Below are 175,985 nucleotides of genomic sequence, written 5' to 3' on the forward strand. Positions count from 1 at the left end.
TGGTAAAGGGTTCATTTGCATGCATTCGACAGTGAAAAATGACACCATTTCGCGCATTAAGCTACAATTGACCCCAGGTTCTGTCGTAACAACGTCGAAAAATGACGTTGACAACATCGTCACTGAATATGGAATTGCCAGTCTGCACGGAAAGTCATTATCTGCACGTGCAAAAGCACTCATCGACATAGCCCATCCGGCATTCCGGGAAGAGTTATTGTTTGATGCCAAAAAAACTGGCATATTATATTAATATCGAAACAGCGTTTTTTACGAAGAGCGCTGTTTTTTTGATGCTTAAAGCAAATCCATTGTCATGATATACCCCGCATGGTATATTTTCAATTAAGATTAAATGAAGATTAGGGGGGATTGTATGAAATGGATTTTTATTTTATTAATCGTCGGATTTTTCAGCTGGCGAATGTTTCCTGCAAAGGGGTTACGTTCCATTTCTACGGAAGAGTTGTTTGGAATGTTGGAAAATAAATCGATACAATTCATCGACGTTCGGACACCCGGTGAATATAAAGGGCGCCATATCAAGGAATTTAAGAACATCCCATTGAACACATTAAAATCACGGATGATAAGTTTGGATAAATCGAAAGAGACCGTGGTTATTTGTCAAAGCGGCATGCGCAGTTCGCAAGCAGCTAGGATATTAAAAAAGGCCAGCTTCACGGACGTATCGAATGTAACGGGTGGTATGGGGATGTGGCGCGGGTAATTAAATTCGGACATCATCCATGGAGCATTTTAGCTCTGTGGATTTTTTTGTTGTAAAACAGTGGAAGTAGCCCGTTTTTTTTCGCGTGCGCCCAACACACTTTTTTAGGCTGATACATACTATTTAAATGAAGAGGTGGTGGACGTTGAAAAGTGATGATAAGGCTGTACGATACGATCCATTTGAAATCGAACAGCGTGAGTGGAAACAAAGACAAACGAAAGAACGGCTAAAACAGATGTTAACGATTGCTTCGCCTATTTTCCTACTTCTGTTGTGGGAATTCTTGTCGAGGACTGGAATGATCGATATTCGCTTCTTTCCGCCTCCCTCTGCGATTGTGAGCACATTTTTCGGGATGATTTCAAGTGGTGAAATGGCAGGTCATATCGGTGTTTCATTGTACAGGATTTTCGCCGGATTTTTATTAGGCGTCATACCGGGCATCGTCATCGGTCTGTTGATGGGGCTATATTCGCCAATTCGCCATTTCGTATCGCCGATAGTGATGGCTCTTATGCCGATTCCTACACTTGCCTTGCTTCCAATCATTATTATTCTTTTTGGAATTGGAGATTTATCAAAAGTCATTACGATTGCAGGGAGTGTCTTTTTTCCTGTAGTTATCAATACGGCTGCCGGGGTCATTAATATCGACTCTATCTACTTAGATGTAGCAAAAAATTATGGTGCCGGAAAAATGGACTTCTTCATGAAAATCGCTTTGCCGGGCGCGATGCCGGTTATGTTGGAAGGGATTCAGATGGGGCAGGCGATTGCACTTCTGACGATTGTGGCAGCGGAAATGATGGGGGCTACGTCAGGAATCGGCTATCTGATTTGGGTTTCGTACAAAGCGTTCTTACTTCAAGAAATGTATGTCGGGCTCATCCTCATTTCATTTTTCGGTTATCTGTTCTCGCTGTTGCTCCGAGGAATCCAGAAAAAGATGTTACCGTGGAGGTGAGCAGATGGGCAGGAAAGCTAAAATTATCATTCGTAATTTGACGAAAGCATTTTATAAAAAACAAGGCAGCGTCACGGCACTGGACGACATTAATCTTACAATCGACGATGGAGAATTTGTCTGCATCGTTGGACCAAGCGGATGCGGAAAGTCGACGTTGCTGCGTATATTGGCGGGGCTCGAGAACCCAAGTATCGGAGAATTTACGATTGCGACCGATGGGGAGGATCGGCCGCTGCAGTCGATGGTGTTCCAGGAAAGGGGCGTCATTCCTTGGCTCACTGTCGAAAAGAATGTGGAGTTTGGTCTCAAAATGCGTCATTTGCCGAAAGAGCTCATAAAAGAGCGTACAGCGTATTATTTAAAAAAGACCGGTCTGGAAAAGTTTTCATCCCTTTATCCGAAAGAACTTTCGGGGGGGATGAAACAACGGGTGAGTATAGCACGGGCATTTGCTAATGATCCTGAAATATTATTGATGGATGAACCGTTTGCGGCTCTCGATGAACAAAACAAATTCATCTTGCAAGAAGAGCTGTTATCGATCTGGTCGGAAACAGGGAAGACGATTCTATTCATCACCCATAGTATCGATGAAGCGTTATTGCTGAGTGATCGTATTCTCCTTATGAGTTCGCAGCCTGGTAGGATCATTCGGGAAATCATTGTTGATATGCCGCGCCCTCGAAAAATCGAAGACATTCGTGAAAATCCGGTCATGGCCGGACAGTTTGTAGAAATATGGAAACACTTGCAGGAAGAAGTACAGCAGTCAAGACGAGAAGATGGATGAAAGGGAGAGGTTCGATGGCAAAGTGGATGAAGAGTGGATGGTTGCTATCGTTAGTTGCGTTAGCCCTCCTGATTGGTGCTTGTTCACCGAAAGAGACGGCAGGACCGATAACAGATGATAAAACGCCTGAAAAAGTTTCCGTAGATAATCCTTCCGGTGATCTGGCGCCGCTCGAAAAAAGAGCAAAAGTTGTCATTGCGGAGGACGGTGCAGCTTCTGGTGCAGGTTTTTACATTGCAAAAGAGCGAGGGTATTTTGAAGACTATAACATTGAGGTGGAGTTTGCCCAGTTCGCAAACAGCGATGATATGCTGCCGGCATTAGCGGCCGGGGAAGTGGATATTGCTGGAGGTGTTTCGACTGCATCGTTCTTTAACGCGATATCTCAGGGAATTGACGTAAAGATTATTGCAGATAAAGGACATAACGTGCCGGGGAAATCATATTTTACCCTTGTCATCGGTAACCATATGGTCGACGTAATTAAAGAGTATAAAGACCTTAAAGGGAAGAGAATTGGTGTATCTTCACACAACTCGATTGATGAATATATTTACGATGAACTGATCAAACATGCCGGTTTGACAAAGGACGACGTGGAGTTTGTCCTAATGAGCGACTTTGGAAGTATGCTCGGTGCAATCAGCAATGGAACAATCGATGCGGCGGTTAATATTGAACCGCTTATTGCACAGGGAATTGATAAAGGGTTCCACGTCCGATTTGGCGATGCGACCGATTATGCACCAGAATCCCAAATTGCCTTGGTTCTTGGATCACCGAATTTCATGGGGGAAGAAAAAGATATTTCGCTGCGATTCATGTCGGCTTATTTGAAAGGTGTACGCGATTACAACGATGCATTTATTAAAGGCGAAGGAAAAGATAAAATTATTGACATTATGACGAAGCATACAGCGTTGAAAGATCCGGCCCTATGGGAAAAAGTAAATGTCACCGGCCTAGATCCCGATGGAAAGATGTTCATCGACGATATTAAAAAGCAATACGATGCCTATAAAGCAAATGGTGCTATCCGCGGTGAAATCGATTTTGATAAAGCGATAGATACGTCGATAACGGAAAAAGCTGTTGAGACAATAGGGGAATACGATCGTTAATAGCACTGGCAACCCGTAAAAAATTGCCCACTCCTTAATCGGTAGTGGGCAATTTTCTCTTGGCGTATGCTGTTTGAAAACTATGTAACGCCATACCAGCAATAATAACCGCAATCCCGACGAGAGAAAGGGCGCCTGGAAGTGCAATGCCAAGAATCATCATTTCACCCAGCATAACAAAAATTAGTTGTGTGGATTGTGTCGCTTCCACAGCGGCGAGTTTTCCTTGGTCTCCCCGCACGCGGTCGGTTGCCATGAAAAATAATGTTGTTGCAATAACGCCGGAACTGACACCGACGATGAATGACTGACCAAGCTGGCTCATGGAAGGGGGACCAACTGTCAATAACGCATAGATGACAAAACCGATCCAAACAGGAATCGTCATGAGCGTCATACCAAGTACACGTTGAAACGTATCGAGCCTACCGCCAAGAAGCTCCATCATTTTCCGGTTGCCGAGCGGGTAGGCGAATGCCGCAAATCCGACGGGAATGATGCCAAGCATCAGCGTCCTCACTTCAACGCTTTGCGCATGCGGAATTTGGATAAGTACGACACCGGCAAAAATGATAAGTGTAATACCGAGAGATACAAGTGGAATCTTTTGTCGGATTTTCTGTTCACCATCATTCGTTTTTACAATAAGGGTGAAAAACGGGGCGAGCAGGACACCTGCTACAATCGTCAATTGCCAAGTACCGGCGAGAAGCCAACCCGGACTATAAGCGGCTGCATATGTAAGTGGTGCGTAGAACAAAACAAAGGCGGTAACGCTCCAAATGAAAAACAGGGCAGGTTTCGCAATTACTTCCTTCTTCACCTCGCCGAGCCCTTTACGATATGCGACGATGGCGATCAAAAACGGTAACATGAACAAATAGCGCAGGGAAGCGCTCCACAGCCAGCTTCCGCCAGATAGTTCCATCGATCTGTTCAAAATGAATGTTACCGCGAAGAAAACGGAGGAGAGTACTCCTATCCCAATTTCCTTCACAAGCTACCCCCCTCGTATAAATTCCAAGAAGTATGGATTATTTGTACCCGTTTAGTATGCGCGCTCTTCAAACAGTTTGACTGCCTCGATGATGACATTTGTCGCTTTTTCCATATTGTCGACAGAGATGTATTCGTATTTACCGTGGTAGTTTTCTCCGCCCGTGAAAATGTTGGGTGTCGGCATTCCCTTGTACGACAATTGGGACCCGTCCGTGCCGCCGCGTACGGGTACGATATTCGGCTCGATGTTGAGACTCTTAAATGCGTCAGAAATGATATCGACAATTTCCATCACCGGTTCAATCTTTTCACCCATATTGAAGTATTGATCTTCAATCTCGAGAGTAACTGCGTTTTCACCATACTCTTTCTTCAGCTTACCGGCAGTTTCAATCATCAGTTGTTTTCTCGCTTCGAATGTTTCGCGGTCGAAATAACGGATGATGTAGCCGAGCGTTGACTCTTCGGTGGATCCGTTGAACTGCATGAGATGGACAAAACCTTCATAGCCATCTGTTTTCTCTGGAATTTCATCCGCTGGCATTGCAGATTGGAATTGATTGGCTAGGAGAACTGAATTGACCATTTTATTTTTAGCAGAACCAGGATGAACGCTTACGCCACAGAAGGTAACTTTAGCACTCGCTGCGTTGAAGCTTTCGTATTGCAGCTCCCCAAGTGGACCACCATCCATCGTATAGGCGTATTTAGCACCAAACTTTTCAACATCGAATTTATGCGGTCCACGACCGATTTCTTCATCTGGTGTGAAAGCGATTCGTAGTTTTCCATGTTTCAGGTCAGGGTTTGCAATCAAAAATTCCATCGCCGTGACGATTTCAGCAATCCCTGCTTTATCGTCAGCGCCGAGAAGTGTTGTACCGTCTGTTGTAATAAGGGTATGGCCAATATAATTTTTTAGCTCTGGAAAAGCGTTAACAGTCATTACGGTGCTGTCGTTCAGTTGAACATCTTTGCCGTCGTAGTTATCGATGCGCTGTGGGTTGACGTTTTTCCCGGTGTAATCGGTCGCCGTATCAACGTGTGCAAGAAACCCGATGACAGGTACGTCACGGTCCGTATTGGCAGGAAGTGTAGCAAACAAATATCCGTTTTCATCGAGAGTGATTTCTTCCATCCCGATATCCGCAAGTTCTTTTTGTAATTCATGCAGAAGGTCCCATTGGCCCGGTGTTGAAGGTGTTAACGAACTCCCGGCATCCGATTGTGTATCAATTTTTGCATAGCGTACAAGGCGCTCAATTAGTTTCTCTTTCATTTCAATGTATTCCTCCCATAAATGAAGTACTGATTCATCTATCTTATCAGACTGTTCCGTTTTACGGAATAATTTACCGTGTCTGTACGGGAAAAGATAGGACGCGTCAATAGCGCAAGGAAGAAAAATCCTTCCGATTGTGTAAATTCACGCTTTTTCTTCCGGAATGAGATTGCGCATGTTGTTGCTGCGGGAGATGTCGGCGGGCCGGAAGCTCTTGATTTTGCACTTGTCGTGAAATTGACCCGTGTCATATTACTTGTAGTTGTCGCCGGAGCGATCGGAATATGGAAGACGCGGAAGGATAACCGGTCAGGAGAAAGGTTCAACATAAAGACACTTCCGATTCCGTGGTTCATCTTCGGGTTCCTCGCGGTGAGTGCACTTTATTCCATCGGGGTTGTACCGGCAGCGGTCGCGTCACTTTCCGTCACGCTAGCTTATCTGTTGATAGCGATGGCAATGGCGGGCATGGGTTTGAATGTGAAGTTCGAGGCATTCCGCAATGCAGGCGTGAGGCCGTTCATTGCAGGACTTGCAGGGACGGTTGTTCTCATAGTAGCAGATTACACGTTTGTACGTTTCATATTCTAACAGGGATGAGCATAGAAAAAAGGCATCGCTTCAGCAGCGGATGCCTTTTTCGTCTATTTTTTAAATGATTGAGTAATTCTTATGTGAAACAACAGTAAGATTTGAAGCGGCACCAATAAGTTCGGCGTCCTTCGATGTAATTTCAACGATGACGGAGTTCTCAAGTATTTTAAAGATAGTGCCATTGACTTCGTGATCATTGCGGACAAACGAAATCTGTTCGTCGATTCTGCGCGCTGCGACAAAATCCGATACTTCTTTTTCCCTGCGTGGAAAAGCCATTCGAATTCCCCCTATTGTCCATTCTCATCTTATCATCTAATTAAAAAGTGCTTTTGGGAAACCCGGAGCAACGAGTAGATGAAGATGGAAAACAACTAACCATAAACGATTAAACACATGTTGTCTAGTATTAGTATACCATAATATCACGAAATTTGCAGGAAAGTAGATTTTATTGGCGGTATTAATAGCTTTTCCTGTGTTATAAAAAATTTTTTCTGTAATAAAAACGAAGGGGTTGATATTATACCTGAGGGGGTATAATATACAGCTATAGCATAAATCAAAGGAAGTGCGAACATGGAATACGATGACAAAATGAAAAACAGGTTGAAACGGATTGAGGGTCAAATTAAAGGCATTTTAAAAATGATGGATGACAATAAGGATTGTAAAGAGGTAATTACACAATTGTCGGCCTCCCGTTCAGCAATAGATAGGACGATTGGTGTTATCGTCAGCTCCAATCTGATTGAATGTATTCAACAATTGGATGAAAGTAACTCAAGAACACAAGAGGATATCGTAAAAGAAGCAGTAGACCTACTCGTAAAGAGTCGCTGAAACAGTGGACTCTTTTCTTTTTACTATATATTATACCCCCCAGGGTAAAAGAGAGGAAGATTTGAATGTCTGAAACGAAGAGAACTACCATTGTATTATTCAGTGGAGATTACGATAAAGCAATGGCTGCATACATCATTGCAAATGGTGCTGCTGCTTATGATCACCAAGTAACGATTTTTCATACATTTTGGGGATTGAATGCACTTCGAAAAGATGAACTGGTCTCAGTAAAGAAAGGTTTGCTGGAGAAAGTATTTGGAAAAATGATGCCGCGCGGTGCGAATAAGATGGGTATTTCTAAAATGAACTATGCTGGAATGGGTCCTAAAATGATTAAGCATGTCATGAAAAAGCATAATGCGATGACGCTACCGCAATTGATCGAACTGGCGGAAGAACAGGATATTAAACTTGTCGCTTGCACAATGACGATGGATCTTCTAGGACTTCAGCAGGATGAACTGCTGGATGGTATCGAGTATGCCGGAGTTGCTGCTTATCTCGGGGATGCTCAGGATGGCAACGTAAACTTATTTATTTAATTAAATTCGAATGAAATCGGAGGGACTTAGATGATAGAAATAACACCAATAGAAGTTCAAGAAAGGTTGAATACGAATAAAACGATTCACCTGATTGACGTGCGTGAAGTGGATGAAGTGAAAGAGGGGAAAATCCCTGGAGCCATCCATATTCCGCTCGGATTACTGGAGTTCCGTATGCATGAGCTAGATAAAAGTATTGAGTATACAATGGTTTGCCGCTCCGGGGGACGTAGCGGAAGAGCTGTACAGTTGCTTGAGGGACACGGCTTCAAAGTAGTGAACATGATTGGCGGTATGAATGACTGGGAAGGTCCGCTAGAATAATATTATTTTTTTATCTCGTAATATACCCATACGAGTATATGTAGGAGGAGAAGATAACATGATAAAAACTGATTTCATCCTTGATGCAAAAGGAATGGCATGTCCAATGCCAATCGTCAAAACGAGAAAAATCATGAAAGGATTGGAACCGGGAAATGTATTGGAAGTACAGGCAACAGATAGAGGGTCCACGGCTGATATAAAAGCATGGGCCGAGAGTTCCGGCCATTACTACTTGGGCACGACTGAAGATGCGGAAGTTCTTACGCATTATTTACGAAAATCAAGCGAAGAAGAAAGAGTTGAAAAGAAACATCCGCATGTTGTATCTAATGAACAATTGCAAGCATTTTTAGACGGTACGCCTGATGCGCTCGTACTGGATGTCCGTGAATTTGCGGAATATGCATTCGGTCACATTCCAGGAGCTAAGTCAATGCCACTCGGTGAACTTGAAGAGGCGTTCGGGGATCTTGATAAAGAAACGGAAATGTACATCATATGCCGTACAGGGAACCGCAGTGATACGGCTTCCCGTAAACTTACTGAAGCCGGCTTTTCAAAAGTGAAGAATGTTGTGCCTGGTATGAGCGAATGGAACGGACCTATGGAAAAGGTCGTGCAATAAATGACTGAAATTACTAGAGGGGGTATACAAATGATAGTTCAACCTATGACAGTTAGTACGATAACAAAAAAAGTAGTGAATAAAGAACCGTTTTTTATATTGGACGTTCGCAATGAAGATGCCTTTGCAGATTGGAAAATTGAAGGAGAAAACATTCAGTATCTTAATATCCCCTATTTCGATTTACTCGATGGGGTTGAGGAAATCCTGGGTCGGCTTCCTGTGGATCAGGATATTGTCGTTGTTTGCGCGAAAGAGGGATCCTCTATTATGGTTGCAGAAATGATTGCGGAAGAGGGTCGCGCGGTTCATTATTTACAGGGCGGTATGAAAGCGTGGAGTGAACATTTGGAGCCGGTTAAAATCGGTGACTTGAGGAACGGCGGAGAGCTGTATCAGTTCGTACGGATCGGTAAAGGTTGTTTGTCGTACATGATTATTTCGGATGGGGAAGCGGTAATTCTCGACGCGACACGAATGACAGACGTATTCCTCGATTTTGCAGATAAATTAAATGTCAAAATAACACATAGTATTGATACGCATCTTCATGCAGATCATATTTCCGGAGGTCGTAAAATTGCAGAGGCTACGGGTGGAACGTACTGGTTGCCGCCGAAAGACGCCGGTGAAGTGACGTTTGCCTATGAAGCATTGGAAGAAGGGCGCGACATTCGGGTCGGTAATACCAAGATTGAAATCCAACCTTTGTATTCACCTGGACATACGATCGGTTCTACGTCATTCATAGTGGATGATACGTATTTACTTTCTGGTGACATCTTGTTTATCGAGTCAATCGGACGCCCCGATCTTGCCGGCTTAGCTGAGGATTGGGTTGGAGATTTGCGGGAGTCATTGTACAAACGCTATAAAGAATTGTCGGAAGAACTGATTGTTCTGCCCGCGCACTTCATGATTGTTGACGAATTGAATGTGGATGGTAGTGTATCTGAAAAATTGGGTACATTATTCGCTGAAAACCGCGGTTTGAACATCGAAGACGAAACGGAATTCAGGGAAATGGTGACTGGGAATTTACCACCACAACCGAATGCTTACCAACAAATCCGTGAAACAAATATGGGGAAAGTAACGCCTGATGAAGAATCCCAACGTGAAATGGAAATCGGACCAAATCGTTGTGCGGTCAGATAACTATATAAATTGAGCGTATGCGCCTCACAAGGGGATTTGAAGAAATTATTGCTTCAGTATATAAAATTAGAGAAAGAGGAGAGATTTTTTATGAACGCAAACAAAGTATTAGACGCAAAAGGATTGGCTTGTCCAATGCCGGTCGTACGTGCAAGAAAAGTGATGAAGGAAATGGAAACAGGAGAAGTATTGGAAATCCTCGCGACCGATAAAGGTTCCGTCGCGGATTTAGCCGCATGGTCGAAGTCCGGCGGGCATGACCTGCTTGAACAAAAAGAAGAAGGCGGCATCTTTACGTTTAGGATTCAAAAAGGCTAATGCGAAATGGAAGGGTGTCTGTTTACTAGATACCTCTTCTCCTTTTGGAAGGAGGGAAAAATAGTGGATTTCGCGTTTATTGCCACCATATTTTTAATTGGATTTGTCGGCTCGTTTGTTTCTGGAATGGTCGGCATCGGCGGAGCAATCATTAATTATCCGATATTGTTATATATACCGCCCCTTATTGGAGTGGCCGCTTTTTCAGCCCATGAAGTATCGGGAATTAGCGTTATTCAAGTGCTATTCGCAACGATTTCGGGAGTATGGGCTTATCGTAAGAGTGGTTTCATTAATAAAACCCTAGTTCTATACATGGGTACGAGTATAATCCTTGGGAGCTTTATTGGTGGCTTGGGGTCAAAGGGGATGTCCGAGGAATCGGTGAACATTGTCTATGCGGTATTAGCAACGCTTGCAGCGATCGTGATGTTCGTCCCTAAAAAGAAAGTGGATGACGTTCCTGCTGACCAATTGGTATTCAATAAATGGATGGCGGCAGTACTTTCATTCATTGTTGGAATCGGGGCAGGGATTGTAGGAGCGGGAGGCGCATTTATTCTCGTACCCATTATGTTAGTTATCCTGAAGATTCCAACGCGGATAACGATTGCGACATCACTCGCGATTACGTTAATATCTTCAATCGGTTCAGCCATCGGAAAAATTGCGACCGATCAAGTGCTGTATGGACCTGCTGCTATCATGATTGTTGCAAGTGTTTTAGCAGCCCCTCTTGGAGCGAAAATCGGTCAGAAGATGAATACGAAAGTATTGCAATGGCTATTAGCGTTTCTTATTTTTGGGACTGCTATTAAAATATGGATGGATTTTTAGAAAGCAATAAAGTTGGGAAATCGGGTATCGCTCATTCCATGGCGATACCCGATTTTTTTTACGACTATATATATACAAGGTGTCACTGTTGATTGGAGAGGAAAGCGTGCGCCTGGAGCGGAAATCAACATGATCTAGCTTTCATCATGAAACAAACAATTATATTTACAAGGGAAAACCTTAACTATATAAGAAAGGTAACCTCTGACCTTAAATAGTACCGACAAAAACTTGAATCAATCGATATGTACGAATTGTTTAATGGGTATTGAAAAATGAAGTATAGTGATTACGAAGATGATAGTTGAAAGCAAGAACAGAAATCGGGGAAATAATAGGTATTGGAAAGGATGATTCAGATGCGGGCACGCGATATAGGGTTGGAATTTGAAGGAGAAACGGGATTCTTTAATGCAATCACTGACGTTCCGGGAGTTGCCGTTGGGTATTCAACAATTGTTGAAGGGGAAGGTCCATTGGTAGTAGGGGAAGGCCCAATCCGCACTGGAGTAACTGCCATTTTGCCGCGCGGTAAACAAAATGAAATGAAACCGATCTGGGCTGGAACATTTTCTTTCAATGGCAATGGTGAAATGACAGGAACCCATTGGATAAACGACGGCGGGTATTTTTTAAGCCCAATATGCATTACAAATACTCATTCGGTCGGCACGGTCCACCAGACGGTCGTGAAGTGGATGATAGATAATTATAAGGATCAATTCTTAACTGAACATTTATGGGCGATGCCTGTCGTTGCTGAAACTTATGACGGTGTTTTAAATGATATTAACGGCATGCATGTTAAGGAAGAGCATGTTTTGGCTGCACTGCAATCTGCTCAATCGGGTGAGTTGAAGGAGGGGAATGTTGGCGGCGGAACGGGTATGATTTGTTACGGATTTAAAGGGGGTACCGGAACTTCTTCACGTAAACTCCATATCGACGGGGAAGAATATCACATCGGCGTGCTCGTGCAAGCAAACTACGGAAAAAGGGATTGGTTAAAAATATCAGGCGTCCCAGTTGGAAAATACTTGACTGAGAATACATTGCTCACAAAGGAGATGGGTTCAATCATTGTAATCATCGGGACTGATATCCCGATGTTGCCTCATCAACTGAAACGCCTTGCCAAACGCGCTTCCATTGGAATTGGAAGAAGTGGTAGTCCCGGGGGGAACGATTCTGGCGATATATTCCTCGCATTTTCAACCGCAAATGAAATGTCTATTCAACAAAAGGAAGTACCGATTTTAAATATGAAATCTACTAACGATCAACAATTCGACCCGATTTATGAACAGACTTGTCATGCGATTGATGAAGCGATTATTAACTCTATGATTGCGGCAGAAAGTATGACGGCACTTAAACCAAGCGGGAAAATTGTCGAGGCTATTAACCATGAAAAACTTATGGAAGTGATGAAGAGGTATAACCGTTAATGAGTAATCTGCGAAGAGGAATACGAAGGTGTTGAACTCGATATATCGAACAAATGAATATTAATATTAACTAAGCGAAGGCGCCTTTTAAGGGGTAGCCGAAGCCCTAAGACTAGTCGCGCAGCAGCGAATTCAATGGTATTTTTTATTTCAACCTAATTCATGTTTTTTATATCTGGTACGACCTTTATGGCTGAAAACTGTAATGAAAAGAACATCCGGAATCGCTCAAATGAGAGACTCCGGATGTTCTTTTTTTAGCGAAGCGTCCTGGAAGATGCTTGAATAATACCCTTCTTCAATTCACCGACAACGTCTTTCTTTCGAGCAAAGATGAAATAAGAAGCGACGGTCACCCCTGCAATCAGCAATGTAAGCACTGCCTGTACACGTAATGATTCAATGATAAGCATGGCAACATAGATTCCCGCGATGACGAAAATGGTCGCATACGTCAAGTAAGGGAATAGCCACATTCTAATTTGAAGTGCCTCAGGGTTTTCCCGTTCAAGTCTTCTTCGCATTTGCAGATGCGAAAACGCGATGACAAGGTACACCAAAAGGGCAACTGCTCCTGAAGAATTAATTAGAAACAAAAATATCTTGTCTGGAGAAGTATAACTAAAAATGACCGCGATATAGGAAAAGAGCGTGCTGAATAAAATCGCACGTATAGGAACGCCTTTCTTGCTTAATTTCAAAAATGCTTTCGGCGCATCGCCTTTTTGCGCCATTCCAAACAACATGCGCGAGTTTGCATATAATGCTGAATTCAAGCAAGAGAGAACCGCGGTTAAGACAACAAAGTTCATAATCTGGGCTGCGGCAGGTATTCCAACATAATCAAGAACCGCAACGAACGGACTGACAAGCAGGCTAGTGGAATTCCAAGGCAACAAAGTGACCACAAGCGCGATAGAACCGATATAGAAGATTAGAATCCTCCAGATGACACTGTTTGTCGCAATCCGGACCGCTTTTGCCGGATGATCTGATTCGCCGGCAGCAATCGTGACAATTTCAGTACCCATGAAGGAAAAGATGACTACGGTAATTCCCAATAAGACCGAACCAAACCCAGTCGGCATGAATCCGCCTGCCCCTAATAGATTCACCGTTCCGGGAGCATCTACGCCTGGATACCATCCGAAAAGCACACAAAGCCCAAGAACGAGGAACAAACCGATACTAACGACTTTAATGAGGGAAAACCAATACTCGAATTCCCCGAATGACTTCACCGAAAAAAGATTCGTAAGTGTTAACAAAACGGTTAGGATCAATGCCATTAACCAAAGCGGGAATTCCGGAATCCAGTATTGCATAATTGCTGCACCGGCAATTGCTTCTATCGCAATAACGACAACCCAGAAAAACCAATACAACCATCCAATTGTGAAGCCTGCCCACGGTCCGATCGATTCGGTAGCATAGGTGGAAAAAGAGCCACTTGTTGGATGGGCAGCTGCCATCTCGCCAAGCATCCGCATAACCAAGACGACAATTGTACCTGCAAATGCGTAAGATAGAATCGCGCCAGGTCCCGAGGCGTTGATAACTGCGCCACTTCCGATAAACAGACCGGCTCCAATAACACCCGCAATTGAAATCATGCTGATGTGCCGGATTTTCAAATCTGGATTTAACTGTCCTTGCTGATTAGACATCTACATTCCTCCTCTGTGAAAATAGTAAGCCCCCACGAAGTGTAAGCGTTTTCAAATATAGGTGACTGAATATTCAACCCGATAGATATATCAATCATACAATAATTTAGCTGAATTATAGTAGACAGGTTGTAAAAAAATATGAAGAATACTTATACAATTCGTTAAATATATCGATGTTTTTTACTAGTTAGGCAATATGTCTAAACTTTAACATGAAGTGCTCACACTTTGTCTAGTTCAATGAAAACGGTTACTTACTAGAATTAGTATAGAATATTTAAAAGAGTTAATTTAATTGTAAGCCATTATTGTTATTGTTTTCATCAATGGCTAACGGGGAGGAACATTATATGAAAGTAAAGGTTGAAAACAAGACTTATATTCGTGATCGAGAGGCCGTAATTAACTTAACCTCGGAACTTGTACGCATACCCAGTGTTTATAGGGAAAATACCCTGGATGGAAATGAAACAAAAGTGGCGATGCATGTTGCCGCTTATTTAAGAAAAATTGGGATTGAAACACATATGGAAGAGGTTGTTCCAGGTAGACCGAACGTCATCGGCATTGTCGACTCCGGAAAACCTGGTAAAACACTTCTATTCGAAGGTCACACCGATGTGGTGACTGAAGGGGATAGGGATGCATGGGTTTACGACCCTTTTAGTGCGCATATTGAGAACGGACGGATGTACGGTCGAGGGACGAATGATACAAAGGGGAATTTGGCGTGCATGATTACAGCTGTTCATTCACTTCTTCAGGATAAAGAAGAGTTCTCCGGGAAAATCATCTTATGCATACCTGTTGATGAGGAAGGTATGATGAGCGGCATTAAGCACTTCATTCAACAAGGGTGGGCAGATGGGGTAGATGGTGCAATCATTTGCGAACCTGAAGAGAATAATGTCTGTATTGCGCAACGAGGGGCTATGCGAATAAGAGTGGACGTGTATGGGAAGATGGCGCACGGAGCAATATCTTGGAGCGGCATAAACCCGAATTGGCGCATGGCGAGGCTCATAGTGGAACTGGAAAAGTTGGAGAAAGAAGAGCAAAAAAGATTGGGCGAAGATCCCTATTTGAAATGGCCTTCGATTACGCCGACAATTTTACAAGCCCCGGTAAAAGGTGATGCACAAATTAACGTTATACCGGATCACTGCATGATGACGCTTGATATTCGAACGGTTCCCAGTCAAAATCATGATGAATTATTGGAGAAAATAAATTCCATTATTCAGAAGCTTAAAGAAGATGACCAGGATTTTAAAGTGGAACTGACGATTTTGGATAACCGTCCTTCTACAATTACAGCAACTGATGATCCTGTCGTACAAGCAATTTATGGCGCAGTGGAATCAGTCACAGGTGATACGCCCATTTATAATGGAGTTCCTGGGGCGACAGATGGAACGTTTCTTCATATGCATGGTATCCCGATTGTGACAATTGGTGCCGGAGACAGAGATATCCCACACCAAATCAATGAATATGTAGATATTGAAGAACTGGCAGTTACTACGGCTATTTACAGGGATGCAGCTTTACGCTTTCTGAATGGCAAGGAGTGATAAAATATGACAGAATTTACTATTGCAATTATTCCAGGGGATGGAATCGGTATTGAAGTTATGGAAGAAGCCTTAAAAGTGTTGAAGGTACTAGAAGAGCACGAACAAGATTTCGTTCTAACTATGGAGGAATTTCCATGGAACTCGGACTACTATGTTGCTAACGGAAGGATGATGCCTGAAAACGGACTGGAAACGTTACAGGCTTTTGATGCGATATTATTCGGAGCCATCGGGGATGCGCGTGTTCCGGATGACGTCACAGTGTGGGAATTAATCATGCCAATCCGAAAGCGATTTCAACAATATGTAAACTTCAGACCGGTTAAATCGTTACCAGGAATTAAATCACCGCTTGCCTCTGGAGATGACATCGACTTTGTCATATTCCGTGAAAATGCGGAAGGGGAGTATTCTGATAGCGGTGGGCGCATGTTTGATTCGCAAGCATCCGAGCTCGCCATTCAAAATACGGTTATGACACGTGGAGGAATTGAGAGAATAGCAATCGCTGCATGTGACTATGCGGTAAAAAACGGCAAGAAAAAGTTGACGAGTGCGACAAAGTCAAACGCTGTCATCCATGCGATGAAACTATGGGACGAGCATGTAAAGCGGGTTGTTGCTGAAGGTTACCCTGGGTTGGAACTTGAATCAGCCTACATCGATGCACTTGTGGCGTACTTCGTCCAACGACCGCAAACATTTGAGGTTGTCGTCGCATCCAACCTTTTTGGAGACATTCTGTCGGATCTTGGTTCCGGAATCGTAGGCGGGCTGGGTCTTTCTCCTTCGGCCAATATTAATCCGGAAAAAAAGTACCCCTCGATGTTTGAACCAGTTCATGGGTCTGCACCGGATATCGCTGGAAAAGGGATAGCGAATCCGATAGCTCAAATATGGTCAGCTGCTTTGCTGTTAGAGCATTTAGGAAGAGAAGATCTTTCAATTATCATCATCAAGGCGATTGAAAAAGTACTTATTGAAGGGGAAGTAAAGACGGCTGATATCGGCGGGAGTGCAACAACAAAACAAATGGGTTCAGCAATTGCAGAGAAAATAAAAGAACAGTATGTTACTGGGGAAATGGGGAGTTTAATGCATGAAACTAACTAACAAAGTAATCATAGTGACAGGTGCTGGCGGTGGGATGGGCAAAGCTATTGCCTTGCAGCTAGTAGAACGGGGTGCATTTGTCGTTGGAATTGATATATCAGTGGAGTCGCTGTCAGATATTCAGCAAGATAATTTTGAAGCCAAGGTGGCCGACGTATTAGATGAACAAAAAATTTCGGAACTATTTTCGGAAATTAGTAATACGCACGGAAAAATCGACGGGTTAGTCAATGCGTTGGGTATTGCGCAATCTCAAACTCCAATCGAGGAGGTTTCTTTAGAGCAATGGCACCGCCTTCTGAATGTGAATGCAACAAGTTTATTCATTACATGCAAAGAGGCAGTTAAATATATGAAACCGAAACGTCAAGGCTCAATTATTACAATTGCTTCTATTTCAGCAGTAAGGCCGCGACCGGGTCTACAATCATATATCGCGTCAAAAGGAGCAGCGGAAAGTTTTTCAAGGGCTATGGCCATCGAATTAGCGCCGTATTCAATACGGGTCAACACAATCCATCCCGGTCCCGCGGATACAAATATGCTGGGACAATTCGCCGAGGAAAACGCGGACGTCACTGCAATGAAAGATGCAGTGTTCAAGCAAAGTGTTCCGTTAGGCGAGCTGATTCAACCGGATGATATAGCGGGAGCTGTCGTCTATTTATTATCAGACGGTGCGAAAATGGTGACTGGCGCGACATTGAACGTCGATGGTGGAAGAGGACTGTAATAAATAGGAGGCAGTGAGTAATATGAAACGGATTCCAATGCTTATTGATGGAGAGTGGATTGGTGACGATAGCCATGAGTGGATGCCGATTTTTAATCCATCAAATGGAACGCAAATTGCTGAAATCGTTAAAGGAAATCAAAGCCATGTAGATGCAGCGGTTGCTGCCGCACAAATAGCGTTCGAAAGTGATGAGTGGAAAAAAGTGAAGACTTTCGAACGTGGGCAATTACTTGTGAGTTTTGCGAGTTATATTAGGGAAAACGCAGAACAATGGAGTGAGTGGGAGTGTGAAGATGTCGGAAAGCCGATGTCTCAAGCACGTTCGGATGTTGAAGCTGCCGCCAGGTATTTCGAGTTCTATGGTGGTGCGGCAGATAAAGTGATGGGGGAGACGATTCCGATTGAGGAAGGGATTTTAAACGCAACTGTTCTTGAGCCTCTTGGCGTAACAGCTCATATCATTCCATGGAATTACCCGCTTCAAATCATTTCCAGAAGTGTAGCTGCTGCAATTGCGACAGGAAATGCAGTCATCGTCAAATCTGCGGAAGATACACCATTGACTGCTCATGCGATTGCAGAGTGGTTTGCTGCAAGTGATTTACCTAAAGGGATCTTCCAACATATAACGGGGTTAGGTGTGGATGTCGGAGGTCCTTTATCGGCACATCCCGACATCGATCATGTAACATTCACTGGGTCTGTGAATACAGGAATTGCGGTAATGAAAGCGGCCGCGAATAATGTGGTATCCGTTACCCTCGAACTTGGTGGTAAGTCCCCAAATATTGTATTTGCTGATGCATCTGAAGAGAAAGCGTTGGAAGGGGTCGTTAAAGCGATAATTCAAAATGCTGGTCAAACATGTTCCGCGGGTTCGAGGCTATTAATAGAAGAGTCATACAAGGAACATTTTTTATGTAGGTTAGTAGAAAAATTCAGTGAGTTGACAATCGGCCCTGGAAATGAAGATAAGGATATCGGACCGATTTTGAATAAAAGACAATATGACCAAATTATGAACCGGATTGAAGAAGCTAAAAAATCAGGCGAAATTGTGGTTGGTGGAAAAGCAGTATCCATTGCAGGAGCTGAAGATGGCCTTTACATTGAACCTACAATAATAGATGGATTATCCCCCTCTTGCCCGGTAGCCCAAGAAGAGATATTTGGACCGGTATTAAGCGTGTTTACTTTCAAAGATACGGAAGAAGCTATTCAATTGGCCAATGGAACTGACTATGGTCTAGTTACGGGAATTTGGACACAAAATATTGACGTTGCGCATTATGTGGCCTCAAAAGTGAAATCGGGTCAAGTTTTTATTAACAATTACGGAGCAGCGGGTGGAATCCAAATGCCGTTCGGTGGTTATAAAAAGAGCGGAATTGGAAGGGAAAAAGGATTCGTAGCATTAAGAAACTATACACAGATAAAGAATATAGCAGTAAAATTTGGTGTTTGATGGAGAATATTCAGGGGAGCTACAATTAGTGATTTTTCGTAAATTGATTTAGCTTTTTGAAAAAAGTGAGGGGGAGCGATATGAAGTATATTAAATTATTAATCGCAGTACCATTTATCGGCTTTTTGGGGTTGCTGCCATGGGCGAATCGAATCGAGCCATACATCCTTGGAATGCCATTTTTGTTGTTTTGGCTAGTTTTGTGGATGGTGATTTCGCCTTTACTCTTAACCATTGTTTATAAGTTTGATCCAGATAATAAGGAAGGTGAGACAGAGTGAATATATCATTAATCATTATTAGTCTATTTCTTCTTTTAGCTCTTTCTATCGGGATATTATCAACAAGAGGAAAAAAGATGAGCATGGAAGAATGGACAGTTGGAGGACGAGGGTTCGGAACGCTGTTCATTTTCTTTCTAATTGCGGGAGAAGTATATACGACCTTTACTTTTCTCGGTGGTAGCGGATGGACATTTACTAGAGGGGCTGCCGTTTATTATGTACCCGCTTACATCTTCCTTGCTTATGTATTATCGTATTGGTTCGTTCCGAAAATTTGGAAGTATTGTAAGGATAACAATCTCATATCACAACCGGACTTCTTTGCTTCTAAATACAAGAGCACCGCTTTAGGAATCTTAGTTGCGATTGTGGGTTGTGTAGCCCTAATTCCATACATCGTTATTCAATTTAAAGGGCTCGGCATCATTGTCTCACAAGCATCATACGGTACAATAACTCCCGTTATGGCAAGTTGTATCGGAGCGGCCGTTGTTGCAACATATGTGATGGTTTCTGGTATCCATGGTTCAGCATGGACAGCGATTATAAAAGATTTCATGATATTAATCGTCGTTATTTTTCTTGGTTTGTACATCCCTTTTCATTACTTTGGGGGAATCAAGCCCATGTTCGAGGCAGTTGAATTGGTAAAACCTGAGCTTCTGACGTTGCCGGATGCCGGGTTCAGTAATTCGTGGTTTACTTCAACTGTTATTTTCAACGCTATCGGATTTTATATTCTTCCGACCTCTTTTATGGTGATATTATCAGCGAAAAGTGCAAAAGGTTTGCGGAAAAATGCAATCACATTGCCTTTGTATACGATTCTACTACTATTCATTTTCTTTGTCGGATTCGCTGCTATTACTGTAATTCCGGAACTTGAAGCGGCGCAGGGGGATCTTGCCCTTCTTATGCTGGCGATCAAGACGTTTGACCCTTGGATTGTCGGGATTATTGGAGCAGCTGGTCTATTAACTGCTTTAGTTCCATGTTCCGTCATGCTCATGTCGAGTGCTGCAGGTCTAACGCAAAATATGTATAAAGTCATCGTTCCGACAGCTTCAGATAAACATCTGTTGACTGTTTCTAAACTGTTTATTGTACTGATTTCCCTGATCGCTTTATATTTCACAATAACAGGTGGCGAAGCGATGGCCATTTTGAATATTATGTCCTACAGCCTTATTGTTCAATTGGCTCCGGCCCTTTTCCTAAGTCTTCAAAAGAACAACATGATTACAAAACAAGGGGCATTCACAGGAATTGTTACGGGAGTAGTCGTTGTTTTGATTATGACATTGAAAGGCCTTGGAATTGGAGATTTATTACCGCATGTTCCCCAATGGGTACAAGATATAAATGGATCATTTGTAGCTTTGATCATGAATATTCTGGTGATGTTTTTCGTTAGTTTAGCTTCAAAAGTATTCGTATCGGTAAAACAGCCGGAATATGAAGATGTGAGATGAAAATCCGATACTATTATTTGAAAAACGAAAGGAGAAAATGTGTAGATGCTTACGATAAACGCTGAAAGACTAAATGGGAGAATTAAAGAACTTGCTGAAATTGGGAAAATTGGGGATACAGGTGTTTGCAGGCTTGCCCATTCATCCGAAGATAAAGAAGCCGTGTTAAAGGTTAAGAAGTGGATGGAGGAAGTCGGTCTCGCGGCAAGGATTGATAACTTTGGAAACCTGATTGGTAGATTGGAAGGGAAGGAACCTGGTGCGCCAGCGCTCATGATAGGCTCGCATATTGATTCACAACCGTATGGAGGTAGGTTTGACGGCGCTATCGGCGTCCTTGGCGCACTTGAAGTAATACAGACACTGCAAGAGCAAAAAATAACGCCTTTACTACCGATTGAATTGGCTGCATTTTCCGATGAAGAGGGAAGCCGATTTAACAAAGGATTATTCGGAGTAAGAGGCATTTTGGGTAGATTGGAAGAGGGAGAAGTAGACAGGAAAGACAAAAATGGTATCACCAGAAGAGATGCGTTAATCGAATTCGGTTGTGATCCGGATAAATTCAAGGAGTCTGAATACGATCCTTCCCAAATAGCTGCGTTTTTAGAACTTCATATTGAACAAGGGCCGGTCCTGGAGGCGAAAGGTGAGGCTATCGGTATCGTTACGGGAATTTCAGGTCCATTATGGCTTACGGTGGAGTTGACAGGTCTTGCAGGACATGCCGGTTCGGTTCCAATGCCGATGCGGCAAGATGCACTTGTCGGCGCAGCGAAAGTGATCGTCAAGCTTAATGATCTTGCAAAAGAAATTCCGGGGGCGCCTACGGTTAGTACGGTCGGCAGTTTGCAGGTTTTCCCGGATTCCAGAAATATCATTCCGGAAAAAGTAACCTTTACAGTGGATCTGCGGGACATAGATGAACAGCGTAGGGATGAAATTGAAAAAGATTTCCGACAAGAAATTGATAAAATTGCGACAGAAAACGGGCTGACTTGCACCATTTCAGAAGATACAAGAAATGAACCGCGTTTTTGCAGCGATAAGATCATGAGCGTTTTGAGAACAGAGAGTAAGGAAATGGGGATGAATCCTCCTGAGCTAATGAGCGGACCATTCCACGATTCACTTGCAATGTCCTATGTGTGCGATTATGGAATGATTTTCGTCCGGTCAAAAGAGGGCATCAGTCATAATCCGAAAGAATATTCAGCACCGGAAGATATCGCACTTGGTACCGAACTGCTATATAAGGCGGTCGCCAAAATCAGTTCTAATCCGACTGTTTTAACGGAGGAAGTGAAGGTTTCCGTAGAAGGGTAATAGTTTACTGGGTTGGTTAATCAAACAAAATGAGAAATAACAGTTAGGATGATGATTTTATGGATAAGAGATACTTATTTGTAGACGGTGAAGTGATAACGGTAAACAACGAAAATCAAGTGGTCGAAGCGGTAGCAGTACAGGGAAGCCGTATAATTGCGGTTGGGAGTACAGAAGATATTTTGCAACTGCAAGATGATCATAGCGAAGTAATCGATTTAAACGGTCGTACTCTAATGCCAGGAATTATTGATTCTCATCTTCATATTACGATGTACGGAACGAATGAGCTTTCCGTCTCCTGTAAAAATGACTCCATAACCTCAATACAAGATTTACTACAGCTATTGAAAGAACAAGCAGCGATGACACCAAGTGGGGAATGGATTAGAGCCTGGGGGTATCATGATCAAAAAATAGCAGACAAGCGCTTCCCGACAAAAGAAGAGCTCGATTCCGTTTCCACAGATCATCCAATAATTGTAATCCGTGCATGCAGTCATATATCTGCTGTTAACAGTTATGCACTCCGCTGCGCATCAATCGATAAAAACACACCTAATCCGGAAGGTGGAATTATTGAACGAGATGGAGATGGTGAAGCGACGGGGCTCCTTCTGGAAAACGCCCATATGCAAATGTTTCAAGTAGCGGCATTCTCCAAAGATGAAATCGGTGAGGCTCATGCTGTTGCGTCAGAGCATTTTTCAAAAGCCGGAATCACCTCTATCCATGACGCCTCGGGATATGGAACTTCCAATTTGCGAGCTCTTCAGCAAGACTCTGCAAAAGGAATTATTAAGCAAAGAGTATATGCAATGGGGGGCGCGCTAAGTAAATCGGAGAATGTTGTAAAGGCGCTTCTTAACTCTGGAATAGTGACAGGCCTTGGGAATGATCGGTTTAAAATCGGTCCTGTGAAAGTTTTTCTGGACGGCAGCAGTAGCGGTCCGACAATCTGGACAAGAGAGCCATATACTAGTGATTCCTCAGACTTCGGGGTCCATTACTTCGAACAGGAACAGTTAGAGGAATTGTTTATCCCGGCACATGAGCAAGGGTGGCAAATTACGGCCCATGCACAAGGCGATGCGGCTATTAATATGTTGTTAACTTGTATTGAAAAAGCGAACAAATTGTATCCCCGAAAAGACGCACGACACCGTATTGAACATGCAGGGATCGCCGCTCCAGACCTAATTGAAAGGATGAAAATACAAGGGGTCATACCGACTCCGAATCCCGCATTTTTACATGAATACGGAGATGGCTATTGTGTGAGCTATGGAAAGAGAGCCGAGCAAATGTATCCGCTGGCAAGTTACTTGGAGGCAGGGGTTCCTGCAGCTATAGCTTCCGATTGCCCAGTCACGGATTTTTCACCAATGCGTGGAATCCATAGCGCACTCACAAGACTATCACAGAACGGAAAAGTGATTGGGGAAAAAGAAACGATTTCATTACTGGATGCAATTCGCATGTATACCATTAATGGGGCATATGCTTCGTTCAGTGAAAATGAGACAGGGTCAATCGAACCGGGGAAACTAGCGGATTTAATCATTTTAGATCAATCGATAATACAGTCAAAAGTCGAGGGAATTCCATTTGTGCAAGTGGAGTTTACGATGATTGATGGTGAAGTTGTTTATGAGAGACTGCCGGAAAAAGCAAACTCTTGATAGGGATGTGAAGCCTTGAAAACGATTGAACTACACGGAACATCTTTTAGTATTGGATTGAAACACGGTGTGCAAGGAAAGAAAGAAGTTCATCGCAGTTTGGAAACGTATGAGCAACTATTTAAGGGGTATGCCTCATTGTCATGGAAAAAAGCAAAGGAAAAAGCACTTTTGCACTTCAATGCAATTGAAGCCTATCGTCCAGAATACCTTGATGAAATGGAAGGTATTGCACGGGGAGCGGGTGTGGAATTTGAGGATATACTTACATTGAATGCTAGAAGTGAAATTGCACTGACAAATTCCCCGGATGGCTGTACCTCATTGGCCATAACCGAGCCGAGAAGTTCAAAAACATGGTTAGCACAAAATTGGGATTGGAAAGGGGAGCAAACCGATTCCCTTTTATTTTTAAAAATCGAGCAGCCAAATAAACCTAACATTGAAATGGTTACAGAAGGCGGCATTATCGGGAAAATTGGTTGTAATGATTCAGGGATTGGGGTTTGCTTGAATGCACTGTTGACCCGCACTTGCGAGGCGAAAGTCCCGATCCATCTTGGATTACGGGCGGTGTTAGATTCGTATACTTTTGAAGAGGCATTATCGTCAGTCGATCATAACCAAATGGCGTCCCCTGCTCACTTTTTAATCGCTTCAAAAGAGAAGAAGATGATGAGTGTTGAGGTATCTCCAATCTATACCGCAAAAATCGGCCCGAAAGATGGAGTACTCCTACACACGAATCATATTTGTGAACTTGCAATGCGAAATGAAGTTTTTGATAGCCCTCATGATGATTCATATCAACGCCTAAAAGTAATCGATAAGCTTGTAAATTCCCTAGACTGCGATCCAGACGCCGATGACATCTTTTCTTTATTAGCCGATCATGACAATTACCCTGACTCCATATGTCGCCATGGAAATCCAAGTAAATTAACGCATGAAAATATGGAAACCGTTTTTAGTATTGTTATGGATTTAACGAGTAATAAGGTTGCACTGATTTTGGGGAATCCTTGTTTGAGTAAAAAGGCGGGCACTACAATATACTGATGAATTTATATTCAAGAGAAGAAAAGCCACTTTGCTTCAGGGAGCAAATGAGGCTTTCTTTTCTTCTACTGTATTGTTTCCCAAAAGATCATGCGCTTTAATGGCGATTTCTAAGGCAAGGCGATTCGCAGGTTCCATGAAATCATCGCCAAGAAGTTGTTGAAGTTTTTCTATACGATGATATAGAGTCTGCCGGACGACGAAAAGACGTTCCGCCGCTTCTTTCTTGGACCCCATATGCTCTAAATAAATAGAAAGCGTTTCTAAAAGGTCGCTTTCTGTTTTTTCGTCGTAGTCGATTAGCGGCCCCAAGTGATCATGAATATAAGTTTCAAGATATCCGTTCTTTTTTAAAGGGAGGAGAATTCGATAGACCCCCAAATCTTCATAAAAATACGATTTCAAGGAGGTCGCCTCAAGCAGTTTCAGGACCTCGCCAGCTTCTTGATAGCCCCTTGTAACATCTGAAATATCCTTATAGACTGTACTGATGCCAAACGTGCATTTTGTACCGTCAATAAATTCATTTTCATTCGTTTCCATAATACTTTCAATAATTTGATGGAATCGTCCCGTTTCCACTTTTAAATGGTCTGCAGCTATAAAAGATGCGATAATCGCTATTTCGCTTCTTTTCGAAGATACAGCTGGAAAGAAACCGTGGTGTTTAAAAAGGGAACGGATGATCATCGACCTTTGCAGTTTGATTTCATCCCAGTCGTTTTCACTCCAATTCATTTCAGAGTTATTCATCTGTATTCGAAAAACCCTGTAATGGAGATTTCTACTGGCGGATGGTAAAAAGGTTTGTAAATCGTCAATTTCATAATGTTGTCCATTCAATAGATTTCGAACAAATTCGTCTTCCAAGTTCTGTTTTCGTTCTTCAATAGTTCGATTTCTTAACAAAATTTGTGCAATCGCTAACGCTGCACGATCTAATACAAGGAAGAAAAATTCATCGGGAAGGGATTCCTTCACTTGTAGACACAGATTTCCCCATACTTGACCAAGCCCTCTGACAGGCATGAGTGCAAAAGTTTTATTGTCGATAGTAAAAAGCCTTTTTTCTGGATTATTCGATTTAGAGGAATCTAAATAGTTCCGAATAGATCCTTCCAATTCTTTCGTTTCTGCAGGGTAATAATAAGGTTTTACACTATCGGTGATAAATAAAACACTCTGTTGGAAGTAGTGATACAGTTCTTTTAGGATTTTTAATATACCGTTTGAGGAAAGGGAAAGCTCTATGAATTCCCGTGATAACTTATCCAATTGAGAAAGCATTTTGTGATGTTGATTGACGATTAGTGTATGGAGATCCTGGGTAATGTCCACGAACTTAACGACTTTCTCAAAAACGATGATTGGAAAGTCATGTTCATCTGCCAATTTGATAAGTTCAATTGGAACTTTCATAAAATAGGAACCCATTTCAATACAGATGCAAGCCGCGCCTTTTTCGATTAACTTTTTGACATACATAAGCTGGGTAGGTAAGTCCAATTGTAAGCCGACACCTGTCGTAAGAATCAGCTCTCCCCCGTTAATCAGTGATTCAAACTCTTTTACTTCTAATATGTGTGACCATCTAACTTTCCGGTCCAGCCCTTCTTTTCCGGCAATAACTTTCGCGTATTTAAACAAATCCCTTTCCAGAATATCTTTAACCGTCAATTTTAATTCATTCAACTTCAAAGCACCTCCACAACGTTAAACTAATTGTCCAATGATTAGACAAAGTGTAAATTGAAACTAGTCTAAATTATTTGTAAAGTATATTATGAAGTCTAACGAAAATAGCATCAACTAGCAAGGGAAATAGAATAGGAGGAATACAAATGACAGTCACAGAAGTGAAAAAGAAAACGCTTTCAAATTTCATCAATGGACAATGGGTAAAATCAACGACAGATAAATATGAAGAGGTACCGAATCCTGCGACGGGAGAAATCCTAGCGGAAGTTCCCATTTCTACGCTTGAAGATTTGGATATAGCGGTAGAGGCAGCAAAAACGGCATTTGCAAAATGGAAGAAGGTTGCTGTGCCACAACGTTCAAGAATCCTATTTAAATATCAGCAATTGTTAATAGAGAACTGGGAAGCACTCGCAAGGATCATAACGATTGAAAACGGCAAAAATTATGCTGAAGCTTATGGTGAAGTGCAGCGCGGCATTGAGTGTGTCGAGTTTGCCGCAGGTGCGCCTACATTAATGATGGGTCATCAGCTTCCTGATATCGCGACGAATATTGAATCGGGCATGTACCGCTATCCGATTGGGGTCATTGGTGGAATTACACCATTCAACTTCCCGATGATGGTGCCCTGCTGGATGTTCCCTCTAGCCATTGCGAGTGGAAATACGTTCATTCTAAAACCGTCAGAGCGGACCCCTCTTCTGGCAAACCGTCTTGCAGAATTGCTGCATGAAGCAGGGTTGCCTGATGGTGTATTCAATGTGGTACACGGCGCCCATGATGTCGTGAACGGTATTCTTAATCATCCAGATATTCCGGCGGTATCGTTTGTAGGTTCCCAGCCAGTCGCTGAGTACGTCTACAAAACGGGAACTTCGAATGGCAAGCGTGTTCAAGCATTAGCAGGCGCTAAAAACCATACAATTGTCATGCCGGATGCGGATATGGATTTGACTGTCACGAATATTATTAATGCGGCTTTTGGATCTGCAGGGGAGAGATGTATGGCTTGTGCGGTCGTCGTTGCAGTCGGCGATGTTGCGGATGAATTAGTCGAAAGATTAGTAGATGAGTCCAATAAAATGACAATTGGTAATGGGTTGGAAGAAGGTATATTCCTTGGGCCTGTCATTCGGGATTCGCATAAAGACAAAACACTTGGTTACATCGAATCGGGCATTGAAGAAGGCGCTAAACTGTTACGTGATGGTCGCGATGATAAGTCCACTTCTGAAGGCGGTTATTTTGTCGGGCCGACGATTTTCGATAATGTTACTCAAGAAATGAAGATTTGGAAGGAAGAAATTTTTGCTCCTGTATTGTCTATTGTTCGAGTGGCTACATTAGAGGAAGCGATTGAGCTTGCGAACAAATCGGAGTTTGCAAACGGTGCTTGTTTGTTCACTGACAGCGCGAAGGCGATTCGCCAGTTTAGAGAAGAAATCGATGCAGGAATGCTTGGCGTTAATCTTGGTGTTCCAGCTCCAATGGCATTCTTCCCGTTCTCCGGCTACAAAAAGTCGTTTTACGGCGATCTTCACGCGAATGGCCGCGATGGAATTGAATTTTACACAAGGAAGAAAATGTTGACGGCACGTCACTAATGTAAGAATTTGATTGTGAAAATAGAAGGGAGTAGAGGAAATGACTATAGCAAAAGAAACTACAAAGTCATTAGTTGAAAAGGACCGGGAAAACGTTTGGCACCATATTTCTGCCTATAATGAAAAAAGCCCCCCAATGGTAGTAGAGAGTGGGGAAGGTGCTTGGATTACAGACCATAATGGAAACCGTTACCTTGATGCAATGTCCGGACTTTGGTGTGTGAACGTCGGGTACGGTCGTGAGGAATTGGCGAAAGCCGCATATGAACAGATGAAAAAGTTGGCCTATGTGCCGATGACACAAAGCCATGAACCGGCAATTGAATTGGCTGAGAAGTTGAATGAAATGCTCGGCAATGATTACAAAATCTTTTATTCCAACAGTGGATCCGATGCTAATGAAGTAGCGTTTAAACTTGCGCGTCAATACCACCAACAGAACGGGGAACCATCCCGATTCAAATTCATTTCCCGCTACCGGGCCTACCATGGTAGTTCAATGGGGGCAATGGCAGCGACAGGACAGGCACTGCGGAAATACAAGTATGAACCGCTTGCGCCGGGATTCTTGCACATTGCACCACCGGATAATTATCGCAGACCTGCGGGGCAGTCCGTTGAAGAATACAACATACAGCGCGCCCAAGAGTTTGAAGAGAAAATCATTTGGGAACAGAAGGAAACAATTGCCGGGATTATTATGGAACCGCTCATTACAGGAGGGGGTATCCTGATTCCGCATCCGGTCTATTTGGAAAAGGTTCAGGAAATCTGTAATCGCCATGGGGTCCTTCTGATTATTGATGAAGTTATTTGCGGATTCGGACGTACCGGAAAAACATTTGGGCATCAGCACTTTAATTTGAAGCCGGATATTATTACGATGGCGAAGGGGCTGACGAGTGCTTACTTGCCACTATCAGTAACAGCCATTCGAAAAGATATTTATGAAAAGTTTGATACAGGTGAAGATAACAGCCACTTCCGTCACGTCAATACTTTCGGCGGGAATCCAGCGGCATGCGCAGTCGCGTTGAAGAATCTTGAAATCATTGAGAGAGAAAATCTTGTCGAACGGTCGGCTGAGCTTGGCGAGCGTCTTCTGAAAGAGTTGGCAAGCTTGAAGAATCATCCGTTTGTTGGCGATATCCGCGGGCTCGGATTCCTATTGGGTATCGAGCTTGTTGAGAATAAGGAAACGAAAGAGCCCGCTACCAACGCCCGCGTCGCAAAGATTATCGGGGAATGCAAAGCGAATGGACTTATCATCGGAAGGAACGGCGATACAGTTGCTGGCTTTAATAATATCCTGGCGCTGAGCCCGCCGCTGTCTTGTACCGATGAAGACCTTGATTTCATTATTGCGGTCATGAAGAAAGTGTTTAAGGAAAACGAAGCTTGATATATATGTTGAACAAATGTATACCTATGTAAACTAAGCGAAGGCGCTTTACTGGGGTAGCCGAAGCCGTAAGCAGCGGTCAGGCTTATGACGAGAGGCATCCTCAAAGCGCTGAAGCGCATTTGAAGAGATTTTATATTTAAATATTTTTTAGAGTAAAACAGGCAAATGCCCCTAGTACCATACTAGGGGCATTTGCCTGTTTTATAGGAAATGAAATTCACTTCAATTAGAATCGGTGTTCTAAGGAAACTATATTTCGTTTTGGACAAAGTGTAAAGTCAAAGTGTTTTAATTTATACAAAACGTCAAGCAGAAGTCAAAATTTCTATTAATATAATGATAAGGCAAAGCAGAATTTAGTTTGACTATTTTCAAATGATTGAAAGGGAAAGTGTCAACAACTTACAAAAACTAAAACAGGGGGTTAACTAAATATGAACAAGCTAGATCATATTGTAGGTGAAAATAAATCGGTGGAGAAGCTACATCATTTTATAGGCGGAGCGAAATCAGAAGGGAAAACTGAACGTTTTGGACCTGTTTATAATCCATCCACTGGAGAAGAAATTGCAGTCTGTCCTTATGCAACAGCCGCAGACGTGAACGAGGCGGTAGAAGTTGCAGATAAAGCTTTTCATGCGTGGAGGAAAACGCCTGTCGCCAAAAGGGTGGAAGTGCTATTCAAATTCCGAACGTTACTTATTGATGCAACTGAAGAACTTGCTATAACGATTGGACGGGAAAACGGAAAAACAATTTCGGATGCAAAAGGAGAAATTAGCCGTGCAATCGAAGCGGTTGATTTTGCGATAAATGCACCTCACCTCTTAAAAGGAGAGCATTCATCTGACGTAGGCGGAAACATAAACTCTTTCTCTATTAAACAGCCGCTTGGCGTCGTTACATGTATTTCGCCGTTCAATTTCCCTGTAATGGTACCGGTTGCGATGACAACAATGGCGCTCGTATGCGGTAATTCGGTTGTATTAAAACCTTCTGAACGCGTACCGAATTCTGCACTGTTCATATCAGAGCTGTGGGAAAAAGCTGGGCTTCCTGCCGGGGTATGGAGTGTAGTGAACGGCGACAAGGAAGCAGTTGATGCATTAATCACACATCCAAAAGTGATGGCTGTCAGTTTTGTCGGATCTACAAAAGTGGCGGAATATATTTATGAAGAAGCCAGCCGACATCATAAGCGGGTAGCCGCATTCGGTGGCGGGAAAAACCATATGATCATCATGCCGGATGCTGATATTGATTTTGCAGTAAATTCTTTTCTAGGGGCTGCATATGGAGCGGCATCCCAGCGTTGTATGGCCCTTTCCGTCGCGATGCCAGTGGGTGAGAATACAGCCGAAGTATTTGTTGAGAAACTGAGAAAAAGGGTCGAAGAGCTGAAAGTGGGCTCCTATGACAATGAGGAAGCAGACTTTGGACCGGTTATTACGCAGCAATCCAAAGACAATGTCCTCAAATCAATCGAAGACAGTTTGCGGGAAGGCGCAAAACTCTGTGTAGATGGGCGTGATCCCGACGCAGGGAAAAATAATAATGGGTACTATTTAGGGGCGACTTTACTGGACAACGTCACACCGGAAATGGAGATTTATCGGGAGGAAGTGTTCGGACCGGCAAGGATTGTAGTTCGCGTAAACAACTTGAGCGAAGCGATTGATTTGGTAAATGACCACGAATTCGGGAATGGGGTCACGATCTTTACGCAAAGTGGTCCTGCAGCCCGCGAATTCACGGAGAAAGTTGAAGTCGGCATGGTAGGCGTCAATGTGCCTATCCCGATTCCGGTAGGCTACCACAACTTTGGTGGATGGAAGCGTTCGAAATTTGGTGAAAGTCATATGTTCGGACCGGATACTGTTCGATTCTTCACGAAAATTAAAACGATATCTGAAAGATGGCCGGAAAATACAGACAATAAAAAAGGTGCTGCATTCGACTTTCCGAGTAATCGGAATTGATGTTGGAAATTGAAAGTTTGCGATTAGAATTCGTTACTACTATTGATAGGGAAAGAGGGTAAAGAGGATGGCAAAAGTGGAACAGGACACGTCAACATTGGTTGAAAAGGATCGTCAAAATATATGGCATCACATTTCCGCCTATAATGAAAAGAATCCGCCGATGATCGTCGAAAGTGGGGAAGGGGCTTGGATCACCGATCATAACGGCAATCGTTACTTGGATGGAATGTCCGGACTGTGGTGTGTGAACGTCGGATACGGGCGGGAGGAGCTTGCAAAAGCTGCGTATGAACAGATGAAAAAACTGGCATATGCACCGTTGACACAAAGTCACGAACCAGCCATTGAGCTTGCTGAAAAGTTGAATGAAATGCTTGGCGACGATTATGTGTTTTTTTATTCGAATAGCGGATCCGATGCAAACGAAGTGGCATTTAAGCTTGCGCGCCAATACCATCAGCAAAACGGGGAACCGTCACGCTACAAGTTCATCTCCCGATACCGGGCTTACCACGGAAGTTCGATGGGCGCGCTCTCGGCCACAGGTCAAGCTTTACGAAAATATAAATATGAACCGCTTGTTCCAGGTTTTCTGCACATTGCACCACCGGATAATTACCGAAGACCGGCAAATCAATCGGTTGAAGAATACAACATACAACGTGCTCAAGAGTTCGAAGAAAAAATTATTTGGGAGCAGAAAGAGACAATTGCAGGGATTATCATGGAACCTCTCATTACTGGCGGCGGGGTTTTGATTCCACATCCGATTTATTTGGAAAAAGTCCAGGAAATCTGTAATCGGCACGGAGTCCTTCTAATCATTGATGAAGTTATTTGCGGATTCGGGAGAACAGGGAAAGCATTTGGCCATCAGCACTATAAAGTAAAGCCGGATATCATTACGATGGCGAAAGGGCTGACAAGCGCCTACTTACCGTTATCAGTCACGGCTGTGCGAAAAGATATTTATGAAAAATTTGACACGGATGAAGAAAATAGCCATCTCCGTCATATCAATACTTTCGGCGGAAATCCCGCGGCTTGCGCTGTTGCATTGAAGAACCTCGAAATCATCGAAAAGGAAAGCCTTGTTGAACGGTCGGCCGAGCTTGGCGAGCGTCTCCAAAAAGAGTTGGCAAGCTTGAAGGACCACCCATTTGTTGGTGATATCCGCGGCCTCGGTTTCCTCTTAGGCATCGAACTTGTTGAAGATAAGCAAACGAAAGAACCTGCTTCGAATGCGCGTGTCGCAAAGATTATTGGGGAATGCAAGGCGAATGGACTAATAATCGGCAGGAACGGCGATACGGTAGCCGGCTATAACAATATTTTAGCGCTCAGCCCACCATTGTCCTGCACTGACGAAGATGTAGATTTTATTATCGCGGTTATTAAGAGAGTGTTTAAAGAAAACGAATGATGAAGCCAATTAGAGGTGTGTATACACCTCTACTTCGTATACCGATGTAAAAATATTTTTGAAATCAGGAGGTGAAGATATGTTCAATTTACCGGCGGAAACATTTTGGTGGATCATTCCGTGGCCATTCATATGGGTTGGGTTGGCGGCAGTTATGTATTTTAAGATGAAAAAAGAAGATGACGAGGAAGAAAATAAAAGTTAAAAGGGGGGTGACGCAGTGAGTGTGGATGGGATTATTTTTGTAATCTATTTAGCGGTTCTCTTAGGAATCGGTCTTTGGTTTTCCCGTAAATCAGCAGAGTCAACAGAACAATATTTACTCGGAGGCAGATCCCTTGGCCCAGCGGTAACCGCGATGACAATGCAAACTACGGCAATGAGCGGATTTATGTTTATGGGAGCACCTGCAATGGCTTTCCAATATGGATGGTACGCCGTTTGGTATGCCATTGGTGATGCGGGCGGCTCGATTATTAACCTATCCGTTTTGGGAAAACGAATGAGACGAATGTCGGAAAAATTGGGTGCGCTTTCACCAATTGAATACTTGGAAAAAAGATTTGAAAGTGCAAGTGTACGCGTCGTAGGTTCTATTATCTCCATAGTCTTTCTTTTTGGATATGTTTGTGCTCAATTTATAGCCGCGGGAAAAGCAATGTCAACCCTTACTGGCTTTTCATATGAATGGTCATTGGTTATAGGTATTAGTGTCATTATTATATATACAGTGGCAGGCGGTTATTTGGCTGTTGCGTATACTTCTTTTATTCAAGGAATGATTATGGTGCTTGGCGTGGTCGGTATAGGGTGGTTGGCTTATTTCCATGTAGGCGGCTTATCCGGACTAAACGCCTCTTTGGCCCAGATTGATCCGACTTATTTAAGTATTTGGGGGAAAGGCTTAGCCTTTTATGGTCAATGGGGAGTAGTGTTGGGAGCCATTCTAATATACTCGATAGGTTATATGGGGCTCCCGCATGTCGTAGTTAGACATATGTCAATGAAAAGTACTAAGACGGTTAAAGGGGCGGTTTTGATAAGCGCTATATGGAACCAGTTCTTTATTTTTGTTCCATATATCTTAGGACTTATCGGAATTATTCTGTTACCTAATATCGCCGATCCGGAAATGATTATAACCGAGCTAGCCTATACGCTTTTCCCTGGTATTTTTGCTGCACTTCTCTTGTCGGCGATAATGTCAGCCGTCATGTCAACTGCAGATTCTATACTGATGCAGGCGGGCTCTATTCTCTCCCGCGATGTTTACCAGCGGTTCATTAATAAGAATGCAAGCCAGAAAACAATGGTACTTGTCTCTAGGCTTTGTATACTAGCCGGTGGTATTGTTGGAGTTGTTGTTGCCATCTATGAACCACCGTCCATTTTTGCTTTAGTTGTTTTTGCTTTTGGTACACTTGCAAATAGTTTCCTTGTGCCTTACGTTGCTTCTGTTTATTCGAAAAAGGCAAATTATATCGGTTGTTTATGTGCCATGATTGGCGGTGCGTCAACTAATATTCTTTGGACATCGATGAATTTAGAAGGTCCAACAGGGCTCCATCCATTTTTAGCTGGCTTATTAGTGTCTATTATCGGGATGATTATTGGTAGTCAATTCGGCAGCAAACCATCCCCAGAAATACAAGAAATATTTGAGGAGTCGAAAAGAAAGCGCACCTTTACAAAAGAGTTTGATCGAAATATCTCTCGAAATTTAGCCCCTGAAGCTAAAAATATATCTAAATTTTTAGCGAAAGAAGCAGGAAGTTGCGAGCGGGGTTACTTATGAATGCAATACTAACCCAAGAAATTACGTTTGCGAAACAGGATATTCTTCGTGGATTTCGAAAGATCGATAAGAAGGCGGAAATTCATATTAGTCAATTGATCTATTATCCTTACTATTTTTTTGAATTCGAAGTAAACGCCAAAAGTTTACTTAAGTTTAGGGGGAAGGTAGGCTGTACGATTGATGCCCTTAGCGGTAAGGGGGCAATTGTAGATGTCCAGCCTGAATTTTCAAATCACCAGATTGAAGTGGAACCAATACCGCCTGTTGTGTTTAGCGAAGATGATGCAAAAAAGATTGCAGAGAAGTTTGTATTTGACCATGCATCTTCGAAAGCTAAATTTGTCACGATTCCTAAAATCCGACTGTTGAGCAGTGCTCTCTTTCACCGTCCTTTTTGGTTAGCGGAGTATAGTCAAGGGGGATATGATCAACGTCAAATGATTTTTGACGCGATTAGCGGCAGTTACCATCCTTTATAAATTCATGTTTCCCTTTATATAAAACTGAGAACCTCCAAATAGGAGCTTCTCAGTTTTTTGTTTCTTATTTTTTAAATACTGCAGAGACTTGTTTCTCACTACGATCTTTCATTCGACGGAAATTCTCGATATGCTTCCAAATTGCGATGCCGAATAATAATACTGCCACTACAATGGGCCAGTATCCATCTGCCAATACTGCCATCGCGATGAGCGTCACGTAAAGCATCAGTACACCGAACACGAGAAAGTCTGTTACAAGCGCCACGATAACAAACAATGCAAAACCAATGAGTCCAATCTGCCAGTCAATAGCGATCAGCACGCCAATAACCGTGGCAGTACCTTTTCCGCCGTTGAATTTCATATAAAACGGGAAGTTGTGTCCGATCACGGTTGCCGCACCTGCCAAGAATAAAAGTAGCGCCACGATGTCTGCGGGCAATCCCGCATTTTCTGCAAATAATCGTACGATCAGTACTGCTATAGCACCTTTTCCGATATCGATTGCGGCAACGAGTACGCCGAATTTTTTTCCGAGAACGATTGTGGCATTCGAAGCACCGGCATTTTTCACCCCGGTTTCTTTCAAATTAACGCCCGAAATTTTCTGTGCGACAACCGATCCATGCAAGCATCCGATTGCGTATCCCAAAACTAGCACACTTGTAATCCATAACCACATATCCATTCCTCCAAAATATCGGTAAATTCATTGTAACATTAGAGATAAACACAAGGTTCAGAAAAATTATTCAATAAACTCTTGACTTTATCTTTCGATATCTACTATACTATGTCACAAGATGGAAAACTGAATGATACAAACTCTTATCTAGAGCGGCGGAGGGACTAGGCCCTGCGATGCCCGGCAACCGGCAAGCGACCAGCTTGAAAAGGTGCTACTTCCTACAGATCCGTGCGAACGGTCTGAAAGATAAGGGGAGGAATAAGCGAAAGCGTAACCCTCTTCTTAAGCGAAGGGGGTTATTTTTTATTCCCAAAACCCCCAACGCCTCCGCGCATCATTTCCATCTAAAAAAACTTTGGAGGTAATGACAATGACGAAACATCAACCCGAAACACTTCTACTACATGGCGGCCAACAGCCGGACCCGGTGACGGGATCGCGCGCGTTGCCGATACACAGAACTACATCTTTCGTTTTCCGTGATACAGAGCATGCACAAAATTTGTTTGCTCTTCAGGAAGCTGGAAATATTTATACACGTATTACAAATCCGACAGTCGGTGTTTTCGAAGAGCGTATTGCACTTCTTGAAGGCGGTACGGCAGCAGTTGGGCTATCTTCAGGGATGGCAGCAATTGCGTTTTCCATTTTAAATATTGCAGGCGCCGGCGATGAAATTGTAGCGGCAAGCAACTTGTATGGTGGTACTTATAATTTATTCGCCGTCACACTGCCGCGCTATGGCATTACTGTTAAATTCGTGGATGCGACGGACCCGGAAAACTTCCGTGCAGCAATTACAGATAAAACGAAGGCGCTATTTGCTGAAACAATCGGCAATCCAAGCCTGCATGTACTTGATATCGAAGCGGTCGCAAATGTGGCGCATGAAAATGATATTCCACTTCTCGTCGACAGCACGTTCTCGACGCCATATGGTACTAACCCAATCGAGTTTGGCGCGGATGTCGTCATTCATTCCGCAACGAAATGGATTGGAGGCCACGGTACTTCAATTGGCGGTGTAGTTGTTGATGCCGGAAAATTCGACTGGACGAAAGGGAAATTCCCTGACTTCACGGAGCCTGACACAACATACCATGGTCTTCGTTACGGCATCGATGCGGCAGGCGCTGCGTTCGCTACGAAACTGCGCGTTCAGTTATTGCGTGATTTTGGTCCGTGCTTGAGCCCGGATAATGCATTTAATTTTCTACAAGGACTGGAAACACTTCACTTGCGTGTACCAAAACATAACGAGAATGCACTTAAAGTCGCGAACTTCCTGAAAGACCATCCATCAGTCGAATGGGTGAATTATATTGGGCTTGAAGATCATCCTTCCCACGAAGATGGAAAGAAATATTTAAGAAGCGGTTTCGGTTCAATTGTAAACTTCGGCATTAAAGGCGGACGTGATGCAGGTCGTAAAGTGATTGATAACGTTGAAATCTGGTCACATGTTGCAAATGTCGGAGATGCAAAATCACTGATCATCCATCCGGCTTCGACAACACATCAGCAGCTTGGAGCTGAGGACCTGGAGAAATCCGGAGTGACGGAAGAGTTGATCAGACTATCTGTTGGTCTTGAATCGTCTGAAGATATCATTGCAGACCTTGCACAAGCGATTGAAAAGGCGGTTCCAGTAACAGTTTGACTTTTCGGTGACAAGAGAGGAGGGGGATGACGATGGTGGAGACGGGAATTGTGGAAATCGGTGATTTGGCATTGGAATCAGGCCTTGTCTTAGAAAATGTACAGCTTGCCTATGAACGAACCGGCAGACCGGGAGCACCCCTCGTACTTGTCTGTCATGCATTGACAGAAAATCATGTTGCAGTCGGAACAGATGAGCGACAGGGTTGGTGGAGCGGTCTTGTCGGTGTAGGAAAAAGTATCGATACGAACGAGGTATCCGTCATTTCTTTTAATGCTCTAGGCGGAAATGATGGGTCAACGGGACCGTTAGCTATCAATCCAGCCACTGGCGGACCGTATCGAAATTCATTTCCGGAAGTGACAATCCGTGATATGGTGCATGCCGAACGGAAAGCACTGACAGTACTGGGCGTCAACCGGGTCTGCGCAATCATCGGCGGTTCGCTCGGTGGCATGCGGGTGCTTGAATGGGGCATCATGTATCCTGAGGATATGGATATTTTATTCCCGATGGCGGTAACACCTCATTCAAACAAAATTGGGGGTGTATTCCGCCAAACCGAAAATATTCCGAATGACATGGGGGGCTTCTACCCCTTATTGCGTGCCATGAAAACACATGATATCGGCCGTGGGCGAGGAGGCGTAGAAATCGCTTCCCGTCGTATATCGGCAAAAGTGGTGGCGTTTGCATTTACACATGATCCACTGTATTCATCGGAAGACATTCGTGCGTTTGTGCATTTAATTCCACATTCAACGTATTGTTTGGTCAATACAAAAAATGGCCATAATCGTTTTTTATCAGATTTCGAAAAATGGGGATTTGTCATAAAGCAGTCCATGGAGGTGGCCAAATGCCGTCAATCAAAGTTGCCCTACTCGGCTTCGGCACTGTAGGTGAAGGAATTTACAGGATTTTGAATGAAAGAAAAGAGGAGATTAGGCAGGAAACTGGCTATGCAATCGATATCGTTTCCATCCTCGTCCGGGATACGGCAAAAGAACGTCTGGCGACACCCGGTATAAAAATTACGGATGACATTCAAGAAATCCTGTCAAATTCGGACATCGACTTCATCTTTGAGGCGATTGTTGGAGAAGAACCCGCTTATTCGTATCTAACAGAAGCGATTGAAAAAGGTTTTCATATCATTACGGCTAATAAGACGATGTTTGCGAAGCATGGTTCGGCGTTACTAAAACATGCAAAGGTGAGAGATGTTCATCTCGGTTATGAAGCGACGACGGCTGGCGGGGTACCTATTATCCGTACGGTGACAAGTTTATTGCCGGCAGATCGTGTACGGCGAGTTCGAGGAATTTTGAATGGTACCTCTAACTTCATCTTGACGAAGATGCGGGAAGCAGGAATTCCATTTAATGCTGCCCTTCACGAAGCACAGGTGCTCGGCTATGCGGAAGCAGATCCAACGGACGATATAAGCGGTAAGGATGCATTCCGGAAACTGATGATTTTAAGCGCCCTTGCATTCGGCAGTCAGCCGAATTGGCGAGACGTTCCAGTCGTTGGGATCGACGCGGTTACGATTGAAGATGTAGCGGATGCTTTTAAGAATCAACTTCGTTATCGGCATGTCGCTGATATTTCAATTGATGAAAAAGGTGCATTGCACGGAAGTGTCGGTCCGGTACTGATCGGTACTGATCATCCGTTATACGGTGTGGATGGCGTGGATAACGCAATCATCGTTGAAACCGACCATCTCGGTGCTCTTACACTTGTCGGTCCGGGCGCAGGTATGTACCCGACAGCAAGTGCAATGGTCGGAGATTTCCTTCAGATGATCGGGAAGCGTGAAAGGGTCCTTGTTAATAACTAAGAAAAGCGATTCCATAATTGGAATCGCTTTTTAGTGTCATTATTTCTTTTTGATTAGCTTCATTTCAGCTTTCAATGCCTTAAGCAACGCGACAACCATGAGCAACATTACGAAAGAGAACGGCAATGCCGCGATGATAATTGTGTTTTGCAAGGCGGTGAGACCGTTGACGGACAGTAGAATCAAAGCAATTGTCGACTGGATTACACCCCAAATGAGTTTTACATTATTCGGAGGCGTCAACGAGCCGTTCGTTGACTGCATGCCAAGAACAAAAGTCGCTGAATCCGCTGAGGTAACGAAGAATGATACAATCAACAAAATTGCAAAGACAGATATTACGAACGACATTGGCATCACATTGAACATTTCAAATACAGTCAGTTCAGTACTGGTTTGAGTCAAGTCGACGAGCCCTTTTTTCTGGATATCAATCGCTGTTGTACCGAACGCGGAGAACCAGAAAGTGACTAGAAGAGTGGGAGCAGCAAGCACTCCAATCATGAACTCCCTAATCGTGCGACCTTTTGAAACACGGGCAATGAACATACTGACAAACGGTGCCCATGAAATCCACCATGCCCAGTAAAAAATCGTCCAATTATCAAGCCATTTCCGGTCAGTAGAGTCCAAAGGCGCCGTACCGAAACTCATTTGGACGAGATGTGAAAAGTAACCGCCAAACGAATCGGTAAACATATTGAAAATCAGCAACGTTGGACCGAGAATGACAATAAATCCAAGAAGTGCGAACGCTAGAATCAAGTTTGTGTTCGACAAATATTTGATGCCTTTACTTAATCCTGACCACGCGGATGCAACGAATAGGACCGTGACGACCGCGATGATGACAAACTGCGATGTGATATTGATTTCAACGCCGAATAAGTAGTTTAGGCCTGCATTAATTTGAACAGCACCGAAGCCGAGCGATGTAGCAACGCCGAATGCAGTCGCAAAAACAGCGAGTACATCAACGAGAATGCCCCACGGACCTTCCATTTTTTTGCCGAAGATCGGCTTCAATGTTGCTGAAATTAATCCCGGTTCCCCTTTACGGAACTGGAAAAAGGCGAGAGATAATGCAATGACTCCGTACATAGCCCATATGTGAATTCCCCAGTGGAAGAACGACTGGCGTAAGGACTCTTTGAAAGCTTCATCCGTATTAGGCTCTTCCGAAGCAGGGCTGATTGCAAAGTGTGATAACGGTTCGGCGGCGCCGTAAAAGACGAGACCGATACCCATCCCGGCAGAAAACAGCATGGCAATCCATGTAACTGTTGAAAACTGTGGACGGTCCGTATCCTTTCCAAGACGGATTTTTCCGAATGGACTTACGATGAAAAAGAAACTGAGCGCTAACATGAACGACATGAGCAGCATATAGTACCAACCGAAAGACGACGCAACAAAGTTTCTGGCGTTCGTAGTGACGGCTTCAAAACTTGTGGGTGCGAACGCGCCGTACCCGACGGTCAAAATAATCAGACCGATAGTGATATAAAAGACATTTGAAATTTTCTTCATAATTCCCCCTCGTGGAGCTGGTTGTTTAGAAACAGCTTTTAACTATACTAGTAAATCATTTTTATAGCAACCGATCGTTGAATAAAGTATTTCCTCTGTTTACTATTCATTCATGCAACCTAATTGGACAGAGTAATAACTTATTTAATAAAAAAACAGCTGAAGAGTTGTATCCCTTCAGCTGAATTTCAATCTTCATCTTTAATGTCACGGTCAGGCGGAATCGGTTCGTTACGCCATTCCTCCATTTGGTGTTTTAACATTTCGAGCTGTTCCAAATAAAGGCCGAACTGGTCTTTATTAATAAGGAATTGTTCGCCGTCATGGACGGAACGGATACGACCTTCCCGAACGTACTTCCGGACTTGTTCGATGGGCATACCGAGGTGTTCGGCGGTTTCTTGGATTGTAAGATACATATTGACATCTCCTTGAAAAAAGCCCTCCATTTCAATCGTGATCAGTGAAATGGAGGGAATGGGGTATGTTAAATAAGTTTTTCGAAGTTCAAACGTTTATTCAAAGCAATCATTATCGGAATCCCGATGGTCATGACGACGAATTCACCTATCGCAACTGTTAACCATGTAAGCAGGAAGGGAAGCTCCAGCGCAAGGTTCAACTCAAAAGCGATGATGAACATTGTGAAGGTGAAGACAAGCGTGTTGAAAACCATTCGCTTAAAAATACCCGCTATGAATTTGGCGGAAAAAATCGTGATTGAAAGGGCTAAGATTGATTGGCTTACCCCAAAAAATAAATCATACATGCCAAGTGGGGAGAACAAGTTGGTCACAAATACTCCGAGCACAATACCGAATATGAACTTCTTATTGAAGACGACGAGGTGGTTGAACACTTCGGGAATCCGAAATTGGATGGCTGCATATGCTAATGGTGCTATTAATAGCGATACAGCTACATATAAAGCGGCAATAATTCCGCTTATTGCCATTGTTTTTATTTTCATTATTCATTTCCCCCTAGTTTTTTTACGTGGGATGGTTACGAACCACGTGGTGCTATGCACAAGTAGATAGTCTAGTGCATTAGTGCCATTTGTGTCAAGGGGAATTCAGGTATTGGAAAAATTAGTTTGTATGGTATCGTCATAGTAGAAGAGATAGGAGGGGGAAATTTGTCACAACGTATTTCATATTTAGTCGTGCTGTTGGGTGCGATACTTTGGGGGACGACCGGTACCGCGCAGACCTTCATGCCGCAAACGATTCATCCGTTGGCAGTCGGGGCATCAAGGCTTGCTGTGGGTGGTTTTTCATTACTTCTAATTTTGTTCATCATGCGTAAAATCGATTTTCGGAATTGGCCATGGAAATCGACTCTGTACGCAGCTGTTTCAATGGCCATTTTCCAATATCTATTTTTTTCTTCTGTCAGATTAACGGGCGTTGCAATCGGTACGGTCGTTACAATTGGCAGCGCGCCTGTTTTTTCCGGAATTATTGAATGGTTATTATTGAAGCGCCGTCCGACCCGTATTTGGCTTACGGCAACAGTGCTTGCGATTGTAGGATGTGGACTGCTCTTTTTGAATAAAGATGGCATCGTTGTCAATCCCGTCGGTATAGCGATGTCACTTGGGGCAGGATTATTGTTTGCTTTTTATACTCTCGTCAATAAAGATGTTCTCAAGAAAGCAGACTCTGTTCCCGCCGTTGCCGTCATCTTCTCAATGAGTGCCCTGATGCTAATGCCGTTCCTGTTTTTATTCGAAACGGAAGGTTTGGTGACTGTTCGTGGAATTTCCGTTGTGTTGTATCTAGGGATTATCACAACAAGTGTGGCATACATCTTATTCTCAGCCGGTCTAAAGCGGATTCCATCGTCATCTGCGGTCACATTGTCACTTGCGGAACCGCTTACTGCCGCTGTTTTGAGTGTAATCGTGGTCGGCGAACGTCTAGACGGAACTTCTTGGACTGGGATTGTCATGCTTCTTGGAGGAATACTCGTATTGACTTTGGGCGGTAGGAAAGTGAAATAGTACATTGTAAAGGTGACAGGTACTCAAACAAACGTGTTTGTTTATACAATGTGGAAAATTGCGATACAGGGGGCTTTTAGGGCTTTCTGTATTTTTTCTATTTCCTCGGGGGCAGAATTGACTGGGTGACAGTCACCCAGTCAATTCTAAAACAAACGTGAAAGTCTGGATAAATGTGTTTGTTTGTACTTTCAATGCAATTTATCTTAAGACTTTCTTCATAATTACAGTTGGTGAATGTTAAGATTTGGCGGTTACAATTGGTATCATAGAGTAAAGCGAGGTGCGGAAGATGGCGAAATTCACAGTGCTTGTAGCGGATGACGATCAGGATATCCGTGACGGGATTGAAATTTATTTGAAAAATGAAGGATATGTGGTATTGAAAGCGGCGGACGGTAAAGAAGCGCTTGAGCTGTTGGAGTCGAACGACGTCCATCTCCTCATTCTCGATATTATGATGCCGAACATGGATGGTATTACAGCGACGTTTAAAATTAGGGAAGTGCGTAATATCCCGATTATCATGCTGAGTGCGAAGGCGGAAGACTCCGATAAAATTCATGGCTTGTCCGTTGGCGCGGATGATTATGTGACGAAACCCTTCCATCCGATGGAGTTGATGGCACGCGTAAAGTCGCAATTACGCCGCTATATCCAATTCGGGACGTACGACGGTCAGAAAAAAGTAGAAATCGATGGGTTAGTTCTGGATGAAGAAGCAAAGGAAATCACTATTGACGGTGATGTGGTAAAACTGACACCGATTGAATACAAAATCACGGAGTTGCTGATGAAAAATGCAGGGCGTGTATTTTCCATCAATGAAATTTACGAACGTGTCTGGAATGAAGCTGCGTACAATGCTGAAAATATCGTCGCAGTTCATATTCGTAAAATACGTGAGAAAATCGAAGCAGATCCGAAAAATCCGAGGTATGTAAAGGTGGTGTGGGGAATTGGTTACAAAATTGAAAAGTAATTGGGCGGTTGTTTGGTCAATCATTGCGATTGTCATTGCCGCTTTAAGTATCGGTTACTGCTTCTCCCACATCATTGACCTGGTCGGCAATGGAATGGAACGTTCCAGTAGAGCGATTGCTTATCTCGCGCGTATAGTGAAAGGGAGTGTATGAATATGAAAAATAGTAAACGAATGCCTCTAATTATCTGGTCGATTCTTGTCGCCTTGTTTTTAACGGCGCTTGTATCTATTATAAACTCCGGTCCGAGATTTATCGGGAAAAGCTATGTCGATACAGATGATTTCAAATCAGAACTGGAATATTTTTATGATAAAATTGGTGCAACCGTTTTGAATCCGATTAATGTGGAAAAGGAGAAAAAGCACATCAAAGTATCGATGGAGGAAATCGAAGAGCATCGTGAGCGTTACGGCACATTGGCTGAACAAATTGCCAATATTGCAGCCCAATATCAAGATCGAATTGAAGAAGCGAAAGCGGCTGGCAATGAAGTGTTGAAAACAGAACTAATCAAAGAACAAGAAGTGAAAATAGAAGATATCCGAAAAAATTTTCAAGATGATAAACATGTAGAGGAAAAAGTTCGTGCTGAAAAAGGAGAGGCGCTTGAACAATATGTAAGTGAAAGATTCAATGATGTGGATGATTATAACTTCCGGTGGGTTTCCTATGAGTTGAAAGATGTGGAAACGGGTGAAACGTTTGCGTCCGGTGATGTCAAAGCGCCCGCCGCCTACAAGAAATTGTTCAATTCCAAGGAAGGGTACTTCAAGGCGAAGTCACTTCGAATAAAAAGTACTGATTTATACGAGTACACAAGAAACCATACCGGGCACTACATCGACAGTAACCAATCAATAATCGGAAACCCAGATCGGACTTTCGAGGGGGTTTTCGTCATTTCAAAGGCAATATCAAAGGAAGGGTCTCACGGCCAACATGCAGCCTGGTTTAACAAATCAAAATATATTGCCTATGGAACTTGGATTGCTGGGGTAATTGCGTTAATCCTACTATTGACAAAGTTTCGTTTCAATAAGAACTGGGTGAAGGATAGAAGAGGGGCAGACTGGTATAATCGTTTAAAAATCGATGTAAAAGGATCACTGTTAGTAACAACATTGCTGATGCTCTATATTAATTTATTGTTTGTTGCAGACTATGTTTATTTTTATAGCATCGAAAATTTGGTCATATATGCAATTTCTTATGTTTTCCTTGCATTCCTCATATTGCTGACAGTGTTTCAGCTGGTTAATTTCATGGAACGACTAAAAGATGAAGTGGCGTTGAAACTAGAAATTAAGGATAGTTATAGTATGAGATTTATACTTGCATGGCAAGGGATGTTTTTGAACCGTTCAATTGGTGTACAAATGTTCCTTCTGTTAATTGGCTTTTTCCTAGCGGGCTTCGGGTTGTTCGTTGTTTTAATGCAACCTATATTAATTGTGATTTACATTCCACTTGTATTGTTTGCTGGATTACCACTCCTCTATATCTTCGTGAGAAGAACGGCTTATTTAAACCGTATTATTGTCGCTACGGAAGCGATGGCGGCAGGACGTCTTCATGAGGAAATTAAGGTCGAAGGGAAATCACCACTTGCCGACCATGCGCGGAATCTCAATAACTTGCGTGAAGGAGTCCGCGTTTCAATGACTGAACAGGCTAAAAGCGAACGCCTGAAAACAGAACTTATTACGAATGTCAGTCATGATCTTAGGACGCCACTAACTTCGATTATTACGTATACGGATCTGTTGAAAAAGGAAGATATCACTGCTGAAGAACGTACAAAATATGTAGATATATTAGATAAGAAATCACAGCGTTTGAAGACCTTGATAGAGGACTTATTCGAAGTGTCAAAAATGGCGAGCGGTAACTTGGAGCTTCACAAACAACGTGTTGATTTGACACAATTGCTTCAGCAAGCACTTGCTGAACACGAAGAAGAAATTTCAAAATCGGGACTCGATTTCAGAGTTAACTTACCAGAGTCTACGCTTGTTGCCTATGTGGACGGGAAAAGATGGTGGCGTGTACTGGATAACTTGATTGTAAATGCTGTTAAGTACACATTGCCGGGTACCCGCGTCTATATTACACTCCGAAAAGTGGGAGATAACGCCGAATTCATCGTTAAAAATGTGACGAAGTACGAGCTTGGTGAAAACACCGACGAATTGTTTGAACGATTCAAAAGGGCGGATGCATCACGCCATACGGACGGATCTGGACTTGGACTTGCGATTGCACAATCCATCGTTGATTTGCATAATGGGAATATGAAAATCGAAGTAGATGGGGATTTATTCAAAGTGACGGTCGTCGTGGCGGCGATTTGATAGATGGATGATTAAGTGAGCTGTATGCAGTGCCTTTCACAAAGGGGCAATGCGTACAGCTTTATTCTGTTTACAGAATCATTATTTCTAAAAAGGGTTTACAATTCTGCTATTGCAGGAATGATTAACTAAAACAGAACTGCAATTTAGGGGATGACCGGTTTGTTTAAAAAGCGATGGCTTGATATTGGAGTGGGGTACCGGCGTCTTATATTTTTGTTGGCCGCAACAGCTTTTCTGGTAGTTGTCGCGACTGTAGGATTCATGTATTTTGAAGACCTATCATTATTTGATGCATTGTGGATGACGGTTATTTCGGTCATGACGGTCGGATATGGGGATATTTATCCGGTGACGCAGGCGGGAAAAAGTTTTGCACTATTCCTCGTGCCTGCAGGGGCGGCGATTGTGACATACGGGTTAGGGACTGCGGCTACTTTTATCATTGAGAAACAATTAGCCGAGAAAGTGTGGGAAAAACAGATGAATCGTGAAATTATGGAATTGGAAAATCATATTATCGTGTGTGGATTTGGCCGCATTGCCCAGCAGGTGTACAAGCAATTGTTAGAGGAAGAGGGGGATAAAAAAATCCTTTACATTCACGACAACGAAGAGGAATTGCTTGCTGTCGTCGATCGCGGGACACTTCGACTAATAGGTGATCCAATGGACAAGGACATTTTACTGAACGCACGCGTCGACAACGCGCACGGGCTAATTGCTGCTCTGGAAAGTGATGCGGATAATGTATTTATAACGTTGACGGCAAAAAGTTTGAATGAAGACATTGAAATCGCCGCACGTGCGGAAAAAGAGGGATCCGAAGATGTACTGAAAAGAGCTGGTGCTTCCCGGGTCATCAATCCTTCGGTTATCGGGGGCCGTGAACTCGCCATGTCTGTCATGAAACCGACTGGTATCGATTACATAAACGACCTTATCCGCTCAGGAAATAAGGACTTTATGGTCGAAGAAATCGAGCTAGCAGTGGATTCGACACATCTTGGACAGTCAATTGAAGAAGCGGACGTCCGGAAAAATTATGGCGTCACGATTGTCGCCATTATGCGAGATAAGGAGCTAATCAGCAATCCGAACCCGACAGAGCTATTCAAGAAGGGCGATACTTTAATAGTGATTGGAGCCCAAGATGCTATTCAAAAACTATACACTGCCATGAATAAGAAGTGACGAATTTATATAAATACACAATGCCTTTATACAAGTAGGCAAGGCGTGCAGATTATTCATTTTGACCATGAATGCCAAGGTGATTATTCCGTGAAACGATATCGACTTTCTGTCCTTCTTTTTCATAAGTTGTCATTCCGTCCACTTGATTGACTTTTTTCCATCCGCTCAGCCGGATAATTAACTGATAGCGAATTGGCAGGCCATTTTCCTCGGAAGCGGGTTTCCAAGAATAGCTCTCAAAGCTTTTCACGCTTGAAACTTTAACGATTCTCGCTTTACCGGGAACAGGAAAACCTTCCGAATAAATTGCTTCTTCGAAAGTTTGTCCATAGTAAAAAGTGAGCGCAATAATGAACGCTATGAAGGTGACAAAGAGATAGCGTAGTTTGAATGGTTGTTTTTCTTCCAATCCGTTCACCCTTTCAATAGAAGTAAATGATATAAATGCCGATAATCAGTACACCAATATCAGCGAACATATGAATTATCCAAGAGGGCAAAATTGTTCCGCTTTTTTCATTGGCAAACTGAAAGATAACCCCGCCAATCCAAAGTCCTGAAACGGCCAGTGCAAGGAGTGCATGGCTGAACCACGGTAGAAAAATGGAAATGTGATAGATGGCGAAAAGGAAAGATGGTAAAACAACTCGAAACGGCGATTTCCCAATAAGATTCGGCAACAGACCGCGGAAGAAAAATTCCTCCAATATCGAATTACCGAACAAGATGTATAAAGCAATGAACGGGAAAGTTATAGTCGTTACTCCCGCTGCGGAGAGGTCCATGATCAGTGCATCAATATCTATGAACGGCTGTAAGACAACAAACACCGCGACGATAATTCCCATGATTGCAATTCCGGAACTGGTGGCGATCTTTATGCTTTTTTGATCGGTGTTACGAAAACGTAAGAATGGAAATCCTGACTTCCAGAATAAAATGACCGGGACAATCAGGAAGAAAATTGCTTTAGCGACTGTTTTCCATATGTATGCAACCTCTAGAGACTGTTCAATCCACAGTAGGAAAACGATACTGATTATTGATAAAATGAGTCCTCTCTTCACAGCATGAACCCCCGATCATCGATTCACTATTGGACGACCGCACTATGTATTAGGTTTCATCCAAGAAAACAAAAGAAAGAGAGCGCTTTTTAAGCCGCTCTCTTAGACCAGACATGATTTCATACTAGTGATTGCTTATTGCTGCATGAAAGAGCTTCTAGTAAACGAAGCTAGCACCAATAATAATTAACAGGATGAAAAGCACAACTATCAATGCGAATGAGTTCCCTCCGTATCCGCCTTCGTATCCACCGTATTGACCCATTTTTAACACTCCTTTCGTCAAAGGTCTAATCTAGTTTATGCAGGCAATTACTGGGCTATAGGGGTAAACGCCCCTTAATCCAACGAGGTGATGTTTAGTAGTGTTCATTTTTAGGAATAGGTAAGTAAAACGATTAAGGAAAGAATAAACAGAGTTGCCATCCTGCATCGGATGACAACGTTCTGCTTGCAGATTTGATTAAAGATGTTGTATCATTAAATTGAAGTATTAGAATCGATTAATTATTCGGGAAAACGGTGGTGTCCATCAGGCATTAAGTGCACCGATACCGAAGTGGAATCGCCGTTCTCCGAATCGCAATTCGAAGAAGGAGGTTTTATGAGGATGACAAAATCAGATGGTAAGTATCCAAACAAGGAAGATCTTGAACCTAATGTAAAAGGGATGGGCAATTACGATGAACTGCCGCTCGCAGATCCATCCGATTCAAATGTATCTGCTATCTTTAGAGAAAATGAAATGGAAAAGACGGGCGAGAACAAACCGTCTGCTTTTGCGACAAATAAAGTGGATAACCTAGGCACTGGATATAATAAACCGAAATCCGACGAGCGTATTCTTGTCAGTGAAAGTAACAAAGAAAATAGTAATTTCAATCAACAAACACACGACGAGTGGAATAAGGAGAAACCGAATGAAAGACCATTTAGACCATAAATGAGCGGCGGTCGTCCCCCTAGGGAACGGCCGCTTTGACGTAAAGGTAGATAGAAGTGAAGGAAGGTATGATAACTATCGAAACATTGAATCAGTTGAAATTCACACGTATTTATACGCTTGGCCGCCTTGTAAAGACAAGGGCCGAAGCCTGGGACGCGCAACCAAAGGGCTTCAATAACACTGTTCGTTGGAATGTGGGCCATATTTTTGTAACGATGGAAACACTCATTCAAAAAGCGGTGGGGGACTATGAGCCCGTCCATCCTGAATGGATACCTTTTTTTGTATCGGGGTCAAGCCCCGATGACTGGGAAGGAAATGTCCCGTCAACAGACGAGCTCCTTGTGGCTTTAGAAGAACAACCGGAGCGCATCATTAAGGCAATTGAAGGTAAACCAAGCGATGCATTACAGGAACCGATGTCTATCGGTCCTCTCCATACGATGGTGACAATTGACGCAGTTGTGCAATTTGCAATTTGGCATGAAGGCGTCCATGCGGGTATGATCAATGCATTGAACCACTTGACGGGAGATTAATTCTAGAACAAAAGCGCAAGTGCCTGTGAACAGGCGCTTGCGCTTTTGTTTATTTCAATCGACTAACTCATGCTTAAACGCGTAAATGACTGCCTGCGTGCGGTCTTGCACTTCCAGTTTAGATAACAAATTGCTGACATGTGTCTTCACGGTTTTCAATGCGATAAACAAATCATCTGCGATTTCTTGATTCGTTTTACCTTTCGCAAGCTGCAGTAAGATTTCAAGTTCACGTTCCGTCAAATCATTATGCAAATGCCGTTCATTGCCTGCCCGCATTTTCTGCATCATTTTCGTCGTTACTTCCGGTTCCAACACTGTCTGTCCTTTCAACGTTTCCCGGATAGCTTCCGCAATTCGTTTCGCATTCGACGTTTTCAATATGTAACTGATTGCTCCTGCCTCAAGAGCCGGATATAACTTATCGTCATCCAAAAAACTTGTCACGATGACAATTTTCGCTTCCGGCCACTCCTTTATAATAGCGGCAGTGGCTTCGGCACCATTCATTTCCGGCATAACCATATCCATCAAAATGATGTCCGGGCGCAACTCGAGTGCCTTAGTTACGGCTTCGCGTCCATTTACCGCTTCTCCGATGACCTCCATATCCGGCTGAATCTGCAAGTATGCTGATACGCCTATCCTTACCATTTCGTGGTCATCCACTAACAGAATCTTGATCATTCGGTTCATCTCCTTTACGGGCGGGCAACTTCACTTCCACGATTGTCCCTTGAGAGGGGACGGAAACGATTTTGCAGGTACCGCCGATTTCAATTGCACGTTCTTTTACGTTCTGTAATCCGTACGATCCGCCTTTTCCATCACTATCCTTGAATCCGACGCCATTATCCTGCACCCGGAAAATGGCAAGGCCATCACGCTCAACGAATAATACGTCGACCACCGTTGCTTGTGCATGGCGGAGTGTATTGGATAACGTCTCCTGCGCAATGCGGAATAAATGATCCTCCGCCCCTTTTGAAAGCGTTACTTCTTCCAAGCGGAACCGGATATCGAACAGGACTTTCTCCCTTAATTCGACTAACAATTCTTCAAGTCCTTCGGAGAGCGATTTGTTGTTCAAGGCTGCCGGTCGTAAATGAAGGAGCAATGCGCGCATTTCAAGTTGTGCTTGTTGGACGATTCGCTCGACTTGAAGCAGCGGTTTTTGCTCAACCGCGTCTTCGTTGCTTTCGGTAATGGCGGACAATAGCATCGATGCGGCGAACAATTGCTGGGAAACGGAATCATGCAATTCTCGTGCAAGCCGCTGCCGTTCTTGCACAATACGTTCTTGAATCAGCTTGTCTTGCTCTTCCGCGCGCTCATCGATAATCCGCTGCAAACTTTTTCGCTGTGTATGGATGACCGTCGACAGCGAGCCAATTGCACGGTTCATACGTGGGGAGAATTTCATATTCATATCTGCATCTTTTTCCGAGTCAATCAAATCGGTTAACTTTTGCTCGATTGCTTTCTCCTTCGTACTACCTAAAAAACGTGTCCAAGAGGCAATTCCCCACGCAAGTAAAAGAATAGTGTTCAAAATCCACCAGCCAAGCGGAACGTCAGCAAATTGCAGTTCGTAAAAAGCAAACCAGCTTTCTTCCAACGGCAAACCGAGAAGAAAGTAAATATACACCGCCGCAATGGCGATAAATAAAAACGTTAAAACAATACCACGTCCGATAACTGCCTTCATTTTCTCGTCACCTCAACATCCCCGCCCCAAGTGGAAAGTGTAATGATCAGTTCAGGAGAATCAGGAGATTTACCTTCGTAACTGTCTTTCATATGAAGGGATTCATTGATAAGCCGTTTCCGGTGGATACCGAAAAGCTTTGCATCGCCAAGCAGTGTCGTGTAATGGATGCGAACCGGGATTTCGTAGGGCAAGTCGATTTTGATCTTACCAATACCTTGCCTGACGGAAATTAAGGAAGTCCCTTTCGGTAAAACCGTATCCGTTACATCGATGTGAATATCACCGAACAGGCCTTGGATATGGATGTCCTCCCATTCATACGATGAAAAAGGGGATGATTGAACGGAAAATAGTTTGTTTTTCCATATTCCATTTGGCGTTTCCCGCTGGAATTCCTTGAGAGGACGCATAATTTCCTCGGATGGCACGCCTTTCCATAGCTTAACGAGAATGTAGACAATAGTAGTGAAAATTAGCAAACGTAAACTCCACAATGTGAAAAGCGCCATTGCGATGAAAAATAGACCAGGTATAACTAGCAGTTTCGATCGTTTCCGTAACCCGTAATAAGTAAGTCCGGCACCAAGAAGGACGAACACAATATTGCCATTATGAAAAAAAGTCGCTTCGACAAAAATGAGCAGTAAAAAAATGAATGCCCAAAATGTGATTTTGCTCGTATCGATTTGTTTCATTTTTTATTCTCCCTTCCTGATGTCCGACTTTGAAAAAAGGAAAGGAAGGCAGGAACCTTCCTCCTACAATATAGTTTACACAACTTCAGTTTTTTTTGCGGGATTAATTTCGATGTCCAAGCTTTGGGTGCCACATACTCGGGTCATAAGGCGACTCGGCTATGTGGCAAGTTTCGCCACATGACCATGTTGTCTTATGCCTGTCGTACCTGTTCGGCACCCTCCACTTTTTCGAGTGATTCTAAACGACGTTCCATTGAAGATGTTTCATACTCACGTTCAATCTTCCCGCCGAGGTTTTCGATATACTTCTTCATCTCGCCGACTGTACCCATCTTGCTGTCTGCGTTTTCGGGTGAAATGACTTGATCCATACGGTGATGGGCACGTGTCACATTTTCTTTTCCCATTAATTGAAGCTGACGCACTTTCATATCTTTCACTTTATGTTTCATTTCCTCGAATTTACGCTCTAGGGAAATCAACTCGTAAGCTGTTTCCATGACGCTTTCTGAAAGCTCTGCGGCACGCGTATCATACGCAGCGATTTCCTCTTCAGCAAATGCGATGAGGTCTTCCTCGCCTGCAGTTTGTGCTAGTTCAAGTTGGTTCCGGCGTTTGTCCGCCATTTTTTCTGCTTCCGACAATTCCTTTTGCAATTCTTTTTTCAATGAACTTTGACGTTCAAGCAAATTCCCGATTGAGTCCGTCTGTTTTTCTGCTTCACGGATGTATTGATTCAACATTGCAATTGGGTTCTTATTTTCCTTTTTGTCGAATAGAGTGTGAAGATCTGCTTGTACCGAGTATTTAAATCTGTTCCAAAGTGAATTCATAAGTAGTTCCTCCTCTTATTTTGTAATTTCGTTCCACTGACGTTCGAAGTTTACGAATGGATCGTCTGATGCGCTCGTGATGATATTGCTGTTTTCTGAGCCATTCCATTTACGCCATGCGTACAGAACACCGAGCATTGCAAGAACACCGATGAATGCCGGGACATTCGCAACCGCTGTCAACAAGCCGATGACAAGTACGCCCCCCCAGAACAATTTCGAGATTTTTGAAGTGCTCTTTCTGAAATAATGGAACCCCGCGTATGCAATCAATGCAGAAAAGGCAAGTGCAAGAAGTGATCCGAGATTTGCAAGGACAACGATCGCTGCTGTTATACCGAGTGCTGCAAGACCAAGTTTTTTCATTTGTAGTTCCTCCTTTCGTTTGTAGCTTAATCTTATAACGATTTCCCACTTGTCCAAACGGGCGCTGTACGGATTTCCAACTACGACTTAAGGCTGAATCATTCTAGGACATACTAGATTTTGTCAGCTTTTTACGATACTCTATTATTATAAGAAGAATCTATTAATTCGGATAATGGGGTGTGGGAATGAAAGAAGTTGTAATTGTTGAAGGGGTACGGACTGCTATTGGTAGAAGAAAAGGAAGTTTTGCAAATTACAGACCGGATGAGCTTGCGGCGGTTGTACTTGAAGAGCTTATCCAACGGGCGGGAATTTCAAAAGGCGATGTTGAGGACGTCATTTTAGGCTGTGTGACACAAGCGGGTGAACAGGGGGGAAACATCGCCCGGACGGCTGCGCTAATCGCTGGCTTTCCTATCCATGTACCCGGAGTGACAATTGACCGGCAATGCGGATCAAGCCAGCAAGCTGTTCATTTTGCATCACAGGCAATACTTTCAGGGGATATGGATATCGTCATTGCAGGCGGCGTTGAAAGTATGACGCGAGCACCAATGATGTCCAATATGGGGGATGCGAAACCAAGTCCAAAGCTTACGGAAAAACATGAAATCATTAATCAGGGACTTTCAGCGGAACGGATTGCGAACAATTGGGAACTGTCACGGGAAGAGCTTGACCGTTTTTCATACGATAGCCATCAAAGGGCGATACGTGCGATTAATGAAGGGAAATTTGAAGAAGAAATTGTTTCTGTCGATGTCATGATGGAAGACGGCACTACAGAGAAATTTACGATAGATGAAGGTCCTCGTCCGGAATCTACAACAGAAGTGTTGGCTGGATTACGGACGGTCTTTGACGAAAAGGGTGTAATTACAGCGGGTAACGCAAGTCAAATGAGTGACGGCGCATCTGCGGTCCTCCTTATGTCACGCGAAAAAGCGGAAGAGCTTGGCATAAAACCGATTGCGCGCATTGTTGCGCGAGCAGTTGTCGGTTCCGATCCGACATTAATGCTGACTGGTCCAATTGAAGCAACACGTAAAGTACTCGAGAAAGCGAATCTTTCAATAGAAGATATGGATACGTATGAAGTGAACGAAGCGTTTGCACCCGTTCCACTTGCTTGGCTGAAAGATATTGGCGGAGATCGGGAAAAACTCAATCCGAACGGCGGGGCGATTGCACTCGGTCATCCACTTGGCGCAACGGGAACAAAATTGCTGGTATCTATGATCCACGAATTAAAACGGACGAACGGACAATACGGACTACTCGCGATATGCGAAGGAATGGGAATGGCGAACGCGACAATTATCGAACGACTTTAATTTTATTCAGCAAATCCTTTTGTACTGAAAGCGAAGCGGCAGTCGTGAATACACCGAGGCGTATTAGATAAGGAGGTTTTTGAATGGAACTAAAAAAAGTAACTGCAGTCGTAACGGGCGGAGCGTCGGGTCTTGGGGAGGCCACTGTAAGAAGGATAATCGGAGCTGGAGGGAAAGCAGCTATTTTCGATAGGAATGAAGAGCGTGGACGTGCCCTTGTGAATGAACTTGGGGAAGAAAGTGTTCTATTTCTGAAAACGGATGTTGCGAGTGCTGAAGAAGTGGAAGTAAATGTAGCTTCCGCCTTAGAGAAGTTCGGAGAAATAACTGCCGTTGTCAATTGCGCGGGCATTGCGACGCCGGGGAAAGTGTTGTCGCGAAGCGGTCCGATGGCGCTAGACCAGTTTGAACAAGTCATCCAAGTAAACTTGATAGGCACGTTTAATGTAATTCGCATGGCAGCGGCGGCTATGCAAAGGAATGAACCAAACGAAGAAGGTGAACGCGGGGTCATTATAAATACTGCATCCGTTGCTGCTTTTGAAGGACAAATTGGACAGGCGGCTTATAGTGCCTCAAAGGGTGGTGTTGTCGGGCTGACGTTACCGATTGCGCGTGAACTTGCGTCTTTCGGAATTCGTGTGATGACAATTGCACCCGGCCTTGTAGAAACACCGTTATTCGATGGTCTGCCGGAAGCTGCGCGTAATTCACTTGCATCAATGGTTCCATTCCCGAAACGGCTTGGTCGACCCAACGAATATGCCATGCTGGTAGAAAGTATCTTTACGAACACAATGCTTAATGGCGAAGTGATTCGTTTGGACGGCGCAATCCGGATGCAACCTAAGTGAAGAAAATAGCATTTTTAACGAGTTAGACATAAACAAGTACTAGCTATTAAAGGGGGCACTGCCGGTGGCAAAATACAGATTCGAAACTGATGAACACGTCATGTTCCGGGATTCGCTGCGAAAATTTCTTCAAAAAGAAGCGGTCCCGAATTACGATAAATGGGAAAAGGAGCGGCGCGTTCCGGTAGCTTTTTGGAAGAAGCTTGGCGAGATGGGTTTTCTCTGTCCGCAAGTGGAAGATAAATACGGCGGGCTCGGTCTAGACTTCAGCTTTGGAGTCATTATCGGGGAGGAACTGGAACGAGTGGGATCGGGACTTACAGGTGTAGGTTTGCACAATGACATCGTTGTTCCTTACATTGAATCGTATGGCACGATTGAACAGAAAGAGCGTTGGTTGCCCGGTTGTGTAAGCGCCGATATCATAACAGCCATTGCAATGACGGAGCCGGGAACAGGATCGGATCTCGCCAATATCCAGACAACGGCGATCAAAGACGGTGATCACTATATCGTCAACGGACAAAAAACGTTTATCACAAACGGCATTAATGGAAATCTTGTGCTCCTCGCCGTAAAGACTGATCCACATGCTTCGCCAAAACACCGGGGCGTTAGTCTACTAGTCGTAGAAGAAGGGACTACCGGCTTTACGAAAGGTCGCAAGCTCGATAAAGTCGGTCTGCATTCGCAAGACACCGCTGAGCTTTTCTTTGAAGATTGTCGCGTACCTGTCGCGAATTTGATCGGTGAAGAGGGTAAAGGTTTCAGCTATTTGATGGAAAAACTTCAACAGGAAAGACTTGTCGTTGCAATTGCTGCGCAAACAGCATCCGAAGATATGCTGGAAATGACGCTTGAATATGTGAAATCACGGAAAGCATTCGGTAAGCCGATTGGTTCATTTCAAAATACGCAGTTTAAACTTGCTGAAATCGCAACAAAAGTGGAAATTGGCAAAGCGTTTATCGAATCGCTTATCGAAGACCATATAGCGGGCAAGGACGTCGTCACGAAAGTATCCATGGCCAAATATTGGCTGACTGATACGGCGCGGGAAATATCGGCGGAGTGTATGCAGCTTCACGGCGGTTACGGTTATATGGAAGAATATAAAATCGCGAGGCGTTACCGGGACATCCCTGTAGCATCGATTTATGCGGGAACGAATGAAATTATGAAAGTTATTATTGCCAAGAATATGGGGCTTAACTAGATGAAGATGCTTGAAGGAATATACGTGCTCGACGTCACATATTATCTTCCAGGACCATATGCTGCCATGCGCCTTGCAGAAATGGGGGCCCATGTCATTAAAGTTGAACCGCCAGGCGGTGATCCAGCAAAAACAATGAGCGGTGGCATCGTTCATCAGGCGAATAATAAAGGAAAAGAATTCGTCACAGTTGATTTGAAAACTGAAGAAGGAAAAGCATCGATGATTGAACTTATCAAAAAGTCGGATGTGTTGCTGGAATCGTTCAGACCGGGTGCAATGAAACGGCTCGGATTCGATTATGACACTGTCAAAGCATTGAAACCGGATATTGTTTACTGTTCGATGACAGGGTATGGACAAGATGGTCCGCTTTCAGTAGTAGGAAGTCACGATATAAATTATATGGCGTTATCCGGTGTACTTTCCCAATTCACTGATTTTGAAGGGAAACCGATTCATCCCGAAAATACAATTGCGGATTATGTGGGTGCGGTTGCAGTATCCGAAGGGATTCTCGGGGCACTTGTGCAGAAGTTCCGTACAGGACAAGGTTCATTCGTCGACATCGCAATTGCCGATGCATTGCTTGATTTTCAAGGGACTCATCTTGCATACAATGAAAAAGGCATTTCGGCTAGTGGTATTCCGGAAATCGATGGTACCTACATTTGTTACGGATTATATCCGACCAAAGATGGCAGGCACGTTGCACTTGGAGCCCTTGAACCAAAGTTTTGGAACAACTTCTGCGAATTTGCGAAACGACCGGAATGGAAACAGTGTGGTTACTATGCAACAGGTACTCCCGAACACTCGGAAGTTAGTGACTTTATCGCATCGTTATCTTGGAACGAATGGCTCGATATTTCATGCCGAACCGATTTTTGTATGACACCTGTCATGCGGATCACCGATTTATCAGAACATCCTTATTGGCAGTCGCGGGGAATAAACAATGAAAAAGTGAAAGTCATTCATTCCAACTAAAAGGAGCTGGATTTTTATGATGCAAACGCCACTTTTATTGACGTCATTTGTTAAACGGGCGGAGCAGTTCTTTCCGGATAAATTAATCATTTCACGCACGGCAGAGAATACGATTCACCGGATTCCATACAGGGATTTTGCAAAACGGTCGCGAAAACTTGCCGACGCGCTTACGAAACTTGGGATGAAACATGGAACAAAAGTAGGGTCGTTTGGCTGGAATCATCACCGTCACCTAGAGGCGTACTTTGGTGTGCCATGTACAGGCGCTGTTCTTCATATGATCAATATCCGTCTGTCACCGGAACATATTGCTTACGTGATTAACCATGCCGAAGATGAAATTCTGCTTGTCGATGATAACTTATTTCCGCACTTGTCCCAACTTGCACCCATGCTAAAGACCGTGAAACATTACGTCATCATGGGTGATAGTACAGAGATTCCGGAGACGAAGCTTGAAAATGTCCATTCATATGAAGCGCTAATTGAGGCTGCTTCCGATGACTTTGAATTCCCGGAGGATCTGGATGAAAACACACCGGCAGGGATGTGTTACACATCTGCTACAACCGGAAATCCAAAAGGGGTCGTCTATACACATCGTGGACTTGTACTACACAGTTACGCGCTAGGACTGGCTGATGCGATGGGTATGAGAGAGCGGGACGTGATAATGCCGATTGTTCCGATGTTCCACGCGAATGCATGGGGAATGCCTTTCGCGGCTGTCTTCTTTGGCACAACGCAAGTTTTACCCGGTCCGGGTTTCAATCCGGCTCTAATCCTGGATTTAATTGAACAGGAAAAAGTTACGCTTACAGCTGGAGTGCCAACAATTTGGTTAGCTGTATTGAAAGAGCTAGAGAAAAATCCACGGGATATTGCGTCTTTACGTGCGGTTGTAAGCGGGGGCTCTGCCTCACCTAAAGGTTTAATCCGTACGTTCGAAGAGAAATATAGAATCCCGTTCATCGTCGGTTACGGATTAACTGAAACGACACCCCTTGTTAGCTTGTCCGTTTTTACATCGAAAATGGATAATTTAACAATGGACGAGCGGGTTGATATCCGTTCACTCCAAGGGCTGACAATGCCGGGGCTTGAGGTTCAGATTATCAATGAAAAAGGCGAAGTGCCTTGGGACGGCAAAACAATGGGGGAGTTAATAGTCAGGGGCCCGTGGATTGCAAGTGAATATTACAAAGATGAACGTACTGTGAATGCATTCAAAGATGGATGGTTCTATACTGGAGATATTGCAGTTATGACAGGAGATGGCTATCTCAAATTGACGGATAGAACAGCAGATTTGATAAAAAGCGGTGGCGAATGGATTTCGTCCGTTGATCTTGAAAATGCGCTGATGACTCATGAAGCTGTATTTGAGGCGGCAGTGGTAGCGGTTCCACACGAAAAGTGGCTGGAGCGCCCGCTTGCTTGTGTAGTATTACATGAAGGGCAGACAGCCGATGATGAGATGAAAAAACAATTGTTGACCTATCTTGAAAATCAGTTTGCAAAATGGTGGGTTCCGGACGATGTTGTATTCTTGGATGAAATTCCAAAAACGTCTGTAGGTAAATTCCTGAAAAGGGCGTTGCGGGACCAATTGACTGAACGTTTGGAAGAAGTGTGAATGTAAGCCATCCGATGAATAGCGGATGGCTTTATTTCCGTTGATGCAGTTGATTGTACACAATTAAATTGTATATATGTCTTTGTGGATAACTATTTTCCGGAACTTATAGCTGTTGATAACTACCGATTATATATTTAATCATGAAGTTCTGTGGATAAATGTGCAATCTTCTGAAATTATCAACAATTTTATTAAGTTATCCACCCAAGATGAGGATAACTTAATAAAAATCAAAGATATCCACAATATAAAAATGTCCTGTTTTGATCAAGTCATGAAATTAATTGAAGTAAGAACTCTGAATAAAGTATTCGTAAACGACAAAAAGCCTGAATCGCATTTTTTGTAATCAATATAGCGGATAATAATGAAATGAACTCATATTCGCATTTCATCCTGCGTAAAATACAATATAACAAACGGAACCTCTTGCCGCGTTGGAGCGTCCTTTCTGCTATCGGACTCTATTTGCATAGGGGGGCCGAATTTAGTAAAGTAAAAGATAGCGGAGGCGTAACTTGGAAAATTGGATTACTGAATTTATGGGCGAGTTTGGTTATTTTGGTGTGTTTTTATTAATCATGATTGAAAATATTTTTCCGCCTATCCCATCCGAAGTCATTTTGACATTCGGTGGATTTATGACGACGTATTCGGATATGACGCGAACAGGTGTCATCATTGCGGCAACAGCCGGTTCGGTAATCGGGGCGATGATTTTGTATAGTATCGGGTTACTTCTCGATGTTGCACGCCTTGAGAAAATTGTCGATCGCTGGGGCCCTCTTTTGCGGCTTAAACGGAAAGACATTCACCGGGCTGATGCATGGTTCGACAAATATGGGCCGTGGACAGTGTTGCTCTGTCGTCTTGTTCCTTTGATTCGAAGTCTAATCTCGATTCCGGCAGGTATGTCGGGTATGAACTTCCCGCTTTTCATTCTGCTTACAACAATCGGCAGTTTGATCTGGAATACAACACTTGTTTCCCTCGGCGCAGCAGTCGGTGACAATTGGGAGTCAATTGTCCGCTACATGGACATCTATTCAACTATTGCGTATGTACTAATAGGAATTGGCGGTATAGCGGTTTGTTTCTTGTACATCCGCTTCCGTAGAAAGAGAGTGTAACTAACTTATGGAACTATTTGATTTGATTAAAGCATTGATACTCGGATTTGTTGAAGGAATGACGGAGTTTGCACCTGTATCTTCGACGGGCCACTTGATTATCGTTGATGACATGTGGCTGAAGACGGAAGAGTTTTTAGGTAAATATCCCGCAATCACATTCAAGATTGTGATTCAGTTAGGTTCGATATTAGCTGTCATCGTCGTTTTTTGGAAGCGTCTGTTCAGCCTAGTTGGTTTGTATAAAATTGATGGCAAGAAAATGAATTCCCGTTTCAATTTAGGGCATGTCATTATTGGTATGCTTCCGGCGGTCGTTCTTGGATTTGCTTTCAAAGATCTGATTGATGATTATTTGTTCGGAGTGGAAACAGTTATCTTTGCCCTTGTCGCAGGGGCGATACTTATGATCGTAGCCGATAAGTTCGGACCGAAAAAACCGAAAGTGCAAACGCTGGATCAGATCACCTACAAGCAGGCGTTCTCAGTCGGTCTTGTCCAATGTCTGTCACTATGGCCAGGGTTTTCACGTTCAGGAGCAACGATTTCGGGCGGTGTATTATTTGGCATGAATCACCGGACAGCAGCGGATTTCACGTTCATTATGGCTGTTCCAATCATGATGGGGGCAAGTCTTGTATCGATTTTAAAAAACTGGGAATACCTGTCGATGGACGATTTGTCGTTTTATATCGTCGGATTCATCAGTGCCTTCGTTTTTGCACTAATTTCAATCCGCTTCTTCTTGAAGCTCATCTCGCGCGTTAAGCTTGTACCATTTGCAATCTATCGACTGATATTGGCTGCTGTATTAGCGGTTATTGTATTTTTATAAGAAATTAAAACGACTCCTGTACATTGGTGTACAGGAGTCGTTTTTTGTTTTTACAATATAGTCATTGACTGAAGCTATCGGGGTTAGGGAAAAGTATACTACGAGGGATTGTCCAGCCTACACGCTTCGGCGCTCTGGGGATGCCTCTCGCCCTAAGCCTGGATTAGCGCTTCGCATCCAGTCTTAGGACTTCGGCTACCCCTTTGCCGCGCCTGCGCTGAGTTGTTCATTATCAAGAGGATTTTGATTTTGGCTGATAAGATAAAGTGATTAAAATTCGATACTACTTTCTTACGCAGAAGACGCATTACAGGTCGCGGGAGGCATCCCCTAGCGCCGAAGCGTGTATCATGGAGAATTCCTTATCCAGTCTATGTTGGCAGGCTTTTTACTGTCTTTATTTATAGCAGAATGCATCCCCATAGCGCAATTGAAGGAAATCTTTACCCCAACTCAATTACTGTTAGAACCCAACTTATCAGAAACCCTTTTACCTGTCTCAATCGCTTTTTCAATAAGGAAATCCAACCGGTTATCAGTCAGGCTGAAGCTGACGACACCTATACTGATTGCCCCTACAACTTCTCCAATACCATCCACGACTGCCACAGCGACAGAAGAAGTTCCTTCCGTTCTCTCACCATGACTCGTTGCGTAGCCTTGTTTTTTAATCTGTTTTAGAGTTATTTTAATCGGCTCCAATTGTTCCACCGGCAAAAGTTTCTGCAAAATAGCATCCGATTTGGAAGAAGACATGTTGGCAAGCATCGCTTTATTCGCCGCCCCGATATGCATCGGAATGCGCAAACCCAGTTGGTCGTATATTCGGATTGTATTGTTTTCGCTGTCAATTCTCTCCATTATTATGGCTTCCGATCCTGCTGGTCGGCTGAGATAGACACTTTCGTCCACTTCACGGCTTAAACGCTCCAACTCTGGTCTTATTTTATTGACATAATCCATAGAATCATACACTTGTAAACCGTATTCCAACCAAATCGTGCCAAGGCGATAGCATTTTGTGCGTTCATCCTGCTCCACCATGCCTTGCTTAATCATCGACTTCAATAATCTGTGCATCGTGCTGAGCGGTAGTTCGCATTTCTTGGATAAGTCGGAAATGGAGATGCCGTTTCCGGTCGTATGTGTTGCAAGTGCATTCGCCACGGTCATGGCACGGTCAATTGATTGCATAGAAAACACCGCCTGTCATTCAAATAACTACATAATACCTATTATTCAGAAAAAGATGATTACTATTATTCAAAATACATTGACATTATATCATGTAGAGAATATATTTTATATATAAACTTTCCATTCCACGGAAACGTTTTCCATTAGACGGAAAAGGGTGAGACGAAATGACTTATTGTTCCTCCATGTACAGACCATTAGAACGGGTGATTATTAAGCATCCAAATGAAGCTTTCTTAAATCAAGCCCATCTAGAGAAGGAATGGAAAAGGTTCAATTATCATGAAGAACCGAATTTTGAAGAGGCGGTTCGTGAATTTTCAGATTTCATTGCCATTCTAGAAAAACATGTTTCGCAGATTGATTATTTACCGGTGTCGTCCGAAGTAGGAATGGATTCGTTATATGCACATGACCCGGTGAAATTTACGCCTGCAGGTGCAATCATATTGAAATCCGGTAAAGAGCTAAGACAGCCTGAAGCCGCTGTGTATAAAAAATTCCTTACGGAAAAAGACATACCGATTGTCGGTGAATTAACAGGGGACGCAGTTTCAGATGGCGGCGACATCGTTTGGTTGGACGACAAGACGCTTGTTGTAGGCCGTGGATACCGGACGAATGACGAGGCTATCCGACAATTAAAAGAAATAACAGCACCTTTCGTCAATGATTTCATAGTTGTCCAACTACCGCATGATCAAGGCGAGGCGGAATGTCTCCACTTAATGTCATTCATCAGCATGGTCGATCGTGATTTAGCTGTCGTGCATTCACGCCTTATGCCGGTATTTTTCCGTCAGTTGCTAATTGAAAAGGGAATACAGCTTATTGAAGTGCCGGAGGACGAATATCACAATCTGGGGTGTAATGTATTGGCACTTGCACCGCGTGTTTGTGTACTAGTGAATGGAAACGTTTCCACGAAACAGCAGCTTCTTGACGCTGGGGCCACAGTCTATGAATACAAAGGCGAAGAAATAAGTGTAAAAGGGACGGGCGGGCCTACATGCCTGACAAGTCCTGTTATAAGAAACTAAATTATAGGGAGTGTACAGAAATGTTTAAAAATGTAATCGCGAAAACGCCAGGTAAAAGCTATTTGAATGGATTGACAACGTCAGATCTTGGGAAACCGGTATTTGAAAAGTTGTTGGAGCAACATGATCACTATATTAAAGCTTTGGAACAATGCGGTGTTGCTGTTACACATCTTCCTGCGAGTGAGGAATTCCCTGACTCGACATTTGTGGAAGATGCCGCCGTGTTGACACCGGATTTCGCGGTCATTACAAACCCGGGGGCAGACTCACGTAATGGGGAAATCATAGAAATCGAAGCTACCCTAAAAGAATTTTATAAGAAAATCCATTATATAAAATCGCCGGGAACGCTTGACGGCGGCGATATTCTCCAAGCGGAAGACCACTTCTATATCGGGATTTCCGAACGGACAAATGAAGAAGGGGCACTTCAATTAAAAGAGATTTTGGAAACAGAAGGTTTTAAAGCGACGATTATCCCATTGAAGCAGTTTTTCCATCTTAAAACCGGAATTGCTTATTTGGGAGATAACAGGATGGTCGTTGCAGGGGAGTTTGTGGATCATCCCGCATTCGATTCATATGACAAAATTGTTATTGGCAAAGAAGACGAATACTCCGCAAACTGCATTCGCGTCAATGATTATGTCATTATCCCAAAAGGATACGAGGAAACAAAGCGGAAATTGAACGAAGCAGGCTATGAAACAATTGAACTCGACATGTCCGAAGTCCAAAAGCATGACGGGGGATTGAGCTGTCTATCATTACGATTCTGATTGTTGTTAAATATAGTATTTAATATGGCGTTTATCTAAGCGGAAGGCATCCCGAAAGCGCAGAAGCGTAATTGAAGGAAAACTTATATAGAAAAATTAATAGGGGAAACAGGGAGGAAATCACATGCCGAACAATGGGGAACAACCGCAAGACAATCTGTTGAAACGTTCCATGAAAAGTCGCCATTTGTTTATGCTATCTCTCGGAGGCGTAATTGGAACCGGTCTGTTTTTAAATGCCGGTTACACAATCAATCAGTCAGGGGCAGGCGGGGCCCTGCTCGGTTACTTATTCGGCGGTCTGATTTTGTATATGGTCATGGTTTGTCTTGGGGAACTGGCTGTTCATATGCCGGTGACGGGCTCCTTCCAGACCTATGCAACACGATACATCAGTCCTTCGGCAGGATTTTCACTTGGATGGATGTATTTTGTAGGTTCTGCCGCTACTGCAGGAGTGGAATTTACTGCAGCTGGAATCCTGATGCAACATTGGTTCCCGAACACGCCGATTTGGATTTGGTGTTTGGTATTTATGGTTCTTCTATTCTCGTTGAATGCATTGTCTACGAGGGGGTTTGCGGAAGCTGAATTCTGGTTCGCTGGCATTAAAGTTGTCGCGGTGATTTTTTTCATCATCATCGGATTTGCAGCGATTTTCGGTTTTATCCCAATGGAAGGGCGTGCAACTCCGTTTTTGGGAAATCTGGCTCCTACGGGATTGTTCCCCGCAGGGATTGCAATTGTATTCGTAACAATGATGAATGTCATTTTCTCCTATCAAGGTTCGGAATTGGTTGGAATTGCAGCGGGAGAAACGGAAAACCCTGAAAAGAATATTCCAAAAGCAATTCGTACGATACTTGTCAGGATTGTTGTCTTCTATATCGCTTCAATTATTGTATTATCGGCCATTTTTCCAGCATCGGAACTTGGATTACTCGCAAGCCCATTTGTCACGCTAATGGAGATTTCGGGTGTGCCGTATGCTGCTGGCATCATGAACTTTGTCATTTTAACAGCGATTTTGTCAGTGGGAAATTCGTGTCTATATGCTTCGACTCGTCTGCTTTGGGCAATGGCGAATGAAGGGATGGCCCCTAAAGTGTTCGGACGCCTTTCGAAACGGAAAGTTCCACTTATGGCTTTGCTCTTTACAATGTCATTCTCTCTTTTGTCTTTATTGACAAGCGTGATGGAGGCGGATGCGGTATTCATTTTGTTGATGTCGATCGCAGGTATTTCTGTCACGATATCATGGATGGGGATTGCCTTATCACAGCTCATGTTCCGTCGTAGGTATTTAACGGCGGGAGGGAGATTGGAGGACCTGAAATACAAAGTTCCTTTCTATCCCTTTGTTCCATTGTTCTGTATTGCATTTTGTCTATTGATTCTTGTCTTTTTGGCGTTCGATCCAACGCAGCGCATCGGTCTGTACTACGGTGTAGGTTTCTTCGTCTCATGCATGCTGTTTTACAAGATAAGGTTGGAAAAGACAAATAAAGTTGTTCTGGGCGTTGACGTGAAACCAGTTGAGTAAAGGAGAATTAATATGAATGAACTATTATGGGGAACACCCTCTACACTTCGTGAACTGTTATGCGAGCTTGTAAGCTGGGATAGCCGCACATTAACAAAGGGAGAGCGTACATTTGCACCGAAAGTAGCCGAGAAGTTGAAAGAGCTGGACTATTTTCGTGATCAGCCGGGCCACTTGGAACTGCATGATGCGGGTTTAGGACGGCAACTCGTCACAGCTCTTTATAAACACCCGGAAGCAACAGAAACAATAGTGCTTATCAGTCACTTCGATACAGTCTGGACAGAAGAATATGGTGTGTTGGAACCGCTTGCTTTTCATCCAGAAGAGCTCACAAAAAAATTGATGGAGCCTGCGCATAATGCCGATCTTCCGGAAGCTGTCCGCATCGATTTGGAAACGGGGAAATACCTGTTTGGCCGCGGTACGATGGATATGAAGATGGGGCTTGCGCTTCATATGCAACTCATCGAAAAAGCGAGTGTCGAAAAATGGCCGATCAATTTGTTACTAACAACTGTTCCGGATGAAGAAGTGAACTCAGCGGGTATGCGTGCTGCGGTGACTGAACTCGTCCGTATACGTGAAGAACAAGGTTTGACTTATAAACTGTTCTTAAATGGGGAGCCGTCATTTTCGCAAAATCCGACAGATATCGAAGAGTACATTTACTCGGGTACCATCGGAAAAATTATGCCTGCCGCGTTGTTTTACGGAAAAGAAACACATGTGGGTGAACCGTTGAAAGGCATGACAGCGAATTTTATCTCCTCATTCCTGACGCAGCGTATGGAGTGGAACGAGTTGTTCCGTGAAACAGATCTCGGCGAAACAACGCCGTTGCCGGTTTCACTACAACAAAAAGATTTGAAGTTACAATATTCTACACAAACACCTTACCGTGCAGTTGCACTTTACAACGTTTTTCTATTTAAGCGTACTGCGACCGAAGTGATGGATCTATTCGAGCGAGTGGCAAATGAAGCGATGGACGCTTGCAATGACAGATACAAAATCATTTGTGATCGGGAACAAGTGACGGGTGTCGGGGAAGTGAAAGTGTTGCGCTACGAGCAGTTGCTTGAACATGCCGTGCGAAAGTTGGGGCTGGAGGAAGTCAAACGCCTAAAACAAGAAACGCTCACTAACGATGAGTGGGACGATCGTGAAAAGTCGCTTCGCATCGTTGACACGCTTATGATTCAATGCCAGGAACTTGCGCCGGCGACAGTACTTCTGTACGCACCGCCGTACTATCCTGCAGTCAATACATCGAATGATCCGCTCGTCAAACAGTCCATTGAATTAATGAAGAAAACAGCGAAGACATTCGGCAATGAAGTCGAGCAAATCCATTATTTCAACGGTATCTGCGACCTGAGCTACGTCAACTATGAAGATGACGCAAACGGCTGGGCTGCGTTCGAAAGCAATACACCGGTATGGGGCGATACGTACAGCGTACCATTCACTGAGATGGCACAGTTGAAAGCGCCGGTACTCAACGTAGGACCATTCGGGAAAGATGCACATCAACGGACGGAACGATTACACGTTGACAGCGCTTTTGTTGAAATGCCGGTCATGCTAGAGACGCTTGTGAAGAGTATGTATGTCGTGAATGAAAGCCTGGAAACGTGTGTAGGCTAAAATAATTGAAAAGTGGAGACCTTCGTAATGGCGAGGGTCTCCTTTTTTTGCATTAACCCATCTATGTACGGTCTGCACTTACTATGATAAGTCAAGATCTCCCTGCCATGTATAGAAAAGTCTTACTAGGATTACTTTTTGTATCTAACATTTTTTTGTTATATGGGGTTCCTATCCATAGCTGGATTGTTGAAACTTGCATTTACTAATCACGACGCCATTTTCACCCGTACAACTACCTCCGATCTCAATTGCACGCACTGGTTCAAATGGTGGGTGGGAAGACTCATCTTTATTATGCCGATATAATTCAGTCTCACTTTGACATACTTTATCGTCCCCAAGCTGTTTTTTAATTCATTAATAAACAACTATTTCATCTCCTTGATAAATTATTTAGAAAATTCCTATTTACAAGTATCTTAACTTGTTATATTGTTGCTGTATACAGTATACATTCGATTGACAGGAGGATTGAAGTAGGGGAGAAAGTGGGAGGTTTATTGAATGGAGAAAGTTGTTAATAGAGCGTCATTAGCAGAACAGGCATATTCATTATTAAAAACTGCGATTATTTCGGGCAAGCTTGCACCGGAAACAGAACTGACGGAAGAAAAGTTAGCTAGTGATTTAGGAGTTAGCCGTACTCCATTACGAGAGGCAATACGAAAACTTGCAGCGGAAGGGCTTATCAATTTAAACAAAGGTAAACCAGCAACTGTTGCGACTTTTACAAAAGAAGATTCGCTGGAATTTATGGAGTTGCGGCGGTTGTTGGAAGTTTACAATATTGAAAAAATTATTTCTAAAAACGACGTTTATTTTATAAGTGAATTAGAGGACAACTTGCAAGAACAAATGAAAGCGATTTCAAATGATGATTTTCAGGAGTTCATTGATTACGATCGGAAGTTTCATCTCATTTTAGCTTCACAAAATGAAAACGAGAAAATCAAACAATTGATTCATCAAATGAACACCGGTGTAAATCGAGCATTCCTTGTTCTATCAAATACTGTACACATGAGTGCCATAGAGGCATACGACGAACATAAACGAATTATTGAAGCGATTAAAAATCAAGATTTGGAACTTGCGACGAGAGAAATGTTGGAACATTTAAATAAGGTGGAAGAAAGATTTCTAGTTTACTTTAAAGAGGAGGACGAAAAATGAAGAAGTTATTCGTATTATTATCAATTATGGTTTTAGTGTTAGCAGCATGTGGAAGACCGGCTACAAGTGTGAGTAAAGGGGACAATGGTAAAGATGATCAGGAAGTGTATACAATCCGTATTGCTCACCTAGTTCCTGAAGAACAATCTTCACACGTTGCAGCAGTAACATTTAAGGAAAAACTTGAGAAAGAATCAAACGGGCGTCTTAAAGTGGAGATTTATCCAAACGGTTCACTTTTCGGATCTGATAGAGAAGCGATTGAAGCTGTACAGTTAGGAAATGTTGAAATGACAATTCCGGCAGTAGCACCACTCGCCTCATTCAATAAAAAGTTTATGGTTTTTGACCTACCTTTCATTTTTGATGATAATGAAGCAGCATATAAGGCACTTGACGGAGAACTTGGACAAGGACTATTAAAGGACCTTGAAAAAAATGATTTAAAAGGTCTCGTATTTGCTGAAAATGGTTTTCGCCACATGTCAAATAACAATGGACCCATTACTTCACCCAATGATTTAAAAGGCTTGAAGTATAGAACATTAGAAAACCCTCTCCATACGGATACATTTAAAGCATTCGGTGCAAACGCATCTCCGTTTTCATTCGGTGAACTTTACACGGCACTGCAACAAGGATCTTATGATGCTATGGAAGCCCCAATCTCACTTTATTACACAAATAAATTCTATGAAGTGCAAAATTACTTAACATTAAGTGGACACGTGTACGCTGCAACTATTTTACTTATGAATAATGATTTCTATACTAAATTACCGGAAGATTTGCAAGAACTTGTTGTGGAAAAATCGGAAGAGTATCGTACAGAACAACGTAAAATTGCACAGCAACAAGACGTTGAGTTCCTAGAGAACTTAAAAGAAAAAGGCATGAAAGTAAATGAAATTACGCCTGAACAAAAAGATGTATTCCGTGAAGCAACAAAAGTTGTTTATGATAAATTCACTTCGGAAATCGGTGAAGAGCTTGTAGAACAAGCAAAAGCTGCGAACAATTAAACGAGAAAAGATTCAAGGGAATTCCTTGATTCTTCCTTTTTGAAAAGGGGTGTATTGAATGAAACAGAGATTCAGTAGAATTAATAGATTTGAGGAAAGCGTTCTTGTCTTAACGCTAGTCATTATGGTTCTTTTAATTTTTGGACAAGTAATAGGTCGCTATATTTTAGGGTCAACGCCGAGCTGGACAGAAGAACTGGCCCGTTACATACATATTTTCCAAGTGTGGATTGGGGCAAGTTATGCAGTGAAATTTCGCCAGCATATCCGTATAGGGGTATTTATAGAAATATTTAAAGGACTACCTAGAAAGATATTAGAAACTGTAAGTATTATCATCTGGTTTGCTATCGCAATGTTTTTGGCAATATACGGTACGCAGCTAGTCCTGACAAGTCTAGGTAATGGGCAAGTTTCACCTGCTCTCCAAATTCCGATGTGGATTCCGTTCATAGCCATTCCATTGGGTGGTGGAGGCATGGCCTTTAGACTTATCTCACAAATCATTGAAGTTTGGAGAGGTAATTACGACAAGGACGAGAGTGAGGAGATTATAGCATGACAATCGGGTTGCTATTTATCACATTATTCGTTTGTTTACTAATTGGAGTTCCAATCGCTATATCCTTAGGTGTTTCGTCGTTAGTAGCAATTTACTTCGGTTCCACACTCCCACTTTCCATTATTACTCAAAAAGCATTTACGTCTCTTGACTCATTTCCGCTGTTAGCAATTCCGTTTTTTATGCTTGCTGGAATCTTGATGGGGAAAGGCGGAGTTTCAAAACGTTTGCTAGCCCTAGCAACAACGATGGTTGGATGGATGACGGGCGGATTATCAATGGTGACAATCGTTGCCTGTATGTTCTTCGCTGCTATTTCGGGATCCGGGCCAGCGACAGTAGCTGCCATAGGTGGTTTTATGATACCGGCTATGGTTGCTCGTAAATATGATGGGGGCTTTGCTGCGGCAATCGCGGCATCAGCTGGATCCATCGGGGTTATCATTCCACCAAGTATTCCATTCGTTTTATATGGTGTAATAGGCGGTGTATCAGTCGGTAACATGTTCCTTGCCGGTATTATTCCTGGCATTCTAATTGGAGTCGGATTAATGATTACAGCTTATATCATCTCTAACAAACGGGGTTATAAGCCTGCTGCAAATGAAGTATTTAAATTCAGCGATGTATTGAAAGCTGCCTATGAAGCTAAATGGGCTTTACTTATACCGGTTATTATTTTAGGCGGGATATATGGCGGTATTTTTTCACCGACAGAAGCAGCCGTCGTTGCCGTTGTGTATGCATTTATTGTTGGGAAATTTGTGTATAAAGAACTTTCATGGGAGGAGTCTTTTCAATCTTTCCGAGAAGCAGTTGTTATTAATGCCACAACAATGATTATTATTGGTCTATCTGTTTCATTTGCGTATTTTATGACACTTGAACAGATTCCTAATGATATCGCAGCATTCTTAACAGATTTCTCTAGCAGTCCTTTCGTCATCCTACTTGCTATAAACTTGTTGCTGTTAGTCGTAGGTATGTTTATAGATACGATATCAGCACTTGTTATCTTAACGCCTATCCTTTTGCCAATTGTTATAGCGGTCGGAGTAGATCCAGTCCACTTCGGTGTTATATTGGTTGCCAACTTAGCTATCGGCTTCATTACACCGCCGTTAGGAGTCAATTTATTTGTTGCCTCAAGTGTTGGAAATGTAAAGTTTGAAAAAATCGTTGTTTCTGTACTACCGTTCCTTTTATCAATGATTATTTGTTTACTCGTCATCACTTATATACCTGCTCTTTCCTTATGGTTACCGAATCTACTTGGAAATTAACAACAATGATTGTTGAAAGGTGAATAAAATGAAGCTTACAATTAATAAAAGAGCAGAGATGCTGCAAGTCCCTGGTATTCGTCAATTCTCAAACCAGCTTATCCATTATCCTGAGGCCATCAATCTGACAATTGGCCAGCCAGATTTTCCAACGCCTGAAGCGGTAAAAAAGGCGGGAATAAAGGCCATTGAAAATAATCAAACTGGGTATTCTCATAACGCGGGTTTACTTGAGTTTAGACAAGCAGTGTCCTCTTTTTTTGAGGATAAATACGGATTGCTCTATAATCCTGAAAATGAAATCGTTATTACAAACGGTGCAAGTGAAGCAATCGACTCTACCTTCCGTACTCTATTATCGCCGGGTGATGAAGTTATCTTACCAACACCGCTCTATCTCGGTTATGAACCGATTATCGAATTATGCGGAGCTAAAGTTGTATATCTGGATACAACGGATACGGAATTTCGTCCTTCACCGGAGCGGTTAGAATCACTTATAACATCAAAGACGAAAGCAATCCTTTTTAACTTCCCGTCCAATCCGACCGGTGTGACACTTGAAAAAGAACAGATGGACGACCTTGTAGCGGTCCTTGAAAAGTACAATGTGTTCATAATATCCGATGAAATTTATAGTGAAAACACGTTTTTCGGAGAACATGTTTCTTTTGCACAGTATGAAACTTTACGAAATCGCCTTTTCCTCATTCACGGTCTGTCTAAGTCACATTCAATGACTGGCTGGCGAATTGGCTACGTGCTAGGTCCCGAGCGTTTAATGGAGCACGTTTTGAAAGTCCATTTATATAATTCGGTCTGTGCATCTGTTCCAAGTCAGCACGCGGGGATTGAAGCGTTGAACGAATGTCGACATATCCCTGCCGAAATGAACGTGGAATACGTGAAGAGGCGTGACTTCGTTTACAAAAGGTTAACGGAGATGGGACTTGACGTTGTTAAGCCGAATGGAGCATTTTATATCTTCCCTTCTATTAAAAAATACGGCATAGACTCCTATAGCTTTGCGACGAGGTTGTTAAAGGAAGGTGGAGTTGCTGCCGTTCCTGGAAGTGCTTTTACTGAATATGGAGAAGGATATCTTCGTTTTTCCTATGCCTATGCTATGCCTGTCCTTGAAAAAGGAATGAATCGTTTAGAGAAGTTTTTACAAGAGCTATCGGTTCTTTAATTACAAAGGAGGGATATTTAATGGAACACTATTTATGGGGTACACCTGCTACACTTCGTGAATTGTTATGTGAACTTGTCAGCTGGGATAGTCGCACGTTAACAGAAGGGGAGAATACATTCGCTCCGAAGTTAGAGTCGAAATTAAATGAACTTGAGTACTTTCAATATAATCCGGACAAGATAGCCCTTCACGATGCGGGCCTTGGTCGTCAAGCTGTCACTGCTTTGTACAAGCATCCAGAAGCAACTGAAACGATTGTCCTTTTAAGCCACTTCGATACAGTATGGACGGAAGAGTACGGTGTGTTAGAACCATTTGCGATTTATCCGGAGATGCTGACAAAAATGTTGTCAGAGCCTAAGCATAATGCTGATCTTCCGGAAGCGGCCCGTATCGACCTGGAGACGGGGAATTACTTATTCGGCCGCGGTACAATGGATATGAAAATGGGACTTGCTCTTCATATGCAGCTTATCGAAAAAGCAAGTGTCGAAAAATGGCCAATCAATTTGTTATTAACAACTGTTCCTGATGAAGAAGTGAACTCGGCCGGCATGCGTGCCGCCGTCATAGAACTTGTCCGTATTCGTGAGGAACAAGGCTTAACCTATAAACTGTTTTTAAACAGCGAACCGTCATTTTCACAAAGTCCGACAGATATCGAAGAGTATATTTACTCAGGTACTATTGGGAAAATTATGCCGGCCGCCTTATTTTACGGAAAAGAAACACATGTCGGCGAGCCGCTGAAAGGGATGACTGCAAACTATATTGCTTCATTCCTTACACAGCGCATGGAATGGAACGAATTGTTCCGGGAAACAGATCTCGGAGAAACGACGCCGCTGCCGGTTTCATTGCAACAAAAAGATTTGAAATTGCAATATTCAACGCAAACGCCTTATCGTGCAGTCGCTCTTTACAATGTCTTTTTGTTTAAGCGTACTGCCGCCGAAGTGATGGATTTGTTTGAGAGAGTGGCATCTGAAGCGATGGATGCTTGCAATGACCGATATAAACTCATTTGTAATCGTGAGCAAGTGACGGGTGTCGGGGAAGTGAAAGTGTTGCGCTACGAGCAGCTGCTGGAATATGCGGTTCAAAAATTAGGGTTTGAAGAAATTGAACGCCTGAAGCAAGAGACGCTCGATAACGCTGATTGGGATGACCGTGAAAAGTCACTGCGCATCGTCGATAATCTTATGATCCAATGTCAGGAACTTGCACCCGCCACTGTGCTTCTTTACGCACCGCCTTATTATCCGGCTGTAAACTCGTCGAATGATCCGATTGTAAAACAGTCGATTGAATTGATGAAAGAAACTGCTGGGAAATTAGGTAATAAAATTGGTCAAATGCATTACTTCAATGGCATCTGTGACCTAAGCTATTTCAACTATGATGACGATGCAAATGGGTGGACTGCATTCGAAAGCAATACGCCAGTATGGGGCGATACGTATAGTATTCCCTTCACTGAGATGTCCCAACTGAGAGCACCCGTGCTCAATGTAGGACCATTCGGGAAAGACGCCCATCAACGGACAGAGCGGTTACATGTCGACAGTGCTTTTGTAGAAATGCCCGTTATGTTAGAAACCCTTGTGAAAAGTATGTATATTGTCAACGGCAAATTGGAAACAGTCTAATGAATATGAAAAGCGGAGACACTCGGAATTAGCGAGAGTCTCCGTTTTTACGTGAATCTGTTAAAATGAAAGAAAAAGCGGCGGGTGAATCGAATGAAAGAGCAAATCCTAATTATCGAAGACGAAGAAAATATCGCACGTGTCCTTCAGCTTGAACTGGAGTTCGAAGGGTACGGAACTGGCATCGCGCATACAGGGCCGGACGGACTAATTAAATACCGTGAACAACAGTGGGATCTTATTTTGCTGGATCTCATGTTACCTGGATTGAATGGACTCGACGTGTTACGACGGATTCGAGCAACAGAAGCGGAAACGCCTGTCATTTTGTTGACGGCGAAAAATGATGTGGAGGATAAGGTGGCGGGGCTAGATCTTGGAGCGAATGATTATGTGACGAAACCTTTTGAAATCGACGAACTGCTCGCAAGGATTCGATCGGCGCTCAGATTCTCGAAACTTGCAGTGCCTGCACAGACTAAGGATGAACATCTCCTTGAGTACGCCGGCTTATCACTGCACGAGCAGACACGTGAAGTGGAACGAAATGGTCGTTCCATCGAATTAACACCAAGGGAATACGATCTTCTACTTCATCTGCTAAAACATCCGAATCAAGTGCTGTCACGCGAACAGTTACTGGACGCCGTTTGGGGATTCGATTATTACGGCGATACAAACGTCGTCGATGTGTATATCAGATATGTCCGAAAGAAAATTGAACAAGGGGAAAAGAGCACGCTTATCCAGACAGTGCGGGGCGTTGGTTATGTACTTAAGGAACAAGCTAATGAAGCTTAAAACTAAAATCCATCTTTTTTCCACGCTGCTGATGCTCGTCATCTTAACATTGACAAATACGGGTATTTATTTCGTTTATCAAAAAATGGCGTATGACACGGAATATCAGCAGCTGAAGACGCAATCGAACGAGCTTATTGCTACCCTCAGCAAGATAACCGGACAAAATGATCCAGCGACAGTGCTCCGCGCCTACCTTCCGCCGAATGGAGCAGTTCGCATTCTAAATTCGACCGGCAAGGTAAAAGTTGAGTCCGAATCAGTGGAGGGAATGAAGCACTACATTCCTAGAATGGCCACGGGAGAACGCTATTCAATTGGCAAATTCGACAACACTCCTGTACTTACCATGCGCGAGCCTGTCATTTGGACAGACGGTAAAGTGGTTGAACTGCAAATGATTCAACTTCTGAGCGAAGCTAAACATAATTTAAATCTGCTCAAGTTGATTCTCGTCGGGGTCACCCTTATCGCAATGATTCCAATTATGATTTCAAGCGCCGCACTTGGTCGTATCGTAATCCATCCAATTGATAATCTTATTAAAACAATGTCACAAAGCCGGCAAACCGGAAAACATGAAAAAATTGATGTATCGTCCGAAGGGAAGGACGAAATGACACAGATGGGCCATGAGTTCAATGATATGATGGGGCAGCTTGAGAGAAACTTTAAAAAGCAAGAACAGTTCGTTTCCAACGCTTCGCACGAATTAAAAACACCGCTCACCGTCATTGAAAGCTACGCGCGGCTACTAACACGCCGCGGATTTGATGATCGTCCGGTAGCGGAAGAGGCAATCGGGGCAATTCTAAACGAATCCATTCGGATGAAAAATATGATTGAGCAAATGCTTCATCTTGCAAGGAATCAGGAACAAACTGCACCTAATTTTGCGGAAACCGATATCAATGCATTAGTTGAAAAGACTTTGCAACCGATGCGCCAAGCATATACAAGAGATTTCAATTATGAAGGGAACGGTCCCGTAATCGCTGTAACGGATTCGGATAAGCTCAGACAGCTTTTATTTATTCTCCTCGACAATGCACGGAAATACAGTGAACGGGAGATTAAAACAACAATCTCTGAAACAGAAAACGCGATTTCCATCGCCGTCACCGACTACGGTAATGGCATCCCTGAAGAAGCCCTCCCACACCTTTTCGATCGTTTCTATCGGGTTCATGAAGACCGAAACCGAAAAACTGGTGGAACTGGACTCGGACTGGCAATTGCAAAGGAACTTGCAGACGGTCTTGGTGCGGAACTGAAAATCGAGAGTATCGTGGATATGGGGACGACCTTCCGAATCATCATTCCCCAAAAACGGATTCTCACCGATTTTTAATGTTCCCATCGTATGATGAACGAGAGGAGGCAATTAGTATGCAATTTTTTAAAAAGTCTTGGTTCATTCCCACCCTGTTAACGATAGTTATTTTAATGGCGGGCGGATTATATATAGGTAGTTTAATTAACAAGAAGGCGCCAATAGCGGCTGATGATATCCGGAGCCAGCTTGAGAGCATGTATGGCGGAACTGTTGACCAGATTGTCATAGAGGACGATGTATATAAAGTGGAAATGAACCGAAGTGGAGCGTCTTATTCGGCTGAAATCGACGCAGCGACGGGGAGCGTACTATCACTAGTGCAGACCGGTGAAATTAAGGAAGAGATTCCGCAAGTACTTTCCGAGACCAAGTTGAAAGAAATCATTGCGAGGAAATATAGCGGTGAAGCTGAACGGATTTCATTGAACACGAGCGGAAAAGCTCCGGTTTACGAGGTGAAGCTGTCGAAGGACCCGAAGTTTACGAAAGTGACGGTCGACGCTATCACTGGAAAAACAATCTCCGAAAAAGTAAAGGAAACGACAGGAGAAAATGCGCTCATAACGAAGGAAAATGCGATTGCAATTGCGCAAGGCCAACTTAAAGGTGAGATAGATGATGTATCTTATGAAAAAACGAACGACGGAGGATACTATCTAATTGAAATCGAAGCAGCTGACGGTCGGGAAGGCACTTTCCAAATTCATGCCATTTCCGGAAAGATAATATCTGTCACATGGGATGATTGACTCTCATCGAATTCTAATAATCCTCACAATGTCTTCTCATGTTCGCCGGGTAATATAAAGATAACAACAAAAGGAGGAGATACAAGATGAAGAAATGGATGACTATCCCGGCTTTGGCTGGTGTACTTGTAATAGGCGGGGTTGCAATGGCTGGGAACACGGGGCACGGTTTAGCGGCGACTCCGAAAGGTTTATTGACGATTGAGGAAGCTGAAGCGATTGCTGTAAAATCGGTCGATGGAAAAGTGACGCAGATTGAATTGGATCGTGAAAAATCTGGAGACATTTATGAAGTAGAGGTTAAATCAGACGGTGTTGAATATGATCTTGATATCGATGCGAAAACAGGAAATGTATTGCGCACAGACAGTGATGACGAGTTTGATGACGATGATTCAGACGATAAAGTCATCGTTTCCGATGGTAAATTCATAACAAAAGAAGCTGCTGTCAAAATTGCAATGAAACAAGCAAAAGGAACAGCGACAGAAGTTGAATTGGACGAAGATGATGGTCGGGTAGTGTATGAAATTGAAATTAAAGATGGCAAATATGAATACGATTTCGACATCGACGCAATTTCAGGTGAAGTGCTGAAGTTTGAAAAAGACCGCGATGACGAGTGAAGTGAAAAGGGCTGTTCCTGAACAGCCCTTTTACTATTAGGAAAAACGTTTTGTAATGAAGTATTGAATAAAGTGTATAAACTTAGCGCAAGTGCGTTAGCGGGGGTGCCCGAACCATAAAACTGATAGCAAAGTATTTAGGCTTATGGCGGGAGGCATCCCCAAAGCGCAGAAGCGTATTTGAAGGAAGTCACTATTTCACATTATATAGTATTCATATCCAACCCTAGCAAGTTCAGTAGGTCCATCATATACAGCACCTGCCGCCTCAAGAATCTCATTGATATCCCCGTGCAATGGCAAGTGGGTCAACACGAGCTGTTTTGCTCCTGCTAGTTTCGCCAACCTTCCTGCCTCACTGCCTGCCATATGTCCCGGTGCTTTTCCGAGATGTTTTTCATACAAATTCGCTTCGCTGATCAAGAGATTCGTTCCGTATGCAAAATCAACAAGTTCATCCCGCCATTCCGTATCGGCGGTGAGTACGATGGAATTATCGCCCACGCTGAATTTCATCGCCAGGCAATAGACGGGATGAATGGTACGACAAAAAGATACCTCAAACGGACCGATTTGAACAACATTGCCGTCCGAAATACCAACGCCCACTGTCTGATCTTTGTATGAAAGTTTCTCGAAATTTTCTTGATCCTCCATATGTCCGTAAATCGGTAATGGAGGAGCTTGATGGCCTAAATAGAAATTAATGATTCTGCTGAATTGCAGGCTTCCGATATCGGCAATATGGTCTGCATGATAATGGCTGACGACAACAGCGTCCAGTTTTTCCAGCGGTACATAATTTTGCAATGAGGAAAGTACACCACTGCCGCAATCAATGAGGCAATGAAAACCATCGTGTTCGATTAAAAAGGACGATGTCGCACTATTTGCTTTCGGGTAGCCGCCCCATATGCCGATTGGTGTTATTTTCATAGGATCATTCCTTCCGTTTGTTGATGTTAGTGTACCCTGGGAAAGTTGAGTTGAAAAGTCTTGAGGATGAAAGTTGGTTAGACGATGGTAACTTGCCTCGTACCGGTGATAACTCTCTTTAAATCGTAGTTATTCGATAAACCTCAAATTAAAAAATGAAAAACGCACCTGATTTCAGGTGCGTTTTTCATTTTAAGCAATTTTGCTCATGGCGGTGATAAGATTGTTTGAGTCGGTGATAACTCTCGGTTTCACATTTAGTTCTTCTCAATTAACCCCGATTCGATGAGGAATTCTTCCGCTACTTTCTCGACCATCATGCCTTCATTGTCGACTTTCGCATTCATCTTCTGCATCGTTTCTTCGTCAATCTTGCCTTCAAGCATAATAAGTAATTCTTCAATTTCAGGATACTCTTTGAGTGCTTCTTTTCTTACGAGTGGGAGCGCATGGTACGGTGGGAAGAAAGACTTGTCATCTTCCAGTACGCGCAGGTCGTACATTTGTAACTGTCCGTCGGTCGTATACGAGTTAATAACATCTACTTCGCCCGCGTTAATGGAACGGTACATAATACCGTGATCCATCCCTTTAACTTCTTTAAACTTAAGATCATATTCTTTTTGGAATCCAGGCAATCCATCCGGTCGGTCAATGAATTCGAACACGGCACCTAATCTGAAGTCCTTCGAAACTTTAGCGAAGTCACTGAATGTTACAATGCCGAGTTCTTCAGCTTTTGATTCGTCAAGTGCGAGTGTATACGTATTGTTGAAGCCGAACGTATTGAAAGCGATCATGCCATCTTTATCGACGAGCCGTTTCGTCGTGGCTAACGTTTCTTCTGCCGTCCCGGGTTCTTCGTGATAATAAGTAAGAACGATTGTCCCTGTATAATCGGGTATAACGTCGATAAGACCGTTCAACATTGCGTTCCAGACGACGGTGGAGCCGCCCAAGTTTTCTTTGTAAATGACATCAATATCTGTCTTGTTCTCAATCAATTGCCCCATGACGTGTGACAAAATGATACTTTCCGTGTTATTCCGTGAGCCGAGTGTCAGTGAATCTTTTTCGATGAAGATACATCCTGAGAGCATACTCACGACTAGTATTGTCGTGAAAAGAACTAGTAATTTCTTTTTCATCCTTATTTCAATCCTTTCGGCGTTGTCCAGCGTTCAATCCCACTGAAGAGCGTTTCCAGGATGATCGCAAGGATTGCAGCCGGGATTGCCCCTAGCAAAATCAAACCGTCAATTCCACGTGTAATACCGAGGAAGATGAAATCACCGAGTCCGCCTGCTCCGATAAAGGCTGCAAGCGTTGCTGTACCGACGTTGATGACTGCTGCTGTACGGATACCCGCCATAATGACAGGGATCGCAAGTGGCAGTTCCACTTTTAACAGGACTTGCATGCTTGTCATACCCATCCCTTTTGCCGCCATGGTAGTCGCTTTGTCCACATCTTTAATGCCTGTGTACGTGTTTCGGATAATCGGTAACAATGAATAGAGGAATAATGCAGCAATTGCTGTTTTTACACCGATTCCGAAAATCGGGATCATGAAACCGAGTAATGCAAGACTTGGGATTGTCTGCATGACACCCGCGCCACCCAATACGATTGTTGTAAGTTTTGGAACACGCGTAATGATAATACCAAGCGTAATACCAAGGACAATGGCGATAAGCATGGAGAAGAAGACAAGTTGAATATGGACTGATGTCGCTTCAAGCACTTCTCTCCATCGCATTTGAGATTGTTCAACGAGTTGTTGCCAAATATTTAAGTTATTCATTGGTTATCCTCCGTTTCCGTCCACTGGCTGGACATGGCGGACAACAGCGAGCCACGAGTGACGACGCCTACTAACTGTTGTGTTTTATCGACAATCGGGATTATGCCGTAAGGTGCTTCATCCATCAAGACAATGGCATCTTTAGCTGTCGCAGTATCATAAAGAAATGGTTCCCGGGTCTCCATGATTTCTTCAATTGTTTTAATGTCATCCAATTTTCTTATAACGTCATATGCGGACACGATTCCAATTAATTTCTTGTCATCATCGACCACAATAAGGTTCGTAATTTTACGCTTGCGGATAAACGAAAGCGCTTTCTCTGGCGACCATTGAGGAATGGCAGTAAAAACCGATTCTGACATGATGTCGATAACCGGCATGAGTTCAGGATTTTGGATAATCCGATGTTTTCCTATGAACTCTTCTACAAAGCCGTGGGCTGGTTCGTGAAGTAATTTCTCTGGAGTGTCCAACTGTAGAAGTTTACCGTCTTTCATGATGGCGATGCGGTCGCCCATTTTTAAAGCTTCGTCCATGTCATGTGTTACGAAAACAATCGTCTTTTTCAACTTTTTGTGCAAGGAGAGAAATTCATTTTGGAGTTGTTCTCGCGTAAGTGGATCGAGTGCACTGAATGGTTCATCCATCAAAATAACATCTGGATCTGCAGCTAGTGCTCTTGCGATGCCGATACGCTGCTGCTGGCCGCCTGAAAGTTCCTTTGGATACCGGCTTGCATAAATTTCTGGATCAAGACCGACCAATTCAAGAAGTTCGTTGACTCGCGCCTTAATTTCTTTGTCATTCCAACCTTTGAGCTGGGGAACAATTGCGATGTTTTTTTCGATTGTATAATGGGGGAAAAGTCCGATTTGCTGAATGACATACCCGATATCCCGGCGTAATTCAGAGGCATTGTAGGAGTTGGTATCCTTGCCGTTAATAGTGATTTTGCCGCTTGTGTGGGGCTCCATCCGGTTAATCATTTTCATTGTTGTCGATTTTCCTGAACCACTCGGTCCGATGAGGACGAGAAATTCTCCTGCTGGAATATCGAAACTGACAGATTTTACTGCTTGAAATCCGCCATCATACACTTTGCTTACATTTTCAAATTTGAGCATGTTTACCTCCTGTAGTTTTTCACAACGAATTTATTTCCGAATTGTGGATGAAAAAATCATTCGGAGTTAAAAAAAAGCAGACATTTTGTACTCCTGATAACGCTCGGAGCAATGTCTCACTCAATTAGTATAGCATATTCTGGTCACTTTTTCAGGACTTTTTTATATACTGCTCTAGAAGTGTCTAAATTGCCTGTCTGTTGAGGACGATTTAGCAATCTTTAATTCATTGATTGAACGGCTAGGTCAATGGTCTTTCATTGTAAACAGTTCGGATGATAACGTTCAAAAACCAATCGATTTAGATGGTCTGCTGGCAAAAATTCAGTCACTCCTCAGACGGACAAATGCGTACGGGGAAGAAGCGCCTGATGTGCTATACCTTAGCTTATTCACGACTGCTTGTTCGCTTTTGTCTCACCATCTATAAGGACGGAAGATTTCTGCTGATTATAATTATATAAAGCTTCCATCTCGAATTAACGAGACGAAAGCTATACCACCGCAGTATCACTCAAATTGCCCAAAATAGGAGCCATTTCCTCGAAACAGCGAGACACCGTTTTTTCCTAGAGTCCCTGGAAAAGCTATTAGAAGTGCAGTTCATGAGATATCACGAAATGCAAAACAAACACGTTAATTGGAACTTTCATCTTTGTTTCGATGACTGTCACCTCAAAAAGACTCGGGGATTGGCAAGTACATGGTCGCGATTGCGGTTGTTGCTTCTGCGGACGCGGGCATTAATGGATAGTATCCATTTTTCACCATGTATTGCCAAATATCATAAGCGTGACGATTACTATTCATGAAAGCATTCTCTAAAAAATGTCGTAAATCAGGATTCGCACACTCGACAGCTGCAGCCCCATAATTTTTGGCTGAGCTTTTTTGGTTGAGTAAATAGGCTGTGGCGATTTCCCGGTCGTTGTGGGTTTGGACGGATGTCCTAGGTTGTTCCGGTTGAAGCGGGACAGGCGCTTTTGTGAAATCCTGGAGCACCGGCTTTAAATCATCAGGTCTGAATTTGCTGATATCCGGCGTTGTCTCGCTTTGCACAAACTCGACCTTCAAATTATAGTCCTTAACATGCTGCGGAAAATGACGGGTCAATAGTTCTTTTAATTCCGGATCCTGTGCCTGGTTAATAAATCCACTCATACAAGTGACGGTGTTGAAGCACCCTGCAATTAATTCGCTTAACTCGAATAACTCATGTGATGCCAATTTCATTCTTTTTCCTCCTCGAAATTCATTCTTTCCATACGACATTATCCTTCGCGATAAAGGCAATAATATACCGACTTCATTAATTGGGTATGACCGGAAAATGCTTTTATAATGTATTCCATTCACGATTTCTGCAGAGTTGTTCAATTTTATCCATTTTACTTTTACTGGTATAAAAAGTGCGTATAGTATCACAATAATGGCGATTCAGAACAACGAGGAGGCGGAGTTGTGAACAATGATCTATCTTACGGGGACGACTACAAATACATCCCTGCAACGTCGATAGAAAGTGGAACTGGAAAAGAGATCCTGCCGGATTTATACAGTCATACTGTTCAAATCGTAAATATTAGTTTGGTTGGACATCCGAACACGAATGAATTCGTATTAGTTGATGCAGGCATGCCCCACTCTGCGAATGAAATCATCTCCGTTATCGAAGAACGTTTTGGGGCAGGTAGTCAGCCAAAGGCGATTATTTTAACACATGGCCATTTTGATCATGTCGGTGCGATCATCGAGTTAGTGCAGCGATGGAGTGTGCCCGTATATGCTCATGAATTGGAAATGCCTTTCCTAACGGGTAAAACGAGTTATCCTGAACCGGATCCAACCGTAGAGGGAGGTATGATTTCTAAAATGTCGCCCATGTTTCCAATCAATCCAATTAACTTAGGTGATCATGTAAAGCCATTACCCGAAGACGGTAGCGTTCCTCACTTGCCTGGCTTCCGCTGGATTCATACACCAGGACACTCCCCCGGACATGTATCGCTATTCAGAGAAGAGGATAAGGCTTTAATTGCAGGCGATGCCTTTGTCACGGTGAAGCAGGAATATCTTTATAAGGTGTTAACGCAAGAACAGGAAATCAGCGGCCCTCCCAGATATCTGACGACGGATTGGCCAGCTGCCAGGGAATCAGTGAAAAAGTTGGAAGCCTTAAAACCTTCTGTTGCAATAACAGGACATGGGCTACCTATGACCGGCGGCTTGTTAACAGATAGTTTACGGAAGCTGGTAGAAGAGTTTGATCGTATTGCCATACCGGCCCATGGGAAATATGTTGATAAAAGCTCCAAATGATGAAACAAACGGACCCCATTTGTGGAATAAGATGTTAAGTAAACTAGAGGTTATAGGTGGACATTCGGGCTACCATATGGCTTGTAGAAGTATTTAACCTAGTGTTTAGGCGTGAAGAAAACCAAAAGAATGGATTGACTAGATCGAGTTCAAAATCAACTAGGTACAATACGGGTTCTGTTTTAAAAAGGGGACAGACAATAATTCAATTCAGAATGGAGGATAGTATCTGATGAAAACGATAACAGCACTAATAATTAAATTTATAATGATAACAGCCGTGTTATGGATTGTTTTAGGGCTTTACGGAGTTTCATTTGCAGATATTCTGCTCACAAGTGTTTTATTGACGGGCGTTTCATTTGTCGGCGACATGTATTTAGTGCCCCGGGTTAAAAATATAGCCGCAACAATAGCAGATTTTGGTTTAGCATTTGTTATGATCTGGTTAGTGGGTACTTATTTTTACGAACGGCCCATTCAATTAGGCATGGCTACTTTTCTATCCGCAATTATTATAGCGGCGGGGGAATTTGTATTTCATAAGTATTTACAAAAACAGATTTTCGCTGATGAAAAAGTGATTCCTGAAAAAAATAGTAGTTCATACCAAAAAGATAATTTGCAGACTGAATTTGGATCGGAATTCGATATCAAGAAGCCGGATGAGGATAAACCGAAAGATAAGACTAAGGCCTATAAACACAGACCTAAAAAACGAAAAAAGAAAAATCCATATTAAATTAGCACTTAATGATGAAAACACCAGAATCCTAAGATCTGGTGTTTTCTCATTGACTAGAAGGAGAGGCGGACTCATCAACGGGATACATGAAGGGTTTGACCCATCAATCCATCGAATTGCCCTTCATGTTTATTCGCTTTATTTCGTAAGTGGCACCTTATAAACCCATACCCGTCCACTTCCAAAAAGTAAAGTAGAATACGACTATCGTCACTATATATAGGGGCATAAGGACGGCACTGATTTTTAACAAATGTTTGGCATCAAAGGAGACTTCACCTTCCTCAAAGAATAGAAGGAGGGCCTTTGAACTGACAGGAAATGTGACACAATAATTCATGCCAATCAAACTTAGGAAAACAACAGTAGCCGGATTGACTCCGATTGTTTCACTGAATAGTAACAAACCCGGGATGAATACGACTGCTCGTGTCGTGTGAGAAGTGATGTATAAATGGCTTGTAGTCGTTACAATGGCGATAATCAAGACAATCATCCATTCGTTCGCGTTTCCAACAAGCCCAAGGACACTAAGCAATTCCTTTTCAATCCAGCCGACAGCACCTGTATCGACAAGCACTTTTCCGAGCGCAGTCGCTGCAGCAACGAATATAACCAAATTCCAGGACACGGATTTCATCCCATTCTTCCAGCTGATGACACCAAATGTCGGAAGCATGACTAAAACAGCACCAATCATCGTGACAAACGCTATATCATACCCGTGAATGCTTTCTGTCATCCACCCAATAATGAGAAGGGTAATAAGAATGACTGTCTTTTTCTCCTTTGCATTCATCGCTTTTTTGGCAACCACCGCTTCTTCTGGTAGTGCGTTTTCCATATGTTTTGGAACATTTTTCGGCCACATCAACCATTTAATAATGACTGCCGTGAAAATAGTGGCCACGACAGCAAACGGCACTCCCCATATGAACCATTGAATATAGGAAATGGTTTGGCCGGACGTACTTTCGAGCAAGCCGATTCCAATCAGGTGAGATCCCGCCCCGATTAAAGTGGCGGATGTGCTCATCAATATAACAATGGGCGCAAGCACCGCCAGCATACTCTGTTCCTCGCTGGAGAACTTTCGACCGAGTTGTTTTATGATTGGCATGGATAAGGCTGCCCGGCCGGATGTCGACGGTATGAAAAAGGCGGATGCAAATAAAACAGAAGTCACTCCGAAAAGAACAGAATTTTTATTGGTCGATTTCCGTAAGATGGATTGGGTTAATCTGTCCGCCAATCCTGATTGTTTAACCGCTTCTCCAATTATGAACGAACCAACCATCAGCCATACAACTTCCTCGGCGAGTGAATGATATAGCAATTCCTGGCTTCCCGCCTTCATCAACACAATGAAAACAAGCAGGGAGATGGCAATAAAACCAGCGGGAATTTTAGTGAAAATCCATAATGTCATCGCTGATAAGAAGGCGAATAAGGAAATTTTCGCATCATAATTCAGATTTTTAATTAAGACGATTGTCATTAAGAAGAGGACGTGGATACCAACGATTGCCCATGTTTTCTTTGGGAACCGGTTGATTAGCCGAGCGACCTGATGATGTTTATGTTTTTCCGCTCTTGTGATCATCTATGTAAAACTCCTTTTAGGGAACTCTTTCTTTTGGCGATTGCAAGACCGATGGCAACTTGCCTCAACGCAGCCTCCGTACTGTATTCAATCCATTTTGGAGCATTAATAATGGCATTTTCCAACGAGGTCGGCTTTGGGATTATGCTGAAATACGCATCGATGCCTGCACCGTAATTCAGTTCGGCCCCTTTACCAATTGTACCGGTGATTGCAATGACTGGGATATTATGCTTTTTCGCAATCCGTGCAACTTCGGACGGGATTTTTCCGTTTGGTGTCTGAAAATCCAGGCTACCTTCAGCCGTGAAGACAATATCTGCGAGTGCAATTTTTTCTTCAATGTTAATATAATCCTTGATGATGTCAAACCTCGGATGTAGGGTGGCACCAACAAAAGTGATAAGACCTGCCCCTAACCCGCCTGATGCGCCGCTTCCGGGTAATGACCTGACATCAAATGCCATTGTTTTTTGAATCAAAGAAGCATAATGCTCCAGCGCGGCAGATAATTGTTCTACATGTTCTGGAGATGCCCCTTTTTGGGGGCCGAAGACTCGGGCTACCCCTTGATCTCCACATAATATATTTTCCCAGTTACATGCCACATCAATGGTAACAGCAGACAGTCGTTTATCCAGGCGAGTCGTATCGATATACTTAGCTTGTAATAAATCAACTCCGCCGCAAATTTCCACCGGTTTTTGGTTTTTATCTAAAAATTGCACGCCAAGAGCTTGAGCCAATCCGGCCCCGCCATCGGAAGTACCTGAATCACCGCATCCAATCAGAATTTGGTCAATCCCCAAATCCAGCGCGGATAGAATCAGCTCCCCGACACCATACGTAGTCGTTTTTAACGGATCTCTTCGATCGCGGGGGACTAACTTCAATCCGGCAACCGCTGCCATTTCGATAACAGCTGTCTTCTTGCCATTTTCAACAAAAACACCAAAATGGCTTGAGATCTTCTCTCCGATTGGACCTGTCACTTCACGATAAATGGTTTTTCCCGCTTTCAAGCGGACAATTGTTTTTGCAAAACCCTCACCGCCATCAATCATCGGCACAACCTCCACATCAACGTCCCGGTTGAAACGTCTTGCACCCCGCTCCATCGCTGAAGCTACTTCCTCTGCGTCCAAACATTCCTTAAAACCCGAAGGCACCATTACAATTTTCATTTCATATTCCTCCTTGAAAGTCTTTGTCAACTATCAATCTATCAGTATGGAACTAGAATTCTCTGAGAGGAAGGTTAGAATATGATGAGAGAACCTAAGACTCATTGGCCAACTAATATAAAAGGTCCTGATAAGTGCCGTTTTTCGGAAAGTTGCTACATATAATAAAAACTAGTAAAACGAAGTATTGAACGGGAAATCATCAAACTGCTTTTTACCTATTGAAGTTTAAAACACAACATGTTAGGGTATATGGAGTGAACAAGACACTACATATAGTATTGAACGATGGAATGGTACCGTTATCGGTTTAAAAGGGAATCCGGAAAATACGGAGCTGTCCCCGCAACTGTAAGCGCTGACGACCGCTGAAAAAGCCACTGTGGAGTATTTCATGGGAAGGCAAGGCTGGGAGGGTGAAGCGCGAGCCAGTAGACCTGCCGTCCATCGTCAAGCGACACTTTCTTCGGGGGTTGAGAGGTGGAAGCGAACGGGATACCGTCCGTCTACCTTCTATTAGAAGATTAGCCGCGGCGAAAAGCCCATTCTGTTTCCTATAAAAACCCATGAGCGATGACTCTACCGAATAGAAAAGGTAGAGTCATCGCCTTTTTATTATTGAAAAGCAGAGAGACTGAAGAGCGTTCACTGATCATGAGAGGAGATAATTATTATGACAATTAAAATGACGAGGACCGAAATTGATCGGTTATTAGATGAATTGCAGAGTGAATTTGGGGGTGAGGAAATAGGGCCTCTACTTATCGCAAGTGAGCGATGGCACCTGAAATACCCGGAGGGATCCGTATCGGATTGGACCAAAGCGATGACATTGGAAGCCCTCAGCAATTTGGACGAGGCGTCTACGTATTGGACCTTTGTTGCTGCACGTATCCACCTTCGTGACGTTTACAATCAACAAGAACAGCAGCGTGGTGTAAAAGTCTATACTGATTTTGCTGATAACGTCTCACGTCTTGTCGAGCATGGATTATACACGCCCGTCTTGACGGAAAAGTATTCTCGCGAAGACCTTGTCATTCTCGGCAATCTAATCGAACCGGAACGGGACAAGCTATTTACATATATCGGATTGAAAACACTAATGGACCGGTATGCAGCGGTTGATTTCAGTAAACGGACAGTCGAGCTTCCTCAGGAGCGCTGGCTGATCATCGCAATGACACTGATGCAGGACGAGACAACTAACCGACTTGAAAAAGTGGCGGAGTCGTATTGGGCGATGAGCAGCTTGTACATGACGGTTGCAACGCCGACATTGTCGAATGCCGGAAAACCGCATGGCCAGCTGTCGAGCTGCTTTATCGATACGGTCGACGATTCTTTGCAGGGCATCTATGATAGCAATACGGACATCGCTAATTTGTCGAAATACGGCGGAGGCATCGGTGTTTACATGGGGAAAGTACGGAGCCGCGGCTCATCCATCCGTGGATTTAAAGGGGCATCAAGCGGCGTCCTTCCGTGGATCAAGCAGTTGAACAACACAGCGGTAAGTGTGGATCAGCTTGGTCAGCGGCAAGGCGCAATCGCAGTCTATCTCGACGTTTGGCACAAAGACATCTTCACATTCCTTGACCTCAAATTGAACAATGGAGACAACCGATTGCGTGCGCACGATATTTTTACGGGCGTCTGCCTGCCAGATATCTATATGGAACAAGTTGAAGCACGCGGGGACTGGCATCTGTTTGATCCGCACGAAGTACGTACGGTTATGGGGTATTCACTAGAGGACTTTTACGATGAAACAAAAGGTGAAGGTTCGTTCCGTGAGAAATACGAAGAGTGTGTCAGTCATACGGGCCTCAGCCGGGAAACCGTTCCTGCCATCGATCTTATGAAGCGGATTATGCGAAGTCAATTGGAAACAGGGACGCCATACATGTTTTACCGTGATGAAGTGAACCGTGCGAATGCGAACAAACACGAAGGAATGATATATTCGTCGAATCTCTGTACAGAAATCACTCAGAATATGAGCCCGACTCAATTCGAGTCTGTCACGCTCGAAAACGATATCGTTGTCACGCGTTCAAAACCAGGTGATTTCGTCGTTTGTAATTTGTCATCCATCAACCTTGGACGTGCAGTTACGGCAAGTGTTTTGGAAAGACTCATTAAGATTCAAGTTCGCATGCTTGATAACGTCATCGATCTCAATGAAATTCCGGTCGTCCAGGCACAGCGGACCAACGCCCGTTACCGTGGAATCGGTCTAGGGACATTTGGCTGGCATCATTTGCTTGCGCTGCAAAACATTCAATGGGAATCCGACGATGCAGTGGATTATGCTGATAAACTATACGAAAAGATTGCCTATTTGACGATTAAAGCCTCAATGGAATTGGCTGCGGAAAAAGGAGCTTATCCGCTATTCGAAGGGTCCGATTGGCAGTCCGGGGCATATTTCGACAACAAGAACTACCATTCGGATGAATGGCGTGAACTCCGTATCGATGTCGCAACAAACGGTATGCGAAATGGTTATTTGATGGCAATTGCACCGAATAGCTCGACGTCCATCATCGCGGGTTCAACCGCTTCCATCGATCCGGTTTTCAAACCGTTTTATCATGAAGAAAAGAAAGATTACAAGCTTCCGGTTGTTGCACCTGATCTTAATCACAATACGTACGACGTTTACCGTCGCTCCGCGTATATCGTTGATCAGCGCTGGTCGATCAAACAAAACGCTGCAAGGCAACAACATATCGACCAGGCGATTTCTTTCAATATCTATGTACCGAATACAATTCGTGCGTCCGTACTACTTGAACTCCATTTGCAAGCGTGGAAGTCCGGCATGAAAACAACGTATTACACACGGTCGACTGCGACGGATATTGAAGAGTGTGAATGGTGCCATTCTTAATCGTCTACGCATCGTGGAGTGGAAATACGCAGGAAGTTGCTGAAATGATCCAAGAAACGCTGATTGCTGAAAATATCGAAGTGACAATGTATCGAATCGGTGGGGGAGTCATTCCGAATCCTCGCCATTTCGATGCGGTGCTCTTCGGTTCCTTCACATGGGAGAATGGTGCAACACCCGATGAAGTGAAAGACTTTGTAGCGGATGTGGGCTATAAACCTGATAATGTATACGTCTTCGGAACGGGCGATACCCAATTTGGTGGCGATGCATTATTTTGCCATGCAGCAGTGAAGTTGGCGCGGTTTTACGCATCTCCATATGAGCCGCTTAAAATTGAACAAAGCCCGCGCGGCGTACAGGAAGAGAAAGTAATTGAATGGTCGAAGGGAGTTATTAGACATTGGAAAGACTTACAAGAGTAAAGGTGCTGGAACCTGCATATCCAAATAAATCAACGGCTATTTTCGGTGGGAAAGCAAGCGGTATCCTTAACTGGAACGACCTTGCACATCCCCATTTCTATACATTAAGGCAACAAATCCGTTCACTTTTCTGGACGGCGAATGAAGTCGATATGACGCAGGACGTCAAGCAGTTTCCGACACTGACAAAGCCAGAACAAGATGCATTTCTTAAAATCATCGGTTTACTTGCGACACTCGACGGACCGCAGACGACAATTGCTTTGAAAATGGCGGATTACACGACCGATCCTTCCGTCAAGTCAATCATGGCGACAATCGCTGATCAGGAAAGCGAACACAATCATTCGTATGCTTACGTCTTGTCCTCAGTGACTACTTTAAATAAGCAGGTGGCTTCGTTTGAAATGGGTCGCTCGGATGAAGTGCTGTTGACGCGAAATGAGCGCATTGTCGAAGTATACAACGATTTCGCAGAGCGTCCATCAATCGAAACAGCATTGAAAGCGATGGTCTACACGACGTTGCTTGAAGGGTTATTTTTCTACAGCGGATTCGCTTTCTTCTACAATTTGGCGCGCAATCAGAAAATGGTCGGCACATCGACAATGATTTCATACATCAACCGTGATGAACTGCAGCACGGTAAAGCAATCAGCGATATATTCCGTGCAGCCCTCGCGGAGAATCCGGAACAGAATACAGATGAATTCACGGCATGGATTTACGATCAGTTCAAACATTCCGTCGAACAGGAAATTATCTGGAGCCGTTACGTTTTGGCGGATATTGAAGGCATCGATCTTGCCGAAATGGAAGGGTACGTAAAATACCGTGCGAACAAAATGCTACGCATGCTTGGCCTAAGTGAAATCTATCCTGAATTCACCGATAATCCAATGAAGTGGATTCGTGCATATGTCGACAGCTTCGACGATACAAAAACCGACTTCTTCGAACAAACTTCACGACAATACGTCAAAACAAGCGATTTGAATGGCTTTGATGATTTGTAAGCATGTTATAGTCGACAGATTCCGGAACTTTCATATCGATTCCGCAAGTGCATTTTGCCAGCAGATTGGTCTATAGAAATAGGGTAACCCCTAATACCGGTATGAATTTCCGTCCTGTACACTATGAATGAGGACTATTCTCATTTCAGTGAAGGAGGAAACGGTAATGAGTCAACTGACACTTGATACACATGTTTGCGATATCGTTACAGCGCTCCCACAAAGTGCGGATCTATTTAGAAGTTTGCGCATCGATTTTTGCTGCGGCGGGAAAATATCTCTAAAGGATGCTGCGAAGGAACGAGAGCTTAAACCAGAAGAAGTTTTAAATAGTATTAACGAAATTGAAGACAAACGGAAAAAGCAGGGTGGAATAGACCCGACAACATTCGGGTCAAAAACACTCGTCACCTACATTCAAGAAAAGTATCATGAAGGGTTACGGGAGGAGTTTGCCGTTACTTGCGCCCTACATTACGAAAGTTGCCCGTGTTCATGGAGAAAAGCATCCGCATCTTCTGCGTGTCCAAGAAATCTTCGATGAATTGCGTAGGGAACTCCTTGACCATACGGAAGATGAAGATGCAAATGTCTTTCCATTCATTCTGAAGTTTTTAGAAAATCCAACGCCTGAACTGAAAGAGAAAATTGAGCCGCACGTAATAGAACTTGAGCAAGAACATGAAAATGCCGGCAAATTATTGTTTGAAATACGCAATCTCACAAATGAATTCACGCTTCCAGCTGATGCTTGCGGAACATACAAACTCGTATACGCCCGCCTTGAACAACTTGAAAAAGATACATTTGAACATGTATATCTTGAAAATCACAACTTATTCGATCGTGTGCGGGCTGCACTTTGATTTAATAGAGAATATGCTAAAACCACCTTATGGGGTGGTTTTTTAGCGTGGAACAACTTTACAATATTCGCTATGATAGAAGAAATAGAGTTGAAGAGGTGATGGTAGACGATGAAACGTCTTGTATTAATTTTCACCATTGTTTCCACGCTAATCCTTGCTTCATGCACCAACACAGACGCGGGTAATAAAACCGAAATCCTCGTCGCCGCCGCCTCAAGTATGACACCAGCACTAACTGAAATTGCTGCTGAATTTGAAAAGATTAACAAAGATATCCGGGTTTCATTCAGTTTCGGATCTTCCGGTAAGCTTGCACAACAAATCAAAGGCGGTGCTCCGGTCGATGTTTTCATTTCCGCAAGTAGCACTGATATGGACACACTTGCAGAAGATAACAAAGTTAGGTTGGACACTCGTACAGACATCGCAAAGAATACGCTGGTTGTCATACGCCAAAAAAATGATGACAATTCACGGCTGAGTGAAGAGAATCCGTTTACATCTAAAATCAATCATTTTGCCATTGGTAACCCGGAAACTGTACCTGCAGGCGTTTACGCAAGAGAAGCTCTCATAAAACTCAGGGAATGGGAGACACTCAAAACGAAATTCGTCTTCGGCAAGGACGTCCGTCAAGTAGTAACGTTTGTGGAAACAGGTAACGCCGAAAGGGGCATCGTCTTCGCAAGTGATGCCCATTCATCAGACAAAGTCGAAGTCATCTATGAAATTGATCCGGCAATGCATTCGTCAGTTGTCTATCCCGGTGCAATAATCACTGCTACAAAGCAGCCGAAAGAAGCTAGGGCTTTTCTTGAATATATGAAAACGTCGCACGTGCAAGAAATACTCTTAAACCACGGATTTACATACTAAAAGGAGGAACATTGCCAATGGGAGACATCAGTTACGGGCCGCTTATACTATCCATCAAAGTCGCGGCCATCGCGACAATCATCGTCTTTTTCACGGGTACGTTCCTCGCACGCGCATTCGCCCGCAAGCAGTTTCCAGGCAAGACGATTATTGAAGCGTTCTTCCTGCTACCACTTGTATTGCCACCGACGGTCGTTGGATTCGGGCTGCTTATCCTATTTGGAAAAGATCAGTTTCTTGGAAAATGGCTTTATGACTATGCGCATCTTCAAATCGTCTTTTCTTGGCTCGGAGCCGTCATAGCATCGACCGTTGTCGCCTTTCCACTCATGTATCAAAGTGCATCGGCTGCGTTCAAACAGGTCGACGGAAAATTGGAAGCTGCCGCCCATACGCTGGGTGCTTCAAAATGGCGCGTATTCCGAACAATCGCATTGCCGCTAGCCTGGCCGGGGCTGCTCGCAGGTTTAGTCCTCACATTCGCCCGTGCACTCGGCGAGTTCGGGGCGACCTTGATGATTGCGGGATATATTCCCGGTCGGACGGACACCATTCCGATGGCGATTTATTTTGCTGTTGAAGTCGGCGACATGAATACGGCGACATTTTGGGTGATTATTATCGTGGCACTCGGATTCTCCACGATTCTCTGGCTCAGCTGGTGGTCGAACCGGAACTTACGCCGTTTCACTGTAAAAAGGAAAGGGGGGACCAACCGCGATGCTTGACGCACACCTAGTCAAAAATCTGCCCGATTTTAAAATCGATGTGAACATTAAATCGGCTAAAGGAGAAGTGATTGTCTTATTCGGATCCTCGGGTTCAGGAAAGACGACATGTCTTGACATGATCGCCGGACTTGTCCATCCCGATTCAGGCCATATCCGTATGGGGGAAAACACTTATTTTTCATCCAATCAAAAACCATTTCCTGCAGAAAAACGAAATGTCGGATATGTCATGCAGGATTATGCGCTATTCCCGCATATGACGGCAGACAGAAATGTACAGTACGGCATGAAGTCTGTGGGGAAATCTGAAAAGTCACTTGCACTTCTCGACCAATTCGGCATTCGTCATCTGCGGAATGCCTATCCCCATGAAATGTCCGGCGGTGAAAAACAGCGGACCGCAATAGCACGTGCGTTGGCGGCTGAACCAAATTTACTTCTTCTTGATGAACCGCTTTCTGCACTGGACGATAAAGCACGGCATGACGCACTCACAGTGATCACGGATATTCAGCGTGATTTGGATATCCCGATTATCATGGTAACGCACAATTGGACAGAAGCGGAAAAAGTTGCAACGTCTATATACAAAATTGAAAAAGGTCGCTTAATCTAGTCTATTTTGGATAGATTGGGCGGCTATTATATTTTTAATAAAGTTAGTTCCCTATAAAAATGGAACATCTCTATCAGGAAATATTTAAGTCTGTTCTTACAAGTAGTAGTGTGCGGATAAAACATCCTTTAATTTTCGTCTTGGATTGTTCTTCATACTAAAAAGGGAGGGTCTGTGCCATTGAATTATGTCGTAGGAAGCTATATTCTTTAAATAGAGAACAATTCGAATTAAATGTTGTAAAAGGGGTAAGCGCCTATTCTTCTATATAAGGAGTATTACTGATGAGTGGACAGAATGTCTTTGATTACCAACAGGAAATTGTACGTCTTCGAGAGCTTTTCAGCTTCGATTTTGTCGGGGTGGCACTTGTTCAGTCGGTAGAGCTCCGTTCCGTGATGAAATGGGTATTTGCTACGGGAAACCGAAGCAACCGTTTTCGAAGAATCGTTTTACAAACCGGTAAAGGTGTTGCGGGGCAAGTATTCAAGACGGGTAAACCGTTTCTAGTAGAAGATGCAGAAAAGATGCTTGGCAGAAAAGATCTTTACAACTACCCGATTGTCGTTGCGGAAGGGTTGAAAAGTTTCGGTGCGATACCCCTATATAAATATAATTGTGTAAAAGGTGTGCTACTTGTCGGTTACCGCACTGAAAAGAAATTGACGCCTAACGATTTTGCAGAGTTTCAACAACTGATTGGCCCGGGATTCGGTCCATTTTACAGCAAGGAGATGATTGGGCAATGAAGCATATGGATGAATTTCGATTGACGGATCTGTTGATGAAAATGTACGACAATTCTGCAGAAGCCATCTTCTTTTTTGACCGTCATGGAAAAGTCCTTACAATGAATAGCGCTGCCGAACTCATTTTGGATGCAGAAGTTCTCGATCAGATGGCAGCAGGTGACGCAGAAGCAATATGCATGTCCTGTAAAGGGTATACAAACGAACAGGAACTCCAAACATGCATGTCGTGTTATCTGAAGAGTCCGGAAGAGGATTTCAGCTCGTTCCAAGTGTACTTGGACACCAGGGGCAAAGGGATCGTTGCTTACACGGCCAGTTATCAGACGATTGATGTGGAAAACGGAATCCGTGTCTTCATGCTCCGTGATTTAACGAAACAATACAAAACACAGGAAATGCTTAATCAGAAAATGATAACGAAAAATATTATCAAAGCCCAGGAAGATGAACGAAAACGGATTTCAAGGGAGTTGCATGACGGGGTTGCCCAGGAAATGCTCAGTTCACTGGTTGAACTCCGGGTATTGAAGTATATGAATATCGATGCGGAAGTGTTGAAAAAGGTGTTGCAGACGGAAGGTTCACTCATGCGGTTATTGGACGATATCCGTCATCTGTCCGTCGAACTCAGGCCGGCCACACTTGATGATTTAGGGTTGGAAGCTGCATTCAGAACGCATTTCAAATGGATTGAAAAGAATTATGGGCTTGTCGTCCATTTCAGGGCTGAGTTGAATTCAAAAAGGTACGAAGGTGAAATTGAAACGGTCGTTTACCGGATTTGTCAGGAAGCTGTGTTTAATGCACTCAAATACGCAGGGACCGACGATCTTGCTGTCAGGCTGTTTGAAGAGGATGGATATTTGAAATTAGAAGTCATCGACGATGGGATAGGATTTGATTTGAACGCGGTCCATCCAAAAGGTACGGGTCTTGGATTGTATGGGATGAGGGAGCGTGCGGAGCTGGTCGAAGGACGGACAACAATCCTTTCTGAACCTGGAAAAGGGACAGTTGTACGGCTGGAAATCGTAGTATAGAAAGGGGGAAATATGGTTGAAAATTATCATTGCGGATGATCACGCAGTCGTTCGCAGCGGATTCATGCATATTCTGAACTTCCAACACGATATGGAGGTTATCGGGACCGCTGCTGATGGTCTTGAGGCGTATGATCTGGTTGCGAAACTCCGTCCGGATCTTTTGCTTCTGGATTTGAGTATGCCTCCAGGGGAAAGCGGCCTAATTGCAACAGGAAAAATAGCAGAAGACTTTCCGGAAACGAAAATCCTGATTTTGACGATGCATGATGATGAGGAGTATTTATTCCATGTATTGAAGAATGGGGCATCGGGCTATGTGCTGAAAAATTCACCGGACGAGGAATTGCTCGCCGCGATTCGCATCGTTTACGAAGGGGGGACCTATGTTCATCCATCAATGGCGTCTTCACTCATTCAGGGATTCGTTAAAGAAGATTTGGTAGGCATAGAAACGGACCCATTCAAAATCTTATCGAAACGCGAAATCGAAGTCCTTCCACTTGTCGCAAAGGGGTACGGCAATATAGAGATTGCGGAGAAACTATATATATCCGTCAAAACGGTGGAGGCCCATAAATCTAAAATCATGGAAAAGCTTCAATTGAAAGGCAGACCCGAACTCGTTGAATATGCTTTGAGGAAAAAGTTTTTGAATTTTTAAATATATATGTTCGAATAAAGAAATCCTTTGAATCGCTGCGGCGCTAGGGGATGCCTCCCGCGATAAACCAAGCCACTGAAAAATTTCTTTTTTATAGTAAGAACTAGTTGATTGTAGTGGAAAGCGTCCGCTCGGAACGGAAATCAACGGGATTGAAGGAAATTGGATTTTTTCAGTGCCCTCCCATAAGCCAGGCAGCTTCGCCGCCAGTCTTACGGCTTCGGCTACCCAGTGTCCAGTTACTGACACAATTCATGTCCTCCGAATGGTGACAGCAACTGGCACCGAATAGCGCCTTCGCTCAGTATATAGTTATTCACAAGTTCAACATATATAGGAGTGCAATTGATAAAAAGGGGCGAAAATGTGGAAAAGCGGTTTTCAAGACAAATGTTGTTTAAACAAATAGGGCAAGTAGGACAGGAAAAGTTAGGGACTGCACATGTTGTGATCATCGGTTGTGGTGCACTCGGGTCAGCCGTTTCAGAGACGCTTGTTCGTGCGGGCGTGGGAAAACTAACGATTGCGGATCGGGACTACGTTGAACCGTCAAATTTACAAAGACAACAACTGTTCACTGAACAAGACGCGCGGGATGGTATACCCAAAGTGATTGCCGCAGAAAAACGCTTGAAAATGATTCGGGAAGAGGTAGATATTGTAACTGTGCTTGATCATGTAGACGGTCCGGTTATGGAACAGATTGCTGAAGAAGCTGATTTGATAATGGATGCGACGGATAATTTTGAAACACGTCTTCTGATAAATGACATGGCATGGAAGAGAGGCATTCCGTGGGTGTACGGTGCATGTGTAGGTAGTTCTGGTACAGTTTTTCCATTTGTCCCAGGTCAGTCAGCGTGTTTTCGTTGCTTGCTTCCGGTATTGCCATCCGTCAATGAAACATGTGATACATCGGGAATCATCGCGCCTGCGGTTCAAATTACGGCTGCACACCAAAGTGCTGAAGCGCTGAAATGGTTAACTAGGAATGAAAATGCGATGCGTAGGAAGGTGTTCCATTTCGATGTTTGGAACAATACGCATGTAGAGGCAGGGATTTCTCGGATGCGTAACGAAGTATGCGAGACATGCGGGGAGACACCGACATATCCTGCGCTACACAGGTCGGAAGGAACTGGATATGCGGTGTTGTGCGGTCGGGATACAGTGCAGATTATCCCATCTGCAAGTCGTTCATTGACGATTGCGGAAGGGGAAAAGGTCGCCGAACGTCTGGGTGCCCCGTATAAGATGACACCATTTTTTGTAGAGTTCAATGCGGAGGGATATCGCTGTGTTTTATTCGGAAATGGCCGACTATTGATTCACGGATTGAAGGATATGAAGGAAGGACGCAAATTGTACCATCAATTATTCGGATGAAGTGGGGGTGTCGTTTTGTCTCATTTAACTGATTCGGAGAAAACAAAAAAACTTATATGTTGTGTGTTGACGGTAAGTGACACGCGTACTATGGAAAATGATAAAAGCGGCAAGGCAATTCGTTCAAAACTTGAAGCAGCGGGTCACCATGTCTTCGAATCGTTGCTCTGCAAAGATGACGGGATGGCAATCGAATCGATAATTGCGGAATGGCTGATGAATCAGAATGTTGATGCCATCATTTTGACAGGCGGGACGGGTATCGGATTCCGCGATGTCACAATTGAAACCGTGACACCTTACTTTACGAAAACGCTTGATGGCTTCGGCGAATTGTTCCGATACCTTAGCTACACAGAAGATGTCGGATCGAAGGCGCTATTAAGCAGGGCGGTTGCTGGCATTGTAGATGACAAAGCATTGTTTGCACTCCCTGGATCTGTGAAGGCGGTTGAACTTGCGATGGACAAGCTGATTATTCCTGAGATTCATCACATCGTTCACGAATTAACGAAGCATTTAGAGGAATAACCCTCGTGTAAGCCTTTTATGCATTTCGATGATAGTCGCCATTTTTTCCACCAGTTTTATGAAGTAGCATTGTTGGACCGATGATCATCTCTTTGCCCGCTGCCTTGCACATATCGTAAATCGTGAGTGCGGCAGCGGAGGCTGCAGTAAGTGCTTCCATTTCAACGCCTGTCACGCCTTTTGTCTTTACTTCGGCTTCAATTAACACTTCGTAATGGGGGACCGTTTCATCGATGTTCCACTTGAAGTTGATATCGACACCTGTCAGTGGAATTGGATGGCACATGGGAATGATGGAAGACGTACTTTTTGCGGCCAGGATAGCAGCGACTTGGGCAACCGCAAATACATCACCTTTTTTGTTTGTTCCTTCTGTAATTTGTGAATGAATTGTTTCGTTGACAATTACAGAAGAGGCTGCGATGGCAATTCTGATTGTTTCGGTTTTTTCGGAGACGTCGACCATCATTGCGCGTCCTTGTTCGTTGAAATGTGTAAGCTTGGACAACTAAATCATTCCTTTCATACCGTACATAATAAATTCAGTATAGCAGAAGGGGAGGGATCCGCATGGTAGAAATGAGAAAACCTATTCAGGTGAGGGAAGCCGTTCGTCTTGTTATGGAGAATGTTCATGTAAACAGGACGGAAACAATTCCGCTTGAACGTACGTATGGCAGAATTCTTGCCGAACCGATTGTCGCAAAACACGATGTACCGTCTTTTGACAGGTCACCCTACGATGGATTCGCGGTCCGGGCGGAGGATACAGCGGCAGCATCGGGAGATAACCGAATTCTGTTCACCGTGATTGGTGAAATAGGGGCGGGGCATGTAGCGGACCGAGGAATCGGTCATCGAGAAGCCTATCGGATCATGACAGGCGCCCCGATTCCGGATAACGCCGACGCGGTCGTTATGTTGGAACAGACAGCAGAAGCGGAAAATAGTTTTACAGTACGAAAGCGATTCTTTCAAGGGGAGAATATTTCCTTTAAAGGCGAAGATGCCAAGCAAGGCGAACTTCTTATTGAAAGCGGGGCGTTCATCCATCCAGGCACAATCGCGCTTCTTGCGACATTCGGTTATGCGAAAGTCAAAGTTGCCAAGCGCCCTGTTGCGGGTATTCTTTCGACAGGTACGGAACTGCTGGAGGTGTCCGATGAACTTGCCCCCGGAAAAATTCGCAACTCGAACGGTCCTATGATAGCAGCACAACTTACTCGGATGGGAATAGGCTACACGTCATACGGCATGCAGGAAGACAATCTCGATGCGTGCACGGAAATAGTTAAAAAAGCGCTTGCTGAAACTGATTTGCTCATTACGACAGGCGGCGTTTCAGTCGGTGATTACGATTATTTACCTGCTATCTACGAGCGACTTGGTGCCAAGGTTCTATTCAACAAAGTTGCAATGCGTCCGGGCAGCGTGACGACAGTTGCTGTGCTTGGCGATAAGTTGTTGTTCGGTCTGTCAGGTAATCCGTCGGCCTGCTTCACCGGTTTCGAATTGTTCACAAGACCTGCAATTCTTGCCATGCAGGGTGCGATTTCACCGTATATGCCGCGTATGCAAGGAAAGTTAGGGGAAGATTTCACAAAGCCGAACCCTTTTACCCGCTTCATTCGCGCATTCTGGGAAATGACACCAGAAGGAATTATTGCGGTTCCAGCGGGTTTTAATAAATCAAATGCGGTTTCTTCGATTGCACGTGGGAATTGCCTAATTGTCTTACCAAGCGGGACGCGCGGTTACACAGCTGGAACGGATGTCGATATTCTGCTGCTTGGAGCTGAACAAGGCGTCGGTAAATGGGTATTATGAGGACGCTTCATGTCGTCGGGTTTAAAGATAGCGGCAAGACGACACTCATTGCGAGATGGGTCTGTTTATTGAAAAGTAAAGGCTTTTCAGTCGCTGTATTGAAGCATCACGGCCACGGAGGATTGCCTGCCATGCCGGATTCTTCAACGGATTCGATGCGGTTTTTCGAAAGTGGTGCAGACGTTTCGGTTGTTGCAGGAGGCGGCGCGGTTCAATTGCTGTTGAATGAAGAGCCACAATTCGCAGCGTTGAAGGAGCTGACAGCAATCGGTAAACCGGATATTTTACTCATTGAAGGCTATAAGGAAGAACTAGGGGAGAAAGTTGTCCTGCTAAAGGAAGCGGATGATTGGCTCGCATTATGCGAATTGGATGGCATTCAACTTGTCATCGGATTTCCGGAAATAGCAACTGATATTTCGCATATTAAATCCAGGCTGGATATGGAAGAGCTGGATTCGTGGTTGCTTGAATGGATGGAAAAGGAGGATGGCAATGAAACCGTTTGAAATTGTTGAAACGCCGATTGAACCGCAAAAATACTCCGATTACGTTCTGCATGCCGGTGCTGGTGCCGTCACTGTTTTCACAGGGCATGTGCGGGAATGGACGCACGGGATTCGTACATTATATTTGTCATATGAGGCGTACATTCCGATGGCGGAAAAGAAACTGGCGCAAATCGGTGCGGAAATGGAAGCGAAATGGCCCGGCGTGAAAGCGGCAATCGCTCATCGAATCGGGGAGATGCATATTTCAGATATCGCCGTCGTCATTGCGGTTTCATCACCGCACCGCAAAGCGGCCTATGAAGCGAATGAATATGCTATTGAGCGCATCAAGGAAGTCGTACCCATCTGGAAAAAGGAGATTTGGGAAGACGGCGAAGAATGGATTGGCGGTCAAAAAAAGTATCCGGAAAAGGGGATTGAGTAGAATTGATCAAAGTGAGCTATTTTGCAAGGCTGCGTGAACTGACTGGCAAGCCGGGAGAAACGATCGACCGGGAATCGATGACTGTCCGCGAATTGCTGGACTGGGCGGAAACGGCGTATCCGGGTTTTGGGAAGGATACCGTGCATGTTGCAGTGAATGAAGAGTATGCCTTAAAGGAAGATATCATCCAGTCGGGTGATATATGTGCATTCATTCCACCTGTGAGTGGAGGATGACGAGGACGGTCGGCATCGTTCTTGCCGGTGGACAATCACGGCGGTTCGGTTCCCCGAAAGCGTTCGCTAAACTGGGAGAGCAGTATTTTTATGATAGAGCGAAGGATGCTTTGGAGGCAAGCTGTGATGAGGTCATTGTCGTGACGCGACAAGATCTATTTGAACGTTTCCGAGTTGGCGAGGAAGTTATTTTTGATAAACCGGAGTATGCAGGACTCGGTCCGCTTGCAGGGATCCTGTCCGTGATGGAATCCGTGGAAGCGGACCGCTATGCGGTGTTGCCGTGTGACATGCCGTATGTAGATAGCCGGGCCATGTCAAAGTTGGTGGAGCACCACGAAAAAGGTGTCACTGCGGTTGTTTCGGATGGACGGTATCATCCGCTCGTATCCATTTGGGATCAGCAATTAAAAAGGGCACTGAAAAAATCATTGGAAAGCGGCCAGCTAAGTGTTATGGGGTTACTTACTCAGAGTGATGTAGTGTGGATAAATGGAAATGCCTTGACCGACGATGAAAAGCGGATGTTCACAAACGTGAATACACCGGAAACCCTGGAAAGGGGATGTAGCTTTGGAAGCAATTATAGATAGGCTCGGTCGACCGATACGGGACCTTCGGATTTCCGTCACGGATCGATGTAATTTCAGATGTGCCTACTGCATGCCGAAAGAAGTTTTTGGTGATGATTATGTGTTTCTGCCAAAAAACGAACTTCTTTCCTTTGAAGAAATCGAGCGGTTCGCCAAATTGTTTGCCTTACTCGGCGTGAAGAAGCTCCGTTTGACGGGTGGCGAGCCGCTCATGCGGCGTGATCTGCCGAAATTGATTGAAAAGCTGATGAAGATTGAAGGAATTGAAGATATCGGTTTGACGACGAATGGTGTGTTGCTTAAACAATACGCCCAGTCCCTTTATGACGCTGGTCTTCGAAGGTTGAACATGAGCCTCGATGCACTTGACCCGGATATTTTCGGGAAATTGAATGGGCGGGGGATTAAACCGGACCTGATTCTTTCGAATATTGATTATGCGCAGAAAGTCGGTTTTGAAATCAAAGTGAATATGGTTGTTCAAAAAGGCATCAATGAGGGAGAAATCATTCCTATGGCCGCTTATTTCAAAGAGCGGGATATCACGCTGCGGTTCATCGAATTCATGGACGTCGGCAATGATAATGGATGGAGCTTTGAAAAGGTTGTGACGAAAAAAGAGATTTACGACATGATTTCCGCTGTTCACGATATTGAACCGGCAGATGAGGATTATTATGGTGAAGTTGCGAAAAGGTATAGATATTTGGATAATAAGGCACAAGTCGGTTTCATCACATCCGTTTCGGAGTCGTTTTGTTCGACGTGCACAAGGTCTAGGCTGTCATCGGACGGCAAACTGTATACGTGTCTGTTTGCATCGGAAGGGTTCGATTTAAGGGAATTGATTCGCAGTGGAATGACGGATGCAGAACTGCTGGACGTTATTACAGGCATATGGGAACGCCGCGGCGACCGTTATTCGGATGAGCGCACCGAACAAACAGCACAATACCGGAAGAAGATAGGTATGAGTTATATAGGTGGATGAAGGAAGCGATGTTTAGTTTATCGGAAAAAGTTGCTTACTCCTTTCTAATATCAAAAGCGGATTGCCCCTAATCTGGGCAATCCGCTTTCGTAATGTACGTTCTTTATTAACCTTCATCTTCCACAATTACCGAGCGTCCTTTCAGTTTCAACAACATTGGAACGAGAAGCCATAACGCAGCTACAATAAGGAAAGCAAGTGATAGCGGCTTTGTGAAGAAGATGCTGAATTCACCGTTTGAAATGGTGAGTGCCCGTCGCATATTATTTTCAATCATCGGTCCCAGTACAAGTGCCAAAACTAGTGGAGCTACTGGATAATCATTTTTTGATAATAAATAACCGGCCACGCCACATCCAAGTAACAAATACAAATCGAAAGTCGTGTACTGAACCGCGTATACGCCGAAAAATGAAATGGCAATAATGATTGGCAATAAATATTTCTTAGGCGTTTGAATGACTTTCGCAAACACACGAACGAGTGGCATATTCAGTACTAACAGCATCAAGTTACCGATAAACATACTAGCGATGAGTCCCCATGCGATATCGGGATGCTCGTCAAAAAGGAGTGGGCCTGGTTGAACGTTATACATGATCAAAGCGCCCATCAAGATGGCGGTTGTACCAGAACCGGGAATTCCCAATGTAAGTAAAGGGATCATTGCACCGCCGGAAGCTGCATTATTCGCTGATTCTGGACCCGCTACTCCGGCAATGTTTCCTTTCCCGAAACTTTCGGGGTTTTTACTGAACTTTTTCTCCGTTATATAGGAGAAGAAAGATGCGAGTGTTGCCCCTGCACCTGGAAGCACCCCGATGAAAAATCCAAGCAAGGAACCGCGAACAATAGGTACAGCGCTGTCTTTCATATCTTGTTTAGTAGGAAGGATCCGATTGATTTTTGCAATCGCCCCATCTTCTTTGTCACGTTCTAATATCGTATTGAAAACTTCACCGAGTGCAAATAACCCAACAGCAATTGTTAAAAACTCTAGCCCGGAAAAAAGAATCGGTTGATTGTATGTAAAACGGGCGATTCCTGAAACGGCGTCAATGCCGATTGTGCCAAGCATAAGACCGAAAACGGTCATCATTAGCGCCTTCGTCATCGATTTTCCTGCGAGCCCGCTTACCGCGGCTAACCCTAATAGCATTAAAGAGAAATATTCTGCTGGACCGAACTTGATTGCCACATTGGAAAGCGGTTGTGCTAGTAGCACAAGGCCAATCAGGGAAATGACTCCGGCGCAAAATGAACCGATTGCGGAGATAGCGAGAGCTGCACCGGCACGTCCTTGTCGTGCCATCTGGTATCCGTCTAGTGTCGTGACGACCGATGAAGATTCACCGGGGGTGTTCAATAAAATCGATGTCGTGGAACCCCCATACATTGCCCCATAATAGACGCCGGCGAGTAAAATGATTGAACTGGCAGCGGCTGCACTTGTCGGCATTCCTGAAGTGATGGTTGCAGTAACAGGGATAAGGAGGGCGACTCCGCTCATCGGACCGATGCCGGGTAATACGCCGACAGCCGTCCCAATTATGACACCGACGAATGCAAATAATAGATTATGCCATTGGAATGCGATGCCGAATCCATCGGCTAAAAATTGTAAAGTGCTCATAACTTGACTCCTTTCACACTAAAATACGGGGAATCCTGGCAATGACCCGCCAAGAAGTTTCGAGAACAAATAATAAATTCCGAATGAAAATGCCGCTGCAATGACGAAGGAAGGCAGTAGTCGCCCACGTTCCATCGTTTGGAAAGAAATAAGTAAAAATAAGAACGTTGAGATGACGTATCCGACCTTTTCCAATAGAAATGCATACAAAACCGCGCTGATAATGATAATAAAGAATTTCTTATATTGAAGCTTCATTCCAGATGGTGTTTCAGTTTTGTACGTAAATGTCTCGTAAAGCAGTCGCAAACTCAATAGAATAAGAATAGCGCCAAGCCACATTGGAAAGATTTTCGGTCCAACCGATGAACCATACGCACTGTCCGAAATTTTTTGGCTTTCAATTACAAATAAAAGACCAATCAGTAAAAAGGCGACGCTGCTGTATCGATCGAACGTTTTACTCATAGTCTTTGACACCTCCCCAAATAGAAAAGGCGACCGCTGAAGCCGCCTGAATAATGTTATTTTTGCATTCCGAGTGCTGTTAATAATTCCACGATCACTTTGTCTTGTTCTTCCAAATAGGTCGTGAAGTCATCAGCATTACGGTATTCGCTTTCCCAACCATTCTTCTCTAATTCTGCTTTCCACTCATCAGTTTCCACCATTTCGGCTAGCTTCTCAGACCAATAGTCAGAAGCTGTTTCAGACATTTCTTTCGGACCGAAAATACCGCGCCAAATTGTGAATTCAGCGTCAATCCCTTCTTCTTTAAAAGTCGGGACTTCAGTTAATTCACCTCCTAGACGTTCTGAAGCACTGACAGCGAGAACACGGACGTCGCCGGATTTCATATACGCTCCAATAGTGGATGCATCTGTAGCGATAACATCTGCATTTCCTCCAAGCAACGCAGCGACAGCTTCTCCGCCGCCATCGTATGATACATATTTAACCGTTTTTGGATCAAGTCCATATTCAAATGCGGGCAAAACACCAACGAGATGGTCCATCGATCCAGGAGCGGATCCGCCGGCAAGTGTAACCGATTTAGCATCTTTCTTAATAGCTTCCAACACATCTTTCAATGTCTTGAACTCCGAGTCCGCCTTGACGACGATTGCCCCGTAGTCACGTGTCAGTTGTGCCAAAGGCGTTGTATCTTTATAGCCATAGGGACTGTTTCCCTCCGCTTTGTTGTTGTTAATTAAAATCGGTGGAGATTTAACAAGAAGAACGTAATCATTTTTGATTTCTTTTGTTGCAAATTCCGCCATGTAAACGGCACCGCCGCCGCCCGGTTTGTTTTCGACTACGACTGACTTATCGATTAACTTCGTTTCGCTCATCGATTTTGCAATTGCTCGGGCAGTCAAGTCCCATCCGCCGCCTGCGCCGGATGGAGCAACAATTGTTATATTACTTTCCGGATATTTCGATGTAGTGCTTTCTGCTTTACCTTCAGATTCGTCTGCCGAACATGCTGCAAGACTGAGTGCCAACATACTAGCCAACGCAACCGTCGTAAGTTTTTTCCACATCTTCTTATAATCCCCCTTATAATTAAAAATGATGACAGCGTTTTCATTCGCTGTCATCAATCTATCAGAATATTTATTAAATTAAAAGTTAACGTATATAAGTTTGATAATGGAGGTAAACGTCATTTTGTTCATACTGTTCACCGTTTTTTGATAAAATATCTTCTTTCTGGGCGTCCCACCGAACCGTATAGAAGTTCCGTAAATGCCCGTTTTTCCGTGACGAGGTATTCCAAATAACGTCTCGCGGTCGAACGGCTCACACCGATTTCCAATCCGAGTGTTTCTGCAGTAATTCCGCCTTCTATATTTTTAATATGGCTCACTACTTTTTCTTTTGTTATCGGGTCGATTCCTTTTGGTGGGATGATATCCGGATTTGATGAGGCGGATGGTGCTTTATTCCAAAGGGATTTGATGGTGTCCTCCTGCATGAGCCCTTCACCTGCAAGTGTTTCCCTTTTTTCCTTGTAAGAGAGAAGGCTCTCTCTAAACCGATCGAATGTGAGCGGTTTTAAAATATAGTCGATAACCCCATGGCGGAATGCCTTTTTTACGATTTCGATTTCTGCCGCTGCGGTTATAAAAATAATATCTGTTTCCGGGCTGTTTTCGTGGATGAACCCCATCAGCTCCGTGCCGAGCACATCGGGCAAATAGACATCCAACAACACAAGGTCCGGTAATAATGATGCAATCCAGTCTTTCGCTTCGTCGCCGGTATGTGCGGAACCTACGACAGTGAAGCCATCTATTTTTTCGATGAACCGTTTATGGATGTCGGCAATTCTTCTATCATCTTCAATGATTAAGATTTCAATTGGATTCGTCATATGAAAATCCTCCTTTCGGTATGGAAATGATGAACAGTGCACCGCCCAAATCCCCTTTTTCAAGCGTAACGGAACCACCGAGATCCTTCACATTTTCTGCTACTTTCACAAGTCCGTATCCGCGGTCTTCCCGGTCCTTTGTCGATACCTTTTCTTGGAATAGTACATCCAGCACTTCATTGGAAATTCCCGACCCTGAATCCTCCACTTCAATTAAGATTTCTTCGCCGTTATCCAATATGAAGATGCGCACCATCCGCTTTTCCTCAGGATAAGAATCGGTTGCTTCAAAAGCATTTGTAACTAAGTTTCCTATGATTGAAACAAAATGATTTTTTTCCAAGTGTTTTGGAAGTTCCTTTAAGAAACTATCCTCATCAAGAAGGAAGCGCACTTTTAATTCTTTTGCCCGATTGAAGAAACCGATGACGATCCCACCGAGAAACGGATCTTGCAACCGCTTTGTTACAAACTGGATGAGGGATTGATGTTCAGCCGTCTCATCGTGAATCAAGCTCAGCGCCTCGTCGTATGAATTGAGCTGAATAAGTCCTGAAATGGTATATAGGAAATTTGTGTATTCATGGGTTTGTGCCCGAAGCGCTTCCGTATATCGTTTCACTTGCGATAATTCCATTGCAAGCTGGTCAATGTCCGATTGTAAACGGAAAGTTGAAACCGCACCGACAATCTGTTCGCCGACACGAATCGGTATGCGGTTTACTATTACCTTTTTACCATGAATCTCCATCGGTCGATCGAGATGCCTTTCTCCCGTTTCGAGTACTTTCGGAAGGAGGGTGTTAGGAAGCACTTCCTGAATCGTTCGGCCGATTAGTTCAGTCTGATTGGGTAGGGAAAGCGTCTCATAAGCGGCCATATTCACTGTCGTAATGATACCTCGGGCGTCGACCATAATGATTCCTTCCCGTACGGACTCGATTAGCGCATTTCGTTCAGTGAATAAATTCGCTATTTCTGCAGGTTCCAAATTAAAGAGTTCTTTTTTAATATTACGGGCGAGAACGCTTGAACCAATAATACCTAGGATAATTGCGATAAGTACGATGTAGAAAATGTTATCAACGTACTGGAAAAAAATCGAGGAAATATCTTCTTTTAAAAATCCGACGGAGACAACCCCGATAATTTCGCCTTTTTTATTAATTACGGGAGTTTTCCCGCGCAGGGCGGCCCCAAGTGTACCGGTTGCCTCGGAAATATAGGATTCTCCTAGAAGAAGCGCGCGTTCATTATCATCACCGACCATTTTTTGCCCGATTCGTTCAAGAACGGGATGAGCATATCGGATGCCTTCGCTATTTCCGATAACGACATATTCGGCTCCCGTTTTTAAGCGCACCGCTTCGGCAATCGGCTGCAATGCGTCCGTTGGATCAGCTTGTCCAAAGGCCGCGCGGACATCGGGACGGTCCGCGGTCGTCCTCGCTATATCTAACGCCCGTTCTCCAATTTGCTGCTCAATGCCTTGCGACATCGTGAAGTAAAAGGAAACGCCGATAATAATCGACACTACGGAAACAAAGAGGGCGCCATATGAAAATATGCGTGACTGTAAAGAAATCGGTTTCATGGAGGTCATCTCTCAATCTTGAAGTAATTCATTCCTGCGTGCAGCTGGCAATCTGTTTGAAGCTAATTGCTGATCAAATGCCACTCTTTATATGCTACACTATTGTCAATTATGGGAATAGGGGGATTCGGATGAAACCAATAATCTTTATAACAAGAAAGCTGGATAATCGAGTGGTAGCGCCGCTTCAGGAGAAGTTTAACGTGCGCATGTGGGAATCGGAAAGTGAGTCGGTTCCGCGCGCTGTTTTATTGAAAGAAGTGGCTGAGGTAGATGCATTATGGACGGTTGTGTCGGATAGCGTCGATCGGGAGTTGTTAGAAACGGGGAAGAAGCTGAAAATCGTTGCAAATATGGCGGTCGGTTACAACAATGTCGACCTCGACGCGGCGAGGGAACACGGCGTTTTCGTGACGAATACACCGGGCGTGTTGACGGAAACGACGGCGGATCTTGCGTTTGCGCTCCTTCTTGCGACAGCACGTAAACTAATCTTCGCGGAAAGTGAAGTTAGAAAAGGCAATTGGAATTCGTGGTCTCCGATGCAATATACGGGTATGGATGTCAGCGGTGCGACAATCGGCATTATCGGCATGGGGCGGATCGGCGAAGCGGTTGCGCGCCGGGCGAAAGGGTTCGATATGCGTGTCCTTTACAATAACCGCAACCGAAAACGTGAAGCGGAAGCGGAGCACGGTTTTGAATTCATGGAACTGGATAGACTGTTGGCCGAGGCGGACTTTGTTGTCACCCTTGCGCCGCATACGCCGGAAACGGTAGGGCTGATCAGTGCAAGGGAGCTCGGGCTTATGAAAAGCACGGCAGTTCTCATTAATGTCTCACGGGGCGGAATCGTCGACGAGACAGATTTATATGAAGCGCTGAAGGACGGCACAATTTGGGCGGCAGGGCTCGACGTCTTCGAAACAGAACCCGTTCCGCTTGATAACCCGCTTCTCACACTACCGAATGTTACGGTCCTTCCGCACATCGGCAGCGCCAGCATTAAAACACGTCTTGCAATGATGAACTTGAATGCACAAGCAATTACGGCTGTACTTGAGGGGCGCGAACCGGAAAATCGAATCGTCTGATGAAGGATTCGAATGCATGGATGTCGAGTTAATTAAACGTATATTCCAAGTAAAGGAGGAACGAATGATATGAAAGGTGCAGTTATTCCCTATTTAACGTTCTACGGAGAAGGAAAAGAAGCGGCCGAATTCTATACAAAATCATTGGGACTCGAGCAAGTCAGAATACAGAAGTATTCAGATGCTAATTTTCCGTATCCACCAGAAGCAGCGGATTACCTTCTTCATTGCCATTTGAAAAAAGGAGATTTTCAAATCATGCTTGCCGATTCCGCGGACAAGCCGGTTGACAGCGGCAAACATGATATTACCCTCCTTATCGACTGTGAAAGCGAGGAAGAGGCGGATCGTCTCTATAACGTCCTGCGCGAAGAAGGAAAAGTGCTCATGGAACTGCAAGATATGTTCTGGGGCGCGAAGTATGGAAAAGTGAAAGATAAATTTGGTTTTACATGGGATTTGAACTTTGAGAAAGAAAGCTGACTTTTGGGATGGCCAAACGGAAGGCGCCTGAAAACAAGCCCCTTCCGATTTTTTACATTGTCAGAATTGTTCCATATTTGACTTGGTAACTGTCACCCCAAAAAAACGTCAACATGAACTTGACGTGTCGATGGCGCTAGCGGGTGTGAAATCCATTAGTGAATTGGACAGTTCGGGATTTAGTAGAGGATAAAAAGAGAGAAAACGGAAGATCCCTCGGTTGGGGACCTTCCGTTTTCAATTGTCGGCTTCTAGTTTGCCGAATTGCACTTCCAGTTTATCGAATTGTCCTAGCGATCCGGACGTCACCCAACCAATCACCCTTATTGGTGTGCAAACCATTTAAACACGCCTAGCGCATCAAGGAAAACTATAGTGATAGCGACAGGGGTCAAGTATTTCAAAAGGTAGAACCAAATGTTAAAGAAGACCTTTCCGACTGTTGAGCCTTGCTTCATTTCATCGAATAAATCTGTTTTAGATACCTTCAATGGAATGAAGATAGAAATCAGTAATGCGCCAAGGGGCATCAAAACATTGCTTGCTGCAAAATCGACTAAGTCGAATACCGTTTTATCGAAAAACTTTACATCAGCCATTACCCCGTAGGACAAACAAGAGGGGATTCCAACGATGAAAATTGCCATACCGATCAGCCAAGTGAATTTTTTTCGTTTGGAAGGATTATTTTTCGTCATGGTAGCGACAATAATTTCAACCATCGAAAATGCGGAGGTTAAAGCCGCGAATAAAAATAATACCAAAAATGCGATGAAGAAAAAGATGCCAAAGGGCATTTGATTGAAAACGGCTGGTAATACGGAAAAGATCAGAGTAGGGCCAGCATCCGGTTCAAGACCGAAAGAAAAAACGCCAGGGAAAATTGCTAGGCCGGCTAACAGAACGATAACGATATTCATTGAAATAATCGACATCGCAGATTTCGGTAAGTTTTGTGTTTTTGGAAGGTAAGAAGCATATGTGACCATGACTGACACACCTAAAGTGAGCGTAAAGAACGCTTGTCCTAGAGCGAATAAAATCGTTTCAGATGTCAGTTTAGAGAAATCGGGAACAAGAAGAAATTTAACACCTTCCATCGCGCCATCCAGGCTGAGAGAGCGGGCAACGATGATAATAAATAAAATGAGAAGGGCGGGCATCATAATCTTACTTGCTTTTTCGATACCTTTTTGAACACCTTGGGCTACAACAATTATTGTTAGCACCATAAAGATCAGCTGACCAGCTAGCGTAGCGAATGGATTCGAGATAATCTGGCCGAATAACGGTCCGAACTGATTTTGCGAGAGACCGGAAATACCCCCGGTTACTGCTTTGAATAAATAGAGGATAATCCATCCACCAACGACACTATAAAATGACAAGACTAGGAAACTCGTAACAACACCGATAACGCCTGTAATATGCCAACCCGAATGGGGCGCGAATTTTTTGTAGGTTGTTATTGCATCACTTTGGCTTTTTCGGCCGAGGATAAATTCCCCGATTAAAAGAGGAAAACCTAATAATAGGGTGAATAACAAAAAGACTAGCAAAAAAGCCCCACCACCGCCTGTTCCGGCGACATAAGGGAATTTCCAAATAGCCCCTAGACCGATGGCTGAACCAGCAGCTGCTAATACAAACCCAATCTTTGACTTCCAATGTTCTTGCTGAGGCATAAGGTCAATCCTTTCAAATAAGCGAAAATGTACATACTTGTAATTCAGTAGGTTTTTTATAATGGTAGCGTATTTTAGAGCCGCTGTCACTTAAATAACGGATTTCTAGGGGCCAATTTATACGGCTAAATGAACGAAAAGACTCCCTGCAATTAATAAAAATTAAATGCAGGGAGTCTTTTTCCATCAATTAAACAAGTTTATGGTTGTAATGATAATCGGCATCGCAAATACGTCGATGAGGAAAGCTCCGACAATTGGAACGACGAGGTATGCCTTTGTCGAAGGGCCATATCTTTCCGTAACAGCCGCCATATTGGCCATTGCATTAGGAGTAGCTCCAAGGCCATGACCTGTGAAACCGGCTACCATGATAGCTGCGTCGTAGTCTTTGCCTAGTATACGGAACAAGACGAAGATTCCGAAAAGGACGATGAAGACGACTTGGATGAAGACGATTACAAGTAGCGGAAGAGCCAAATCGGCAACTTCCCACAGTTTGATGCTCATTAATGCCATTGACAGGAAGATTCCTAATGTAACGTCGCTGATTAAGCCAATGCTCTTCATGTCGATTGCTTTTGGATTGATTTTGTCAACGATATTCCGAACGAGAACTGCAACGAACATGGCGCCTACGTAACCTGGCAGAACGAATCCTGTTGCGGTTGAAAACAGTTCACCCAAATATGTGCCAAGTGCCATACAAAGTGTGATGAGTAAAATTTGTGCGAAGAACGAATCTGTTTGAATCGGTTTTTCTTTCTCTTCTATAGGGAGCCCGAGATCCTCGTCGGTTTCCGACGGCTTGAGATTATGTTTTGTAATTAGATATTTGACCGTAGGACCGCCTACGAGGCCTCCCGCAACAAGTCCGAATGTAGCTGCCGCGACTCCGATGGAAAGGGCTGAATTGATGCCCATATCTTCAAGGGTCTTACCGAATGCGGTGGCAGCTCCGTGTCCGCCTTCCATTGATACTGCTCCAGCCATCATTCCAATAAGTGGATGCAAGTCGAACAAATAAGCCATGGATACACCGATTGTATTTTGCGCGAGCGCTAAAAATCCACATGCAAGCCAGTAGATGACAAGGAGTTTTCCTCCAAGTTTGATGAGTTTAAAGCTTGCGCCTAACCCAATTGTTGTAAAGAATGTAAGCATGAATAAACTTTGCAGTGATGTATCAAGTGTAATTTCAAGCCAGCCGAGTGACTTGAAGATGGTCGCAAAAACAGCGAATAATAATCCGCCGACAACGGGAGCGGGTATACAGAATTTCCGTAAGAAACCAACCTTTTTAATTAAAACCATCCCTAAAGTCAGTAATGCGATGGAAAGGAATATCGTGGAGACTTGATTAAGAACTAGCGTCATGAATTTCCCCTCCTAAAAAAGTTGTAATTGCTTCATTTGTTAAGTAAGCACCAAGTTTTACTGTACGGTTGTTTTCATCCAAAACCGGATTCACTTCCGAAATATCAAACGACAGTGTTTTTTCATGTGAAGTAACTGTTCGAATGATTGAACGGACAACGGAAGGATCTAATCCGAATGGTGAAGGGGCACTGACACCCGGTGCGAAGGCCGCGTTCAGAACATCCGTGCATAAGGTTAGAAAAATATAATCATGCCGGTCGATGAATTGTTTGAGATCCGATGTTAGTTTGTCCATATTTCCGATATGCATATTCTCTTCATATTCGTATTTGACGCCGAGCCTGTCAGCTGTATCGAACAGTTCCTGCGTATTCCCGTAGCGCTGGATTCCAACGACGAAATAACTGCTCCTGTTGTCATGCTCCAGGATTTGTTTGAACATCGTGCCGGAACTTGGTTGTTCGTTGTATGAGCGTAAGTCGAAATGGGCATCTATGTTAATAATCCCGAGCGATGCATTTTCACCGATTGATTTCCGAACACCGAGATAATGTCCGTAAGCGGTTTCATGACCGCCGCCAAGAATAATCGGTGTCATTTTTTTCTGTAATGCCTTTGCGACTGTGTCGCCCAGCCGTTGTTGAGCTTTTTCCAGATTGGTATCCGTGTATTGAATATTTCCGACATCGACAAGACGTTTAGTAACCGGGAATTTCCAAGGTAGTTTTGCCAATTCACTGCGTAATGCATTTGGCGCTTTAGCCGCACCAAGTTGCCCTTTGTTACGGCGGACGCCTTCTTCACTTTCAAAACCGATGATTGCACACGTATCGGGTAATTGTGGGACGACCTCGATATCTACTGATTCAATGATTTGATGATAACGGAAACTTGTTCTATTTTCAGTATGGTCCGTACGTCCCGACCATACATGTTCATCTACTTTTGTAAGCAATTGCGCCACCCTTTCTGAACCTTCTGATATAACATTGCTTGTTAATTATAAAGTACATGATTTATTAATTCTAATATATAATTACTATATACTTATAGCCCATGACTATAATTGGGGAGAGGTGAAGATAGTATGGATCTAAAGCAGTTAAATTATTTTGTTACAGTCGTGGATTATATGAGTTTTTCCAAAGCGGCAGAGAAGCTGCATATTTCCCAACCATCATTAAGTAACGCCATAAAAAACCTGGAAAGGGACCTGGGGTTTCAAATTATTGAACGCAGCACGAGAAATAGCAGACTGACGGAAGCGGGAGAGGTTTTATATAGCAGGGCGAATCATCTTTTATCAGAAATGGCGATTTTAAAGAAAGAAATGGAAGAAGTGAAGATTGTCGGAAAAGGGGAACTCCAAATCGGCATGATTGAATCAGTGAAGTATTGGATTCCAAAAGTGATTTTTCGATACAATGAGCGTTTTTCCGATATGCATATTCAGTTGACGGAAGTATTGGGTGGTGATGATGTGAGGAATTCGCTGAGAAAATATGAAACGCATGCCATTATCACGAATCAGCAAATCAAAGAAGCGGATATAGAAACGGTCCCGCTGTACAAGGAAAAACTTGTTTTGGTCCTTCATAAAAGCCATTCATTGGCTGGGAGGGAATTGATTACGTTGAGTGAGTTGGAGCATGAGCCGTTCATCATAAGTACCGAGGGATTTCAGACGAGGGAGGATATATTGCGTGCTTTTGAAATGGAAGATATTGTACCCACAGTCAAGTATGAAATTGAGCGTTTCGAAACGGCATTAAGTTTAGTGAGCGAAAACTTGGGCATTGCATTCATTCCTGAAAATTACTTACAAGGACCATATGACCTTTCAATCGTCAGTAAAATTATCGGTTCCCCGGCACTTGAGAGAACTGTGTATTTGACGTACATGAAAAACCGGTATGTATCTCCTTCTATAAAATCATTCATAACAGAAGTGGAGAGTTTTTTTCTTGTACAAGGACACTAACCAATTCAAAAAAGGGTTGTATCATCAGTCGGAAAATGATTGATGATACAACCCTTTTAGCTTGGGGTATTTTGGATATAGTCCATCCTAATGTTTACGTAATAATCATTTCCCGCCGAGCATATTGAACAAGCCGCCCGCAATACTGCCCTCATCGCGAGATCCTCCGCCTGGTGTTTGCGGTGCAGCTGCAAAGACACGGCTTGCAAGTCTTGAGAAGGGAAGCGATTGGACCCAGACTGTTCCGGGACCGCGCAGTGTCGCAAAGAACAGTCCTTCGCCGCCGAACAGTGCCGTTTTCACGCCTTTCACCATTTCGATGTTGTAGTCAACGTCATGCGTCATGGCGACAAGACATCCTGTGTCGACACGTAATACTTCGCCAGGTTGAAGAATTTTCTCGATAATCGTCCCTCCGGCGTGGACGAATGTCATGCCGTCGCCTTCCAGCTTTTGCATGATGAACCCTTCACCGCCGAAAAATCCGGCGCCGAGTTTGCGCTGGAATTCGATGCCGACGGATACGCCCTTGGCGGCAGCAAGAAATGCATCTTTTTGGCAGATGATTTTGCCGTCATGTTCACTTAAATCCATCGGGATAATTTTACCAGGGTAAGGGGAGGCGAAAGAGACGTGCTTCTTTCCCGATCCAGTATTCGTGAATGTTGTCATGAAGAGACTTTCCCCGGTCAACATGCGTTTACCAGCTCCCATCAGTTTTCCCATGATTCCTCCGCCCGAAGTGCCGGACCCGTCACCGAAAATCGTTTCCATATCGATACCGTCTTCCATCATCATTAGAGCGCCTGCTTCTGCCACGACCGTTTCCTGTGGATCAAGCTCCACCTCTACAAATTGCATATCATCGCCATGTATTTTGTAATCGATTTCGTGGTTGTTCATCGCTTCTTGTTCCTCCTCAAGATAAGTTTTCTTCTACCAAATCATACGAAATAAATAGAAAAAAGTTTCAAAAATCAACGAGAAAAAGTCTGATCACCCTTTTGAGTCCACGTAGCTCCAAACTTTATAGGCGAGCTCATGGGCTTCCGGTTCGTGGGATAGCCCGACGAAAGCTTCCCGGAATGAACGGACGACGGATTCAAGTACGAATACTCGCGGACATTCGGTGCGTAGTTCATCCAGCAGGAATTGAACGTATTGTTTGGCAGCGGGCCGAGTTTCTTCCCCGAGTAATTCCAGAAAACCAGTAAGCCGTTCGAGTAATTGTGCCTTTGTTTCCATTTCTTCTCCTTGATCGCTGTTTAACTTGTGAAATACATCTTCGTGTAAAAATATATCATTTGCATCTATCATACCCGAAATGATGGAATCGATTTTCCGCATTACGAAACTCACCAGTTTTGATGTGTCAATTTCCTCTTTCGATACGGCTGACCATACATGTAGCAATTGTTGCATCATTCCGAAGAACATAACCGCGCAATCAGCTGCATGGGGCGCCACTTCTTTGCCGTACACATCCACCAGCCTTTTTGATAACCAAGAAAATTCAGCTAAGAACATGTTTTTGATGAAAGTTTTTAAATCGTCATCACCGGAATGGAAGACCGCCTCATATATTGGCAACAGGTTTTGTTCACGATTCACATGCATGCGGATTGATATCTGTTCAATTAGAATGTTTTTATCCGAAAGGTCCTGTCCGATTAGCAATTCACGTCTTCTCACGGAGGCCTCATTGCGTGCGTGTTCCAGTATCGCTATAAGGCATTCATTCTTGGATGAAAAGTAATTGTAGAAAGTCCCTTTTGAAATGCGGGATTCGTCTAAAATATCTTGAACTGACGTAGTGGAAAATCCTTTATTTATAAAAAGTCGCTGTGCTGTCAACAAAACCTGACGTTTTCGCTCATTCATATAATCACCCTTACTTCGTAGTTGGTTCTTGATTCCGTTCGATCTAGTCCGTGGAGACAAACAGATTCGAGTCTGTACCCTCGTTCATTTCTAAGAAAAGAAGCTTACTTTATACTGTTGGTATATTTTTATATTATCTTTAAAACATTACTGTGGCAATGAAATTAAGTTTTTTTAAATGGAAGCGTTTACGTTGGTTGCATTTTTTGGACTATCGGTATAATATATTCAACATGATGTACTAAGGGTACAAATTCTATACGGGAAGTATTAATAGGGGGAAGGAATATGGAAATTAAAGAAATGCATCAAAAACCGCCTTATGGCATGATAGCGATTTTGTTTATAGGCGCATTCGTTGCCCTATTGAATAATACATTGTTGAACGTTGCGTTGCCGACTATTATGGTTGAATTCGATGTGAAACCGTCCGTTGTTCAATGGCTGACGACCGGGTATATGCTTATCAACGGTATTTTAATACCGGCAAGTGCGTTCTTCATTCAAAAATTCACAAATAGGAAATTATTCTTAACGGCCATGGTGCTGTTCACTCTGGGAACATTATTAGCAATGCTTGCACCATCATTTGGCGTGCTTGTTGCAGCTCGGATGATTCAGGCAGCGGGGTCTGCCATGATGATGCCACTCCTTATGAACGTTATGCTTACGGCATTTCCGATTGAGCGACGGGGAACTGCAATGGGGATTTTCGGGCTTGTAATGATTACCGCACCGGCAATTGGTCCAACTTTGTCAGGTTGGATAATCGAGCATTATACATGGCGTACACTTTTCGGTATCGTTTTACCGTTTTCAATTCTGACACTCATTTATGCGTTCTTTAAATTACGCAACATTACACCGAACCGCGACATGAAATTGGATGTATTTTCACTTATATTGTCGAGTATCGGTTTTGGCGGACTCCTATACGGTTTCAGTTCAGCGGGTGATAAAGGATGGGATTCGCCGCTTGTTTATGGAACTATCATTGTCGGTGCCATCGCCCTCGTAACGTTCATCGTGCGTCAACTGCGTATGGATGATCCGATGCTGGATTTCAAGATCTACATGCATCCGATGTTCGCCTTATCGTCGGCAATCTCGATTGTCCTATCGGTTGCAATGTTCTCCGGTATGATCCTTACGCCGCTATATGTCCAGACAATTCGAGGCATTTCACCGTTCCATTCAGGATTGCTGATGTTGCCGGGTGCGATTGTAATGGGGCTTATGTCGCCAATAACTGGGCGTTTATTCGATAAGTATGGTGCAAGGGTTTTGGCGGTGATCGGTCTTGCCATTACAGTTATATCAACATTCTATTTGAGTAGACTTAGTATGGAGTCTGGTTATTACTACCTTATGACAATTTATACGATCCGCATGTTCGGGATTTCAATGGTCATGATGCCAGTTATGACGAATGGATTGAATCAATTGCCGATGATCTCGAATCCGCACGGAACAGCAATGAATAACACGTTGCAACAGGTATCCGGTGCAATCGGTTCAGCGATTCTGTTAACAATCATGACGAAACGGATGGAATCGACGGGTGCTGAGCTATTTGCGGAAGCCCAAGCAACTGGTAATGCCCCGACAACTGCTGAGGGATTAGCGAAATTAAAAGAGCAACTTGAAGCGCAAGCGATGCTGGACGGCATCAATTTTTCGTTTTTCATATCGACGATCGTCGCAATAGTTGCCTTGGTTTTATCGTTCTTCATGAAACGTGTTATGCAACCAACAAACCAAAAATCATCTACAGAATCCGGGGAAAGCAAACAATAAGCAATTGAAAACTGTCTGCTCCGCATGGGTATATATATCCGTAATGCGGAGTTTTTTTGTTTCTGTTATTATTAAGTATGATGTGAGTATATAGATTGAACATATGAATGCAGCGGAGGCCAGCCGTAGCGCTGAAACGGATGCAAGGTATTCTTAATTCAATTTATATAAAAACGTATAATTGTATTGTAAGGACGTGGGAAAATGATTGGAAGAAATGATCCGTGTCCATGCCGGAGCGGGAAAAAATATAAGAAATGTTGTGCCGGGAAAGATGAGGCGCCTCTCGAGGCACTAATTGACGAGGAACTCGAGCGTATTGTCCTTGGCGCATATGAGCAAACGACGAGCCCGGCAGATATGTCGGAATTTGAAAGCTACAGAAGACACTGGAAAAGTAAACTTGGAAAACTGGTGGGGCCGGACGATATTGAAGAGGCTGTCAGTGAATACTTTCTGTTCATTGCCCGGCAGGACTTGTGGAAGCGTCATCTCCTCAGGACGTTAAATAATCCATTGAGAAGTAAAGTTCGTTCTGTTTTGGAGTTATGGAAAAACCCCATTGTCTTGTTCGGCAAGGTGAAAGAGGAACAGGAAGACTATGTTGTTGTCCAAGAAATTCTTGGCAAAGCTTCATACAAGCTGGAAAAGAAACAGGAGATGCTACTGGAAGAACATGCATTCATATTCGGAGTAGTCCTCCCTGATAATCGAAATCAGGAAAATGACATTTACGTGATTTCGTCACTAATGTTCATTAATGATCGGAATGGTTCATTCGAAAAGCAGATAATTGAACTCGCGGAATCAAGCGGATTCGCTAACAGCCTGGAGTTCTATAAAAAGCATATGGCGGATATATATGAAATTCTGCTTGCGAGGGATTCTCGCACAGTTAATGAACTCATAGAACATGACTTTACACCGGTTCAGCAAGAAGTCATCGAAATTCTCGATAAAATGCTAGAATTAAGAAATACAAGGCAGGAAGCGCGAGAATTACTAAGGAATATTGTAGTGACGTACTTCTTGAGAGAACAGCCCAATTTCCGTAAACCTGGTGTTATTGCCGCGGCAGTGTTTTTCGTTGCGGTCGATTTGGGAATGGTGGAAGATGAAAAAATGCCGAATGTTGAAATCGCTAAGCTGTTCGACGTGTCTACAGGCTCCATGACCAAACACGCAGACAAAATCCGTGAATTCATCATGGAAATATACGAACAGAGCCGAAATAAAACGGTTGAATAATTCTGTACAAAGCATATACAGAGAGTTAGATGAATAGGTTGGAAGTGGATTAACCCCGGACGGGTATGAAATCGTCCGGGGTTTTCATCTTCAGGTGAAATAAAGGGATATGATGGAAAACGTCGAACTGAATAATGGTGTAAGCGTTTTCAAAAAGCGTGGTATGGAAAGGGGAATGTTGCAATGCAACTGAACAATTATATTGGGGGTTCGTGGCAGGAAGCCGGGGGCGCAGATTATACGGCAGTCTTAAATCCGGCAAATGGTACGGAGCTGGCACAAGTTAGATTATCGACAAATAAAGATGTGGGTCTTGCGGTGAAGGTGGCGAAAGAGGCCCAGAAGAAATGGGCACTTGTACCCGCACCGAAGCGCGCAGACTTTTTATATGAAATTGGACGGCTCATGAAAGAAAAGAAAGAGCATCTGTCGCAAGTGTTGACAAAAGAAATGGGAAAAGTGATCGAAGAGGCGCGCGGTGAAGTACAAGAGGGTATCGATATGGCGTTTTACATGGCGGGAGAGGGCCGTCGCATGTTTGGTGAAACAGTGCCATCGGAGCTTCAGGATAAGTTCGCAATGAGTGTCCGGGCACCGATCGGCGTCGTCGGTCTCATCACGCCTTGGAATTTTCCGGTAGCGATTGCTACATGGAAGTCATTCCCGGCAATTGTCGCTGGCAATACATTCATCTGGAAGCCGGCGACAGAAACACCAATGATGGCGTATGAGATGGCGCTAATTTTTGAAGAAGCGGGACTTCCCGCGGGTGTCGCGAATATCGTTTTCGGAACCGGATCGGAAGTTGGAACTGCGATGATTGAACACCGGGATATTCGCGTTATTTCATTCACAGGGTCTACTGAAACGGGTCGCCATGTTGCGGAAACGGGCGGACGTCATTTGAAGAAAGTGTCGCTTGAAATGGGCGGTAAAAATGCGGTCATCGTTATGGATGATGCTGATATAGAACTGGCAGTGGAAGGCATTCTGTGGAGTGCATTCGGTACAGCCGGTCAGCGTTGTACGGCATGTAGCCGTGTCATCGTGCATACAAATGTAAAGAAAGAACTTGAACAAAAACTCGTGGCAGCGATGAAAGACTTGACGATTGGTGATGGATTGGACGAATCGGTTAAAATCGGGCCCGTCATCAATAAAAAAGCGCTTGATAAAATTCATAGTTATGTCGGAATCGGCCAAGATGAAGGTGCAACGCTTCTTGCTGGAGGAAATATATTGACCGACGGAAAACTTGCAGAGGGACATTATTATGAACCGACTTTATTCACAGATGTGAAATGGGACAGCCGCCTTGCGCAAGAAGAAATTTTCGGTCCTGTCGTTTCACTCATTGAAGTATCAAGTCTGGATGAAGCCATTGAAGTGAATAACAGTGTGGAATTCGGACTTTCAAGTTCTATCTTCTCACGTGATGTAAACAACGTTTTCCGTGCACAGCGTGATCTTGATACGGGAATCGTTTACGTGAATGCAGGAACGACGGGTGCTGAAATCCATCTGCCATTCGGCGGAACAAAAGGGACGGGCAATGGGCACCGTGATTCGGGTATTGCGGCGCTGGACATCTTCACAGAATGGAAAAGTATTTATGTGGACTATAGCGGGAAATTGCAAAGGGCGCAGATCGACACGAATTAATACTACTTGTTAGGGGATGGGTGAATGAAAGTAGTTATTCTCGGAGCGGGTTTGATGGGGAAAGAGGCGGCGCGCGACCTTGTGAAAAGTGATGACGTCGAGAAAGTATATTTGGCGGATTTGAATGTCAGGCAGGCTGAAGAATTTGCGGAAAATCTTAAGTCAGACAAACTCGATATCCTGTTGCTGGATGCAAAAAACGATCAACAATTATGTGATGTGATGACACTTGGGGATGTCGTCATCAACGCACTGTTTTATACATTCAATGAAAAAGTCGCCCGGATTGCGGTGGATATCGGTGTCCATTCCATCGATCTCGGAGGACATATAGGCGGCGCTACGGATGCAGTGCTTGGACTTGCTGATCAGGCTGTTGCGAAAGGTGTAACGATTATTCCAGACTTAGGGGTGGCTCCTGGAATGATCAACATTCTTACGGGTTACGGTGCGGGTAAACTTGACGAAGTGAAGACAATCAAATTATATGTCGGAGGGATTCCCGTAAAACCGGAGCCGCCACTAAATTATAATGTTGTCTTTTCATTGGAAGGCGTGTTCGATCATTACACGGATCCTTCCCATGTAATTCGAAATGGCGAACTATTGGAAATCCCTTCATTATCCGAAATTGAAACGATTCATTTTGACAAATTCGGCGAACTCGAAGCGTTCCATACTTCCGGCGGTACGTCGACGTTGGTGAAATCGTTCCCGAACGTAGAAACTCTGGAATACAAGACGATCCGTTATAAAGGGCATGCTGAAAAGTTCCAGCTGCTTGTCGATTTGGGATTACTGACCCGAGACAATGAAGTGACCATAGGCGGCAATAAAGTGAAAGTGCGTGACGTTATGAGAGAACACCTATCACCGCAGCTTCGGCTCGACAAGAAATCGGATGCGGTACTGCTGCGGGTTATCGTCAGCGGTGAAAAAAACAGCATGCCGGTAACGTACGAATATGATCTCATTACGGAAAAAGATACGGCAGTGAATGAGACTGCAATGGCACGTGCCACGGCTAATACGATTTCCATCGTGGCGCAAATGATAGGGAATGGAACAATCACCAAACGCGGGGTCCATCCGCCTGAAAATATCGTTCCTGGCAAGCTATATATTGAAGAGATGAAAAAGCGCGGCGTCGTTATCGAAGAAAGCATCGAATCTAACGAAGCGCACGTCTAATTAGAAAAGCGGAAGGCGCCGCTCAGACGCGACAGGCATAAGACGGACCAACGTCGCGGTGAACTTCCGCATAGTTGGGCTGACTTATGACCCGAGCGGCTGGCGCCTGAAGCTGGACATTGTTCCGTGTAGAAAACTTATAGTTTCTAATCTAAGTAAAGGCTTTGCGTTTTGGAAAGGGGATGGAGAAGTGGACTTCGAATTTACTGATGAGCAGAAAATGCTGCGAAAAACAGCGCGCCAGTTCGTCGACACAGAAATTATGCCGCATATTCAGAAATGGGATGCAGAAGGCAGGTTCGATCCAGCGATTTGGAAGAAGCTTGCGAATCTGGGCTTCATGGGCGTTTGTATACCGGAACAATATGGCGGCAGCGGCATGGACTACAATTCACTTGCGGTTTTGTGTGAAGAATTGGAACGCGGTGATACAACGTTTAGGACCGCGGTTTCGGTCCATATCGGATTGAACTCGATGAGTCTTATGCAATGGGGCAGTGAAGAGCAAAAGTTGAAGTACCTTGTTCCTCAAGCAAAAGGGGAGAAAATCGGTGCATTCGGATTGACAGAGCCGGGCGCAGGTTCTGATGTTGCGGCAATGGTGACAACCGCTGTGCGTGACGGGGACGACTATGTATTGAACGGTCAAAAAACATGGATTTCCCTTTGCGATGTTGCGGATCATTTCCTCGTTTTCGCTTATACGGATAAAAAGATGAAGCATCATGGTATTAGTGCGTTCATCGTCGAACGGACGACACCTGGTTTTTCATCAAAAGCAATCAAAGGGAAATACGGCATCCGTGCAGGCAATACGGGCGAATTGTTTTTCGAAGATATGCGCATTCCGGCTGCGAACTTGTTAGGGGGAGAAGGCGACGGGTTCAAAATTGCCATGGCGTCGCTTGATAACGGCCGCTTCACTGTCGCTGCGGGAGCTGTTGGGTTAATCATGGGCTGTCTCGAGGAAAGTGTGAAGTACTGCCATGCTCGGGAGACGTTTGGCAAGGAAATCGGCAGACACCAGCTCGTTCAACAAATGATCGCGAAGATGGAAGCGGGCTATCAGATGAGCCGCCTTCTGGTTTACCGTGCCGGAGAAATGAAAAACAAAGGCTTACGCAATACACGCGAGACGTCACTTGCGAAATGGCAAGCATGCGATTTTGCCAATAAGGCGGCAGATGACGCAGTTCAAATCCATGGCGCTTACGGCTATTCGGATGAATATCCTGTCGCCAGATTCCTGCGCAACTCGAAAGCACCCGTCATCTATGAAGGGACACGCGAAATTCATACGATTATGCAGGCGGAATATGTCCTTGGGTATAGAGAAGATAAGAAATTGAGCAATGTTTTGCCGGAATGGCCGTTTGACAGAAAAGGGAAACCCTGATGTGCTACTCGCATCAGGGTTTTTTCTTGGGAAGTCGTTAGTCTATAATCATATTTTGGTGATAGGCTAAATGAAAGCGCTGATTCAACAAATTTCAAACGAAAGTAGCGATATTCTGAAACAATCCTTAGTGTGAAACGGTCTAACTCTATTAAAGGGATGGTGGAGGAAATGTTCAAGAAAAGGATACTCTCTATATTGATGATAAGTTTACTAGCATTTGTCACGGGGTGCGGTTCGGGGGCAAATCCGAAAACGATCAACAGCACAACGCCGATTTCGAATGATGTGAAGTTTGGTAAGGATGACTATAAGAAAATTATCACCGCCAATAACGAATTGGGATTCGAGTTATTACATGAAGTTGAAGAAGATGCGAATAACAATATTTTCATTTCACCGGCAAGTTTATTCATGGCTCTATCGATGGTTTATAACGGCGCGGATGGCAAGACGAAAGAGGAAATTGCGAAGACGCTGCATATAGAAGGAATGGAAGCGGACGAGCTGAATCAGGCGAATGCTTCATGGCTGACGAAGCTTATGAAAGAAAATGACGAAATTCAATTGAACATAGCCAATTCAATCTGGTTGAATGAACTATTTCATTTCCAGGACGATTTTGCAAAATACAATAAAGATTACTTCAACGCTGAAATTCAGGAAATCGATATAAATGACAGTGATTCCGTAAAACAGATCAATGATTGGGTGAAAAAGTCGACGAATCAAAAGATAGTTGAGATTGTCCAGGCCCCATTAGACTCTGACTTAGTTACGCTACTCGTCAATGCGATTTACTTTAAAGGCGACTGGTCACATGAGTTCGATAAGGACCTTACAAAAGATCAGACTTTTCATTTACAGGACGGTTCTATTAAAGTTGCTCCGCTCATGTCTTTGAATGAAAGGCTTTCATATTTGGAAAATGAACATTTCCAAGCAGTTCAGCTCCCTTATGGCGACGGGGAAATGAGTATGAAAGTGTTTTTGCCAAAAGAAAACTCTGGTTTAGAGGAATTCAAGAAACTACTTACGAATGAGAACTGGATGACTTGGAATAAGGAATTTAACGCAAGACAAGGTACCGTACTGCTCCCTAAATTTCAATTGGAATACGAAACGCTGTTGAATGATGCATTGATGAAACTTGGTATGGGAAATGCATTTGCGGATACTGCAGACTTTTCGAAAATGATCAAAGAAGGAGATCCGTTGAAAATTAGTAAAGTGAAGCAGAAAACATTCATTGACGTAAATGAAGAAGGTACTGAGGCAGCGGCGGTAACGTCAATAGAAGTGGTTACAGAATCAGCTTCCATCGATGATTCATTCTTTATGGAAGTGAACCGACCTTTCTTCTTTACAATTACTGATGATGAAACGGATACCATTCTTTTTATGGGCAGTATTTCGAACCCATAAAAAGGGAAATCGCCATAAAAAACGGCTAGGGTAGATAAGATGTTTTCATCCATTCTAGCCTTTTTTACAATAGTGCCAAAGTTTGTGATAAACTAACTCTTGAAATAACTAACTCGTGAATAAGGAGAGATATCGTATGAAAGTTGAAACTTCATTTGAAATAGAGCCTGCATTAAAAATGTCTATCTTTTCGCCAGCAATTTTCGGTGATTTAAGAGCAGCTGCCGAGGTGAAAAAGTCCTCCGGCACCGAAATTTTTGACTTGAGTCTGGGCAGTCCTGATCTTCCGCCTGACGAAAAAGTCAGACAATCCTTATCGGAACAAAGTGCATTGGCTAATACATATGGTTATACCCTCGGTGGTACAAAACGTTTTAACGAAGCGGTTGCTAATTATTATCAGCGACGTTCCGGTGTTGCACTCAACCCTGAAACGGAAATCATTCAAACGATGGGCTCCCAAGAAGGACTTGTCCATCTTCCGTTCGCTTTTTGTAATGAAGGAGATTTTGTGCTGACAACGAATCCTGCTTATGTAGCTTATGAGGCGGGCATTAAGCTTGCGGGTGCAATTCCTTATGAGATGCCGTTGTTAGCGGAAAATGGATTTTTACCTGACCTGGAAGCGATTCCCGAAGAAGTTGCGCAAAACGCTAAAATGCTCATTTTGAATTTACCGGGCAATCCCGTTCCAGCGATGCCGAGCCCGGCGTATTTTGAGAAGGTAGTAGCTTTCGCCAAAAACTATAATGTCATTGTGCTTCATGACGCTGCTTATTCCGAATACTATTTCACAGGTGATTCACCGATCAGCTTTCTATCGACACCTGGTGCAATGGAGGTCGGAATGGAGATTAATTCATTATCTAAAAGCTTCAGCCTGGCAGGTGCCCGTATTGCTTACATTGCCGGCAATGCCGAAATGATCCACATTATTAGACAGCTCAAATCGAATTTGGATTATGGAACGTTCGGTCCGATTCAGGATGCTGCTGTCGTAGCGCTTGATAATGCGGAAGAAATTACGGATCGTCTGCGGAAAGAGTTTTCAGCGCGCCATAAGGTATTAATGGAGGGGATGGAGGAGATTGGGTGGTCGGCCACTCCTTCAAGTGGCGGAATGTTTGTCTGGGCAAAGTATCCGTTTGAGATGGACGACAAGGAATTTGTGTTTAAAGTGATCGATCAATGCGGTGTCGTCATGGTTCCTGGCAGCATCTTCGGTTCTGAAGGCGCCGGTTTCGTCAGGTTGGCACTTGTTCAGAAAGTGGATGTACTGCAAAAAGCGATTGATCGATTGCGGAATCTACGTATATAAGTGGAGGAGGATTAGCGAGGGATGGAGATAACCGTCCCTGCTAACCTTTTTATGTGGAATTTATGTAAGATAGAATTAATAGGGATTCTAGCTGACGCCGCTTCGACTACCAATAAGACGCGACTGCGTTGGATTGGCTGTTTATGAAAGTGCATTTCATTATCCAATATTTAATCTACAACCTATAATGCGTCTACTTCGAATTAAGGTAGTATCGAATTTCACTCATTCACAAACCCAATATATACATCCCAAATTCACAACCCTCTTGATAATAAACGCCTCAGCGAAGGCGCGGCAAAGGGGTAGCCGAAGTCCTAAGATTGGATGCGAAGCGCTTATCCAGGCTTAGGGGGAGAGTCCCCAGAGCGCCAAAGCGTATTAGCAGGAATGCTTTATTCCAATCTATCTACTTCACTACAATTTAGGTAGCAACGCCAGCTATTGTACATAAACCGAGCGAATGCGATTAACAGAAGTCACTTCACATGGAATTAATAATGAATCCCGTCGACTACCGCTTCGGCGCTTCGTGGATGCCTCCCGCGATAAGCCGGAAAGAAGATCACTTTCAGTCTTATCGCTCCGGCTACCACTAAGACGCGCCATCGCTGGTTAGTCTGTTTAAGAATGCGCATTTCATTTTCGGGGATCATGCCTGCAACCTGTAGTGCGCCTTATTTGAATTAACTCAATATCGAATTGTATTCATTTCACAATATCAACATATACATCCTGGATTCAGAATTCCCTTGATAATGAACGCCTCAGCGCAGGCGCGGCAAAGGCTTAGGACGAGAGGCATCCCCAAAGAGCCAAGCGATCTACAATCCACACTCCGAACCGCAGCTCTCTCAATAATGAACACCCCAGTGAAAGTGTATTAGGAGAAAATCTTTATTTCAAACTACGAAATAACGTCCTTTTATTCTAGGCTAAACTTTCATTATGTCGTAAAGCACTCACGCTGATAGTTAGTTTTTTTTAGCGACTTCAATCGGTTTCATTTCAAGGAATCCTCCAGTTGGAAAAGCTTTTAGAAAAAGCTTAAACTAATGTGATGGGTTACTCCAATGCTATGCTACAGTTTTAGGTGTAGGATGGCTAAACCTAATTGTTAGCATCAATGTTGTAAAATGTATGTAGTGGTTGGGTTAGGAAAGGACTTTACTATGTTAGTAAAAGAATCAATATCCATAAAAACTAAGTAAAGGAGCCTTAACAGGGGTAGCCTAAATGCCGAAGCGTATTTGTAGGTAATCTTTATTTGCTTATCTAGTTATCCTATTTATTGAAAATAGATTCATCGGAATGGAGTTGAAAACTGTGGAAAAGACAAAAGTCGGCTTGAAGCCGTTTATGTCGCTTATTTTATCGACTAAAATACCGAAACTGGCTCTGATTTTTGGTTTAACGGCAAGTGTTCTTACGACACTTGCTGGTTTGGTTGTGCCATTGCTAACGAAGAATTTAGTGGATGGTTTTTCGGTTGCCTCGTTAAGCGTCCCGCTTATGATCGGTATTGGAGTGGCGTTTATTCTCCAAGCAGTCATAAATGGGGTGTCCATTTATTTGCTAAGTTACGTCGGACAAAAAGTGGTCGCGCGGTTGCGTGATCGTATGTGGAAAAAGCTTATCCGCTTACCTGTCAGCCACTTTGACAAAGAATCCAGTGGTGAAACGGTAAGTCGTGTTGTGAACGATACGGGAATCGTGCGAGAATTGATTTCACAACATTTCCCACAATTCATTACAGGGATCATTTCAATCATTGGTGCTGTTACCATCCTGCTCATTATGGATTGGAAAATGACGCTCATCATGTTAATTTCCGTACCGATAACGGTTGCAATCATGATTCCGCTTGGCACCAAAATGGCGAAGATTTCACGCGGCTTACAAGATGAGACAGCTGTCTTTACAGGCAATATTCAGCAGACGCTGAGCGAAATCCGCTTAATGAAAGCTTCGAATGCGGAAGAGAATGAAGAAGCGAAAGGGTTAGCGGGAATCGGGAATTTACTCGGATTCGGTTTGAAAGAAGCCCGTATCACTGCTTTGATTGCCCCATTCATGTACCTAGTTGTCATGGTTGTCATTGTGATGATTATCGGGTATGGGGGCATGCGTGTTGCGAATGGAACAATGTCGACGGGAGCACTCGTTGCTTTCTTGCTTTATCTGTTCCAAATCATTTTTCCAATCACATCTTTTGCGATGTTTTTCACACAGTTGCAAAAAGCGAAAGGCGCAACAGAGCGTATTATCGATATTTTAGAACTGCCGTTAGAAGAAGGGCAGGATGGATTGGAAATGGATATTGCGAACAAACCGATTCGTGTGGTAGATGTATCTTTTGCTTATCAAGAGGATGAACCGGTGCTTGAAAAAGTGTCCTTCGAAGCACAACCAGGTGAAATGATTGCTTTTGCCGGACCGAGCGGCGGGGGTAAAACAACGATGTTCGGACTGCTGGAACGTTTTTACGAACCAACTGGCGGTGAAGTCCGAATCGGCGATACACCTATAAAAGAGTTGTCGATGGCATCGTGGCGCAGTCAGATTGGCTATGTTTCACAAGAAAGTGCCATGATGGCCGGGACAATTCGCGAAAATTTATGCTACGGGTTGGAAAATGGTGAAAGTATCCCTGATAAAAGACTTTGGGAAGTCACTGAAATGGCATATGCCGACGAATTCATTAAAACATTTTCGAAAGGATTGGACACTGAAGTTGGAGAACGCGGTGTGAAACTTTCGGGAGGCCAAAGACAGCGAATCGCCATCGCACGTGCTTTTCTGCGTGACCCCAAAATATTAATGATGGACGAAGCGACAGCAAGCTTGGATAGCCAATCGGAAGGCGTTGTTCAAGACGCCTTGACGCGATTAATGGAAGGGCGTACGACGTTTGTCATTGCCCACAGGTTATCAACAATTGTCGATGCCGATAAAATCATTTTTATTGAAAATGGGCAAGTGACAGGGAGCGGAACCCATCAGGAACTGACACAATCGCATGCGTTATATCGTGAATTTGCGGAACAGCAATTGGCTTAAATTTTTAATTCATACTAAAGAACCCGCAGTACGGTGTCTTCTCACCATAATTGCGGGTTCTTTTTTATTCTTTAAATCTGTACGCTAAATCAATTTGAAGTTCGGGTGAATTGTGTGGGAATTGTATAGGTGACTGTCACCCAAGTCTGTCCTGGACTTTTTCAATCTAAAAAAAGCTTGCATAAATTCTAGGTCGAGCGTAATATAATGACTATATGACCATATTTGTATTTCAGTCACAAGAGTAACCCATTCAAAGTGAGGTGGAGAAATGGATCGCAGGCAGGAGATTTTGGAAGCGGCGGCGAAATCATTTTCGCTTTTCGGTTATAAAGCAACGACGATGGACCAAGTCGCGAAGATTGCAAATGTCGGCAAAGGAACAATTTATACGTTTTTCTCAAATAAGGAAGAACTGTTCAATGCCATTGTTTTGAAACTGATCAATGAAATGCGGGCGGAAGCGGATGCCGTTGCTATCGAGGGCGCGCCTTTTGAACAAAATGCACATGCACGCCTGATGCGGATGCTTAAATTCCGTGAGACCCATCAATTGTATGCGAAACTGATTGACGAAGAAAAAGAACTTCGGACACCCGCTGTTAGCGAAGTGCTGCAGGCAATTGAAAATGAAATCGTTTCTTATGTGAAAGAGAAGATAGAAAAAGCGATTGCAAAAGGTGAATTGAAGCCATGCGATACAGAGTTAGTAGCGTATTTGTTATTTAAAGCGTATCTTTCACTTGTAGCAGACTGGGGAAAAACCCACGATGTCGAGCTTGCAGAAGAGCGCATCGTTGCGTTACTTAGTGGGACCATTTTTAAAAGTCTCTTGTTATGAGACTCTTTTTTTATTCCGATATGACCGTTTGAGGAAAATGGTCAACCAGTACAGGAGGAAGTCAATTTATGAAAAAATCAATGACATGGGCGGAATGGAAACTGCTCTTACGTTCAAGAAAACTAATCGTCCCACTGATTGCTATTTTGTTTATCCCCGTTCTATATGCAGGGATGTTTTTATGGGCATTTTGGAATCCATATGCCAATATGAATGATTTGCCCGTTGCAATCGTCGACCTTGATAAGGGGGCGGAAATGGATGGCGAACAACTGGCGCTTGGGAAGGAACTGACCGATAAATTAATTGACAGTAAGCAGTTTGATTTTACAAAAGTCTCAAAATCGGATGCGGAAAAAGGGCTCGAAAATGAAGACTATTACGTCGTCATTGAAATACCGGAAAATTTCTCCGAACACGCAACTACACTGTTGGACGCAAATCCGGAAAAACTGACAATTGTCTATAAGCCGAATGAAGGTTTCAACTTCCTTTCCGCTCAAATCGGAGAGACAGCAATGGATCGGATTCGTGCAGAAGTGAACGAACAAGTCGCTTCAACGTACGCAGAAAAACTCTTTGATTCCATTACTGAGATGGGGAATGGGTTCGGTGAAGCGGCGGACGGCGCCGGTGATTTACATGATGGCGCTGCAAAATTATTAACAGGTGCAGATGAATTAAAAGGGTACCTTGAAACATTGGCAAGCAGCACTGTTACACTTGCGGACGGTTCACAGAAACTTGCGCAAGGAGCGAACGATGCGGCGAAAGGGGCCACTGAGTTGAATAAAGGACTGGGCACATTATCGAAAGGGTCAGCAGACCTTCTTGCCGGAGCGCAAAAAGCATCAGCGGGAGCAAATGGGCTGAAAGACGGTATCGCTAAATATACGAATGGAGTCGACCAGCTGACAGCAAGTTACGATCAGATTGCCCAAAAAGAAAAAGAATTTGGCACGGCGGTAGGTACGTTGAATGAAAAATCAGCCGGATTAAATACAGCCGCCAGCCAACTTGTAAAAGGTTCAACCAACTTGGACGCTGGAATTGATCAACTTTCAGCAAGTCTTGCTCCGGTACTTGCATCCCTTCCGGAAGAACAGCAAGCAGCGTTAAACGCGGCATTGAGCCAAGTGAAACAAGGAAGTAACGAACTATCGGGTGGAATGCAGCAACTCGCCGCGGGCACTGGTTCACTGTCGGCAGGTACCGCAGAGTTGAATGGAGTAGCAGGTCAATTGGCTGATGCGTATAACCAGGCATTGGCGGGACTGCAGAAATTGAATGGATCGTCCGCTGAACTTCGTGAAGGATCGACCGCTTTAGCATCAGGGAACAAAGAACTTTCATCCGGAATTGCACAGCTCGCGGAGGGTGTAACAACAGCTCAGAAAGGTTCATCCGATTTAGCGTCGGGTCTTGCTTCTTTAACGGAAGGAACGGGCACGTTGAAAACAGGAACGGATACACTCGCATCCAAATCAAAAGAACTTGCCAAAGGATCCGCGACACTGGCTGACGGCATAGTCGAACTTGATGAAGGAACACTGACATTAAAAGAAAAGCTTGCCGAAGCGAATGAAACTGCAAGTGAAGTGAATCCGACAGACAAAACATATGGCATGGTCGGAGCACCTGTCGATGTCGAGAAGGAAGGCATTAACCATGTACCGAACTATGGCACCGGTTTTGCACCATACTTCTTGTCACTTGGACTATTTGTCGGTGCACTTCTTTTATCCATCGTATTCCCGCTAGTCGAACCGGCCATTAAACCGACAGGGGCATTCGGATGGTTCGCAAGTAAAGTTTCCGTTCTTGCAATCGTTGGTCTGTTGCAAGCGCTTATTGCAGCAGGGGTTGTCAAGTTCGCACTTGGAATGGAAACAGTTAATACACCGATGTTCATTTTGACTGCAATTATCACAAGCTACACATTTATCGCGCTTGTACAGATGTGCGTATCCATTCTGTCTGATGCGGGACGGTTTGTAGCCATTCTTGTCCTTATTTTGCAATTAACAACAAGTGCGGGAACCTTCCCTCTTGAATTAATTCCAGCACCACTTCAAGTTTTCAACACATTATTGCCGATGACGTATTCCGTTCAAGCATTCAAAGCGGCCATTTCCACAGGAAATATGTCGTTCCTGTGGATAAATAACGGTATCCTCATCGGATTCATGGTCGCATTTCTTGCAATTACATTCGGATACTTTGCACTTCTTTACAAAAGAAGATATTCGAAGGAAATAGTGGAAGCATAATGGGAAAAGCCCCTTCACGCGGAAGAAGTTCCGTGTGAAGGGGCCTTTTCGTCATGAACCTACAAAACCGCCGCCATCGACATGGATCGTCTGGCCGGTCATATAACTGGAATCACTGGATGCGAGGAACACATATGCGGGTGCATTTTCAGCAGGTTGCCCACGGCGTTTCACCGGTGTATCTTCTCCGTGCTGTTCCACTTTTTTTGCGTCGAAAGTTGCCGGAATAAGCGGTGTCCAGATTGGACCAGGTGCCACTGCATTAACGCGTATCCCTTTTTCTGCCAAGTTCAGTGCGAGCGAACGGGTGAATGAAGTGATAGCACCTTTTGTAGCGGAATAATCGATCAAACCTGGCGAACCGTTATACGCTGTAACAGACGAAGTATTAATAATGGCATCACCATCCGTCATATGATGTACTGCCGCCTTCGTCAGATAGAACAACCCGAAGAAGTTCGTATCGAATGTCTCGCGGAGTTGATCGGCTGTAATCAAGGAAATATCGTTTTGCGGAAACTGTTTTCCTGCATTGTTGACGAGGATATTCAAACCGCCAAATTTATCAACAACTTCATCGATCAATTGCTCGCAATGTTCTTCCTCACTGATGTCGATTCGGATCTTCAACGCTTTCCCGCCATATTCTTCGATGAGTTTCACCGTTTTATCCGCATCGGTATCCTCTTGTTCGCCCAAGTATGCGATTGCCACATTTGCGCCTTCCTTGGCGTAAGCGACCGCAACTGCACGACCGATACCGCTATCGCCGCCCGTGATCAAAGCGCTTTTTCCTTTCAATTTCCCTGAACCTTTATAATTTTCATCGTCATAAATCGGGGCCGGATTCATTTCCGCCTCTACACCGGGTTGCTGATCCTGTGTCTGCCCTGGAACTTGTTCATCAATTATTTCATACTTATCTTTTGACAAAATAATTCCTCCTATACAACTTGTCCTATTAATAGGTGATTCCCTTTCATCTATTTGGATAAACTACAAACCACCAAGATGATTGGAAACCGATGTGCTCTTGGCGTTTATCTAAATCCTACAAGAGTCCAATCCACTTCCAATACGTAGCACTAAACAGCAGGATAAGTAAATAGCCGACAACCGTAAGCACGATACCAGACTTCAGAAAATCCTTTACCGTGAATGAACCTGTACCATAAGCAAGCATGTTTTGCGGTGCGCTGACGGGAAGAAGGAAACCGAAACTGATAACAAATTGTTGGATCAAAACAAATCCGACACTGTTTGCGTCCAATGAAATCGTCGTTGTAAGCGCGATGAAAATCGGGATAAGTGCCGATGACAAGCTTGTTGCGCTGGCGAATCCCAAATGGATAAGTATGTTAAACAGTGACAGTAAGGCAATCGTCGCAAGTAGCGGCATATTTTCAAGACCCATTGCACCGAATACTCTGTTGGATAGCCATTGTGCGCCTCCTGTATCTAAAAGAACGGTACCAAGTGCAATGCCCACTGCAAAGACGATGATCGTTCCCCATGGGATAAGCTTTTCAACCGTTTTCCAGTCGAAGACGCCAATTTTAGGGGAGAGAAGAATTGCAATCGCCACAAGTGTTACGGTCGTCGTGTCAAAGGGGTGAAGCACTTCTTCAGTTGACCAGAAGAACAGAAGGGCGAGAGCGACGACAATCAACCGTTTCTCTGAAGATTTCATCGGACCAAGTTCTTTCAGCTGACCCTGGATCAATTCCGTTCCGCCTTCGACAACTTGCGTTTCTGGCTTAATCAGTTTAATCATGACGAAATACAGAACGATGGACATGACAATTGACCACGGAGCTGCATACAGGAACCATGCTCCCCAGGAGATGGACACGCCCATTTCTTTTTCGATGAAACCGAGCGCAACCATATTTTGTGCAGCACCTGTCTTGATCCCGATATTCCAGATTGAGACTGATTGTACGGCAGTGATGACAAGAAGTGCACCAAGTCGGCTATTATGCGGCAAACCGAACGCCGCAACCATCCCGAGAAGAATTGGAACAACCGCGCCTGCACGTGCAGTAGCACTTGGCACGAAGAACGCAAGAACAATCGATACGATGATGGCACCAAAAACGATAGCGCCCGTTTTTACGCCTACCTTTGACAGGATATACAGTGCGAGCCGTTTGTGGAGATTTGTCGCCTGCATCGCTGCAGCCAGAAATAGGGCGGCGGCAACAAGCGCAACCGCGGAGTTTGAAAACCCACCGAGCGCCAATTTAAGGGCAGCTTTCGTGCCAAGCATGGCATCGGGATTCGCCATATCGGGTGCAAGACCGAGTGTCACGGCAATTAGGCCGATAATCATTGCCGAACTCACCGGATAGGCTACCGCTTCGGTCATCCAAAGAATGACCGCAAACGCCAAGATAGCGAGTGCACGTTGCCCCATTACAGGCAAGTCACCAGAATTAGGAAGAAGCATGATGATAATCATGACAATAAATGCAAGTGCAATCCAATATGGTTTTAAATTTCGTTTTGGTTTCTTGATTGTTTCAGCGGTTTCCAAAGTGTTCAGTCCTTTCTTATCTAAAAATAACTTCATCTTAGAAGTACCCATTTCATATATGCGGTGAAACGTAAGCTACGTGAATAAGGTGGACCTGGACACGGAAATCATACTGACGGGAATTTAGCGTGTGTTGGTTATGATCGGTTGGCGGTGTTTTATGGTCGGTCTCGCATTGGTTATGATTGGTTGGCGGTGTTTTATGGTCGGTCTCGCACCGAATATGGTCGGTCCACAATGTTATACGGTTGGTCAGACATCGGATATGGTCGGTCCGCAAATTAATAGCTACATCCAAATAAAAATAGGGCCGTTCCATATGTCGATAAAATACCGACGTACGGAACAGCCCTTGTCACTTAATTTAAAAGAAAAATAGCCCGATGCTAATTACGATACCGCTCAGTATCAGAACGAATAAACAATAGCCCATAATATCCTTCGCGCGCAACCCCGCTATTGCGAGTGCGGGTAATGCCCAGAACGGCTGGATCATATTTGTCCATGCGTCGCCCCATGCGATCGCCATAGCTGTTTTCGAATAGCTGACGCCGAGCGATTGTGCTGCGTCCAACATGATAGGAGCTTGCACAGCCCATTGTCCGCCGCCTGATGGCACGAAGAAGTTCACAAGTCCCGCTGCGTAAAACGTGAAGAGCGGGAATGTATGCTCATTCGAAATACTGACGAACCATTCAGACATGACGCCCGCAAGACCGGAAGCGACCATCATTCCCATAATCCCCGCATAGAATGGGAATTGGATAATGATACCACCCGTTGTCTTCACAGCGTTCGCCACGGCAGCGAGGAATCGTTTCGGCGAACCGTGGAAAATGATTCCGAGCGTGAAGAATATTAAGTTGACGATATTCAAATTCAAATCGAAGCCTTTCAAGACAAAATGCTGAATGAGATAGACAAGTCCAAGCGCACCAATCAGCATCGAAAGCGTAATACTGTTTTCAAGCCTGCTTGCTGGTGTACGGTCTGTATCTTCTTCGATTTCAATATGTTCTTCCAATAGCTTCGGATCGACGGTAACCGTATCTTCCGGTTTCGGCATCATGAAGCGGTTTAAAATCGGAACTGAAATGATGAGTGCAACAACAATAATGATATTATAGCTTGAAAAGATTGTTTCAGACGTCGGAACGACACCCATGATGCCTGCAAACGGGTGATCCGCAGTCGCAATCGATAGTGGAATCGATCCGCCCAAACCACCGTGCCAAATGATGAAACCTGAGTAAGCGCTGGCAATTAACAGCCTATAGTCGACCGTTGTCACTTTGCGCGCAATTTCTTTTGCAAAAAGCGCACCGATGACGAGACCGAAGCCCCAGTTAATCCAACAAGCAATCAGCGATACGACCGAAACGAGGAGAATCGCTGAACCCGGTGATTTCGCGAAACCCGCCAATGTACTTAACAATTTCTTGAATACTGGACTGCTAGCTAATACGTGTCCGGCAACAAGAACAATGACCATCTGCATCGTAAATGCGAGGAGCCCCCAGAAACCATCTCCCCAATGCGCTACCATATCGAGCGGCCCGGAATCGGTTAATCCGAGGCCCAGCAAAAACACGACCAACGTCAAAATGGCCACGAAAATATAAGGATCCGGTAAATACCGTTCCATCAGCGTGTTCGACCATCTAGTTAATACTCTCATAGAGATATCCCCCTTTTCTTTAGTCCTTCTTCATCTTATAGTACGCACCTAATTCATTCGATATGTTTTTAGCATAATAATACAAAAAACGACAACTGTAAAAATTTTCAGTTTAGTGAAACGAAATTCCTTTTTCGCAGTCTAATAGTGTACTAACAAAAGGAGAGGGTTGGTCAAATTGAGAAAAAAGGTGATTTGGCTGTTTATTACGGCTTTCATTACCATAGCTACAATTTCCGGTGCATTATGGATGGACAAAGTGACTGTGACGGCATCGGATAATGCACTTTCCGAACAGGGATGGAGCGCAACCTTCTCCACACCTTTGAGGAAAGATGCACTGGATTCGGGTGACCTCTACATTACCAATCATAATGGAAGGCGGGTGACCGCTACTGTCATGCTCGACAATGCAGGTAAGACACTTCAAGTGAAGGGGCTTACTGCGGGTTCCTATGCGTTGCATGTCAATAAAAATGCAGTTGACGGAAAATATCTCACATCACGTCCCGTCGATAAAATCAAGTTCACAGTACATGAAACAATCGAATCCGTCGCAACGGCAAAAGAGTTGAAGATATATTTCGAACGTGCGAAGTCCATGCAGCAGAAAGACATGGTGGTGGAAAAAGAAGAGTCAAAGATGGCCAGTGCCGATTCTGCTAACTCTTCCCAGGGCGGCGGTGGAGGAGATCATTCCACAACGAACAATCAAGTCGAAGGAGTCGATGAAGCCGATACCGTCAAGACGGACGGCAACTATATTTATGCCGTAATGGGCAATAATCAAGTTACGATTACCGATATCCGAAAACCGCAAAAGATCCAGAAAGCCGGGGCGATCAAAATGGAAGATGAATTTTATCCATCCCAGCTATTTCTCCATGAAAACTTGTTGATTGTTTTAGGTGTGAAATATGAACCTCACGGATATGAGGGGAACGAAGCAGCGAAGATCAGCAGGTCAATGAACGGAATGACGACAGTCCGTATGTATGAAATTTCAACCCCGTCAACCCCTAAGCTCATACGGGAAATCGGAGCGGAAGGTTATTTGAATGGTGCACGGAAGACAGGGGATATGATGTACTTCGTAACGAACGTTTGGCCGGATTTATGGGGCATGCCAAGTTTAGACGGGGATGTGCTTCGTCCGCAAGTGTATGATTCCAAGGAAGATAAGGAAACGATGCTTCTCGACTATGCTGATATCGCGATTTTACCGGGGGCGATGGAACCTTCCTACTCTGTCATCACGGCTGTCGATCTGTCATCGCCGGCGGAAAGCAAGGTTGTGACAAAAGGATATCTAGGCGGCAGCGAGCAGCTTTATATGTCTGCGGATCATTTATATCTCACAGCGACAATTTACGAAACGAACGCCGCTACTTCAAATAAAATGATTTGGAATCCCGGTATAGCAAACAGTGAACTATTCAAATTCACATTGAACAAAACGGATGTCACATTCCACAGTTCTGCAAAGCTGAAAGGGCATCTGCTCAACCAGTTTTCAATGGATGAACATAATGGCTATTTCCGCGTCGTTACGACAGAAGGGAATACATGGGATGATAAAAAGTCATCTGAAAATCATCTTTTCATTTTGGATGAAAACCTGAAGGTCACGGGATCGGTTGAAGGTCTTGCGAAGAAGGAGCGCATCTACTCAGCACGTTTTATGGGGGATAAGGCTTATATGGTGACTTTCCGGGAAACGGATCCGTTATTTGTGATTGATGTGGCCGATCCGGCTGCGCCCAAAGTGCTCGGTGAACTGAAGATTCCTGGTTTCAGCAATTATTTACATCCGCTTGATGATAATCATCTGATTGGTTTCGGTTATGAAACGACTGCAGAGAAAAATCCGCAAGGCGGAGAGCCAATCATTTTGACGATGGGGATGAAGGTTTCCTTGTTCGATGTGACTGATTTCAACAAACCGAAAGAGAAGGACACTGAAATCATAGGCGGGCGGGGGACTCATTCACCGATTCAATATGATCATAAAGCTTTGTTCCAGCATAAAGAAAGAAACTTGTACGGTTTTCCGATTGCTATTTACGATGAAACAGGGAAAGAAGATTACATCGGGCTACAAAGTTCGGGCGCTCTTGTCTACGAAATTACGCCGGAACATGGCATCGTCTTACGAGGAGATCTGCTGAAAAAGAACACGCGCGGGGAACAATACGAGGAATGGGAAAAGGAGATTCAGCGCCTGCTTTATAGTAAAGACGTTTTGTACACTATTTCAATGAAGGAAATCAACAATTACTCACTTGATACGTACGCGCCGATTGACGGTGTGCCAATCAAATGAAGGGAATGATGTCCGGTCAAGTGCCGGACCTTTTCCAGTTCGTAAAGAAGTTATGAACATGTGGATAAAGATTTGAATGGAAGTGTCTTGTGGATGAATGAACAATACTTTATATTTATTGACTAGACTAAGCGCTGTCCACAATATTCGCTTCGGCACTGGGGAATACCTGTGCTGGTTCTTCTCAGCGATATTGGAGGAGGTACGGAAAAAGTTCACTATTATAGAGTGTAATAAGGATTGCCCATCATACACGCTTCGGCGCTCGGGGATGCCTCTCGCTATAAGCCAGACAACTTCGTCGTCAGTCTTATGGCTTCGGCTACCCCTGTGAGGCGCCTTCGCTCGGTTCAGCTTTTCAAATGCCAGAGTAGTAAATGCATTTATTAAAAAATCCATACTTTTCAAGAAGGTAAAGATATAAACAAATATCGGTAAATACGCTTTGGCTATCGGTGTCCAGTTACTGACACAATTCACGCCCCTCGAATTGTGACGGCAGCTGGCACCGAATAGCGTCTTCGCTAGTTCCCCCAGGTATATTGATTTGGTTATTTAAATCGTTACCTGAAAAATATTTCAAAAATAGTAGTAGCAATGAAATAAAATGAAAAACCCAATAGAAATACAAAAAACGAATTTCTCTTTTTCAATATTCATCACCCCTGGAAAAAGAATATAAAAATATTCGCCTAGATGTAATGTATAATCACCATGATACACCGTCACCACCACAGCAAGCCGTTACACCCGTATTACGTTCAAAGAAGAAATTAACCTTACCTATAGAGTTGTAGACCATCCTTTTTCCTTGCGCCTTTTTTGTTTAATTATTTATTATAAAAGCAAAGATTAAAATATCGATACCTATGATTATTCGGTTGTCCGTAATTTTAAAACCTCTACTATTGGAATTGCAATAAAATAACCTAATGAATAAAACCGATATATAGTGTTCTTAGTGTCTAAAGAATAAAAGAAATTACCGACCAACAATAGTGGTATTTATGGCGATAATGAAATGTAAGTGTCTATATTCATTTCTTTTTATTTGGATAGCGGAGAAAATCATGGGAAGTGTAAACGGTAAATGTCTAACCAAAACGAAGGGGCTGAAGAAGTCACTGAACGCTTTTATCAATACCTGCAGAAGGGGAAATGAAATGATGGCCAAGAAATCACTGTTAGATTATCAGAGGGAATATGAAAGAATCATCCATGCAGACCAACCGAGAAAAGACATTCTACTGGCCGGTTTAATGACTGAAATGGAGAAACAATTCAAGATTCCTGTGCAAAGAAATATAGAGTGGGAACGAGAAAATATAAAGGTACTAGCGATGTATCGTAAGTTAAGCATTACAAGAACATTGTGAAGGTCGGGGAAACCTGATCTTCTTTTTTTGTGCAGATTAATACGCAGATGATATACTTTCTAAAGTAACGGAATCGCTGCTTTTCTATCCGATAAACATCAGTCATTCTCCATTCGTTTTTATAGCTAAATGATGAAAAAAAGATTCCCTCCTCTTTAAAGTAGAGTGGGGAATCTTTTTTAGATTAATTGTCAGACATAGCTTCAGTTAGCATATCTTCATAGTCCTCATCATCGTAGACAATGTTATAAATTTTCCAAGTTCCGTCTTCTGTTTTCTTTAAATATGCAGTTCCTGACATATCTATTGTCATTTCAAAATACATGTCCATTTCTGGTTCACTCATGGAAACATGAACCTTTAGATTGTCTACTTTAACTTCTGCAAGACGCTTATTTAAAGAAACGATTCTGCTTGAATGCTCACCCACTTGTTTCATCGTAATGGAACCAATTGAATATTCAGGGTCGTCAAGTAGACTCTGGCTATCAAGTGAATAAGCCAAGTAATACCCCATTGTTGTTTCGCGATAAAGAGCTTCCAACGCTTCATGGTTTTGTTGTTCAGAGTATAGTGACAACTCTTCTGTGACGTTACGATTTACAGTTTGAATCACTGAAAGTTCGTCTTCAGCTGTTCCGGATTCTAGATGTAATGCACGGTCAATCATCAATACGGCATGGGAACGTTTAGCGAAATTATTCGGTTTGAATTCGTCACCATAACCATTTACGATTCCGACACCTGCTGTTTTTACAACTGCTTCATAAGCGTAGTTTTTTTGAGTTACATCTTTGAAAGTTTTACCTGTTTTTGAAAAATCCACCGTCTCATTAAATGCGCGATAAATCATAGCAGTCATCTGAGCACGTGTAATCTTATCATTTGGTTTAAAGGTTCCATCTTCTTTTCCAGTAATAATCCCTCTGCTACTAGCAATTTGGACATAGTTATAATACCAAGCTACAGGATTTACATCAGGGAACGTTTTTTTGAGCTCACCACTTGTTAAATTCATAGCATTAACCAAAATTTTTGTAAATTGTGCACGGGTAATATTATTTTCGGGTTTTAAAAGAATGGATGTATATTCATATTCTTCTCCATCTTCTTCATAAACCTCTGTTTGTTCATATCCATCTATGATATCTGCGTACAGGAAGCGTTCTAATTGTTTATATGCTCCATGCCCGTAATCTACATCATCTATGTAATATTGATCGATGGTTTTTTCTGCTGCAAAAGTAGGTGTTATAGAAAAAAGACTAAAAGTAACTAGTAAAACTAATAAAATACGAACTGCCTTCAACGGTTTGACCTCTCTTCTTATGAATATCTAATACATGAATATATTACTCAATGTACACTTAAAAGAATACAGGAATAATATGGAAATGATGTAGACTCGAAATATAAATAAGCGCATCTTTTCGGTACGCATCACTAATAGCTGTCTAGTCCGATCCCTTTTATCGAATAGACGGCTTATTTTATTTTCTATCAAATGTTACTTGGATTGGTCCCTCCCGTGTGCACGGCTGATAACATGCCATCTCCGCCTTTGTCCGTTGTTTTTTGCTCCTTCCTCCGATAAGATGATTGAAAAGGGCTTTCCTGGGAGGTGTATGATGTCAAAAGTAGAAAAAGAGATGGCAATCGATTGTTGTCTGCTGGCGGGGCGCCTCATGATGGAGGCTGGAGCCGAGACGTACCGGGTGGAAGATACGATGGCGCGGATGGCGGAAACCCAGAAGCTGTCAGCCACGCATAGTTTCGTGACTCCGACGGGTATTATTTTTTCGCCCGGAAGCCCTCATCATACGAAGCTGATCCGTATAAAGAACCGGACGACGGATCTTGAAAAAGTGGCGCTCGTCAATGCGGTTTCACGTAAGTTATCTACAAATGAATATACACTTGAGGAAGCGTATGCTGAGCTGCAGGCAATTGAAAAAGCGAATGTCATGTTCCCGCTTTGGTTGCAGATCATTGCGGCGGCTATTGCCAGTGGCAGTTTTCTTATTTTATACAATGGTCTGTGGACGGATGTCCCGGCTGCAATCTTCGCCGGGGGTGTTGGCTTCGTCATCGCGACGACAATGCACGAGCTGACACGGGTGAAGTTTTTTGCGGAATTCATTGCATCGCTGTTCATCGGGCTAATCGGCTATGCCGCAATCCAGACGGGGCTCGGTACTGAGCTCGATAAAATTATTATTGGGTCGGTCATGCCGCTCGTTCCGGGACTTCTCATCACGAATGCCGTCCGTGATTTGATGGCAGGTCATTTCATGTCCGGGTTGTCTAAAGGTGCGGAAGCATTTCTGACCGCTTTTGCAATCGGGGCGGGGGTAGCATTCGTTCTATCTTTTTGAATGGAAAAGGGGTGCAAGTATGACGTGGATTGTCCAGGGGATATTTAGTTTCATTGCTGCGACAGGGTTTGGGATCATTTTTAATGCCCCGCGCAAGATGTTGTTCTATTGCGGTTTCGTAGGAATGACAGGGTGGCTTATTTATAGCGTGTTCAATGAGCTATACGGCGATCCGGTGCAAGCTTCCTTCTTGGGCGCTTTCATGGTTGCCCTCGTCGCCCATCTGTTTGCCAAACGTTTCCGGACGCCGATGATCATTTTCAGTGTTGCTGGAATCATTCCGCTCGTACCTGGGGGAATGGCCTACAATGCGATGCGTCATATCGTTGAAGAAGATTACTTAACGGCAATATCATTTGCATCCGGCGCCTTTATGGTGTCCGGTGCGATTGCAATGGGACTTGTCTTTGCGGAAGTCATCATCCAGCTCATCTTTCGATCCGGAATCGGAAGGAAGCGGGAGAAAACAGTATGAAAAACGGAGTGTTCTCCTGATTAGAGACACTCCGTTTCATTAATCTTCAACCTAATATATGATGTCGTCCGAAGTTACAGGAACGCCGATATAATAGCCTTGGATGGCATTCACGCCCATTGTTTTGAGAAGTTCGAATTGCTCTTTCGTTTCGACGCCCTCTGCAATTACATATAACCCCATCGATTTGCTGAATTGAATCATTCCGTCGACAAGCTTTTGGGTCTTGGGCTGTGTCAATAAAGAGTGGATGAACAGTTTGTCTATTTTCACTTTTGTAATCGGTAAATGCTGCATATACCGGAAGGATGCATAGCCGGTCCCGAAGTCGTCGAGTGCGAATTCGATTCCTTCATCCTGAAGCGCTTTCATCTGAAGGGCGATTGAATTCTCCTCTTCAGCTTGGAATGCGAATTTCTCGGTTATTTCGAGTTGGATACAGTTCGCGGGACAATTTGTCGTTTGAAGGATGTCCATGATCTTCTTTTTCATCTGTGGATTGCTGAACTCACGCACTGAAGTATTTACTGAAATGCCTATGGGATGTCCGTTTTTATGCCAAGTGGCGGCAAGTTTTGCGGCTTCTCCGAGTACGAAAGCGCCGATTTCATGGATGACACCGTTCTCTTCTGCAATTGGAATAAGCTCATCGGGCATGATATAGCCCAGTTCATCATCTTTCCAGCGGACAAGCGCTTCGTAAACCGTAACTTCACCCGACGTGACATCGAATTGCGGTTGGTAGACGACTTGTAAGTTATTAAGGTTCAGTGCAGTGAGCATTTTTTGGTCGATGATCGCCCGCCTATTCAGTACTTTATGGGAAGCGGCTGAAAGTGAAGCGATTTTACCCCCGCCATTATCAACCACGTCTTTTGTAGCGGTCAAAGCCGCTTTCATCAAATGATTGTACGTTTTTTGGTCTTCGGGATAGCGGACGATACCTCCGCTAACAGATAGCGGCAATGCAAAGTTATCGATATAGATCGGATGCTGCTCCAGGAAGAGAAGGAACCCTTGTACATACCAATCCCCGAATGAGGTCAAGACGATAAATTCGTTGACACCGACCCTGGCAATGGGGTCATCCCGGAAAAAACGTTTAAGTCTATTGGAAAATGATTTGATGAGTTCTGTTTTTGATTCGGACGATTGCAGATCCTTCAGCGTATAGTAGTGATTGATAGTTATGTAGACCAAGGAAAAACTTTTTGCTTCCTTAATGAAATCATTAACGGTCGCTTCAAGTTTATACCGGCTCATTAGTCCGGTTTCATAGTCGATGAATGCAATTTGTTGAAGCTGGTCACGCAGTTGTACATCGCTGGTTATATCCAGTTCGAGAAAAGTGACGGACAGTTGTTCTTCGCCTGTCGGCAAGATTGGTATTGCAATCATATTTACAAAATAGGGTTCCCCGGTACGTGTAACTTTTTCGACGGTGCCAAACCAAGTCTTTCCACTCGTTACGCTGTTCCAAATGAGATAAGCTTGACTTTGGCCCTCTTCTGAATCAGGGAACATTTGCCATAGGGGAGTTCCAATTACCCGCTTCGGTGTCCATTTGCTTGTGTTCAAAAAATTCTTGTTCGTATAAGTAATGGAACCTTCGCTATCAGTTCGTGTCACCATATAAAATTGTTCGAGACTTTTCATTATGCCGGGCACTTCCGGCACGAATAGTCCATGATCTGGCTTCAAATAAATGCCTCCTTTCGGATTGGTGTTACTACTATTATAAAGAACTATTGACAGGGGTACATCATAAAAGTGACAAATTACTGTCGATTATCGTGAACTATTGAAAAATAGTCAAATTGAAGGAGGGTGAAAGATGGATAGATTGAAAGGAATCGTCATGATTGTGTCCGGGGCGATGCTTTGGGGTGCTACGGGTCCAATGATGGAATGGATTTTGCTGAATAGTGAGATGTCGGTTTCCTTCATGCTTACGGTTCGCCTTCTATTTGCGGGTGTATTTTTGCTTATTATGCTGAAGTTACAAGGGAAGCGCATCACTCTTCCATGGAGGCAAAAGGTGTGGGCACGCCAACTCCTTCTGTTTGGAGTGTTCGGTATGCTTGGTGTCCAGTTCACGTTTGCCGCATCTATCGATACGAGTAATGCGGTAATTGCGACATTGTTCCAGTTCCTGGCGCCGATATTTATTATCATATTCGTAACGGCCTCGCAAAAGACTTGGCCACCGGTTGTGCAAGTGCTCGGAATGATTGTGACGCTGGCAGGATTACTCCTTCTTTTGACTAACGGATCATTTTCCGGCTTTGCACTGAGCAAGGTTGCGGTATTATGGGGAATCGCGCTCGGTTTTGCATTCTCGTTTTACACGTTATATCCTGTCCGTCTTATGCAAGAATGGGGAGTCCTGCTATCGATTGCCTGGGGTATGATTATCGGGGGAGGAACGCTTTTCGTTGCAAATCCATTGACAGTTGTTACCCACTTGGACTATTTAGCGGATTGGACTGTGACGGGCATGCTTTTCCTCGTCATAATCGTCGGGACCGTTGCATTCATCTTGTTCATGAGCAGTATGAAATATATCTCGCCAGTGGAAACAAGCATATTATCCAGTTTTGAACCGCTGACGGCAATGGTCATTTCTGTCATTTGGTTCGGGCAAGTGCTTGGTATGTGGCAATTTACGGGGGCGATAATCATGCTTATCGGAGTGACTTGGCTATCGGTGGCGGGTAGTAAAGCGAAAGCATAGAAGAGTGGAAGAATCGGTTCCCCTTGTGGGTGCTGGTTCTTTTTTAATCATTTATACTTTCGATCTATCTTAACTTGTTTCAAAATAACCCACAATTCAGTCTCATTGGCTATACACAACCCACTGGCTATGGCATAATAAGCTTTATTAGGAAGTAATTCGGAAGACGAAAGAGTTTCTGGGGGTCAAAAAGATGAAGACAGTTTTTTCTTACGCAAAGCCTTACAAATGGGCAATCGTAATCGCGTTGTTTCTAATGTTGCTTGAATTATCGGTAGAGCTGATTCAGCCGCTTCTCATCGCGAAGATTATCGACGATGGCATTATGGCTGGAAACGAGAACGTTATCTGGACGTGGGGAAGCGTCATGATGGCACTCGCGTTTGTTGCATTCTTTTCCGGAGCCGTCAATTCATTCTTCGCTGCACATGCGGCACAAAGTTTCGGCTTCGATTTACGACAGGCGCTTTTTCGTCAAGTGCAGGCATTTTCCATGGCGACATTCCTCCGTTTCCCGACATCGGGTCTTATCACGCGTTTGACAAGTGATGTCACGATGGTCCAAAACGTCCTGTTCATGGGTCTGCGGATTATGATGCGAGCACCGCTGCTCGTTATCGGAAGTTTGATCATGGCTTTTTTCGTCAATGTGAAGCTGGCATTACTTCTAGTGGCAGGGGCGCCGCTTCTACTGATTTTCCTATATTTCATGGCGAAAAATGGGGTCAGTTATTTTTCACGTGTCCAGCAAAGGCTTGACCGTGTGAACCGTGTCATTCAAGAAAACTTGCAGGCTGTACGACTTATTAAAGCGTTTTTACGCGGTGCCTATGAGGCAAGCCGTTTCTCAAAAGTATCCGATTTATTAAGAAAAGATACTGTCAAAGCGATGCGGATGATGGAACTTATCTTACCGATTCTTCTATTTGTCATGAACGTCAGTCTGATGGCAGTATTGTGGTTCGGTGCGATTGAGGTCCGAGGTGGAGGAGCACAGGTGGGAGAACTGGTTGCAATCGTCAACTATGCGATGCGGATGACAGGAGCATTTTCCATGTTTTCATTTATCATCATCGCATTCTCGCGTGCGAAAGCATCCTCTGAACGGATGGAGGAAGTGCTTCTTGCGAATGAAGACTTGGAAATCCATCGTTCAGAAAGTACCGGTTTGCTGCGCAATGAAGGAGATTTGCGGTTTGAGAATGTGTCGTTCGTATATCCGGGTAAGCTCGAACCGATGTTGGACAACGTTTCATTCCACGTGTCGCCGGGAGAGAAACTCGCCATCATGGGAGCAACCGGATCCGGAAAATCCACTTTGCTAAGTCTTATTCCGCGTATTTTTGAAAAAACGGAAGGGGAAATCTACGTCAGTGGAACAGAAGTGGACGACTGGCCGCTGAAAGATTTGCGGGATACGATTGGATTTGTACCGCAGCAATCGATTTTATTCACAGGATCCATTTTGGAAAACTTAGCGTGGGGTGATACGGAGGCCCATGTCGATGAACTGGAGGAAGCGGCAAAGAAAGCGCAAATCCATGAATCGATTGACTTGTTCCCGCTGAAATACGGCACACGGGTCGGACAGAAAGGCGTCAACTTGTCGGGCGGTCAGAAACAGCGACTGTCCATTGCGCGGGCGCTTGTCAGGAAGCCATCCATTCTGATTCTCGACGATAGCACAAGTGCGCTTGACGTGAAAACGGAAACGGCGTTATGGGATGCGCTCGAAGGGGAAGAGGCAACGATGCTCGTTGTCACACAGAAAATCCGGACCGCACAAGGAGCGGACAAAATCCTTCTTTTAGATGAAGGGAAAGTTGTAGGCTACGGAGCGCACGATGAATTGATGGAGCAATCTGCGCTCTATCGAAAAATTGCGGAATCCCAATCTGATGAGGGGGTGGCGGCCGATGTTGCGCGTAATTCGTAAACCATTCGGCTACGAGTCAATTCTATCCAAGGAAGATATTCAAGGCAAAGGTAAAAAGAAAAAAGAACGGGCGAATAACTGGAAATCGGTTCTCCACCGTATATGGAAACTGGTCGATGAACAGCGGGGTTTGCTCATTGGCGTGCTCGCATTAGTTTTTGTCAGTTCGGCGCTGGCGTTGCTCGGACCGCTGATGATCGGTAAAATTATTGACAATTACATTATTCCGATGAAATTCACAGGTCTAGGCGGTAGTATCGGGCTGCTGATCGCAATTTATAGCGGCTTATCACTCGCGATGTATTTTCAAAATTATTGGATGGTCGGCATTGCGCAACAAACTGTTTTCCGCTTACGGACGAGTCTATTTGCTTATCTTCAAAAGTTGCCCGTTACATTTTTCGATAAAAGGCAGCACGGAGAACTGATGAGCCGGGTGACAAATGATATTGAAAACGTCAGCCAAACGTTGAATTCGTCTTTCATCCAAGTGTTCTCGAGTATTTTGACGCTGACTGGAACGTTTGCGGTCATGCTGTACTTAAGTCCGCTTCTGACATTGTTGACGATGGTCATTGTGCCAGTCATGTTCATAGCGATTCGGTGGATTACGCGCCGTACCGGCTTATTGTTCAAAGAGCAACAGCAGGCAGTTGGTGAGTTGAACGGAATGATTGAAGAGACGATTTCCGGTCAGCGCATCGTTAAAGCTTTCTCACAAGAAGAGCGTGTGATGGAAGAGTTTGCGCAGAAAAGTGACCGCCTTCGCCGTACGGGTTTCTGGGCGTTGACGTATTCCGGTTTCATCCCAAAAGTGATGAATATGTTGAACAATGCCAGTTTCGCGGTCGTTGCAGGCGTTGGCGGATTGCTTGCACTGAGAGGGGACGGGCTTGTAACGGTGGGGACAATCGTCATTTTCTCCGAATTTGCACGTCAGTTCACTCGTCCGCTGAATGATCTTGCCAATCAATTCAACACGGTCCTGTCGGCAATCGCCGGAGCTGAACGGGTCTTCAAAATAATGGATGAGCCGGTTGAAAAGGACGAGGCGACGGAATATGCGGATAGGACTCTTCAAGGGGACGTCGAATTCCGTGACGTATCATTCGGTTATGCGGTCGAAACGGACGGCTATACAATCGACGATGTATCCTTCCATGTAAAGGCGGGTGAAACGGCGGCATTTGTTGGGGCGACCGGTGCAGGGAAGACGACGATCATGCAGCTGCTTGCAAGGTTCTATGAAGCTGATAAAGGGGAAATCCTGATTGATGGAATTCCAATCAGCAAGTTGCCGCTCAGCACGCTTCGCAGCCAAACCGCATTCGTCTTGCAAGATCCATTTCTATTTGAAGCGACGGTACTTGAAAATATCCGTTATGGAAAATTGAACGCTACGGACGAAGAAGTGATTGAAGCAGCTAAACAGGCGAATACGCATAGCTTTATCAGCCGTCTTGAAGATGGCTACAATACAGTGTTAACAGCGGACGGCGGTGAAATTTCACAAGGGCAGAAACAGTTGCTGTCAATAGCTCGGGCACTCGTTGCAGATCCGGTTCTTTTACTTCTGGATGAAGCGACGAGCAGTATCGATACCGTGACAGAGCTGGAAATCCAGGAAGCACTTGACCGCCTCATGACAGGCAGAACAAGTTTTGTCATTGCACATAGACTCAACACGGTCCGGAAAGCGGATACCGTTTATGTCATGCAACACGGAAAACTGATTGAGTCGGGGAACCAAGACGAATTGATCGAGAGGCGGGGCGTATATTACAATATGCTACTCGAATCGAAAGTATAGAAAAGCGTAAGCGGCCTGCCAAGGCGCGACAGGCATAAGACAGTCCGGCAAATTGGCGTTCTTTGCCAAGAAGCCGGGCTGACTTATGACCCGAGCGTCTGGCCGCTGAAGCTAGACATATAGAAAAGCGTAAGCGGCCTGCCGAGAACGCGACAATAAAAAGCTACAAGGATGTTATATCCTTGTAGCTTTACCTATTTCCATTACTTTACTTCTTCTATGTCAAGAAACGTACCATCATCAAATTCGACTTCGAGATCGAATTTTGAGTATGCGTCTAGACCAAACCATTGAAGAATTTTGTCGATCACCTCTTGTTTTGGTGTATCTTTCGTGATACGAATTTCTACAAACATCTTATTGAACTCATCCATCGCCTTATTATCTTTTAACTGGACGTTTTTTAATTTATTTACATACTCCGCATCAGCATTTTTCTTTACATCGTAATCGGCCTCAACCGCATCTTTGCCTTCGACATCAATATCAAGATCGAAAGATGAAAAACCGTAACCATTACCAGTTTCAATGGAGCCGCCAGCCTTTTCATCTTCAAGAATGATATCCGCTTCTTCTCGATTTGGCTTATCGGCATTTTTTCCGAAATTACCGCAGGCGCCTAACATCAATGCACTTGTAAGAAGAATTGCAGCTACCGCACTTAACTTTTTCAACGTATTCACTGCCTTTCATATTTGTAGTCCTACTTATTATTTTGCCTAAAAGCCTGGTTTCTAAACAAAATTCTTTCTTCAAATGAAAAAACCGGCATTTCAGCCGGCGAGTACAATAGTATGTCGGTAATCAGTAGTTCCATTTACCATTTTGCTATGTGTTCTTCGGAAGAACCGAGCATTTTTCTAATTTGTAATATGGATCCATCATGTAATCGCACAGTACCGTCGAAATAACCAATGACTTGGTGGACTTTCGTATAGACCAGCCGGACATTCGTCGTAGAGTTACGTTCGAAAAAAGGTGTAAACGTAATGTTGACGGCATCTGAAAATTTCGTCCGGACTTTCCAGGGCGTCATGAAGTTTTTCTCATTGTATGTAAACAGAACGTCCTCATGGATTTTTGTCATCGAACCGTCCACGAATACCGCATTTTCTGTCATGCCAGTCCCGTCCGTCCATTTGCCGCCGAAATTGAGACCGATACGGCGACCGCCCAAACGCTGTGAAGCCATCGCCCAGTTCCACTCCGATTTACGCGGCCAGATACCTCTGCCAAAATCAAGAACGGCAAAACTATATTCCGGGTTAAAATCATACCGTTTGTCACCGATTTTAACAAACCCGGATGTCGGCAGGGAATGATGCTTGGCCGTAAACTGAAAAATCTCCCTGCTTCTAGGAATTACAACATTCAACGATTCATCGTCAACAGGGTGGGCGATATGGAAATCCGCATGGAGCACTTCATTGTCAAAGTCCTGAATTGTAACAGACAAATGTGTTTCACCTTGGATATGTACGATTTGGACGGTCAGGTTGTCATTGATGAACTTGACGCTATCCAGCACATGTTCAGGCATCTTTACATTGCGTCCAATTGGAATCGTGATGGATTTTTCATAAAAGCGTTGCGTTTCATAATCTAAAATATAGACAAAACAGACAGCAGCATAATCAAGATGGCTTATCGTCGCGGAAAAAAGCAGATCTTCTCCGTACACACACCAATAATTCCATTTCTTCTTGCGCATGAAATGGTTCTTTAAATTGCTCTGGATGAAAGGTTGACGCGCGAAGCCGATTGCTTCCGGATTCAATAACCCTTTACCGTCGCATAACGTAACAGGTCCGGTGATTTCTCTTTCTGCGTGCTGCATGTAAATGTGCCCCCTGCCTATTGTCTTTTTTAACTGTTATTGTTATAATTCTATTATATCAAAGTTACGGGGCATTAGCTCAGCTGGGAGAGTGTCACGCTGGCAGTGTGAAGGTCAGGGGTTCGAGCCCCCTATGCTCCATATAGTACTAAAGTGATTAGAACCCTAGGCGTATGAGGGTTCTTTTTGTTTTCAGGAATCAATAGTTCATGTCACTAAAAGCTGTTAATATAACTATTGATGTAAATCTGATGCAAAAGAAATCAGTTCTACCGATTCGGGTTTTAATCAGGTAGTAGAGACGTGTGCTATTAAAATGAACGACATTGTATCTATCGAATAATTGAATACAATCCAGAAGGGCAGGTTGAACAATGAGTAAACTGAAAGTCGAAACTCACATAGGAAACATGTTCGAATGGGATTTAGTCATATCTCGAATTAATGTGAAAAGCATGAAGTCTTTAACGGTGGCACAGGAGTAATAGGAACGTAATTTTCAGCAGTGACAATGTTTACGCAATATTTACATTTAATTAAAGTCTGCTTAATAAAAGCATGTTAATCTTTAATTGTACCAATACTCTAGAAATAGGATGTGTTGATATGAAAATTAAAGTTACCATTTCTTTTCTTTTGATTATGCTTCATACCTACTTGTCTTAGAGAACTGAGCTATAAATAGTCACATCATAAACGCTTAGGCGTTATTTTTTATATCTAAATTTGTACGCACCTTAATGGGCGTTCTTTTTATTTATCAATGAAATGGAAGTGGGAGAGGGGATGAGTTATGAAAGTTGTTCGAAATCGTTTGAAGGAATTAACTAAGAAAAAGGAAGTTAAACCACACATACAAATGGTATTTTCCGAATTAAAACAGGCACATTTCCAACACTTACGCTTTTGCAGAGGCAGTCGATAAAATTAAAGCTAAGTACGGATGGACGACCTATATCATTGATGAAACTAAATAATTTATAGGTAGCCCTGCTCATTCGAGTAGGCTTTTTTTTATTCGCCTACTCAGAATCATGACTGTTGAATACATTGATTATAGTTGAAAAGAAAAAGGAGAGAATAAATGGACCCGCGTTTAGCAGAACTTCTTCAGAAGACAAGTTTATACGGTACTTTAGCAAAATACTATGAACATATAGATCCAAAATGGCATATGTATTTTTACGAATTGCACTTTAAATATGAAAATCAACTCGTTCAACATTATTGGATGCTCCGTGAACAAAATCCAAATATGGATAACGAATAATCATAGGCAGTTTTAATTTTGGAGAGGGGACTTCGGTTCCTATTTTTATTGTCCGGACTTCCTGTTGTTCCCCTTACAGTTTCCGAACCCGTTTTCGACGCATTCAAGCTGATTCATTCTCATAGGATGGATGTAAGGGGGCGTTTGTCAATGTACAACAGGGAAGCGGCTGTCCGCTATGCGGATACGTGGTGGAATAGTCGTAATCCGGCATTTCCAACGTTCGACGTGGATTGTACGAATTATATTTCACAATGTCTGCTGGCGGGTGGGGCGCCGATGCATGGCTATCCGAACCGCGAAAAGGGGTGGTGGCTTCGCGGAGGAACATGGAGTTTCAGCTGGTCGGTGTCGCATTCACTGCGCTGGTATTTAGCGGGTTCTAAAAAGGGATTGACGGCAACGCAAGTTTCGTCTGCTGAACAGTTAGGGTTGGGGGATGTTATCGTCTATGATTTCCAAGGTGATGGCAGGTTTGATCACTCGACAATTGTCACTGCCAAAGACGGTGCAGTTCCGCTCGTCAATGCACATACGTTCAACGCTCAACATCGGCACTGGGCCTATAAGGATTCGTATATGTTCTCGCCGAATGCAAAGTACGTCTTTTTTAAAATCAATGACCAGTTCTCATGAGAAAAGCAGTCCATCGTCTACTGATGGACTGCTTTTTCAACTTCAGTCAAACCATAAAATGGCAAGTGTTCCCTCTCCCGCATGGACTGCAAGAACAGAACTGATATCTCCAATTTCGACTTCAAGGCCAGGAACTTGTTCAGTAAGGAGGTTTTTCAAGTGTATTGCCTGGTCGAGGACATTACCATGCATCAGGTGAACTTTCCTTCTGCCGGCATGGTGACCGGCGGCTACTTTATCCACCAAGTATTGGAACGCCTTTTTCTCGGACCGCACTTTATCGACTGCTTCCAATTCGCCTTCATTAGTAATGTGGACAATCGGTTTCACCTTCAACAAACTTCCAAGGAAAAATTGCGCACCGCTCATTCTGCCGCCTTTGTATAATTGTTCAAGCTGTCCTATTAAAATGTAGTTATGAACTGTTCCGGCCATTTTTGTAAGCTTAGCATCGATTTCTGGAACAGTTGCACCGCTTTCGTGCATTTCCATGCCTTGTTCAATAAGTCCTGTAATTCCGTAAGAGAGAGAAAGAGAATCGATGAATGTCACGGGGAAATCTGCAATCTCAGCGCCTGCGATAGAGGAAGCAAGCGTCCCGCTTAGTTTGCTTGATACATGAACGGCAATTGCTTGCTCATAGTTTTCTGCAATGACCCGGAATCGTTCGGCGAATTCACCCGCAGAAGGTTGAGATGATTTAGGGAATTCTTCCGCATTTTTTATTTTGCTGTAAAGTTGCTCCGGATTCAGGTCGACACCATCAACAAATTGTTTTTCACCGAAATGTATATTCAAAGGAACCGAAAAGAAGTCAGGGTGTTGACTGAGCTCTTCGGAAATGTAGGCTGTGCTGTCCACAATCCATGCAAGTGGTTTTTTAGTCATGTATAATATCATCCTTTATCATCATAATGTACGCTGTTAATACTATATCATGAAAAGTAATAAGGGAGTAGTCAGAAAAGTGGGAAACACACTACTTCGGATGGTTTCGCTAAAAATGGACAGGTGAGGTATAATGGCATAAGTATGTGTGTAAAGGGGAAATGAGTAATGAATGAGCAAGCTTTATCCGTCAGAGATGCGATTATTTCGCGTCGTTCAATAAAGAACTTTAATGGACAGCCGGTTGATCCGGAAAACATTGCCGAAATGCTTGAAGACGCGGCATGGGCGCCAAATCACGGCAATCGAAATCCGTGGCGCTTTGTTGTAGCTGCTGATAAGGAATATGTGAAGTTCCTCGATATATTGCGTGAATATGGTGTTCCAAAGTGGAAAGAGCTATCGGAAGAGGATCTTGAAAAGCAAATGAAGAAGTTTACAGGACCGGGAGCGGTTGCATTTGTTATAGTTCCTGAAGACGCACGTCAGAAAGAACGTTTAGAAGATTACGCTGCGGCGAGCATGTTCATTCAAAACACTCAGCTTCTCGCGTGGGATAAAGGAATCGGGACATGCTGGAAAACACCAGGCTTCCTCGATAATCCGAAATTCAGGGAAGAACTGGGCGTGAAACAGGGCGAGCGTATAATCAGTATGCTTCAGTTCGGTTATTTTGATGAAATACCAAAGGCCCGTTCACGTAAACCACTTAACGAAATCGTCACGTATTACGGTCGGGACAGCGAAGAAGTATAATAGTGAAACGGTGTACGCCCGGATTGCATTTAATGATGCGAGCCGGGCGTTTTTTTATATTCTATTCGAATTGTTACCGGGGAATCCGGGTGTTGCTAAGTCGTTTTAAATATATGAAAACCGGAATCCCACAAGGAGAATCCGGCGTGTTGATCACTTTTTCAATTGTTCTTTCTCAAAACCGGCGATTTCGTAATAATAATCACCGATGACGCGCATTCCTTGGTCGAAGTTTTCCAGATGGAAGTGTTCGTTCGGTGCGTGGAAGTTTTCCGACGCAAGTCCGAAGCCCATCAAGACGACCGGCAGCTCTAGGATTTCATCGAATGCCGCAACGATTGGAATCGATCCGCCGCCACGTGTATATGCAGTCGGTACGTTGTATACCTTTTCGTAAGAACGTCCTGCCGCTTGGATTGCGGGATGATCGAACGGCGTGATGAATGGTTTTCCTTTGTCAAATTCGGTTACTGTCACGGTTACGCCTGCCGGTTTATGTTTTTCGATATGCGATTTCAGTTTTTCAACGATTTCATCCGGATCTTGATCGGGAACGAGGCGGCAAGTAATTTTTGCGCCTGCTTCCGCCGGCAATACCGTTTTGATGCCTTCGCCTGAAAACCCGCCAAATACACCGTTCACTTCAAGTGTCGGGCGGGTCCATGTCCGCTCCAAATATGTGTAGCCTTTTTCCCCGAACAGTTCCGATACGCCGATGTCTTCTTTCAATTCCTCTTCGTTGAATCCAAGTGCTTGGTAAGCCTCGCGCTCTTCATCTAACAACGGACGGACATTATCGTAAAAACCTTCAATGGCAATCGTACCTTCTTGATCGCGGAACGATGCAAGTACTTCCGCAAGTGAGTGGATCGGATTCTGGACGCCGCCACCGTACAAGCCGGAGTGAAGGTCGCTTGTCGCGCCTTGCACATCGATCTGAACGCCGCATAGACCGCGAAGACCGTAGCAGACTGCCGGTTGTCCCGGTCCTTGCATGCCTGTATCGGAAATGACAATGACATCGGCCGCAAGTTTATCTTTATTCGTCTTGATGTATTTCTCGAGATTCGGACTTCCGATCTCTTCTTCGCCTTCAATCATGAATTTCACATTAACCGGCAAACCGCCCGTTTTCTGCATAAGCGCTTCGACCGCCTTGATATGCATGAACACTTGTCCCTTATCATCACTGGCGCCGCGTGCGTATAATTTATTATCACGGACTTCAGGTTCGAAAGGTCCGCTATTCCATAAATTCAATGGATCGACCGGCTGCACGTCATAATGCCCGTAGACAAGAATCGTCGGTTTTCCTTCTGCATGAAGCCAATCACCGTATACAACCGGATGGCCATCTGTTTCATCGATTGACAGATTTTCAAGTCCTGCCGCTTTGAATGAAGCAAGTAGCCATTCCGCTGCCTTTTGCATATCATTTTTATGTTCCGATAAAGCGCTGATACTTGGTATACGGAGGAAGTCTTTTAATTGCCCAAGATGTTCGTCCCGCTTTACTTTGAAATACCCGTCAAGCGTCTCTAAATGATCCAACACAATCCCTCATTTCAAATAATTTCGTGAATAGAAATAGTACTATTTCCTCGATAACATGCCCATAAACGTTAGTAATCATTTGCAGAGTGTGACTCTTTTGATATCGGTCTCCGAAGCTATAAGATTGAATGCTTACTAAGGCAATCATCTCATATAATAACTTTAATTTCTTACCAATCTGTATGAATATCCATTCAATGAAAAAAGAGTAGAGAAAACGCTTGGTTTTTCTAAACTCTAAATCCTTCCGAACAGGATAGCTTTTTTATGGCTTCTTCAAAAACTACTTTTTAATGCGCCATCATTTCATGAGCAATATCATGTCCATCCATTTCTGATGGGTAGTAAGTAGGCCAGTTTATTACTTCAGCGAATAGCTTTTCACGGTCGTCACCCCAGTACAGGTGGTAATGATCAGCTTCATACGGATAGATACTATGATCACTAAATTGAATATAATGAGGAAGTCCTTCAACTTCTTCTGCTAGTTTAAATGAGTATCGCACTCCTCTATTTCCCGCATCATATGTTAGAATTTCGTAACCATTATCGACATACTCACCAGAATATTCTTCTCCATCCTTGAAGAATGTTACAGTATTCTCATCAATCACGACACGGTCCACATCTGTTCGATATCCTTCACTATAATACTTCTTATATTCTTCAGATGTCATGTCACCTTCATGTTCCGCTTTATAAGAAAATACTTCGTCAAGAGTTCCGTCTTGTAAATATGGATATACAGATTGCCAGTCTCCTTCCCAATCGGAAAGAGAACGACCCTTCACCTCGCTGTCTTCAAAATAACCGGCATAGATTTGTTCTGTCTCTTCATCATGTACATGACTCCCAGTTGTTTGCTCTTGCAATCCAGAAGAGCTTTCAGGCACTGTCGAGGATTCTGTTTCAGCTGTACTACTTACGGATGATTCATTAGCGGGGGACTCTTCTTCGGATGTATTTGAAGTCTGACACCCGACTAGCAGGAAACCGATAGCAAATACGCTAAACCCTTTTGTAAATGAAATCTTGATTTTCAACACTCCTTTTCATAAAACGTAATCATTACGATTTAAATCGTATATTTACTTTGTAGGATTGTCAAGGAGAAATGTGGAAGCTTTGCTAGACTGCTAGAATAGTGTCTTTTTCATTTGGCTATTTTAAAAACGCTTTCCTATCAATGTTTGTATTATCACCAAACGTTATTTAAAGTAAAAGCAGTCCGTCCACAGATTCGATTGTCGGTAGGTTTTATTTATCGATTCAAAGAGGAATTCGAATGAATAAGGACGAAGAAAGAACAAGAAACGTAACAGTAAATTGAAAAACTAAAATTTAAAAAACAGACAGGAGGTAGATACGATGATAAAAGGTTTCGGAGGAATATTTTGGAGAACTAAGAATATTGATGTTGTGAAAAAATGGTACAGTGAAGTGTTGAAGATTGAAATAGATAATTGGAATGGGACCATGATTAAACCCCAATTAGGAAATGAGACTATCTTTTCTTTCTTCACCGAGAATGACAATTATTTTCCAACAGAACAACAAGTGATGTTAAATTTCCAAGTACATGATCTAAACGAGACTATTGAGCATCTTGAACATATTGGTGTACCTCTTGTAAAGAAAAAAGAGATTAGTGAATATGGAAAGTTTATTTGGATTAAAGATCCTGAAGGTCGACTGGTCGAACTATGGGAGAGATAGCGGGTTGTATTCATTTGCTAGTAAGCTAACAAGTGCTTTAGTCGAACAACAGGGGCTTCTTAGGGAGCTCTTTTTTCTTGTAAAACGCACGATGGAGATTAGTTTAACAAGATAACTGGAAATCTTATGGCATAACAAAGATAACAAAGATATAAATGGGGGGATAGTTGTGGGATTTTGGGTTTTCATTATTGTTCTTGTAATTTCGTTCTTATTAGATAAAATATTAAATAAATTACTTGGTATTGAAAAGAGAAAGATTTCCGAAACTTCTGGTAGAAAAATTGACCGATGGGGAAGAGGCATTATTTTAGTTATCTTTTTATGCACTCTTCCGTTCGTTGTTACACAGGACACAAATGTTATGAAGTGGTATTGGATTCTCTACATAATAGTACTATTGGGTTTTCAGTCTATTCTGGAGTGGAAGTATCTGAAGGACTCAAAACAACATGTTACTACACTTATTTATCTACTGTTAAGTGTAATTATTATGTATAATATAGATTGTTTTCTTTGATTATTGGGTTGAGGTAGTTTACTGAACAGATAAGACATTGTAAAGGACTATACTTAAAGTAACGGGTACTTTAGTTCAACAACAGGAGCTTTAGGGTGCTCACTATTCTTATTGAATTAACGGGTGTTTTACTTGAAGATCAAGGTGGATTTTAATGTCTTCATTAGAAATAAGAGTTGTACCAGTTGCTATTCGATCATATGTCTGTTATTCTAAGGAAGAATTATTTTTGTTCTTTTTCAGATTGAGAATAGATTTTGTTTTTCGTCTAAAGTATTTGAGCAAGGGTAGTAATACATTGTGTGGATATCCGCACTAGGAGGCAACAATTATGGAACAAGGTACAGTTAAGTGGTTTAATGCAGAAAAAGGTTTTGGATTTATCGAGCGTGAAGCAGGAGAGGACGTATTCGTACATTTCTCAGCAATCCAAAGCGAAGGTTTCAAATCTTTAGACGAAGGTCAAAGTGTAACTTTTGAAATTGAACAAGGACAACGTGGCCTACAAGCTACAAACGTTCAAAAAGCTTAATAATAGTTGAAAAAAGACCCTACATGTAGGGTCTTTTTTTGTGCTTAAATTAGTTTTTAATATTAGTAATCTATGTCACTTTGAGCGATAATCTGCGCTTATTGTAAGTTGTAAGTGTAAGTTGAAAATTAAGTCATAACGTTTGAAAAAAGATGTACCGTTTTATCCCTCTGAATATGGAATGTCCAAATGATGGGTAACAATAACATATTGATCTTCAACAAACGGGCGTGTTAGTTGAAGATCATCGAGTTTGCTAATGCAGCCCTTTATTTCAAATTGAACTAAAGGGAAGGATAGTTGAAGAATATTCGGGGAAGATACCTATAAAGAAAAGGTAGGTGGGCTTTATTGAAGAAAAAACTCTACGTCCTTTTTTGTATACTAATTCTCGTAACTAATACTGTTGTTTTTGTGAAGCAAGAAGCACCTAAAGCCAGCCAAATAGCTGAAGCAAAGAAGAACACCAATCAACCTTTTTTGGAACAATTGAAGACGCATTCATTAGAGCATAATGATGTTCAAAACATTAAAGTTGAAAATAATTCCGGACTTCAGCGTGTATTCAGTATCAATGATGGTTTTCAAGAACGTGTACTCAGAAAAGTGGTATTCTGGCTTAATAACTCTGGTCGAGTGAATGGAACAATCGAGGTATCTTTAGATAATCCATCCAATAAAATGACGGTAATAATGGCAAATGATGAAGTGATTACTATTGAACCCGCTTATACATGTGTAGTTGACAATAAACGCAAAACCTGCACGGCTAAAGAAGGGGAATTAATCGTTTCGGAAAAAAGACAAAGAGTGCGATTAAAGTCACAATCTCTTTATGATTGGCTCATGGTAGGGTGGAGAAAAGAAGTGGACGGACCTACTAAAGAAGAGTTACTTGAAGAAGCATTGTTTACACGTTACTTATATCATTTGGACCCATCTTATTCGGAATTTTTTATGTGTCCAAAAATCAAAATTGAACCCATTGATGGAGATCCTAGGAGACATCTCATTTTTGGTAGTGCTTTAAACTATTCAGGACACCACGGCGGAGATTATGACAAACTAACTTTTTCTGTTAGTGATTCAAACCTAACAGGATTACAAGTGACAAACGTTAAAATAAAGAAACATATTTCGCAAGAAGAAAGCGGAAAACAATGCCGAACGTTTGATTAAATATAGTTCTTACGAAAGGAGTGTTTCCTTCAGGAAAGGGAACGCTTCTTTTTGTTTGGTCATTTTAAGAATGCTTTCCTATCAACGTTTGTATTATCATCATACGATACTTAAGGCAAAAGCGACCCGTCCACAGATTGCATTGTGGATAGGTCGCTTTTTGAAGCCATTTTGGAAAAACTATTCGCCAAAATTTATGATTTTCGCACCATTTCCAATAGCATATGTGCAAGCTGATGTTGCCCTTCTTTAGATCCGGAATTCCAAAGCTCCATTAACATTTTCTCTTCCCGATTGCGGGGCTCTTCGTGTTTAGCGAGATAATTTGCAACTAACTCTGTAGTTTTAGCAAGTTTTTCTTCACTTAACCCCATGTTTTCACCTAACTCAACTTTCTTTGAAAGATACTGTTTGAACTTGTTGAAATTCTCCAAAATCTCGTCTTTTTTCTCAACATCAATCTGTGATAATTCTTGTTGCACTTTGCCCTTCATATCCACTAAAAAACACTCCTTTTTTGTTTGAACTTATATTGTTCACATATACTCAGCGTTGTAAACACGAAAATAATTGATTCCGTATGATGGTGAAAAATAATTGTTTTGTTTGGTTGTAATACAATCGATCAAAAGCGACCCCTCCACAGTTTGTGGATAGGTCGCTTTTTTGTTCAGTCAAAACACAGTCACCTTTTTGGGTGTATATATATAATTCGCTTAACCATCCCAAAATAAACATGGACATAGAAAAAATATTCTTTACATACAAGGCGACTATTCTATTACGAAGGGGTCGTTTTTTTATCTGACGAATTAAAGAGGTCATCGTTTGAATAAGAACCAATGCAGCCAACATGCAATGTCAATTTGATAATTTTAATGAAGCTGGGAATACTACACCCATAGATAACTTGAGGTGATTATAATTGACCAAAACAACTTTGTTTTTGTTGATTTCATTTTGTGTGCTGTTTTTCTTGACCATATATGCAACTGCAAACGATAAACCCAGTTCTTATGAAGAAATATATCCTGAAATAGGTTACAAAACTGTGGAAGATGCATTGGGCGAATTTGAACAACATTTCAAACAAAAACTTAAGCTTCCGCTTAGAATACCACCAATAAGCTTTTCTCATCATTTTGGTAGGTTTAGTGATTTAGATGACTCATTTGAAGTGAAATTTATTAATGAGAAGTTATCTGAAAATCATTATAAAATTAATGTTCGACCGATAACGAATGAAATTCATAAAAGTGAGAAATACGCGGTAAAAACATTTGAATTAAAGAATGGGATTGTAGCTACTTATATGACAATTTCAGGCTTTAATGTGCTAGTTTTCGAGAGGGATGATTGGCAATATATGCTGAATATTGATAAACGTGTTTCAGACAAAGTTACTCCTGAAACCTTGTTAGACTTAGCCAATTCAATTGATTATTGATCTGAACAGGAAAGTTTTCAATTCAACTTACGGGCAGGTTAATTGAAGAATGGATATTATTATAAGAATTGAATTATACTTTAGAGGATAGATATGGAAAGGGGTAGATTTATAATGGAGAAGGTAACATCATTCTTAATGTTTCAAGATGACAATGCAGAAGAAGCGATGAATTATTACACATCCCTCATTGAGGATTCTCAAATTACAAGCATTGTTCGATACGGACCTGATGAATCTGGGAAAGAAGGAACTGTAATGCAGGCTACTTTTACTTTAAAAGGCCAAGAATTTATGTGTATCGACAGTAATGTGAAGCATCAATTTTCTTTCACTCCTTCATTCTCAATCTTTGTGACTTGTGAGACTGAAGAGGAACTTGACGATCTTTATCATGAACTCATCGAAGGTGGACAAGCACTCATGCCTTTAGGTGATTATGGTTTCAGTGAAAAGTTCGGTTGGCTAAATGACCGCTTCGGAGTTTCGTGGCAACTAAATCTTCCTAAATAATATGAAGAACTTACTATTATCCCACTGACACCAAAGTAAATATAATTTCTTCTACCAACGAGTGATTTAGTTGAAGAATCGGCTGCCTTTCCATGGCAGCCTTTTCGGATTGAGCTAACGTGCGCTTTAATAAAAAACAACATCGTGGGAAGAATAAATAGTAAACACAAATCTGAGGTGAATCTTGATGGTTAAGCAATACATAATTTTATTGGGATTTGTATTTGTATTTACTCTTACACAAGTTGTTAATTCAGAAAACGTTTTAAATATAGATGGAATGTATGTTACAACAGAGGATATTATTTCTGACATTGTATTCCCAACTATTGATAAAAGAGTAATAAATGAGTATTGGCAGGATACTCTTTTTGGTTGGGAATGGAAAAGGATTGTTGATATAACTTACAATGACAATCATTCTTATGATGTTTCTGTCAGAATTGTAATTCCTTCTAAAAATCCTGATGATTATAAAGAAGACCTGGTTAAAGTAAGAATATCCCCATCCTGTGACAGTGATAAGTTTAATAAGTCAAAATGTAATCATGGATTCAAAATTGAAATAGTAGATTATAAACATTTATCACCATGAGAATATTACCTTTTACCCAACTAAAGGGGCATAAGTTGAATAACGAGAGATCGTCTATTGACGGTCTTTTATATTTGGTCAAAATTAACATCTCATTTCCGGTTGCAATAAGAACGCTTATTCGGTACAGTGGATAATGAGGAGGGAACAAGTGTGCGTAATTACTTATTGAGGTCAGTTGAATACAAAGAGTCACTGGATATGATGTACATGGCTGCAGACGGTCAAATCTGCAAACGGAGAGTACAGGTGCTGCAGGTTGGTGAGGTATCATTCCGAGCCTATTGTCATCTACGCGGGTCCAAGCGTACTTTTACAACTGATAACGTATTGGCACTTGTTCCCGTCATACATAAAGAAAGCCTGGTGATCTAATGTCGTTAATTCCATCCGAGGCATTATCTAATTTCGAGAACATGATTTATTTACCGATGATTATACAGATTTTAGAAAGGGACCGGGAAGTTATTGAAACAAGTTCGTTCAAATTAAGAGGGCCTTACATCAATATTGTTGAAAGTGCGTTAAAGATTGTTCGGGACGAATTGAAAGAAACAAATAGTTATGCACGTAATAACAATTTGAAGCTAAATAAGAGGGGGAAAGATGGTAGATTTACGGAGTATGCATTTATCCACGGTGGTTACGAAGACATTCGTCGTTATTTAAACGTCCGGTTGCGAAATCGGACGGAAGAGTTAATCAATGTCTACTTTGCAATGGTAGAAATACCGAAAAACTGAAAGGGTGACGAAAATGACAGCAATCCCAAAACCAAAAGCATCTAGGAGTGGAGGTATCCAAGGCCCAAAACTAACCAAAACTGATTACCTTGAGATTGGTGAAAGAATCGGTGAGTCAATTGAGTTTGGTGTAAAGGTTGAAGTTATGGTATTTGCACATAAGAGGTACGACTCATATACAGGAGTCGTTAAAGGCGTTGAAGATCGGCGGGGCTTGCTATCGTTACAGATGGGGTACGAAAACATAAACATGAATAATATTGTGAGCGTGAAATGAGATGTTAGAAAACAATCGCGATAGAGGTACAAAGAAATGGGCCATGTCGATGATACTGCCGGAACATCTTGTGGAGTTAAGAAATTGGATGGAAAAGGAGCATTACGAGGAGCGGCCGGAACTAAGTGAGTGGGATTTACAAGCTATCCAGGAAGAAATTGAGGTTGCGTATAAGCGTAAATGTCAAACGTTGATAAAAACATGGAAGGATGGCAAGATCATGACGCGCGGTGCTATAATAGAAATAATTGATGTGCATTCCAGATGCGTTGTACTCGATGACCCCTTTGGACTTGAGAGGATTCCGATTTCGGATATAGTCGGCGTGCAATGTATGGAATGAAAAAACGACCCATGCGATAAGGGAGAGGTCGTTATTTTTATTTGATTGAAATTGTTGTTGCCCTCACATCGTATGGAAAATTTGTATTCCTCGGGTTGTCATGATATTGACTCCTATCATCTGATAGTTTTATGGTCCGACATCGTGGTTTGGCTATATTATAGAAGAAACAGCTACAAACTCATTTGAGAAGGCGGCTTCTTATTTGGCATTAGAGTCGTGTGCCTGTCCACATTTTTAAGTTCCCTCAAACATCCCCCAATTACTTCCCCGACCTTAACGATTTTCAACGAGCACTGACGACTTGCAGGAAATAGCTTGTTGTATCCACTTAACTTAACAGATGTTGATGCAATCGTATTTATCAACCTTGAAAACGTATTTACGAAACGCCCGATTAGTAGAATTAGTATAGCGGAAGGTGTGGATTTGAAGGTAGAAAGACAAACGTAAATATGGATTATATGGTATGCTGTTTGAAAGTTAGTAATTGGACGAATATATAAATATGATATCATTTCCAGGAGGAATCGCTTTTGTTCATCGCACTTGGCTTCTTTTTATTCATGTCGTTTTACCTGTCAGGCAGTGAAACGGCGCTTACTGCAGTAAATAGGAGAAAGGTCCAGTTTCGCGCGAATCAAGGGGAGCATCAGGCTATTAAGCTGCAGAAACTGATTTCGAAACCGGACCGTATGATTACAGCAATTCTTATCGGTAATAATATCGCGAATATTATGATGCCGACTTTAGTTACAATGATAGCAATCGATAAAGGTCTGAACGTCGGTATATGGACAGGGGTTCTGACGGTTATTATCATCGTTTTTGGCGAAGTGTTGCCGAAGACGATTGCAGCGACGTTTGCGGAACGGGTTGCCTATATTGTTTCACCTTCGATTACACTACTCGTAAAAATATTGACACCGCTGACTGCATTGCTCGGCATGTTCACAAATGTTTTCATCCGCATCATCTCAAAAGGGGCGGTGACAAATGCCACGCTTACTAAGGACGACCTTCGATCGATGGTGGACATCGCTTCTATAGAAGGAACGTTCGAGAAGGAAGAATCGAATCGTTTGAAGGAAGTACTCGATTTTGCGGAAAAAGACGTGTCTGATGTCCTCGAAACACATAGGATGGACATCGTCGGATTGCCGATTGAAGCGACGTATGAGGAAGTACGGGATACGATATTGGAACATTCCTACACCCGTTATCCCGTCTATGAAGAAAGCATGGATACGATAGTGGGCGTGTTCTATTCGAAAATGTTGATCGGATGGTCGATAGATCCCAAACGGACACTTGGAGAGTTGATTGACCGTAATACGTTTTATGTCGTGCAATCCGCCAGTGTTGAAAAAGTGTTCAAGATGATGCTGGCGAAAAAGAAGCATATGGCAATCGTTCTGGATGAGTATGGGGGGACGCTTGGCATGATAACTCATGAAGATATTATCGAAGAAATGATAGGTCAAGACATCGAGGATGAGACGGATATTGACGAGGAAGTACTTGTTTATGAGAAGACGGCTAACACGTTAATATGTCATGGAAGACTTGAAATAGTTGATGCGATTGAATTGCTCGGTGTTGAATTGCCGATGGATCATGAAACGCTTGGAGGATTTGTCCTGCAGGAGCTCGGTCATGTTCCCGAAGTCGACGAACGGTTTACATACGACCATCTGCTTTTTGAAATCGAGGAAATGGAACGCAATCGGATCACCCGAATGACGATTACAATTCGGGAAGAGTCATACTGATTAAACATGCATGTCCCCGTAACTGGTTATAACAGTTATGGGGACATTTTGTTTGCTGTCTAAGTTTTTGTGCCTTCTGCTATTCATTAGATAGATTGAAATATAGCATTCTTGCTAATACGCTTTGGCGCTCTGGGGATGCCTCTCGTCCTAAGCCTGGATAAGCGCTTCGCAACTAGTCTTAGGGCTTCGGCTACCCCTTTGCCGCGCCTGCGCTAGCGTGTTTGTTATCAATATAATTCTGAATTTGAGATGTATATGTTGAAATTAGGAAATGACTAAAATTAGATATTGAGTTAATTCAAATAAGGCAACTACAGGTCGCAGATATAATCCCCGAAAATGAAATGCGCATTCTTAAACAGACTAACCAGCGAAGGCGCGTCTTAGTGGTAGCCGGAGCGATAAGACTGAAAGTGGTCTTCTTTCCAGCTTATCGCGGGAGGCATCCACAAAGCGCCGAAGCGGTAGTTGACACGATTCCCAATTGATTCCATGTGAGGTGACTTCTGCTAATCGCATTCGCTCGGTTTATGTACACTAGCCGGTGTTTGAACCTAAATTGTAGTGAAGTAGATAGATTGAAATAAAGCACTCCTGCTAATTCGCTTTGGCGCTCTGGGGCTGCCTCTCGTCCTAAGCCTGGTTAAGCGCTTCACAACCAGTCTTAGGACCTCGGCTACCCCTTTGCCGCGCCTGCGCTAAGGTGTTCATTATCAAGAGGGTTGTGAATTTGGGATGTATATATTGGGTTTGTGAATGAGTGAAATTCGATACTACCTTAATTCGAAGTAGACGCATTATAGGTTGTAGATTAAATCTCCGAAAATGAAATACGCATTCTTAAACAGACTAACCAGCGAAGGCATCCCCAAGCGCCGGAGCGTATATATTGGGCAATCCCTTATTTTAATCTCTAGCTTACATCTTTGTAAGTATGCTGAAAGAGAATCCGATGGTTTGAAAGGTGTTTATTGCAGATAATAGGAACAACAGATAGAAGACGGGGGAGTTATCCTATGAACAAAAATCTAAATGGCTTGTACGAAGAATACGGCCGATACATATATCATTTATGTCTTAAATTGACACGAAATAAAGAAGAAGCGGAAGATCTCATGCAAGACGTTTGGGTGAAAGTTGTCCGTTACAGCAACCGAATGGATACCGTGGACCATATGAAAGCGTGGCTCACAACAATTTGTATGAACACGTTCCGCGATCGATACCGGAAAGACGTCAGAAGAAGCAAGCACGTTATGAACCAGCCCGAAACACTCGATGTGCCGATTCTTGATTTGGTTCCAAGTGACAATTTGACACCGGCGGAACTATTGGAGCAAAACGATATCCAATCAATCGTTCAACAAAAAGTTGGTGAACTGGATGTCATTTATAGAAAAACGATTGAGTATTTCTATGTCTATCAATATTCTTTGATTGAAATTGCAGAAGTGATGAAGGTATCGATTGGAACTGTGAAATCCAGATTGTTCCGTGCAAAGAAATACTTGAAAGAATTAATGATTGAAGATAGAACGGTACAGGATTACGTTACCGCTTAAGAGCGCAGCCCTTGAAGGCTGTGCTTTTTGTTTGCCGATAAGTGAAAAAGGGAATCTAGTTATATAAATAGATAAACTTGAAGCGAGGATGGAATCATGAAAAAGAAAGACTGGAAGAAGGGATGGGGCAGAAGGAAGCGGCTCATTGTCGCCGGGCTGTCGCTGTTCGTTCTTTTTTATATAGGTGTGATAGTTTGGAATACATATAAACCGCTTCCCGAAGGTATTCCCTATGAAGGCGATTTGCACTGGACGGACGAAGTTGAAATGTTGACCGATTTGACTTATGCACAAAATAAAGACGGGGATGGGATGGTACATGAACTTGCGATTTTTGATGAAGTGTACGCAATGATTGACCGGGCCGAACAATTTATTGTGCTCGACTATTTCCTGTTTGATGAATACTACGATGAAGACATCGAATTCCCTGAAATCGTTCAGACGATGACAAGGAAACTACTGAAGAAGAAAAAAGAAAATCCAGATATGCCAATCATTTTCATTACGGATCCACTGAATACAGGATACGGATCTTACGAAACGACATGGTTCAAGAAGATGGAAGATGCCGGTATAGAGGTTATCTACACGGATTTGGAACCATTGCGCGACTCAACGCCGATTTATTCGGGACTCTACAGAACACTATTCCAGTGGATGGATTTCGAGAAGACGGGATGGATTGCGAATGTGATGTCGAGTAAAGCGCCGAAGATGACACTTGCCTCTTATATCACCTTGCTGAATGTCAAAGCGAATCATCGCAAGACCGTCGTGACGGATAAAGAAGCGCTGGTATCATCGGGAAATCCGCACAACGCCAGCGGTTTCCACGGTAACGTTGCATTGAAAGTGAAAGGAATGGTACTGAACGACATTTTGGAAGCTGAAGAGGCGGTCGTTAAGTATACAAATGGCGGCTCATTGCCACGTGTTGAAGAACCGGAACAGGATGGCGGGCAATATGCTGTTCAATATTTGACGGAGAAAAAGATTCTTGATGCTCTTCTCGATGATATTGCCAAAGCGCAAAAAGGAGACACCATTCGCCTTGGAATGTTTTATATCGCAAAACGTGATGTTGTGAATGCACTTATCGATGCGGCAAACCGCGGTGTCGATGTGTCGATGATTTTAGATCCGAATGAAAACGCGTTCGGTACTGAAAAGACGGGGCTGCCAAATAGGCCGGTTGTACAGGAAATGCTGGAGGATTCGAATGGGAAAATTGATGTCCGCTGGTACAATACAGTCATTGGACAATATCACACGAAGCTTGTCGTCGTCCAGACGGCCGATGAAACATATATTGCAAACGGCTCTGCCAATTTAACAGAGCGCACGCTGGATGATTATAACTTGGAAGGAAATCTGCGTGTCATAGCGTCAAATGACAGTGAGCTTGCCAATGAGATAGATGCCTACTTTAGTAGGCTTTGGAATAATGAAGATGCATTGTATACGCTAGACGTAGAGGAGTATCAAAATAATTTCACTTTCTTCCAACGCGGTATCTACAGTTTGCAGAAACTGCTTAAATTGACGAGTTATTGAGGCGGAGGAGATTTTTATGGTCGGTTGGAGGGCGGATATGGTCGGTCGTTGAATATATATGATTGGTTATAGAGTATTTATGGTCGGTCACGGGACGAATACGGTCGGTCGACACTCTAATACGGTCGGTTAGCAAATAGTTATGGTCGCATGTGAAATCTTTCAAATGAAAAAGGCTATCCTATGCACTGGATAGCCTTTTTTGTCATTCGAATTCTGCAAGCTGCTGATTCAGTTCGGCTAGATCGTCTTCCAACTTAGCGAGACGAATTTCGGCTTTCTTGACGAAGCTATTGTTGCCGGTCGATTCGAGCTTCTCGATATCGCCTTGCAGATTGATATAATCCATTTTAAGTTCAGCGATTGCTGATTCCACTTGACGTTTATTCATAAGGAAAACACCTCGGCTTTTTCCTCAGTGTAGCATATCGGTTGTTTCTTTTCCTGCTTCGCCGCTAGTATTGCGCTTCGGATACTCCAGATAATAGCGTATCGCTTCGCATACGGCGTCTTTTCCATCGCCGATGCCAAGTGCGGTTTGCCGTGCAATCGCTTTTTTACGGAGCGGCTCGTGCAGAAGTGGTTCCATGATGGCGTTAAGAAGACTGGACTGCTTCACTTTACGACCGAGGCCAAGATGAATGAAGCCGTGCTGTTCTTTCGGAAAGGCGAGTCCCAGTTCAAAGTCGTTTTGCGCAAGGACGACACACGGGATTCCCATCACTGCAACCTCATACGGCATATAGCCCGATGCGCATAAAATGATATCTGCGGATGCATAAACTTCCGCGGTATTGTATGGTTGCTCTACTATGGCGGTGTTACGTCTTCCGAGAGCCATCATTTGAAGGGTACTCGTATCGTGGGAATACCGTTCACCGATGAGGGCGGTCACTTTCAAGGGGATCTGAAGTTGCATGATGTGCCGCAATGCCCGGTACGTCAAGTTTCCCTCATCCTCTTCACCGAATGAAATTACGAGATGGGGGATAGGGCCGATCTGTCCTTTGCGGAGACCGATGTTTTTATAAGCGTCCATCCGTTCATCAGCAATGAAGCTCTCCCGTCCAAGCACGTAATGGTCCGGAACTGTATCATTCGTTTCGGCATACAATGTTTGAAATACAAGGTCGGCGCATTTGCCGCCATCGCCGAAATCATCGAAATGGAGGATGGCCGGAACGAGCTCGGCAATCTTTTCAACTTCTTCAGATATCGTTGAACCGCTGTCGCGTAGAAGAAGATCGGGTTTGATGGTTGCTAGCGCCTGTAGAAACAATGTAGTAGAAGCGGCCGATACCGATTTGAATCCTTTAGGCGCAGGTGGGGAATCTGCCCCGCAAATGAATACGATATTTGTTTCATCCGCCAGGTCATTTGCAATCATCGCCGCTCTGCGTGCGGGGTATGTCCCTTTTCCGTCCGAGCGGGAAATGTGGATAGCGACTGTTTGTTTTCGTTGTCCGTTTATTGGAATCACCCTTTCATGCTCAATTGTCAAATTCATCCCTATCACCTTATGTAAAGAACTATTAAGATATGTCTTTATTTAGTGGATAGAATCCAGGGGTATGGTAAACTAGCATTATTTCAATTTGGAAACGGAGTGATTCCATTGTTCGATTCGCTATTATTCGACCTGATGCTTGTCGTTTTAATTGGGATTTTATCGCAATGGGTGGCCTGGAAATTCCGGATGCCGGCGATTGTCATCATGTCGGTTGCAGGATTGCTTGTCGGTCCCATATTCGGGTTTATCAATCCTGAGGAAACGATGGGCGATCTGTTCGGTCCTATCATTACGTTCGCAGTAGCGATTATTTTGTTTGAAGGCAGTTTGAATCTTGATTTTAAAGAAATAAAAGGCTTTAGTAAGCCGGTAGCCCGGATTGTAACAGTTGGGGCATTCATCGCCTGGATTGCGGGATCGCTTGCAGCACATTATTTAGCGGGGCTTTCTTGGGCGGTTGCCTTCATTATCGGCGGGTTGTTCATCGTCACGGGTCCGACTGTCATCTTGCCACTTTTGAGGCAGTCGAAGCTGAAACCGCGCCCCGCTGCTATTTTGAAGTGGGAGGCAATTGTCGTTGATCCGTTCGGTGCGTTGCTTGCGGTATTCGCCTTTGAGCTCATCAAGTTTTTGAATAGCCAAGTGACGCTGAATGCGTTGCTTCTATTCTTTGCGGCATCTGTCTTTGCGGTTTTGCTAGGATGGGGGGCGGCACGGGTTATCGGAGCAGCATTCGAGCGCGGTGGCATTCCGGAATTTTTAAAAGCGCCTGTGCTGTTTACGGTCGTGCTGTTTACGTTTGTCTTCGCGGATGAAATCATGCACGGAACCGGATTACTTACAGTAACCGCAATGGGGATGACGATGGCGAATATGCGTTTGACGTCGATGCATGATATCCGGCACTTCAAGGAAAATATTTCTGTCCTGCTAATTTCGGGTATTTTTGTCATGTTGACAGCATCGCTTAATCCACGTGTTCTCATTGAAATATTCAACCCGAATATTATCATGTATGTGTTGGCAATGTTGTTTATTGTCAGGCCGATATCGATTTGGCTTTCGACAATCAATACCGAGTTGAACGTCCGTGAGAAGATTCTGATCGGATGGATTGCGCCGCGGGGAATTGTCGCTCTCACTGTATCCGGGTATTTTGCAACGATACTACTGGATAACGGGTATAAGGACGCCGAGTTATTGACCGCGCTGACGTTCGCACTTGTCTTTGCCACAGTCGTTCTGCATGGATTTTCAATTGGCTTCCTGGCGAAAAGATTGAATCTCACGACGACGGACGAATCAGGCGTGCTTATAGTTGGCGGCTCCCGATTTTCGTCGGAGCTTGCTCAATCGGTGAAGGAAACCGGCAATGATGTGCTGCTTATCGATAAATCATGGGCAGGATTGTCGCGTGGCCGAAAGCTTGGGCTTAACAGTTATGTTGGCGATATCCTTTCGGAACAGATTGAATATCATCTTGACTTGACGCCGTACCGGTACATCCTTGCAATGACGAAGACAGATACGTACAATGCACATATTTGTTCAGACTTCGCGCCGGACCTCGGAAGCGATAACTTGTATCAGACGAAATTCCAAGTTGGTAAAGAAGTAGACGGATTCACGATAACTGGTGGACAGTCACTGTTTTCGCCCGCGGTTTCCATCTATGACTTGGAAGAGCGGATGAACGCAGGGCATGGCGTCCGTAAAACATTGATTACAAAACAATATAGCTACACACAATATTTGCGTGAACGGGATGATAAATCAATCCTGCTTTACATCCTACGTGCGGACGGGACGATAGAATTCTTTACACCGGAAAATGAATTGCAGGCATCTGCGGGAGATGCAATTATCGCCCTTGCGTCACCTGTGAAAACAATTGAACGGGTGAAAGAGCGTCTGGACGAAGAGAACGGCGAAGCCGCTATCCCTTATGAAGAAGTGGAAGATCTATTCATGCGAGATGAAAAGACGGAGAAACCGGTTATTCCAGGAGACGCGCCACTTTCTGCGAATTAAACGGAAATGAGTGGAAAGTTCTCGATAAGGAATACTAAACTGTTCAGTGAAATCGCCCCCATACAGAGGAGAATTCTCAGTATGGAGGCGGTTTTATTAGTTTTCTATGGTGTGATTCCGAAGAAGTTCAATGAGTTTCCACATCACTTCCGAATAAAATAACTCCTCATGAACTAGATTCATTTTCAGCTATCCGATAATGACTATAATAATTAAAAGTAAATTCATTATAACTGAACCACTCAAAAGAACTTTCTGCCTCTTACTCAATCCTATCCCCCGCTTTTTTAACCTGTGTAATCCTAGCACAGGCACAAGACATCCCAAGCGCCGAAGCGTATTGAATGGAATTTATATATAACTTAACAATCTTCAAAAGTATGAATTTTATTAATCAGTGTTTATAAGAACTTACTCTATCAGTTGAACAGAAAAACCAGCGCAGGCGCCACACAGGGGTAGCCGAAGCCATAAGACTGACGACGAAGTTATCCGGCTTATGGCGAAAGGCATCCCCGAGCGCCGAAGCGTAGTGAATGGAATTTATATATACCCTAACAATCTTTAAAAGTATGGTTATTATTAATCAGTGTTTATAAGAACTTACTCTATCAGTTGAACAGAAAAACCAGCGCAGGCGCCACACAGGGGTAGCCGAAGCCATAAGACTGACGA

General features: G+C 43.5%; 170 protein-coding genes, 1 tRNA gene and 3 riboswitches (1 of these 174 only partly in view). Of the genes, 122 read left to right on the forward strand and 49 right to left on the reverse strand.

Annotated features, from left to right (window positions below):
* The 5 genes from HDC33_RS00315 to HDC33_RS00335 form a co-directional block, all read left to right on the forward strand.
* Positions 1 to 253, forward strand: partial view of an acetyl-CoA hydrolase/transferase family protein gene (locus tag HDC33_RS00315; RefSeq protein WP_179392557.1) — the 3' end only. The gene continues 1,007 nt to the left of window position 1, outside the view; only the last 253 of its 1,260 coding nucleotides appear in the window; its start codon lies off the left edge, out of view; it ends in the stop codon at positions 251 to 253.
* 123 nt (positions 254 to 376) lie between these two features.
* Positions 377 to 730: a rhodanese-like domain-containing protein gene (locus HDC33_RS00320; protein ID WP_179390554.1), complete on the forward strand. Its 354-nt coding sequence runs from the start codon at positions 377 to 379 to the stop codon at positions 728 to 730.
* A gap of 238 nt (positions 731 to 968) precedes the next feature.
* On the forward strand, positions 969 to 1,697 hold the full coding sequence (locus HDC33_RS00325) for an ABC transporter permease (protein WP_370457444.1): 729 nt from the start codon (positions 969 to 971) through the stop codon (positions 1,695 to 1,697).
* A 4-nt stretch (positions 1,698 to 1,701) separates the two neighbouring features.
* Positions 1,702 to 2,490 (forward strand): ABC transporter ATP-binding protein, encoded by a 789-nt coding sequence (locus HDC33_RS00330; protein WP_179390556.1) that lies wholly within the window; start codon positions 1,702 to 1,704, stop codon positions 2,488 to 2,490.
* 14 nt (positions 2,491 to 2,504) lie between these two features.
* Positions 2,505 to 3,611, forward strand: a complete 1,107-nt coding sequence (locus tag HDC33_RS00335; RefSeq protein ID WP_255457256.1) for an ABC transporter substrate-binding protein — start codon at positions 2,505 to 2,507, stop codon at positions 3,609 to 3,611.
* Positions 3,612 to 3,645: 34 nt separating this feature from the next.
* On the opposite strand, the gene HDC33_RS00340 is transcribed toward HDC33_RS00335, so the two are convergent.
* Positions 3,646 to 4,608 carry a DMT family transporter gene (locus HDC33_RS00340; protein ID WP_179390557.1) on the reverse strand — a complete coding sequence of 321 codons (963 nt, stop codon included), beginning with the start codon at positions 4,606 to 4,608 and terminating at the stop codon, positions 3,646 to 3,648.
* Positions 4,609 to 4,659: 51 nt separating this feature from the next.
* On the reverse strand, positions 4,660 to 5,889 hold the full coding sequence (gene pepT / locus HDC33_RS00345) for a peptidase T (protein WP_179390558.1): 1,230 nt from the start codon (positions 5,887 to 5,889) through the stop codon (positions 4,660 to 4,662).
* A gap of 78 nt (positions 5,890 to 5,967) precedes the next feature.
* On the opposite strand from pepT, the gene HDC33_RS00350 reads away from it, so the two are divergent.
* Positions 5,968 to 6,483: a YeiH family protein gene (locus HDC33_RS00350; RefSeq protein ID WP_179390559.1), complete on the forward strand. Its 516-nt coding sequence runs from the start codon at positions 5,968 to 5,970 to the stop codon at positions 6,481 to 6,483.
* Positions 6,484 to 6,543: 60 nt separating this feature from the next.
* Here the strand turns inward: HDC33_RS00350 and HDC33_RS00355 are convergent, their stop codons facing one another.
* Entirely contained in the window at positions 6,544 to 6,765 is a 222-nt protein-coding gene (locus tag HDC33_RS00355; RefSeq protein WP_179390560.1) for a DUF2187 family protein, read from the reverse strand.
* 300 nt (positions 6,766 to 7,065) lie between these two features.
* Here HDC33_RS00355 and HDC33_RS00360 point away from each other — a divergent pair, with 300 nt between their 5' ends.
* The 8 genes from HDC33_RS00360 to HDC33_RS00395 all read left to right on the forward strand — a co-directional run bounded on the left by HDC33_RS00360 (position 7,066) and on the right by HDC33_RS00395 (position 12,590).
* Positions 7,066 to 7,329 (forward strand): metal-sensitive transcriptional regulator, encoded by a 264-nt coding sequence (locus tag HDC33_RS00360; protein ID WP_179390561.1) that lies wholly within the window; start codon positions 7,066 to 7,068, stop codon positions 7,327 to 7,329.
* Between the two features lie 65 nt (positions 7,330 to 7,394).
* The gene (locus tag HDC33_RS00365; RefSeq protein WP_179390562.1) at positions 7,395 to 7,874 is read left to right on the forward strand and encodes a DsrE/DsrF/DrsH-like family protein; all 480 of its coding nucleotides are present in this window, start codon (positions 7,395 to 7,397) and stop codon (positions 7,872 to 7,874) included.
* 30 nt (positions 7,875 to 7,904) lie between these two features.
* The gene (locus tag HDC33_RS00370) at positions 7,905 to 8,201 is read left to right on the forward strand and encodes a rhodanese-like domain-containing protein (protein ID WP_179390563.1); all 297 of its coding nucleotides are present in this window, start codon (positions 7,905 to 7,907) and stop codon (positions 8,199 to 8,201) included.
* 58 nt (positions 8,202 to 8,259) lie between these two features.
* Positions 8,260 to 8,829 carry a sulfurtransferase TusA family protein gene (locus HDC33_RS00375; RefSeq protein ID WP_179390564.1) on the forward strand — a complete coding sequence of 190 codons (570 nt, stop codon included), beginning with the start codon at positions 8,260 to 8,262 and terminating at the stop codon, positions 8,827 to 8,829.
* Between the two features lie 30 nt (positions 8,830 to 8,859).
* A complete protein-coding gene (locus HDC33_RS00380) occupies positions 8,860 to 9,987 on the forward strand; it encodes an MBL fold metallo-hydrolase (protein ID WP_179390565.1) in 1,128 nt (375 codons plus the stop codon).
* 90 nt (positions 9,988 to 10,077) lie between these two features.
* Positions 10,078 to 10,305 (forward strand): sulfurtransferase TusA family protein, encoded by a 228-nt coding sequence (locus HDC33_RS00385; RefSeq protein WP_179390566.1) that lies wholly within the window; start codon positions 10,078 to 10,080, stop codon positions 10,303 to 10,305.
* Between the two features lie 63 nt (positions 10,306 to 10,368).
* Complete coding sequence (locus HDC33_RS00390) at positions 10,369 to 11,142, forward strand: sulfite exporter TauE/SafE family protein (RefSeq protein WP_179390567.1); 774 nt, start codon at positions 10,369 to 10,371, stop codon at positions 11,140 to 11,142.
* A 350-nt stretch (positions 11,143 to 11,492) separates the two neighbouring features.
* The gene (locus HDC33_RS00395; protein ID WP_179392559.1) at positions 11,493 to 12,590 is read left to right on the forward strand and encodes a DmpA family aminopeptidase; all 1,098 of its coding nucleotides are present in this window, start codon (positions 11,493 to 11,495) and stop codon (positions 12,588 to 12,590) included.
* A 257-nt stretch (positions 12,591 to 12,847) separates the two neighbouring features.
* Here HDC33_RS00395 and HDC33_RS00400 read toward each other — a convergent pair whose 3' ends face one another.
* Positions 12,848 to 14,257 (reverse strand): amino acid permease, encoded by a 1,410-nt coding sequence (locus HDC33_RS00400; RefSeq protein WP_179390568.1) that lies wholly within the window; start codon positions 14,255 to 14,257, stop codon positions 12,848 to 12,850.
* Positions 14,258 to 14,610: 353 nt separating this feature from the next.
* On the opposite strand from HDC33_RS00400, the gene HDC33_RS00405 reads away from it, so the two are divergent.
* The 9 genes from HDC33_RS00405 to HDC33_RS00445 all read left to right on the forward strand — a co-directional run bounded on the left by HDC33_RS00405 (position 14,611) and on the right by HDC33_RS00445 (position 24,974).
* On the forward strand, positions 14,611 to 15,834 hold the full coding sequence (locus HDC33_RS00405; protein ID WP_179390569.1) for a M20 family metallopeptidase: 1,224 nt from the start codon (positions 14,611 to 14,613) through the stop codon (positions 15,832 to 15,834).
* 6 nt (positions 15,835 to 15,840) lie between these two features.
* Entirely contained in the window at positions 15,841 to 16,950 is a 1,110-nt protein-coding gene (locus HDC33_RS00410; RefSeq protein ID WP_179390570.1) for a tartrate dehydrogenase, read from the forward strand.
* Positions 16,937 to 17,683, forward strand: a complete 747-nt coding sequence (locus tag HDC33_RS00415) for an SDR family NAD(P)-dependent oxidoreductase (protein ID WP_179390571.1) — start codon at positions 16,937 to 16,939, stop codon at positions 17,681 to 17,683. Before HDC33_RS00410 ends, HDC33_RS00415 begins: the two co-directional genes overlap by 14 nt.
* 22 nt (positions 17,684 to 17,705) lie before the next feature.
* Positions 17,706 to 19,151: an aldehyde dehydrogenase family protein gene (locus tag HDC33_RS00420; RefSeq protein ID WP_179390572.1), complete on the forward strand. Its 1,446-nt coding sequence runs from the start codon at positions 17,706 to 17,708 to the stop codon at positions 19,149 to 19,151.
* An 80-nt stretch (positions 19,152 to 19,231) separates the two neighbouring features.
* Positions 19,232 to 19,432, forward strand: coding sequence for a DUF3311 domain-containing protein (locus HDC33_RS00425; RefSeq protein ID WP_179390573.1), 201 nt, complete (start codon positions 19,232 to 19,234; stop codon positions 19,430 to 19,432).
* Positions 19,429 to 20,907 carry a sodium:solute symporter family protein gene (locus HDC33_RS00430; RefSeq protein WP_179390574.1) on the forward strand — a complete coding sequence of 493 codons (1,479 nt, stop codon included), beginning with the start codon at positions 19,429 to 19,431 and terminating at the stop codon, positions 20,905 to 20,907. Before HDC33_RS00425 ends, HDC33_RS00430 begins: the two co-directional genes overlap by 4 nt.
* Before the next feature lie 45 nt (positions 20,908 to 20,952).
* On the forward strand, positions 20,953 to 22,233 hold the full coding sequence (locus tag HDC33_RS00435) for a M20 family metallo-hydrolase (RefSeq protein WP_179390575.1): 1,281 nt from the start codon (positions 20,953 to 20,955) through the stop codon (positions 22,231 to 22,233).
* Between the two features lie 59 nt (positions 22,234 to 22,292).
* The gene (locus HDC33_RS00440; RefSeq protein WP_179390576.1) at positions 22,293 to 23,915 is read left to right on the forward strand and encodes an amidohydrolase; all 1,623 of its coding nucleotides are present in this window, start codon (positions 22,293 to 22,295) and stop codon (positions 23,913 to 23,915) included.
* Positions 23,916 to 23,930: 15 nt separating this feature from the next.
* Positions 23,931 to 24,974 (forward strand): C45 family autoproteolytic acyltransferase/hydrolase, encoded by a 1,044-nt coding sequence (locus tag HDC33_RS00445; protein WP_179390577.1) that lies wholly within the window; start codon positions 23,931 to 23,933, stop codon positions 24,972 to 24,974.
* A gap of 36 nt (positions 24,975 to 25,010) precedes the next feature.
* Here HDC33_RS00445 and HDC33_RS00450 read toward each other — a convergent pair whose 3' ends face one another.
* Complete coding sequence (locus HDC33_RS00450) at positions 25,011 to 26,666, reverse strand: PucR family transcriptional regulator (RefSeq protein ID WP_179390578.1); 1,656 nt, start codon at positions 26,664 to 26,666, stop codon at positions 25,011 to 25,013.
* A 149-nt stretch (positions 26,667 to 26,815) separates the two neighbouring features.
* Here HDC33_RS00450 and HDC33_RS00455 point away from each other — a divergent pair, with 149 nt between their 5' ends.
* The 7 genes from HDC33_RS00455 to HDC33_RS00480 all read left to right on the forward strand — a co-directional run bounded on the left by HDC33_RS00455 (position 26,816) and on the right by HDC33_RS00480 (position 35,366).
* On the forward strand, positions 26,816 to 28,279 hold the full coding sequence (locus HDC33_RS00455; RefSeq protein ID WP_179390579.1) for a CoA-acylating methylmalonate-semialdehyde dehydrogenase: 1,464 nt from the start codon (positions 26,816 to 26,818) through the stop codon (positions 28,277 to 28,279).
* A gap of 40 nt (positions 28,280 to 28,319) precedes the next feature.
* Positions 28,320 to 29,681 (forward strand): aspartate aminotransferase family protein, encoded by a 1,362-nt coding sequence (locus tag HDC33_RS00460; protein ID WP_179390580.1) that lies wholly within the window; start codon positions 28,320 to 28,322, stop codon positions 29,679 to 29,681.
* Positions 29,682 to 30,118: 437 nt separating this feature from the next.
* On the forward strand, positions 30,119 to 31,663 hold the full coding sequence (locus tag HDC33_RS00465) for a CoA-acylating methylmalonate-semialdehyde dehydrogenase (RefSeq protein ID WP_179390581.1): 1,545 nt from the start codon (positions 30,119 to 30,121) through the stop codon (positions 31,661 to 31,663).
* Positions 31,664 to 31,730: 67 nt separating this feature from the next.
* Positions 31,731 to 33,089, forward strand: a complete 1,359-nt coding sequence (locus HDC33_RS00470; RefSeq protein ID WP_179390582.1) for an aspartate aminotransferase family protein — start codon at positions 31,731 to 31,733, stop codon at positions 33,087 to 33,089.
* A gap of 79 nt (positions 33,090 to 33,168) precedes the next feature.
* Positions 33,169 to 33,294 carry a hypothetical protein gene (locus HDC33_RS16415; protein WP_255457257.1) on the forward strand — a complete coding sequence of 42 codons (126 nt, stop codon included), beginning with the start codon at positions 33,169 to 33,171 and terminating at the stop codon, positions 33,292 to 33,294.
* Positions 33,295 to 33,309: 15 nt separating this feature from the next.
* Entirely contained in the window at positions 33,310 to 34,884 is a 1,575-nt protein-coding gene (locus HDC33_RS00475; protein ID WP_179390583.1) for a sodium/proline symporter, read from the forward strand.
* A complete protein-coding gene (locus tag HDC33_RS00480; protein ID WP_179390584.1) occupies positions 34,881 to 35,366 on the forward strand; it encodes a hypothetical protein in 486 nt (161 codons plus the stop codon). Before HDC33_RS00475 ends, HDC33_RS00480 begins: the two co-directional genes overlap by 4 nt.
* A 64-nt stretch (positions 35,367 to 35,430) precedes the next feature.
* On the opposite strand, the gene HDC33_RS00485 is transcribed toward HDC33_RS00480, so the two are convergent.
* Positions 35,431 to 36,051: a glycerol-3-phosphate acyltransferase gene (locus HDC33_RS00485; protein WP_179390585.1), complete on the reverse strand. Its 621-nt coding sequence runs from the start codon at positions 36,049 to 36,051 to the stop codon at positions 35,431 to 35,433.
* 143 nt (positions 36,052 to 36,194) lie between these two features.
* Positions 36,195 to 36,310, forward strand: a riboswitch (SAM riboswitch).
* A gap of 117 nt (positions 36,311 to 36,427) precedes the next feature.
* Here HDC33_RS00485 and HDC33_RS00490 point away from each other — a divergent pair.
* The 3 genes from HDC33_RS00490 to HDC33_RS00500 are packed head-to-tail and all read left to right on the forward strand — an operon-like array spanning position 36,428 to position 39,563.
* Positions 36,428 to 37,717, forward strand: coding sequence for an O-acetylhomoserine aminocarboxypropyltransferase/cysteine synthase family protein (locus HDC33_RS00490; protein WP_179390586.1), 1,290 nt, complete (start codon positions 36,428 to 36,430; stop codon positions 37,715 to 37,717).
* Positions 37,718 to 37,749: 32 nt separating this feature from the next.
* A complete protein-coding gene (locus HDC33_RS00495; RefSeq protein WP_218843138.1) occupies positions 37,750 to 38,619 on the forward strand; it encodes a homoserine O-acetyltransferase family protein in 870 nt (289 codons plus the stop codon).
* Positions 38,577 to 39,563 (forward strand): homoserine dehydrogenase, encoded by a 987-nt coding sequence (locus tag HDC33_RS00500; RefSeq protein ID WP_179390587.1) that lies wholly within the window; start codon positions 38,577 to 38,579, stop codon positions 39,561 to 39,563. The genes HDC33_RS00495 and HDC33_RS00500 overlap by 43 nt, the downstream gene beginning before the upstream one ends.
* 39 nt (positions 39,564 to 39,602) lie before the next feature.
* Here HDC33_RS00500 and HDC33_RS00505 read toward each other — a convergent pair whose 3' ends face one another.
* From HDC33_RS00505 to HDC33_RS00515, 3 genes are all read right to left on the reverse strand, one after another.
* Entirely contained in the window at positions 39,603 to 41,093 is a 1,491-nt protein-coding gene (locus HDC33_RS00505; protein WP_179390588.1) for a BCCT family transporter, read from the reverse strand.
* A gap of 188 nt (positions 41,094 to 41,281) precedes the next feature.
* Positions 41,282 to 41,512 (reverse strand): excisionase family DNA-binding protein, encoded by a 231-nt coding sequence (locus HDC33_RS00510; protein WP_179390589.1) that lies wholly within the window; start codon positions 41,510 to 41,512, stop codon positions 41,282 to 41,284.
* Between the two features lie 68 nt (positions 41,513 to 41,580).
* The gene (locus HDC33_RS00515) at positions 41,581 to 42,063 is read right to left on the reverse strand and encodes a QueT transporter family protein (protein WP_179390590.1); all 483 of its coding nucleotides are present in this window, start codon (positions 42,061 to 42,063) and stop codon (positions 41,581 to 41,583) included.
* A gap of 7 nt (positions 42,064 to 42,070) precedes the next feature.
* A riboswitch (PreQ1 riboswitch) is annotated at positions 42,071 to 42,115 on the reverse strand.
* Positions 42,116 to 42,231: 116 nt separating this feature from the next.
* Here HDC33_RS00515 and HDC33_RS00520 point away from each other — a divergent pair.
* From HDC33_RS00520 to HDC33_RS00540, 5 genes are all read left to right on the forward strand, one after another.
* Entirely contained in the window at positions 42,232 to 43,098 is an 867-nt protein-coding gene (locus HDC33_RS00520) for a DMT family transporter (protein ID WP_179390591.1), read from the forward strand.
* 292 nt (positions 43,099 to 43,390) lie between these two features.
* Positions 43,391 to 44,080 (forward strand): response regulator transcription factor, encoded by a 690-nt coding sequence (locus HDC33_RS00525; protein ID WP_179390592.1) that lies wholly within the window; start codon positions 43,391 to 43,393, stop codon positions 44,078 to 44,080.
* On the forward strand, positions 44,058 to 44,234 hold the full coding sequence (locus HDC33_RS00530) for a hypothetical protein (protein ID WP_179390593.1): 177 nt from the start codon (positions 44,058 to 44,060) through the stop codon (positions 44,232 to 44,234). The genes HDC33_RS00525 and HDC33_RS00530 overlap by 23 nt, the downstream gene beginning before the upstream one ends.
* 2 nt (positions 44,235 to 44,236) lie before the next feature.
* Positions 44,237 to 46,435: a sensor histidine kinase gene (locus HDC33_RS00535; RefSeq protein ID WP_179390594.1), complete on the forward strand. Its 2,199-nt coding sequence runs from the start codon at positions 44,237 to 44,239 to the stop codon at positions 46,433 to 46,435.
* Between the two features lie 162 nt (positions 46,436 to 46,597).
* Positions 46,598 to 47,629 (forward strand): potassium channel family protein, encoded by a 1,032-nt coding sequence (locus tag HDC33_RS00540; RefSeq protein WP_179390595.1) that lies wholly within the window; start codon positions 46,598 to 46,600, stop codon positions 47,627 to 47,629.
* 52 nt (positions 47,630 to 47,681) lie between these two features.
* On the opposite strand, the gene HDC33_RS00545 is transcribed toward HDC33_RS00540, so the two are convergent.
* From HDC33_RS00545 to HDC33_RS00555, 3 genes are all read right to left on the reverse strand, one after another.
* Positions 47,682 to 48,041, reverse strand: a complete 360-nt coding sequence (locus tag HDC33_RS00545; protein ID WP_179390596.1) for a hypothetical protein — start codon at positions 48,039 to 48,041, stop codon at positions 47,682 to 47,684.
* Between the two features lie 13 nt (positions 48,042 to 48,054).
* The gene (locus tag HDC33_RS16740; RefSeq protein WP_179390597.1) at positions 48,055 to 48,699 is read right to left on the reverse strand and encodes a CPBP family intramembrane glutamic endopeptidase; all 645 of its coding nucleotides are present in this window, start codon (positions 48,697 to 48,699) and stop codon (positions 48,055 to 48,057) included.
* A gap of 157 nt (positions 48,700 to 48,856) precedes the next feature.
* Complete coding sequence (locus HDC33_RS00555) at positions 48,857 to 48,964, reverse strand: YjcZ family sporulation protein (RefSeq protein WP_179390598.1); 108 nt, start codon at positions 48,962 to 48,964, stop codon at positions 48,857 to 48,859.
* Positions 48,965 to 49,309: 345 nt separating this feature from the next.
* Between HDC33_RS00555 and HDC33_RS00560 the strand changes: the two genes are divergently transcribed.
* Together HDC33_RS00560 and HDC33_RS00565 are read left to right on the forward strand one after the other, a co-directional pair.
* Positions 49,310 to 49,642, forward strand: coding sequence for a hypothetical protein (locus HDC33_RS00560; RefSeq protein WP_179390599.1), 333 nt, complete (start codon positions 49,310 to 49,312; stop codon positions 49,640 to 49,642).
* Positions 49,643 to 49,710: 68 nt separating this feature from the next.
* Positions 49,711 to 50,184, forward strand: a complete 474-nt coding sequence (locus HDC33_RS00565) for a DinB family protein (RefSeq protein WP_218843139.1) — start codon at positions 49,711 to 49,713, stop codon at positions 50,182 to 50,184.
* A 54-nt stretch (positions 50,185 to 50,238) separates the two neighbouring features.
* Here the strand turns inward: HDC33_RS00565 and HDC33_RS00570 are convergent, their stop codons facing one another.
* From HDC33_RS00570 to HDC33_RS00590, 5 genes are all read right to left on the reverse strand, one after another.
* Positions 50,239 to 50,871, reverse strand: a complete 633-nt coding sequence (locus tag HDC33_RS00570) for a response regulator (RefSeq protein ID WP_179390600.1) — start codon at positions 50,869 to 50,871, stop codon at positions 50,239 to 50,241.
* Positions 50,846 to 51,892, reverse strand: coding sequence for a sensor histidine kinase (locus HDC33_RS00575; RefSeq protein WP_179390601.1), 1,047 nt, complete (start codon positions 51,890 to 51,892; stop codon positions 50,846 to 50,848). The genes HDC33_RS00570 and HDC33_RS00575 overlap by 26 nt, the downstream gene beginning before the upstream one ends.
* On the reverse strand, positions 51,889 to 52,590 hold the full coding sequence (gene liaF, locus HDC33_RS00580; RefSeq protein WP_179390602.1) for a cell wall-active antibiotics response protein LiaF: 702 nt from the start codon (positions 52,588 to 52,590) through the stop codon (positions 51,889 to 51,891). Before liaF ends, HDC33_RS00575 begins: the two co-directional genes overlap by 4 nt.
* A gap of 194 nt (positions 52,591 to 52,784) precedes the next feature.
* Positions 52,785 to 53,426 carry a PspA/IM30 family protein gene (locus HDC33_RS00585; protein WP_179390603.1) on the reverse strand — a complete coding sequence of 214 codons (642 nt, stop codon included), beginning with the start codon at positions 53,424 to 53,426 and terminating at the stop codon, positions 52,785 to 52,787.
* A gap of 15 nt (positions 53,427 to 53,441) precedes the next feature.
* Positions 53,442 to 53,792: a lmo0954 family membrane protein gene (locus tag HDC33_RS00590; RefSeq protein ID WP_179390604.1), complete on the reverse strand. Its 351-nt coding sequence runs from the start codon at positions 53,790 to 53,792 to the stop codon at positions 53,442 to 53,444.
* Positions 53,793 to 53,980: 188 nt separating this feature from the next.
* On the opposite strand from HDC33_RS00590, the gene HDC33_RS00595 reads away from it, so the two are divergent.
* From HDC33_RS00595 to HDC33_RS00625, 7 genes are all read left to right on the forward strand, one after another.
* Positions 53,981 to 55,129, forward strand: a complete 1,149-nt coding sequence (locus HDC33_RS00595) for a thiolase family protein (RefSeq protein ID WP_179390605.1) — start codon at positions 53,981 to 53,983, stop codon at positions 55,127 to 55,129.
* 83 nt (positions 55,130 to 55,212) lie between these two features.
* Entirely contained in the window at positions 55,213 to 55,983 is a 771-nt protein-coding gene (locus HDC33_RS00600; protein WP_179390606.1) for a 3-hydroxyacyl-CoA dehydrogenase, read from the forward strand.
* Positions 55,984 to 56,047: 64 nt separating this feature from the next.
* Positions 56,048 to 57,199 (forward strand): acyl-CoA dehydrogenase family protein, encoded by a 1,152-nt coding sequence (locus HDC33_RS00605; RefSeq protein WP_179390607.1) that lies wholly within the window; start codon positions 56,048 to 56,050, stop codon positions 57,197 to 57,199.
* Positions 57,200 to 58,189 (forward strand): CaiB/BaiF CoA transferase family protein, encoded by a 990-nt coding sequence (locus HDC33_RS00610; protein WP_179390608.1) that lies wholly within the window; start codon positions 57,200 to 57,202, stop codon positions 58,187 to 58,189.
* A 16-nt stretch (positions 58,190 to 58,205) separates the two neighbouring features.
* Positions 58,206 to 59,828 carry a long-chain fatty acid--CoA ligase gene (locus HDC33_RS00615; RefSeq protein ID WP_179390609.1) on the forward strand — a complete coding sequence of 541 codons (1,623 nt, stop codon included), beginning with the start codon at positions 58,206 to 58,208 and terminating at the stop codon, positions 59,826 to 59,828.
* Positions 59,829 to 60,349: 521 nt separating this feature from the next.
* Positions 60,350 to 60,961 (forward strand): DedA family protein, encoded by a 612-nt coding sequence (locus HDC33_RS00620; protein WP_179390610.1) that lies wholly within the window; start codon positions 60,350 to 60,352, stop codon positions 60,959 to 60,961.
* 7 nt (positions 60,962 to 60,968) lie between these two features.
* The gene (locus tag HDC33_RS00625; protein ID WP_179390611.1) at positions 60,969 to 61,796 is read left to right on the forward strand and encodes an undecaprenyl-diphosphate phosphatase; all 828 of its coding nucleotides are present in this window, start codon (positions 60,969 to 60,971) and stop codon (positions 61,794 to 61,796) included.
* A 453-nt stretch (positions 61,797 to 62,249) separates the two neighbouring features.
* Here the strand turns inward: HDC33_RS00625 and HDC33_RS00630 are convergent, their stop codons facing one another.
* Positions 62,250 to 62,990, reverse strand: a complete 741-nt coding sequence (locus HDC33_RS00630; RefSeq protein WP_179390612.1) for an IclR family transcriptional regulator — start codon at positions 62,988 to 62,990, stop codon at positions 62,250 to 62,252.
* Between the two features lie 170 nt (positions 62,991 to 63,160).
* On the opposite strand from HDC33_RS00630, the gene HDC33_RS00635 reads away from it, so the two are divergent.
* From HDC33_RS00635 to HDC33_RS00700, 14 genes are all read left to right on the forward strand, one after another.
* On the forward strand, positions 63,161 to 64,033 hold the full coding sequence (locus HDC33_RS00635; RefSeq protein WP_179390613.1) for a dimethylarginine dimethylaminohydrolase family protein: 873 nt from the start codon (positions 63,161 to 63,163) through the stop codon (positions 64,031 to 64,033).
* A gap of 20 nt (positions 64,034 to 64,053) precedes the next feature.
* On the forward strand, positions 64,054 to 64,815 hold the full coding sequence (locus tag HDC33_RS00640) for a dimethylarginine dimethylaminohydrolase family protein (protein ID WP_179390614.1): 762 nt from the start codon (positions 64,054 to 64,056) through the stop codon (positions 64,813 to 64,815).
* Positions 64,816 to 64,939: 124 nt separating this feature from the next.
* Positions 64,940 to 66,358, forward strand: a complete 1,419-nt coding sequence (locus HDC33_RS00645) for an amino acid permease (RefSeq protein ID WP_179390615.1) — start codon at positions 64,940 to 64,942, stop codon at positions 66,356 to 66,358.
* A 12-nt stretch (positions 66,359 to 66,370) separates the two neighbouring features.
* Positions 66,371 to 68,008 (forward strand): M20/M25/M40 family metallo-hydrolase, encoded by a 1,638-nt coding sequence (locus HDC33_RS00650; protein WP_179390616.1) that lies wholly within the window; start codon positions 66,371 to 66,373, stop codon positions 68,006 to 68,008.
* Between the two features lie 507 nt (positions 68,009 to 68,515).
* Positions 68,516 to 69,184 (forward strand): GntR family transcriptional regulator, encoded by a 669-nt coding sequence (locus HDC33_RS00655; protein ID WP_179390617.1) that lies wholly within the window; start codon positions 68,516 to 68,518, stop codon positions 69,182 to 69,184.
* The gene (locus HDC33_RS00660; protein WP_179390618.1) at positions 69,181 to 70,206 is read left to right on the forward strand and encodes a TRAP transporter substrate-binding protein; all 1,026 of its coding nucleotides are present in this window, start codon (positions 69,181 to 69,183) and stop codon (positions 70,204 to 70,206) included. Before HDC33_RS00655 ends, HDC33_RS00660 begins: the two co-directional genes overlap by 4 nt.
* A gap of 58 nt (positions 70,207 to 70,264) precedes the next feature.
* Positions 70,265 to 70,768, forward strand: a complete 504-nt coding sequence (locus HDC33_RS00665) for a TRAP transporter small permease (RefSeq protein ID WP_179390619.1) — start codon at positions 70,265 to 70,267, stop codon at positions 70,766 to 70,768.
* A complete protein-coding gene (locus HDC33_RS00670; protein ID WP_179390620.1) occupies positions 70,765 to 72,051 on the forward strand; it encodes a TRAP transporter large permease in 1,287 nt (428 codons plus the stop codon). Before HDC33_RS00665 ends, HDC33_RS00670 begins: the two co-directional genes overlap by 4 nt.
* A gap of 28 nt (positions 72,052 to 72,079) precedes the next feature.
* Positions 72,080 to 73,243, forward strand: a complete 1,164-nt coding sequence (locus HDC33_RS00675) for an aminotransferase class I/II-fold pyridoxal phosphate-dependent enzyme (protein ID WP_179390621.1) — start codon at positions 72,080 to 72,082, stop codon at positions 73,241 to 73,243.
* Between the two features lie 20 nt (positions 73,244 to 73,263).
* Positions 73,264 to 74,895 (forward strand): M20/M25/M40 family metallo-hydrolase, encoded by a 1,632-nt coding sequence (locus HDC33_RS00680; RefSeq protein WP_179390622.1) that lies wholly within the window; start codon positions 73,264 to 73,266, stop codon positions 74,893 to 74,895.
* Positions 74,896 to 74,988: 93 nt separating this feature from the next.
* Positions 74,989 to 75,696, forward strand: a complete 708-nt coding sequence (locus tag HDC33_RS00685) for a response regulator transcription factor (protein WP_179390623.1) — start codon at positions 74,989 to 74,991, stop codon at positions 75,694 to 75,696.
* Positions 75,686 to 77,047: a sensor histidine kinase gene (locus tag HDC33_RS00690; protein WP_179390624.1), complete on the forward strand. Its 1,362-nt coding sequence runs from the start codon at positions 75,686 to 75,688 to the stop codon at positions 77,045 to 77,047. The genes HDC33_RS00685 and HDC33_RS00690 overlap by 11 nt, the downstream gene beginning before the upstream one ends.
* A 38-nt stretch (positions 77,048 to 77,085) precedes the next feature.
* The gene (locus HDC33_RS00695) at positions 77,086 to 77,781 is read left to right on the forward strand and encodes a PepSY domain-containing protein (RefSeq protein WP_179390625.1); all 696 of its coding nucleotides are present in this window, start codon (positions 77,086 to 77,088) and stop codon (positions 77,779 to 77,781) included.
* Positions 77,782 to 77,867: 86 nt separating this feature from the next.
* Positions 77,868 to 78,407: a PepSY domain-containing protein gene (locus tag HDC33_RS00700; protein ID WP_179390626.1), complete on the forward strand. Its 540-nt coding sequence runs from the start codon at positions 77,868 to 77,870 to the stop codon at positions 78,405 to 78,407.
* A gap of 198 nt (positions 78,408 to 78,605) precedes the next feature.
* Here the strand turns inward: HDC33_RS00700 and HDC33_RS00705 are convergent, their stop codons facing one another.
* From HDC33_RS00705 to HDC33_RS00725, 5 genes are all read right to left on the reverse strand, one after another.
* Positions 78,606 to 79,343 carry an MBL fold metallo-hydrolase gene (locus HDC33_RS00705; protein WP_179390627.1) on the reverse strand — a complete coding sequence of 246 codons (738 nt, stop codon included), beginning with the start codon at positions 79,341 to 79,343 and terminating at the stop codon, positions 78,606 to 78,608.
* Between the two features lie 257 nt (positions 79,344 to 79,600).
* A complete protein-coding gene (locus HDC33_RS00710) occupies positions 79,601 to 80,491 on the reverse strand; it encodes a glycine betaine ABC transporter substrate-binding protein (RefSeq protein ID WP_179390628.1) in 891 nt (296 codons plus the stop codon).
* Between the two features lie 2 nt (positions 80,492 to 80,493).
* Entirely contained in the window at positions 80,494 to 81,147 is a 654-nt protein-coding gene (locus tag HDC33_RS00715; RefSeq protein WP_179390629.1) for an ABC transporter permease, read from the reverse strand.
* Complete coding sequence (locus HDC33_RS00720; protein ID WP_179390630.1) at positions 81,144 to 82,274, reverse strand: betaine/proline/choline family ABC transporter ATP-binding protein; 1,131 nt, start codon at positions 82,272 to 82,274, stop codon at positions 81,144 to 81,146. Before HDC33_RS00720 ends, HDC33_RS00715 begins: the two co-directional genes overlap by 4 nt.
* A gap of 675 nt (positions 82,275 to 82,949) precedes the next feature.
* Positions 82,950 to 83,507, reverse strand: a complete 558-nt coding sequence (locus tag HDC33_RS00725) for a spore coat protein (protein WP_179390631.1) — start codon at positions 83,505 to 83,507, stop codon at positions 82,950 to 82,952.
* Positions 83,508 to 83,735: 228 nt separating this feature from the next.
* Here HDC33_RS00725 and HDC33_RS00730 point away from each other — a divergent pair, with 228 nt between their 5' ends.
* Positions 83,736 to 84,593 carry an MBL fold metallo-hydrolase gene (locus HDC33_RS00730; protein WP_179390632.1) on the forward strand — a complete coding sequence of 286 codons (858 nt, stop codon included), beginning with the start codon at positions 83,736 to 83,738 and terminating at the stop codon, positions 84,591 to 84,593.
* Between the two features lie 232 nt (positions 84,594 to 84,825).
* Positions 84,826 to 85,335 carry a YndM family protein gene (locus HDC33_RS00735; RefSeq protein WP_179390633.1) on the forward strand — a complete coding sequence of 170 codons (510 nt, stop codon included), beginning with the start codon at positions 84,826 to 84,828 and terminating at the stop codon, positions 85,333 to 85,335.
* A gap of 160 nt (positions 85,336 to 85,495) precedes the next feature.
* Here HDC33_RS00735 and HDC33_RS00740 read toward each other — a convergent pair whose 3' ends face one another.
* Both HDC33_RS00740 and HDC33_RS00745 read right to left on the reverse strand, forming a co-directional pair.
* Positions 85,496 to 86,941: an SLC13 family permease gene (locus HDC33_RS00740; RefSeq protein ID WP_179390634.1), complete on the reverse strand. Its 1,446-nt coding sequence runs from the start codon at positions 86,939 to 86,941 to the stop codon at positions 85,496 to 85,498.
* A complete protein-coding gene (locus HDC33_RS00745; protein ID WP_179390635.1) occupies positions 86,938 to 88,125 on the reverse strand; it encodes a glycerate kinase family protein in 1,188 nt (395 codons plus the stop codon). Before HDC33_RS00745 ends, HDC33_RS00740 begins: the two co-directional genes overlap by 4 nt.
* A gap of 276 nt (positions 88,126 to 88,401) precedes the next feature.
* Positions 88,402 to 88,584, forward strand: a riboswitch (cobalamin riboswitch).
* Between the two features lie 214 nt (positions 88,585 to 88,798).
* On the opposite strand from HDC33_RS00745, the gene HDC33_RS00750 reads away from it, so the two are divergent.
* The 13 genes from HDC33_RS00750 to HDC33_RS00805 all read left to right on the forward strand — a co-directional run bounded on the left by HDC33_RS00750 (position 88,799) and on the right by HDC33_RS00805 (position 99,927).
* Positions 88,799 to 91,021: a ribonucleoside-diphosphate reductase subunit alpha gene (locus HDC33_RS00750; RefSeq protein WP_179390636.1), complete on the forward strand. Its 2,223-nt coding sequence runs from the start codon at positions 88,799 to 88,801 to the stop codon at positions 91,019 to 91,021.
* Entirely contained in the window at positions 91,006 to 91,446 is a 441-nt protein-coding gene (locus tag HDC33_RS00755; RefSeq protein WP_179390637.1) for a flavodoxin, read from the forward strand. Before HDC33_RS00750 ends, HDC33_RS00755 begins: the two co-directional genes overlap by 16 nt.
* Complete coding sequence (locus tag HDC33_RS00760; RefSeq protein ID WP_179390638.1) at positions 91,425 to 92,462, forward strand: ribonucleotide-diphosphate reductase subunit beta; 1,038 nt, start codon at positions 91,425 to 91,427, stop codon at positions 92,460 to 92,462. The genes HDC33_RS00755 and HDC33_RS00760 overlap by 22 nt, the downstream gene beginning before the upstream one ends.
* A gap of 166 nt (positions 92,463 to 92,628) precedes the next feature.
* On the forward strand, positions 92,629 to 93,006 hold the full coding sequence (locus tag HDC33_RS16745) for a DUF542 domain-containing protein (RefSeq protein WP_370457387.1): 378 nt from the start codon (positions 92,629 to 92,631) through the stop codon (positions 93,004 to 93,006).
* Positions 92,915 to 93,328, forward strand: coding sequence for a hemerythrin domain-containing protein (locus tag HDC33_RS16750; protein WP_370457388.1), 414 nt, complete (start codon positions 92,915 to 92,917; stop codon positions 93,326 to 93,328). The genes HDC33_RS16745 and HDC33_RS16750 overlap by 92 nt, the downstream gene beginning before the upstream one ends.
* Before the next feature lie 111 nt (positions 93,329 to 93,439).
* Positions 93,440 to 94,207: a molybdate ABC transporter substrate-binding protein gene (gene modA / locus HDC33_RS00770; protein WP_179390639.1), complete on the forward strand. Its 768-nt coding sequence runs from the start codon at positions 93,440 to 93,442 to the stop codon at positions 94,205 to 94,207.
* A 17-nt stretch (positions 94,208 to 94,224) separates the two neighbouring features.
* Positions 94,225 to 94,935 carry a molybdate ABC transporter permease subunit gene (gene modB / locus HDC33_RS00775; RefSeq protein ID WP_179390640.1) on the forward strand — a complete coding sequence of 237 codons (711 nt, stop codon included), beginning with the start codon at positions 94,225 to 94,227 and terminating at the stop codon, positions 94,933 to 94,935.
* On the forward strand, positions 94,928 to 95,554 hold the full coding sequence (locus HDC33_RS00780) for an ATP-binding cassette domain-containing protein (RefSeq protein WP_179390641.1): 627 nt from the start codon (positions 94,928 to 94,930) through the stop codon (positions 95,552 to 95,554). Before modB ends, HDC33_RS00780 begins: the two co-directional genes overlap by 8 nt.
* 284 nt (positions 95,555 to 95,838) lie before the next feature.
* Positions 95,839 to 96,303, forward strand: coding sequence for a GAF domain-containing protein (locus HDC33_RS00785; protein WP_179390642.1), 465 nt, complete (start codon positions 95,839 to 95,841; stop codon positions 96,301 to 96,303).
* Positions 96,300 to 97,346, forward strand: a complete 1,047-nt coding sequence (locus tag HDC33_RS00790; protein WP_179390643.1) for a sensor histidine kinase — start codon at positions 96,300 to 96,302, stop codon at positions 97,344 to 97,346. Before HDC33_RS00785 ends, HDC33_RS00790 begins: the two co-directional genes overlap by 4 nt.
* A 16-nt stretch (positions 97,347 to 97,362) precedes the next feature.
* Complete coding sequence (locus HDC33_RS00795) at positions 97,363 to 98,010, forward strand: response regulator (RefSeq protein ID WP_179390644.1); 648 nt, start codon at positions 97,363 to 97,365, stop codon at positions 98,008 to 98,010.
* Positions 98,011 to 98,376: 366 nt separating this feature from the next.
* Entirely contained in the window at positions 98,377 to 99,396 is a 1,020-nt protein-coding gene (locus HDC33_RS00800) for a ThiF family adenylyltransferase (protein ID WP_179390645.1), read from the forward strand.
* 15 nt (positions 99,397 to 99,411) lie between these two features.
* Positions 99,412 to 99,927 (forward strand): MogA/MoaB family molybdenum cofactor biosynthesis protein, encoded by a 516-nt coding sequence (locus HDC33_RS00805; RefSeq protein ID WP_255457259.1) that lies wholly within the window; start codon positions 99,412 to 99,414, stop codon positions 99,925 to 99,927.
* Positions 99,928 to 99,943: 16 nt separating this feature from the next.
* Here the strand turns inward: HDC33_RS00805 and moaC are convergent, their stop codons facing one another.
* Positions 99,944 to 100,435, reverse strand: coding sequence for a cyclic pyranopterin monophosphate synthase MoaC (gene moaC / locus HDC33_RS00810; protein WP_179390646.1), 492 nt, complete (start codon positions 100,433 to 100,435; stop codon positions 99,944 to 99,946).
* Positions 100,436 to 100,497: 62 nt separating this feature from the next.
* On the opposite strand from moaC, the gene HDC33_RS00815 reads away from it, so the two are divergent.
* From HDC33_RS00815 to moaA, 6 genes are read left to right on the forward strand one after another with little or no spacing between them, the layout of a single operon-like run.
* Positions 100,498 to 101,754, forward strand: a complete 1,257-nt coding sequence (locus HDC33_RS00815; RefSeq protein WP_179390647.1) for a molybdopterin molybdotransferase MoeA — start codon at positions 100,498 to 100,500, stop codon at positions 101,752 to 101,754.
* Positions 101,742 to 102,263, forward strand: coding sequence for a molybdopterin-guanine dinucleotide biosynthesis protein B (mobB, locus tag HDC33_RS00820; protein WP_179390648.1), 522 nt, complete (start codon positions 101,742 to 101,744; stop codon positions 102,261 to 102,263). The genes HDC33_RS00815 and mobB overlap by 13 nt, the downstream gene beginning before the upstream one ends.
* On the forward strand, positions 102,250 to 102,690 hold the full coding sequence (locus HDC33_RS00825; RefSeq protein ID WP_179390649.1) for a molybdenum cofactor biosynthesis protein MoaE: 441 nt from the start codon (positions 102,250 to 102,252) through the stop codon (positions 102,688 to 102,690). Before mobB ends, HDC33_RS00825 begins: the two co-directional genes overlap by 14 nt.
* A gap of 2 nt (positions 102,691 to 102,692) precedes the next feature.
* The gene (moaD, locus tag HDC33_RS00830; protein WP_179390650.1) at positions 102,693 to 102,926 is read left to right on the forward strand and encodes a molybdopterin converting factor subunit 1; all 234 of its coding nucleotides are present in this window, start codon (positions 102,693 to 102,695) and stop codon (positions 102,924 to 102,926) included.
* Positions 102,923 to 103,519: a molybdenum cofactor guanylyltransferase gene (gene mobA / locus HDC33_RS00835; RefSeq protein WP_179390651.1), complete on the forward strand. Its 597-nt coding sequence runs from the start codon at positions 102,923 to 102,925 to the stop codon at positions 103,517 to 103,519. The genes moaD and mobA overlap by 4 nt, the downstream gene beginning before the upstream one ends.
* A complete protein-coding gene (gene moaA / locus HDC33_RS00840) occupies positions 103,500 to 104,510 on the forward strand; it encodes a GTP 3',8-cyclase MoaA (protein ID WP_179390652.1) in 1,011 nt (336 codons plus the stop codon). The genes mobA and moaA overlap by 20 nt, the downstream gene beginning before the upstream one ends.
* Positions 104,511 to 104,616: 106 nt before the next feature.
* Here the strand turns inward: moaA and HDC33_RS00845 are convergent, their stop codons facing one another.
* The 5 genes from HDC33_RS00845 to HDC33_RS00865 all read right to left on the reverse strand — a co-directional run bounded on the left by HDC33_RS00845 (position 104,617) and on the right by HDC33_RS00865 (position 110,114).
* Positions 104,617 to 106,143, reverse strand: coding sequence for a tripartite tricarboxylate transporter permease (locus HDC33_RS00845; RefSeq protein WP_179390653.1), 1,527 nt, complete (start codon positions 106,141 to 106,143; stop codon positions 104,617 to 104,619).
* A gap of 18 nt (positions 106,144 to 106,161) precedes the next feature.
* Positions 106,162 to 106,611, reverse strand: a complete 450-nt coding sequence (locus tag HDC33_RS00850) for a tripartite tricarboxylate transporter TctB family protein (RefSeq protein ID WP_179390654.1) — start codon at positions 106,609 to 106,611, stop codon at positions 106,162 to 106,164.
* A 56-nt stretch (positions 106,612 to 106,667) separates the two neighbouring features.
* Positions 106,668 to 107,687, reverse strand: a complete 1,020-nt coding sequence (locus HDC33_RS00855; protein ID WP_179390655.1) for a Bug family tripartite tricarboxylate transporter substrate binding protein — start codon at positions 107,685 to 107,687, stop codon at positions 106,668 to 106,670.
* A 140-nt stretch (positions 107,688 to 107,827) separates the two neighbouring features.
* Positions 107,828 to 108,520, reverse strand: a complete 693-nt coding sequence (locus tag HDC33_RS00860; protein ID WP_179390656.1) for a response regulator — start codon at positions 108,518 to 108,520, stop codon at positions 107,828 to 107,830.
* Entirely contained in the window at positions 108,504 to 110,114 is a 1,611-nt protein-coding gene (locus HDC33_RS00865) for an ATP-binding protein (RefSeq protein WP_179390657.1), read from the reverse strand. The genes HDC33_RS00860 and HDC33_RS00865 overlap by 17 nt, the downstream gene beginning before the upstream one ends.
* Positions 110,115 to 110,245: 131 nt before the next feature.
* Between HDC33_RS00865 and HDC33_RS00870 the strand changes: the two genes are divergently transcribed.
* The gene (locus HDC33_RS00870) at positions 110,246 to 111,208 is read left to right on the forward strand and encodes a 2-hydroxyacid dehydrogenase (protein WP_179390658.1); all 963 of its coding nucleotides are present in this window, start codon (positions 110,246 to 110,248) and stop codon (positions 111,206 to 111,208) included.
* A 69-nt stretch (positions 111,209 to 111,277) separates the two neighbouring features.
* The gene (locus HDC33_RS00875) at positions 111,278 to 111,691 is read left to right on the forward strand and encodes a VOC family protein (RefSeq protein WP_179390659.1); all 414 of its coding nucleotides are present in this window, start codon (positions 111,278 to 111,280) and stop codon (positions 111,689 to 111,691) included.
* Positions 111,692 to 112,014: 323 nt separating this feature from the next.
* On the opposite strand, the gene HDC33_RS00880 is transcribed toward HDC33_RS00875, so the two are convergent.
* From HDC33_RS00880 to hutG, 3 genes are all read right to left on the reverse strand, one after another.
* A complete protein-coding gene (locus tag HDC33_RS00880) occupies positions 112,015 to 113,376 on the reverse strand; it encodes a sodium-dependent transporter (RefSeq protein WP_179390660.1) in 1,362 nt (453 codons plus the stop codon).
* Between the two features lie 186 nt (positions 113,377 to 113,562).
* Positions 113,563 to 114,753, reverse strand: coding sequence for a sodium/glutamate symporter (gene gltS, locus HDC33_RS00885; protein WP_179390661.1), 1,191 nt, complete (start codon positions 114,751 to 114,753; stop codon positions 113,563 to 113,565).
* Entirely contained in the window at positions 114,737 to 115,711 is a 975-nt protein-coding gene (gene hutG / locus HDC33_RS00890; protein WP_179390662.1) for a formimidoylglutamase, read from the reverse strand. The genes gltS and hutG overlap by 17 nt, the downstream gene beginning before the upstream one ends.
* Positions 115,712 to 115,843: 132 nt before the next feature.
* Here hutG and HDC33_RS00895 point away from each other — a divergent pair, with 132 nt between their 5' ends.
* Positions 115,844 to 116,737: a LysR family transcriptional regulator gene (locus HDC33_RS00895; RefSeq protein WP_179390663.1), complete on the forward strand. Its 894-nt coding sequence runs from the start codon at positions 115,844 to 115,846 to the stop codon at positions 116,735 to 116,737.
* A gap of 105 nt (positions 116,738 to 116,842) precedes the next feature.
* Here HDC33_RS00895 and HDC33_RS00900 read toward each other — a convergent pair whose 3' ends face one another.
* Complete coding sequence (locus HDC33_RS00900; protein ID WP_179390664.1) at positions 116,843 to 117,640, reverse strand: TIGR00266 family protein; 798 nt, start codon at positions 117,638 to 117,640, stop codon at positions 116,843 to 116,845.
* 93 nt (positions 117,641 to 117,733) lie between these two features.
* Positions 117,734 to 118,618 (reverse strand): TetR/AcrR family transcriptional regulator, encoded by an 885-nt coding sequence (locus tag HDC33_RS00905; protein WP_179390665.1) that lies wholly within the window; start codon positions 118,616 to 118,618, stop codon positions 117,734 to 117,736.
* Positions 118,619 to 118,906: 288 nt separating this feature from the next.
* On the opposite strand from HDC33_RS00905, the gene HDC33_RS00910 reads away from it, so the two are divergent.
* The 10 genes from HDC33_RS00910 to HDC33_RS00955 all read left to right on the forward strand — a co-directional run bounded on the left by HDC33_RS00910 (position 118,907) and on the right by HDC33_RS00955 (position 134,826).
* Positions 118,907 to 120,415: a DHA2 family efflux MFS transporter permease subunit gene (locus HDC33_RS00910; protein ID WP_179390666.1), complete on the forward strand. Its 1,509-nt coding sequence runs from the start codon at positions 118,907 to 118,909 to the stop codon at positions 120,413 to 120,415.
* A 204-nt stretch (positions 120,416 to 120,619) separates the two neighbouring features.
* The gene (locus HDC33_RS00915) at positions 120,620 to 121,663 is read left to right on the forward strand and encodes an SEC-C metal-binding domain-containing protein (protein ID WP_179390667.1); all 1,044 of its coding nucleotides are present in this window, start codon (positions 120,620 to 120,622) and stop codon (positions 121,661 to 121,663) included.
* A 183-nt stretch (positions 121,664 to 121,846) separates the two neighbouring features.
* Positions 121,847 to 123,325 carry an aldehyde dehydrogenase family protein gene (locus tag HDC33_RS00920; RefSeq protein WP_179390668.1) on the forward strand — a complete coding sequence of 493 codons (1,479 nt, stop codon included), beginning with the start codon at positions 121,847 to 121,849 and terminating at the stop codon, positions 123,323 to 123,325.
* Between the two features lie 24 nt (positions 123,326 to 123,349).
* On the forward strand, positions 123,350 to 124,516 hold the full coding sequence (locus tag HDC33_RS00925; protein WP_179390669.1) for a saccharopine dehydrogenase family protein: 1,167 nt from the start codon (positions 123,350 to 123,352) through the stop codon (positions 124,514 to 124,516).
* 190 nt (positions 124,517 to 124,706) lie between these two features.
* The gene (locus tag HDC33_RS00930; protein WP_179390670.1) at positions 124,707 to 125,912 is read left to right on the forward strand and encodes an acyl-CoA dehydrogenase family protein; all 1,206 of its coding nucleotides are present in this window, start codon (positions 124,707 to 124,709) and stop codon (positions 125,910 to 125,912) included.
* 171 nt (positions 125,913 to 126,083) lie between these two features.
* Entirely contained in the window at positions 126,084 to 127,337 is a 1,254-nt protein-coding gene (locus tag HDC33_RS00935) for a serpin family protein (RefSeq protein ID WP_179390671.1), read from the forward strand.
* A 136-nt stretch (positions 127,338 to 127,473) separates the two neighbouring features.
* Positions 127,474 to 128,655, forward strand: a complete 1,182-nt coding sequence (locus tag HDC33_RS00940; RefSeq protein ID WP_255457260.1) for an aminotransferase class I/II-fold pyridoxal phosphate-dependent enzyme — start codon at positions 127,474 to 127,476, stop codon at positions 128,653 to 128,655.
* 1,311 nt (positions 128,656 to 129,966) lie between these two features.
* Complete coding sequence (locus HDC33_RS00945) at positions 129,967 to 131,715, forward strand: ABC transporter ATP-binding protein (RefSeq protein WP_179390672.1); 1,749 nt, start codon at positions 129,967 to 129,969, stop codon at positions 131,713 to 131,715.
* Between the two features lie 271 nt (positions 131,716 to 131,986).
* Positions 131,987 to 132,556, forward strand: a complete 570-nt coding sequence (locus HDC33_RS00950; protein WP_179390673.1) for a TetR/AcrR family transcriptional regulator — start codon at positions 131,987 to 131,989, stop codon at positions 132,554 to 132,556.
* Positions 132,557 to 132,624: 68 nt separating this feature from the next.
* Positions 132,625 to 134,826: a YhgE/Pip domain-containing protein gene (locus tag HDC33_RS00955; RefSeq protein WP_255457261.1), complete on the forward strand. Its 2,202-nt coding sequence runs from the start codon at positions 132,625 to 132,627 to the stop codon at positions 134,824 to 134,826.
* Between the two features lie 51 nt (positions 134,827 to 134,877).
* Here HDC33_RS00955 and HDC33_RS00960 read toward each other — a convergent pair whose 3' ends face one another.
* Positions 134,878 to 135,759: an SDR family oxidoreductase gene (locus HDC33_RS00960; RefSeq protein ID WP_179390674.1), complete on the reverse strand. Its 882-nt coding sequence runs from the start codon at positions 135,757 to 135,759 to the stop codon at positions 134,878 to 134,880.
* Positions 135,760 to 135,877: 118 nt separating this feature from the next.
* On the reverse strand, positions 135,878 to 137,287 hold the full coding sequence (locus HDC33_RS00965) for a DASS family sodium-coupled anion symporter (protein ID WP_255457350.1): 1,410 nt from the start codon (positions 137,285 to 137,287) through the stop codon (positions 135,878 to 135,880).
* A gap of 235 nt (positions 137,288 to 137,522) precedes the next feature.
* Between HDC33_RS00965 and HDC33_RS00970 the strand changes: the two genes are divergently transcribed.
* On the forward strand, positions 137,523 to 137,741 hold the full coding sequence (locus tag HDC33_RS00970; RefSeq protein ID WP_179390676.1) for a hypothetical protein: 219 nt from the start codon (positions 137,523 to 137,525) through the stop codon (positions 137,739 to 137,741).
* Here HDC33_RS00970 and HDC33_RS00975 read toward each other — a convergent pair.
* The gene (locus HDC33_RS00975) at positions 137,727 to 139,040 is read right to left on the reverse strand and encodes a short-chain fatty acid transporter (protein WP_179390677.1); all 1,314 of its coding nucleotides are present in this window, start codon (positions 139,038 to 139,040) and stop codon (positions 137,727 to 137,729) included. The genes HDC33_RS00970 and HDC33_RS00975 overlap by 15 nt on opposite strands.
* Before the next feature lie 178 nt (positions 139,041 to 139,218).
* On the opposite strand from HDC33_RS00975, the gene HDC33_RS00980 reads away from it, so the two are divergent.
* Together HDC33_RS00980 and HDC33_RS00985 are read left to right on the forward strand one after the other, a co-directional pair.
* Complete coding sequence (locus HDC33_RS00980) at positions 139,219 to 141,363, forward strand: beta-propeller domain-containing protein (RefSeq protein ID WP_179390678.1); 2,145 nt, start codon at positions 139,219 to 139,221, stop codon at positions 141,361 to 141,363.
* Between the two features lie 1,163 nt (positions 141,364 to 142,526).
* On the forward strand, positions 142,527 to 142,739 hold the full coding sequence (locus HDC33_RS00985; RefSeq protein ID WP_255457262.1) for a hypothetical protein: 213 nt from the start codon (positions 142,527 to 142,529) through the stop codon (positions 142,737 to 142,739).
* A 184-nt stretch (positions 142,740 to 142,923) separates the two neighbouring features.
* Here the strand turns inward: HDC33_RS00985 and HDC33_RS00990 are convergent, their stop codons facing one another.
* Positions 142,924 to 144,048: an S-layer homology domain-containing protein gene (locus HDC33_RS00990; RefSeq protein ID WP_179390679.1), complete on the reverse strand. Its 1,125-nt coding sequence runs from the start codon at positions 144,046 to 144,048 to the stop codon at positions 142,924 to 142,926.
* A 319-nt stretch (positions 144,049 to 144,367) separates the two neighbouring features.
* On the opposite strand from HDC33_RS00990, the gene HDC33_RS00995 reads away from it, so the two are divergent.
* Positions 144,368 to 145,114 carry a threonine/serine exporter family protein gene (locus HDC33_RS00995; protein ID WP_179390680.1) on the forward strand — a complete coding sequence of 249 codons (747 nt, stop codon included), beginning with the start codon at positions 144,368 to 144,370 and terminating at the stop codon, positions 145,112 to 145,114.
* 19 nt (positions 145,115 to 145,133) lie between these two features.
* On the forward strand, positions 145,134 to 145,589 hold the full coding sequence (locus tag HDC33_RS01000) for a threonine/serine exporter family protein (protein WP_179390681.1): 456 nt from the start codon (positions 145,134 to 145,136) through the stop codon (positions 145,587 to 145,589).
* Positions 145,590 to 145,640: 51 nt separating this feature from the next.
* Here HDC33_RS01000 and HDC33_RS01005 read toward each other — a convergent pair whose 3' ends face one another.
* On the reverse strand, positions 145,641 to 147,290 hold the full coding sequence (locus tag HDC33_RS01005) for a sensor domain-containing protein (RefSeq protein ID WP_255457263.1): 1,650 nt from the start codon (positions 147,288 to 147,290) through the stop codon (positions 145,641 to 145,643).
* A gap of 133 nt (positions 147,291 to 147,423) precedes the next feature.
* On the opposite strand from HDC33_RS01005, the gene HDC33_RS01010 reads away from it, so the two are divergent.
* The 3 genes from HDC33_RS01010 to HDC33_RS01020 all read left to right on the forward strand — a co-directional run bounded on the left by HDC33_RS01010 (position 147,424) and on the right by HDC33_RS01020 (position 152,069).
* The gene (locus tag HDC33_RS01010; RefSeq protein WP_179390682.1) at positions 147,424 to 148,323 is read left to right on the forward strand and encodes a DMT family transporter; all 900 of its coding nucleotides are present in this window, start codon (positions 147,424 to 147,426) and stop codon (positions 148,321 to 148,323) included.
* A gap of 193 nt (positions 148,324 to 148,516) precedes the next feature.
* Positions 148,517 to 150,259: an ABC transporter ATP-binding protein gene (locus tag HDC33_RS01015; RefSeq protein WP_179390683.1), complete on the forward strand. Its 1,743-nt coding sequence runs from the start codon at positions 148,517 to 148,519 to the stop codon at positions 150,257 to 150,259.
* Positions 150,240 to 152,069 (forward strand): ABC transporter ATP-binding protein, encoded by a 1,830-nt coding sequence (locus HDC33_RS01020; protein WP_179390684.1) that lies wholly within the window; start codon positions 150,240 to 150,242, stop codon positions 152,067 to 152,069. Before HDC33_RS01015 ends, HDC33_RS01020 begins: the two co-directional genes overlap by 20 nt.
* A 203-nt stretch (positions 152,070 to 152,272) precedes the next feature.
* On the opposite strand, the gene HDC33_RS01025 is transcribed toward HDC33_RS01020, so the two are convergent.
* Together HDC33_RS01025 and HDC33_RS01030 are read right to left on the reverse strand one after the other, a co-directional pair.
* Complete coding sequence (locus HDC33_RS01025) at positions 152,273 to 152,743, reverse strand: YusW family protein (protein ID WP_179390685.1); 471 nt, start codon at positions 152,741 to 152,743, stop codon at positions 152,273 to 152,275.
* Positions 152,744 to 152,886: 143 nt separating this feature from the next.
* The gene (locus tag HDC33_RS01030) at positions 152,887 to 153,906 is read right to left on the reverse strand and encodes a DUF2804 domain-containing protein (RefSeq protein WP_179390686.1); all 1,020 of its coding nucleotides are present in this window, start codon (positions 153,904 to 153,906) and stop codon (positions 152,887 to 152,889) included.
* Positions 153,907 to 153,974: 68 nt separating this feature from the next.
* Between HDC33_RS01030 and HDC33_RS01035 the strand changes: the two genes are divergently transcribed.
* The 3 genes from HDC33_RS01035 to HDC33_RS01045 all read left to right on the forward strand — a co-directional run bounded on the left by HDC33_RS01035 (position 153,975) and on the right by HDC33_RS01045 (position 155,812).
* Positions 153,975 to 154,047: transfer RNA gene (locus HDC33_RS01035), tRNA-Ala, on the forward strand.
* A gap of 943 nt (positions 154,048 to 154,990) precedes the next feature.
* Positions 154,991 to 155,176, forward strand: coding sequence for a hypothetical protein (locus HDC33_RS01040; RefSeq protein WP_179390687.1), 186 nt, complete (start codon positions 154,991 to 154,993; stop codon positions 155,174 to 155,176).
* A gap of 150 nt (positions 155,177 to 155,326) precedes the next feature.
* Complete coding sequence (locus HDC33_RS01045) at positions 155,327 to 155,812, forward strand: amidase domain-containing protein (protein ID WP_179390688.1); 486 nt, start codon at positions 155,327 to 155,329, stop codon at positions 155,810 to 155,812.
* A 42-nt stretch (positions 155,813 to 155,854) separates the two neighbouring features.
* Here HDC33_RS01045 and HDC33_RS01050 read toward each other — a convergent pair whose 3' ends face one another.
* Positions 155,855 to 156,700 (reverse strand): DegV family protein, encoded by an 846-nt coding sequence (locus HDC33_RS01050; RefSeq protein WP_179390689.1) that lies wholly within the window; start codon positions 156,698 to 156,700, stop codon positions 155,855 to 155,857.
* A gap of 168 nt (positions 156,701 to 156,868) precedes the next feature.
* On the opposite strand from HDC33_RS01050, the gene HDC33_RS01055 reads away from it, so the two are divergent.
* Positions 156,869 to 157,456, forward strand: a complete 588-nt coding sequence (locus tag HDC33_RS01055) for a nitroreductase family protein (RefSeq protein ID WP_179390690.1) — start codon at positions 156,869 to 156,871, stop codon at positions 157,454 to 157,456.
* A 153-nt stretch (positions 157,457 to 157,609) separates the two neighbouring features.
* Here the strand turns inward: HDC33_RS01055 and HDC33_RS01060 are convergent, their stop codons facing one another.
* A complete protein-coding gene (locus HDC33_RS01060) occupies positions 157,610 to 159,007 on the reverse strand; it encodes a dipeptidase (protein WP_179390691.1) in 1,398 nt (465 codons plus the stop codon).
* A gap of 293 nt (positions 159,008 to 159,300) precedes the next feature.
* Entirely contained in the window at positions 159,301 to 160,047 is a 747-nt protein-coding gene (locus HDC33_RS01065; protein ID WP_179392567.1) for a ZinT family metal-binding protein, read from the reverse strand.
* 331 nt (positions 160,048 to 160,378) lie between these two features.
* On the opposite strand from HDC33_RS01065, the gene HDC33_RS01070 reads away from it, so the two are divergent.
* From HDC33_RS01070 to HDC33_RS01085, 4 genes are all read left to right on the forward strand, one after another.
* A complete protein-coding gene (locus tag HDC33_RS01070) occupies positions 160,379 to 160,726 on the forward strand; it encodes a VOC family protein (RefSeq protein ID WP_179390692.1) in 348 nt (115 codons plus the stop codon).
* Positions 160,727 to 160,895: 169 nt separating this feature from the next.
* Entirely contained in the window at positions 160,896 to 161,246 is a 351-nt protein-coding gene (locus tag HDC33_RS01075) for a DUF4181 domain-containing protein (RefSeq protein ID WP_370457389.1), read from the forward strand.
* A gap of 331 nt (positions 161,247 to 161,577) precedes the next feature.
* The gene (locus tag HDC33_RS01080) at positions 161,578 to 161,778 is read left to right on the forward strand and encodes a cold-shock protein (RefSeq protein WP_025783429.1); all 201 of its coding nucleotides are present in this window, start codon (positions 161,578 to 161,580) and stop codon (positions 161,776 to 161,778) included.
* Positions 161,779 to 162,129: 351 nt separating this feature from the next.
* Positions 162,130 to 162,957, forward strand: a complete 828-nt coding sequence (locus HDC33_RS01085) for a hypothetical protein (RefSeq protein ID WP_179390693.1) — start codon at positions 162,130 to 162,132, stop codon at positions 162,955 to 162,957.
* A gap of 194 nt (positions 162,958 to 163,151) precedes the next feature.
* On the opposite strand, the gene HDC33_RS01090 is transcribed toward HDC33_RS01085, so the two are convergent.
* Complete coding sequence (locus tag HDC33_RS01090) at positions 163,152 to 163,451, reverse strand: DUF3243 domain-containing protein (protein WP_179392569.1); 300 nt, start codon at positions 163,449 to 163,451, stop codon at positions 163,152 to 163,154.
* 431 nt (positions 163,452 to 163,882) lie between these two features.
* On the opposite strand from HDC33_RS01090, the gene HDC33_RS01095 reads away from it, so the two are divergent.
* The 10 genes from HDC33_RS01095 (at position 163,883) to HDC33_RS01135 (ending at position 171,769) form a co-directional block, all read left to right on the forward strand.
* Positions 163,883 to 164,404 (forward strand): hypothetical protein, encoded by a 522-nt coding sequence (locus HDC33_RS01095; RefSeq protein ID WP_179390694.1) that lies wholly within the window; start codon positions 163,883 to 163,885, stop codon positions 164,402 to 164,404.
* 114 nt (positions 164,405 to 164,518) lie between these two features.
* Complete coding sequence (locus tag HDC33_RS01100) at positions 164,519 to 164,917, forward strand: VOC family protein (protein ID WP_179390695.1); 399 nt, start codon at positions 164,519 to 164,521, stop codon at positions 164,915 to 164,917.
* Between the two features lie 187 nt (positions 164,918 to 165,104).
* On the forward strand, positions 165,105 to 165,512 hold the full coding sequence (locus HDC33_RS01105) for a hypothetical protein (protein ID WP_179390696.1): 408 nt from the start codon (positions 165,105 to 165,107) through the stop codon (positions 165,510 to 165,512).
* 374 nt (positions 165,513 to 165,886) lie between these two features.
* Complete coding sequence (locus tag HDC33_RS01110; protein WP_179390697.1) at positions 165,887 to 166,255, forward strand: YhjD family protein; 369 nt, start codon at positions 165,887 to 165,889, stop codon at positions 166,253 to 166,255.
* Positions 166,256 to 166,268: 13 nt separating this feature from the next.
* Complete coding sequence (locus HDC33_RS01115; RefSeq protein ID WP_179390698.1) at positions 166,269 to 166,532, forward strand: YolD-like family protein; 264 nt, start codon at positions 166,269 to 166,271, stop codon at positions 166,530 to 166,532.
* 1 nt (position 166,533) lies between these two features.
* Positions 166,534 to 166,875 carry a YolD-like family protein gene (locus HDC33_RS01120; RefSeq protein WP_179390699.1) on the forward strand — a complete coding sequence of 114 codons (342 nt, stop codon included), beginning with the start codon at positions 166,534 to 166,536 and terminating at the stop codon, positions 166,873 to 166,875.
* A 321-nt stretch (positions 166,876 to 167,196) separates the two neighbouring features.
* Positions 167,197 to 167,328 carry a hypothetical protein gene (locus HDC33_RS16425; RefSeq protein ID WP_255457264.1) on the forward strand — a complete coding sequence of 44 codons (132 nt, stop codon included), beginning with the start codon at positions 167,197 to 167,199 and terminating at the stop codon, positions 167,326 to 167,328.
* Positions 167,329 to 167,411: 83 nt separating this feature from the next.
* Positions 167,412 to 168,647, forward strand: a complete 1,236-nt coding sequence (locus HDC33_RS01125; protein ID WP_179390700.1) for a hemolysin family protein — start codon at positions 167,412 to 167,414, stop codon at positions 168,645 to 168,647.
* A gap of 1,019 nt (positions 168,648 to 169,666) precedes the next feature.
* On the forward strand, positions 169,667 to 170,212 hold the full coding sequence (locus HDC33_RS01130) for an RNA polymerase sigma factor (RefSeq protein ID WP_179390701.1): 546 nt from the start codon (positions 169,667 to 169,669) through the stop codon (positions 170,210 to 170,212).
* A 96-nt stretch (positions 170,213 to 170,308) separates the two neighbouring features.
* Complete coding sequence (locus HDC33_RS01135) at positions 170,309 to 171,769, forward strand: phospholipase D family protein (RefSeq protein WP_179390702.1); 1,461 nt, start codon at positions 170,309 to 170,311, stop codon at positions 171,767 to 171,769.
* A gap of 205 nt (positions 171,770 to 171,974) precedes the next feature.
* On the opposite strand, the gene HDC33_RS01140 is transcribed toward HDC33_RS01135, so the two are convergent.
* Positions 171,975 to 172,160, reverse strand: coding sequence for an SE1832 family protein (locus tag HDC33_RS01140; protein ID WP_179390703.1), 186 nt, complete (start codon positions 172,158 to 172,160; stop codon positions 171,975 to 171,977).
* Positions 172,161 to 172,184: 24 nt separating this feature from the next.
* Positions 172,185 to 173,276: a PseG/SpsG family protein gene (locus tag HDC33_RS01145; protein WP_179390704.1), complete on the reverse strand. Its 1,092-nt coding sequence runs from the start codon at positions 173,274 to 173,276 to the stop codon at positions 172,185 to 172,187.
* Positions 173,277 to 173,384: 108 nt separating this feature from the next.
* On the opposite strand from HDC33_RS01145, the gene HDC33_RS01150 reads away from it, so the two are divergent.
* Positions 173,385 to 175,310 carry a cation:proton antiporter gene (locus tag HDC33_RS01150; RefSeq protein ID WP_179390705.1) on the forward strand — a complete coding sequence of 642 codons (1,926 nt, stop codon included), beginning with the start codon at positions 173,385 to 173,387 and terminating at the stop codon, positions 175,308 to 175,310.
* The last annotated feature ends 675 nt before the right edge of the window (positions 175,311 to 175,985 follow it).

This window comes from Sporosarcina sp. JAI121 (genome assembly GCF_013408665.1).
Taxonomy (GTDB): Bacteria; Bacillota; Bacilli; order Bacillales_A; family Planococcaceae; genus Sporosarcina.

Bases quoted from the DNA above. Each gene is read 5' to 3' on its own strand.
- HDC33_RS00320 (WP_179390554.1), top strand. From the start codon at position 377: ATGAAATGGATTTTTATTTTATTAATCGTCGGATTTTTCAGCTGGCGA.
- HDC33_RS00325 (WP_370457444.1), top strand. From the start codon at position 969: ATGTTAACGATTGCTTCGCCTATTTTCCTACTTCTGTTGTGGGAATTC.
- HDC33_RS00330 (WP_179390556.1), top strand. From the start codon at position 1,702: ATGGGCAGGAAAGCTAAAATTATCATTCGTAATTTGACGAAAGCATTT.
- HDC33_RS00335 (WP_255457256.1), top strand. From the start codon at position 2,505: ATGGCAAAGTGGATGAAGAGTGGATGGTTGCTATCGTTAGTTGCGTTA.
- pepT (WP_179390558.1), bottom strand. From the start codon at position 5,889: ATGAAAGAGAAACTAATTGAGCGCCTTGTACGCTATGCAAAAATTGAT.
- HDC33_RS00355 (WP_179390560.1), bottom strand. From the start codon at position 6,765: ATGGCTTTTCCACGCAGGGAAAAAGAAGTATCGGATTTTGTCGCAGCG.
- HDC33_RS00360 (WP_179390561.1), top strand. From the start codon at position 7,066: ATGGAATACGATGACAAAATGAAAAACAGGTTGAAACGGATTGAGGGT.
- HDC33_RS00365 (WP_179390562.1), top strand. From the start codon at position 7,395: ATGTCTGAAACGAAGAGAACTACCATTGTATTATTCAGTGGAGATTAC.
- HDC33_RS00370 (WP_179390563.1), top strand. From the start codon at position 7,905: ATGATAGAAATAACACCAATAGAAGTTCAAGAAAGGTTGAATACGAAT.
- HDC33_RS00375 (WP_179390564.1), top strand. From the start codon at position 8,260: ATGATAAAAACTGATTTCATCCTTGATGCAAAAGGAATGGCATGTCCA.
- HDC33_RS00380 (WP_179390565.1), top strand. From the start codon at position 8,860: ATGATAGTTCAACCTATGACAGTTAGTACGATAACAAAAAAAGTAGTG.
- HDC33_RS00385 (WP_179390566.1), top strand. From the start codon at position 10,078: ATGAACGCAAACAAAGTATTAGACGCAAAAGGATTGGCTTGTCCAATG.
- HDC33_RS00395 (WP_179392559.1), top strand. From the start codon at position 11,493: ATGATTCAGATGCGGGCACGCGATATAGGGTTGGAATTTGAAGGAGAA.
- HDC33_RS00400 (WP_179390568.1), bottom strand. From the start codon at position 14,257: ATGTCTAATCAGCAAGGACAGTTAAATCCAGATTTGAAAATCCGGCAC.
- HDC33_RS00405 (WP_179390569.1), top strand. From the start codon at position 14,611: ATGAAAGTAAAGGTTGAAAACAAGACTTATATTCGTGATCGAGAGGCC.
- HDC33_RS00410 (WP_179390570.1), top strand. From the start codon at position 15,841: ATGACAGAATTTACTATTGCAATTATTCCAGGGGATGGAATCGGTATT.
- HDC33_RS00415 (WP_179390571.1), top strand. From the start codon at position 16,937: ATGAAACTAACTAACAAAGTAATCATAGTGACAGGTGCTGGCGGTGGG.
- HDC33_RS00420 (WP_179390572.1), top strand. From the start codon at position 17,706: ATGAAACGGATTCCAATGCTTATTGATGGAGAGTGGATTGGTGACGAT.
- HDC33_RS00425 (WP_179390573.1), top strand. From the start codon at position 19,232: ATGAAGTATATTAAATTATTAATCGCAGTACCATTTATCGGCTTTTTG.
- HDC33_RS00435 (WP_179390575.1), top strand. From the start codon at position 20,953: ATGCTTACGATAAACGCTGAAAGACTAAATGGGAGAATTAAAGAACTT.
- HDC33_RS00440 (WP_179390576.1), top strand. From the start codon at position 22,293: ATGGATAAGAGATACTTATTTGTAGACGGTGAAGTGATAACGGTAAAC.
- HDC33_RS00455 (WP_179390579.1), top strand. From the start codon at position 26,816: ATGACAGTCACAGAAGTGAAAAAGAAAACGCTTTCAAATTTCATCAAT.
- HDC33_RS00460 (WP_179390580.1), top strand. From the start codon at position 28,320: ATGACTATAGCAAAAGAAACTACAAAGTCATTAGTTGAAAAGGACCGG.
- HDC33_RS00465 (WP_179390581.1), top strand. From the start codon at position 30,119: ATGAACAAGCTAGATCATATTGTAGGTGAAAATAAATCGGTGGAGAAG.
- HDC33_RS00470 (WP_179390582.1), top strand. From the start codon at position 31,731: ATGGCAAAAGTGGAACAGGACACGTCAACATTGGTTGAAAAGGATCGT.
- HDC33_RS16415 (WP_255457257.1), top strand. From the start codon at position 33,169: ATGTTCAATTTACCGGCGGAAACATTTTGGTGGATCATTCCGTGGCCA.
- HDC33_RS00480 (WP_179390584.1), top strand. From the start codon at position 34,881: ATGAATGCAATACTAACCCAAGAAATTACGTTTGCGAAACAGGATATT.
- HDC33_RS00485 (WP_179390585.1), bottom strand. From the start codon at position 36,051: ATGTGGTTATGGATTACAAGTGTGCTAGTTTTGGGATACGCAATCGGA.
- HDC33_RS00490 (WP_179390586.1), top strand. From the start codon at position 36,428: ATGACGAAACATCAACCCGAAACACTTCTACTACATGGCGGCCAACAG.
- HDC33_RS00495 (WP_218843138.1), top strand. From the start codon at position 37,750: ATGGTGGAGACGGGAATTGTGGAAATCGGTGATTTGGCATTGGAATCA.
- HDC33_RS00500 (WP_179390587.1), top strand. From the start codon at position 38,577: ATGCCGTCAATCAAAGTTGCCCTACTCGGCTTCGGCACTGTAGGTGAA.
- HDC33_RS00505 (WP_179390588.1), bottom strand. From the start codon at position 41,093: ATGAAGAAAATTTCAAATGTCTTTTATATCACTATCGGTCTGATTATT.
- HDC33_RS00510 (WP_179390589.1), bottom strand. From the start codon at position 41,512: ATGTATCTTACAATCCAAGAAACCGCCGAACACCTCGGTATGCCCATC.
- HDC33_RS00515 (WP_179390590.1), bottom strand. From the start codon at position 42,063: ATGAAAATAAAAACAATGGCAATAAGCGGAATTATTGCCGCTTTATAT.
- HDC33_RS00525 (WP_179390592.1), top strand. From the start codon at position 43,391: ATGGCGAAATTCACAGTGCTTGTAGCGGATGACGATCAGGATATCCGT.
- HDC33_RS00535 (WP_179390594.1), top strand. From the start codon at position 44,237: ATGAAAAATAGTAAACGAATGCCTCTAATTATCTGGTCGATTCTTGTC.
- HDC33_RS00555 (WP_179390598.1), bottom strand. From the start codon at position 48,964: ATGGGTCAATACGGTGGATACGAAGGCGGATACGGAGGGAACTCATTC.
- HDC33_RS00560 (WP_179390599.1), top strand. From the start codon at position 49,310: ATGACAAAATCAGATGGTAAGTATCCAAACAAGGAAGATCTTGAACCT.
- HDC33_RS00565 (WP_218843139.1), top strand. From the start codon at position 49,711: ATGATAACTATCGAAACATTGAATCAGTTGAAATTCACACGTATTTAT.
- HDC33_RS00570 (WP_179390600.1), bottom strand. From the start codon at position 50,871: ATGATCAAGATTCTGTTAGTGGATGACCACGAAATGGTAAGGATAGGC.
- HDC33_RS00575 (WP_179390601.1), bottom strand. From the start codon at position 51,892: ATGAAGGCAGTTATCGGACGTGGTATTGTTTTAACGTTTTTATTTATC.
- liaF (WP_179390602.1), bottom strand. From the start codon at position 52,590: ATGAAACAAATCGATACGAGCAAAATCACATTTTGGGCATTCATTTTT.
- HDC33_RS00585 (WP_179390603.1), bottom strand. From the start codon at position 53,426: ATGAATTCACTTTGGAACAGATTTAAATACTCGGTACAAGCAGATCTT.
- HDC33_RS00590 (WP_179390604.1), bottom strand. From the start codon at position 53,792: ATGAAAAAACTTGGTCTTGCAGCACTCGGTATAACAGCAGCGATCGTT.
- HDC33_RS00595 (WP_179390605.1), top strand. From the start codon at position 53,981: ATGAAAGAAGTTGTAATTGTTGAAGGGGTACGGACTGCTATTGGTAGA.
- HDC33_RS00600 (WP_179390606.1), top strand. From the start codon at position 55,213: ATGGAACTAAAAAAAGTAACTGCAGTCGTAACGGGCGGAGCGTCGGGT.
- HDC33_RS00610 (WP_179390608.1), top strand. From the start codon at position 57,200: ATGAAGATGCTTGAAGGAATATACGTGCTCGACGTCACATATTATCTT.
- HDC33_RS00615 (WP_179390609.1), top strand. From the start codon at position 58,206: ATGATGCAAACGCCACTTTTATTGACGTCATTTGTTAAACGGGCGGAG.
- HDC33_RS00625 (WP_179390611.1), top strand. From the start codon at position 60,969: ATGGAACTATTTGATTTGATTAAAGCATTGATACTCGGATTTGTTGAA.
- HDC33_RS00630 (WP_179390612.1), bottom strand. From the start codon at position 62,990: ATGCAATCAATTGACCGTGCCATGACCGTGGCGAATGCACTTGCAACA.
- HDC33_RS00635 (WP_179390613.1), top strand. From the start codon at position 63,161: ATGACTTATTGTTCCTCCATGTACAGACCATTAGAACGGGTGATTATT.
- HDC33_RS00640 (WP_179390614.1), top strand. From the start codon at position 64,054: ATGTTTAAAAATGTAATCGCGAAAACGCCAGGTAAAAGCTATTTGAAT.
- HDC33_RS00645 (WP_179390615.1), top strand. From the start codon at position 64,940: ATGCCGAACAATGGGGAACAACCGCAAGACAATCTGTTGAAACGTTCC.
- HDC33_RS00650 (WP_179390616.1), top strand. From the start codon at position 66,371: ATGAATGAACTATTATGGGGAACACCCTCTACACTTCGTGAACTGTTA.
- HDC33_RS00655 (WP_179390617.1), top strand. From the start codon at position 68,516: ATGGAGAAAGTTGTTAATAGAGCGTCATTAGCAGAACAGGCATATTCA.
- HDC33_RS00660 (WP_179390618.1), top strand. From the start codon at position 69,181: ATGAAGAAGTTATTCGTATTATTATCAATTATGGTTTTAGTGTTAGCA.
- HDC33_RS00665 (WP_179390619.1), top strand. From the start codon at position 70,265: ATGAAACAGAGATTCAGTAGAATTAATAGATTTGAGGAAAGCGTTCTT.
- HDC33_RS00670 (WP_179390620.1), top strand. From the start codon at position 70,765: ATGACAATCGGGTTGCTATTTATCACATTATTCGTTTGTTTACTAATT.
- HDC33_RS00675 (WP_179390621.1), top strand. From the start codon at position 72,080: ATGAAGCTTACAATTAATAAAAGAGCAGAGATGCTGCAAGTCCCTGGT.
- HDC33_RS00680 (WP_179390622.1), top strand. From the start codon at position 73,264: ATGGAACACTATTTATGGGGTACACCTGCTACACTTCGTGAATTGTTA.
- HDC33_RS00685 (WP_179390623.1), top strand. From the start codon at position 74,989: ATGAAAGAGCAAATCCTAATTATCGAAGACGAAGAAAATATCGCACGT.
- HDC33_RS00690 (WP_179390624.1), top strand. From the start codon at position 75,686: ATGAAGCTTAAAACTAAAATCCATCTTTTTTCCACGCTGCTGATGCTC.
- HDC33_RS00695 (WP_179390625.1), top strand. From the start codon at position 77,086: ATGCAATTTTTTAAAAAGTCTTGGTTCATTCCCACCCTGTTAACGATA.
- HDC33_RS00700 (WP_179390626.1), top strand. From the start codon at position 77,868: ATGAAGAAATGGATGACTATCCCGGCTTTGGCTGGTGTACTTGTAATA.
- HDC33_RS00705 (WP_179390627.1), bottom strand. From the start codon at position 79,343: ATGAAAATAACACCAATCGGCATATGGGGCGGCTACCCGAAAGCAAAT.
- HDC33_RS00710 (WP_179390628.1), bottom strand. From the start codon at position 80,491: ATGAAAAAGAAATTACTAGTTCTTTTCACGACAATACTAGTCGTGAGT.
- HDC33_RS00715 (WP_179390629.1), bottom strand. From the start codon at position 81,147: ATGAATAACTTAAATATTTGGCAACAACTCGTTGAACAATCTCAAATG.
- HDC33_RS00720 (WP_179390630.1), bottom strand. From the start codon at position 82,274: ATGCTCAAATTTGAAAATGTAAGCAAAGTGTATGATGGCGGATTTCAA.
- HDC33_RS00725 (WP_179390631.1), bottom strand. From the start codon at position 83,507: ATGAAATTGGCATCACATGAGTTATTCGAGTTAAGCGAATTAATTGCA.
- HDC33_RS00735 (WP_179390633.1), top strand. From the start codon at position 84,826: ATGAAAACGATAACAGCACTAATAATTAAATTTATAATGATAACAGCC.
- HDC33_RS00740 (WP_179390634.1), bottom strand. From the start codon at position 86,941: ATGATCACAAGAGCGGAAAAACATAAACATCATCAGGTCGCTCGGCTA.
- HDC33_RS00745 (WP_179390635.1), bottom strand. From the start codon at position 88,125: ATGAAAATTGTAATGGTGCCTTCGGGTTTTAAGGAATGTTTGGACGCA.
- HDC33_RS00750 (WP_179390636.1), top strand. From the start codon at position 88,799: ATGACAATTAAAATGACGAGGACCGAAATTGATCGGTTATTAGATGAA.
- HDC33_RS00755 (WP_179390637.1), top strand. From the start codon at position 91,006: ATGGTGCCATTCTTAATCGTCTACGCATCGTGGAGTGGAAATACGCAG.
- HDC33_RS16745 (WP_370457387.1), top strand. From the start codon at position 92,629: ATGAGTCAACTGACACTTGATACACATGTTTGCGATATCGTTACAGCG.
- modA (WP_179390639.1), top strand. From the start codon at position 93,440: ATGAAACGTCTTGTATTAATTTTCACCATTGTTTCCACGCTAATCCTT.
- modB (WP_179390640.1), top strand. From the start codon at position 94,225: ATGGGAGACATCAGTTACGGGCCGCTTATACTATCCATCAAAGTCGCG.
- HDC33_RS00780 (WP_179390641.1), top strand. From the start codon at position 94,928: ATGCTTGACGCACACCTAGTCAAAAATCTGCCCGATTTTAAAATCGAT.
- HDC33_RS00785 (WP_179390642.1), top strand. From the start codon at position 95,839: ATGAGTGGACAGAATGTCTTTGATTACCAACAGGAAATTGTACGTCTT.
- HDC33_RS00790 (WP_179390643.1), top strand. From the start codon at position 96,300: ATGAAGCATATGGATGAATTTCGATTGACGGATCTGTTGATGAAAATG.
- HDC33_RS00815 (WP_179390647.1), top strand. From the start codon at position 100,498: ATGGTAGAAATGAGAAAACCTATTCAGGTGAGGGAAGCCGTTCGTCTT.
- mobB (WP_179390648.1), top strand. From the start codon at position 101,742: ATGGGTATTATGAGGACGCTTCATGTCGTCGGGTTTAAAGATAGCGGC.
- HDC33_RS00825 (WP_179390649.1), top strand. From the start codon at position 102,250: ATGAAACCGTTTGAAATTGTTGAAACGCCGATTGAACCGCAAAAATAC.
- mobA (WP_179390651.1), top strand. From the start codon at position 102,923: ATGACGAGGACGGTCGGCATCGTTCTTGCCGGTGGACAATCACGGCGG.
- HDC33_RS00845 (WP_179390653.1), bottom strand. From the start codon at position 106,143: ATGAGCACTTTACAATTTTTAGCCGATGGATTCGGCATCGCATTCCAA.
- HDC33_RS00850 (WP_179390654.1), bottom strand. From the start codon at position 106,611: ATGAGTAAAACGTTCGATCGATACAGCAGCGTCGCCTTTTTACTGATT.
- HDC33_RS00855 (WP_179390655.1), bottom strand. From the start codon at position 107,687: ATGTGGAAAAAACTTACGACGGTTGCGTTGGCTAGTATGTTGGCACTC.
- HDC33_RS00860 (WP_179390656.1), bottom strand. From the start codon at position 108,520: ATGACGAATCCAATTGAAATCTTAATCATTGAAGATGATAGAAGAATT.
- HDC33_RS00865 (WP_179390657.1), bottom strand. From the start codon at position 110,114: ATGAAACCGATTTCTTTACAGTCACGCATATTTTCATATGGCGCCCTC.
- HDC33_RS00870 (WP_179390658.1), top strand. From the start codon at position 110,246: ATGAAACCAATAATCTTTATAACAAGAAAGCTGGATAATCGAGTGGTA.
- HDC33_RS00875 (WP_179390659.1), top strand. From the start codon at position 111,278: ATGAAAGGTGCAGTTATTCCCTATTTAACGTTCTACGGAGAAGGAAAA.
- HDC33_RS00880 (WP_179390660.1), bottom strand. From the start codon at position 113,376: ATGCCTCAGCAAGAACATTGGAAGTCAAAGATTGGGTTTGTATTAGCA.
- gltS (WP_179390661.1), bottom strand. From the start codon at position 114,753: ATGACGCTAGTTCTTAATCAAGTCTCCACGATATTCCTTTCCATCGCA.
- HDC33_RS00895 (WP_179390663.1), top strand. From the start codon at position 115,844: ATGGATCTAAAGCAGTTAAATTATTTTGTTACAGTCGTGGATTATATG.
- HDC33_RS00900 (WP_179390664.1), bottom strand. From the start codon at position 117,640: ATGAACAACCACGAAATCGATTACAAAATACATGGCGATGATATGCAA.
- HDC33_RS00905 (WP_179390665.1), bottom strand. From the start codon at position 118,618: ATGAATGAGCGAAAACGTCAGGTTTTGTTGACAGCACAGCGACTTTTT.
- HDC33_RS00910 (WP_179390666.1), top strand. From the start codon at position 118,907: ATGGAAATTAAAGAAATGCATCAAAAACCGCCTTATGGCATGATAGCG.
- HDC33_RS00915 (WP_179390667.1), top strand. From the start codon at position 120,620: ATGATTGGAAGAAATGATCCGTGTCCATGCCGGAGCGGGAAAAAATAT.
- HDC33_RS00920 (WP_179390668.1), top strand. From the start codon at position 121,847: ATGCAACTGAACAATTATATTGGGGGTTCGTGGCAGGAAGCCGGGGGC.
- HDC33_RS00925 (WP_179390669.1), top strand. From the start codon at position 123,350: ATGAAAGTAGTTATTCTCGGAGCGGGTTTGATGGGGAAAGAGGCGGCG.
- HDC33_RS00935 (WP_179390671.1), top strand. From the start codon at position 126,084: ATGTTCAAGAAAAGGATACTCTCTATATTGATGATAAGTTTACTAGCA.
- HDC33_RS00940 (WP_255457260.1), top strand. From the start codon at position 127,474: ATGAAAGTTGAAACTTCATTTGAAATAGAGCCTGCATTAAAAATGTCT.
- HDC33_RS00945 (WP_179390672.1), top strand. From the start codon at position 129,967: ATGGAGTTGAAAACTGTGGAAAAGACAAAAGTCGGCTTGAAGCCGTTT.
- HDC33_RS00950 (WP_179390673.1), top strand. From the start codon at position 131,987: ATGGATCGCAGGCAGGAGATTTTGGAAGCGGCGGCGAAATCATTTTCG.
- HDC33_RS00955 (WP_255457261.1), top strand. From the start codon at position 132,625: ATGAAAAAATCAATGACATGGGCGGAATGGAAACTGCTCTTACGTTCA.
- HDC33_RS00965 (WP_255457350.1), bottom strand. From the start codon at position 137,287: ATGATTATCATCATGCTTCTTCCTAATTCTGGTGACTTGCCTGTAATG.
- HDC33_RS00970 (WP_179390676.1), top strand. From the start codon at position 137,523: ATGGTCGGTCTCGCATTGGTTATGATTGGTTGGCGGTGTTTTATGGTC.
- HDC33_RS00975 (WP_179390677.1), bottom strand. From the start codon at position 139,040: ATGAGAGTATTAACTAGATGGTCGAACACGCTGATGGAACGGTATTTA.
- HDC33_RS00985 (WP_255457262.1), top strand. From the start codon at position 142,527: ATGATGGCCAAGAAATCACTGTTAGATTATCAGAGGGAATATGAAAGA.
- HDC33_RS00995 (WP_179390680.1), top strand. From the start codon at position 144,368: ATGTCAAAAGTAGAAAAAGAGATGGCAATCGATTGTTGTCTGCTGGCG.
- HDC33_RS01000 (WP_179390681.1), top strand. From the start codon at position 145,134: ATGACGTGGATTGTCCAGGGGATATTTAGTTTCATTGCTGCGACAGGG.
- HDC33_RS01010 (WP_179390682.1), top strand. From the start codon at position 147,424: ATGGATAGATTGAAAGGAATCGTCATGATTGTGTCCGGGGCGATGCTT.
- HDC33_RS01015 (WP_179390683.1), top strand. From the start codon at position 148,517: ATGAAGACAGTTTTTTCTTACGCAAAGCCTTACAAATGGGCAATCGTA.
- HDC33_RS01020 (WP_179390684.1), top strand. From the start codon at position 150,240: ATGTTGCGCGTAATTCGTAAACCATTCGGCTACGAGTCAATTCTATCC.
- HDC33_RS01030 (WP_179390686.1), bottom strand. From the start codon at position 153,906: ATGCAGCACGCAGAAAGAGAAATCACCGGACCTGTTACGTTATGCGAC.
- HDC33_RS01040 (WP_179390687.1), top strand. From the start codon at position 154,991: ATGGACCCGCGTTTAGCAGAACTTCTTCAGAAGACAAGTTTATACGGT.
- HDC33_RS01045 (WP_179390688.1), top strand. From the start codon at position 155,327: ATGTACAACAGGGAAGCGGCTGTCCGCTATGCGGATACGTGGTGGAAT.
- HDC33_RS01050 (WP_179390689.1), bottom strand. From the start codon at position 156,700: ATGACTAAAAAACCACTTGCATGGATTGTGGACAGCACAGCCTACATT.
- HDC33_RS01055 (WP_179390690.1), top strand. From the start codon at position 156,869: ATGAATGAGCAAGCTTTATCCGTCAGAGATGCGATTATTTCGCGTCGT.
- HDC33_RS01070 (WP_179390692.1), top strand. From the start codon at position 160,379: ATGATAAAAGGTTTCGGAGGAATATTTTGGAGAACTAAGAATATTGAT.
- HDC33_RS01080 (WP_025783429.1), top strand. From the start codon at position 161,578: ATGGAACAAGGTACAGTTAAGTGGTTTAATGCAGAAAAAGGTTTTGGA.
- HDC33_RS01090 (WP_179392569.1), bottom strand. From the start codon at position 163,451: ATGAAGGGCAAAGTGCAACAAGAATTATCACAGATTGATGTTGAGAAA.
- HDC33_RS01100 (WP_179390695.1), top strand. From the start codon at position 164,519: ATGGAGAAGGTAACATCATTCTTAATGTTTCAAGATGACAATGCAGAA.
- HDC33_RS01105 (WP_179390696.1), top strand. From the start codon at position 165,105: ATGGTTAAGCAATACATAATTTTATTGGGATTTGTATTTGTATTTACT.
- HDC33_RS01110 (WP_179390697.1), top strand. From the start codon at position 165,887: ATGTCGTTAATTCCATCCGAGGCATTATCTAATTTCGAGAACATGATT.
- HDC33_RS01115 (WP_179390698.1), top strand. From the start codon at position 166,269: ATGACAGCAATCCCAAAACCAAAAGCATCTAGGAGTGGAGGTATCCAA.
- HDC33_RS01120 (WP_179390699.1), top strand. From the start codon at position 166,534: ATGTTAGAAAACAATCGCGATAGAGGTACAAAGAAATGGGCCATGTCG.
- HDC33_RS01130 (WP_179390701.1), top strand. From the start codon at position 169,667: ATGAACAAAAATCTAAATGGCTTGTACGAAGAATACGGCCGATACATA.
- HDC33_RS01135 (WP_179390702.1), top strand. From the start codon at position 170,309: ATGAAAAAGAAAGACTGGAAGAAGGGATGGGGCAGAAGGAAGCGGCTC.
- HDC33_RS01140 (WP_179390703.1), bottom strand. From the start codon at position 172,160: ATGAATAAACGTCAAGTGGAATCAGCAATCGCTGAACTTAAAATGGAT.
- HDC33_RS01145 (WP_179390704.1), bottom strand. From the start codon at position 173,276: ATGAATTTGACAATTGAGCATGAAAGGGTGATTCCAATAAACGGACAA.